We start from the raw sequence: 230686 nt of genomic DNA, 5'->3' as shown, positions 1-230686 counted from the left end.
AGGAGGAAATATCGACAGACAAATTAGCGGAAAAACAAACATTACATTTTTACACAATTCGAATTACCTGCCGACAGAACCTACCCTTATGGAGAGAGCGGCAGACAGTGATGTTATAACCTATAGGACATCCACAAAAGGAGGAGAACTCTTTTTAGATATTAAACAGGACTTAAGCGGACAAGAATATCTAAAAATTACCCAAAGTAAACATCAAGGAAATAAGGGTTTCCACAGAGAAACGATTTTCATCAACAAGGATGAAATACTCCAGTTCAAACAAGAATTAGACCGAGCTATTGAATATTGGGGATTGAACCCTATAAAGCAAAAACAGACTCTTAGTTTCAAAAGAGAAGAGTATGGCAACGCCTATTTGCCATGGGAAAAGAGTGCAGATGATTATCTTCTCCGGTTGTATGCGGAAGGCAAAACCATTAACGAACTGACAGAGATATTCGAACGGAATGACGGAGCGATACGTTCCAGATTACAAAAACTGGGAATTAAATTAAGATAATGATATTATCTGGTTTTAAAACGACATCTCTTATTAAATACGGGTAGAGAGAAAAGGGTTTTACAAATGTGACACTGTAAAAAAATGATAGAAAAAGTAGTCAGCAATTCCAAAGGCATAGAAGAGAATCGAGTGGAAAAACACAGTAAAGGACATTGCAAATGTATTTAGAATCACTCTTAAAAGACATTCGTCCCTATATGAATTCTGACAAGAAATAATATACCGCCATCCCCACCTGCAATACCCCAATTACCGGTATACCATACTTAAATTTAAGATGCCGTGTCTTATGCCGAAACGTATACATCCCTGCCCATGCACCTAACGAACCTCCCGCTACGGCTATTCCCAGCAGGTGGACTTCGGGAGTACGCCATCGTTTTCGGGATGCGTTCCGTTTATCGATACCGTACATAACAAAAGAAACGGTGTTCACGATTACCAGATATAAGATAAGTAACTTCAACGGTTGGCTCTTTTTTAATTCGCCGGCAAAGATACGCATTTTTAATCAAGCCCGATTTGTCGGCCGAAAGATTCTCTGTATCTTTGCCCGCATGGCAGAGAGAAACGAATTACATAAAAGGAACAAGCATAACGGACAGTACGATTTTTCAAGACTGATGGAAGAGTATCCCCCGTTGAAGAAGTTCGTCGCACCGAACGCATACGGGACGACAAGTATCGATTTCTTTAATCCGCAGGCGGTGAAGGCACTCAACAAAGCCTTGTTGATAAGCTGTTACGGCATACGATACTGGGATATTCCTAAGAATTACCTGTGTCCGCCCATTCCGGGAAGAGCGGACTATATCCATTACATAGCGGATTTGATTCAACCCGGAAACACGATACAGGCAGAAGCGGCTACAAAAGCCACTCACCCATGCAGGTGTCTTGATATCGGTGTAGGTGCCAACTGTATCTACCCCATTATCGGACAAACAGAATATGGATGGACTTTCGTCGGTTCCGATATTGATCCTATCTCCATTGATAATGCACGAAAGATTGTAACTTGCAATCCGGCACTGGCCCATAAAATAGAACTCCGGCTGCAACGGGATAGCCAAAAGATATTTGAAGGGATCATTGCTCCGGATGAATACTTCGATGTAACCATCTGTAATCCTCCTTTCCACAGTTCCAGAGAAGAAGCTGAAAACGGGACGCTGCGTAAACTCAGTAGCCTAAAGGGGAGAAAAATAACCAAAGCCCGGCTCAACTTCGGAGGCAATGCCAACGAACTCTGGTGCGAAGGTGGAGAACTTCGTTTTCTGCTGACCATGATCGAAGAGAGCCGGAACTACCGAAAGAATTGCGGATGGTTCACCAGTCTGGTATCGAAAGAAAAGAACCTGGGTAAACTGACCGCCAAACTCAAATCAGTCGGTATATCTGAACATAGGATTATCGAGATGCACCAAGGTAGTAAAACCAGCCGGATTTTGGCATGGAGATTCTGAGAAAGATATAGTTACTAAATTAGCAAGTATCTACTCAAATCTTTCAAGGAGGCGGCCTTAATAAAAGATCATCCGCAATGCAGAGATATCATTGAGGTTAAACAGTTTATCACTCCAAACAAACCAATTCCGGAAAACGTGTTTTAACACTGTATTAAAACTTGTTTTCTACAAACAAAAGACTTGTCCTTTAACTGTGCAAAAGAAGTCCTTTGTTTGCAAACAATCAGAATCATTCATTCCGAGTTAACACTGTTAATAGGAAAACTATACATTATTATGAACATATTAATCCTCAGCAATGCTGACAGTTGCCGCAGCCGGATCGCACAGGCTCTTCTTTCCTCGTTTGAAAAAGGTATGAAAATATATTCTGCAGGAACAGCACCCGCAGCAGAGGTTCATCCGCTTGTCCTGAAACTAATAAAAGAGACAGGTATCGAACCTGACACACGACCTCCCCATTCCATCTACGAATATACCAACAAAAGCTGGGATACTATCATCGTCCTTTCCGAGACAACCGATGAAATCCGTAACCACTTCTCCAAAGAGGTAAAACACTGGTATTATCTTCCTTTCGATGAACCGTTCCCTACCATACCGGCAGACGGAACGGATCTATGGGAAGACTTGCTCCGCCTGAAAGAAGAGATCGGCAAGAAAATATACGAACTGTATCGTGACGAACTGAAGGAGCAGTTGCTCCCACGATGTACTTGCGGAGCCAACGACTTTTGCAGATGTGAGTGAGAGAAATTACTCCCTCACCTCTTGCTTTATCAGCCGTGTCACGCTTGTAATATTTCGCTTGTCTTTATTCAGGATATAAGTATATTTGTAATCGCTTGCCCGGTAAGAAGTAGGCGAGCTATTCACCAAGATAATATTCCGGTTATTGGCAAAGTCCAAAATACCTTTAATATTATTGGGATGCAGTTTTCCGATCTCGTCCATCATGCAGTGCAGCTTGAAGTCGTTGAACTGATGCGATGCCTTTTCCTTGAACACATTCAGCAACATGATGTTAATCATGGCCTTCACCAGAATATCCGTTCCGTCGGAACCTACATTTGCCAGTTTCTCCACCCATCCGCTGTCATTATCGTTCTCCACAATGCGAAACTGAAGTTCGAAAGTATCAGAAAGCGTCAGTTCCTTTTCCTTGTTCAGTGCCAGTTCTTTCACCAGCGACTGCAATAAACTTACCGCCTGCCGATTCTGTTCCACAAGCTCCTCCTGACCGAACAGGCTAAACATGCCCAGAGCACCCGGTTGATTCCGGTCGCAAAACTCTTTGATGGTAACAAAATGTTGCATGATACGATTGCCACTGGGTACAATCTGTAAGGCAATGCTTTTGATGACCCCGGCGAAATTGCGTTCCACAAAGTCACTGTTGATGTCGTTGATAGTTTTGCGAATCAACCCTTCTTTTGAAAGCATATCCGCCGTCTCTTTCCCGATCCGGTGAATCAAGTCGGTATATGCTTCATTCGAACGACGTTCAAAGTCAATGATCTTATCATTATCAATGAACTCTTTGAGATCGGCAGCAAAGGTCATAAACTCGTCGCGCTTTGTAAGACGTGTACGGAAGTTGAACGTATTCTGTTCGGAGAAGTTACCCGTAAAGCGGCCGACCGCTTCCCGGAAGTCCTTTTCTTGTTCAATCTGCCGATAATGATTCTGTGTCAGCTCCTCTATCACTTTCTTGCAGCGCTTCACACTCTCTGCTTCCACTCCCGTTTGCAGTACAGGCGGACAAATATTGAGTGTTTTGAAGTTCTCTGTCTCCCGGATATCCTCTTCTAAATGCTTCAGGCGAGTATTTGTCTCAACTAATTGCTTGTTCAGTCCCGTTACTTTCTGATTCAGTTCTTCTTCCTTCAAGCGGAACTTCTCTTTCTCACCGTCCAGTTCTTTCTCGGCCAACTGCTTTCCATTTCTGAATTCGTCCATACGGTCGAAGAACTCCCGCTTATCCTTTTCGTAATCGTAAACCAGACGGCGGTGCTGCTCGATAAACGCCAACTCCTGTTCCGTGCGGGCCACTTCATTACGCAGGGCAGTGATACGTTCCGTATCCACCCCTTTTCCGGAAAGTTCATGCAACAGGTCCTTATCCATTGTCTCCAGCAGTTCATCGGTTTTCTTCTTTTCAGAAGCAATGGACTGATGGATCTCTTCCTGCTTGTTACGGATCAGAATGTCTTCTTCCTGCATTCTCTGGTTACGTTCCTTCTCTTTCTGACGGATTCGGGTTTCAAGTAAGTGATTGAACTGTTCCAGTTCCGCCGCTGACTCCTGCAAACTGTGTGTAGCCTCAGCCAACTGTTTTTCCAACTGTTCCAGCAATATACGTTTCTCCTCGCCTGCCTTCTGCTCCAGCATGATTTCATCCGCTTTCAGAACCTGAATACGCTTGTCATTCTGTTCCATACAGTAAGCGGACTGAGCCATCTCTTCCTTATAAGTATTAAGGACAGTCTGGTATTTCTTCCGGATGGCAGCCAGCTCTTTCTCTTTTTCCTCTATCGACTTCTCAAGATTCTGCTGCCATTCATGTATCTCCTTACGGATTGCTTCCTGCTCTGCGGCATACTCCTGCACACTTTTCACTTCTTTCCGGATAGCCGAAAGATCGAGTTTGATGCCATAGAAAGAGTCTTGTCCGGTATCCGGAACAGATTGGGGATTGAGTTCCTTACTGAATAAAACAAGTTTTTCGTCTACCACCTTACCAATGGTATTCTCCCATCCCGGACTATTTCGGCTCAACCATTCATAGAGTGATCCCTGACAGTTATCAAGTAACCGGTCTATCTCCGCCACTTTTTCTCTACCAACCGCAATCTGCTGCTCTATTTCCTTCTGACGGACGCCCGACTGTTGCTCACAGGCAGTCTGATCCAGTTCCCATTGCCGACGTACCAGCCCCATTTGTTGTTCTGCCTCTTTCAGCTTCAACCGGTATTCATGATTCTCCTTTTCCAATGCAACGCGTTCCGTCCGGCAGGCCTGTAACTCTTCTTCATGGAAAGTCCGGTGCAGGCACTTCTCCCGTTCCATCTTCAACTGATAGATGCCCTCTTTTTTCTTTTCTGTCTGCTCTCGCAGGAGGGTCAACTTCCCTACCTCCTGCTCACGCACCTCTTTCAATATTTTATCGTACTCCTTTCGTACAGCCTCCTTACGTTCGATAGCACGTAAATGGAGCGTATTCAGCTCGGCATTTTTACCGTTACGGAAACGTTCAAAGGCACTGGAAGCCTGTTCCTTCAGTAGCTTATACTGGCTGTTGATGTCGTCAAAGCGGGCAGTCAACATGGTCAGCTGCTCCTCCAACATCTGTTTGTGAAGTATGGCTTCGGGCTCCGCATTCACCCGGTCGCACACATTATAAATATCCTGCGACTCATACCGTTCCTTTCGTTCACGCGCAGTTTTCAAGTTCTCGTTCTGTACCCTGACAAGCCCCAGCAAACGGTCGCGCTCACTCTGGAATTTCCCGGAAAGTTCCTCAAGCTGATGTTTCTCTTTTGCCAACTCTTTCAATAGTTCCTCTTTCTTCTGTTGCAGTGAAGGGAGCAGTTCCTGTGCCATCCGGAAAGTATAATTCAGTTCCCCGGCCAGCGTACGCGCCTGTTGCTCCAGATAATGCATTTCCCTATAAAGCTCAATTACCCGGTCAGCCTGCCGGCGAACAGTAACCTCGCCATTCTTGTTCTTCCTGAACCACTTGCTGATATCGGTCACCTCTTCATCGAACCGTCGCAGATGATGGGCATATTGCCCCAGATCGATACGCACATCTTCTTCGTTCAGTGACATGATGATGGTTTGCTTGATGAACTCAGCATCGAGCTTTGAATTCAGGAAAACATTCTGAATGGTACGCGGTATATTCTGGTACTGACGGCTCTCGGTAATGGCAAACTTCCGTAACTCCGGAGGAAGCCCCCGGTTGTTGCCGAAAATGATGTCACGATACTCCTCATACGTCTCTACGCGACGGCTCTTATAGACAAAGCTGCCAAGGGCATCGCGTATCTGATCCCACTCTTCGTAAGCCTTTCCTTCGGGAGAAATAAAATATTCTTTTTTGTAACCCGTTCCCAGAAAACGGAAACAAACTCTCCCCTGGGAGCGAAAAGCCAACACACAATACGATGCATCGTCTACGGTCACTTCATAAATAATATATGAATTGAGGTACGGAAAGTAATATTCGTCAAAGCTCTTTTTCTCTTTTGATATGCCCAGCTTCGTCTTGTCGGCATTGTAAAAGAAAAGCAGCGCACGTAACGCCGTACTCTTCCCCACCCCCTGTGTACCGATAAAGTGGACATTGCCGTCTATCTGTATTTCGGCATATTGTATACGGGCACTATTGATGAAAACAATTTTATTCAGGTATCTCATTCTGTATTTCTTCTGATATGTTAATACAAGCGACCAACTCTTCCAGATAGCCGAAAGCCGCTACTACTTTATAGGTGGAAGTGATCTCGTTCTCCAATTCAATGAAGCCGTCACGTTTCAGGTCATTCACTATTTTATCGATCATCTCTTCGTGCTTCTCCCGTCCGACAAGTTTCTTCAATCCGGCGAGTTTCTCTTTCAGTTCCAGGTCGGTACCTACTTTTACGACCATATCGGCCGGCTGGAAACGGAATCCGGATGAAAAAGCCGCATCGTAGGTTTTAATGAAATCGAGCACATCAATCCAGCGGGCGGCAATCTCTAACTTACGCTCCAGATCGACTTTATTTTCCCGACGGGAGAAATAATAATATTCATTCCCGCTCTCAAGGATAAAGTTGATGGCGGCAAAGAAATCGTACAACTCCGACTGATTATCTTCGATCACCGCATAGAGTTGGCGGATATTGGGATTGGTACTGTCGGAAGAGATGAATCCTCCTTTACTCAGTATTTCAAATATTTCAGCAGTTTGTTTAATCATTACTATAATGGCTTTGAGTTCACCACAGATTGCACAGATTAACACAGATCTTTTAATTTAACTCTCAATAAAATAAATTATTAATCTGTGAGAATCCGTGTAATCTGTGGTGAGTTGTATTCGTTTCTAAACTATTTCGCCTGTCCTTTCCGAATAAATCAGTGCATATTCCACCCCACCCATTCTGCCATAATCACCGGTGATACGGAGTTCTTCGTAAAACTGGGATACAATCTGGCAGTAGAACGTTATCCGCTCATCAAAAGAAACCTCTTGTGCGAAAGGATAGGCAGTCACAAACGAAAACAAATCTTCTTCAGCCTGCATAAACCGCTTCTTCACTTCCTCCAGATTGATATAAGCCTCTTCCGATATATGGGTCTCAAGAGAGTCTTCGGCAATGCTGCCGGCCACATTCCGGGTCAGAATGGCACGCTTGCCGATCATGGTTATCACTTTACGGATGCTCTCCAACACTTCATCATCATTACGAAGATATTCTACGGAGAGACGTAACGGATAAGCCGGTGCAGGTTCGAACCAGACACTGTCTTTCTGCATCAACACCTCGCAGATATTGGTTCGTTCCTCCAGTTCGAACTGATCTTTCAGGTATTTCAGCTGCCGGATCTTAACCCGGATCTTGTTCTGATACTCTATTTTGTTCAGATAGCTGATAATCTGCTTTTGTATCTCGATCAGGTTGTGGAAACATTCATTGAGCTGTATCCGTACGTTTGCCACCACAAGCCCCAGTTCCTCGTCCGGTATCCGCCGGAAGAAGCGGTCTTCTTCATTGGCAAGAAGCTCCTCGCTCACTTTTATCAATGCCTCGATATCCCGCCGTTTCTCGTCCAGGCGAACCAGTTTTTTCTTCTTGATCTGATAGTTCGGCTCATTCTTGAAAGTGCTGTCGATGTTACGCTTCAGGTCGATCACATTGCGCAAGGTAGTCAGGGCGATATTACGTAATATCCGCTTGATGGTACGCAGATAGGTCGTTTTCCGTTTCTCGTGGTTTTCTTGCTGATAATAGGAGATAGTATCTTTGAGATAACTGATATGCTCGTTGACAAACGAAGTGTTGATCTCTTCATTCACTTCGAGTACCTGCTCGAAGAAATGCAGATAAATATCCTCCATCTCAAGAAACGAACCATTCTCACGAAGCACTCCGTGATCGATCAGGCTCTGTATACGTTGTAGTTTATATTCTGTCAGTTCCAGTGCATATTCCCGCCGGAAGGATTGCTGTTTCCGCTTGCTGAACATCTGTTTCAGCAGGAGCTGTTCTCGGCTCATCATCTTCAGCAACTCGTCGATAGAGTGAAATGTAGTCATGTATAACGGCTATAAGCTTTTCAGGATTCCTTATCTTATCAGTTTTTTCTTCATTCCCCGGGCTAACTCTTCCTTGATAAAAGTCATCAATGGCTTACCCACTACAATAAACATGACCGCTACCAGAATCATCAGAATGCCAAGCATTAATCTGGGAGTCAGCCGTTCGCCAAAAATCATCACCCCGAAGAAAAGTGCCGTCACCGGCTCCAATGCTCCCAGAATGGCAGTAGGCGTAGAGCCGATGCTATGAATGGAAACAGCCGTACATACCAATGATATGACGGTAGGCAAGAAAGCCATGGCAAGAATATTGCCCCAGGCAGGAAACGAAGGAACAGCCTGAAGATCCGCGCAGAAATTCAGGCGGACTATATAAATGGAAAGACCGAACAACAGCGCGTAAAAAGTCAGCTTGGCCGTAGACATCAACTTCAGCGTGGAATGGTTGACACCGACTATATAGACAGCATAAGACAGTGAGGAAAGGATAACGAGCAACATGCCGACCAGACTCAGCGTTTCGCCTCCCTCCCCTTTGTAAAGCAGTCCGATGCCGGAAAGGGCAAGCAGAATGCAAAAGACGGTCAGCAACGACACTTTTTCGTGGAAAAACAGGAACATGATAAGCGCCACCATCACCGGATAGACAAATAAGATGGTGGAAGCAATGCCTGCATCCATGTGCTTATAGCTCAGAAACAACAGCAGTGAAGAGGCAGAAAAAAGCAGTCCGCCTGCAACCAGAGGCAATATCTCGTTCCTTTTCAGGGCAAACGACTGTCTCTGCACTTTCATCAGAATCCCCAAAATAAGTACGGCAAACCCGTAACGATAGAACAATACAGAGTCCACCGACATTCCTTCTTTATAGAGCGGCAGTGTAAACAACGGATTCATGCCGTAAGTAGCAGCAGCCACAGCTCCGCAAACAAATCCTTTAGCCTTACTATTAATATTCATTATTATATTCAATTTTCGGGGTGCAAAGATACAGTTTTTTGGAGATGTTGGTTACTTTTGCGTCAATTCTAACAGAGATTAAAATTGAGCAAAAACCGTATTGATCAGGAAAAGAGAGTGGTAGAGCTGATGATCCGTCTTTACTGCCGTAAAAAAGAAAAGAATGTCACGCTTTGCCCCCAATGCGAAGAGTTGCTTCGCTATGCGCATGCCCGGCTGGACCGCTGCCCTTTTGGGGAGAAAAAGAAAGCATGCAAGCAATGCAGCGTACACTGCTACAAACCTGCCATGCGGGAACGGATGAAACAAGTAATGCGTTTCTCCGGTCCCCGAATGCTGATTTATGCACCTTGGGAAGCAATCAGGCATCTGTTTGGATAAGCAGGCACAGAGAAGAATATTATTATTATAATTGCATTATTACTTTATAATAATTATCTTTGCTTATTAAAGTAACGAACCATGACTATCATCAGAAACCCCTTTATAACCAGTGGATATGTATCTTCCGATTATTTCTGCGACCGGGAGAAAGAGAGCGAAACCCTGATCCGGGAAGTAAGCAACGGAAACAATCTCGCCCTGATCTCTACCCGGAGAATGGGGAAAACCGGATTGATTCAGCATTGCTTCCGCGAAAGGAAAATCCGGAAGGACTACTATACCTTTTTTATAGATATATATGCCACCAAATCACTTCGTGACTTTGTATTCGCACTGAGCAAAGAGATTCTGGAAGAATTAAAACCTTCCGGCAAGAAAGCTTTGCAACTCTTCTGGAAAAGCGTCAAATCATTGCATACGAGCGTATCTTTCGACATCAACGGCACTCCTTCACTGAGTTTGGGACTGGGAGACATACAAGCTCCGGCAACAACGCTGGACGAAATTTTCCATTACCTGAACCATGCCGACAAGCCCTGCCTGGTAGCCATCGACGAGTTTCAGCAGATAGCCGGATATGCGGAGGATAATGTAGAAGCAACCTTGCGCACCTATGTCCAGCATTGCAGCAATGCCCATTTTATCTTCGCCGGAAGCCAGCGCCACATCATGGGAAATATGTTCCTCACCCCTTCGCGCCCATTCTATCAGAGTGTTTCCATGATGCATCTTGAAAGTATTCCTTTGGCAAAATACACTGCTTTCGCGCAACTGCACTTCGCCCAAGCAGGAAAAAGCATCATCGATGAAACGGTTGAAACCATCTACCGACGATTTGACGGCATCACCTGGTACATGCAGAAAGTGCTCCACACACTTTACGACATGACTCCCGCACAGGGAACCTGTGAAGTGAAGATGGTGGAGGAGGCCATCCGCCAAATCATCGACTCGTTCAAGTTCACCTATTCCGAAATACTGTTCCGCATACCGGAAAAACAGAAAGAGTTACTAATCGCCATCACAAAAGAGGGAAAAGCGAAGGCCATTACTTCGGCAGCTTTTATCAAGAAGTACAAGCTATCCTCTTCCAGCTCCGTACAATCGGCTCTGAAAGGTCTGCTCGAAAAAGATTTCATCACTCAGGAGTTGGGAATATACCAGATATACGATCAATTTTTAGGTATCTGGCTAAAAGAGAACTATTAAGTTCTTTAAAAGCCAAACACTCCAAGAAAGAATTTCCAATAGATTTCTTTCAAAAAGACAGTAAAACCCCTTATCTGCCGACAGCCTCCATTTACAAAAAGAGACAAATAGAGAGATGGAGCAACAGATAATGAAAAAACATGCAAGGACAAGCCTTTATTCTCTCATAAAAATGCAATAAAAAGCAGATATATGCAGTCCCCCACTCTATCAGAGCCTTTGTTGACAGCAAAGAAAGGGTGCGTTGGTCCTAAACGGACGGTGCATTGGCTTCAAAGAGACGGTGCGTTCCTCTACGAGCAACGCCGCACGGGTAAAAAAGAAGAGTAAGATGGGCTGTTTACGAACTATCAGAGCCACCGTGCCGCACGAATCAAATCTACTAAAAGAAAGTAATCACACACAAAAAAGATCATTTACTAAGATCATAAAAACATATATCACACAATTTTCCAACAATATCCCAAATTCTCCATCACACTGCTTTACCTTAATCCTCCTACAAGCGTTTTTTCAGCCGCCACATCCTCCGGCATAAAACCAAGGCTGCCTGAGAGTGATAGAATATACAAAATGACATTTTATCGCCGCTACAATTTCCCCTCCTTTATTCTGCCAACCTTATAAAAACAGCATTTTAAAACGGAAGGTCGCATTTTAGAAAGATTTAATTATCTTTGTTGCCGCAAACCCAGTTATATTTCACCTTTTCGTAAGGAAATGATATACACAGCATCCTCCGCCGCCGACCAAACCGCCTGCTGGATTACAGGCATTGTTATCGCTGCCCTGATCTTTCTTTTTGTGAAGTTCGCGGCAAAAGGCAGCAAACCATTGGAGAAGATAATGCTGGCATCGGGCTGCGTAATCGTACTGCTGACTACACTCATCGTCAAGGTGCCGGCACCCGGCAGCTTCAACCCGGAAACCGGATTTTCGGAGAAAGAAAGAAGAAAAGACAGACGGATACTCATACGAATATTCTCGTCTATCGGGCTGACAGCCCTGTGGTTCATACCGATACGGAACACTGAATGGTTCGAAGCCCTGATTGAAAAACATATCTGGGTGACTCCCGCAATGCTGGCAGTGTTCCTACTCGCAGGATGGATCCTTACCGGACAACTGACCCGATGGTACACAAAAGAGCGCCGGACGGATAAACACACCGGACGGAAAAAACGTTCTTCTCAAAGAAACAGAACACCATAAAAGTAAATTCAAATATGAAACGAGCCGTTATCATAGGAGCTACTTCAGGCATTGGACGTGAAGTAGCCAAACAACTTCTCCTACAGGGCTGGCACCTCGGTATTGCAGGGCGCCGGCTTCCGTCACTCGAAGCTTTGCAGAGCAGCGCACCGGACCGCGTAGAAGTCGCTGCACTGGACGTTACCCAACCGGATGCAGCTCCCAAATTGAGTAACCTGATCAGGCGAGTCGGAGGTATGGATCTGTTTCTGCTGAGCTCCGGCATCGGTTATCAGAACATAGGGCTGAATCCGGACATCGAACTGGAAACCACCCGTACCAATGTGGAAGGGTTCACCCGTATGGTGGACACTGCTTTCAATTACTTCCGTGAGCACGGCGGCGGACAACTGGCTGTGATCAGTTCCGTTGCGGGGACAAAGGGATTGGGAGTGGCACCTGCCTACTCTGCCACAAAGCGTTTTCAGAACACCTATATCGACGCACTGGAACAGTTGGCATGTATGCAAAAACTGAACATCTGTTTTACGGACATCCGCCCAGGCTTTGTGTCTACTGACCTGCTGAACGACGGAAAACATTATCCGCTATTGATGCAACCGGAAAAGGTAGCCCGGCAGATTGTACGGGCATTGCACCACCGGAAACGAGTGGCAGTGATCGACTGGCGCTATGCTGTCATTGTCTTTTTCTGGCGGATGATTCCGCGCTGGATATGGAAACGGCTGCCGATACGGACAGGAAAGACTATGTGACAAGAATATATATCCCTATTGAATAATTCATTAAAAACAAAGAAAGAATGGAACAGAAATTTTGCCAGAGCTGCGGTATGCCGCTTAGCCCGGAAGTATTGGGAACAGAAAAAGATGGCAGCAAGAACGAAGAATACTGCACCTATTGTTATGCCGACGGACATTTCACCGTGGATTGCACGATGGACGAAATGATCAACCATTGCGCACAATTCGTTGACGAATTTAACAAAGATTCGGAAGTGAAAATGACGAAGGAAGAGGCCATTGCGAACATGAAGCAATTCTTCCCGATGCTGAAGAGATGGAAACAGTGAAACGTAACTCAAACAGACATCTGTGACGCATAAACAAAGGAGAGTGTGTCGAAACTCACCACAGAGGGCACAGAGTAACACAGAGTGAATTTTAAGTCATCGATGATTAACATTCTAATCTGTGACAATCTGTGTAATCCTCTGGTGAAAAGGCTTTTGACACATCTCCTGCTGTATCGGAAGAGGTACCGTTTATTCCACCGGATGCCGCTTCAGCCAGGCTACGGCATACGAACATGTCGCTTTCGGTTTCAGACCTTGTCCGGCAGCATATTTGTAGGTTGCTTCTACCAGAGCTGCCGCAATCCCCTTTCCTTCCAGAGGAGGAGGAACGATGGTATGCATAATGTCCAGCGTTCCATCTTCCACTTCATACTCCACAAAAGCAGTCATTCCATTCTTTTCCAGTTCAAAACGATTCCGCTCCGGGCGGTGAGTTACTTCATATTCTTCCATTTTCCAATCTCCTTTTTGTTTAGGTTAATATAGATTATTTTAAATTCTTCTCCCTCTGCTCCACCCAGATCAACTTATCCACATCATACCCCCTGCGGATGGCAGCATCCAGTAATTTCTTCTTTATCTCTTCCGGCAGAATGGGCGTACGGCTCAATATCCACAGATACTTGTCCGAACTGCTGCCAATCAGTACATAATTATACTCCTCCTGATCCAATTCCAAAACATAATAGTCTGAATAAAAGGACAGAAAAAAGGATACCTTCAGTTTGCCCGGTTGCGACGAATCGGGAACCTTTGCCCGTCCTTCCGCTGTTTTACAGACATCATACGGCTTTTTATGCTTACATCCCCGGTTCTCTACGCGAACGGTTCCGTCGGGCAGCAATGTGTAAGTTGCCGTCACCTCCGACAGTCCCCGCTCAAAGCGGTGGTCGAAACGGGCTATCTCGTACCATGTACCCATATAACGTTGCAGATCCAGTTCGTCCACCGTACTGTGGTCCGTGCCCTCAAAAAAGGCTTCGATAGTCGGTTTATCAAAGCGGAAACCTGCCTCGAGCAAGCGTGTGGGACGCACATTCTGTCCCGACGTTAAAAAGGAAGCCGCTTCACCATATTGCATCCGAAAAAACCAACGTGGTATCACCACCTTCATCCAGGCATGATAGCGCGCTGCCATCGCCCGGGTAAACGCATATTGTGAAACCTGTTGCGGAACCACCAGATTGAACACTCCGCTTAATACTTCGTGGTTGATGATGAACTCCATCGCACGGCAAAGATCCTGGATTCCAATCCAGGGAAAAGGCTGTGTGCCCGGAGCAATCACACCGGCTACCCGTGTTATCCGAAGCGGACGCAACATCTGCTCCATTGCCCCGCCATCGGGTGAGAGCACTATGCCAAAACGGGTGATAGCCAGCCTTGTCTGTGAAGGGCAACGGCGAGCCTCTTTCTCCCAGGCGTAGCAAAGTTCCGCCAGGAAACCGCTGCCGCGAGTATTGGTATATTCGTCAAACGTCCCATCTTCCGGATAATATCCTACGGCAGAGGCGGAAATCATTAACCGCGGCTTTGTCTTTACCGCATCCATGGCCCGGATGATGCGATGCGTCACCTTGATACGGCTGTCATAAAGCTCTTTCTTATACTCCGGCGTCCAGCGTTTACTGATGGGTGCTCCTGCCAGATTGATGACTACATCGCAATGTGACAAGGCCTGAATTAAATGTCCCGATGTACCTTCACGAAACATGGGTCTCCCCAGAGGGACTATCCGGTGCCCCCTTTCCGTAAGGTACTCTGTAAGATGCTTGCCTATGAAACCGGAGGCCCCGCTAATTGCTATATTCATCTGAATCTCCTTTTTTTAGGAATATAACGCAGGCAAAGCGGGTAAAGTTCACCTCATAGTCATCTTACGCAACTCTTCGAGCGAACCGTTAAATACATTCAAATCTACATCATGGTGAATACCAGGCACACTTCCGATATCTGTATGCTGCCAGAAATGCCATTTTCCCTGATACTTCACCGAGTCGACATAGTAATGGGCAATCCAATAGGGATAGGCATTGAAAAGCGAATCGTCCAGATAGTGGGTTTTGAATTTATATGAAGTATAGAGGATAGGCTTCACACCATAATGCGCTTCCACCCGGTCGAGCCATTTCTTGATGCTCTGCTGCAACTCCTTCTTAGATTTCTTGCCTGACAGCTCCACATCGAGCACCGGGGGAAGATCGCCACTATCGAGCTTTACGGTACGGATAAAAAAGTCAGCCTGCTTCAAGGCATCCGTACGGGGAGTAAAGAAATGGTAGGCCCCACGGATAAAGCCATGCTGGCGTGCCTGTTCAAAGTTTTGCTTGAAGGTATCATCGCCATGGTCGCCTCCTTCGGTGGCCTTCATAAAAATAAAGTGAAGCGGGAAATCAGTCTCCTTATTCTGTTTCAGTTCCTCCCAGTCGATGTTTCCCTGATAATGGGAAATATCGATACCATGCACTTCATAACCACAAGGAATGCAAACGCCATACTCTTTCCGCCCGTAGCATTCTTTCCAGCGATAGGAATAAGGACGGATAACGAAATAGTAAAAAGCAACAGAAAACAGACCGACAACAACGAGCGCAAGGGTGTTGCGCAACCAAACAGGCATGGTACGGGAGGCTTTCTTTTTCGCTTTTCTCTTCCGTACCGACGTATGGCGACGGGGAGCGGGTTTATTAGAAACAGAAGTGGTTCGTGAAGACTTCATTGATTGTATTCTTATTTTGAGTTGGATTCATTTCTAAATAGTGCCATCAGCTTCCGCCCTGACCCATTCCAGATAAATGCCCGGATCAGCCTCTGCTGGAGGAGCGATAAAGTGAACATAACTAATTCCGTTTTGCGACTTGTTTCTGAGTGGAAGACGCAGGGACCGAAGCCGTCCGTCTACCCGGACACGTGCCTGCGGACGTTTCTGAGACAAATCCCATTCCAAAGAAACTTCATGCCAACGGTCATCTTTCACTCCCAGTTGCTTGCGGGTCAGAGAAAGTTCGTACATCGATTCATAGCGGGCCACGGTGTCCGAAGGATTCATCCAGCGACCATTCAGTAACAATGAAACCGAATGGCTTCCCTCCGGAATACGCAGGCTGGCAGTGAACGTCCCTTTCTTCATTGCCGGGAAGTTCCACACTGCCCCACGTGTATCTGCTACCAGCGAGGCATCCGGCTGATAAGACAAATGGAGCACCTGACAACCCTCTTTCTCGGGATGGGATTCGAGCCGGCACCCCTGTATGCGGTTATAGGCACAATGACCTTTAATGCCGTCGATATAATTGAATGTGCTCCATTGCGAAAGAGAATCGCTGAATTTATTAAAACGGCTTTTCTCGTACAGCCAATTCACGTCGAACATCATCATGGCACGATGAAGGGGATGTTGACCGATGGACGCCAGCACCTTGCCCGGAGCTACTTCTACAAACTGCGCCTGATGGACACCACGGTCGATTCCACCGCCATTGACAGCATAATCGGAGTCATTGCGCATGGGGTCCATATAAAGTTCACGAAAACCTGTCCACGTCTTGCCGTCATCATCGGACACAGCTACGTGAGTCACGTCGCGGTTGGTGAAAACATCATCCCAGACACCATTCGTCCCTTCTTTTTCAGGCAGAGGAGTAGTATTGCACCAGAAAAGTAACAGTCTACCATCGGCCAACCTGCCAAGGGTGGGCATCGTGATAGTACCGTAAAAAGGCGAAGGTTCCGATTCACTCCATGTCAGACCGCCATCTTGCGAGAAAGCCTGGTAATGGCGGTCCTGTGAAGTACGCATCAGCATCCAGAGTGTTCCGTCTTTCAGTTCAACCACAGTAGGCTCCACAGCACCGTGATTCCAACGAATACCTTTGTGGAAGCCTCCTCCCCGATGGTCGGGCGAAGTGACTGTATTCGAGCACTTCCAAGTCAGTCCGTCATCATCGGAAACGTAAGTATAACAGCCTTTCGGTGTCACGCCTCCATGGGCAGCCACCACAATACGCTTGCCGTTCTTGATAAAAACGGGTGGTTTAATCATGATGGAACTGCGGTCAGCCACTTTCGTAAGGGTACGTCCGCCTGCCAGTCCACCGGAAGTACGAATGCAATAAACCCCCATCGCCCCCACATCTACCAAACGGATATACTCTTTGCTCACAGGGCTTTGACGGTCTGCAAAAGGCATCTCTTTAGCCCGGTTTACCCGTTTCCAGGTCAGACCGTGATCGGTACTCGACAGATAAACAGCTCCTGCCACTGCCTGTTCTCCATAGTTGTAGTGTCTTACTTCACCATTGTCAAGAAGCGACAGACCGATATAAGCATCGGAAGGCGGAGTAGCTACTTTCAAGGGAGCACAGACCGAATCGAGCACTAACGGACGGGCTTGTTGCGCCTGCCCCGAAAGGAAAAAACCTGCCGCCAGCAGGCATAGAGTAGAAAGTCGTTTCATCATATAAATAAGGATATTCGAATGAACTAAAAACCCACCGAAGGGAATTGAATCAATCCGCCCCGATGGGTTTCTGTTATTGTAATGCGGAGAACAGCTTACTTAGCCTGTTCCAGCTGCAATGTCTTAGTCGGCTGGTCGCAAACTTCTGTCGGACCGAAGTACTGGATCGGACCCGGATAAACGTAGTCTGTAGTCAGCGCCCACTGATCGCGTTTGGCAGCAAATGTCAGGAACGGTTTGCCATCCAGTTTCACCAATGCTTTCTGGATTACCGGCTTCATTTCACCGTGACGACGTTCCATGTTCATCATCATCGTGATAGGCACACCGCCTGCGATCCATTCGGCAGCAGGGGCAGTTGTGTTGCGTACTGATGACATGTAACCGGTCTTACCGTTGGCAATCAGCATAGAAGCTGTATAACCCAGTGAATAGCAGTAGTCGGCATCGTAGTTTGACGGAGCAGCACAACGTCCTTCGTAACCGAAGAAGTGGTGCTGTGCAGCAAACTTGCCTACATATTTGCCTTCTTCTTTCCACTGAGCCAGTTTCGTACCAACCATTTCAGACAGCAATTTTTCTGTTTCGATCAGTGATACCTGTACGTTTCCGTGCGGGTCGCGGTCCAGAGAAAGCTGACGTGCCACACCTTCGGGAAGGCTTGCATAGATGTCAGCATTTTCTTTTGACAGCTTGCTGATGATATATTCACGTTGACGAGAACGTTTGATGTTGGCGAACTCAACTGCGTTAGCAGCCAGGAAATCGTTCAACTCAGCGATCAGACGTTTCATAGCCGGGATAAATTCAACCAGACCTTCAGGAATCAGCACAGTACCGAAGTTGTTTCCCTGAGCAGCACGGTCAGCCACGATCTTGGCAATGTAAGTCACTACATCATCCAATGACATGTCTTTTGCTTCTACTTCTTCAGAAATGATACATACATTAGGCTGAACCTGTAAAGCACATTCCAGTGCGATGTGAGAAGCCGAACGTCCCATCAGTTTGATGAAGTGCCAATATTTACGTGCTGAGTTACAGTCGCGCTGGATGTTACCGATCACTTCCGAGTATACTTTACATGCAGTATCAAAACCGAACGAAGTTTCGATCATGTCGTTTTTCAAGTCACCGTCGATAGTTTTCGGGCAACCGATCACCTGTACACCGGCATTCTTTGCAGCATAATATTCAGCCAGAACACAGGCATTTGTATTGGAGTCGTCACCACCAATGATTACCAGTGCTTTGATACCCAGCTTATTGATGATTTCCAGACCCTTCTCGAATTGTTCCGGAGTTTCCAGTTTGGTACGTCCTGAGCCGATGATATCGAAACCACCGGTGTTGCGGTATTCGTCAATAATATCGGCAGTCAGCTCCATATAGTTATGGTCAACCAATCCGCCGGGACCCAGGATAAAGCCGTACAGCTTATTGTCTTTGTTCAGTGTTTTGATACCGTCGAACAGACCAGAGATTACGTTATGTCCGCCCGGAGCCTGTCCTCCTGAAAGGATAACACCTACATTCATGGCAGGAAGCTGGATAGCTTCACCTTCTTCGAATTTAATCAACGGCATTCCGTAAGTGTTCGGGAACAGTTTCTGGATAGCTTCCTGGTCGGCTACAGATTGTGTAGCTGCGCCTTCAACTGCTTTTACTGAGCCTTTCAGCGCTTTCGGAAGTTTGGGCTGGTAAGCAGCCCTGGCAATTTGCAATGCACTTTTAGTCATTTTCTTTATCTTATATTTAAAGGTGTTAGTAATTCGAACTTAAAAGCGTCGCAAATTTCGTGTTTTTTTCCGAATTATGAAAGAAAATGGTGATTTTGTTCTCTGCGGGTATGCCACAGAGCAAACGAAGGGTACAGAGCTAAAATCAACGATCTGAACTCTGTGCCCTTCCCGGCTACTTAAAGGTATATCTTACTTCCTCTTTAAAACGTCACCACTGTCTTGTCGCCTGTAGCAGAGACGGCATACACTTTAAAGCCGTCCTTCCAGGCTGTTTTCATGGTAAACGTGGCAGTATTTGAGGGTGCTAATACTCCATCGGAGATACAAACCTTTTTACCCGTTTCATCCACTACTTCATAAGCTACCACATTTTTCCAATTGGTCATGGTAAATGTCGAACCGCTTCGCGTAGCTGTTCCGGATATTATTCCGGGTTTGGTTTTATAGAGTTCTACCGAATTATCAGTTATATACTCTAAGGCAACATCCGGTTTCGGATATCCCAAAGCCTCTACACGCTTCTTTATCTCGTCGATACGGGACTGAGTGACAGTAAGTTTTCCAACTCCATAATCGTCCAGAGTGACATCTATCGGAGTCAGGAATCCCCATTTCGTGAAGAAATCCAGCAAATTGGCTTTAGCTATCAAACTACAGATATACACAAACTCAGTCTGTTGCTCTCCGGCAGTCTTCAGGTTATCGTGCGTACGTATATATTCGTACACATCCGGATAGAATCCTCCTTTATCAGCCTGCTGAAGCGGTGTCTGCCCAAGCACTTTGCCGAAATAAAGCTCCAGTTGCCAGAAAGGAACGAGTTTGCAGAAAACATCACTGTCACTGCCAAAGTTTCCGTGAGGAGCACCTGCCGCGATGATCTGGGTCCAGGCTTTGGAATATCGGTTCCGGCTACCATCTCCCATATTTTCTGTCTGCAGGCGTGAAGGCTGCCCGAAAATCGTAGTCTGAATATACTCCGACATAATGTTATTCGTCACTTCCGTAGTTCCCAGCCATTTCAATCCGGGACGTGTCTGGTTGCAATGCCCTATTTCATGTGCAGGCCCCCAGCATGAAGAAGTTTTCAGTTTATCCACATTACAAAGTTCCGCCAGTGTACCGTCATTGTACGCGGTGTGATAACTGGTGGCATACATATAGCTGGTATACATCACATGCAGATACATGCGGTTTTTAAACAATTTATTATACTTATATAGCCCCATCAGTTCCATCTCCGAATTCACGATCTGATCATAAGCATCGATCAATGCTTTTCCGTCCGGAGTGTGAGCACGGAAGCGCTCGGTAGGAAATGTGAGATGTGCATAATGTCCCACCACATCAAAATACTTATCGACCGCATTGCTCAACAATTTATTCCAATCGGAAGCCTGATGTTTGGCTACATCGAAATACCCGTTCACCTGTCCGGAAGCAATGTGTATCTTTACAGGCTGAGCTGTTTCATAGTCAGGGGTGTGATACAAAATATACATCAATCCTTTATTCCGGGCCGTAATCTTGTTGGCTCCTTCAGACAACGGATAGAAGGTACCTCCGAAGCCGTCACCACCGGGGACGTCAAGGTTCTGAATCACTGCACTGATAATTTGCCCGTGCGTATCGCCGACCAAGACCATCAACTGTTCCCCGTCTTTTACCGAAATTCCCGTAGGATTGTCGCGCAGGCTGTAGGGACTGGTCTTATGTGTTTTCGACTGATCATCCGGATTGGGCCACGCTTTATAATCTTGAATACGGAACTCTGTCGGATACTTACCTTGCTTCATATAGTAAGCTATGTTCTTGTAGAATGAATAAGGACAGTTTTCTATCTCTTCATCGGTAAGTCCGGGCTTCAGCTCAGAACAAGTTACATCAGTGAAAAGAGTTAACGGGTCAAATGCTCCCGGATTCTTTTTATAAAATTCCATTTCGGCACAGGCCGCAAATCCCTGTCCGTCTCCCGAACCTGATTTTACAATAAACTGAACGGATGTGACGCCGATTTGTGCCTTCGGAAAATTAATACGGACTGCGGCATTGGTACCTCCAAAGTTCTTAGTCATTACAGTATTCCATTCATCGGCCCCTCTGGTATTCGCATTTGACTTCACACGGATCTCTACTTCCTTGAAGTTACCATTCGGTCCCGAAGTACGGGGATAATATATAAAATAATCCATATCCGAACCCGCAGGGAAATTATAAGTCAACGTGATAGGAAAATAATGCTCTCCTGCGTTATTCCAATTAGAGTGGTAAATAGTACTCATATCTCCATCGAATGATTTATCGATATTCGAGCCTCCCTGGAAAGAACTTGCCTCGCCCGATTCTACCGGAACCTTAATATCGTCTTTAATACCTTCCATATCTCCGGATTCATATTCTCCCAGTCCTTTTTGAGTAACAGATACCAGAGCCTCAAGCTCTCCGCCTACCTCTTTTACAGTAATATTGCCAGTGCGTTCACCGTCTTCAGGATTGACCAAGACAATATATCTATGTGTTGTAGTCACCATTTCGGATGCACGCGTATCCGCCGGTTTTTCTTTGACCCATTCCGGCAATGTAATCGTCACCGGCACGTTTGTAGTTACATCGAACGCAATATCACTTCCGCTGGCCTCAACAGTAAATGTCTGTTGGGATATCAGAATAGCAGGATCCGATCCCAATTGGCGTACGTTAACAGTTTCCGTCAATGCATCGGCAGTCACTTTGATCACTGCCTCTCTGGTCTCTTTCCCGTCATATCCGGATACATTCACCGTCAATGTACTTCCGTTGACAGCAACCGAACACCAGTCCTTATCAGACCGTGCCGTCCAATTATCCGCATCGGTAACAATAGCAATGTCACGGGTCCCTGCGTCACTTTTAAAGTCAATTGCAGACTGCGCCACCTCAAGGGTGGTCGATGTTACCGTTTTCTCTTCTTCGGCAGAACAAGCATACAGCAACAAAGGTACGATTGCTGCAAAAATCATTGAAATTAGATGTTTCTTCATGTTATTAGGATAAATTAAACATAAGATAAATAAAACAAAGGAAATACAAATTTTGTTCTGGTAAAAAATGTCATTTGTATTTCCTTTTTGATAATTATTTGATTCTTCTATTTAGCATCAAGCCGACAGCCACCGGTTGCGCAGACTCATGCTACTTTATTTAGTCCCTATTGAATCCTGTTTTATTCAATGGTAGTCTCTCCGGTTTCCGGATCATAGGTTTTCACAATTACTTTAGAAAGGGCGAGTTCGGCCAGCGCAATCCAATTGGAACCGCTTGTAGACGATTTCACCTTAAACCAGAGATAACGGTAAGACGCACCCGCTTTTATAATATCCGACTCGTAAGATGCAGCCTTGGTATTGGGCAAATCACTTAAAGACGCCAACAGGGTTGTCTGGCTTTCATCGTAATTCTTTCCATCAAAAGTATTGCTTCCCAGAATATCCATCTCTTTGGGATTATCCTTATTGTTATTATCACGACAAACATAAGAGAACAGGAAAGTAGACAAAGCATTCTCCTCACCCAAGTCAACCACAATGTAATGTGGGAAAGGTGTGGGACTGCTCCATGACATGTGAAAATAAGTGTCGTTCTTTCCATCTATCAGATTGGCGATAGGACCTTCACTGCTTTCCTGATCATCCGTATACAACTGTTTAGCGGACAAAGTCACATCACTCCGGTCTGTTTTAATCTGCTTCGGCGCAGGTAGGGCCCGTGCTGTTATACTGCAACTCTGTGATCCTTCCCCCGCACGGTTGCATGGTTGCAATGTAAAGTCAATGTCGCCATAGCGGTGCAACAAGTTATCCACCAGCATGGTATCGCTCTTCACACTCGCAAGTCTCAGGCATTTCTTTCCGTCTTCCGGCAACGTATAAGTCACTTTCACATAATAATAATTAGAATCAGCCGGCACTGTCCATTTCAGTTTTATAGCCCCGGCTTTGGCTTCAGCCGACAGTGAATTCTGGTCTATAGTGGTCGGCATGGGGTACTTCTCGTCACTGGAGCACCCTGTCATATTTATCAGGCCCAGTATCGCACATAGGCCAAGCAGTATTTTTTTCATCTTCAATTCTCTTTATAAAGATTAATAACCCGGATTGTTTACTAATTTTTCATTTCTATTAATGTCGTCAGAAGGTATCGGCAGCAGATATTGAGTCGGTGCCTCAAACTTACGTTCAAAGTCAATCGTCTTAATTGCCGCAAAATCTTCAATAGTGGTGGCGGCGATATTCAATCCCTTGGCTTTAGTTCCAAAATATTGCTCTGCCAGCAACCAGCGACGCATATCCCAGAAATTCTGATTCTCAAGATAGAGTTCGTTCATTCTTTCCTGACGAACAATCTGACGGAGCTTCGTCTGATCCAATGCAGCAACGCCACTCCATGCATTTTCTACCGTGGGGATACCGGCACGCTCTCTTACTTTATTCAAGTATTGTTTGGCAGTTTCCAGATCGTTGGTTTCCACACACGCTTCGGCATATGCCAGATAGAGGTCTGCAAGACGGATAATAGGCCAAGGATATGTATTCAGATTGGTCGAATTGGTAGATACAACCGTACTGGGGTCGACTCCTTTTTTATTCAGATAACCACTTGGAGTATAATTTCCGGGACGTTGTACGGTCGCAGTACCACGGCTACAGTTACCTCCCAAAACAAAATCACATATTAATCTGCTGTCCGAATTGTCTTTTTTTCCGTTACTCATCACATAAGCGGGATTAGTCGACCCGTTCATTACTTCGTAATATCCTCCCTGAAAAGCTACCCAAGCATAAAAACGAGGTTCACGTTCCAGATTGAACAGAAGCGTTTTACTACCTTCATGGGCCTCATCAGCATGGTCAGCATCCACATTTACAATCTTCAATTTGTCTTTATCTTTATACTCCGGATCTTCATCCCAAGGCAAACCGTTCTTGGTATAGAAACGATTCAACATAGTCCATGTCGGACCGATACCATTCCATGCCCAGCCATCAGTCACAAACGGCAATGACTTATTCTGTATACCGTATGAACCTTCGCTGCGGGTTTCTGCAAGCAGTACTTCCGGATTACGAGAGTCCCAATCGACCAAACTGGTACGTAGACATCTTACGGGGCCGGCTGCCGGATAAGGGTTCGCATCCTCATTACCTATCTTATAGTCTTGCTTCGTATACAAAGCATGCCCATTCTGCTCGGCAAGGTCAATCGCCTCTTTTATGGCTGTTCTCGCTTTTACCCATTTGTTGGGGTCGTAAGTAACAGGCATTAACATATTGCCCGATTTGTCCGCAAAGTTACTGTAGAATGCCGAGTTTCCGTTGAACAACGGAGAAGCTGCATACAACAACATCTTAGCTTTCACCGCTTTTGCTCCCACACTGGTTGCCAGTCCGTAATCTTCTTTATTGGTACGTATGGCAGGCAATGAAGCTGCAGCTTCATCCAACAGATTGCATATCCACTCTACACATTCGTCATAGGGAGTCCGAGGCAAATATTCTGCCTGCGAAGCATTTACATTCGGCAGTTCTTTAATCAGGATAATAGGTCCGTAGCAACGTGCCAATTGATAATGATAATAAGCAATCAGGAATTTAACCTGTGCAATATAATCAGCCTTCACACTTTCAGTCAGATCAGGTACCTTGTCGACATTCTCTAAAAACAGGTAACATTGGCGCAATCCCTGAAAGAATGTATTCCAATAAGAAATCACCGGCGACGAAGCCGTATAGTTTCCTTTCGGAAAACTGGCAAACGTTTCATGTTCAAAAGCTGTAATCACTTCATCTCCCGTCAGCAAATCAAGACTTGCCGACGCCACATTGCTCTGAGGCAGATAACCATAACAAGAATAAACAAAATTCTTTGCTGCATTCCGATCTTTAAATGCATCTTCCTCGGTCGTTATTTCATCAGGAACGATATTCAGGAAATCACATGAACTATATCCCAGCATCAGGAAAAGCAGGAACAGGAGTTTATATATTATCTTCATAAGTATTTATTATTTAAAAGTTAATTGAATACCAACATTATATGTACGCTGTGTCGGATATTTCATACCGGCACCTCCACCCATTTCGGGATCCCACAACTTAAATGGAGAAAAGGTCAGCAGGTTACTTCCATTCACATAGATTCTTGCCCATTTGAAACGATAGCCAATTTCCGCATTCCGCAATTTCAGGAATGAAGCATCGCGCAGCCAATAGGAAGATGATGCAGTATTGTTGTTATTATTATATTGTGTCAACCTTGGATACTTTGCATTCGGATTCTGGTTATCTTTGCTCCAATGGTCATCAGCAATCCACTTCAGGACATTACTTTTACTCTGTGTTCCAAACGGTTCGAAACCACTCATCATCAGTGACACATGGGTTTGTCCCTGGAAGAAGAAAGAGAAGTCCCAATTCTTCCACGTAACAGAAGGGCCGAATCCGTATATTATCTCCGGAATTGTGGGATACCCCAATACCACTCTGTCATCCGATGTTATTTTCCCATCATAATTTCCGTTAGCATCCGGCTGGTCCACATATTTCACATCTCCCGGCGCAATGGCAATATTGCCGATAGTCGACTGAGGATTATTGGCAATATCAGCCTGATCAATATACAGCCCGTCTGCTACATATCCCCAAATCGAGTTCAAGCTCTTTCCAACCTGCGACAATGCCGGACGAAGTCCTGCCGCTTCATCGTATTTCAAAACTTCATTGTGCGCATAGGTGAATGTTCCTTTCATCTGGATAGAGAGGTCCCGGTTCACCTGTTTTCCGTAGTCCAAAGCAAGATCAAATCCCGTATTCTTCACTTTAGCAAAGTTACCGTAGATTTTAGTATTGGCAGTCCCCAAGTAATTCGGTATCGAATTTTTCTGTTGGAAAATGTTATCCCTGATCTCCCTGAATCCGTCGACAGTAATATTTAATGAATTGAAAAACTGCAAATCGGCACCCACATTCAGTTTATGTCCCACTTCCCATGTAAGTTCGTTATTCTGGAAACGATTATAGGTAGGACCCGATAATGAAGTTGTACTCCCGCCATATCCGGTTGTATAAGACGGGCTGCTGTTCAGATTCACAATTGCCAGATAAGCAAAACGATCGCTACCAATCTGGTCATTACCTACCAAGCCATACGAACCACGGAGTTTGAAATTGGAAATAACCGGTTTAATAGATTTCCAGAATTTCTCTTCACTGATATTCCATCCCAACGATATGGATGGAAACAATCCCCAACGATGTCCTTTGGCAAAACTTTCGGAACCATTGTATCCGGCATTTACTTCAAGCATATAACGGTGATCGTAATCATATGACAAACGTGCGGCAACGCCCATCTTACGTTTGGGAAGTGAGCCAATAAGACTGCTGTTTACATTTGTATTATAATCATCCTGGTTATAAAGCAGCATACCGCTTACATTGTGTGAACCGAAGGAACGTTCGTAATTAAGATATCCCTGAATGTAAAACCTGCGGTCGCCGTTAGTACCAAAGAAAGCTTCCATCGTATGATTGCTCGGTTCACCGATAGGTGTATTGGTAAAATCATAGGAACCGTCTTCATTTTGTTTATAGTCGGAAAGCTGGTAACTATTGTATCCCTGCAGACGGAACTTCTGATTGTAGCTCCAATTTTTAAATGAGACCAAAGCCCTGAAGCTCAAACCTTTCGTAATAAAATCCAGTTTCTGGTCCCAATTCACATTGGCCACTACCGTGCTCTCGAATGTATCTTTATATCCTGCACTTGAAAGGGCTACTGGGTTGAGCGGTTGATAGTTACCTGCAAGAATACCTCCCCAATGGTACCATGTATCCGATCCTTGCGGAAACATAACCGGGAAATCAACAGGGTTGGTTCCCATAATAGCACTGAATATATCTCCTACTCCATTTCCGTCCTTTGTAGTCAAAGGACCATGCATGTCATTCAACTGCACATTCAGATGCAGCGAAATAGTAGAGGACTTTGACAGATGAAAATCCACGTTGTTCTGAAACGCATATTTCATATAGTCTATATTGTTTTTATAAGAGAAGAAATCACTGGAACGATCCTTCAACATACCGGTTTCATGGTTCATATTGACATTCATAAAATAAGTGATTTTAGAAGTACCCCCACGTACATTAAAATTCGCCTTTTGATTGAATGTTGCATCTTTGAAGACTTCTTTATACCAGTCTACATTAGGATAAATATAGGGGTTCAGATTATTAATTGTACCGTTAATTCTTTCATCAGAATAAAGTACGGCTCCTGTTCCCTGATTGGTAACCGCTTCGTTGTACAAACGCATATATGTAGGTCCGTCAACGATCTCCGGTTTCTTGATCGGAGTATTCACATATCCTTCTATACGCACGCCAATGATCGGCCTTTCAAGATCACTACCCGATTTGGTTTTAATAATAAGTACACCGTTGGCTCCACGAGTACCATACATCGCCGATGCCGTAGCATCCTTCAATACAGAGAAACTTTCTATTACTTCAGGATCCAACGAATTCAGGTCTGCTTTAGACACTTCAACTCCGTCTAAAATAATCAAAGGAGAAGTCGCCCCATTCATCGTCGCAACACCACGAATAAAAAAATCGGCAGAATTCTGACCGGGCTCACCACTACGCTGGTAAGCAATCACACCTGACAGGCGTCCGGCAAATGAAGAAGAAAGATTGGCGGAAGGCACCAAAAGGTCTGAAGGACGTACGGACTGAATAGACCCGGTGATAGTCTCCTTCTTTTGTCCTGTACCAAACGCTGTCACCACCACTTCATCCAACTGCTGGGCATCTTCGGATAGGGTGACCGAAATAACCTTTTGGCTACCTACTTTCACTTTCTTGGTAACATATCCTATATATGAAATTTGTATTTCATTTTTAGGAGTTGCCGCAAGTTCAAACTTACCATCCACATCGGTAATAACGCCTGTAGTAGTACCCAGTAGCTGTACAGTTGCTCCAATGATAGGTTCACCGGTTTTAGAATCTGTTACCACACCGATAATTTTGGCTTTTTTTTGTTGTGTGCTTTCCGTTTTCTCTACTTTAAGAATAACCTCATTACCTTTAATGAGATAACTGATATTGCTCCCTTTAAATACTTCGTTCAGGACGTCGTTGATGGAACCTTTACAATCGATACTCTTGAGATTTGTGTTTTTCAAATCATTAGCGTTGTAGAAGAAAGTATATGTACTACTTTTCTCTATAAGCCGGATGGCTTGAGGAATGGTGAGAGACTGACCTTTAACCACAATCTGTCCTTGCGCAGCAAGTGCAGACAACGGATAAAGCAGCAGAGCCATGACGATGTATTTAAGACACCGCTTCTGACAAGAAAATAAAAACTTGTTCATGCTTCAATTTTTAGATTTAACATTGGGTTAATAAATATTAGTTGTAAATAAGAATTCCTTCATTCATTTCTTTGCTTCTAAGATTCAGGCTAAAACAGATTTTATCAATAACGTCTTCCAAAGATTCATCATAGCGGATACTTCCGGTGAAAGCACAATTTTTATTCACTTTGTCGCTAATGGTGATATGAGAGCCATACATTTGATTCATAATACGGGTTAAGTGTTCCAAATTAAATTGGGTAAAGTTATAGCGCCCGTTTTGCCATTCTATGTTTTCTATCCGCCTCAGCTGAGTTCTTGCACTAACAGGATTATACACTAATTCCTGGAGTGGTTTCATTGCTATTTTATCATGGGTGGATTCTATATTAAATTCAATACTCCCATTAAATAGTGTAATTTCATTCGCATTAGGGTTATTCTGTTTTATCAGAAAGCAGGTTCCTTTCACTTCGATAAATGCTTTATCAATGTATACTCTGAATTTACTACCCGAATTCTTGCGAACTTCAAAAAGTGAATTGCCTTTCAGCCATACATCCCTGCATTCTTTAAAGTTTTCGGCAAAACGTATGGAGCTCCCCGGCTGCATCCATACTTTCGAACTATCCGGCAATAGATACATTCTGCTTTCTTGTGCCGTAAATTCAATATATTTCTCTATTTGAGTTCTACCCGTATTAGAGTACATCCAAAGTCCACCCACGATCAGAACAAGAGCTACAGAAGCAGCGATATACCATAGTTCTAAAGGAACTAACGTTATTACACATAAAAAAACAAGCAATTATTATTACCGGACAAAAACCACATATATCACTATAAAACAATAAATTAACATCCATAAAAAACCAAGATATGTATGCTATCGATATCATCAGAGACGATTTTCAATTAAAAAGTTATAATTCACATGTGGTGGTAAGCAGGTCTGTTGTGTATTTAGTTTTAGATAACACAAAATAGATTTAAGAAATGGATAAAAACAACAAGGAAATCGATCTGATCAAAAAACTATTATCAGATCGATTAGACAAAAAAGGACGTAAAAAGCTCTATCATTCGAATTTGATAAAGAAACAAATGAGAAAACAATGGAATGAAAACAAAAATAATCCGGTAGATACAGAGATTGGAAATCAGATATGGAATAAGATCGAGAACAGATGCAAAAAAGTTCACAAAAGAATAGTTCCTTTAGAACTTATCCAATAAATATATGTTGCTATTATTTTATTTATATAATAAGTGGATACATTATTCTATTAAGTCCATATAATAAGACAATACAGCTATCATAACATAATATCAATTAAACAAAATATGTTATTTTTTAATATTCTTGTAGAAACTGCATCTATTTAGAACAAAAAGATTACTTTTGCACCTCTAATTACTAAAACAGATGCAAGAGAAAGAAACAGTCAGGAAATTAAAGCATGGCGATCAGGAAGCATTTGCTTTTTTATACAATCATTACTGGAAACAGGTCTATAATTTCACAAAGCTTTATTTCACCGCTTCAATGGACATTGAGGAGATTGTGCAGGAAGTATTTGTGAAAGTATGGGAATCTCACCATTTTTTAGATGAAAACAAAAGTTTTGAGGGCTATCTCTTTATCATAACCCGGAATGTTATATTCAATCATTCACGTAGATACTATAAAGAAACAGCCCTCAAAATAACTGCGATACAAGCAGTCGAGGAATCTTATGATATGGAAGGAGAACTGGATGCCGCTGACTTAAAGAAATACATCGATGAACTTGTCATGCAACTTCCTCCCCGCCAACAAGAAGTATTCCGTATGAGCAGGGAGCTGCACATGAGCAACAAAGAAATAGCAGAACATTTTTCTATTACCGAAAAAGCAATAGAGCGGCATATCAACCTGGCTCTGAGATTTCTAAAAAAGAATCTTAATCTTTTCATGCTGTTCATGGGAGCGTGACTAAAATCGGGATTCCATTATTTTATCTGCCATCCACCTCCCAGTGCCTTATACACCTGTACCACAGCAATCAGTTCATCCCGCATCGCATTGCTAAGTCCGATCTGGGCATCGAAATATCCACGCTGGGCATCGAGTACATCGAGATAATTCGTCACTCCATTGATATATTGCAATTGCGCCAGATCTACGTAACTCTTAGCCGAACGTTCCAATTTGGCACGAAGATCATATACTTCCTTGATTTTATTAAAGTTCACAATCGCGTTCCGAGTCTCTTTGAAAGCGGTCAGGACAGACTTTTCGTAGCTGTGCACTTCAGCCTCGTAAGCAGCTTTCTTAGCTTTGAGGGCAGCACGATTTTTACCCCAGCCAAAAATTGGTGTAAGCAAAGCACCCTCCATTATACTATAAGGCGACTTCAACAGCTCGGAAAGTGCAGTGCTCTCCGATCCTACCCTGCCGGTAAGTGAAATGCGTGGAAACATATTTGTATAGGCCACCCCTACCCGGGCATTGGCGGCAATCAATTTCTGTTCAGCCTGACGAATGTCAGGACGGCGTTCAAGCAGTCCTGAAGGCAAACCGACAGGTAATTCCTGCGGAAAATTGAACTCCTGCAACAAGCGGCTACGTGTAATCTTATTGGGATACTCACCGGCAAGGAAAGCTATATCATTCTCTTTCAACGAGATTTTACGCTCCAGATCGGGTACCAACGTAGCAGTACGTGCCAACTCTACCTGCGACTGGCGATAAGAAGTCTCGGAAGTCAATCCCCCTTCAAAGCGGATACGGGCAAGGCGCATCCCCTCTTCACGTGCCTTCAACGTTTGACGGACAATGTCCAGTTCGGTATCAAGAGCCACCAGTTCATAGTATGCCTGAGCCACTTCAGCTACAATAGTCATCCGAAGAGCGCGTTGTGCCTCAACGGACTGAAGATACTCGGCAATGCTGGCGGAACGTGCCCAACGAAGATTTCCCCAAAGGTCGAGCTCCCAGGAGAAAAGAAGTTGCGCCTCGAAAGTATCGCTACGTTTGAAAGCATCTCCACCATGGTTTTCGTTTTCCCGTTCAGCAGTCACCGTACCTTTAATATCCGGCAACAGATTTGCTGTCGAAATGCGTTTTTGAGCTGCCATTTCCTTGACACGGGCAGCGGCTATCAACATATCTTTGTTATGCTCCAGTGCCCGGTCTATCAGGCTCCGGAGGGTACTGTCAGTATAAATCTGCCACCATTCCCTATCTCCGAAGCTCAGGGTATCCTGATGCTGTGCCAGACTATCGGGCAAGTTAAGGTCGGGACGGACATAACTTTTTCCTATCTTGCAAGAACCCAGGGTAAATGCAGTTAGTAAGAGAGTAATATATAAATAGCTTCTTTTCATAATTCAATCAATTTTCTTTTTAGACTTGAACGGTAACTTCACGTTCACATTCGGCACATTTCTCAGTTTTGCTTTTGTTTTATAGACCAGTACGAAGAAGAACGGAACAAGGATAATGCCCACTACAATGGCAAAAATCATTCCGAAGAATACTCCCGTACCGATGGCCGCACGGCTTGCCGAACCGGGACCGGTTGCCAACACCATCGGAAGCATACCCAGTACAAACGCGAGCGAAGTCATCAAGATGGGGCGGAAACGCAATTGTGCCGCATGGATGGCTGATTGCACCAGATCACCTCCCCGGTCCACCTGTACTTTCGCAAACTCTACAATCAAGATGGCATTCTTGGCCGCCAATCCGACAAGCATCACCAATCCGATCTGGAAATAGACATCATTTTCCAGTCCGCAAATCCATACCCCCAGATAAGCCCCCAAAGCGGCTACCGGCAGCGAAAGCAATACGGCAATGGGCACTGTCCAGCTTTCATACTGTGCAGCCAGGAAGAGAAATACAAAAAGGAACACTAATGCCAGTACCAATCCGGTCTGCCCACCTGCCTTTTTCTCTTGATAAGAGAGACCACTCCATTCCAGGCCGATATTATCAGGCAGATGGTCACGTGCAATCTGCTCCATAATCTCCATAGCCTGACCGGAACTATAGCCCTGCGCCGCCTCACCACGAAAAACAGCAGTGGTAAACATATTAAAACGTTTAATGCTACCCGGGCCGGTGGTATACGATGCATTACCCAGAGAAGTCAGCGGGATCATCGCTCCATTAGAGGCCTTCACAAAAAACAGGTTGATATTGTCTTTATGTTCCCTATAGGGTGCTTCAGCCTGAATGTATACCTTATAAATACGGTTGAACATATTGAAGTCGTTCACATAGACCGATCCCGTATAGGCTTTCATGGTTGAGAAAACATCCGCCAGAGGCACACCAAGCATCTTTACTTTATCACGGTCTACATCGAAGTAGAGTTGTGGGATATCCGACTGAAGTGAAGAGGAAAGTCCTGTCAGTTCCTTGCGTTGGGAAGCGTAATACATCAAAGTATCCGCCGCCTGCACCAAATTATCGAAAGTAGCTTCACCACGCGCTTCGAGTTGCATTTCGAACCCACCCGAGGTTCCCAAACCGGGAATGACAGGAGGAGTGGAGAGATAAACCTTACATTCCGGATACTCACTCAGATCGCGACGAACGTTTGTCATAATCTCGTCTATCGAAGTATTCTTGCGGTCTTCCCACGGCTTCAAAATTACGGTTAACTCACTCCGTGCCTGGTTGCTGCCCACACGGGGACTGCTTCCGGTCACATTCTGTACATACGCTATATACGGATTCTTTTCCAGATAAGTGATGGCACGATCCGTTACCTCCCGGGTACGCTCCAGCGTAGCACCTTCGGGCAACTCCAATTCTATCTTGAAATAGCCTTGGTCTTCCACCGGAAGGAAACTTGTCGGAATCAGACGGTGAATCAACAGAATACCGATCAGCACCACCCCGAAACCGGCCAATACACGACGCGGATTACCAATTACCCGGCGGATAGCGACTACGTACTTATGATTGCCCACGTTCAACCAGTGGTTGATTTTGCGGAAAACAATGTTCTTCTTTTTACCGTTATCCGGTTTCAGAATCAACGAACACATGACCGGACTCAGCGTCAACGCCACTACAGTAGAAATCAGTACGGATACAGCAATAGTAATAGTGAACTGACGGTAAAGCTGCCCCGTAATACCGCTGAGGAAGCTCACCGGAACAAACACCGCACAAAGCACCAGAGAAGTGGCAATCAACGCACCCGCCAATCCGTTCATGGCTTTCTTCGTAGCTTCGTACGGTGAAAGTTTCTCTTCCTCCATAATACGCTCCACGTTTTCCACCACGACAATGGCATCATCCACTACAATACCGATAGCAAGAATCAGCCCCAACAATGTCAATATATTCAGCGAAAAGCCAAAGATCAACATGAAACCGAACGTACCGATCAATGAAATAGGAACGGCAACTATCGGGATCAACGTAGCCCGCCAGCTCTGCAAAGAGAGATAAACGACGAGCACCACAAGAACCAACGCCTCAAACAGGGTTTTGTATACTTCATGAATGGACTCGGAAATATAAGTCGTCATATCGAATGGCACCTCATAGCTCAACCCCTCCGGGAAGTTCTTGCTGATTTCATCCATTGCTTCCTTGACACTTTTTGCAACTTCCATCGCGTTAGCGCCCGGAAGCATATAAATGCCCAGAACGGCAGCATTCTTGCCATTGATCCCACTCTCCGTACTGTATGAAGAAGCTTCGAGAGAAACCCGTGCCACGTCACGCAAACGGATGATAGAACCATTCGTATTGGCACGGATCACAATGTTCTCAAATTGCTCTACAGTAGAAAGACGTCCTTGTGTAGTGATAGGAATCGTTACATCGAGTCCCTTCACCGGCTGCTGACCAAGTACACCTGCAGCCGACTCACGGTTCTGATCTTTCAGCGCATTCTGTAAATCCTGTACAGTCAGTCCGAAGTTTGCCAGTTTATCCGGTTCCGCCCATATCTGCATGGCATAGTAACGGCTACCGATATTCGAAACACGTCCCACTCCCGGAATACGACGGATTACATCGAGTACATTGATCGTGGCAAAGTTACTCAAATAAATTTCGTCGAACTTCGGATCAGACGACATCAGCGTAAGGGTCATCAACTGGCTGGGTGCCTGCTTCTCTACGGAGATACCGTTCTGAATAACTTCAGCCGGCAAACGGCTTTCCGCCAGTTTCACACGGTTCTGGATTTCTACGGCCGCCAAATCCGGATCGGCAGAAACATCAAAAGTAACCGTTGCCGAAAATCCTCCGGAATTGGAACTGTTCGACTCCATATAAAGCATACCCGGTGTTCCGTTAATCTCCTGCTCGATAGGAGTTGCCACTGCCTGTGAAACCGTCAATGCGCTGGCTCCCGGATAAGAAGCACTGATCTTCACTACCGGAGGAGTGATCTGAGGATACTGGTCGACAGGCAACATGGTCAGACCAATGATGCCGATAATGACAATCAGTATCGAGATAACGATCGAGAAAACAGGTCTATCTATAAAAAAACTAACTTTCATATTCTATAAGGCCTCACCCCACCCCTCTCCCAACGAGAGGGAGGAAGAGTTTCTTTTAAATTATACGTTCTTATATATCTCAGGAAAAGAGTCATTCGCTCTCCTTTTTCTCGGTTAGTGACTGAGGTAAAGTAGCCCTCACCTTCATTCCCGGCGTCAGTTTGTGATATCCTTCTATTACCACTTCTTCACCTGCGGCCAATCCTCTCTCCACTACAAGTTTATTGCCAAATTCAGGTCCCAGCTCTATAAATCGTTTCTCTACCGTCGAATCTCTGCGCATGGTATAGATATAGGCTCCACCCTTCTCAATAGTTACCGCCTTGTGCGGTACCACAATCGCTCCTTCGCGTACATCCAGCAACAGCTTTACCTTTGTGAACTGTCCCGGAAGCAACACCTGCTTCGGATTCGGCATCTCTGCCCGGACTGAAAAAGTACCTGTCTGGGGATCTACCTGAGGTTCGGCAAAATCCACATATCCCTTGTAAGGATACACCGTATTGTCTGCTAATGTAATAGTGATGTTCGGCTGCCAGGAACGAGAAGAGTCCTGTTGCCCGATATTAATATTGCGTTCTTTGCTCTTCAAATAATCCAGAGCAGTCATACTGAAATCCACCAGTACAGTGTCACTTTTCACAACTGTAGCCAACAGCGATTTACCACCTGGTCCCACCAGAGTTCCCAAGTCCACGTTACGCTCACTGATATGACCCGACAGCGGAGAACGAACCAATGTATAACCCAGTTCCAACTCGGCCTGTGCCAGATCTGCCTCGCTCATAGCGACGGTCGCCACCGCACTTTCATAAGCTGCCTCCGCATTGTCCAGATCCAACTGACTGGCCGCATTTTGTGCATACAACGGCTTGATACGTTCCAAATCCCGTTTTGCCTTCAATGCTTGTGCTTCATCTTTTTTCAATTGTGCCCGTGCCTTATCTGCTTTGGCACGATACTGATCCTGATTGATCACAAACAGCACCTGATTTTTATTCACATATGTTCCTTCGGCAAAAAGCATACTTTCCAGATATCCTTCCACCCGCGCCCGAACTTCCACAAACTGTTGTGCACGTATACGCCCCACATACTCTCCGAAAATCTCTACATTGTCCCTTTCTGCCGGTTCTACAATCACAGTAGGTATCTCCGGCTTAGCTTTATGTGGCCGCGTCAGAACCCAATAAATGCCTACCACCAGAGCCAAACAGACGATGCCCACTATTGTTCTTTTTCTCCTTAGTTTCAGCTCTTTTCTCGTTAAAAATAGTCTCATGCTTGTTTGTATTATTAAAATTAACTTATCCTTTCTTAGCTACTTTACAAATCAGATACCAAACTATGTCCCGAATATATCTTTTTAACTAAAAAGTTCTCTCCAATGCCCTGCAGAAGCTGTTTTAGTGATTTTCGGAACATAACCGCCACTTATCCAAAGTGTGGAATTGTGTCCCTGATTGGGGAATTATTCCACAAAAGGGGCGCAAAGATAATTCTTTTCTGCATAAGTTCCATAACTTGCACTTTTAGTGTCATTCACTACTTACTTACCAAATAATAATATAAATTTGTAGTGCATTCATAAAAATAACACTATAATGAAAAAACATTTGTCACTGATATTAGTTCTGTTACCGGCTTTTTTTCTGGCATTGCCCGCTATGGCACAGCAACGTAAAAAAGTCGGAGTGGTACTCAGCGGAGGAGGTGCGAAAGGGGTAGCACATATCCAGGCTCTGAAAGTCATTGAAGAAGCCGGTATCCCAATCGATTATATAGTAGGCACCAGTATGGGATCCATAATCGGTGGATTATACTCCATCGGATATACTCCGCATCAACTGGACAGTATGGTACGCAAACAAGACTGGATGTTTTTGCTCAGTGATCGTGTAAAGCGTAGTGCCATGTCACTCAACGAACGCGAAAAATCAGAAAAATATGTCTTTTCATTCCCCTTTACCAAAAGCCCCAAAGACGCCGTTTCCGGTGGAATCATAAAGGGACAGAATCTGGCCAACCTATTTACGGAACTGACAGTAGGCTATCATGACTCCGTTGATTTCAACAAACTGCCTATCCCCTTTGCGTGCGTATCACAAAACATCGTAAATGGCGAACAGATTGTATTCCACAATGGAGTGCTTGCCACAGCAATGCGAGCCAGCATGGCGATTCCCGGAGTGTTCACACCTGTGCGCAAGGATAGCATGATTCTGATTGACGGCGGCATGATTAACAATTATCCCGTAGATGTAGCCAAATCGATGGGCGCCGATGTTATCATCGGTGTAGATGTGCAAAACAACTTGAAAGGGATCGACAAACTTAACAGTGCTCCGGACATACTCTCCCAAATCATTGACCTGACTACCAAAAACAATCATCAAAAAAATATCAGCCTGACCGATACCTATATAAAGGTGAACGTTGAGGGATATTCTTCGGCCAGTTTTACCCCTTCGGCCATTGATTCTCTGATGCACCGGGGAGAAGAGGCAGCTCGCAAGCAATGGAACTCCCTGCTCGCTCTTAAAAAGAAAATCGGTATTGCAGACACTTTCAAACCCGAGTCACATGGTCCTTATACCTTATTTTCAAGCACCCGGACTTTGCCGGTGAAGGAAATTACTTTCTCCGATGTAGAAGAAAACGACAAGAAGTGGTTAATGAAAAAATGCAAACTGCAAGAAAACAGTGAAATCAGCATGCGACAGATTGAACAAGCGCTATTCATTCTGCGCGGGAACCAATCTTACTCAAACGCCAGTTACACGTTAACCAATACCCCTGAAGGCTATAATTTAACCTTCCTGTTAGAGAAAAAGTATGAGAAAACCATCAATGTAGGTCTCCGCTTCGACTCGGAAGAGATAGCTTCGCTATTGATAAATGCCACAGCACAATTAAAGACCCACATTCCTTCCAAAGTTTCTGTCACCGGACGACTGGGCAAACGATACATGGCCCGGGTAGATTATACCCTGGAACCCATGCAACAAAGAAACATCAATTTCTCGTACATGTTCCAGTACAATGACATCAACATTTATGATCATGGCGACCGTGCCTACAACACAACTTATAAATATCATCTGGGTGAATTCGGATTTTCGGATGTGTGGTATAAAAATCTCCGGTTTGGATTCGGCGCACGAATCGAGTATTTCAAATACAAAGATTTCCTTTTCAAGAAACCGGAATTTACAATGGATGTCAACTCCGAATACTTCATCAGTTATTTTGCGCAGTTACGTTACAACACCTTTGACAAAGGATACTTCCCATCCAAAGGCAGCAACTTCTCCGGTGCTTATTCATTGTATACGGACAACTTCGCCCGATATAACGGACATGCCCCCTTCTCCGCACTCAGTGCCTCCTGGGAAAGTGTGTTCTCTGTCAGCAACCGTCTGGCCCTGATCCCGGCTATTTACGGCAGAGTACTGATCGGGCAGGAAATTCCTTATGCCTACGAGAATGCGTTGGGAAGTGACGTGTTCGGACGTTATTTGCCCCAGCAACTCCCGTTCGCCGGAATTTACAATATAGAATTAACGTACAATTCCGTTGCCGTGGCTTCTCTAAAGCTGCGCCAACGCATGGGTAGCAAACATTATATAACGTTAGCCGGAAACTTTGCCTTGAGTGACGATAATTTTTTCAAGATCCTAAAGGGCAACCGGATTTACGGTTGTAGCATCGGATATGGGCTGGACAGCATGTTCGGTCCATTAGAAGCATCATTGGGGTATTCCAACCAATCCAAGGACGTAGGATTTTACGTAAACCTGGGATTTTCTTTCTGACAATACCAACCTCTTTCTTCCGGCAAGGGGTGTAGCCCCACGAGGTAAAGGGTGTAGCCCTCCCGCCAATAGGGTGTAGCCCCGGCATACGGATGGCTACACCCTCTGCTAAAATGCGTCTGTAACCACCAAACAACAAGACAGACACAGCATGGAATTATTTAATTATTTCAAATTTATTACTCAGAACCGAAGAAAGTCGTTATCTTTACCGAAAATATTTTCTATATACTCACATAAAACATTTAGAATTATGGCAAAGAGAAGAGAACTTAAAAAGAACGTAAACTATATCGCAGGTGAATTATTTTCAGAGTGTTTGATCAACAGCATGTTCGTACCGGGTACAGATAAAGCAAAAGCTGACGAACTGATGGCGGAAATCCTGAAAATGCAGGATGAATTTATCAGCCGTATCAGCCACACCGAACCGGGAAATGTGAAAGGATTCTACAAAAAATTCCGTGTAGACTTCAATGCAAAAGTAAACGAAATCATTGACGCCATCGCGAAACTGAACTAAGAATGAAAAAAGCAATATATAGCTTTATTTACTATCGCCTGCTGGGATGGAAGATGAACGTGACAGTACCCAAATATGATAAATGTGTAGTTTGCGCAGCTCCCCATACCACTAATTTAGATTTGTTTATTGGTAAACTATTTTACGGTGCCATGGGAGGAAAGACCAGTTTCATGATGAAAAAAGAATGGTTCTTTTTTCCTTTAGGGCTGCTTTTCAGAGCTGTAGGAGGTATTCCTGTAGATCGTAGTCGCAAGACCTCATTGGTAGAGCAAATGGTTCATCACTTCAATACCAGCAAAAAGTTTCACCTCGCTATTACTCCCGAAGGAACGCGTAAACGCAACCCCAACTGGAAAAAAGGTTTCTATTACATTGCGCTCAAAGCACAGGTACCCATTGTCCTGGTCGGCATCGACTATACAACCAAGACCATTACGTCGACTAAAGCAGTCATGCCAAGTGGAGATATTGACAAGGACATGCGTGAAATAAAACTTTATTTCAAAGATTTCAAAGGGAAACACCCCGAAAACTTCTCCATTGGAGATGTTGAATGATTTATGAAAATCTCGATTGTACAAACAGATATTATCTGGGAAAATAAACAGGAAAATCTCCGTTTGCTCCGCGAAAAGCTACTTCCTCTTCGCGGAACAACGGAGATTGTTGTTTTACCGGAGATGTTCACAACGGGATTCAGCATGAACAGCCGGACATTGGCCGAACCGATTTCCGGTTTCACCATCCGGACCCTCAAAGGGTATGCCGCAGAGTTTCAGTTCGCATTGGTCGGAAGTTTCATCTGCGAAGAAGCAGGTGCTTATTATAACCGGGCCTTTCTGATTACTCCGGACGGTCAGGAATTTTACTATGACAAACGCCATCTCTTCCGCATGGGATGCGAAACTGAACACTTTTCGGCAGGCAACCGGAGGGTGATCGTCCCCTATCGGGGCTGGAATATCTGCCTTCAGGTCTGTTATGATCTTCGCTTTCCTGTCTGGAGCCGGAATATAAACAACGAATACGACCTTCTTATTTACATAGCCAGTTGGCCTACTCCACGCATCCATGCATGGAATACACTACTTTGCGCACGCGCTATCGAGAACCAATGTTACGTATGCGGTGTGAACCGTACAGGACGAGACGGCAACGGACTTCACTATCCGGGATATTCAGCCTTGTATAGTCCTAAAGGCGAGATACTGACAGGGACTCCCGACTCAGAAGAAAAGATACAAACCATCGAACTTGATATAGAAACCCTCACTGCCTTTCGCCATAAATTCCCCAGCTGGAAAGACGCAGACTCTTTTCTCCTTTATTAAATCTACAGGACATAATTTCCGCATTTAATAAAAATATCTCTTGAATTATAGTATATAAATGCAAAAAAGTATCTAATTTTGCCAGACAATCAATTTATTGTACCAAAAAACAAACCCTAATTTAACTCATAACACGAATGTTAACCCAATTAATTAACGCACGTATACTCACCCCCCAAGGATGGATGAAAGACGGTTCCGTGCTTATCAGAGACAATAAGATTTTAGAAGTCACAAACTGCGATCTGGCCGTTATCGGAGCTGAACTTATTGACGTCAAAGGTATGTATGTAGTTCCCGGTGGGGTAGAAATCCACGTGCATGGTGGTGGAGGCCGCGACTTTATGGAATGTACGGAAGATGCCTTCCGGGCAGCGGTCCATACTCACATGAAACATGGCACTACAAGTATTTTTCCTACACTTTCATCATCTACAGTCCCCATGATCCAGCAAGCTGCTGAAACCTGCACCAAACTGATGGAAGAGAAAAACAGCCCTATTCTGGGACTGCACCTTGAAGGTCATTACCTGAACATGAAAATGGCAGGAGGACAAATTCCCGAGAACATCAAGAACCCTGATCCGAATGAATATATTCCGATCGTAGAACAGTATCATTGCATCAAGCGCTGGGACGCCGCTCCGGAACTTCCGGGAGCCATGCAGTTCGGAAAATATATTGCTGCCAAAGGCATTCTCCCTTCCGTGGCACATACACAAGCCGAATTTGAAGACATCCGTACGGCATATGAAGCCGGATATACCCATGCCACCCACTTCTACAATGCAATGCCCGGTTTCCACAAGCGCAGAGAATACAAGTATGAAGGTACAGTCGAAAGTATTTATCTGTTGGATGATATGACCGTAGAAGTAGTAGCCGATGGAATCCATGTACCTCCTACTATCCTGAGACTTGTATATAAAATAAAAGGTGTAGAAAGAACCTGCCTGATTACAGATGCCCTTGCTTGCGCCGACAGTGACAGCAAAGAAGCTTTCGACCCGCGTGTTATTATCGAAGACGGAGTATGTAAGTTGGCCGACCATTCTGCTTTGGCAGGAAGTATTGCCACAATGGACCGCCTGATTCGTACCGTCGTACAGAAAGCAGAAATTCCATTGGAAGACGCAGTCCGTATGGCTTCCGAAACCCCGGCACGTATCATGGGTGTATACGACCGTAAGGGTTCCTTGCAAAAAGGCAAAGATGCCGATATCCTGGTACTCGATGAGGACCTCAACGTAAGAGCCGTATGGGCCATGGGTAAGCTGGTGCCTGAAACCAATACGCTGTTTTAATCGAATAGACGTTTTTTGAACATAAACGGTGAACAATGAACAGACTATTATAACGCAGCCTGTTCATTGTCCACCGTTTATCGTTTAACCTTCATCGTTTTATCACTCCCCTGCTCCCCATTTATAGGTAAAAAAAGATTTTAATTTAAATTCCCTGTCAACCTTATCGCATAGTTGATTGTTTTTATATATATTTGTTCAGAGTTTCCGATAACGACAAAGACTCAGTCAAACTTAATTAATAACAAACTTATGAAGACAAATCTTAGTTCTCAGATTACACTCAACAGGGTCTCCCCCAGGTATTATAGACCGGAGAATGCATTCGAGAGATCGGTATTAACCCGATTAGAGAAAATTCCTACAGATATTTATGAGTCTGTGGAAGAAGGTGCAAATCATATCGCTTGCGAAATAGCACAGGTCATTCGCGATAAACAAAAAGCAGGACGTTTCTGCGTACTGGCATTGCCGGGTGGAAATTCACCACGCAGCGTATACACCGAATTGATTCGCATGCACAAAGAAGAGGGACTCAGTTTCCGTAATGTAATCGTATTCAATATGTACGAATACTATCCATTGTCCCAAGACGCTATCAACAGCAATTTCAACGCATTGAAAGAGATGTTCCTCGATCACGTTGATATTGACAAGCAGAATATCTTCACTCCGGATGGTACGATCGCTAAAGATACCATCTTTGAATACTGCCGCCTGTACGAACAGCGCATCGAGAGTTTCGGCGGTATCGATATCGCCTTACTGGGCATCGGCCGCGTAGGTAATATCGCTTTCAACGAACCGGGTTCACGCTTGAATTCTACCACCCGATTGATTCTGCTGGACAGCGGATCACGCAATGAAGCATCCAAAATATTCGGAACCATTGATAATACGCCAATCAGTTCCATTACAATGGGTGTGGCCACTATTCTGGCAGCAAAGAAAATCTATCTGCTGGCATGGGGTGAAGAAAAGGCGCACATGGTGAAAGAGTGTGTGGAAGGTAATGTAACAGATACCATTCCGGCATCTTATTTACAGACTCACAACAATGCACATGTAGCCATCGACCTGTCGGCAGCTTCCAACCTGACACGTATTCAGCGTCCATGGCTGGTCACTTCTTGCGAATGGAACGATAAACTGATCCGCAGTGCTATTGTATGGTTGTGCCAGTTGACCGGAAAACCAATCCTGAAACTGACCAACAAAGACTATAACGAAAACGGACTGAGCGAACTGCTTGCCCTATTCGGATCTGCTTATAACGTAAATATCAAGATATTCAACGATTTGCAGCACACCATCACCGGATGGCCGGGTGGCAAACCGAAGGCAGACGACACCTATCGTCCCGAACGTGCCAAACCGTATCCGAAACGGGTTGTCGTATTTTCTCCGCATCCCGATGATGACGTGATCTCCATGGGAGGTACGATTCGCCGTCTGGTAGAACAGAAACATGAAGTTCATGTAGCATATCAGACTTCCGGAAACATTGCCGTAGGTGATGAGGAAGTAGTTCGTTTCATGCATTTCATCAACGGATTCAACCAAATCTTCATAAACAGTGAAGATCAGGTGATCAGTGAAAAATATGCCGAAATCCGTAAATTCCTGAAGGATAAGAAAGACGGTGATATGGATACACGCGATATCCTGACCATCAAAGGCTTGATTCGCCGTGGCGAAGCACGTACAGCTTGTACCTATAATAATATCCCACTGGAACGTTGTCACTTCCTGGATCTGCCTTTCTATGAAACCGGTAAAATCCAGAAAAATCCGATCAGCGAGGCTGACGTAGAAATCGTCCGCAATCTGCTCCGTGAAGTGAAACCTCACCAGATTTTTGTAGCCGGTGACCTCGCTGACCCGCACGGCACACACCGTGTGTGTACAGATGCCGTATTTGCTGCTGTAGACCTTGAAAAAGAAGAAGGAGCCGAATGGTTGAAAGATTGCCGTATCTGGATGTATCGTGGTGCATGGGCCGAATGGGAAATTGAAAACATCGAAATGGCTGTGCCTATCAGTCCGGAAGAATTGCGTGCAAAACGTAACTCCATCCTGAAGCACCAGTCCCAGATGGAAAGTGCTCCGTTCCTGGGTAATGACGAACGCCTGTTCTGGCAACGTAGCGAAGACCGCAACCGGGGTACCGCAGCTCTTTACGACAGCTTGGGATTGGCCTCTTACGAAGCAATGGAAGCATTTGTGGAATACATTCCACTATAATCAGAGCTTATTAGTGAAATAAAAATAAAGAAGAGTGAGGAGTTTGAGACTCTTCACTCTTCTTTTCTTTAATAAAAAGACAAATCATACATGAAACAAGAAGAATATCTCCGTCTTCTCCCTGTCGAGGGAGTATATAATATGCGCGACTTGGGAGGTTATCCCGCAGCAGGCCATAAACACGTAAAGTGGAAAACATTTATCCGTTCGGGCGATCTCAATAAACTGACAGAATCCGACCTGGCCTATCTTGCCTCTTTATCCATCCGTACGGATATTGACTTCAGAAGTATACAGGAAAAGAAAGTGGCAGCAGACAGAATACCGGCAACGGTAACGCAATACATTCCTCTGTCCATCGAAGCCGGTGACATGACCGACATGGCTCACTTCAACCTGAACAACATTCCGAAAATACTTGAACAGGCATACGTCTATATCATCCAAAATGCCCAGGATACTTACCGGGAGTTTTTCCGGATTGTTTCGGAAGAACGGAACACTCCTCTTTTATTTCACTGTTCGGCCGGAAAAGACCGTACCGGTATTGCCGCCGCATTATTATTGGGAGCATTGGGTGTAGACAGAAAAGTGATTATGGAAGATTATATGCTGTCTGCCGAATACCTAAAAGGCAAATACGATGCGATCGTACAGGCCCATCCCGAATTCGCGCCTCTTACCACCGTGCGTAAGGAATATCTGGAAGCAGCCTTCCAGACTATCGATTCCGATTACCAAGGCCTGGAGAACTTCCTGAGAAACCAATTAGGAGCAGATATCGACAGACTAAGGGCATTGTATACCGAATAAACGGTTCATTACCAGTCTGAATTGCTAATGACTTATCGGGATCACCGGTTTTTCATTTATTTCTTCTATTTTTGTACCCGGACTATTACTCAACCGAATATATGAAAAAACTATGTATACTCCTCCTGTTGCTTCTTACGGGCACAGATATCTTATTTGCGCAAGAAATTGAAAAGAGCGTAAAAGAACGGCTTAGCAATTACTTTGAGACTTACATCCCGGCATCTGCCAATACCGGAAGTAGTAAGTTAAAAAGCGTAGATATTGACTTTGAAGGTAAAAAACTATCCATCTATGCTTCCGAAAGTTTTGCTTATCAGCCCTTTCTACCGGAAACAGTAGATGAAATTTACCATCAGATAGCAGAGTTACTTCCGGGTCCCGTACGCTTTTTCCGAACCACGGTTTATGTCAACGACCAACCCATCGAAGAGTTAGTCCCCAACTTCTTTCGTGGGAAAAAGAAAGATAAGTCGCGACTCTCGAATGCGGAATACAAAGGAGCACCTTGGGTAAAAAATGTTTCCCGCCCCTATGAAGTAACCAAAGGACTGCAAAACCGTCACATCTCCCTCTGGCAAAGCCATGGCAAATATTTCAAAAACGATAAAGGCGAATGGAGTTGGCAACGTCCACGACTGTTCTGTACCACAGAAGACTTATTCACGCAATCTTTCATCCTGCCTTATGTCATTCCCATGCTTGAAAACGCCGGAGCTAATGTTTATACTCCGCGTGAACGGGATACTCAGAAAAATGAAGTGATTGTAGACAATGACACCCGAAACGGTTCCATCTATCTGGAAATGAAAAGCCGCAAGGCCCGTTGGAATCAAACAAACGGTTATGGATTCGCACAAAGAAAATCTGTCTACAAAGATGGAGAAAATCCCTTCCTGACAGGTACCGCACGCTTCACCCGTACAGAAAAGAAAAAGAATAAGGCATTCGCCGAATGGATCCCTACCATTCCCGAAGCGGGAAATTATGCGGTATATGTATCTTACCAAACACTCCCCAATAGCGTTAGTGACGCCAAGTATCTGGTATTTCACAAAGGTGGTGTAACGGAATTCAAAGTCAACCAGAAGATAGGCAGTGGCACATGGGTATACCTTGGTACATTTGAGTTTGACAAAGGCAGCAATGATTACGGCATGGTGGTACTGAGCAATGAAAGCAATGAAAGCGGAGTTGTCTGTGCCGACGCCGTACGTTTCGGCGGAGGAATGGGAAACATTGTCCGGGGTACTACAGTGAGCGGATTACCCCGCTATCTGGAGGGTGCGCGTTATTCCGCCCAATGGGCAGGAATGCCTTATGACGTTTACGGAGGAAAACAGGGAGAAAACGATTATGCAGACGACATCAATGCACGCTCCAACACCATCAATTATCTGTCGGGGGGCTCCGTATTCAATCCCGTACAGAAAGGATTGGGTGTACCGTTAGAAATGAATGTGGCACTACACAGTGATGCCGGATACAGTAAAACGGACGATATAGTAGGGTCACTCGGCATCTATACAACCAACTTCAATAACGGACTGCTCAACTCGGGAAATAACCGATATGCTTCGCGGGATCTGGCCGACCTCATGCTTACCCAAATACAAAAGGATATTCGTGCCAACTTTAATATACAATGGACCCGACGCAGCATGTGGGACCGCAATTACAGCGAGACCCGCCTGCCTGCCACCCCATCCACCATCATCGAGTTACTGTCGCACCAGAACTTTGCCGACATGAAACTCGGACACGATCCGAATTTCAAGTTTACCGTAGGACGCGCCATTTATAAAGCCGTACTGCAATTTGTCAGCAGCCAGCACAACAAAGAGTATGTGGTACAACCACTTCCCGTAAGCAACTTTGCCATCGGATTCGGTAAAAAGAAAAATACTCTGGAACTTTCATGGCAGGAAAAGAACGATCCATCGGAGCCCACTGCCCGTCCTCGTGAGTATATAGTATACACCCGCATCGGATATGGTGGTTTCGACAACGGGGTACGTGTGGACAAGCCTTCGTACTCTCTAAAAATAGAACCGGGCCTGGTTTATTCATTTAAGGTTACGGCTGTCAACCGGGGAGGAGAAAGTTTCCCGTCTGAAATTCTGGCGGCCTACAAAGCCAAGCGAGAACACGGAAAAGTGCTTATCATTAACGGTTTCAATCGGTTAAGCGGACCGGCAGTTATTGACACACCGGATGAAGCAGGCTTTGATCTGGAACAAGATCCCGGTGTCGCCTACCAATATAATATTTCGTTTTGCGGAGCACAAACAGACTTTGATCGCTCTCAAGCCGGAAAAGAAGGAAAAGGGAGCCTGGGTTATAGCGGCGGCGAACTGGAAGGAATGAAAATTGCCGGGAATACCTTCGACTATCCATTTATACATGGCAAAGCGATTCAGGCTGCCGGAAACTACAGTTTCGTTTCATGCAGTGACGAAGCCGTTGAAAACGGACGTGTCCAACTGGAACACTATCCGATCGTAGATTTCATTCTGGGCCTGGAGAAAGATGATATCCAAAGTGATCCGGCCCGCAAAACGTATTATAAAACATTCTCTTCACCTATGCAGCGCTTACTGACAGCTTATTGCCAGTCAGGAGGAAACCTGCTTGTCAGCGGATCCTATATAGGCAGCGACATGAGTAATTCGCAAGGTAACCGAGAATTCACAGAGACTGTACTGAAATACGGCTATCAGAGTTCATTAAGTGATACCCGTTCCGGACAGATCACGGGCCTGGGACGTACCATACAGATTCCCCGCTTGCTTAACGAAAAGTCTTATGCGGTAACTGCTCCCGACTGCATTGTGCCGGTAGGTTCTGCTTTCCCGGTATTCGCATATCAACCCGGGCAACGCAGTGCCGGAATTGCCTATAAAGGAGATTATCGGGTATTCGCAATGGGATTCCCATTCGAAAGCATTGAAAGCGAAACGGACCGTGCCACAGTAATGGCAGCAATACTAAAATTCTTCGGAGAAAAATAAACTTTCAATAAACATGGTTATGTCCCGGCATTGGGTATTAGTCTTTTGTCTGCAAAGAACTTGTTCTTTGCAGACAAAACTGTCATAATGTCTGTTATTTACGTGAATTTATTTTAAGACTTACTGCCATCTGACATAATGGCTGCTATCGTTTTTGTTCCTGTCATCATTCGGTTGTCCCATTACCATTACTGTTTTTGCCATCTTATCTTTTTCTAATTTCATAATAGAGTCTTCTAATCTGATTATTTATGGTTGGATAATCATTTGTGGCATTTTAGATGAACCAATTTTTTATAATTATGAAAACAAAAATGTTTTTTTTAGTAGTAGTCATGCTACTTTGTAGAGGCGTAGCTTATGCATACAGCCCTTCCGTGAACGTTCCGATTTTAAAGGTGGAAGGAATCGAACAAGATATTCCACCTCCTCATGTTCCGCCTCCCCCACTGCCAAGCCAGGTCTTTCTTCATGTGGGCGAAATAGCTGAAATTCCATATCCCATGTTTGGAGCAATGGTATGGGAATGCGACAACCCGCCGGAAGGCATAGAACAGGAAGCGTCATACGTACTTGGCTCCATGATTATTCTGCGCATCAGAGGAGTTTTGGCAGGAAGATATCAGGTTAATATGAAATGGTACAATCCGCTCAATCCGGGGCAGCCCCCATTAGGACGGCAAACCATTCAGATTATTGTTCAGCCATGGCCTTGACAATTGACGGATAAACAGTCATAAGGTTCCCTCCGTGAGCATGTCTGCTCACGGAGGGAATTCTATGAAAATATGAATTCATCAAAAAAAATCCCTGCTGCATACTCCATTCTTCATTTTAAATTCTATCTTTGCTCCTAATAATAACTATTAAAATAAAAACACTATGTACACAATACAAGCAAATCCGAGCGGTACACGCAGCATGGAAATATCTGAAGAGAATTTGGTAACCATCGAAAAATACTCTCTATTCCAGCATCTGATAGACAGCAATGGCATTGTAGATGAAGCCGTTCTGGAGAAGCTGAAACTGAATATACGTTCGCTGATAGCAAGTCAGGAAGAAGACAGTAAGGACCTGCTCGACCTCTGCATAGACGTGATTTATCACAATAATATGAAAGCATTCGGGTTGCAGCAACTCATCAAACTTTATCTCACCTGGCTATCGAAGCAGGAAGCAGAAGAAGAGGAGGAAGTATGATTACCATTGATACCTGCGGAATGACAAACTATAGCCCGTTGATTCCGGCCATAAAAGCGATGTGTAATGCCAGTTCCGGTGACAAGATGGAGATTGTAACGGATCAGGTAGCCGCATTTCAGGATCTTAAGGAATATTTATCAGAACAAGGTATCGGATTCCGCGAAATATATGATGGAGAGCGGATGACTTTACAGTTTACTATCTTATGAGCGAAGTACAAAATCAAATAAAGAAATGGCCGGTAACGGCAATCAAAAAAATAAAAAATACATTCGGTAGCGCAGAAAAGTTCTACGCTACCGTTTATCTTATTGCCCGCAACGAGCATCATTGTCAAATGATGGGAGTAGCCGGAGCCGAACAGCGCTTAAAAACGATTCATGCCTATCAGGGTATGATCCGTTTTATGCTTGATGAAGAAGGACTTAACGGTAAGGAAGTTCTTGAAGCCATAGCCAGCGACTATCTGGAGGATTTCGTGAACTATCGTGAGCAAGACTTCGGAATGACCAACGAGGAATTCATTGCTATTATTAAAAGAATCGGCTGAGCGCATGAATTTATTCCTGATTATTTTGGGCAGTATCTGCCTGCTTGTCGGATTGGCCGGATGTATTGTCCCCATGTTGCCGGGACCTCCTGTTGCCTATCTGGCATTGGTATGTCTACACTTCACCGATAAAGTTTCCTTCACTATTCCGCAACTGTTCCTTTGGCTGTTCATTGTGGTACTGATACAAATACTCGACTATTTCATTCCAATGTTTGGAGTGAAAAGGCTCGGAGGTACTTCATGGGGTAAATGGGGATGTATCATCGGTACCTTTGCCGGTATTTTCCTGTTTCCTCCCTGGGGGGTATTCATCGGTCCGTTTGCAGGTGCAGTAGCAGGCGAATTGCTGGGCGGTAAAGAGACCAAATACGCCCTGAAAGCCGGATTCGGAGCATTTGCAGGTTTTCTGTTGGGTACTGTGCTGAAGGTGGCCGTATGTGGTTGGTTCATCTTCTGCTTTATCCGTGCCCTCGTATAGCAAAATTATCCGTATCTTTGCTCCCATGAAAGAATATCGACTTACTGATTGGTTACCCACCACTAAGAAAGAAGTAGAGCTTCGCGGCTGGGACGAACTGGATGTCATCCTTTTTAGCGGTGATGCTTATGTAGACCATCCTTCCTTCGGAGCGGCCGTCATTGGTCGTATCCTTGAAGCCGAAGGTTTACGGGTGGCCATCGTACCTCAGCCCAATTGGCGTGACGACTTGCGCGACTTCCGCAAACTGGGACGTCCCCGCCTTTTTTTCGGCATCAGTGCAGGTTGCATGGACTCCATGGTGAACAAATATACAGCTAATAAACGTTTGCGCAGCGATGACGCCTACACACCGGACGGACGTCCGGATATGCGACCGGAATACCCCTCAATCGTGTACAGTCAGATCCTGAAAAAACTCTATCCCGATGTACCGGTCATTTTAGGAGGTATTGAAGCAAGTATGCGCCGCCTCAGCCATTATGACTATTGGCAAGATCAGCTTAAAAAAAGCATCCTTTGTGAAAGCGGTGCCGACATGCTGATTTATGGTATGGGTGAAAAGCCCATTTGCGAACTGGTCCGCAGATTAACAACACACAATGAATACCGGGACAGTACGACTTCACCGTTTAACATCTGCCGTTCTTCACTGACTACTATTCCGCAGATTGCTTATCTGACCGATGAATATGAGCCTGATGAGCAAGATATTGCCCTCCATTCCCACGAAGAATGCCTCGCTGACAAAAAGAAGCAGTCCGCCAACTTCAGGCACATTGAAGAAGAAAGCAATAAATATGCAGCAGCCCGGATTGTTCAAGCCGTAGACAACAAAGTAGTAGTGGTAAACCCACCCTATCCACCGATGACACAGGAAGAATTGGACCATTCATTCGATCTTCCTTATACACGCTTGCCCCATCCCAAATACAAGGGAAAACGTATTCCGGCTTACGACATGATTAAATTCTCCATCAATATCCATCGGGGATGTTTTGGAGGATGTGCCTTTTGTACGATCTCCGCCCACCAGGGAAAATTTATTGTGAGCCGAAGCAAAGAGAGCATTCTGAAAGAGGTAAAAGAGGTGGTACAACTACCCGACTTCAAAGGAAATCTTAGCGATTTAGGAGGACCTTCTGCCAACATGTATAAAATGGGTGGAAAAGACCTGGCACTTTGCAAACATTGCAAACGTCCTTCGTGTATCCATCCCAAAGTATGCCCGAACCTCAATACAGATCATCGGCCATTGCTGGATATCTACCATGCAGTAGATTCTTTACCGGAAATCAAACGGAGCTTTATCGGCAGCGGAGTACGCTATGATTTACTGCTTCATCAAAGCAAAGACCCTTTCGTCAATAAAAGTACGGCGGAATACACCCGCGAACTAATAGCACGCCACGTCAGTGGCCGCCTGAAAGTAGCACCGGAACACACCAGTGACCGGGTACTGAGTATCATGCGTAAACCTGCCTTCAGCCAATTCGGGGAGTTTAAAAAGATATTTGACAGAATCAACCGGGAACTTGGCTTACGCCAACAATTAATCCCCTATTTCATCTCCAGCCATCCCGGATGTAGAGAAGAGGATATGGCAGAGCTGGCAGTAATTACCAAGCGGCAGGATTTTCATTTGGAACAGGTGCAGGACTTCACTCCCACCCCTATGACCGTAGCTACCGAAGCCTGGTACACCGGCTTCCACCCATACACACTCGAACCGGTATTCAGTGCCAAAACCCAACGGGAAAAATTGGCCCAAAGACAATTCTTTTTTTGGTATAAACCGGAAGAACGACGGAACATCATCAATGAACTGCGCCGCATCGGACGGGCAGACCTGATAGACAAGTTGTACGGAAAAAGATAATTCATGCTTTATTCACTCCGGAGAACACAGAGGACACAAAAGTTTCGCTGTTTGAAGATAAAATTTATCCTCTGTATATACTCTGTGTCCTCCGAGGTGAACTGTCTATTCTTTTTCTCTCACCGGCAATGCCACTATCTCCTGAAGCACACTGACGGCGGTTTCCACATTCGGAATGTCTTTCACCAACATAGACCGACGTCCGTTCTGCTCCCTCAAATCGCATCGGCGGGTATATTTCATCATATAATCGATCATCTTGCCAAAAGCGGCACTCTGATAATACGGGCTATCCGGATTGCTGACAAAGAACAGAGTCATACGCCCCCCTTTCAGGAATACTTTTTCCACTCCCAAACGTGCAGCCAGACGCCTTAGCGGTACAATACGTAACAATTCCTCCGTTTCGGGAGGAACAGGGCCAAAACGATCCTCCAACCGTAAACGGAAAGCATTTACATCTTTATCAAGAGTCAATCCGTCCAATTCACGATACAGTAACATACGTTCGCTGCTGCCTGTCACATAATTGGCCGGTAACAACAATTCCAGATCGCTTTCCATCTGACACTCTTCTACAAACTCTTCACCACTTATGATGCCTTCCCCCTTTAATTCGTCGGCATAGAGCTCTGCAAATTCATCTGTTTTCAGTTCATGTACAGCCTCGGATAATATTTTCTGGTAAGTTTCATAGCCCAGATCAGCAATAAAACCACTTTGTTCGGCTCCCAACATATTTCCTGCACCACGAATATCCAGATCCTGCATGGCAATATGAATGCCACTCCCCAAATCACTGAAATTCTCAATAGCTTGCAGACGACGTTTAGCTTCAGGCGTCAACGACGATAACGGGGGAGCCAGTAAATAACAAAAAGCTTTTTTATTGCTACGTCCTACACGTCCGCGCATCTGATGCAAGTCACTCAGACCAAAGTTCTGAGCCTGATTGATAATAATAGTATTGGCATTCGGTATGTCGATTCCACTCTCAATAATGGTGGTGGCAATCAACACATCATAATCATAATTGACAAAACCGAAGATAATCTGCTCCAATTCCACCGGCTCCATCTGCCCATGCCCGATAGCAATCCGGCAATCCGGAATACGACGGAGAATCATCGCTTTGAGTTCCGGGAGATTGGCTATACGATTATTGACCAGAAAAACCTGCCCATTGCGGCTCATTTCAAAATTAATGGCATCGGCAATCACCTCTTCACTGAACGTATGCACTTCCGTCTGTATCGGATAGCGGTTGGGAGGCGGAGTAGAAATCACACTTAAATCACGTGCTCCCATCAATGAAAACTGCAACGTACGCGGAATCGGAGTTGCCGTCATCGTCAATGTATCCACATTCACTTTCATCTGGCGCAGTTTCTCCTTGACCGACACACCGAATTTCTGCTCTTCATCAATGATCAACAGGCCAAGGTCCTTGAACTTGACATCTTTACCCAGAATACGGTGAGTACCGATCAGAATATTTACATCTCCGGTTTCCAATCCTTTGATAACTGCCTTTGCCTGTGCTGCCGTACGGGCACGACTGAGATATTCTACCCGACAGGGAAGCCCTTTCAGACGGTCACGGAAAGTCTGGAAGTGTTGGTATGCCAATACCGTAGTAGGCACCAGGACGGCTACCTGCTTATTGTCCGCTACAGCTTTAAACGCGGCACGTATGGCCACTTCTGTCTTGCCAAACCCCACATCTCCGCACACCAACCGGTCCATCGGCATATCCCGTTCCATGTCCTGTTTCACATCTGCCGTAGCTTTACTCTGATCGGGGGTATCTTCATAAATGAACGAAGCTTCCAGCTCCCGTTGCAAAAAGCTGTCGGGACTGTATGCAAACCCCTTCTCCTCACGACGTTGTGAGTAAAGTTTAATCAGATCACGGGCTATATCTTTAATCTTTGTCTTGGTACGCTCCTTCAACTTCTCCCAGGCACCGGTGCCCAACTTGTTCAACCGGGGAGCTTCTCCTTCTTTCCCTTTATATTTTGAGACTTTATGCAACGAGTGGATGGTGACAAATACCACATCTTCATTCTGGTAAACCAGTTTCATCACTTCCTGCGTCGTATCTCCGTTAGGAATACGCACCAGACCGGAAAAACGTCCTACTCCATGATCGGTATGCACCACATAATCGCCGGGAGTAAACTGATTCAGTTCTTTCAGTGAAAGAGCAACTTTTCCCGAACGGGCTTTATCACTCTTCAAGTTATATTTATGGAAACGGTCGAATAATTGATGATCCGTAAACAGGCAAAGTTTCAGAGTGTCATCCGCAAACCCCTCATGCAGTGTCCGTTCCACAGCTGTAAACTGAATCCGGTCTCCACGGTCCTCAAAAATAGCCCTGATACGGTCTGTCTGTTTCGTACTGTCACTACAGATATAAAGTGTGTATCCCCGGCTCAGATAATCTTTGAAAGACTCTGCCACCAAATCGAAATTCTTATGGAAGATGGGCTGTGCCGTAGTATGGAAAGGCAACGTGGCATCCGGTGTACCGGTTGGCTTGTTGCCAAACTCCATCCGCCGGAAATCTAAGGCACGGACAGTAAATTCACTACCATCAATCAGTTTGCCTTCCAGAGTGATGCCTCCGTTCTCTTCCGCCTCTTGTGCAGCAAGAGCCTGTGGTGTAAGCGATTCATCGTGAACAGCCTGAATGCGTTCCCGCAACCAGAGAAAATCACGCATTGCCAGAGTCGTGTCTTTCGGAATAAAGTCAAGGAAAGAAGTAGTAACTTTTCCGGTTACGGCAAGGTCGGGTACAATGACAATGCTTTCCTTTTTCTCTTTCGATAGCTGTGACTCTACCTCAAAAGTACGGATACTCTCCACATCATCACCAAAAAAATCGATACGATAGGGATACTCGGACGAAAAAGAAAATACGTCAATAATACTGCCGCGAACAGCATACTGTCCCGGTTCATACACATAGTCGACATACTCAAACCCGTAACTATGTAATACATCCGTGATAAAACCGGTGTCCACCTTCTCGCCCACATGTAACTTCAATGTGTTTTCACTCAATTCCTGGCGCGAGACTACCTTTTCGGCCAACGCATCCGGATAAGTGACGATGCACAACCCTTGCTCACCTTTCTGAAGCCGGCTGAGTACCTCGGTACGCAATATCTCGTTGGCCGCATCTTTTTGTCCATACTTCACCGAACGGCGAAACGAAGAAGGAAAAAACAAAATCTGCTCCGTACCCAATACCTGAGTAAGATCATGATAAAAATAACCGGCTTCTTCCAGATCACCCAATATGAAAACAAACGGGCAAGGACTCTTCTCTACCAGTGCCGAAGCGAATAAGGAAGCAGCGGAAGCATACAGGCCACCGCAATAGATATGTCTGACTGCGGGCTCCCCCAACAGTTTGTTCAAGGCTTCCACATTCGGATGCCCGGCATATTGATGTTGCAGTTCAGTAATCGTCATAAATAGCATTTTAGTCCATCACAAACGCACCAACTCACACAGATCGCTCAAAATCAATTTCCAATCTGTGTGAATCCATGTAACCCGTGATGCAAATTCACCGCAAAAGTACTAAATTATCCTTAGTTTTAATGCGCTATCTTTGGTTAGTAGCGGAAAAGCGTTACATTTGTCTTCAAATTTAGACACAATATGCAGACATCGGACAGCATCGTAATCATCCCTACCTACAACGAACGGGAAAACATAGAGAACATTATCCGTGCCGTTTTCGGACTGGAAAAGATTTTTCATATTCTTATCATAGAAGATGGCTCTCCGGATGGAACCGCCACCATCGTAAAAACCTTGCAGCAAGAGTTCCCCGACCGTCTCTTTATGATAGAACGCAAAGGAAAACTGGGATTGGGAACAGCATATATCACTGGGTTCAAGTGGGCACTGGAACATTCATACGAATACATTTTTGAGATGGACGCCGATTTCAGCCACAACCCCAATGACTTGCCACGGCTCTACGATGCTTGTGCCAACCAAGGAGGAGATGTAGCCATCGGTTCCCGCTACGTAAGCGGAGTGAACGTAGTGAATTGGCCGATGGGACGCGTCCTCATGTCTTATTTTGCATCTAAATATGTTCGCATCGTTACCGGACTACCGATACATGACACTACTGCCGGTTTTAAGTGTTATCGTCGTCAGGTACTCGAAACCATCGATCTTGACCACATCCGTTTCAAGGGTTACGCTTTTCAGATAGAAATGAAATTCACCGCTTACAAATGCGGGTTCAAGATTATCGAAGTACCGGTGATCTTCATTAACCGTGAACTGGGCACATCAAAAATGAATAGCAGTATTTTCGGAGAAGCGGTATTTGGAGTTATCAAACTGAAAGTAAACAGCTGGTTCCACAAATTTCCGCAGAAAACAAAATGAATTAAGATATGAAAAGAACATTAATACAAAACGCCATCATAGTAAACGAAGGACGCTCCGCACGCGGTTCGGTAGTCATCGAAGGTGAAAAAATAGCCGAGATACTGGAGAAAGGACAGAAACCGGCCACTCCCTGTGAAGAGACAATCCATGCCAACGGATGCTATCTGCTTCCGGGTGTCATCGACGATCATGTGCATTTTCGCGATCCGGGCCTAACCCATAAGGCCGACATATCTACCGAAAGCCGGGCTGCAGCAGCAGGAGGGGTAACCTCTATTATGGACATGCCCAATACCAATCCGCAAACCACCACACTGGACGCACTCAATGCCAAGTTCGATTTGCTTGCCGAGAAATGCAGTGTCAACTATTCATGCTATTTCGGAGCAACAAACAATAACTATACCGAGTTTGACAAACTGGATAAAAGCCGTGTATGCGGAATCAAGCTCTTTATGGGATCGAGTACAGGCAATATGCTGGTAGACAAGATGAACAGCTTGCTGAACATCTTCAATGGAACCGATTTGCTGATTGCCGCCCACTGTGAGAATCATGAAACAATTAAAAAGAATACGGAAAAATACGTAAGAGAATATATTGAAAAATATCCTTATCAGTACTACCATGTTCACCACGAAACCCTTCCGATGGGTTACCATGCAAAGATACGTTCGATAGCAGCCTGCTACGAGTCGTCCGAACTGGCTGTACGCCTGGCACGCATTGCAGACGCTCGTCTGCATATCCTGCATATCTCCACAGCCAAAGAGCTTTCTCTTTTTGATAATGATATTCCATTGGAAGAAAAAAGGATTACGGCAGAAGCTTGTGTTTCGCACCTGTTATTCGACTCTTCGGATTATGCGGAATTAGGTACACGTATCAAATGTAACCCTTCCATCAAAGCTAAAACCAACCGGGATGCACTTCGTCAGGCTGTCAACTCCAACCTGATAGACGTGATTGCCACCGATCATGCACCACACCTGCTCAGTGAAAAAGAAGGAGGCCCGTTAAAGGCAATGTCAGGCATGCCTATGATCCAGTTCTCTCTGATCAGTATGCTTGAACTGGTGAACGAAGGTATCTTCACGATTGAAAAAGTCGTTGAGAAAATGTGCCATGCACCCGCTCAGATATATAATATCCATAACCGCGGTTTCATTCGTCCCGGTTATCAGGCAGACCTGGTACTGGTTCGGCCGGACGCATTATGGACGGTAAGTGCAGAACAAATCTTAAGCAAATGTGGATGGAGTCCGCTCGAAGGACGTACCTTTGACTGGAAAGTAGAAAAGACATTTGCCAACGGACACCTATTGTATACTGACGGACAGGTAGATGAAGCTTATCGCGGACAAGAAATCTATTTTAAACGATGAACAATTTCTGAACGATCAACCATCCAATGATAAACAAGGAGCAGGGAATAGACCGGGAACGATAAATGCAGAAGAATGGGAAATATATTGAAAGATAAAAGCAGGGCTTTCGCGATACGAATCGTAAACCTACATAAGTCTCTGAATGAAAGAATTGTTATTTAAAACCGAATATTTATCTGAAACAGAATATTCAAGTATGTTTGCCAACGCAAACGGATCAATGAAACTTATTATCACCAGCATTAAAACAGTCAAATATGGAAAAGCATAACCCGTCATCATCCCCCGTCCATCGTTCAGAAACCGTTGATCGCTCAGCGTTTGAAAACCGTCTATCGTTCAGTGTTCATGATTTATCCCCCTACATCAACTGGATTTATTTTTTTCACGCCTGGGGGTTTCAGCCGCGTTATGCCGCCATAGCCAATATCCACGGATGTGACGCCTGTCGTGCTTCCTGGCTGACAACCTTTCCGGAAGAGGAACGGGGCAAAGCTTCCGAAGCCATGCAACTCTATAAAGAAGCCAACCGGATGCTGGACGAATTGGACAGGGACTTTGAAGTGAAAAGCGTTTTTAAACTTTGCCCGGCCAATGCCGACGGAGACAACCTGATTATCGACGGTATCACTTTCCCGCTGCTCCGGCAGCAAGTCAAGAAAAAAGAGAACGAACCTTTCTTATGCCTCAGCGACTTTGTACGCCCTCTGTCTTCGGGAATCACTGATACAGTAGGAGTTTTTGCCTCTTCCATTGATGCGGATATGGAGGGACTTTACGAACAAGACCCTTATAAACATCTTCTGGTACAAACACTCTCCGACCGTCTGGCCGAAGCTGCCACCGAAAAGATGCACGAATATGTCCGCAAAGAAGTATGGGGGTATGCAAAAGACGAAAATCTCTCTATTCCCGATCTTCTTGTCGAAAAATACCAGGGTATCCGCCCTGCTGTAGGCTACCCATCTTTACCCGATCAGTCTGTAAACTTTATTCTCGACGAAATTCTTGATATGAAACAGATCGGTATCCGCCTGACAGAGAACGGAGCCATGTATCCTCACGCTTCAGTATGCGGATTGATGTTTGCACATCCGGCTTCTCACTATTTCTCGGTGGGGAAGATCGGTGAAGACCAATTGGCGGATTATGCCGCGCGAAGAGGAAAAAGCGTTGGAGAGATGCGTAAATTTCTGGCAGCAAACTTGCAGTAAATCTTTTCTTTCGATATATTTGTAACTGATCCTATACTTTAAAATAGAAAAAATTATGAAAAAGGTTCTTATTCTGTTATTATGGTTACTTCCCTCCTGTAGCGTAGTGATCCTTGCACAGACTCAGCGGATAGCGGGTACTGTTGTAGTTGGTGACGGCCAACCCGCCGTCGGTGCCGCCATTGTTGTCAAAGGCACTAATATTGGTGCCGTAACCAACGTGGATGGCAAGTTTATAATAGCAGAAGCACCTGCTTCAGCACAGCAGCTTGTTGTCTATCACGTAGGCATGGAACGCAAAGAGATAGCCGTAGCTCCCAACGTCTATATTCAGCTCCAGCCCGTAGAGAAAGGTTTTTCATGGAATGTGAAAGCGGGAGTCAGCCTGTTCAGTTTCCGCCGCCCGGACGGCTTGGACGAACGCACCGGATTCAGTGCCGGTGTCGGTGCGGAATATAATTTCAGCAGGCATTGGGCTATTCAATCGGGACTGATGGTCACCAGCAAAGGAGCAACTGCCGAGTACGACGGGTATTCTCCGCTGTCCTCGTCTACCGAACCTATCTCTTATAAAGCCAAAATAGCTCCTATTTATCTGGACATCCCTATTCTGGCAGCTTTTAAGATGGATGTGTCAAACCATGTTAAGTTTGTAATCAATATCGGACCTTATTTAGCCGTAGGCATGGGTGGAAAGTATGAACTGACAAACAAAGGCGGCCATAAAGGTGAATCGCATAACCCTTTCAAATCCTACTCTTCCTTAGCTGAAGCGAAAAATAAAGATGCCTTGTTGAAACGTTTCGACATCGGGGTTCAGGGAGGCATCGGTTTTGAAATATGGAAACATTACCTGGTCAATGCCTCTTTCCAGCACGGATTCATGGAGCCGGTTAAAGGAGGAACACTGTACGCAGGCGATACCGAGAAACATTACCCGATCGGAGGGATTCTGACAGTAGGATACAGATTTTAAATACAATACGTTATCACCACAGATTTCACAGATTATCACAGATCATAATTGCCAATAATCTGTGAAAATCCGTGTAATCTATGGTGAACTTAGAAACGATATCCTATTTCAAAAGCGACATCCAGAAAACCTTCCGAGTGATTCCATGAAGTACACCCCACTCTTCCGGTTCCTCCTATCAGGAAGTGCCCGTATTCCACTCCGATTCCATAGGCAAATCCTCCGGTAAACCGTTTGCCGAACAATGACTGGCTTTCAGTAACATATTCCACTCTATTATAATTTCCACTACTATCATAAGAACGCTTGCGAAATTCTTTCTTAACGTCTCCACTGATCCCCAAGTCAATATAAGGACCGAAACTGAATACCAGATTCAGATCATTTCCTATTCTATACTTCAGTGCAAACAGTAAAGGAATCTCCAGATAGAACGGATTGTAAGTACCACTCACCTGATCATAAGAAACGGATGAAGAGCCATCACCGTTATTTTCCGTATAATAATCATAGAAATCATACCCTTTCATTTTACGGGAAACCAACAAAAGTGAGGGTTGGAAAGCCCAGTGTTTCGACATCCGGATATCGGCCCCTACTCCTCCATAGATACTAAGACCGTCTTTCAGTTTCGATTCGGGTCCTTGCATAAACTTACCTGCTCCAATTCCGGCCTTCACGATCAACGAGAAGCGTTGCATCACTTGTGTACGCATTTGTATACGCATCGGGAGATCTACATATCCGCTGCGTTTACCTTTTGTCACCTGTAGTGAGTCAAAATAGACAGGTACTTCCTCCAGTACAAAAACTCCATTTTTATCGGTGACAGCCTGTTGGTTCGTACGTTTCAAGGTAACTACCGCCCCGTCTACCGGATAGTAATCTTCATCCACGATCTTCTCTACCACTTTTTGTTTTTGGGCCATAACGTCTGTCAGTGCCAGGCAGACCAATGCCAATGCTATATATCTTTTCATATCTTTTTATTTTTTACATTCAACATCCGATTATTCATATCCGCTTGATCAGAAACGGTAAGTAAGTCCCAAAGTAAGTGCCAGGTTATGTTCTTTCGCTTCAAAACCTTCATCATCCTGTCCCAAACACATACTCTTTCCAGAAACACCTACCAACCACTTCTTGTATTCCACACCTATGCCATAGGCAACACCAAAGCTGAAAGGATGTAACAAAGAATGTTTCCCGCCATAATAATCATATTCATACTCTTTGCTATAAATGTCATACTCTTCATCGGGTTTACCTGTTTCCGTAGCTTTTACTTTTCCTGCAAAGCCATACGAAAACACAGGTCCCACAGAAAAGGCCAGATTCATTTTACGGGCTACCGGATAACGAAGAATGAACAACATCGGCAAATCCAATGAAACCGGATTCCAAGTTTCCTGATATTTCACACCGTTTCTTTCGGCATTGAACTCTGCTCCACGGTTACAAATTTGCAGAGTAGGCTGGAAAGCCCATCGTTTTGACATGCGCACTTCAATACCCAAACCAAACTCATATCCCACCTTAAAATCGGAACCATATGTAGTGTACTTACTCATGCTGATCCCGGCATGTGCCACAAACGAAAGCTTCTTACGCTTTCCGGTGAGCTGTACCGGTACATTCAGGTCCACTTCCCGGGTCTCCATACCGATGGAAGTAACAATCACCTTTTTGACCGAAAGAGGAACTTCCTGCAAGAAGAACTTACCGTCGACATCGGTTATTGTGCTGATATTGGTCCCTTTGGCTGTGACTAATGCACCCACAATGGGTTGCTGCTTTCTGTCAAATACTACTCCTTTTACATCGTGTGTCTGTACCTGAGCCATCACGGTGATTGCACAAATACAGGCAATCACTCCTATTATTATTCTTTTCATCTGTTTTCGTTCTTTAAATCTATATTTTATTCTGCAGGGATCTCAATGGTCCGGTAATTACTGTAACTAATCCCTACTCCATTTTTCGCATAAACACGGAAAGCATAAAGCGTCCCGGGACGCAATCCGGTAACGATTTCATCAAACGTCTGTCTATAATCATCAGTAAAAGGTACTTCTATCATCTGTTCATTCGTCACCACTCCCGTTTCCTGTGAATAAACGCCATAACTATAACCATAATTTGTAATAAGGAAATCATTTGTATAGAAAGAAGCATACAACTCTACCGCCGTACCATTATATTGATACAACGAAAAATTATTGATAACCGGCTCTGTACCCCGTTCGGTCGTGAACTCAGCCACCGGCCCATAGCCTGTCCCCTCCTCAGTAGTCACATAGGGGCGTATATAATAGTGGGTAGCAGGTAGCAGGTCCATCACCTCCACCTCAAAATTCGAGTAATTATACATCCGCGTTCCCCGTGCCAATGCCTTCTGATCGGTAATTCCCGGCAATTCTTTGACTGAACTATAACAAGCACCTTGCTCTATAATTCCGGCATCGGTTTTAAAACGTACTTCCGCAGATAAATAATAACTGTATCCTGTGAACTGGGTATCGTGTACAATCAGTTTTGGCAGACCAGAAAGGCGGAATGCTTTTACTTCACTAAAACGTTCTTTGTTTGAATTTTCGCCCAATACATGATCCAGCAACCCCGGGCGTCCGCTATAGCCATACTGATAATCGTTCATTGCACAATAATAAGTTTCGCCCAAAGTCAACATATCCGGATCCAGAAAAGCATAAAAGGTATTTCCTGTATTATGACGGATATAGGCTTCCATAATCACTTCCTTCATTTCTTTATCTTTAGCAATCAGAAACCTGGGATAGTAATAATGACCTGCTTCCCCACCTGTCACTTTTCCTATCATGACAGCGTCTGCCCGATACAGTTCTTCTGTATTCACTCCCATAATATCAGATAGCAGATTTACGGAATCTTGTGAAAGCGTAGCCATATCACAAATGCGCTCCAGCGTCAATGTTGTCTTGGAAGTTTCCATGGCTCCCCAATAATCCCCCTTATTGTCACAGGAGGTGGCCAGCAATGCCATCAGGCAGAGCAAGCCCAGTAATCTTCTCTTGTTCATCTTTGTCTATTTATAGTGTTAATTGCCGGCAAAGTTACAATATTTATTATAAATATAACAAAAGAAAACAGTTTGATTCCAAACAAATCCGAAGTACCTCTGTCCTCTCTTCCAGTGACATACAAGAAGACGTGACAAAGCCACATATCCGAAAGAAGCATTACAAAGATACAGAGACAAACTGTTGTGAAGAAAGCATGATTCAGGTATGGATGGGATATTATGGGACTCAATATCCCGGCATCCTCCTGTAGGGAAAAGATCCGGCCATTCCCATTCTGTCCGCCATTATCAGGCAGGACAAAAAGACCAATGGGTATGTATGATTTTCCACTGTTCAGACGAATCCAGTTTATATACTTCCGTACAATGCATCCTGAATGTCCGGTCATCTCTATAAGCTTCATAATCATATGCCAGAACAACGACATCGGATGACAGCAATACAGTGGGTTCTATCATATTATACCTGTCGATCTCGACTTTTCCCCGAATGCTGTTATAATACTCTTCCAGAGCCTTTTTACCTTCCAGTTTGTTCTTGAAAGCGGGGTCGATATAGACAACATCATCAGATGACAGTTCTATAAACCCATCCGGGTTTCCACGATTCCATAACTTCAGAGCTTGTTCTTCCAAAGATAAAATAAAGGCCTTCAGGTCCTCGCTATTTGAAGCCATACTTGTACATCCAGTCATAAAAATACGGATTTATTTAAAACGTTTCATACTTGACAAACTCCGTCACCCACAGATTCTTATCGTTTCCAAATATAATAAATATCCGGAAATAGTCCAAATTCCCACTAATTTCCGCTTTTATTTTGTGATTATTTCCTTTCCTTTGCGACTAACCATACAAAAGTAATCCCGAAAAGAAGACAATGAACCCCACCAGTCCGCCGCAAGCCAACGAACCCGTAGAACAAGAGTTCCTCTCCGTAGTCAGGGAGTACGAGCGGGTGATTTACAAGGTGTGCTATCTTTATACCACCCAGCACGCCACACTCGGCGATCTTTATCAGGAAGTGATTCTCAATCTGTGGAAGGCTTATCCCAGATTCCGGAAAGAGTGCAAAGTCTCGACCTGGATTTACCGGATCGCACTGAACACTTGCATCAGCTTTATCCGCAAAGAGAAAAACATTCCGGAAATCGTGGCACTCACCCGCGAAGCCGACTGGCTGACGGAAGAGAAAGACGAACTGACGGAAATGCTCCGGCAACTGTACCGGATGATCAATCAACTGGGACAACTGGATAAGTCGATCATATTGCTTTATCTGGAAGAGAAAAGTTACGAGGAAATCTCGGAAATCACCGGACTGACAGTGACCAATGTAGCAACCAAGCTGAGCCGGATTAAAGACAAACTAAAAAAGATGAAAAAGGAGGAATAAGATATGGAACTGGATGATCTGAAGAAATCGTGGAACGCACTGGATGAACACCTCAAAGGCAAGGAGTTCATCAAGGAAGAAGAAATGAAACAATTGTTGGGACGCACCCGGAACAACATTAACAGCATAGAACGGTTCAACAGAAAGCTGCGTTTTGCCGCAATCGGCATACTGGCATTGGCAGTGATCTTCTGGATATGTGATGATGCACTTACGGACTTTTATTATTGGATCGCCCTCTTCCTGTGCATCCCGGCCCTTTGCTGGGATTTGTATTCCGCCCATTACCTGGGGCGGACCCGGATAGATGAAATGCCTCTGGTCACAGTAATCTCCCGTATCAACCGATATCACAGATGGATGGTTCGCGAATGGATCATAGGCATACTCTACCTGCTTGTGATGGCTACCTTTTTCTCTTTCTACAAACAGGTCTGGCAATACGGTGCTGCAGGAATCATCAGCAGTCTGATCGTGTGGGCCGTCGGACTTGGAATCTGCCTGTGGGTGTATCGCCGGAACCTCAGACATATAAAAGAAATAAAGAAGAACCTAAACGAGTTAAAAGAATTAAATCATACAGCTTAACTTAAACCGTACTTTACAAATTCTCTCTAACTTTGAAGAGGCGTTCGCAAGTCCCCCCGAGACATATCCTACGCCTCTTTTTATTTATTCAACCCATAGCTAAGAAAATATGCTGCAACGAGTTTTAGGTTTTCTGATCGTAATCCTTGTATTGCCGGACATTTACATTTACCGGACATTTATCAAACAAATGACTCTAAGTCTTTTTTGGCGAATCCTTTACTTCTTTCCCACTCTTTTCCTGATGGCGGGAGTAGTATCGTTAGCTTTCTTTGCCAACTATGAATACGCCGAACAACATACATTATGGATAGGACGCTTCGCCGTTGTCTTCTTCTTGTTTGCCTCTCCGAAACTGCTCTTTACGATTTGTTCCATCATCGGACGCCCGTTCAACCGATGGCTGCACTGGCCCCGGACTCCTTTTATAGCAACCGGACTGGTACTGGCCGTGCTCAACGCAGTCCTGATACTTTATGGTTCGATGGTGGGCAAAGACCGTTTTGAAGTAAAGGAGGTCACCTTCCGTTCTTCCCGCCTGCCCGAAGCTTTCAACGGATACCGCATTGTCCAGTTGTCGGACATACACATCGGGAGCTGGCAAGGAAATGCCAAGAGCCTGCAACAGATGGTGGACCTGGTTAACGCGCAAAAGCCGGACTTGATCGTATTCACCGGTGACCTGATAAACAACCGGGCCATAGAATTGGACGGATTTGAAGAGATACTCTCGCAACTACATGCCCGGGACGGCGTATACTCCATCCTGGGAAACCATGACTACGGCCCCTACTATCGATGGAAAAGTAAACGCGACCAGGTAAACAACCTGAACGACCTGAAGAAACGGCAAGCCGACATGGGCTGGGTGTTACTGAACAACGAGCACACTCTACTGCACCGCGGAAACGACAGCATCGCCCTGATCGGGGTAGAAAACGAAGGAGAACCTCCTTTCTCACAGCACGGTGACTTGCCCAAGGCACAGGCAGGAACAAACGGCCTGTTCAAGCTGTTATTAAGTCATAATCCTACACACTGGAGACGTGAAGTGTTGCCCGAATCGGACATCGACCTGATGCTGGCCGGACACACGCATGCCATGCAGCTGGCCATCGGACATCATTCACCTGCTTCCTGGATCTATCCGGAATGGGGAGGCATGTACAAAGAAGGCAACCGGGGACTATACGTAAACGTAGGGATGGGATTCGTCGGACTGCCTTTCCGTTTCGGGGCATGGCCGGAGATTACCGTGATTACACTGGATAAATGAAAAAATACTGGCAAATACTGAAAGGCTACAAAGCAAGTCTGCTGGCATGTCCGCTACTGGTACTTGTGTCTGTAATGTGCGAAACCATTCAGCCGATGTACATGGCGGATATTATAGACAACGGAGTGATGCAGCGGGATCTCTCCGTCATTACTGCCGTAGGCGGAAAGATGGTACTTATCTCCATTGTCGGACTGATATTCAGTATTGCCAATGTATATGTCTCTTCGCAAGCCTCCATCGGTTTCGGAACCGATCTGCGCACCAAGCTGTTCGGCAAGATACAACAACTCTCTTTTTTCGATATAGACCGGTTCAGTACGGCTTCACTGATCACCCGGCTGACAAGTGACATCAGCCGCATTCAGCAAGTTATCCAGGTATCGATGCGTCTGATGCTGCGCTCTCCGCTGATGCTCGTCATGGCAGTGTTCTTCGTGGTACGTATCAACCTGGAACTGGCAGGCGTCCTGCTGGCTGCCATCCCGGTGTTGGGTTTCAGTGTATTCTTCATCCTGCGGAAAGGGTTCCCCTTCTTCTTGAAAGTGCAACAGAAAGTAGACCAACTGAACGAAGTGGTACGCGAAAACCTGATCAACATCCGGGTGGTGAAATCATTTGTGCGGGAGGACTTCGAAGCACACAAGTTCAAGGACAAGAGCGAAAGCCTGCGCGACACGGTGATTCACGCTTCCAACATCATTGTCGCCATCTTTCCGGTGATGCAACTGGTGATGAACCTGTCGATCATCGCTATCCTTTGGATGGGTGGGCAGAAGGTGATGGCAGGAGAGTTGAAAGTGGGCGAACTGATATCATTTGTCAACTATCTGGCACAAGTGCTGATGTCGTTGATGATGCTGTCCATGATTATCATGACTTATGCCCGTGCCTCAGCCTCATCGAAACGTATCCTGGAGGTATTGGATACACAGCCTTCACTGACCGATACGCCCGAAGGAATGCGGAGCACCCGGCAGATCGAAAAGGGAGAGATTCGCTTTGAGAAGGTCAGCTTCCGTTATGGCGGAGGCGAGACGGATGTGCTGCGGAACATAAGTTTCCACGTCCGTCCGGGCGAGACGGTGGCTGTGGCAGGCGCTACCGGATCGGCTAAAAGTTCGCTCGTACAACTGATCCCCCGCCTGTATGATGTCAGTTCCGGTGAAATACGGATCGACGGCATCCCCGTACAAGACTACAACCTGCACGAACTTCATGCCCGCATCGGCATGGTGTTGCAGAAAAACGAGCTCTTTACGGGAACCATTGCAGAAAACCTGCGGTGGGGAAAAACCGATGCCACACAGGAAGAACTCGAAGAGGCCGCACGTGCCGCCGAAGCCCATGAGTTCATCTGCTCGCTGCCTGCCGGATATGACACTCAGTTAGGACGAGGCGGAGTAAACCTTTCCGGCGGACAGAAGCAACGCATCTGCATCGCCAGGGCTTTGCTGCGTAAACCCAAGATATTGATACTGGATGACAGCACCAGTGCCGTAGACTCTGAAACAGAACTCCGCATCCGGAACAACCTGAATGCATGGCTGCACGATACCACGGTGCTTATCATCACGCAACGCATATATACCATGCAATCGGCCAACCGGGTCATTCTGCTGGACGACGGAGAAGTAGAATCCATCGGAACACCGGAAGAATTGCTGGAACGCTCGGAGATGTACCGGGAAATCTATCACTCACAACAAATCGTTATCTGACCATGGCACACGGAGATCATCTGAAATACAGCGGAAAGCCTAAGGCGGGAAAGAAAACTTTCCTCCGCCTGGTATCGTACGTGGCCTGCGACCGACGGTTGCTGATCGTAATCGGTGTACTGATCGTTGTGAGCATCGCAGCCAATCTCACCGGATCGTACATGCTCCGACCGATTATCAATAACTACATCCTGCCGGGAGACTTCCACGGATTGGTACGCATCCTGCTGATACTGGCAGGCATTTACCTGACAGGGGTAGCGGCTACTTACATCGAATATATTCTGCTGAATAAGATCGGGCAACGCACCGTAACCCGGATGCGCGAAGAACTGTTCGGAAAGATGGAACGCTTGCCTGTCAAATACTTCGATACCCATCAGCACGGAGATGTCATGAGCCGGTACACCAATGATATAGACCGTATCAGCGACGCACTGACCGACAGCCTGTCCGACATGTTGTCGAGCGCACTGACAGTTGCGGGCATTTTCTGTCTGATGCTCTTCATCAGTCCGATACTGACAGCAGTAACACTGATTACTGTCCCCCTGATGTTCCTCAGCGCCAAAGGAATCGTAAAACGAAGCCGGAAATACTTCAAAGCACAACAGGAGTCATTGGGGATGATGAACGGCTATGTGGAAGAAATGATCAGCGGACAGAAAGTGGTGAAGGTCTTCGGACACGAACAAAAAGTGGAAACGGACTTCGGGATACTGAACCAAAGCCTGAAGGAGAAATCGCTGAAGGCACAATTCTACTCGGGTCTGATGATGCCGGTCATGCAAAACCTGAATACGCTGAACTATGTGATCATCACCATCGTGGGAGCCTTACTGGCCATCTTCCGCGGGTTCGACGTGGGCGGACTGGCAGCTTTCCTGCAATATTCCCGGCAATTCGGACGCCCCATCAATGAACTGGCGAGCCTCTACAACAGCATACAGGCAGCCATTGCCGGAGCCGAACGCATCTTCGAGATCATAGACGAAGCACCGGAGCAGAAGGATGCGCCGGATGCCATCACACTCGAAAAAACAAAAGGAGATGTAGCCTTAAAGAATGTATATTTCGGCTACCGTCCGGAAAAAACCATCCTGAAAGGAGTATCCCTGCATGCGGCTGCCGGAAAGAAGATAGCTTTGGTGGGCGCTACCGGAGCAGGAAAGACAACCATACTGAACCTGCTGCCGCGCTTCTTTGACATTCAGTCCGGAGAGATTACCATCGACAATCATCCCATCGACCGTATCAGGCGTGACAGCCTTCGCCGATCGATGGCCATCGTACTGCAGGATACACATCTTTTCACGGGTACGGTACGGGAGAACATCCGTTTCGGCCGCCTCAACGCGACCGATGAAGAGGTAGTGGCGGCTGCACGGCTGACAGCGGCCCATTCATTCATCAAACGTTTGCCACAGGGCTACGACACGCTACTCGAAAATGACGGGGCAAACCTGAGTCAGGGACAACGGCAGCTACTGAACATCGCCCGCGCGGCAGTGGCCGATCCGGCCATCCTGCTGCTGGACGAGGCAACAAGCAACATCGATACACGCAGTGAAATACTGATTCAAAAAGGACTGGACCAATTGATGCAAGGACGCACCAGCCTGATTATTGCTCACCGCCTGTCTACCATCCGCAATGCTGATACGATTCTGGTGCTGGAACACGGGGAGATTATCGAGCAAGGCAGCCATCAGGAGCTACTCGCACTGAAAGGAAAATACTACTCGCTGAACGAAGAGCAGTTCAAGTAAAGTATCCGCCACAAAGGAGGATATGGAGGAGAACCGGGTTCGATATCCGGGACATGGGAAATATCATAAAGAAAGGAATCACGACAGATAGGAATACATTAAGAAAGGAAATAAGCTGTTTTACAAACAGACTCTCTTTAAAAAAACGGCAAACCAGAGGAAGAAAAGCCGGAAAGCCGGTCTTACGGAGGTGAAGAGCCGGGGTTAAAGAGGTGAAGAGCCGGGATTTTCGGCAAAAGAAGTAAGCATTTCCCGGAAAAGAAGTAAGCATACGGTCCGAAAGAAGTAAGCATTTTCGGAATATGCTTACTTCTTTTTCAAATATCTCCTATTGTTTTTGTTCATTACATCTGTTGTTAGCATTTTTTTAGCTTATCGGACCTGTTTTTTCTCCAGTTGTGAGTCCTTACAAGAGTTTACCCGAACAATAAAAAGACACGGTTCTACCTTTCTTACGTACGTTACGGAAGAGATTGCGGAGCCTCACTTACATTCTACCGGCAAACACGAAAATTCTCTTTCCATCCGGTAATCAGAAAAGCTAAAATAAGGCGTTTTTTCCGTTCAGCCCGCCGTCTGCCCTGAAAAAACGCAGCCAAACGATTTCCGATTATCAATTTGTCAAAGTGATAGCACTCTTCCCATTCGCCGCACGATGGAGTTGTACCTGTACGACAATGCGCTCACTCATCTCCTGCACATGCGAGATAACTCCAATCTTCCGTCCTTGCATCTGCAACTGCTCGAGAGCTTCCATCACAGTGCGTAAACTATCGGCATCGAGCGAACCGAATCCTTCGTCGATGAAAAGTGACTCCACTCTCAGGTTATTGCTCGAAAGAGACGACAGCCCGAGGGCCAGCGCCAGGGAGATAAGAAAAGATTCTCCGCCGGAAAGAGAGTAGACGGTACGCACCTCGTCACACATATCGCAGTCGATCACTTGCAGGGCGAGTGTTCCCGGCACCTGCTGCAAACGGTAACGTTTCGAGAGATAAGACAGATGTTTGTTGGCATGCATCAGTAACAGATTCAACGTATAGCTTTGCGCAATCACCTTAAATTTTGTCCCGTCCGCACTGCCAATCAGTTTATTGAGTTTTCCCCATCGGTTGGCCGTCTCCTGTTTTTCGGTCAGTTCCTGTTCCAGCTGCCTCAGCTTCTTCTGGTTTTGCTCCTGTTGCAAAAGACGTGCCTCTACGGTAGACAGACGACGTTCCGTCTCCTGATTGGTTGCTTGCTGGCGGGCGATCGTCTCCGGCAGATGTTCCGGATCGGCTATCTGTTCTTTCCGAAGCATCAGTTCGTCGATGGAACTGTTCAGTTGCCTGATCTCTCCCTGTATGCCGGAAATACGCGACTGGACTTCTTCTCCCTCCTTGCGCACCTGTTCCAGGGAGTCGTTTAATTGTTTCTCTTTTTTCCGAATGGCGGCTTCCGCATCCTCGACAGATTTACCTTTCAACAGAGGAGCCCGTTCCTGACGGAGAGTTATCAACCGCTCACTGACCACCCGGAACTGTTCCCGAGCAGTCATCTCCGCCGTTTTCAGTAACGTAAATTGCTCTTTAGCAGCCAGAACCTGCTGCATCAACAGATGGCAGCGGGCTACACCTTCACGCAAAGCCTCACAAGCCGAGCGAAGTGTCCTGATCCGCTCCTCGTGCTGTTGCCATTCCTTATGGAGTTGCTGGTATTGGCGCATTTTCTCTGCGAGCAGATTTAGCTTCCCTTGTACGGTATGCAGTTGTTTCTCAAAATAGTCCGGATTTTGCTCCTCTTCCGATGAAGGACGTTTCTGCTCAACCTCCTGGAGCAACGCCTGCAACTGTGCGGTTATCTGTCCGGACAGTTCCGTCTGATGGAGCAAATCCTGTTTCAAGGCGATATTCCGGTTATTTAGTTGCTGATACTCACCAGATGCGGTTTGATACTCCAGTTCGATGTTGTGATACAGGGTATGGACTACCTGCTCCTCGTTTCTATAAGGATGATCAGTGCTCCCACATACCGGACACGGTTCATTCTCACGCAAATTCTGCCGCAATGTCCGAACGTCCTTTCCCATCGCGATACGGGCATTCTCAAAAAGGCGTTGCAGCACTTTCAGTTCAGTCTCCTTCTCCGCCAACCGGGTGGTCAGAGCGGCCATTTCTTTCCGCATCTGTTCTTGTTTGTACACCACCTCTTCCTGCTGTACTTTCAGACGTTCGGCTTCTGTCCTCGCCTTTCCCCATTCCAACATTTGCTGGCGGGCATTCTGCAAACGGGTTTGTTCCTGCATCCATCGGGCTTGCTCGTCGGTCACCGCTTCAACCCCAAAAGCGTTCAGACGGTTCACACGCTCTTCGTTCTCTTTCTGAAGAATGGTAAGGTGGTCTTCCTGCTCTTTCAGCCTGTTCCGGACAGATTCAAGAAACAGCCCCGTCTCTTCCGTAACCGGCAGATCGATCTCTCCCGTCAGGTTCTTCAACGCATGGCAGGAAGTATGCAGAGTTCCCTGCACAGATTGCAATTTATCGGCTTGTGCAGTCGCTGCCTTTTCAGCACCTTGCAGTATCTCCTCCGCCTGCTTAGATTGGCTGACCAGTGATTGGATCTGAACATCCAGTTCACGTGCCCGGCTAAGATCGGGTTGCACGGCTTCGCACTGTTCCCTGAAGTGAATAAGATAGTCGGACTGGCGTGTGTGTTCTTCCCGGAGCTTCTTACTTTTTTCTTCATCCAGCCGCATGTCCTGCACTTTCTTATCACGCTGCTCCTGTTGCAACTTCAAAGTATGCAGCACCGATAGTTGCGCATTCAATTCTACCAAGGCTTTACTTCCCTGTTCACGAAGGTTGGTCAGACTCTCTTTTTCGGTCCGTAGAAGACTGATTTCCTCTTCGGAAAGCAGTTCGATCAGGGCGGCATTGCTTTTCAACAGATTCAGTTCTGCATCAGCTGTTTTGCTACGCAGATAGATTTCACTGGAAATGCGAGAGTATATCTCCGTTCCGGTCAGCTTCTCGAGCAACTCGGCTTTAGCGGACTCACGGGATTTCAAGAAAGTAGCAAAGTCATTCTGGGCAAGCAGCACCGTACGGGTAAACTGTTCGTAAGTCAAACCAACCAAAGTCACCAATTGTGCCAACAACTCTTTCCTTGTTCCCTGCAGTTCCTGATTGGCAGTCAGATCGGTCACTTGTATCGTCTGCGACCGCAGAGAACCGTTAGCCCGGCTTCCTGTCCGGCGTACCGACCAACGAGAACGATAACAGTGTCCGGACGCTCCTAAAAAATCAACCTCGGCAAATCCCTCTCCCGTCCCTCTCCGAAGGATATTCTTCACATCGGCCTGATTCACCCGACTTTCACCGATATCTGACATATAAAGACTCTCGACCGAAGCAGAAAAGCGAGGTGTCTTATCATACAGTGCCAGACAGAGTGCATCCAGTATTGTCGATTTTCCGGCTCCCGTAGGACCGGATATCGCAAAAATCCCGGCAGAACGTAAAGGCTCGGCTTGGAAATCAATTTCAAAGGTTCCTTCTATGGAAGCCAGGTTCTTTAATCGTATGGTTAGTATCTTCATGGTTATTCGGTTTGCTTTCACCACAGATTACACGGATTAACACAGATCAATAGATGATCTCGTTGATAGTAAAGATTAAAAGATCTGTGTGAATCCTAATGGTGATCTGTGTAATCTCTGGTAATCTGTGGTGAATTCCTATTTGATTCATTCTAAATTGATGGTCCGGCAAGCCTCCTGGAACAAATTTACCAGTTCTTCCGGCATCTCCGCCTGGTAACTGTTCTCAAAGGTTGCTTTCACAATCTGTAAGGGATTCATCTCCTGCAATCCGGCGGTCAGGACTTCTTCTTCCACGCTCCCCTCTGTCGCCTGCCTGTAAGAAGAAACAATACGGGCCAGCCGGACCGGCTTGCCTTCCAGTATTTCTTCTATTTGCTGCCGCAACATCGGCTCCGGTTCGCTTAGTTTCACCTTGACTTCCAGATAGGGCATCGGTTCATCTTCCGGTAGTTCCAGCCCGCGCAATTCATCCAGCACCTCATCCGGAGCCGCAGCTTCTGTGGCAGGGATACTTAGCAAACGCACCAACGGAGTATATTCAAGTTTCTCTATCTCAACCGCCCAACCTTCATCCAGGGTCACTTTTACCACTCCGTGGTGATAATGCTTCTCGGCAAACGACATAGGTAAGGGACTACCGGCATAACGGATATTCTCCCTTCCCGATACGCGCTGAGCCTTATGGATATGCCCTAAAGCCGTATAAACAATCTGTTCGGGAAAAGACTCGGGCGATACACTCTCCAAACCGCCGATGATGATGCGCTCACTATGATCTTTTTCGGCAATCTCCGAACCGGTTGCCAGCAAATGTCCGATGGCCACCAATGCCTGCCCGTCCGTCCGCTTCTTCAAAGCATATTCCACCAAACGGGCATACAGTTCCTTCACCCCTTCCGCATACGGATTGCCTTCAGTCTCTACCACCGGATAGTCTCCCTGTCGCAAGAAAGGTACCGCCAGGCATAGTGCTTCTACCTCCCCCGCCGCATTCTTCAATTCTACCAGCAAATGCTCATAATCTATTTTGCCATTCTGTTTACGGACAATCCCCTTAATCTCCGTCCGCATCTCCTGCAACAACGGCAGAGGTGACTCCAACCGGGCAGCCGAATCATGGTTTCCGGCTACAATGACCAACTGCAATCCCGGGTTCTCGGTTGTCACCCGGTGAATGAAACGATAGAACATTCGCTGCGAGGCGGCAGACGGATTGGAAACATCGAAAACGTCTCCGGCAACAATCAGTACATCAATTTTGTTCTTAGTCAGGACACCGGCCAGCCAGTCCAGAAAGTGTTCATGTTCCTGTGTCCGGTCATATCCGAAAAAGGTTTGTCCCAAATGCCAATCGGCTGTATGTAGTATACGTATCATGCTATTGAAATTTGAAACAAAGTTAGCAATTATTCAGGACAGCAATATTATTTTGTTTATTTTTGCACAAGCTAAAACCAAAATCATTATGAAGATACTATACTATATTTATCAAATCTGCATTGCATTGCCCATTTTGTTAGTATTGACTATCCTCACGGCGATTGTCACCATCATTGGCTCATTATTGGGAGGTGCCCACATCTGGGGATATTATCCGGGGAAAATCTGGTCACAGTTGATCTGCCTTTTCCTGTTGATTCCGGTAAAAGTGCGTGGACGCGAAAAGCTACATGGAAGAACCTCTTACATCTTCGTACCCAATCATCAAGGCTCGTTCGACATCTTCCTCATTTACGGCTTTTTAGGACGTAACTTTAAATGGATGATGAAGAAAAGTCTACGTAAAATACCTTTTGTAGGAAAAGCATGCGAAAGTGCCGGACATATTTTCGTAGACCGGTCGGGTCCGAAGAAGGTACTTGAAACCATTCGCCAGGCCAAAGACTCTCTGAAGGACGGTGTGTCATTAGTGGTCTTCCCGGAAGGGGCACGGTCTTTCACTGGCCATATGGGATATTTTAAGAAAGGAGCTTTTCAACTGGCGGACGACCTCCAACTTGCCGTAGTTCCTGTGACCATAGACGGATCTTTTGAAATCCTGCCACGAACCGGCAAATGGATTCACCGCCACCGCATGATTCTGACCATACATGACCCTATCCCCCCTAAAGGTCAGGGAGCGGATAACATTAAAGCTACCATGGCAGAAGCCTATACTGCTGTAGAAAGTGCACTTCCCGATAAATTCAAAGGGATGGTGAAGAATGAAGATCAAGACTTATAAACGGTTTTGAACGATGAACAGGATTCACCACAGAGGGCACAGAGTAACACAGAGTTTTTTTATTGATAAGCAGGGATATTCAGTAAATGTCCCTGCTTAAAGATACAAAAAAGGCAACTAACCCGCAATGAATCAGTTGCCTTTAATTTTCTTATTTTAGGAATATCCCCAATCAATAACTTCATTTCTTCTCTGTGTTACTCTGTGCCCTCTGTGGTGGAAAGAGTATTTGTTCATCGTTTCCCCACTCTCTTCTTCAGCACAAATACCGGAAGGAAGAAGAAGATTCCGATGATTGACATGACTAACCCACCGATGGTTCCTGCGGCCAATGGGAACCAGAATGCTTCCTTATCTGTACCTACCATGAAAGGTATAAAGCCAAGGATCGTAGAGACAACTGTCAGGAAGATAGGAATGATCTTCGCATTCCAAGCCTTGGTATAGGCCCTCAAGGCCGACATTCGGGGAGAACGTCTACGAATGGCGTTATACTCGTTAAGAATATAGATACTGGCGTTCACCGTAATACCACACAATAAAACAAACGAAGCAAAACCTCCCTGGTCAAAGTTCAGCTTAAACCAATAGAACGTCAGGAATACACCGATATATGACACCGGAATAATAAATATGATAGCCAAAGGCTGTTTCAATGAATTAAACAAGATACTTGTCGTGAAAAAGATAATGGCAATCACTACCAGCAAAAGCAGATATTGCTTATTATCTTTCTTTCCCCATCCCCAGCTATCCCGCTCCGATTGAGCCGTATACCCCATCGGGAGTTCTTTGTTAAACTCCTCCAGGTCACGTTTCAGAATTTTATTTCCTTGTTCCCCCGAACCGATATATTCGTATTGCAGGCACAACCTGTATTGCTGATTCTCTTTGGCAACCTGTTGCGGCATTTGTCCCTTTTCCATAGTAGCCAGTTCAGACAGTTTATACTGTTTGTCATCCGTTCCGTACGGAAAATATTGCATGGCCCAAATGTCATACTCCTGAGACTGTTTGGAGGAAAGCTTTATTTTTTCCGAACCATTATCCGCCACTACCGATCCGATCTCCATATTCTTACCATAAATAGGCCGGATCGTAGAGAACAGAATATTGGCATTGATGTTCTCCTGTGCCATACGTTCTCGGTTGAGGTCAAAGTAGAACTCTTGATAATCGTCTTTCCAATAAGAGAAATAAGAGTTTATTATAACTTCCTTGATCCGTCGGTGAGTCAGCAATTTGGCTTTCAACTTCTCAGCCCATTCATACAATTCATCGTAATTGTATCCATACATCTTCACCTGGAAAGAACCGGCTCCCTCACGCACATCATTACTGAACCCCTGATCCTGCAAACCGTATACCCCCCAGCTGCCTCCACCCAATTGCAAGGCTTTGCTGATAATATTTGCTTTCAGTGTATAGGGGAAACCGCTATTCTGATGCTCTTTGGTAAAATAGACATTAATATTACCACGACGGGCACTGTACACCGAAGTCTGGAACTGTTTGATTTCCTTAAACTGACTCAGATAAATCTCCATCTTTTTAATCAGTTCATTCATCTGCTCCAACGTACTGCCGTTCGGAAGATTGGCATAAACATACAATACTACTTCTTCGTTCCGGGTGAAATAACTGCCTTCGTATACCTTCTGGATAAACAGGCGCAAACTGCCTCCCAGTGCTTTGTCCACAACCGGTTTCACTTTTTCTTTGTAAGTAGATGATCCTAAGGTCTTGTTATACCATTCCACGGCACGCCCTTCACCTTCCATCTTTTCCGGCAGCATAAATACCGGGAGTCCGAACAACAGTACCAACAAGATGCAGACAACCACACGCCAACGGCATAATTTACGTATCATCCAGCCATAGAAACGGGTAAAGTAAACTGTTATTCTCCGCGGAAGAGAAGCACGAAGAAGGAAGAAACGGGATTTGGTCTGACGGCGCTTTCTCTTTCTTAACCCGATCTTTTCGATCAGAGCCGGTACGAAGAAAAGAGCTACGAACAGAGATACAGCCAGATTGATAATCACTACGGCTGCAAAATCTTGCAGATTCAACCGTATCTTCTCGTCAAGGAAGAAAATGATGACCAAAGCTCCCATTGTAGTCAGGGTCGCAGCCAGAATGGACATAAAGGCTTTCAGGTTACGCCGGTGCAGGATATGGTCGGTCATCACAATCGTATTGTCTATCACCAGATTGAGCGAAACCGTAATACCGGCGAGCGAGTAGAGTTGCATTTCCAGTCCGAAAAGGTAATAGAAAATCACCGCCACGGCTATATTGATACTCAGACTGACCACGATCAAAAACAAATAGCGTGGATTCAACGTGATAAGCAGCACAAAAAACAGCAGAATCAGGACCGTAAGCCCGGTACGCAAATAAATCTTATTCAGCTCTTCGTGAATAAATTCCGTAGCATCGTAGCTTGTGTGGATCTCATATCCGGCAGGCAACACTTTCTGTATCGCCTCCATCTCTTCTTTAACCTGTGTACTCAGTTGCAACTGGTTGGCAGTTTCCTCGGCTGTAATCGACAAATAAATGGAGTTAAGTCCGTTGATACGATAATAGCTCTGAGGAGCTTCCTCCATGTGGCTCACCGTCACAAGCTCGTTCAGACTGATCAATTTTCCTTCTGCACTTTTCACCCGGATACGGGAAGCATCGAATCCTTCCTCTTTATACTCGGGCATCAGGGCCAGCCGGATCCACTCTTTACCACCTGAAGCCGACTCTATATTATAAGTACCCAGAAATTCTTTTTGATAATAGCGGGCAACAGCCTGCTGGATATCGCTCAAAGAAATACCCAATCGTCTCAGTTGTTCGCTATCATACTCCAACACCCACTCCATGGGTGTGGCTCCGCTCAAGTCTATCTTATAGATACCCTGAATCTGTGCCAGCCTCGTCTTGATATGTTCATCGGCATATTGCTGAATCAAGATGGGAGTAGAAGGAGCATTAAGTGTAAACGACATGAAAGGACGTGAGGCATTATCGTCCGGACGCTTCATCCTGATATAGGGATAGCTCACTCCGTCGGGAAGCTGAGGCCAGGTCTGCCGGATAATGGTTGATGCCTCAAAACGTACCGCATCTATATCCGCATACTTGTCCAATTCAATGGTGATGCTCCCCGAACCGTTATCGGAGGTAGAATAGATGTTCTTTATACCTTTAATACGTGCCAACATGGCCTCCAGTTTACTGGTTGCCTCTATCTCCACTACCCTCGACGAAGTGCCGGGGATACCGAACTGTACCGTAAAACCCGGTAAAGTTCTTGAAGGATTCAGTTTTACGGGGAGCAGGGGAATCAAGGCCAAACCAATCAACGCCACGCATATAAAGGCGACAATCAGCGTGAAAGAAGAGGCTTTCGTCTGCGCTTTTATTTTAGAAGGATTATCCATCGTTTCAATGTTAGGTAGCACTATCTCACCAATTGTCCCCCCGCATAGTCAAACTTTTCAGTCAGCGGGATTCCGGTAGCAAAGTCATGCAACGTCAGTTTACGTATCTTATAATAGTTCAGCCAATAGTTCTGTAAAGCGGAAATATAGTTCTGCTGTGCTTCCTGCTGACGGTTCAGGGACAGAGTCAGACTGTTGATGTCCGCTTTCCCGATGATAAACCGCTGGCGGGTTTCGTTATAAGCCAGAATGGAAAGATCAAGTGCTTCTTCGGCACTGGTTATCAGGTTTTGCTGGATATTGAAATCGTTTACAGTCATAATCACTTCTTCATCCAGACTGATTTCATCCTGACGGGCAGAAGTCTTCACCACATTCAGGTTATTGCGGGCCATGTTATACTTACCCTTTCTTACCCCCCAGTCCACCAATGGAATGCTGACACTGACCGACACCAAATCCTGCTGCATGGGTTTATGATACACATCCCCAAAGTTATCAGCTACCTGGTTGAAACCGATACTGGCGTTCACACTCGCATTAAAACGTGATTCTTTTTTGGTTTTATCCACATTGCGTTCGGCTTCAAGTACATTCTGCTTCAATCCCAGTAGCTGAGGATTGTTTTCATGTGCCATCTGCAAAGCCTTATCCACAGGTATCACCAATTCCTGCGGACGTACGGGCAAATCGATATCAATAACCGTATTCTTATCCAAATTCAGGAAAGAAACCAAAGAAAACATAGCACGTTTCAGGGCACTCGCTTTATTTTGCAATGTATTGCGTGCATTTACCACGTCCAGTTTCAATGTCAACAGGTCCGCCTTCGAAATGGCTGCTATCTTCTGACGCTGTACTCCAATGCTGTATAACGTATCCGACGACACCATATTCTCTTTGGCCAGATTATATTCAGCCTGCGCCATTGCCAGGTTAAAGAAATAGGTAGTAGCCTGCACGGATACAGCCTCCACATTATATACAAACTCCTTCTTTACTTTCTCGTATTTAAGGGGTTCTATTTTTCTTTCCCACTTGAACGAATTATATCCTACCAGACTTTGTGAATATCCCAGTCGGATGGGCACACTGGTAAACTGTGTCGACTTACTTCCGCCAAAACTGCGCATATATCCCAATTGAGATTGCAGATAGAAAGTACCACCCGTCAAGTCGAAATTCTGCTGGATAGCCAGATTACCGGAAGCATAAAACGACTGTTGACTACGATAAACATCCAAGTCATTTTCCGAATCGTATCGCTTGGTAATATCCCGGTTATATTCGGCGGGAGTCATATTCAAAGTAAGGCTCGGCAGACGGTTGGCCTTGTAAGTCCGGTACTCCCAGTAACCGGAAAGATACATATTCTGTGTGCGGAATGCTTCCAGTGAACTATCATTGGCCAATTGTATCGTTTTCTGCAAATCAAGTTTTATATGATCCTGAGACTTCGCTACAGAAACTCCAAGCAGCAAGGTTGCCATTACTATATAATATCTTTTCTTCATATCTATCGTTTTACTTTATTTCTATAAATAAACCAGTACAGTAAAGGGATGATAAACAAACTCACCAGTGTACCGATCGTCATGGTGCCAATCATGGCAATGGAAAGCGGCTTCTGAAGCTCGGACCCAAGGTCGTACGAGAACAGCAACGGGACCATTGCGAAGATGGTGGTCAATGATGTCATAATGATCGGACGTAACCTTCTGCGCCCGGCTTCGTGAATGGCTTCCAGCAAAGGTACCCCTTCTTTACGCAATTCATTAATAGCATCCAACTTCAGGATAGAGTCATTGATCACGATACCGCAAGTCACAATCAACCCGATGGCCGACATCAGATTCAATGTATGTCCGCATATCCAGAGCAGTACCAATGCAAATGCCACGTCAATCGGTATTTCCATCAATACCAGCAAGGGTTGCATAAAGCTCTCGAACTGGGCTGCCAAAATAAAATACATCAGCAACAATGAAATGAACAGAATCACGACCAACTCGTCCAGCATCTTCTGATTGGAAAAGAAACTACCGGAAAAGCCGATGTCCCAATCTCCTGTTTCATTAGTCACTTCTTTCACCTCAGTCATTAACTGTTCAGCATCCTCCACTCCATAGAATTTATAAGGAATATACTCTCCGTTTCTTCCGGCCGTGATGCTCTTTAAATCTTCGGCGGGAGTTACCTTTATCAACTCACGCAAGGGGATGAAGTTCACCTCTCCCGTCTTACTATCCGGCTGGGTCTGAATCAATGTTTCCTGCAAAACCTGATTGACCGTTTTTTCGTCTCCTGCAATGCTGATAGGCAGATATTGTTGATAAGAATGCAACATAGCTACACTGTTCTCTTTGAAAGCAGTTCTCAGCACCCGGTACAGTTCATTATAAGAGATTTGATACAACAATAACTTTTCCTGGTTAATGCTAAGGTTCAACTGATTTTCGAAAGCAATACCCGTCGGAGGTATTCCCGTTTTTTGCCTGAACGTCTGTTCCAGTCCGCGTAAGGTACCAGGTTCGGGTGCCTTGTCTTTATTACGGGCATACAACTCGGCCACAATATCAGCCTCCCCTGTCACAAACAGTTTTTCAAAAACAGTCTCCGGTGGAGAAAACGAAATTACCGCCAAGGGATAGCGCTCTTTCAGCCTTTTATAAATCTCTGACTGCAACGGAGCAATCTCTTTCGAAGTTTCTGTCTTAAAATACAGTTCTGCCTCTGATGACGACAACTCCTGCTCACGATTTAAGATGTAATCCTGCAGCCCGATGGAGGCCGTCTGCTCTACAGATTGCCCCTGCAACTCACGGAACAACTCGTCTACACGACGCTGATTTTCGTCCACATGGATGTTCTCGTTCCATTCGATACGGGTGATCAATTCATTTTCATCGATGTCCGGCATTCTCTCCTTATCAATAAAGAAGAAAAAGAAAATACATAGCGGGAAAGAAATAACGCAGAACAGTACACTCAGCGTTTTATGGCTAAATACCCAATCGACTCCTTTATCATAGAAACGATCCAAGGTATGTTCTTTCAACGGATTGTTAATCTTCAGCCTCAGCCATTTCGGGCCTCCTTTTATTCCGGTACGATAGACCAACATATACAAAACAGGAAGCAACATGATACCTGTAAAATATGAAACCATCAGTCCTACCGTTACGGCAAAGGCCTGATCGTAAAAAATAGCACCTGCGATACCGCTCATAAATACCAAAGGCACAAATACGGCAATTGTCGTAAAAGAAGAACTAAGCATAGGAGTTACCACCTCGCTTGTTCCTGCCACACAGGCTCTCCTCAACGAATAGCCCTTTTCCCGGTATTGTGATATATTTTCAGTTACAATAATCGAACTGTCGATCATCATACCCAATGCAAGGATCAATCCGGACAGGGAGATGATGTTGAGAGACATCTTACACAAGTAGAAAAACAAGAAACTGATGACAATGGATACCACCATACTCAGTCCAATAATAAAAGGAGATTTGATATCGCCCAGGAACAGTACGGCAACAATACAAATAAAGAAGAAACCAAGTGAAAGATTCTGCTGGAGATTGGATATCGTATAATCCAGCAGTTCAGTTTGATTTCGGCTCACACTAAACTCGATATCCGGATAGATCTTTTTGAAATAGTCCATCGTTTCCGACAGTGCCTCCTTCATTTTATCCATGTTTTCGTCAGCTTGCTTAATGATGGCAAGAGTCACCGCTCTCTTTCCGTTCGAAACGGATACTCCTTTTTCTTTAACCGGCACCACCGCTATGCGACAGAATTCTTTCAACTGTATGATACGGTCTCCCTTCCGGATATAAATGTTCTCCACATCTTCCGAGGTACGAAGTAAAGTAGAAAATTTAATGTTGTATTCATAGTATCCATCCCGCACAGTCATACTCCCCGGCTCCACATTGTTTTGTGCCAAAGCCGTTTCAATATCTTCAATAGACAATTCGAGCATAGCCAGTTTGTCCATATCAGGCACAATCTGCAACTGTCTTTCCAACAATCCGGTAACGTCTACCATTGCCACTTCGGGCAATTGTTCGATACGGCGCTTGATGACCGATTCGGAAAACTCACATAAATTCAGAAATGCCCTTTGATCTGTCTCTTCATAAGCACTGTCCGTCTTCAGGGTCAGGTTCAGATAGAACACCGGAATATCGGTTGCACTTGCCTTAATCACCTTCGGACGGTCTGTATCTTTTGGCAGATAATTCATAGCCGCATCAATTTTTTCATTGACCTCTATGAACGCCAAATCCGTATTGGTACCAAAATCAAAATTAAGCCGGATAATACCTGCACCATCACGTGTTTCGCTGGACATGTCTTTCAAAGCAGCCACTTGAATCAATTGCTGGCGGATAGGCTTCACTACTGTGTTTTCCAATTCACGTGCCGAAGTATTCTTCGCTGCTACCTGTACGGTAATCTCTGGGATAGAGATATCCGGCAGCAACGATACCGGCAACGTGAAATACGTCACCAACCCCACTATGAAGCAAGCCGTAAAAGCCATCAATACGGCAATGGGACGTTGTATCAGGAATTTAATCATAATTGTTTTGTTTAGTGATTCATCCTTATTCAATGATAGTGACCGGAGCTTCGTGTGCCAGATTGATGTTTCCGGTTACAATTACAGTATCTCCTTCTGTCAGTCCATCGGCAACACTATAGCTGTCAGCATTTTCCAGAGCGGTATGAATATAGTTCCACTGAGCCATCTTTCCATCTTTCAAAGTAAACACAACCTGTTTGCCCGACCGAAGCACCACTGCACTTTTAGGAATCACCAACTGCTCTCCCAACGAACGGTGCACACTGACACGCACATTCATTCCGCTAAACAGTCTGCCTGCCCCGTTCACCCGGGCTTTCACCTTCACCATTCCTTTATCGTCCACCAATGGATTGATTTCCGATATATTTCCTTCATGTACTGTCGCCGCATCAGAATAAGGTTTAATCACCACCTTATCTCCATTCTTTATTAAAGGCAACTCACTTTCCAGCACGGTAAAGTCTACTTCCATTCCCTGCATATCGATCACCGTGCAGAATATTTCCGAAGTATTCGCCAGATTATAAGGCTTCGAAAACAAGTTAGCAACTACCCCGGCAAAAGGTGCTATCAATGTAGCATGCTCTGCATTGTATTTTGCCATTTCATATTGCGATTTACTTTGGTCATAACCACTCTTCACCTTCGCCAATTTCATGGTTTCTTCAGGTACCTGACTGATATCATCTGCCGGATAACCTTGACTGATAAGCACATCACGCAACTCGAGCTCGGATTTTTTCAAAGCATCTTCTGCCTGTGACAACAGATTGTCAAGTTTGAACTTATCCAACTCTGCCAACTTTTGTCCCTTCTGCACCCGGTCTCCGTTCTTCACCCAAATATGAGCTATCACCTCACCACTTTCAAATCTCAGATCAGCCATTCCCTTGGCAGATACTTTTCCATTACTCACCAGTTCATGGTTGAATACCTGCTTCTTCAAGGTCATAACGGACACTTCATTTTTCGTGTCGGGCAACACAGTTTCCACTCCTTTTTCAGAAGCACTTTCTTTCTTCTCACCGGAACAAGCTGTCAGCATTGCCAATGCCAGGCAAAGCGTATAGAAGGGATATTGGTTTTTCATAATGTTATTAAACTTTTCTCTATTAATTTATGGTTGCAAATATAGTTGGTTATTTTCTAACACACAAAATAAATGGCGGACTAAATTCTGCTGGCACACTGCCATTAAAATACTGATAATTTGCCATTTACGATTTTTACGTTACAAACAGAGGTGGACAAAAAACATTTCACCCCGGTTAATCCGTAAAAAATCAGATAATCCTATCACATTTCATCCTCTATTCTCACTATTATGCTCATTCCTCTTCACGGTAGAAACCTGCTTATCTGATATCCTATTTCCGGAGAACAAATATAGCCGGCACTGAAACCAAAGCCGGAATGACCTCAATCGAGACCCTAAATATAATTGCTAATATTTAAAATGCCAAAAGAAAAAGCAGACTTTTTTTTGCATTTAAAACATATTAATCATTTACTTTTCTGCTTTTTACGATTTTTTCGTTACTTACATTTACAAGTAGCTTCCTAATTTCTTCTCTCATCTCTCTTACGGCAGTCGACTGCACTTTAGGTTCTTTAGTCAAGACCAATTCCGCCATTTTCTGTAATTTATCCCGTTGTAAATACTCAGGAACAGCATACAGTTTTGCCAGCAAGTAATATGGATAAATCCGGCCCGGCAATAAATGAGTGGAACGTAATAACCATTTTTCGGCTTCAGCATATTCTCCCTTTTCCTGAAAATTCTTACCAATAATATTTAGTATCATCGGATCGCAACTTCGGGTAGAAGCCTCTTTTAATAATAAAATTGAAGCATCCGCCTCCTTTAATTTATGCAAACAATGCCCGTACTCAAATAAAAAGGCCCCTCTTTTCTTCAACTTCGGATATAAACGCTCATAGCCTTCTTTGGCACTTTGATAAGCTCCTGCCTGATATAACATGCGACAATTAGCCCAGTCTTTACACTCTTTATATACGTCCGCCTGCTGCCAATAGTATCCGGAAATCCCCAATACACAGGCAAAGACCAGTTGCCAGGCAAGAAAACGATCTGCGACACAAGCCATCAATAAAACCACGAAAGAGATAACAAAGGCGGGCAACTGCATCGGATAAGAAGAAAAAGCAAACACCAGCAACGAGATTATTCCACCACATGCGCCTAAACGCTTCAAGCCGACACCTCGCCACAGGCAAAAACCAACAAAAGCCAGGAAACAGAACAAAACCGGAATTCCCCGTTCGACTGCAATCTGCAAATATTCATTAAAAGCATACTCCGGACTTCCTGCCACCAGTTCTTCACGTAGAGAATAATCTCCTTTTGCAAAGTAAGTTTCCTGAGCTGTCCCGTATGCAAGTGCAAAACTCCCTTGACCATAGCCTGTAAATGGTTTTTCCATAACAGCCTGCGTACTGATTTTCCACATGAACAATCGTCCACTGGCTGAATCTTTTTTCAGATAAAACAGACAAACTCCCCCCACCAGCACGACTATGCACAGAGCCGAAGCAATTGCTATCATCTTTGCTTTTTTACGCATCCATATCCTCTTCAGATGTACCGGCCAGGACTTATGTACACCATATACCCAAATACCGGAAACAATGGCAGCCAACCATGCCGAACGGCTCATACCTGCCGGAAGCACACAAAGTATAAGAAACAATACTGCCAATGTCCCATAATATCCGGTCCACTCGATCCAGTTTTTATTTATCCTTTTTCGCAATTTTAGCCATTGATCCAGACAAAGCGGAAAGACCATGGCCAGATAACCGGAATAAGGCCCCGGATTAAAAAAAGACCCGGTCAGGGAATATAGAGAATGATGGGAAGAAGTAAAACCATAAAGTTGTCTTAATCCATAAACAGCCTCGGAAGCGGCCAACGCTATAAGACTCCAGACAACTACCTGATAAAAATCCCTCCCCATATCATACCTCTTTTTATAATAGACAAAAGCCAACAATAAAAGTCCTGTAGCAGCCCCCATAGCGGCCTTTGCCAGATAAGCCCATTGTCCGGACAGTTCACCTGCCGGAAGCATCGGATCATTTACCCATACCACAGACAGCAATGTGCACACTATCGCTAAAAGTCCCCCACGGAGTATAATATGTATATAATCTACCTTCATCTCCGTCATTTTATTTTTTTAAATACCCTATCCCAACGAATTTTTTCACGCAAAGGATCATCCGAACGCCATATCGTAAATGCTCTTCCCACAATATATGATTCGGGCAGCATGCCCCAGTAGCGGGAATCTTTTGAGTTTTCCATATTATCCCCCGATACGAAATAATAATTCTCCATAAACTTATATTCTCTTATCACACTATCGCCCAGACAAACTGAATTCCCCTTTTGTTGCAATCTCTTTTTCTGTTCCCAATGAATCAATCTTCCATAAAGTAAACGGGACAACGTATCAATCTTCACTACCTGCCCCTTTGCCGGCACCGGAAGAGGACCGAACTCCTGAATGGTCCATCCCAAACGTCCGTCCCACGGAAAAGCATCTATCACAATCCCTCGCGAATCCTCTCTTCTGACCCGGGAAATCCGATGTTGTGCCTTCACATTCCCCAAACTGTCTTTTATCCCCTTGATATGATAATATCCCCTGCGTATTTCCAACGTATCTCCCGGAAGAGCAATGCACCGCTTCACATAATACTTCATTATATCGAATCCGATACTATCACTCCCATCCTGATAAGGGAAATTAAATACAAGCACATCGTTCCTTTTAAACGAGCCAAAGCCCGGCAGACGATAGATAGGAACGTCCTCACCCCGTAACGATGCAAAGATATTGAACAGTCGTGCCCCTCCGGTCCATTTATCCACTAATATCTTATCTCCCGAAAGTAAGGCCGGTTCCATCGAGTTTGAAGGGATCTTGAAAGAAGTCAGGCAAAATACCTGTAATACCATCCAGGCTACAAAAGCCACACAAGAATAGAAACAGATATTCACAATCCAGTTTCCGATTCGTTTCACCAGTTTCACCCAAACTTCTTTCTTCATATCTACATATATATTTTAATACGATCTCCCGTCAAGAATCGAAAGTAAAAGAGACCAAATAAAATTCCCGGGTTTTAGAAAAAGCAATCCCATAAAGTTTATTAGGTTCCCGGATTGAAGCACAAATTCTCAGAATGAGGCAATCAGTATTATATTTGATTAATTCCCGGCCGTCCCAATCAAAAACAGATAAGTTATTGAATAAATTGGGATTCTTGTCACCTATAAATACACTATAAACCTTTTCATCCGTGGCACATAACGCAGAGAAGCCCCAAACAGTCTCCTTTGTGTTTTGGATAGTTCCGGATAAATATTGCACAACCGGAGGATAAAATTTTCGGATAGCTTTTAATTCTATGCTTTTTGATAAATCAAATAATTCAAGGACTCCTCCATATAAAGTTCCTACAACCATTTTTTTACAATCCGGAGATACCGCAATTGCAGGCGATGACCAAACGGCACGTTCTTCCGGAGTATCTATAGGAAAATCACTGTAATCAGCCACCACTTCGGCATCTGCCAGCATCTGAAAACGTTTTTGCTGATCCGACTTTGTTCCCAACTGACCATCCACCAGAAATTTATCATCCCGAAGTCCCCACACCCGGCGTACTGTAGCTCCTAAATTATAAAAAGGCTGTTCTTCTATCAATGTTCCCCAATTATCATCCCCTTTATCAAACTGATAAGTCAATAACTTCATAGAAGATTCATCATACACCGAAATTTTCTTTTCACGTGCATCATAATAGCACATGTTTGCAGTAGTCACTTCACCCGGTCCCTGTCCCCTTCTTACAAAACTTCCAAGCAATTGGCCTGTGCTCTTATCATATACTTGCAACCATGTATTATCAACCAAAGCCAATATAAAGATATAGTTCTCACTAACAGCCATATCCAAAGGATAGCTGATCAACAGTTCGTCCGACAAACGATGAGCATGTATGTTCTTTACTTCCGGAAACGTAGGAGGTGCATAAGCACTATGTTGTTTCTGACAAGAACACAAAATAGTTATTAAACAAACATACAATAACAACTTCTTCCACATATATTAGTCAAGGCTACATATTATGATATTTTTTCTATACTCGCAAAAATAATACATTTTAAATTATAAACACATCTTATTCGTAAAAACATTACCAAATGTTTTAGATCCTGTTTAAAAATGATTGAAACAAAAGATTAAGAAGGTTTCCGTATTGTGCAATCCTGGGTGAAAAGACACTTTCCTACAAAAAACGCATTTCGATCTTCCATCTTCCACCTTTTTAAGTTTAATTTATTAATAATCAATATAATAGCATGGTGGAAGATCGTGTTTTTAAGCCATTTATCTTCCACCTCCATCTTCCATCTTCCACCTCCGTTTTTAAGGGATAAATAAGCTATAAATATCTGATATGCACATACATATAGTTGGTTTTTTATCTATTTATGTCTATTATTGTATTTTGTTTTTCTTGCTATCTTTAGTGAAAATGGTCTTTTCTTTATCCCGTCCCGCATACCTGTGCCCATGAGCCCAGGTATGCGGGACCATAAGCCCGGGTACACAGGCTCACAAGCCCGGGTACACGGGCTTAGATAACGGTGCAGAATAAAGACGTAATATTCTTATTATAAGCGTGTTAATAAAGGAATATTTTCTATATCATTTTAGAATAATCTTCGTTGTGGATATGGATAGTTTGTTCAAAACTGTTCCCTGGATCCCCAAAATCCCACTCTACTTTTTTAGGATTGCTAACCTGCAATACTACAGGATAACTATCAATCCGCTCATCGTTAAACAAGAAATCATTATTTTCGTCCACATATACATTTTTCTGCTGAAGCTTATCCCCCATTCTTAAACGCAGTGCTTTCAAAGATGAAATATTCGTAAAAACAAAAAAGATACTATCATTTGTATTCCTTTTCAAAAAAGCCTCTGACCCCGAAATACATCCACCACAGCCCACATTAGATATAATCACAATATTTCCATACGATATCCAGTTTCCTCATAATTTTAATAGTCCAAATGTTTTAAAACGCATTATATCATCATCCTCTGACTCCACTTGAATGTGAAATCCATCCGGACCGACAAAACATTGATTTAATAAATAAAGTTCTTGGGGTAACATTGTTTCTCCCACAATTTGAAAGTTCTTATCTAAAATAGTCACTGACATTGGTTTGCGCAGCACCCCCTCTTTAGGATCAATACTACTGTCTGGATGTCCTGCCAAACGATAGTAAACCTCTCTATATGAGTCATAGTGAATGCATCCATAATTCAAACTATGGACATAGTGATCTCTATCGGCTTCTGGAGAAAAATGTTCGAAATCAAGACTTTTCTCAACTGGTTCAATAACGATATCTTCTTTAGTTCCGGTATAAAACTCATGATATTGCAGTGAGTCTACATGATGTACTCTTATATTATGATCGGCAGCAAAACTAATAACCAGTTCATTATTAGGAGACAAGGTATAATAAGGGAAACGATATGTAAAACTTCCTCCCCAATTTCCCGAATGATACATAGATGGATAACTATCAGAATACCTAATAGTGTTCTTCTGCAAATTATAGAAAGCCATCACAGGACGATTTGAATCATTCTCACCCTCAAATTCATAAAAAAGAGTTCCGGACAACAACAATTCATCACCTATTTTTAAAATAGGAGAATTTGTACGCGGAAACAATTCAGAAGGTGCAAAAATGGAATCTCCTTTCAAACGTCTGACAATGTCTATTCGTTTCTTATCTTTCACATGACTACTATCATTCGTCAGGTACAGATAACGTGTCATCCTATCATACAAATAAATCGAATCTTTATTCAAAAACAAGTATGAAGTAATACTGCCAACTCCATTCGAGCCCTCCTGCTCAAACTTAATCTTACCCATATTTTTCACAGTCCCGTAATCATACAGTACAATCGAGTTATCATAGTTATTTATAAACGAAAAAACCAGTTTTCCATCCATATAGATCAATTGTAAATAATCTGATAATTGAACCGTTTCACTGTCCAACGGAAAACATTTATCTTCATTCGCTACTAATGTATAATCATCAGTTCTATGAATTACAGTTTTCTTATCCTGCTGACAAGAACCTACAACTATCCCCAATAAAACTACAAATACAAAACTCCTAATCATTATCATAATACCAATAAAATGCTATATTTATACTATACTAAATTATCAATTCCGCTCAGATTTCCTTTAACGATGCTACAATCCCTTTGACCTGTGGAAGTAACTCCAGAAACATAGAACAGGATGAGAAACTAATATAATACACGCATTTATTCCCTTGCAAATACCATTCGACTTTCTGTAGCGCTGATAATTCATTAGTTTCCGGATGGCGATCGGCTTTATAAGAAGAGACAATCATCTTTTTTCTACCATTAATCGATCTATATATAACCTTTACCCGAGTAGCATCTGCTAATGCCGAAACACTGTCTCTCTCAAATATTTCCTGATAACATTTACAGTTTTGTACTTCTATAATAGTCAAAACAGAACCACAACGATCTTTACGCTTAGAATATACCCTCATAAACTTTGTCGTTTCATACCCTTCTCTTCTACGCCTCAAAGGTTCATCACAGGAACGCACAGCAGAAGGGCGATTCCATCCTTTAGGCACTTCAATCACATACGTCTCACCACGCAAAAGATCTCCGTGGGGTTGAGAAACTTGCGCAACAACCTGAGCACAAAATAAAAAACTTAAAAGAAGCAAGGCTGTCAATTTCATAACTGGGGTAAATTGAATACATAAATATGATCTTCGTCCTCCACAAAAACGCCATAAATCTTATGTGCAACTTCATCAACAGCAAAAGTGTTAATAAAACAGTCGAGTTTATATTGTATGAGTGGTTTCCCTTCCCAATCAAAGACTTGAATATTAGGGGTTGTTTTCCTATCCTCTACATCTTCTGTTGTCATATCCAGATTTAGCGTATAAATGTAATTATCCGTCGTGTACACACATATAGGATGTATAAGCCTCATATTATCATCTACCTCCGGACATTCCTGTCCCGGGAAAAGATCTAAAATTACATCTCTTTTTAGTTTTCCATCCTGGCCATAAATTCTGAAACGGCGTATATGTTGGTAGAACGAAACGAAACAACTCTTATCAGGCTTGGCGACGGTCATCTTTATATACGCTTGATTCCTGCCCAAAACAGATCCGAAACGTTCCTCTGTTTCGGGATATTCTCCCCATGATTCATGATTTCCGTCAGGATAAAGAAACCTAAATTCTTTTTCATTCTCAAAGCCGCCATTACAACAGTAGCTGCTATCGGAAATACTTATCAAGTCATTAAAACAATTAAATCCATAATTTAAAGTCGAAGTCTGTACGGTAGCTTTATCTTTCTCAACACTAATATGTTTCAGGTTAATTCCGTCTAACATGACAAATCCATTCTTTTGATATTTCACAGGGGTAATAGAAGGGAGAACGAAATCATTCGGTCCCTGCCCCTGTGTTCCAAAACTATATTGAAAAGTCAAATCCGGCAAATGGAAGCATTGAAACATAGTATCCATTTTTTCATTGAATACTATCAGATTACTATCACATAAAACTAAACTCCGTGGATACAATAACACCGAAGGAACCTGTACTCTACCGGATTTCAAATTTATGGTATGCTCAAATTGAGCATAATGCATAATCCTATCAGATTCTATACAACTTGATACAGCTATCAATAAAATCCCCCATAAAATTCCACGAACTCTCAATCTTTTTTTCATGATAATCAAACTTTTATGTCAGCTTTACGCCACAAAGTTTGAGAAAAAAAAGGGCTTTAAGGGACAATTACAGGTCAAAAAGCAGTAAATTCAGGTCATTTGAGCATTTGTATCATACCCGACAAAGAAAATCAACATAGCTTTCTTTTTATGGTCTGATATTTTCATCTTTCTACCACTTCACAAAGAAAACCTGCCGACCTGCCTCGTTCCGAAATACAGTTTCCTCTTTTCCTCTTGATAAATTTCGGAGCCAAAGCACTGCATTTTGGGGAATATTATCATAATGCAATGTTAATTCTGTAGCCACTTGCTTACCCAACGAGATCCAACCATTAAATCCATCCTGATAATACAACTCATACTGATCTCCTAACCGAATAAAGTTATCATCGTTACGAGGCATATAGACAATCTTTCCAATCTTTTCTGTTTTCCCTAAATCAAGTGTCACAAAAGCTCCTTTTTCTTTGGTGAGAAAAAAAGTCAGCCCATCGCCATCATTCACTTTTAAACTATCGAACCGGTCATCCGCAATAAAAGTATGACTGCCACCAACAACTTTCGCAGAAAGCTTCTCTTGATCATCTGAATTTCGGAACAACTGTAGTTCAGCCAGTTGAAGTGGCTTATCGGGAGGTGATGTGTAACGAATATACCGATACTTCTTTTCCGATGGCGGATAAGCTGCCTGATAGCTTACCTTAGGAGTATCTACTATCTGATACAGCAGGCAAGCATCCGAGAAGTCCAAATGATTAGCCCCTTCTATCTTACTTCCCACCACAGCACTGAGATAATCTTTCAGATATTGCCGTAGCAAGAATTTACGATTCAGATCCATACTTTCTTTTTTGGAAAAATCAGGCTTATGATACTTCACCTCTCCCTTTTCATCCACAAGAAAAGGGTATCCGGCCGCTACCCACTTAAGGCCATTAAAATAAAGTGGTTGAAACAAAATGCCCGGTTCCACATTTGTAAATGTAGCTTTGTTTCCTTTCTGCAATGTAATATCTATTGGCATACACCCTTCCAACGTAAACACGCCTAAACAAATGTATTTCTTGTTAACCTGAGAATCAATTTCGATTTCAACCTGGTTTGCCGGAAAATAATCATCAGTCACATCTTTCAGATACGGATCTTTCAGTGGGAACGGAACCGACTGATCACGCCGGATACCCGATATCTTTTCCTGCTGCGCTCCAAAGCATTGCCTGTACACCTTCCCTTTTTCACGTTTATCATTTCCTCCCCGTTCCACTTTAGTCTGAATAAACCAGAAAGGTACATATCCCCCTGTTGTATCCCTCAATACATTCCAGACATGTCCGGCCCCTTTCCCGGGACCATAATGATAAATGTCTGTAGCGGCGGGAATACCCAGAGCACGTAAGACATAAACCGTAAAATCACAAGAAGCCTCACAACTTCCAACCCTATTGGCCAGCAAAAATCCTGCACCCAGATGCGGTAGTTCCAGCTCGACACTATACCTGAAATCTTTTTCCTGACGCAAATAGGTTCCCAAACAATCAGTAGCTTCCACAACATCTGTCCCTTGGTAGAGCGAATCCAATATAGATTCATAACGCTCTTTATACCAACTACGCCACTCCTCTAAAGGTTCATCCCCGACCCGATACGGTAAAATCAACTCGCAAAAATCATCAAACGGCAAATATTTATTCCAAGGTCGTTTTTCCCAAACCTCAAATGCTTGATCAATGTGATGAATCAGGAACTCAGCTCTAATTACCTTAGCATCATATACCCTTTTTAAAGTCCGATAAGAGAAATGCTCCCACTTTTTACGAGCTTCCTTATTTACCCAACCATCCGTATGTACTGTAGCCGCATGAATTGCTTTTAAAGTATCCAACTGCCACCCCTCATAACTAAAATAACGAGGCATATTTTCAATCAGAAATCGTGCGGCATCCTGTTTCAGCCCGCTATCCTTATAGTGTTCCAAAACTTTCTCAAGTTCTCCCCTATTCTCTCCGGCAAACTCCAAAGCATACTTCAGCCGCTTGTTCTCCGTACAAGAACAGCAGACAACAGCACCCAATAATCCGCAAAGCAAATAGGTCTTCATCATAATTTTCTTCTTTCCTGATACCCCAATCATACTATGTTTCATAAAAAGCCGGCTTACAATGAATTGCAGCAAGTTTACCAACTACTCCTAGAAATAAACCATTGAACAAAATCGCCCCCCTTGGTTATTTGTCCACCACAACCCGATCGTCAGCCGGCAATATTTTTACCTTTATTTAGCGTCTCCTTTTATCTTCAGTTGCAAAGGCGAAGATTCCGAATTGCAATAAACCGTGATTGTTTTGTTAAAATGCTCCGGATGCTCAGCTTTATAAGTTACCGCTATATCTATCGATTTTCCTGATTGAACCGGTTCTTTTGAATACTCTACGGTAGTACATCCGCACGAAGTGTTGATATCATCAATCACTAATAGATTCTTACCGGTATTCTGTATAGTAAAAATACATTTTTGTTCTTTCTTCCAATCAAACATACCCAAATCCATAGACAAAGCATCTATCTTCACCTCTGTTTGAGGACATTTTTCATCTGGATGAAATTGGCCGCCGGAAATTATATTCAAAAATAAATCTTTAATTTTAGAATTATGAATGGGGTTACCTATTGCTACAATTTTATTATCTTCATCAAGTAGAAATGTCTGAAGCATCATATCACCAGGAATTTTATTGGTATCATAAAATGTATTTTCCAAATCCAAACAGATTGGATAAGTAAAATTATCATTTTTAAGTGCATAAAAAATATCTTTCTTCATTTTAGGATAAAAAATAAAAAGAAAAGAAGTGTTTTTTTCGGACAGGCTATCAACATCGACAATAAATTGTTTCCATTTAGCTAACTTTAATTTACAGCTAATACAACCAATAGAATCCACATACATTACAATCCTATATTTAGTTTTTGGAATTGTAACATCTATATTTTGACCATCCATATTAAAAAACACTAAACTATCGGGAAGTATAAGATTTTGGCCCACCAAATCCTTAACTATAAAAAGATTTCTTTCTACATTTTGATTTTTACATGAACATACCCCTAATACAAGCGAAATCAACAACAATATGTTATAATATTTCATTTCTAATCTTTTTTATTCCCTACCACCTTTAATGCATAATTTTCTTGTAAAGTATTCAACTGAACCACAGAAGCAACCTCAAAATATCCATTTTTACTAGATGTATCTACAATCATATATATATAAGATGACTCTCCTGTTCTCAGTAAAGAATCTGTAACAAAAACTTTAGTGCAATTACAAGACCGATAGATTTTATTTACTTTTATATCATGAGAACTAACATTGGTAAATTTGAAAGAACATTTCAGTAATGTGTCATTCATAATAGTGCCAACGTCAACTCTTCTTTTATTAAAAATAACCTCATCTTTACTTTTCTGACCAAAACATATACAGATATTCACAAATAAAAAAGTGATAAAACATGAAAAAGTTTTCATTCTATTCGGAATTTATAAAAAACAAAACGTATATCATTCTCTGTTTCTAAAGGTAATTTACGTACTCCATAGTACCAGCCGTTATTGTATCCAAGAAACATAAAGTAATTGGGTACATCTATATCAGCCAACATATTTGAGTTTTGATACAACTGCACTCCTGTTTTTCTTATAATTCTCTCTTTCACATAAGTTCGAATCAACATATTAGTTTCAGGTACATAATCTAATCCAGCACTTGAACCAACAGTCTTATAATCTTTCATAAATGTCTTCCCCTCGTCAAGTTCTGTTGTTTGCGTATAATTACGATCAACATCTCTACCTTCAAACCCCATAGTATAAATAAGTTCATCCGGATACAAATAAACATAAATCAACGAATCCACATAATGATTTACATATACAGTATCTCCTCTCATTGCAAAACGAAAAGATTCAAAATTCGGAATAGGTTTTTCGTGATAAATTTCCGGCATTTTTCCCGTGACACGTTCAACCATCATAGTATTTACGTTCAATTCCCCAAAAATGTGCAATTTATCATAACGATCTGATTCTATCTCTTTCTCCGAAACGAAACGATCTATTAAGTTTACAGGAAAAATTATAATAGAGTCATTTAGATAGTAGAAATCAACTCCATAGTCAGTTAAATACATCATATTATAAGCTCTCGGAGAGTCATAATCTTTACATACTCCATTCCAACCGAAATTAATTCGTCCATGATGAAATAATTCATAATCCTGTTGTTTAAAGGAATGAAGCATTATTGAATTATCAACAATTAAACACTGATCCTTTTTATTTCGAATAGGATAAGCAAACATAAATTCATTTAATTCTCCAGGGCCATTGCCTTTTCTAAAATGTTCAGCAACAAAATCACCAGAATTAGCCTTATAATCATAAAATTTAGAATAATATGTATCAGCAAACGTAATAATAGAGTCAACTAAATAAAAATTTCCCCAACCACTGGTATAACTGGCATCAACAATTACCGAATCCAAATATATTTTCTTATTTAACAGGCTCTCTCCAGAATGAGGAATATTCTTTGCTTGACGACTACATGCAAACAAAAAACAAATAAGCAACAAGAATGCTATTTTTTTCATAATATAAACCAATAACTTTATTTCAAAGACTAAGATTCATATGTTTTTACTATCACATATGAATCTTAGTTCATTATTAACCTACTTGTTTAACGACAATTTCCATCATGATTAGAACAAGGATCAGCTCCACAATAAGCCAGGTTCCCAAGAGCGGAGCAAACATATCTGCCATCTGAAGCCCTACAATAACATTTAACGGTTTCACCACCTCCTTCACCTGTATCGGCCAAAGCCTCTACATTAGCTAAAGTCAAATCAGACAAGGTTGTTTCAGCTTTTTGGTTCTGATAAATGTTATAACCAGCAGACATAATAACAATAGCAATACTCAATGCCACATAAACTCTCTTTTTCATATATATATTCATTTTTACTAACGTAGTTTTGTATATTTCTGTCTCCTTTCTTGGAAGAGCCAGCTCCCTCCAGCAGAAAATCTAAATGCTTCATTTATGTTTTCCATCAGTTTTTTATTATATTTGTGCCTGTTAAACCTCCTTTTCTAAAGGTTGTCAGGAGCGGAGAAATAGCTTCCCTATCGACAAGTCGGCTTTACCCGCTCCTTTTCGAACCTGTTACACTTGACCTTAACTAAAGCGGAACTCCACAATGGGCTGGTCATTATTAACATCTGTCGCTGTAATAGTCTTATTTTTTTCATCTACATGGAAACCTGTGATATAACGATCTAAGGTGTATTTACACAAAGGTTCACCCTCAAGATTAAATACATAAATATACTGTCCACCATCTGTAGCTCTTCCTTCCTTCTGGTGTTGCGCCATGATCTCTTTAAATGTGCGTCCATGAAAAATAGCGTAAATAGCATCATCTGTAACCTGTACATCCGAGAATCCCATGATCCCGTCAGGAATTGCATAGCCACCTGCCAACTTAAATTCCGGCTCTCCTTTTGGACCTTGACAGACTTTATGAGAACCATTTTGAAGATTATAAATTTCAAGAATCTCTCCTAATTGAGTAGCGGCAATCAACACACCATTGTGAGGATTGTAGTCGATAAAACTACGCCAAGCTTGTGCCAAAGCCGGACGAGCTTCCTTCAAGGCTTCTTCATTGGAAGAAGGAATTGTTCCACTTTTCTTCAAGAACTTTCCCTGCCGGTTCACCCAGCAAAAACGACTATCTCCCGAATAGTCGGGAATTAGAAAAGTAGTATCATTGAATGCAACAAAATCGAGAGCACGCAGAATGCTGTCTTTATCGAAAGAGATCGCTTCTGCACGCAGAAGCGAATCTCTATCCGAAACAAACTCAAACCTAGTTAACTCGCCTTTGTTGGCATCTAAAGTCCAATACGAACCATCTATACATTTCACTGTTTCTACTGAAAGCATCTCTTCCGGTGAGTCTCCCCGCCTGCCAAACGAAGACAGATAGTGGAAATCAGGGTAATGAAAAAGATGACAATACACATCACTACCATGTAAATCCAAAACGACCGCCTGATCACCGGACACATGAATCCGAAACGGATAACGCATATAAACTGAATCAAGCTGAATGACCTTGGAGTGTAGTGTCTCTTCCTTAGGGAAAGAAGCATACAACACTCGATCTTTTGGCAAATCCGAAGTGCACCCGGTAAATATTACCAAAAGAACGAGAAATGTCAGATAGTGTTTCATAAGGTTTATTAATAGTAATATAATACTTTAGATCCATCATTGGGACAAACCACTGAACCATATCCAAAACATATAGCGGGTGAAGTCCCTTCACCTGTCGCCAATGCCTCTATATTCATCATTACTAAAGATGAAGAATCTTTTCGCTTTTCTCTTATAAACATAGAAACTACAACTACTGTAACAACGGCCAATACTGCCAAAATCTTTATTTTCATTTTACCAATAAATTAATAAATATCAGCAAAGATAAGCGAGCGAGTAGAAGCATGCAAACATTCTACGTCAACACTTTTATTGATAACGTCATTTTATTAAATGACGTCTAAATATCAATATATTAAGTTCTAATAAGGTAGCAATTGATTTTATTATTAATTCAACAAATAAGACGGAAAATTAAAACTTTTAAAGTAACTTTGCAGCACCAACACAAGATATGGCAATATGAATAAAAGAATATTTTTAATAATCGGAGTCATTATACTATTCATTATGATTGCTATAGGGGTCTCAACCTATACAATCATCCACTCCCTTATTCAAAAAGAAAAAGAAACATTCAAGCCACAAGTCGAAAATATTTTAAAAGAAGCGGTAATTAACAACATTGCACAAAAATGCAAGGATTTACCTTTGAATGGACTTAGCAATTCACCTAAGAAAATAGGAACATACGAAACTCGTACTTTTTGTTCAAAAGATACGCTATTTACCTATCAACATAAAATTCAAGATATCGATACCGAAATATTCTTAGCCCGCCAATTAGGCTTACTTATGATGGACAGTTTACAGAGTACTGACATACAGAACTTAATAATTAAAAACTTAAATAAAAATGATATAAAGGGATATGTCAACACCGCAATCATTGTCTCCAAACATTTACAGAGAGAAATATGGAGTCAGCCCCCAAGTAGTATCCCCCACAATGCAGAAACGATTATCTATCGTTTAGAAAATGAAATTGTCAATGTAGATTACATTATGTATATCGACTATAATTTCTCAACTTTGTGGAAGCGAATGCCTAAAACCAATATCTACATCAATTTAATAGTGGAACTGATTCTCATCTACATCATCATTCTGTTTATACGGTATCATAGAAAGTATCGAAAAAAGACATCAGTACCAGCAGCCGATACAGCAGAGCCTGCACCTCATATCATCGAAACCATACCAGTCGGCAGTAGTGTAGAAACAGAAAAGCAAACTAATTCTACCATAAAAGAAGAGTTATCATTAAAGGATCAATTTGTTTTTGAAAAAGATTTTGTCTTATTCAACAACCATCCGATCAAAATGCCTAATCAGCAACAAAAAATATTAACTTTTTTCTTAAACAGTCCAAATTACAGAATAAATAAAAGTGATTTAAAGAAAGAATTCTGGCCTCAAAATGCTGATCCAACCAATAATATGACAAGTGCCATCAACAAATTAAAAAGAATTTTGGAAGAAATAGGCAGCAAATATACGATCATAACAGATAAAAAAAACGAAGAATGTTATATATTGGTAGATGACAAAACCACATAAAAACAGGAAGTTAACATTGTAACTTTACGAAGTTAACATCGTAATTGCAAGAAGTTAACTTCGTAATTGCAAGAAGTTAACTTCGTAAAATTACGATGTTAACTTCTTGTATACTATCTTATTAATTTCTTCCTCTCCATAAGAACCCTAAAAGCACACAGAATAAAAAATGTGCGAGATACATCACGCACCCCGCACACAGCAACCATTTAAGTATTAAACAATTAAACTAAAAACATATGATAGTACTATATAAAAAAACAAGTCCCAATCCAGTGCTACATCAATGTTAACACCGAGATGAAACTACTCTTAGAATCTTCTCACACATATGCTCATTCTCCTGTAGGAGTTTATTAGAGCAACTTTTCAACTCAGACTGCTCCATTTCAAATGCCTTATTTATCGCAATAGATAAATCATATAATGGGAAATACCCTCTATCACTCTGAACAGGTTTTGCAGTAAAACCGGCAACATATTGACTCATAAACGTAGCATCAGTAACTAAACCATTCCAACCATAAGAGTCAACAATAATCACAGGCTTATGATTTAAAACAGCTTGAGCAGCGAAAAGTCCATCACTTATGATTAAATCAGCTTTCGAAGCATGCTCCATCACTTCGGAGGTCTGGCATAGCTGCGCTTGGAAGGTTTGTACAACCCGAGTGAAATCACGTAATTTCAAATCGACTACAGACGCAGTACTCCACGTGGAATATCCTTTCAACAGAGCTAAGATCCTCAATATAGAATGAAACTCATTAACCCAAATCAAAATAGATTTCTTCTCATTATCATTCACATTATTCGTCCATCTGTCACGAGAGGGCAACAAACAAGTATCACCCATTAATTCATTGACTGACAACAAATTATTTTGTAAATTCATTTCTTTAATACGAACATACTCCTCATCTTTAAAAGCGATAATCAAAGGATAATTACCCCACTCTTGTTCACTTACTTCCGATGTATAGTTCACGTCATACCCCGCACCTTTCAATAAGGAAACCAAGGCTTCCTGATTACCTAATTGCGTATACGTTCTGTCGCATGTTGATAATAAAATTCTCTTCATTATAACAACTATTCTACAATAAACTGTCCATATACATACCCACCAGCTGCATTGGTAAATTCAAGCACATAAGTTCCCGGAGTTAAATCAGCAATAGAGAACGAAGTAACCTGACCGGCAGCTGTTACATCCATAGAAGACGAATAAACTTCTTTTTTAGCATCAGTAATTTCTTTCACTGCAATATCTACATTACCTATAGCTTCTATAAACTCAATAGATAAAATAGTACCATCAATATCTGCAGAAATAGGAATGGATGGCTTTAAGGAACGAGTTCCATTATCAATCAATTCACCATCAAGAACAATAGGTCTACGGAGGACTTGAGTTGACATAGCACATATGGATTGCCCAATGAGCAATACCATAATTAATGATAAAATAACACGCAATTTCATATTCTATATTGTTTTGGTTTCGTCAAATGTAGTGCATTTGAATAAGATAACAAAAAAAATTACCCGGACAAATACAGGAAGGGTTAATACAAGATAATATACTATATATAAACAATTTAAGTAATCAAACATAGATATATACCCGGACAATTCAAATCTGCCAAAACTAATATTTTCGCAAAAAATCATCCAAATCATCGGATGTAGATAAGTTTAATCGTTTTTTTAAACGTCCTTTAGCTTTTGTCACCGACTCAGAAGTTGTTAGAAAAGCGAGCCCCAAAACATCATGCGTAATGCCAAATCTCAGCAAGCAACAAATTTCAAGATCGTGCTTAGTCAAATTAGGAAATTCCTTCTTAATACGCATGATGAAATCATTGTGTAAAGCATTGGAAAGATGAAACAACTTATCCCAATCACCATCCAAAAGTTGTTTTTTATCAGGATTATTATCCATATCCTCCTTCTTTCTCAACATAAGCAGTATACGAAGTCCTTGCATGTAGATAGCATAAAGATCATTATCGTCACTATCTGGTATGTTCCCTTTCTTTTCAACTAAATGAATAGATAATGTCTTATTCTGGTCCTCAAGCACAGACACTTTTCCTTGCAATTCTCCTATCTGATTTCGATAATCTTTTAATGTTTCTTTTTGTAAATTTCTATAATTGAGTATTTGCTCTTGATACATCTCTATCTCAGTAGCATTCTGACGAATCCTTTGGCTGATATCTCTGATTAACTTCTGGTTAATTCGATATTTATAATAAATATATATAATGACTAATATAGCAATAAAGCCTACAAATGAACCTGTCAAAAGAATATTCTTTTTCTCAATACTGGCTTGCAAACTTTCTTTTTGCCATTTTTCACTATCATATTTACTCCGCAAATCAGCTATGGTATTTCGAATATCAATATCTTGAGTTATTGATTGTAAAGAGTCAGCTATATCTTTATAACCAATAGCTACTCCAAAGTTATTTAATTCTTTCTCTAAATCATATAAACATTCACAAGCATCTCTCTTTACAATAATATTTGGACTTTTAAGACATAAAGCTAAATACATTTTAGCCTCTTTTAGCCGATTCATATAAAGATATAAGTTTCCCAAAGCTAAATAACCTGAATACAGGTTGTCTTTATTAATTTCCCTTTCTATAAAAGATAAAAAACAATTCTCAGCGCCCAAATAATCATTTGCAGACCGATGTATTACTCCGACTTCTAACAATATCGAGGATGCAGACGGATATTTTTTAATATCAGCTATATGCAAAGCTTTATCAAAATAGTGATATGCACTATCCAATTGTTCCTTATATAGAAATACCCTACCGATATTCCTATAAGCAAAACTAATCCCTAAAGAATCTGGTATTTGAGAATAAAATTGTAAAGAAGCTCTGAAGTCATTTAATGCAGCATCAAAAAGCTTTTGTTTTCTATTTAAGTTTCCTATTCCCTCAGACATCAATCCTAACAATTTATATTCATGGCTATTTCCTAATACATCTTTCGCCTTCAAATAAAATTTCATAGCGTCTTCCACTTTATCAAGACTTTCCATCACTCTTCCATAATAATAGAAAGCTTTTCCTTTGGATACAATATCTTCAGTATAAGATCCATAATAACCAACCGCAAATTTAATAAGGGAATCCGAAGTAAATTTCATGTAATTCTTGTCCATAGCCTGAGTCATTAGCAGGCTATAATCTGCTTGAGCTCTGCCATGAAGGCTTTCAGGAGTTGGGATGTGCTTTAAAATAGTCATAGCACTATCCGGATCAGATTCCATTATTCTCTCAGCTTGAGACAATGATAATACAACTGTATCCGGTGTCGAATGACATGATACAACCAAAAGACCAAATAAAACAACAAAAAGATAACCAAATCGTAAGTGCGTGTTCATTTTCATTAAGTTTTTCGCAAAAATACGGAAAAAACTTAAAGTTTAACGATTTAAAGTTGCATTTTGTTCCATGCGCTGATGCTCTTCAATCAGCTCCATGTTTGATTTCGCTTTTGTAACAAAATCTTTTACTAATTTATTATTTTTAAAAGAATAAGGAGCATCTTTCATGATGTCCTCAATTTGAGGAGTCATAACCGGATAAGGCAAAGTACTGCAAAGCATCATAAATACACTTGGACCTAAAACCGTTTCGTAATTATCGGAAATAAATTTTTTGATAAAACCATTCATATCCTGCATCAACGAATCACCTTCGTGAGTCAGTTGTTCATGAATATCTGCCAAGTCAGCACCATCCATCACCATGCGTGCCTCTTTACGTTGCAACTCTTCTATCTGGATATCTAATGAGTTCTTTTTATCAATAAAAGCATAAAGTGCATTGTTCAAGGAGGTGCCTTTCGCAACCAATTCAGTATTTGTAATTGAAACTTGAATATTACCTTTTTCAATTACCAAAGGCATGATACTCTCGTCGCCAATATAAAGTGTAGCCATCACTACCGAATCCACTTTGCCTTTCATCGAAAACAATCCATGTATCACTTCTGCAGAATCAATATTAAGCCACTCACCGTTCTGAAGCACTTTAATAAAAAGCATCTTACCATCCAGGCTGGTTACAGAAGAGGCGCCTTCAATCTTATACTTACGGCTACAAGAAGTGAAAACAAAAAGCAAAAGTAAAAAAGGCAATACTTTATTCATAGGATACACAACTTTTTCGGTGACAAAGGTACAACGGATTCGTAAGCAAATGAAACATTTTATCAATATTTAAAACTTGTAAGACTCTTTTCTTTAATAATCCTTATAAACATCTATATAAGGACGGATTTTTCATTTACTTTATCTAAATTTGCACTTTCGGAGTTGACAAATAGTCAATGAGTTATTGAATTAGTCAGCCCGTTAACCCGTAAAATTGTAATCGTATAATATAGAAAATGTCTACTACCTACGCACCCTTTGCCAAGCCGCTATACGTAATGCTCAAGCCCGTAGGGGCTGTATGCAACCTTGCATGTGATTATTGTTATTATCTGGAAAAGTCCAGACTTTATCAAGAAAATCCCAAACATGTGATGAGTGATGAATTACTCGAAAAGTTCATCGAACAATACATCAATTCGCAAACTATGCCGCAGGTACTCTTCACCTGGCACGGAGGAGAGACATTGATGCGTCCACTCTCTTTCTATAAGAAAGCGATGGAACTGCAAAAGAAATATGCTCGCGGAAGAAGCATAGACAACTGTATACAGACCAACGGTACCATGCTAACCGACGAGTGGTGCGATTTTTTTCGTGAGAACAATTGGTTGGTAGGAGTTTCGATAGATGGGCCTCAGGAATTTCACGACGAATACCGAAAGAACAAACTTGGAAAGCCATCGTTTGTGAAAGTCATGAATGGTATCAATCTTTTAAAAAAGCATGGAGTAGAATGGAATGCTATGGCGGTAGTGAATGATTTTAATGCAGACTATCCGCTCGACTTTTATCATTTTTTCAAGGAGTTAGATTGCCATTATATTCAGTTTGCCCCAATAGTGGAACGAATTTTTCCCCATAAAGACGGACGCCATCTGGCATCCCTGACACAACGGGAAGATGGAAAAATAGCTGAATTCTCCGTTACTCCTGAACAATGGGGAAACTTTCTCTGTACACTTTTCGACGAGTGGGTGAAAGAAGATGTAGGTAACTATTATATCCAACTTTTCGACTCTACTCTTGCCAACTGGGTAGGAGAACAACCGGGTGTCTGTTCTATGGCAAAAACTTGCGGACATGCCGGTGTAATGGAGTTCAATGGCGATGTATATTCATGTGACCATTTTGTGTTTCCGGAATTCAAATTGGGAAACATTTACAATCAGACTCTGGTAGAAATGATGTACAGCGAACGCCAGACGTCTTTCGGACAAATGAAACAGAATTCACTGCCCACCCAATGCAAGGAATGCGAATTTCTGTTTGCCTGCAATGGCGAATGCCCTAAGAATCGTTTCAGCCGCACAGCAAACGGCGAACCGGGGCTCAACTACCTGTGCAAAGGATATCATCAGTTCTTCAAACATGTGGCTCCTTACATGGACTTTATGAAAAATGAACTAATAAACCAACGTCCGCCCGCTAATGTGATGGACGCTATCAAAGGAAACAAATTGATCATAGATTAAAATAGAAAAGCAACAAATCATACTAATTTTTTAATAAACTAATGAACAGACTCAAACTTTACTTACTGGCGCTGACTGCGTTGGTCGTTTGTTCCGCAAAGGCGGACGAGGGTATGTGGTTACTGCAACTGATGCAGGAACAACACTCTATCGATATGATGAAAAAACAGGGACTGAAACTTGAAGCCCAAGACCTGTATAATCCGAACGGAGTTTCACTGAAAGATGCTGTAGGTATCTTCGGTGGGGGATGTACCGGAGAAATCATTTCACCGGAAGGATTGATATTAACTAACCATCACTGCGGATACGCTTCTATCCAACAACATAGTTCTGTTGAACACGATTATCTGACAGATGGCTTTTGGGCAACCTCAAGAGACAAAGAGCTGCCTACACCGGGGTTAAAGTTTACATTTATCGAACGTATAGAAGACATCACTAATATCGTAAATGCCAAAATCGCTGCAAAAGAAATCACCGAGACAGAATCATTCAGCAGTGCTTTTCTCAATAAACTGGCCAAGGAATTGTTCGAAAAGAGTGACCTGAAAGGAAAAAAAGGAATCGTTCCGCAAGCATTGCCTTTCTATGCCGGAAACAAATTCTACATGTTTTATAAGAAAGTATATCCGGATGTACGCATGGTTGCCGCCCCGCCTTCATCAATCGGCAAGTTCGGCGGAGAAACCGACAACTGGATGTGGCCACGCCATACCGGTGACTTCTCAATGTTCAGAATCTACGCCGATGCCAACGGAGAACCGACAGAATACAATGCTTCCAATGTACCCTTGAAAACTAAAAAGCACCTGAACATTTCTATCAAAGGGCTGAAAGAGGGAGATTATGCAATGATTATGGGATTCCCGGGAAGTACCAGCCGTTACCTCACTGTATCGGAAGTGAAAGAGCGTATGGAAGCAAGCAATGCTCCCCGTATCCGCATCCGCGGCACCCGTCAGGACGTACTGAAAGAAGCCATGAATGCCAGCGACAAAGTACGTATTCAATATGCCAACAAATATGCAGGTTCCAGCAATTATTGGAAAAATTCTATCGGTATGAACAAAGCCATTATCGATAATAATGTTTTAGGCACGAAAGCAGACCAGGAAGCAAAATTTGCACAATTCGCCAAAGAAAAAAATAACACTGACTATATGCAGGTTGTATCTAAGATCAATGAAGCCGTATCAAAAACCTCTCCGATCAAATATCAGCAGACCTGCCTGACCGAAACATTCTTCGGCGGTATTGAATTTGGCAGTCCTTATCTGGTGATGGATAAACTGAAAGAAGCGTTAGAGCAGAAAAACGACTCTAATATTCAGGCTAACATCAAGGTATTAAAAGAGGTGTTTGACAACATCCATAATAAAGATTACGACCACGAAGTAGATCGTAAAGTAGCCAAAGCTTTGCTACCACTTTATGCAGAGATGGTTCCTGCCGGACAGCGTCCCGCTATCTACGAGGTGATTGAAAAAGAATATAAAGGAGACTACAATGCATACGTGGATGCAATGTATGATACTTCAATTTTAGCAAATCAGTCTAATTTTGATAAGTTTATCAAAAAGCCAACTGTAAAGGCAATCGAAAAAGATATAGCCACACAATACTCACGTGCTAAATTTGATAAATATACCGACCTGGCTGCACAGATGGGCAAACTGCCGGAAGAACTGGCTTTATTACATAAAACATATATCCGTGGATTGGGTGAAATGAAATTGCCTACACCATCTTATCCCGATGCAAATTTCACAATCCGACTGACTTACGGAAATGTGAAGCCATATAGCCCCAAAGACGGTGTATATTATAAATATTACACAACAACCGATGGAATCCTTGAAAAAGAGAACCCGGAAGACCGTGAGTTCGTGGTCCCGGCCAAACTGAAAGAGCTGATTGAGAAAAAGGACTTCGGACGCTACGCATTACCGAATGGTGAAATGCCTGTTTGCTTCCTGTCTACTAACGATATTACCGGCGGTAACTCCGGAAGTCCGGTATTGAATGAAAATGGAGAACTGATTGGCTGTGCGTTTGATGGTAACTGGGAGTCACTGAGTGGCGACATCAATTTCGATAACAACCTGCAACGCTGTATCAATCTGGATATTCGCTATGTACTATTTATCCTTGAAAAACTGGGAGGATGCGGACATTTGATTAACGAAATGACGATTGTTGAATAATGATGAAAAAGCAATTATTATCTACTACGTTCGCACTGATGGCACTGACCATCAGTGCCGACGAAGGAATGTGGATGCTTACTGACCTGAAAGCGCAGAATGAAGCTGCCATGATGGACCTTGGATTACAAATCCCCATTGAAGAGGTTTACAATCCGGACGGAATAGCTTTAAAAGATGCTGTTGTGCATTTTGGAGGCGGATGTACCGGTGAAATTATCTCAGCGGAAGGATTGGTACTGACCAACCACCATTGCGGATATGGGGCGATCCAGCAACACAGCAGTGTAGATCATGACTATCTGACAGACGGATTCTGGGCAATGAGCCGAAACGAAGAGTTACCATGCAAAGGACTGACAGTAACCTTTATCGACCGTATTCTCGACGTAACGGACTATGTAAATGAACAGCTCAAAAAAGATGATGATCCTAACGGAGTCAATTATTTGTCTCCCAAATATCTGGCAACGGTTGCCGACCGTTTCGCAAAGGCGGAAAAAATCCAAATCACACCGGCAACACGCCTGGAACTGAAACCGTTTTATGGCGGTAACAAGTACTATCTGTTTGTAAAGACCGTCTACAGTGACATCCGCATGGTAGGTGCTCCTCCCTCCTCTATTGGCAAATTCGGAGCTGACACAGATAACTGGATGTGGCCGCGTCACACAGGAGACTTCTCTTTATTCCGCATTTACGCAGACCCAAGTGGCCAGCCGGCAGAATATTCTAAAGACAACGTGCCCCTACAAGTAAAAAAACACCTGACAATTAGTTTGGCAGGAGTAAAAGAGGGTGACTTCACCTTCGTTATGGGATTTCCCGGACGTAACTGGCGCTACATGATTGCCGACGAAGTAAAAGAACGGATGCAAACCACTAACTTCATGCGCCATCATGTACGCGAAGCAAGACAAGCTGTACTGATGGAACAAATGCTGAAAGATCCTGCGGTGCGCATACATTACGCAAGCAAATATGCCTCTTCAGCTAATTACTGGAAAAATGCCATTGGCATGAACGAAGGGCTTGTTCGCCTAAAAGTGTTGGATACCAAAGAAAAGCAACAAGAACAGTTATTGGCAATGGGACGTGAGAAGAAAGATGATTCTTACCAGAAGGCCTTCGACGAAATACGTTCGATTGTAGCTCACCGCCATGATGCGATGTATCATCAACAAGCTATTAACGAAGCATTGGTAACTGCACTTGATTTTATGAAAATCCCTTCAACCGACGGATTGAAAAAAGCGCTTGAAAGTAAAAATGCTTCAAAAATTAAAGAAGAAACCGATAAACTGAAAATTGCAGCAGATAAATATTTTGCATCTGTCCCTTTCCCGGAAGTAGAACAAATCGTAGGCAAAAAAATGCTCGAAACCTATGCCGGATATATTCCGGAAGATCAACAGATAGGTATTTTCAAAGTAATAAACAGCCGTTTCAAAGGAGATAAGAATGCCTTTATCGATGCTTGCTTCAAGTATTCAATCTTCGGGTCGAAAGAAAACTTCGACAAGTTTATCGCTCGTCCTACCCTGAACAAACTCGATAAGGACTGGATGGTTCTCTTCAAATACTCCATCACAGACGGATTGCTGCAAACAGCTCTCGCAATGAAAGATGCCAATAAAAACTATGATGCCGCCCACAAAGTATGGGTGAAAGGTATGATGGACATGCACCAGGCCGCCGGCACACCTATCTATCCGGATGCAAACTCGACTCTCAGATTGACTTATGGTCAGATATTGCCGTACGAACCTGCTGACGGAACAGTATACAACTACTATACGACTCTGAAAGGTGTGATGCAGAAAGAAGATCCTGGCAATTGGGAGTTTGTAGTACCCACCAAACTGAAACAACTATATCAGGCGAAAGACTTCGGACGCTACGCTATGAAAAACGGAGAAATGCCAGTATGTTTCATTGTCAATACAGACAACACAGGAGGAAACTCCGGAAGTCCGGTATTCAATGGAAAAGGTCAACTGATTGGTACCGGATTCGACCGTAATTATGAAGGTTTGACAGGAGATATTGCTTTCCGTCCTTCTTCACAACGTGCAGCAGTGGTTGACATCCGCTATACTCTATTTATTATTGATAAATATGCAGGCGCTTCACATATCATCAAAGAACTCGATATTGTGGAATAATATAAAAAGAGAGTGCACTTCGCTTAAAGTGTACTCTCTTTCTTTAAAATATCAATGGAAGTATTTCTCAATAAAATTCTTCACTCCCACTGATTACCTGATAGCTTCAGACAAAATCTTCTACCAAATACATCTCTTCAACCATATCTTCCATGGTTTGTTCCAGATTTATTACCGCTTCTTCAGGTGAATCACCATACGCATTACACTGCATACTTACAATAAGCCAGGCATAATAACCTCCATCGGATGTACGTTCAAGCACATAATCAGTTTTATTCAATTTCATATCGGAAAATAATTAGTTAATGTAGGTACAGTAATGACCGACTGCTGGTCGATAAGTCGTTCGAGTTCTCCTATAATCTGCCGCTCACTACTACGGGCCCAACGAATAAACTCTTTGTTGGGAACATACGTCCCGGCAAAACGTAGCAACGACTCCAAATCAAAAGATTCGCCAATAATTCCGGCACCGGACCGGTAAGCATCATAGGCATTGCAATCCTGTTCGATATGGGCAGGTACCATCAGTACAGGTTTTCCCAAATACATTGCCTCACAAATAGATTCAAAACCGGCCGTACTGGCATATGCTCTGCAACCGGCCATTCGGTTGAGGAATTTCACATCATCAATCTGATGGAAACTTAGGGTAGCATCTACCTTGATTACCTCGTCAACATCCTGTTTATCCCAGAAAAAATGCATAGGTACTTCAGGATGTAAGACATGAAAGGCTTCTACACTATCTGCAAAACCGGAATTAACCATATATCCGTGAATATAATTGCCTTGTTCCGGTTGGATGGCAGCCACTTCCCTACGAAGCAGAGGAGGAACGACGGTTATACCTTCTGCCCGGTCCGGATTCATCTTATGGAAAGAAAGCGCTAACCGCCTATTGGCACGCAGACTCGTCAAACGTGTAAAAAAGCGAAGTATGGAAAGTTGGATCATAGATTTCCGTGGAAACTCAAAGTTTTTATGCAAGAACAGATATTGATGCCCGACGCAGACATAAGGAACAGAGGGACGGAAGAGTGCGTAGGTAAGTCCAGTCAGAAGTTCGTAGAAGTTGATCACGACTTCCGCCCCTGTTTCCTTAATACGCTGATCGATATAACACATGCTGCGAAAGTATTCCGGTGTACGTATCAGGTTATAAACAAAACTCTTTTTCAGATTAGCCCGCTTATTTTCAGTGGTAGGCAAAAAATTCGGACTGGTGAAGCGCTTTACGGGTGCCTGAATACTTCGGTTAAAGAAACCGGGTAAAGTACGTGATGAACTTTTCCCGACAAGTACTTCCACTACTTCGTGTCCATTACGCAACAACATATCTTCCAGAGTAATGGCTTGGGTAAAATGTCCCCTCCCCTCTCCTTGAACGATAAACAAAAATTTCATGATGCTTTAGTTATTGGTGTAGTTTTTTTCTCTTTGTTATTATTTTCTTTCAATAGTTCACTATCAAAATAACGGATAGTCCAGTTTCCTTCTTCATCTTCTGTCAAAGCCGAAAGTGTTTCTACCCAGTCACCCGAATTAAGATAATGAATACCATCACAATAAGTATTGGCAGGGTGATGAATATGCCCGCATATCACCCCATCACACCTTTTAACTTTTGCCAGTCCTACAAGCTCTTTTTCAAAATCAGAAATATAAGAAACAGCGGTCTTCACTTTATTCTTGATAGATTGAGAAAGAGAATAATAAGGCTTACCCTGCTTCATTCTGCGGGCGTTATAAACTTTATTCAACCACAACAGAAAAGTATATCCAGTGTCTCCCAGTTTCGCCAACCACTTCATTTGGGTGGTCACTGTATCGAAAATATCTCCATGGGTCACATAATAACGTTTGCCATGACTCTCATAGATGCAGTCTTTCACAATTTGGACATTATAAAAGTTCAAAGGTGCCAGATTATCCAGAAAGTCATCATGATTGCCACGAACATAAATCACCTGTGTTCCGAAATTCTCCATCATTTTCATAATCACTTTAAAGAAGTCCGTATGTTTAGCTTTCCATTTTCCCAAACCGCTTTTCTGTAAATGCCATCCATCGATGATATCACCATTCAGGATCAGGCGGTCACAATTAATCGATTTCAAAAAGTGAGTAACCTCTTCTGTTTTAGAATGCTGTGTTCCCAGATGAATATCCGAAAGAACTACTGTGGGATAATACGTGCGTAAATGCATAACTTTTTGTTTTTTCGTTACGCAAAGATCCTGTTTTCAGATTACAGGAGGATGAATGCAAGGTTACTATATGATGAACAAAATCGGGGTTTCTCTGTTATTATAATAAAACAAATAGCTATATTTGCCCTGTCTAAACGAGGGCTTATATTTATCAAAAGAAAGGAAAAAATTATGGAAAAATTCGAAGATTTAATACAGTCACAAAGTCCCGTTTTAGTAGATTTTTTTGCAGAATGGTGTGGACCTTGCAAAGCAATGAAACCGATTCTTGAAGATTTGAAACAACAGATAGGAGAAAAAGCCCGCATTGTAAAAATAGATGTGGATACCCATGAGGACTTGGCGGTAAAATACAGAATCCAGGCAGTGCCTACTTTCATCCTTTTCAAAACGGGAGAAGCAGTCTGGAGACATTCCGGTATGATCCAAGGTAGCGAACTGAAAGGAGTTATTGAACAATACACAATAAAAGACAAAGAATGAAGAAAGTATTATCATTAGTAGCTTTGGCCATGATCAGCACCATTATGTTTGCTGTAAACGATGGAGCCAAGACAAATCAAAACAAAAAGGAAGCAAAAAGCGGTGAAGTCATTGTGATGAATAAAGAGATGTTTATCAACGATGTGTTTGATTACCAAAACTCAAAAGAGTGGAAATACAAAGGTGATAAACCAGCTATCATCGACTTATATGCCGATTGGTGTGGTCCTTGCCGCATGACAGCCCCTATCATGAAATCGCTCGCTAAAGAGTATGACGGGAAGATCGTGATATATAAAGTGAATGTAGATAAAGAAAAAGAATTGGCTGCCCTGTTCAATGCAACAAGCATTCCTCTTTTTGTATTTATTCCCATGGAAGGCGAACCTCAATTGTTCCGTGGAGCAGCAGATAAAGCCACTTATAAAAAAGCAATAGACGAATTTTTGCTGAAACAGAAATAAAGTTTTAATAAAAAACATGATAAAAGGGTATGGTGCCGTCTTTGGCAAACCATACCCTTTTATCAATTACTTAAAGTATCCAACCGGATGATTCATCATCGGAATCTGACCATCTTTCAATTTCAAGGCACTTCTGAGCTGGGTTGTATCCATTGTTGCGCGTGGAACCGTAGCCAGTCGCGCTGCGGAACAAAATAATGAAATATTCTGAGAAACAATCCCTACATCCATAGCTCCTGTCATTTGAGTGCGATTATTTTTCACATCTCCCAATTTTGATAAATCACTGACCAGTACCAATGATAGCGGAGCACTATTGACAAAAGCCTGTCCCCCTGCAACTGCCGAACGATAATCGCCCTCAGAAATCAAGTTAAGCTTATGTCCTTTAGCATCATACAAATAAGTACCTTGCGGAAGGACTACGTAGATATCAACATCTTGACGATTCATGGCCGACGGAGCAGTGCGCTTGCCCTCTGCCGGACGACTAATTCCATTGGCGGCCCACAACAGGTCGGATAAATCGGTGTTGCTCAGAGCTTGGGAAGCATATTCACGGACAGAATGGCGCTCGGATAACGCTTTCATTAACTGTCCGCTACGATTTATATTGGGCTTGGGCAGCTGAATCACCTGATCGGCAGCATAAATTGTCATTGACAAAAGAAGAAAACACACTAAAGACTGTAGTTTTTTCATAATCCTTTTTCTTTTAAGTGAAATACAAATATAAAAAAATCATCAGTTAACGGCCCCATTTCAAAAGAAAGTTTAACAAAAAAGGCCTGTATCCGTATAGATACAAGCCTTTTTCTATAATCATCTATATGATTTATTTCTTACCGAAATAACGGTTATAAAGTCCTTCAAAACCTTTACCGTGACGAGCTTCGTCTTTACACATTTCGTGCACTGTATCATGGATAGCATCCAAATTCAAAGCTTTAGCACGTGTAGCAATGCGCTTTTTATCTTCGCAAGCACCGGCTTCAGCATTCATTCTCTTTTCAAGGTTTGTCTTAGTATCCCATACGCAATCTCCCAGCAGTTCGGCAAACTTAGAAGCATGCTCAGCTTCTTCCCAAGCGTAACGTTTGAAAGCCTCAGCTACTTCAGGATAGCCTTCACGGTCAGCCTGACGGCTCATAGCCAGATACATACCAACTTCAGTACATTCGCCCATGAAGTGATTGTTCAAGTCTTTGATCATTTCTTCGTCACAACCCTTAGCCACACCGATTACGTGCTCGTCAACAAAAGTGAGTGCACCACCTTCTTCTTCAACAACTTCTACGAATTTGCTTGCAGGAGCTTTACACAAAGGACATTTCTCAGGAGCTGCGTCACCTTCATAAACATAACCGCAGACAGTACATCTAAACTTTTTCATTTCGTCTTAATTTTAAATTAATTAGTCAATACGTATATCATTTAAACAATTCTTACAAATACCTTTATAATAGTAATGCATTTCACTTACTTCATGTCCATTCATTTGAAGTCCTTCTACTTGTTTCATTTCAACCTGGCACTTCAAATCATAAATACGTCCACAACGTTTACACAAAAAATGAGCGTGTTGTGAAGTATCTCCGTCAAAATTGGTATTCCGTTCGTCGATAGTAAGCATTTGTGCCGCTCCCTGTTCCGAAAACAGTCTAAGAGTATTATAAACCGTTGTCTTCGAAAGTGTTGGCATAGAGGGAGATAATGCAGTGTATATTTCATCAGCCGACGGATGTGTCCTATGTTCCATCAAATAGTTCATGATAGCAATACGCTGCATGGACGGTTTAATGTTATGCTCTAATAATCGGTTGTATGATTCCATCTTCTTCCTCTTTTACAAAATTGTATTCATTACAATTTTAAATCTGATGCAAAGATAAAGAGTTCTTTTATTTTCGCAAACAAAATACGGATATTTTTTTGATAAAATAGAAAAACGGCATACAAAATGACTTTTGCATGCCGTTTCTTATGACAATAATATGTACGTATTAAACTCCTTTGGGATTTTCACCATATTGGTTGCTGCCCGGCTGTCCATCCTGGATAGTCAGGAAGAGATACCAAAGGCTACCGATTACCGGCACAAAAGTGATAAACAACCACCATCCACTTTTACCGATATCGTGCATACGACGCACGCTAACAGCAATCATAGGCAGGAGCATAGCCAGATAATAAAGCCCTACAAATACACAAACTGTACCTAAAATGCCATCAATAATACCTGCAACAATAGCGAAAATAGCCATAAACAAGACAAACATCCAGTATTCACGTCTTCTGGCTCTTCCGTCAAAGTCTTTCCACTTCTTCAAAACATCAATGTACTCTTTCATTTTTCTAATTCTTTTAATAGTTAATAATTGTTGGTATTTTGTGTTTATTTCAATAAACCGCTGCAAATATAATAACTATTATTTGTATTTTTTATATTTTCTGCGTTTATTTTTAGCAAAAAATAAAAGGGGAAGATTGTTTCTTCCCCTATAGTACAATGTAAAAGCCCTGTATAAGCCAATCTACAATCCTCTGTTCCGTAACAAAGGTTCTATACCCGGTTCCTTTCCGCGAAAGTTCTTATACATATTCATAGCATCGTCAATTCCTCCCGGAGTGAGAATATAGCGACGGAATCTGGATGCTACTTCCTGATTAAAAAGATCTCCAGTCTCCCTATAGGCTTCAAAAGCATCACTATCAAGCACTTCAGCCCAAATATAGCTATAATAACCAGCCGTATATCCACTATTCATAATATGGTTAAAATAAGTAGTACGATAACGGGGAGGTATCTGATTCGGCAACCCTCGTTCTTTAAGTACAGTTGTTTCAAATTTAACGATATCCATATCTCCGGGAATTTCTTTGAGCACATGATAATCCATATCAAGCAAAGAAGCAGCAAGATATTCGGTCGTAGCAAATCCTTGTCCATACTTGCCACTCTTATCAAGTTTTTCAATCAAAGCAGAAGGAATCACCTCACCGGTCTGGTAATGTTTTGCATATACCTTCAGTACTTCCGGCTCAAATACCCAATGTTCCATAACTTGGGACGGTAGCTCTACAAAATCGCGCGGCACTCCGGATACTCCATAAAAACGTACATCTTTAAACAAATTGTGCAATGCATGCCCAAACTCGTGGAATAAAGTGCTGGCTTCATCTGCACTGAGCAAAGCAGGCTGACCCGAAGAGGGTTTGGTGAAGTTGCACACAATTGTTACTACCGGTGCCAAACGTTTGCCGTCACGATAGGTTTGAGAGCGGTAAGTCCCGCACCATGCACCTGCTCGCTTGCTTGAACGGGGAAAGAAATCCATATAAAGCACCCCCAGATGACTACCGTCCTTATCTTTGCACTCGAAAGCCTGTGCTTCTTCATGCGGTTTTGGTATGTCATTTATTTCGGAAAAAGTGATACCATAAAGTTTATTAGCCACATAGAAGGCGCCGTCACGAACATTATTCAATTCAAGATAGGGACGTATTTCATTTTCGTCCAGACTGAACTTTGCTTTCTTTGCTTTCTCAAAATAGTAGCGCCAGTCCCATCCTTCAGGGGTGAAGTTAGCTCCTTCTTTTTTAATTTCAGCCTGAATGTCAACTAACTCTTCCTTAGCTTTCGCAACTGCAGGAGTCCAGATCTGATTCAGTAAACGATACACATTCTCCTCGTTCTTCGCCATACGGTCTTCCAAAACATAAGAAGCATAATCGGCATATCCCATCAGTTTAGCTTTCTCCAGACGTAAAGTAACCAATTTCTTCACAATTTCATTATTGTCTGTCTCGTTACCATTATTGCCACGATTGATGTATCCCTTAAATATCTTTTCACGCAACTCACGATTATCTGCATATTGCAAAAAAGGCATCACACTCGGATTGTGTAAAGTAAAAAGCCACTCTCCTTCCAGCCCCTCTGACTTAGCTGCTTCGGCTGCAGATGCCACGAGACTTTCCGGCAATCCGGCAAGGTCCTCTTCCTTATCTATAACCAACCGGAAAGCATTGGTTTCTTTCAGCAGATTCTGCCCAAAAGTCAACTGCAACATTGAAATCTCGCTATTCAACTGGCGCAACTTTGCCTGGTCAACAGAATCGAGATTAGCACCTCCACGAACAAATTTCTTGTAAGTCTCTTCCAGTAATTTATTCTGTTCTTTATCTAAACCCAATTGCTCGCGTCGTTCATAAACCTCTTTCACACGAGCAAACAGAGCAGGGTTCAGACTAATATCATCACGGTGTGCCGAAAGCAATGGGGTAAGCTCTTTGTTTAGGGTCTGCATTTCATCGTTCGTATTACAACTGTTCAACCCATAAAATACTGTATTCACCTTATTTAATAACTCTCCACTCTGATCGAATGCAGCAATAGTATTATCAAAATCCGGAACCGAACGTTGATTTACAATAGCATCGATTTCTTTTTTCTGCTCTTCCATCCCTTTCAGGAAAGCCTCTTTGTAATGCTCTACTTTGATCCGGTCGAACGGTGGAACATTAAAAGGAGTTGAATACTCAGCCAGAAAAGGGTTTCCGGCATCGGTGGCTGCTTTCTGTGCACTTGTGCCGCAAGCAGTCATCACGGCAGCCATTCCGGCAGCCATAAGCATCTTCTTCATGTTTTTGTGCGATTTAATATTATAATGTATCAATTCAAATTTGACAAAAATACAAAGATTCGATTAAAATGCCTACTTTTGCCGGTAGAAATGATAAACCCTGATAGAAAATGAACTACGGATTCGTAAAAGTTGCGGCGGCTGTTCCCCGCGTAAAGGTTGCAGATTGCAAATTTAATTCAGAAAGACTGGAGGGTCTTATTGCCATTGCCGAAGGCAAAGGGGTGCAGATCCTTACTTTTCCCGAAATGTGTATTACCGGATATACCTGCGGAGATTTGTTCGCCCAGCAACTTCTGCTTGAACAAGCAGAAATGGCGTTAATGCAGATTCTGAACAATACCCGCCAGTTGGACATCATTTCTATATTGGGTATGCCGGTAGTAGTCAATTCCACGATTATCAATGCCGCAGTCGCTATCCAAAAAGGCAAAATACTGGGAGTAGTACCTAAAACCTATCTACCTAATTATAAAGAGTTTTATGAACAGCGTTGGTTTACATCTGCTTTGCAGGTCTCGGAAACCAGTGTACGTTTGTGTGGACAAATTGTTCCGATGGGCAACAACCTGTTGTTTGAAACAGCAGAAACAACTTTTGGAATAGAAATATGCGAAGACCTTTGGTCTACGGTTCCTCCAAGTTCTTCACTGGCGCTGCAAGGGGCTGAAATCATTTTTAATCTTTCTGCCGACGATGAAGGGATCGGCAAGCATAGCTATCTTTGTTCTCTGATCAGCCAGCAATCCGCACGGTGCCTCTCCGGTTATGTTTTTTCATCCAGTGGTTTCGGCGAATCAACGACGGATGTGGTTTTTGCAGGAAACGGACTCATATACGAAAACGGTGGCCTGCTTGCACGAAGTGAACGGTTCTGCCTGGAAGAGCAATTAGTTATCAGCGAAATAGATGTAGAATGTATCCGTGCCGAACGCCGTATTAATACAACTTTTGCTGCCAACAAAGCCAATTGCCCGGGTAAAGAAGCAATCAGAGTCTCTACGGAATATACCAACAGTAAAGATCTGAATCTTACCCGTACATTCAACCCACACCCTTTTGTTCCACAAGGAGCTGAACTCAACAATCGTTGCGAAGAAATCTTCTCCATACAGGTCGCCGGACTGGCACAACGCTTAGTACACACAGGAGCCAAAACAGCTGTAGTGGGAATTTCCGGAGGGCTCGACTCTACACTGGCATTATTAGTATGCGTCAAAACATTCGACAAGCTGGGATTATCCCGTAAAGACATTTTAGGTATAACCATGCCGGGGTTCGGAACGACCGACCGCACTTATCATAACGCCATCGCTTTGATGAACTCGTTAGGGATTTCGATTCGCGAAATCAGTATTAGGGAAGCATGTATCCAGCACTTCAAAGACATCGGACATGACCTCAACGTACATGATGTAACATACGAAAACTCACAAGCGCGCGAACGCACGCAAATCCTGATGGATGTAGCCAACCAAATCTGTGGATTAGTAATCGGGACGGGTGATCTCTCTGAACTTGCATTGGGATGGGCCACATACAACGGTGACCACATGTCGATGTATGGCGTCAATGCAAGCATACCCAAGACACTGGTACAACATCTTGTACAATGGGTAGCTGAAAATGAAGTCGACGGGGAATCTAAAATAACCCTGCTGGACATTGTAGACACTCCTATCAGTCCTGAACTGATACCGGCAGATGAGAATGGAGAAATCAAACAAAAAACGGAAGATCTGGTAGGTCCTTATGAACTCCACGACTTTTTCCTGTACTATTTCCTGCGATTCGGCTTCCGCCCGTCGAAAATATACTTTCTGGCACAAACCGTATTCAACGGAATATACGATGCTGAAACCATAAAAAAATGGCTGCAAACCTTTTTCCGCCGGTTCTTCAATCAACAATTCAAACGTTCGTGTCTGCCCGATGGTCCAAAGGTAGGAAGTGTCTCCATCAGTCCGAGAGGTGACTGGCGTATGCCAAGCGATGCCAGTTCGGCTGCATGGTTGAAAGAAGTATCCGAATTGTAACAATGACGATACCTCTTTTTAATATGATGTCGCGACCTTTGCAACGTCATATTAAAAAGAGGTAAAGTTATGAAAAGACAATTTATTTTAGCATTTGTACTATTTGTATCCAGTATTGCCCTGAACGCTGCAAATTCAGTGCCGGATGATGACAAATCCGACAACAAGAATAAAGCGGAAGTAAGCTCAGTCGTAAAAACAACATGGGAGTTCTATTCTGCCATTAAACAGCCATCGGCAGAAGCACTGGCCAATGTAACTAATTACAAATTCGGACAAGAAGCCGGTTATCTCTATAACCAGTTCATGAATATCTATGTGGTAAGGGAAGAAGTAGTTCCGGGTGATCCCACCCGTCGTACCGTCATTCGGAAACCTACTATCTACAATGCCGTACGTTCTATCGAAAAACAACTGAACAGAGAACTCAAAAGTAACAAAATGGGGCAGGAACAAGTAACTGCCGAATTTACAAATGTACTCAAAATAGCCATCTCTGCTTTCGACTCTGAAACCGAATCATTCGAAGACGCTTTACAACAAAATCGCAAAAATGCAGCCGCCCTTCTTTCCGTTTTCCAAAACGTAAAACTAACCGATATTTAAACTTTTTCAATAGGTAAACTTATACTTGTAGCAAGCCTCGGACAATGGTAAATCTCTTGTCCCGGCATCTGCTATGCCCAAACACTAAATTAGTACATAACTTATGAACAGTAAATTTTATCTGTTTCTTTGTTGTATGTTTTTGTGCACATCACTTGCTTTTGCACAGACAATCAAAGTAACAGGAACAGTAACAGACAAAATGGGACCGGTAATCGGTGCCACAATCATGGTAAAAAACTCAACGAACGGTACGGTCACCGACATAGACGGACATTACCGTCTCGAGGCCTCCATAGGTGATATCCTGACTTTCTCTTTCGTCGGATACAATACGGTAGAAAAAGAAGTGAAAAGCAATAATCCTATGATCAACGTTGAACTGACAGACGATGTACAGGCTATAGATGAAGTAGTAGTAACTGCTATCGGTATCAAACAACAAAAGAAAAAGATCGGTTACACCACCCAGCAAATCAACAGTGACGTGTTGAATGCAACTCCCAGCCTGAATGTCGGTTCTGCACTTTCCGGGCAAGTAGCCGGCTTATTGGTAGCCAATCCGACCGGTATTTTTCAGGCACCAAGTTTCAAATTACGCGGTAATACTCCTTTGATTGTATTAGACGGTGTTCCGGTAGAAACGGACTTTTTCGATATATCGAGTGAAAACATCGAAAGTGTCAACGTGTTGAAAGGTACAGCAGCTTCGGCGTTATATGGTTCACGCGGAAAAAACGGAGCTATCTTAATTACCAGCAAAACAGCCAAGAAAGAAGGGTTGGAAATCAACTTCTCCACCAACAATATGATTACTGCCGGTTTTGCCGTATTACCCGAAACACAGCATCAATATGGTAGTGGTTCGAACGGCAAATACGAATTTTGGGACGGTGCCGACGGTGGTATCTCAGATGGTGATATGACATGGGGTCCCAAACTAAACGTCGGGACCAAAGTAGCCCAATGGAACAGCCCCATCCGAGACAAAGTGACCGGGAAAGAAATTCCTTGGTGGGGAGATGTGAAAGGGACTCAATATGATGACAAATCACGCTACGAACGAGTTCCTATCGACTGGGTATCTCATGATAACCTGAAAGACTTCCTGCAAACAGGATTAGTAACCAACAACAACATCTCTATCGCCTATAAAGGAGAGAAAGCACGCTACTTTGTAACCGGACAGTATGCTTATCAAAAAGGACAGGTACCCTCTACACAAATGCACAGCGGAGGGGTCAACTTCAACTCCACTTTCGATCTTGCTCAAAACCTGCAACTTGACGCCAATCTGGCGTATAACAAGGTGGTTTCTCCAAGCTATCCACGCTATGGATACGGACCTAAAAACCATATGTACACCATTGTTGTATGGATGGGAGACGATGTGAACGGTAAAGAACTCCGTAAACATAAATATGTTCCGGGACAGGAGGGATATCGCCAGGCCAGCTATAACTACGCATGGTACAACAACCCTTATTTTGCCGCCGAAGAGCTTCAGCAGTCGGAAAACCGTGATGTAGTGAACGGTCAGCTACGTCTCAATTATCAACTCCTGCCCAACCTGAACATTCAGGGACGCGCAGCCTTACGTCAGAAGACAATTCTACAGGAAATGAAAGTTCCCAAAACTTACATGAACTATGGTGACTCACGTGAAGGCGACTACAAAGTCTGGAATGACCACCAGACCAATGTGGATGCTGATGTACTGGCTACCTATACACAAGACCTTACTCCCGATATTCTTTTTACACTGAATGCGGGTAGCTCTGTATTTTACCGAAATTACCGTCAAGAGTACCAGTCTACCGACGGTTTGATCGTTCCTTTCGTATACAGTATCAAAAACACCCAAGGACCATCCATTACCGATGCCAACCGGAACGAGAAATCCATCCGCAGTATTTATGGCTCTGTCAACCTCGACCTTTATAAATATGCTTACCTGACCCTGACGGGACGTAATGACTGGTCATCCACTCTCGCAAAAGGCAGCAATTCTTACTTTTATCCTTCCGTAGCAATCAGTACAATGGTGTCTGAATATGTCAAACTACCTACATTCATGGATTATCTTAAAATGTATGGCTCATGGGCAGTCGTTTCTACCGACTTGTCTCCATACCAGATTATATCTACCTACACTAAAGATACCAACTATGGTTCAAACCCGTCTATCTCCTATCCCTCGTCTCTGGTGAACTATTACATCAAACCCCAGAAAACGACCTCTTGGGAAGCAGGTTTATCAACTTCTTTTTTCCGGAACCGTCTCTCCTTCGACCTGACATATTATCACACGATTGACGAGAACCAGATCATCGACCTAAACATATCGAATGCTTCGGGTTTCACCAGCCGTAAAGTGAACGGTAATCAATATACCACTAACGGATGGGAAATCATGGCAAACGTACAGGCAATCCAAAATAGAGATTTCCAATGGGAATTTGCCCTGAACTGGAGCAAAAGCGTAAAGAAGCTGACAGAAATATATGGTGGACAAAAAAAATTCGGTGACTTGAAAGTAGGCGACCGTGCCGACGCATTCTACGGTTCACAATGGCAAAAAAGTGCTGATGGAGAACTGATTCTCGATGAAAATGGCATGCCGACCAAAGACGCCTACAAGCAATATCTGGGACATCTGGACCCCAACTTCCGTATGGGTATGCAGAATACGTTCCGTTATAAAGACTTCACCCTGTCTGTCGATCTGGATGGTGCGTACAAAGGAGTCATCTATTCCGTACTGAGCGAAAAGTTATGGTGGGGTGGTAAACATCCGGAGTCTGTTGAATACAGAGATGCACAATACGCAGCCGGACATCCGGTATATGTGCCCAACGGTGTAGTGGTAACCGGAGGTGAACTGAAACGTGACATTGACGGAAATGTCATCTCGGATACCCGTACATACAGACGTAATACAACAGCCGTCGATTGGCAGCAATGGTGTCAGAATTACCCTTATCAGGCTTATGTGTCATCCAAAGAAAATGCGAAGTTTGCCAATGTATTCGACCGTAGTTACATTAAATTGCGCCGGGTAGCCCTGACCTACAACTTCACTAAATTACTTTCAAAACAAAGTCCCGTGAAAGGACTGACTGCCACAGTCTTCGGCAACAATCTTGCTGTATGGAAGAAAGTTCCTTTCGTCGATCCTGACTATACGGGAGACAGCAATGACGGAGGGGCCAACGATCCTACTGCACGCTATATCGGTATGGGAGTCAACATAAAATTCTAAACATGTTATGAAACCAATAAGAATTTATAAAATGAAAAAGATATTATTATTTATGGCATCCATATGGATGTGCGTATCCTGCGGAAACCTGGAAAAGATGAATATAGATCCGGACAACGCCACTCAAACCCATCCCAAACTTTTGCTGACACAAATCAGTATGAATGCATTCAAAAGAGGAACCGACGGAATGTATGCCACTAAAAAAGTGATTCAAACTGACGGGGAAAGTGCCGACCAATACTACAAATGGACACGGGGAAGCTTTGGCTACTACGATAACCTGAGAAATGTACAAAAAATGGGTGAAGAAGCCGAACGTGTGAACGCTCCGGTATATACGGCGCTTACCAAATTCTTCCGTGCCTATTACTTCTACGAACTGACCTTACGCTTTGGGGACATTCCTTACAGCCAAGCCTTAAAAGGAGAAAAAGAAGAGATCTATACTCCTGAATACGATACTCAGGAAGATGTTTTCACAGGCATCCTTCAAGAGCTGAAAGAGGCAGATGAAATACTGGCAAATGACGCCTCTGTAATTGATGGTGATATTATTTACAATGGTAATGGCAATCAATGGAGAAAGCTGATCAACTCTTTCCGGTTGAAAGTACTGATGACTCTTTCGAACCATACGACTGTGGGGAATCTTAATATTGCCTCCGAATTCAAGGCCATTGCAACAGGCAGCCCACTAATGGAAAGCCTGACCGACAACGGGCAGCTGGTTTATCTGGATCAACAAGGGAATCGATACCCTCAGTTTAACGCACAATGGTCCGGCTATTACATGGATGATACTTTTATCCAACGAATGCGTGAACGTCGGGATCCACGGCTTTTTATCTTCAGCGCACAAACCAATAAAGGAAAGACTGAAGGAAAGGCCATCGACGATTTCAGCTCTTACGAAGGAGGTGACCCGGCAGCTCCTTACAGTGATGCTATCATTAAAGTAAGTGAAGGAACCATATCACCTATCAATGACCGTTTCCGCACAGACCCTATTGTAGAACCAACCATGTTAATGGGGTATGCAGAACTGCAACAGATTCTCGCCGAAGCTGTCGTACGAGGATGGATCAATGGCAATGCGCAAACATATTATGAGAATGGTATCCGTGCCTCTTTCTCCTTTTATGAAACACATGCCAAAGCCTACGCCTCTTATCTCAATGCCGATGCGGTCAACCGATACTTACAGGAACCTTTGGTCGCCTTCGGCAAAGCTGCCAACGTAGACGAACAGATAGAGCGCATCATTATGCAAAAATACCTTGTAACCTTCTATCAAGGCAACTGGGATTCTTTCTACGAACAATTGCGCACCGGTTACCCGGACTTCCGCCGGCCTGCCGGAACAGAGATCCCCAAACGTTGGATGTATCCGCAAGGTGAGTACGACAACAATGGAGCTAACGTAGAAGCGGCCATCACACGGCAGTTTGGTACAGGAAATGATAAAATCAATCAAACCACCTGGTGGCAAAAAAAAGACTAACCCAAATTCAAAAAAGTTATAACAATGAAAAAAATAATTCTAAGCAGTGCACTGCTACTGGCAAGCTTATGTGGACAGGCACAACAGGCTCCAGAAAAAATAAACTTCAATAAGAACGGAGAATTCAAGATTGCACAGTTTACCGATATGCACCTGGGACATGACCAGGAAAAAAACATGATTGTAGCAGACATGATAAAAGAAGTACTTGACTCTGAAAAGCCGGATCTTGTGGTTTTCACAGGAGACATTACCACGATGGACGAGGTCAGCCAGGCATGGGAAGCCATAGCCGGCGAACTCGCCACTCGCCGGCTCCCCTGGACTGCCGTCTTGGGTAACCACGATGATGAATATGCAGTAAAACGGGACGAGATTATACGTATCATCCAGCAACAACCTTATTGTATGATAAAAAACATCGCTGAAGGTATTAAGGGAGAAGGTAATCACATTATCCCAATCTATGGTTCGGCAGATAACAAAAAAGTAGCTGCACTGCTCTACTGTCTGGACACGAATGCCTACTCAAAACTCAAAACAGTGAAAGGATACGATTGGATCGGACAATCACAAATCAACTGGTATACCCGTGAAAGCCAAAAATATACCGAGCAGAACGGAGGACAACCTCTGCCCGCATTAGCTTTCCTCCATATTCCATTGCCGGAATATACTCAGGCATGGGAGTCATTTGATACCAAACGATACGGCGACCGCAACGAGAAAGAATGCAGCCCAAACATAAATAGCGGAATGTTTACCCAGATGCTGGAATGCGGTGATGTGATGGGAATTTTTGCCGGTCATGACCATGTGAACGACTACATCGCTACACTTTACAATATCGCTTTGGGATACGGACGCGCTTCGGGCGGTAAAAACACTTATGGTGACAAAACACCCGGCAGCCGTATGATCGTTCTTAAAGAAGGTAAACGGGAATTCGACACTTGGCTTCGTGAGAAAGAAAATACGGAAAAGCTAAATGTCTGCACCTATCCGGACTCGTTCGTGAAAAAGAAATAGAGATCCTTCTTTTTCAGCTTACGCAAAACGTTCTATAAGGAAAGTTACAGAGTTATTATCCCCCTTTTATAATAAACGTGCATTGATTATAAAAGGGGGATTTATATGTCAAAAAGCAAAGGTAATCCTTGATTCTTTACAGTACCCCTTTACTGGATGGCAATTCAAAATGATAAATATCCCGTTTCAATGCCATTTTCAGTGCACGGGCCAAAGCTTTGAAAATGCCTTCTATCTTATGATGTTCATTCTGTCCCTCGGCTTTGACATTCAAATTCATCTTGGCGGCATCGCTCAACGACTTAAAAAAGTGTAGAAACATCTCAGTGGGCATCTCTCCTATTTTTTCACGTTTGAATTCGGCATCCCATACTAACCAAGGACGACCTCCGAAATCAAGGCATACCTGGCAAAGGCAATCATCCATGGGTAAAGCATAGCCATAACGTTCAATTCCACGTTTACTGCCCAGCGCCTGATAAATACAATCGCCCAAAGCTATGGCCGTATCCTCTATGGTATGATGCTCGTCTACCTCCAGATCACCCTTCACCCGAATGCTCAGATCCATGCCGGAGTGCTTACCGATCTGCTCAAGCATGTGGTCGAAAAAGCCCAATCCGGTAGAAATTTCACAGGCACCATTACCATCCAAGTTGAGAGCTACCCAAATATCCGTTTCCTTTGTCGTACGATGCACTTCTGCTTTTCGTTCTCCTGCAAAAAGAAATTCAGTTATCCGGTCCCAGTCTGTAGTAGCAAGGACACAGTAGGATTCTAACCCCTTTTCTTTCAATAAGTCAGTGTTCTCCTGAAGATAGATAGCACGGCAACCTAAATTTTTGGCAAGTTCGACATCTGTCGGACGGTCACCTATGACAAAACTGCCTTCCAGATCATATTCCGGATTAGAAATGTATTTAGTCAGCATACCGGTACGCGGCTTCCTCGTAGGTGCATGATCTGCCGGCATACTACGGTCTATCAATATATCATCGAACGTAATACCTTCTCCCTCTAAAGTTTTCAGCATCAGATTGTGGGCCGGCCAGAATGTCTCCTCCGGAAAAGAAGCAGTACCCAGTCCATCTTGGTTGGTCACCATAACAAACTCAAAGTCGAGTTTACTATGGATAAAGCCCAGATTACGAAAGACTTTAGGATAAAACTCAAGCTTCTCCAAAGAATCGAGTTGATAGTCGATGGGAGGTTCGATGACAAGGGTGCCATCACGGTCTATAAACAGTACTTTTTTTTTCATTTTTCCTATTGATATTTTTTCAGTGCTCCAATCAGTCTGGCATTCTCAGCCCGTGTACCTACAGTTACACGAAGGCAATTACCACACAATGAAATGGAATTTCTGTTACGTACAATAATTCCCTCTCCCACCAGGTAGTTATAAATTTTCACCGCATCGGTTACACGCGCCAGGAAAAAATTCGCATTCGACGGAAACACCTGTAACACGCAAGGCAGCTCAATAAAAGCTTCTTCCAGATATCCCCTCTCCTCTTTCAACGTTTTTACCCAACGTTCTATCTCGTAATATTTGTGAAGCATCTCTATAGCTTGCTGCTGGGTCAACTGATTCACATTATACGGATATTTAATTTTGTTCAGGATTGCGATAATCCCTTCGGAAGCAAAGGCCATTCCCAAACGAATGGCTGCGCACCCAAATGCCTTGGAAAAGGTCTGTAAGACAACCAGATTCGGATATTTATCCAACTCGGATAGGAATGACGGTTGGTCAGAGAAGTCATTGTAAGCTTCATCCAAAATAACCAATCCTTCGAATCCGCCAATGACCTTTACTATCTCAGAACGAAGCAGATCGTTTCCCGTGGGATTATTAGGAGAACAAATAAAAATCATCTTTGTCCGTTCATCCGCCGCCGCCAACAACTCTTCAGCCGAAAACTGGAAATCATCGTGGAGTAACACTTTGCGATATTCCACATCATTGACATCGGCACAAACCTGATACATGCCGTATGTAGGATCAATGGCTACTACGTTATCTTCACCCGGTTCACAGAAAGCACGGAATACCAGGTCGATAGCTTCATCACTGCCATTCCCGAGAAATATATGGGCGGGAGGTACTTTTTTGATTTTGGATAACTCCGATTTCAGATCCCGCTGCATCGGATCGGGATAACGATTGTGCGGTAAGTTATAGGGATTCTCGTTAGCATCCAAAAAGACGGATGCAGCCGCTCCGTTATATTCGTCACGAGCCGAAGAATAAGGTTTTAGCCTCCAGATATTCGACCGGGTTAATTCTTGCAATGTTCTCATTTTCTTATCTCCTTTAATCTAACGGTTACTGCATTTTTGTGTGCATCCAAATGTTCATTTGCAGCCATTACTTCGATAGCCGGACCAATAGCAGCCATTCCAGCAGGAAGTATCTCCTGAAAGGTAATTTTACGGATGAAACTGTCGAGACTTACCCCACTATAAGCTTTGGCATAACCATTCGTTGGCAGGGTATGATTAGTTCCCGAAGCATAATCACCTGCACTTTCGGGAGAGAAGGCTCCCAGAAATACAGAACCGGCATTAATGATCCGTCCGGATACTTCCATGTAATTCTTAGTCTCAATAATCAGATGTTCTGGCGCATAAGCATTAGTCAATTCCAGCGCCTCATCCATATCCTTCACTAATATCAACTTACTGTTGGCCAAAGATTTCTCGGCAATGTCGCGGCGGTTCAGATAGCCCAACTGTCGCTCAACTTCATATACGACTTCCGTTTGCAATTTTTCAGACGTCGTAATCAACACAGCCTGACTATCCACTCCATGTTCCGCCTGAGACAGAAGATCAGCGGCAACAAACACTGGATTAGCAGATTCGTCAGCCAGCACTTCTACTTCTGAAGGTCCGGCCGGCATATCAATGGCTACATCCCTCAAGCTGACAAGTTGTTTGGCTGCTGTAACATACTGGTTTCCCGGACCAAATATCTTATAAACCTTAGGAATACTCTCTGTTCCGTATGCCATGGAAGCAATAGCCTGTACTCCACCCGCCTTAAATATTTTGCTGACTCCGGCCAGATGGGCAGCAAAAAGGATTGCCGGATGCACTTTCCCATTTTTGTCAGGTGGTGTGCAAAGTACGATCTCTTTGCAGCCGGCAATCTTGGCAGGAATTGCAAGCATAAGCACGGTAGAGAATAAAGGGGCCGTTCCTCCGGGGACATATAAGCCGACCTTTTCAATGGCTACTGCCTTCTGCCAACAAGTAACCCCTTCCATAGTATCTACCTTTTTTCCCTCAAAACGCTGTGCAGCATGGAAAGCTTCAATATTGCGTTTAGCCAGATAAATGGCAGCTTTCAATTCTATAGGAACCTCTTTTTCAGCTTCTTCAATCTCTTCGAGTGTAACGGCCAGTGAAGTGAGTTCGGCTTTATCAAACATAGCTTCATACTCCATCACCGTCCGGTCTCCACCAACTCTTACACGATTAATAATATCACGTACAGTATCAAAAAGGCTTTCTGTGTTGAGTACGGGCCGCTTCAGAATTTCATCCCACTGCGATCTATCGGGGTATTTAATCAGTTTCATTATTTTTTTAATTAAAAGTTCAACAAACAGACTCGCTTAAATAATCATCTTTTCAATAGGCAATACTAAAATTCCCTCCGCTCCCAGTGCTTTCAGTTTACCTATAATCTCCCAAAATCGTTTTTCATCAAGTACTGTATGCACAGAGCACCAGCCTTCCTGTGCCAATGGCATTACGGTGGGACTCTTCATCCCCGGCAATACGGCAATAATATCGTCCAGCTTATCTTTAGGTGCATTCATCAATACATATTTTTTATCTTCAGCTGTTTTCACGGCATCCATACGGAAAAGCAATTCGTCCAATACCTCTTTCTTCTCTTTACTCATATTCTTATTGCCTATCAGCAGAGCTTCCGACTTCATCACGACCTCCACTTCTTTCAGACGATTGCTGACCAACGTAGAACCGGAACTGACAATATCAAAAATGGCATCCGCCAGTCCGATGCCTGGAGCAACCTCTACAGATCCGGTAATGACATGAACCTCGGCTTTAACTCCATTACTTTTCATGAAATTATCCAGAATTCCCGGATATGAAGTAGCAATTTTCTTTCCATTAAACCAACTTAGACCGGGATATTCAATATCTTTGGGCATAGCCAGAGATAAACGACATTTGCTGAATCCAAGACGCTTAATAATTTCTGCGTCTTCTTGTTTTTCTACGAATTCATTTTCTCCCACTATACCAAGATCAGCAACTCCCGTAGCCACAGATTGTGGAATATCGTCATCACGGAGGAAAAGCACCTCAATTGGAAAATTGGACGACTGTACGAGTAAAGTACGTTTAGTTGTGCTCAGTTTGATGTCTGATTCTTCAAGAAGGGCCATAGTTTCTTCAAAAAGGCGCCCCTTGGCTTGTACTGCGATTCTTAACATAATTACAATATCTTAATTTACAATTTAAATTCAATATCCGGAAAATAAAAAAGGCCCACCTTATCGGTAAGCCTCGTATTCTATCATATATATACACAATATCATCCTGCCCACCGAGTTATTCGATCGAGTAATGATGATGGCGATGTGTAATAGTAATGTTCATATCTTCATTCTTTATGCGACAAAAATAAACTATTAGTTCCGAATCACCAAACAATTATCAGAAAAACTTCCGTTTTTCTTTCAAATCAAAGGGAGTATCTCTTCATCTTCTACTCCACATGATAAAAAGTGCATCTCTTCTTTAGCTTTTTCCTTCGGAAAAGTGAAATAAGTGCAGATCGCTTCCGTACACAATTCTCCATTTTTGTTATAAAGACGTGCCTCTATCAGTACAATATTGCGTTTCACCTCTTTAATATGTGCCTTGAGTACTACATGCGAATCATTAGTATTGATCGACTTACGATAGCGAGTTTCCATTTTCGATGTCACTCCTGTCGTCTGTAACTTCCGGAGAACCACCCAGGCACAGATTTCATCGAGAAGTACCGCCTGAATGCCTCCATGCAACGTATCAATCCATCCTTGGTATTCGGGACGCGGACGCCAGATACTTATCACTTCATCATCCTCTTCATAAAATTCCATTTTCACACCGGCTTCATTGTTGGGAGCACAACCAAAGCAATTATATCCTTCCATTCCCTTCCAAGGATTAATAATCTTTTTCATACTTTCCTATTTTAAATTGCTCAAAGATATAAATCTTTTTGTAAAATGCACAATTCTCGCTACCAGAACTTTATCTATCATTCATTTGTTATACGAATATTCTATTGAAGAAAGGAAAAATATGAAAACAGTAGTAGACAAAGCCTCCTCCAGAGGTTATTTCAATCATGGCTGGCTTAAAACCTACCATACATTTAGCTTTGCAAACTATTACAACCCATCGAGAATGCATTTTGGCGCATTGAGGGTGCTGAATGATGACAGTGTAGCTCCATCAATGGGATTTGATACACATCCTCACCAGAATATGGAAGTGATTTCTATTCCCTTGAAAGGTTATCTGAGACATGGTGACAGTGTAAAAAACACCCAAACCATCACTCCCGGCGATATCCAAGTAATGAGTACGGGTAAAGGTATCTTTCACAGCGAATATAATGGCAGCGATAAAGAACAGTTAGAATTCCTACAAATATGGATATTTCCGAGAATCGAGAATACAGAACCGGAATATAACAACTACGATATCCGCCCCTTACTGAAAAGAAACGAACCGGTCTTGATTATCTCGCCTGACGGTAAGGTACCTGCTTCCATCAAACAAGATGCCTGGTTTTCCATGGGAACATTTGATGCCGGAAAAAGCTTTGAATACAAATTGCACCAAGAAGGCAACGGAGTTTATATCTTCATCATCGAAGGGGATGTGAAGGTTGCAGATAATCTGTTATCAAAGCGTGACGGTATCGGACTCTGGGATACGAAGAACTTTAAAGTGGAGGTAATCCAAGAAGCAACTTTATTGTTAATGGAAGTACCAATGCGATAAAGCAATAATAAAACATAAGAAAGGCTACCCCGCTTTATGCGAAGGCAGCCTTTCTTTTCATTTATTGAACACACTATTTATTTTTCTTTCCGGTAGTTCTCAAGTCCGGTCTGCAAGAAGTCTATATACTTGGATATATCTTCATCATAAGCATATGACTTGTTCAGCGGCTTACCTTCATTATCAATCAGAACATAAAAAGGCTGGGCATTGGCACCAAATTTCACACGCTGCAGATAACTCCACTTATCACCTACCGTACGCAGAGTACGTTCTGTTCCATTCTCTGTAATCTTCACCGGTTCGGTAAGTGGAGTCTTGTTATCAACATAAAGGGTAATCAATACATAATCATTATTGATAATGCTACTTACCTTCGGATCAGTCCATACGGCAAGCTCCATCTTACGACAGTTCACACAACCATATCCTGTAAAATCGAGCATCACCGGTTTGTTATGCTGGCGGGCATATTCCATACCCAAGTCATAATCGTCGAACTTAGCATGTACCTCATTGGTATAAAGATTAAAGTCCTGAGTCTTCATAGGTGGTGCAAACGCACTGACAGCCTTCAAAGGTGCTCCCCACAGGCCCGGAATCATATAAATGGCAAAAGCCAAAGAGATCAGTGCCATGAAAAAACGAGGAACGCTCACTTTCGTATCATCGTCATCGTGTGGAAACTTGATCTTGCCTAACAGATAAAAACCAAGCAAAGCAAAAATCACAATCCACAAAGCAAGGAAAGTTTCACGATCCAGAATTCTCCATCCATATGCCAAATCGGCAACAGACAGGAATTTTAGAGCAAAAGCCAATTCCAAAAAGCCCAATGTTACTTTAATCACATTCATCCAGCCTCCTGACTTAGGCATTGATTTCAGCCAAGACGGGAATAAGGCGAATAAAGTGAACGGCAGAGCCAGCGCAATGGCAAAACCGAGCATACCAATCGCAGGAGCAACTACGCTGCCGGTAGTAGAAACCTGTACTAACAGGAATCCGATAATAGGGCCTGTACAAGAGAAAGATACAAGCGATAATGTAAATGCCATCAAGAAAATACTCAGTAATCCGCTGGTAGCTTCTGCTTTACTATCTACAGCCGTACTCCATTTTGCAGGAAGTGTCAGTTCGAAAGCTCCAAAGAAAGAGGCGGCAAATACGATCAACATCAGACAGAACAGAATATTGAAGACCGCATTGGTAGAAAGAGCATTCAACGCACTGGCACCGAATATCAAAGTAATGGCAAGTCCCAATGCCACATAGATCACAACGATAGATGCACCATAAGTCCATGCATCACGGATACCTTTCTTTTTATCTTTGCTCCTTTTTAAAAAGAAGCTTACCGTCATCGGTATAATAGGCCATACACAAGGAGTAAACAAGGCCAGCAAACCTCCCAGGAATCCTGTAATAAAGATATAGATCCAAGACATATCTTCCTGAGAATTTGCTTCTCCGAACTTCTTCAAATCATTAATAACCGGCTTCCATAAATCAATGCTGCCTACAGCAGAAGTTACAGCAGTAGCTACCGGTTCTATAATACTATCAGAAACTGATGCGACAGGCTCTTCAACCGGTGCTGCAGGAGTCTCTTTTACCGAAGCTGCAGAAGTCGCAACCGCCTTACCCGAAAGTTTGAAAGGGACTTGTGTAGGAGGCAGGCAATTCTCATCGTTACAAGCTCCGTACTCCAGATAACCTTCAATCGAATAATCACTGCCGGTAAACTTTATCTTTTGTACGAACTGGGCCGTCTTTTCAAAATAACGCACTTTCATTTCGAACAGTTTGTCAAAGCTCGAAACTTCTTTTCCCCTCGGGGCCAATTTACCAACCACTTCGGCACCTGATATCTTCTCTACATTAAAAGTTGCAGAGATAGGGCCGCCATCACCCAGATCGGTAGAATATACGTGCCAACCGGCATCAATCGTACCAGTAAAAACGATTTCCGCTTCAGCTCCCGACAGGGTTTTCAGCTCTGTTTTAAACTTTACAGGCTCTTGTATCTGCGCCTGTGCCGTAAACACAACCAGCAGTAAAAGCAGAAAAGAGGATAATTTCTTCATTCTTTAAATTGTTTATGATGTTTCTAAAAATATAACAGCTATCCAAATTTCCGGGTTTGAGTTTTCGGCAAATCTTAAATAGCTATCATTTTTTATAACTAAAATTCATAATCTACACACGCCCGGCTCTCTTTCGTTTCCGCCAGAATTTTACCGGCAGCCACATGTTCGGGATGGGTAGCGTAGAACTTTACATCATCCAGATTATCAAATTCACTATACAACGCAATATTCCAGGTTTCCCCCGGGTTCATATTCAGCCCGACCTCAATCTTACGGATCACAGAGATTTTAGCAGGCAATGCTTCGATAGCCTCTTTAAAACTATTCATCACAACGAGTTTCTTTTCTACAGAAACATCGTCTCTTAACTTAAATAATACAATGTGTTTTACCATTACGTTGTTATTTTAATTATTTGTTTTTATATTTGTCAGCCAAAGTTGTTTTTTACAGTTGCAAAATTACTCTATTTGTTTCAAATATACACTATAAAAGGATGTTAATAATAGGAATAGCAGGCGGAACAGGCTCAGGAAAGACCACCGTCGTACGGAAAATCATTGAGAGTCTGCCGGCTGGCGAAGTAGTATTACTGCCACAGGATTCATACTATAAAGACAGCAGTCATGTGCCGGTGGAGGAACGGCAAAACATCAATTTTGATCATCCGGACGCTTTTGAGTGGAGCCTTTTGTCTAAACATGTTTCCATGCTGAAAGAAGGCAAGTGCATTGAGCAGCCCACCTATTCCTATCTGACCTGTACCCGTCAGCCCGAAACAATACATATTAAGCCACGTGAAGTTGTCATTATCGAAGGTATCCTGGCCCTATGCGACAAAAAACTGCGTAATATGATGGACCTGAAAATATTCGTCGATGCCGATCCGGATGAACGGCTGATACGCGTCATCCAACGTGATGTAGTGGAACGGGGCCGTACGGCAGAAGCTGTAATGGAGCGATACACACGCGTCCTGAAACCCATGCATTTGCAGTTCATCGAACCTTGTAAGCGTTATGCCGACCTGATTGTCCCTGAAGGGGGAAGCAATCAAGTAGCTATCGATATATTGACCATGTACATCAAAAAACACATCGGTTAGTCATGAAACGGCACCTCGTAGTTTACTCTCTCTTTTTCCTGCTCTTCTGTATACTGTCCTGCCGTAATAAGCAGGTAATCATTACAGAAGATACTTCTGCACACGATCTGGAGCAAATCAAAGATAGTGGCGAACTCGTCGTTCTCACTCTTTACAGTTCAACATCTTATTTCATTTACCGTGGGCAAGACATGGGTTTCCAGTATGAGCTCAGTGAACAATTCGCTAAAAATTTAGGCGTAAAATTACGCATAGAGGTTGCCAAGAATGTACCGGAATTAATCCGGAAATTGCTGAATGGTGAAGGAGATCTTATTGCATATAATATTCCAATTACCAAAGAATTAAAAGACAGTCTGATTTATTGCGGTGAAGAAGTGATCACCCACCAGGTGATTGTTCAGCGAAACACCGGAAAAATAAAACCACTGAAGGATGTAACCGAATTGATCGGCAAAGATATATACGTGAAACCTGGCAAATATTACGAGCGGTTGGTCAATCTGGATAAAGAGCTTGGCGGAGGTATTCATATTCATAAAGTAACCAATGACAGCATTACCGCTGAAGATCTGATAACTCAGGTTGCACAAGGTAAAATCCCCTATACAGTTGCGGATAATGATGTAGCCAAACTGAATGCTACTTATTATCCCAATCTGAATACCGGCCTTTCTATCAGTTTTGACCAACGGGCTGCATGGGCAGTGCGTAAAGATTGCCCGCAACTGGCAGAAGCAGCAAACAAATGGCATAAAGAAAATATGACCTCACCTGCGTATACAGCCAGTATGAAAAGATATTTCGAAATCAGCAAAGCAGTGCCCCACTCTCCCATCTTGTCCTTAAAAGAAGGCAAAATCTCTCACTACGATAACTTATTCAAAAAATACGCCAAAGAGATTGGCTGGGACTGGCGCCTGCTGGCATCTTTAGCTTATACAGAATCCAATTTCGATACTACTGCCGTATCATGGGCGGGAGCAAAGGGATTGATGCAATTAATGCCTGCTACTGCACGTGCAATGGGAGTCCCACCGGGAAAAGAACAAAATCCGGAAGAAAGTATCAAAGCTGCCGTAAAATATATTGCAGCCACAGACCGTAGTCTGAGTATAGTTCCGGATAAACAGGAGCGGATTAAATTTATCCTCGCTTCATATAATGCCGGATTGGGACATATTTTTGACGCTATTGCACTGGCAGATAAATATGGCAAAAATAAAACGGTATGGACCGATAATGTAGAAAATTACATCCTACTGAAAAGCAATGAAGAGTACTTCACCGATCCGGTGTGTAAAAACGGATATTTTCGTGGAATAGAAACATATAATTTTGTGAGAGATATCAATTCGAGGTACGAATCGTACAAGAAAAAAATAAAAAGCTGAAATGCTTCTAAAGTCTGCAATCAAAAAAATTGCAGACTCTTGACAACGCATTTTTATTTTTTTCCTTTTCCTGTCAGCAAACTTATAATGATAACAGCTGCCACTGACAATGGTAATGCAAACAATATAGGATCTATCATCGGAAAAGGATAGGTTTCAATCAACACATCCTTACCGAAAAGCCATCTGCATACCCCCATAGCTGCCGCTTCTTTCTGATGAAGAAAGGCTAAAGCAAATAAACTTCCTATAGTTCCTATCCAAAGGCTTGCCATCACTCCCTGCCGAGTAGCGCGTTTCCAATATAAGGCACAAAAATATGCAGGAAGGAAAGCTGCTGCACAGATACCCATAAAAATAGAAGTTCCACGGGCAATAATATCATTGGGCAACATATAACAAATGATATAACTCACTAATATTGAGAACAGCACTCCCAGACGAATTACATTAGTCAGTTTGCCACGTGAACGAGGCTTGTAAGTACCATAAATATCAGAACCGACCGAGGCACCCATCGTATGGAACTGTGAACTCAGTGTAGACATACTGGCAGAAAGAATGCAAAGCATGAAAAGTGCGGCAAACCAGTCCGGCATTGCTTTATTTATAAAGTATGGAATAATTTTATCCATATCTTTGACTGCTTCTGTAGCCACTACACCTTCGGTTTTAAGAAAGAAAAGATTACTTAGTGCCCCTGCATGATAAATAGCACCTACGGTGATAATCAGGAAAAAACATCCGATAAAGACTCCCCGGTTCAGTTGTTTACTACTCTCTACAGTCATAAAACGAACCACCAGTTGAGGTTGAGCAAGACAACCGATCCCAACTCCCAGAATCAAAGAAGTGACCAATGTATACCATTGAGGTGAACCGGTAACAGGCATGGCAGTCCATCCCTGATGTCCTAACGCCTTGAATTTCTCCGGAACCAAAGGAGCAATATCTGTCAGCGCCTGATTAGCTTCCGTAAAGCCCATATCCAGTACCCGATACAATGAAAAAAGCAAGAACAGCATACAGCCAAACATAATAACCGCCTGCAAAGCATCCGTATACATCACACCCTTCATTCCTCCAGCTATCACATAGGCCGCTATTACCAGGGTGAATATCAAAAGCGAGACATTAAAATCAATCTGAAAAATCTGTTCGATAAAAACTGCTCCTCCCTTCATTACCACTGCCGCATACAAAGGCATTCCAAGAAAAATAACTGCGGCCACAAACACCTGTATCCCCCGTGAACGATAATGCCTGCCCAACAATTGTGGAAATGTACTGACATTCAGTCTGGCTCCCATCCTGCGTGTCCGGAGGCCGAAAAAGATAAACGCAATCACCACCCCGATAAACATATTCAGAAAACAAAGCCACTGAATACCCATACCGAAGGCAGCAGCCACTCCACCAAAACCGACAATGGCAGAAGCAGATATGAAAGTAGCACCATAAGAAAGTGCCATGACAAATGGATTCATCTGTCGCCCCCCTACCAGATAATCACTGGCGGAAGTTGTCTTTTTATAACCTAAAAAACCAAGATAAGCCAATGATAGCAGATAAGCTATCACAATCAGTCCAAGTGTAAATGTATTCATCGTGTTTTATCTTTTTCGTCGTCTTTATTCCAATATTTAAGACCAAACCAGGCAGCAAAAAGCACACATACTACCGAAAGCAGATATGGCAAAATGATAAGAGAGTCGCTTATTCCAAACATTCTTGTATTAGATTTCGATTAATATTGGTGCAAATGTAAGGAATTTATTGAAATGGAGAAACAAAATGCAGAATTTATAAAAAAGAAAAGGAACAAAAATAAAAAAGCCGCCTCTTTTTATCAGGGCAGCTTTCAGAAAAATCAATTTACGGTTTAATATTTCTCGTAATGAACCTTCTTCTCATCGTATTTCTGCTTAGGTTCCTGCAGAGCAGCCGGATACCCGAAAGGAATCACACATAAGGGCACTATGTTTCCCGGAAGCTCCATATACTTGCGGACAACCCGGATGCGGTCTTCATAAGGATAAGCAGCTGTCCATACTGCACCCAATCCCTGAGCCTCAGCAGCTAACAGAATATTCTGCGCAGCAGCCGAACAATCCAGATACCAATAAGAAGAACGGGCTACATCACCACATACAACAATGGCATAACGAGCCTGAGTCAACATCTTTGCATAAGGCAATGCAGAAGCCATAGAATCGAGAGCAACCCGATCAGTGACCAGCACAAACTCCCAGGGACGAAGGTCTTTTCCTGACGGAGCAGCCATACCGGCACGTAACATCAAGTCTATTTTCTCTTTCTCTACTTCCTTATCCAGATAAGTACGTACACTCTTACGCGCAAAAATATTATTCAAAGCAGCATTGGATGCTGACGGGACTTCTTTTGGGGAAGAAGATGAACAAGCAGTGAATGAAATCATCCAAAGCAATCCAATCGCCCATGCATAAATCACTTTCTTTGTTCCCATAGATTCTTTTTTATCAAAATAGTTTCAACCTTTTTTCTTGAGCTTCTTTCAATGAAACAGTTTCCCGCTTCATCAGACCACTCTTATCACGGAGTACCTGATATTCACCAGACAGCTCCTGCGCCAGTTCTTCTTTCAATTTCGGACTCATCAACCGGGCAGCGACACCGGCATTCTGTGAAGCATCTTTCAGATGAACCACCGGTGCATGATATACCGGAGCAATTTTCAGTGCAGTATGTAGTTTGGATGTGGTTGCTCCACCTATTAATAATGGAATATCCAGTCCGGCTTTCTCCAACTCCATAGCCACATGCACCATCTCCTCCAACGAAGGAGTAATCAATCCACTAAGGCCTATCATATCTACCTTTTCCTCTATGGCTTTTTGAACAATCGATTCAGCCGGCACCATCACTCCCAGGTCAATGATATCATAGCCGTTACAAGCCATCACAACCGAAACAATATTTTTACCGATATCATGCACATCTCCCTTCACTGTAGCCAACAGAACCTTTCCGGCAGAAGAGGTTCCTTCCACCTTTTCCGACTCTATGACCGGTTGTAAGATTGCAACGGCTTTCTTCATCGTACGGGCTGTTTTCACCACTTGCGGAAGGAACATTTTACCTTCACCGAACAACTCGCCTACATGATTCATTCCATCCATCAACGGTCCCTCAATCACATCTACCGCCTTATCATATTGGGGCAAGGCTTCTGCAAGATCTTCTTCCAGAAAATCTCCGATCCCCTTTACCAAAGCATATTGCAACCGTTCTTCTACCGTCCCGTCCCGCCACGCATCATGCTTCACCGGTTGTCCTGCTGAAGTATTACCTGCCGAAGCCTCCTTCAATTTATCAGCCAGTTCAATCAGTCGTTCGGCAGCATCAGGACGCCGGTTCAATACCACATCCTCTATTCTCTCAAGCACATCCGCCGGAATATCCGTATACAGCACAGAAGTACCAGGGTTTACAATCCCCATATCCATACCTTTCTGAATGGCATGGTAAAGGAATACGGCATGCATAGCTTCACGAATATAATTATTTCCACGGAATGAGAACGATAAGTTACTTACTCCTCCGCTGATATGTGCTCCGGGAAGATTCTTTTTAATCCAGGCAGTTGCTTCTATAAAGTCTACCGCATAATTATTATGTTCCTCAATACCTGTTGCTACAGCCAGCACGTTCGGATCGAAAATGATATCGTGCGGGTTAAACCCAATCTTATCTACAAGTAAACGATAAGCACGTTCACAAACTTCTATTTTACGGGCAGCCGTATCAGCCTGTCCTTTTTCGTCAAAGGCCATCACTACTACAGCCGCGCCATACTGACGAACTGTTTGAGCGTGTTCAAGGAATTTTTCCTCTCCTTCTTTCAACGAAATGGAATTCACAATTGATTTTCCCTGGAGACATTTCAAGCCGGCCTCGATAACCTCCCATTTTGAAGAGTCAATCATCACAGGGACACGAGCTATTTCAGGTTCCGAAGCCACCAGATTCAGGAAAGTTGTCATCTCTTCTTTCGCATCCAGCAGTCCGTCATCCATATTGACATCGATAATCAGCGCCCCGTCTTCCACCTGCTGCCGGGCTATAGACAATGCTTCATCGTATTTCTTTTCATTTATAAGACGGAGGAACTTACGGGAGCCCGCTACATTGCAACGTTCACCAACGTTGACAAAGTTAATTTCAGGCTTTACTTCCAGCAGTTCCAATCCCGAAAGCCACATACAATCCGGCCTACGAGCCGGAACATGCGGTTTGGCACCGGCAATCAACGCGGGATATTCGGCAATATAAGCATCGGTAGTACCACAGCATCCGCCAATGATATTAATCAAACCTTCATGGATATATTCTTTTACTTCATGTGCCATATCCGCCGGGGTCTGGTCATATTTTCCCAGACTGTTAGGCAAACCTGCATTCGGATATGCACTGATATAGTAAGGAGCACGTGCGGCCAGTTGCTCCAAAAACGGCTTCAATTGCTTTGCACCAAATGAACAGTTCAGACCGACAGAAAAAATATCGGCATGTTGTACCGAAGCCAGAAAAGCTTCCAGTGTCTGGCCGGAAAGGGTACGCCCCCCTGTATCAGAAACCGTCACCGACAACATAACCGGTACTTTAAGCCCGGTTGCCTGCATAGCACGCTCCGCTGCCAGAATAGCAGCTTTTGCATTCAGCGTATCAAAAATAGTTTCTATCAACAAAGCATCTACCCCACTTTCAAGCATCGCTTCCATTTGCTGTTGATAAGCATCGGCCATTTCATCATAAGTCACAGCACGATAGGCCGGATTATTCACATCCGGAGACATGGAACATGTTTTATTGGTAGGACCAACCGAACCGGCCACAAAACGAGGTTTATCGGGATTGAGTGCCGTATATTCATCGGCTACTTCTCGTGCCAGCTTCACGGCCGTCTGATTGATTTCACGCACATACTCCTGTACATGATAATCGGCCATAGAAATTGTGGTGGAACTAAATGTATTCGTCTCAATGATATCGGCACCGGCTTCCAGATATTTACGGTGTATATCCTGAACCACGTCAGGGCGTGTGAGAGAAAGTAAATCATTATTCCCTTTCAGTTGACCGGGAATATGCGCAAAGCGCTCACTGCGGAAATCCTCTTCTCTAAGATTATATTGCTGAATCATAGTACCCATAGCGCCATCCAATATAAGGATACGTTCGGGTACCAGCTGTTGAATAGTTCTTTTCATTGCTAAAGGTACAAACCTATCATCGTTTAAACATTCTGTCCATATCGCGGCGGTCGTCTTTTTCTTTCAAAGCCTCCCGCTTGTCATATTGCTTTTTACCTTTTGCCAAAGCCACAACTACTTTGGCCAGACCTCTTTCATTAATAAACAAACGAACCGGGACAATGGTAAATCCGGCGTCTTTCGTCCCTCGTTCCAACTTATTCAGCTCCTTTTTGCTCAATAACAATTTACGGTCACGTCGGGCCGCATGGTTATTATACGAACCATAAAAATATTCGGCAATGTGCATGTTCTTCACCCACAATTCACCTTTCGCAAAATAACAAAACGTATCTACAAGACTTGCTTTTCCCAAACGGATGGACTTAATCTCCGTTCCTGTCAGCACAATACCTGCTGTATAAGTATCGATCAACTCATAGTCGAAAGTAGCACGTTTATTCTTTATATTTATAGGAGCCAGTTTCATTTTATCTTCTTAATTTAATATAGCTGTTAGCTTGTTGAACACAACTTGTATTACCGCCGGACATAGTATTAACAAAATCGACGAGAAAATGGTGTAACGCAACCGATTCTTTTCTTCCACCAGCATCACGACTCTTGCTCCTTCCCATACCACATAAACGATATAAAACTGGAGCAACCAACCGATAATACTGAAATCCGGAAGCAATCCGGTCACTATATGCAACAAAAAGGTGACAACTAATGCATAGCCTGCAAACTGCTGTGCCAAAGGGATATCATTGGACATGCCAAACATTTTTATCCCCATCTGATTGATGGCATAAGCTGCCAGAAAATAGCCTCCGAACAAAGCTACCGCCACTGCACAACACTGCGTCATGGCCAATTGGAAACTTTGCGGTCCTCCCCATCCATTGGTCCACAAAGCACCAATGAATACGGATAAACCGCATAAACCAATCATAGGATAGACAAAAACAGTAAGAACTGCCCGTCTATCCTCTAAACGAATTTCCTCCCAGGCCTTGGCCGGAGAGGAAATCAATGACATTGCTATTTGAAATAATGCTTTGTAATTCAAATTATTTAGCGGTTTTATATTCTATTTCATATGCCTTCTCTGTAGTAGAAGAATCTTCTATTTTATTATTGTATTCATTCTGCTGTGCGACCACAATAATTTTGGCTGGTTTATCTTGTCCACTCTTCTGCTTATATTCTCTCAAAAATTCAGTGATATCATAAGCTTTAAAGCTGGAAGTACGTGTCGCACGTTCTACTATAGCAGTAGTTTCATCATTAACAGCATAACGCAAATGGAGTTTCAGTTCTGTAGCACCTGAAGTAATATCATCTGTATAGCAAACCAGAGTAAAAGAATGTTTAGCGAGTTCATTCTTAACATCTTCCGGAGTAGTTACATTTTTCACACGGTAAAGTACCGGCAATACAATTGTATTTTCACTAAACTGGAATGGGGCTACCGTTGAATATCCTGATGCAAAACTCAATGAACCAATTGGTGCATTAGTAGTCACATCTCCCGAACCACCGACAGCCGTAGTAGTAACTGCAGGAGCATCGATTCCAGTCGCATCTGCTAAAAGCGTAACCTTAATCTGTTTAGGATTTGTCGAGAGGTCCTGACCTTCATCAACCTGACAATAAATATAGGCCATTCTTGCACTCAAAGTAACAGGAACTGTGTTAGTGGGGATAAGTTCCGTACCGGCGGCATCTGTAAACGTAACATAACCTATTCTATCATTAACTTTCACCACACCAGCCCACTGCTGAGGACCGTTTTCTCCGGAATCCATACATGAAGTAAACATAGTACCCATCAACAGGGTTAAGGCCAACACCATTAATTTCAATTGTTTCATAAATCTATTTTTTAGAGTTTGCAAAGATATAAATTCTAATTCACAATAAGTAAATGCAGAGACTTAAAAAATACTGCATCCATCACTTAACTATTTTTGCAAACAACTCCAAATGATCGTCTACATAGCTTGCTACCAGTGCTGTAACCTCCTCCTCAATATCCAGATATTCTTCTTCAAGATCATCAAAGGCCTCATATTGCTCGTACATCGCCATAAATTCATCCTCCGTACGCTCTTTCTCCAGATCCTGGCGATGGGCATCGTATATCTTCTTAGCTTTATAAACCAACTTCGAGAAATCCTCGGCTCCCCACAAACGCATCACTTTCGCAAAAGGATTATCAAAGATATAACCTCCATACCCATTCTGAATCAATTGACAAAAACCACCAAACATGACTTCATCCCGAAAAATCTGATAGGCCAACAAAGAGTGCTGCTCTCCTGTCAATAGTGGCATTGTTTCGGCAGTAAGCTCCCCGCCAATCACTTCTTTATACTTATCTGTAAACACCTGGATAAATTCATCCATTCCCTCGCCCGCAGCTTTTTGCAAGGAGGCATCCGTAACTTCTATCATTTCCACTATATATAATAAGGTAAATTCTACATTTATAAATATCAGGAAACAAAAATACGGAAATATATGGTTCAGAAAGGCTTTTTGAAGAGTTTTTTAGAAACTGTCCTATTTTTAAAGCCCATAATTAAAAATTCCCCAATCGCTTTGGGATATATCCCTTGAGGTCTTCAATGGTTCTCTTACGGGATAATTCTTCATCTTAGCGGCTGAGATGAAGCTTTATTACTTTCTCAAATAAGGTTATTTTCAATGATGCAACGACATACCAAGATATACGCCTATACAGTAGGGTATCAACCAAATGCACCACACAACAATACTGAAACGATTGAAATGTTCTTTAGCCTTTTCACTCCCTTTTACATACGTCCAGATAGCCCACATAGCGTGAACAAACATCAACAAGATAGCGATAATGCCGGTCACAGTATGTATTTCATCATGCAGGTGTGTGAGTCGCGCAATATTCTCCATTAAAGCTGTTCCCACAGAATCGGCCAATAGCCCCAATAAGAAAAAGACCAGATGCCAAAATTTCAGTTTCTTCTGCAACCGCTCTCCCCACACTCCTATTGTGTAAAACACCAATGCAGAAGTTATCACACAAATGGCTGCTATTAAATAATGTATATCTACTTCATTCAAATTCATAACCGATCAATTTTTCTCAAAAGAAACAAAGAATCAGAGTAATAGTTCAACAAAATAAAGATTATCTAAAATGTCATCTCCACATTACAATCTAACGAAACTGAAATTTCTATTTTTCCCTTTTCATAAAAAAGTAATAAAACCCGATTTGCAAAAACAAATAAAACGACTACCTTTGTGAGCGATTTGAGAATCGTGACTACGTATTTTTAATTATATCACTTAAAAAAAGAGCTAATTATGACTTATTCACACGAAGTGGAACACATGTGTGTTGTAAAGAAGGGTCCTAACCATGGACCGGCTCCCATACCCGAAGAAGGAAAATGGGTAAAATCAAAAGAAATTGTTGATATTTCAGGTCTGACACACGGTGTGGGTTGGTGTGCTCCTCAGCAGGGTGCATGTAAGCTGACTCTGAACGTAAAAGAAGGTATCATCCAGGAAGCTCTGGTTGAAACTATCGGCTGTTCAGGTATGACTCACTCAGCTGCTATGGCTGCTGAAATCCTCCCGGGAAAAACTATCCTCGAAGCATTGAACACAGACTTAGTTTGTGATGCCATCAACACTGCTATGCGCGAACTCTTCCTGCAGATCGTTTACGGACGTACTCAGTCAGCTTTCTCAGAAGGTGGTCTGATCATCGGTGCAGGTCTGGAAGACTTGGGTAAAGGTCTGCGTAGCCAGGTAGGTACATTGTACGGTACTTTGGCTAAAGGTCCTCGTTACCTTGAAATGGCTGAAGGTTACATCAAGACAATTGCTCTTGACAAAAACGATGAAATCTGCGGATACGAATTCGTCCACATGGGTAAATTCATGGACGAAATCAAGAAGGGTACTGATGCGAATGAAGCATTGAAGAAAGTTACCGGTACTTACGGACGCTTCACTGCAGAACAGGGAGCTGTTAAACACATTGATCCACGTCACGAATAATATAAGGAGGAAAAGAAATTATGATTAGAGAAGTAAAATTTGAAAGTCAGGACCGCCGTATCAAAGGCATCATCGAAGCCTTGAACGCTAACGGTATCAAAGACATCGAAGAAGCTAACGCTATCTGCGAAGCTGCTGGAGTTGATCCTTATAAAACGTGTGAAGAAACTCAACCGATCTGTTTTGAAAATGCTAAGTGGGCTTACGTAGTAGGTGCTGCTATCGCTATCAAGAAAGGTTGCAAAAATGCAGCTGACGCTGCCGAAGCTATCGGCATCGGTCTGCAGGCATTCTGTATCCCGGGTTCTGTAGCCGACGACCGTAAGGTTGGTATCGGTCATGGTAACCTGGCTGCTATGTTGTTGCGTGAAGAAACTAAATGTTTCGCTTTCCTGGCAGGTCACGAATCTTTCGCTGCTGCCGAAGGTGCTATCAAAATCGCTGCAAAAGCAGACAAAGTACGTAAAGAACCTCTGCGTTGTATCTTGAACGGTCTTGGAAAAGACGCTGCTCAGATCATCTCTCGTATCAACGGCTTTACTTATGTTCAGACACAGTTTGACTATTTCACAGGCGAACTGAAAGTAGTACGTGAAATTGCTTACTCTGACGGTCCTCGTGCAAAAGTAAAATGCTATGGTGCAGATGATGTACGTGAAGGTGTAGCCATCATGTGGAAAGAAGGCGTGGACGTATCTATCACAGGTAACTCTACTAACCCGACTCGTTTCCAGCACCCGGTTGCAGGTACTTACAAGAAAGAACGTGTATTGGCCGGTAAGCCATACTTCTCAGTAGCTTCAGGTGGTGGTACAGGTCGTACTCTTCATCCGGACAACATGGCTGCTGGTCCTGCTTCTTATGGTATGACAGACACAATGGGTCGTATGCACTCAGACGCTCAGTTCGCCGGTTCATCCTCAGTTCCTGCTCACGTAGAAATGATGGGATTCTTAGGAATTGGTAACAACCCGATGGTAGGTTGTACAGTAGCTTGTGCAGTTGACGTAGCTCAGGCTTTGGCAAAGTAATTTAAGCCATTCTATATTGACAAACTCCTGCAGTCATATGATTGCAGGAGTTTTTTATTGTATAAATCAGAATAGATTATTTCTTCCTTTTTAAACAAAAACCACCTCTCCTTTTCTCTATCATTTCCCTAATTCTATTTTCAGTATTATAACTTATCCTAATCTCACTACGAAAATCAATGCATTTAGATTACAAAATATAGAATAAGTCTTTCTTTTCTGTATATTTGCGCCCGGTATTTTAGATGCAATTCCGAAAAGTCGTAAGTTTTCGGAGTCATTTTATACTTCCCCCACTTAAGAACTTACTTATTTAGACAAAGTTAATGAAACAAATCAATGCAGTAATTACAGGAGTTGGAGGATATGTACCCGATTACATCCTGACTAATGATGAGATATCCAGAATTGTAGATACCACCGATGAATGGATCATGGGGCGTATTGGCATCAAGGAAAGACGTATTCTGAATGAAGAAGGTCTTGGCACTTCATACATGGCACGTAAGGCTGTGAAGCAATTGATGCAACGTACAAAAAGCCATCCGGATGACATCGATCTGGTAATTGTCGCTACAACCACTCCCGATTATCGGCTTCCTTCAACAGCTTCCATTCTGTGTGAAAGAGTGGGATTGAAAAATGCATTCGCCTTTGATATGCAGGCAGTATGCAGTGGTTTCTTATATGCTCTGGAGACCGGAGCCAACTTTATCCGTTCGGGAAGATACAAAAAGGTTATCATAGTTGGTGCCGATAAGATGTCATCGGTGATAGATTACACCGATCGCGCCACTTGTCCTATTTTTGGTGATGGTGCAGCAGCTTTCTTACTGGAACCTACTACGGATCATTTAGGCATTATAGATTCTGTTTTAAGAACAGACGGCAAAGGACTCCCTTTTTTACATATGAAAGCCGGCGGCTCCGTATGTTCTCCTTCTTATTTTACGATAGACAATCACATGCACTATCTCTATCAGGAAGGCCGTACAGTATTCAAATATGCTGTAGCCAATATGTCAGATGCTTGTGAATCGATTATCGAAAGAAATCAGCTAACGAAAGACCAAATCGACTGGGTTATTCCCCACCAAGCCAATCAGCGCATTATCAATGCTGTCGCCCAACGCCTGGATATGCCATTAGAAAAAGTCATGATCAATATCGAACGCTATGGCAACACCAGTGCCGGCACACTTCCATTATGTATATGGGATTTCGAAGATAAGCTCAAAAAAGGTGATAATTTGATCTTTACCGCTTTCGGAGCCGGATTTGCCTGGGGAGCCGTCTACGTGAAATGGGGATATGACGGAAAGATAAATAACGCCACCAGCACACAAGCTTAGCCACAGAAAGTCATAATCACGCCACCGTCAACATCAGATAGCTTTTTAAAGCAAAATAGCCCAAAGTACTTTTTTGCAAATACAAAGGAACCTTATGCCGTTTTTTTTGTTATTTGCTGATAATTAAATGCATTAAGATGATGGAAAATGGCGTAATGATGCAGTATTTTGAATGGAATCTGCCAAACGATGGAAAGTTGTGGAAACAATTAAAAGAAGACGCATCACATCTACATAAAATCGGTGTGACAGCAGTTTGGATTCCGCCTGCTTATAAAGCCGACGAGCAGCAAGATGAAGGTTATGCAACCTATGACTTGTATGATCTTGGCGAGTTCGAACAAAAAGGAACCGTAAGAACGAAGTATGGCACAAAAGATGAATTGAAAGAAGCGATCGACGAGTTACATAAAAACCACATTTCAGTATATCTGGATGTAGTACTCAACCATAAAGCCGGAGGTGATTTCACTGAAAAATTTATGGTTGTGGAAGTCGATCCCCATGACAGAACCCAAGGATTGGGAAAGCCGTTCGAGATACAAAGCTGGACCGGATATAGTTTCCATGGACGCAAGGATAAATATTCTGATTTCAAATGGCATTGGTATCACTTCTCCGGAACCGGTTTTGACGATGCCAAAAAGCGGAGCGGCATCTTCCAGATACAAGGAGAAGGTAAAGCATGGAGCGAGGGTGTAGATAGCGAAAATGGAAACTATGATTTCCTGTTATGTAACGATATCGACCTGGATCATCCGGAAGTAATTGCCGAACTGAATCGCTGGGGAAAATGGGTTTCCAAAGAACTGAACCTTGACGGAATGCGTTTGGATGCCATCAAGCACATGAAGGATAAGTTCATCGCACAATTTCTGGATGCGGTAAGGAGTGAAAGAGGAAACAACTTTTACGCTGTAGGTGAATACTGGAACGGAGATCTGAAAACACTCGATGCATACATAGAATCTGTGGGTCATAAAGTCAACTTATTTGATGTTCCGTTACATTACAATATGTTTCAGGCTTCACAAGAAAACAAAAATTATGATTTGCAGAATATCTTGAAGGGCACATTGGTCGAACATCATTGCGATTTAGCAGTCACCTTTGTCGACAATCACGATTCACAATTGGGCAGTTCGTTAGAATCACAAATAGAGGACTGGTTCAAGCCACTGGCCTATGGTTTGATATTATTGATGAAAAACGGTTATCCCTGCCTGTTCTATGGAGACTATTATGGTGTAAAAGGCGAAAAGTCTCCCCATGCCCCGATCATTGATATTTTACTGAATGCAAGGCGAAAATATGCCTACGGTGATCAAATCGAATATTTCGACCATCCTTCTACCATTGGTTTCATCCGTACGGGAGATAAAGAACACACCGGCTCCGGCCTGGTCTTTTTAATGTCAAATGATGAAGCCGGTAGCAAAATGATGAATCCGGGTGAGGAACATGAAGGTGAAGTATGGCATGAAATCACCGGAAGCATTCCCGAAGAGGTCACTTTAGATGAGAAAGGAAACGGAAAATTCTCTGTTAATGCCCGTAATATTGCCGTTTGGATAAAGAAAAGTTAAAATGGAAATTCATTCGGAGAGAAAGAAAAAGCTTAGCTTACCCCTACTGTTCAAAATAATAAAAGATACAGTTTGGGGATTTATAGACGACAGCGTTATGAGGCTGAGCGCTTCATTGGCTTATGCGACATTGTTTTCAATTATCCCTTTTCTTTCTCTCCTGATCACTGTCGGAGTCTTTTTCCATATGGATTTGGCCAACCAGCTTTATGTACAGTTACAACCCATTGTAGGACCGGAAATCACCGAAGCACTTCGCTCCATTATAGAAAATGCAGAAAATACAGATTCTTCCAGATCTGCTGCCATTGTCAGCTTAGGCATTTCTATTTTCGGTGCTACCACCATCTTTGCAGAGATACAAAGTTCATTGAACACAATTTGGGGAATAAAAGCTGTTCCTAAAAAAAGCTGGCTCAAGTTTATCAAAAACAGAATACTCTCTTTTTCCATAATACTTGTATTTGCTTTCATCCTTCTGATTACATTTACCATCACCAGCATCATCGGAGAATTGAGTAAAAAGTTTATGGTTAATTATCCCGAAATAGCCGGGTCATTGGTTCAGGTAGTAGGAATCATTATAAATATAGGTGTAACGGCCATCATTTTCACATTGATTTTCAAAATATTGCCCGATGCCAAAATAAAAAGCAGAGATGTTTTTATTGGAGCGATTGTGACCACATTACTGCTACTGGTAGGTCAATGGGGAATCTCATTTTATATAGGGATTGCAAACGTAGGAACCGTTTACGGAGCAGCAGCATTCATGGTCGTTTTCGTTACGTGGATTTATTATTCTTCCATCATCATATATACAGGCGCAGAGTTCACCAAAGCATGGGCAAACGAAATGGGTGGTAAGATTTTCCCCGATGAATATGCGGTAGCCACCAAAACCATAGAAATACACGAAAACAAACCAATCGGATTGGATGATTGAGAACAGGGATTACTTCTCCTGCAATGACTTACTCTCAGCCTCACGACATGTTTTCGTATACTGTTTCAGATGCTTTCTCATCTGCCCGAAGCGGACAAAGCCTAAAAAGAATAAAATGATCCCGGCCATAATACACACCCACGCCAGCCCATGCAGACGTGAGATACTTTCAACTTGAAAGATCCCTATTCCTACAGTCAGGAGATAAAGTGCCATGCGGATATATGCAAACAAAGTTCTTTCATTGGCCAACTTTGTTCTTTCAAGTGCCAAATGATCACGGAGTATCAACTCTTTATCATTCTCAAAGTTATCGGTAAATGTCAACATAGATATTGAGGAAATTGTGTTCTATACGTTTCTTTAAAAACAAAGATAGAAAAGAATAGTTCCCCAAAACAGAATCTCAATTAACAAAACACCACTGATAGCCTCTCCAATTCCAACCAATCTACTGCATATTAAAAATCATTTTCTGTTATATTTTTCATAACTGATTAATTAGATTTATGTAAATAGAAAAATCTCTTCATAAATAGAAGATATAACATACCCAACAGTAAGATAATCCCTAATAAATAATAATATCCATGCTCTCGTAATACCAGATATCCTACCACAACCATGGCTTGCACGAACATATAAGTCAATGATACAGTTACATGAGAAATCTTCAATTCATTGGCCATAATCTGATACAAATGTTTCCGGTGAGGCAAACCAATATTTTCATGTAGCAACAACCGGTGTACGATCGTCAACACACTATCCACTCCGTACACAACAAGCAATACAAGCCAGCTGAAATCTTTCGTTTGAAGAATCAAACTCCCAATCAGGAACAGGACCACAAAAGCTATACTGACCGAACCCACATCACCGGCAAAGCATTTCGCTCTCTTACGGAAATTAAAGAAGTCAAACACCAACACAGAACAAATCATCGTATAAATAAAACTCTGTTCTGTGAAGGAGATCACTTCCGCATTCACATATGCCAAAGAAATCAGGATAACCAATGAATATCCGCCGGTAATGCCGTTAATGCCATCCATAAAGTTATAGGCATTGATAATCCCCGTACAGACGATCAGAGCGACAAGCAACGTCCACCAAGGCAAGCTGAACAATCCCCATTGATAGAACATCAGGGCCATTGCCATAAAATGGAAGACCAAACGCAAACCCTGCGAAGTAGAACGGATATCATCTACAAAACTGATAAAAGTGATCAAGGTCAAAGCCAATATAAACCAAGGATATTCAAACTGATTCGTCAGGAAAAAAGTCAATGCACCCAAATAGAAGATGATTCCTCCACCTCTCAGAGTAATCCGGGTGTGCGAACTCCGCTCGTTTGGCCTGTCAATAATATTACATTTATCAGCAATACGGAAATAAAAAAGTTCTGCCAGGAATAGCAGAACTAAGATTAGCAGATAATACATAAGTTATTTAGTTTCTTCAAATGAACGAATGGTCTTCATTAATCCTTCTTTAGCAGTAACAGGTAATTTATCGATACCTAAAGCTGCTTTGATCTTAGCATTACTTACCACATAATTCTCCGTCAGTTTACGAAGCCTTTCGGTATTCAAAGGCAAGTGGAGTAAAGTGCCCAATCCGGCACAAGCTTCCATAAAACGCTTATTCATCTTCCAGATACGAGGTTGTTTTTCCATTGCCTCGCACATGATGGCAATCAATTCATTTGTTGACAAAGCTTCATCATCCCCCATGTGATAAATGCCCGTAGGTACATCCTGATTCAAAAGCCCTTCAATCACATAACAAAGGTTATCGATTGAAGTAAACGAACGACGATTATCAAAATCGCCAAGAGGCCAAGGGATTCCTTTTTTCACTACATTATATAATAAATTCAGATTCCCTTTATTTCCCGGTCCGTGAATCATGCAGGGACGAAGAATATACACCTGTTTCTCCGTTGTTGAGTATTCTAAATGCTCCTTTATATATTCTTCAGCCTTGATCTTACTCTCTCCATAAGGCCCAACAGGAGCCGGAATAACATCCTCAGTAAGCATATCTCCCACTACACTATCAGCCGCAGCTTTTACTGAACTAAAAAATATGAATTTCTTCGCAGAAGACTCCAAAAAGAAATCAAATATCTTTTGAGTCAGACCGGTATTAATATCAAAATAAGACTGAGCAGCTGATTGGTTTTTCGTATCATGAGCCTTTCCGGCAAGATGAATGATTGCATCAAACTGGGGAAGAGTTTGAAAAGGAAAAGATGTGGGTTCGATATCTCGCCAAGAAAATGTTTGGATCACTCCATCTCTACAAGGAAAGATAATATCAAGTCCATATAATGTATGTTTATCTCTCAAGGCCCTGATAAAATTAGAACCTATAAATCCATGGATTCCTGTAATCAGTATATTCATTCTTTTATCAATAACAGTTCAAAAACCTTCACAGCATATTTTAAATATAAAAGTGGCAAACAAGTCCAAATTCCATTCTCCCTACATGCCCTGACAATCTCCTTATTCAGTAAAATATTACTTTTTACAGATGCTGTACTGGTGCCTCCCGTACGCATTTTCATAAAATCAAATGGTAAATATTTACTTTTCAACTGACGTACATACAAGAAGCGGATAAGAAGCTCATAATCAGCAGCTATCTTATAATCTGTTTTATAATAGCCAAACTCCTCAAAATACTTTCGATAAGTAAAGAAAGTCGGATGTGCAGGCATAAAACCATACCGAAACAAATGCGGAGTAAAGTTCTTAGAAGAATAATAACGTACTGTTTTATCCAATTTCTTAGGATTCACAAAACGTACATCCCCATAAACAGCCTGTGTATCTGTATTATTAAAAGCCTCTGCAACCTTATTTATAACATCGTTCCTATGGTAAAAATCATCTGAATTAATTATACCCACAATATCTCCGGTAGCCATGTGGATACCTTTATTCATAGCGTCATAAAGTCCATTATCCTTTTCACTGATCCATTTTAGCCGACCTTGAAATAGAGGCTCATACTTTTTTATAATTTCAATAGTATTATCTTGAGATGAACCATCTACTATTATATACTCAATGTTAGTAAAATGCTGTGAAATAACAGACTGAATAGTATCACAAAGAGTCCTGTCACTATTGAAAGTAACAGTTATAAGAGAAATTTTCATTAACTACAAAAGCTCTTGATAAAGAGCAGCATATTCTTTATATTTATCTTCTTTTCTAAAATTTTCCAAGATATATGAACGGCAATTATTTCCATAATACTGTTTTCCCACCAATTTTAACTGCTGTATAGCTTTTAAAGTTCTATCAATATTATGAGGGGCAATTACAAATCCCGTTTTTTCTGTTACTATTTCAGGACAGGCTGTCGAATCATAAACCAATGCAGGTGTTCCGCAAGCCATACTTTCAGCCGTAGTCAACCCAAAGGTCTCTTCCATTGAAAAGTTCACAAATAAATCAGCAGATGAGTACAGTTCTACCAACTCGTTTATATTTTCTGTTTTCTTAAGTCCAATTATATTAGAAGGTAATTTAGAAATTTGTTTCTGATCTAAGCCTACCAGTATTATTCTATCATCAGATGAAAGATATTTTGCAAGCTTAATAAAATCAGATAAACCTTTACGGGCATTCCAAACTGTTGCTACTCCCAATATCAGGAATTTATTTTCTATATTATATTTTAATTTTGCTCCAACACCTACAGGACGAAATACATCCGTATCAACTCCATTATAAATAACTCTTACAGGATATTTAGCAAGGAAAGAATGCTCTACTTCATTTGCCAACCACCGCGAAACAGCGACAATAGTTAAATTTTTGAGAGAAGTAAAACTTTGTTTTTTGAGCTGATAGTTTTTTCTAGAGTGGTCATAAAATAATGAAGCAGGATAGTCTTGAAGATTAGGGCAATCATAACATCCTTGTTTCCATTTATTACAGTCAACATTAGAATAATAAGCACAATGTCCAGTATATGCCCAACAGTCGTGTAATGTCCAAACAACAGGAATATCAGATTTTGATAAAAAATCAAACAATAGTGGATAATTTAAATAATAACCATGAATATTATGCAAGTGTATCAAATTTGGCTTTATCTCCTTTATTTTTAATATCAACCGTTTAGTTGCGCATTTAGATCCTAATCCATGCATATCAAACAATTTAGATATTAAATAATGAGAATAAATTGCACACCTATTTCCAATCTTATACAAGTATGTTTTACTTAGATTTCCCCAACGCCCATACGCTGTATAGCAAGTCCATTTATCGTCTATAACAATCTCCGCAATTCCTTCAGCAATACGTCCAGTAGAACCGGAATTAGCAACAACATTAATTTGAAAAAGAATCGGCATTATTAAAGCTCTATATTCAAAATTATTTCTTTTTCCATTTTATATTAGAGTCCTCAAAACAAGCTTAATTTCATCCGAAGTTTTCTACATATAAAAAAAAATATTCGAAATAGCAAGTTAGATAGTCTTTTATAGAATGGAAGTTTTATGTGGTTAGCAATTAATTGAGAAATAGACGATGTAGTATTTAATTGAGAAAAAAAGCATGCGCGATTCTCAGGAAATTTGCTATCATCTGTAATTGACGGATTACTAAATAAAGCCAAATCAAACGTTTGCTCAATAGCACTAAAAGATAATGTTTCCAAATAAGATCTGCCAAAGTCTGAATTTACTAAAATCAGACTAACACCTTTATCATCATCGTACTCCATATTTATTTTTTCAATATTCCAAAAATCTGCGATAGTAATATCCGAATCACTTTTTAAAGACCTATTAGGGCAATAAGCACAGCTTGGCCTTAAATATAAATTTTTCAAGAACCCTTTAATAAAAATATTCTCTTCAAGAGTTTCATGTAGTGAAACGGACTCCTTTAAAATCACCAAACTAAATCTTTTCCACCCATTTGTTTTATCTCTAAAAGATATATGTGTTATAGAATCTTCTTTATTTGAAGAAATCACCCTCTTTTTTTTACCTATCACTTTCAATCGGTTCGTTTCTTCCAAGTACATTTGCCATACTTTAGGACTGGGTACCCCATGGCATACCAAATCAACGGCTAATAATTTTTTATATTCTTTCCTCAAGTACTTTTTTAGACCAGCTATTTGACAAGGAGTTCCAGTGAATAATACCATCCTTCCACTCTTTAAAAACTGTTCGGCTTTTCTATATGCATTCCCAATAATACTTTGTACATATTTAGATCCTCTAAATGCAGCCACTCCTTCAATATTGTCCGTATAATCGTGTACCACCATCCATTCATCATCAAACTTAGCTCCAAAAACAACTCCTCCACGCTTTATTACACTTTCAGCCAATAATGTAAAGATTCCCCCTGATGAACTTTTTAATCTAACCTCTTCATCCATATTTTTTGCTGCATATACTTTCAAAGGAGTACGAGACTTATTTTGATGAATGACTGGGCATACTTTTTCACATAACCCACAATTCACACAAACACTTTTATCAACTTGAGGATACAAAAAGCCTTCAGTATCTTCAACCATACACATACAACCTTTAGGGCATATTTGTACACAAGCTCCACATCCGCAACAATCCTGCTTTTGAATTATATCAATCATAAAACCTTACTCTCTAAATCACGATTATTACTTCCTCAAATTACAATAAAATAAAACCAGAAAATTATTATTAAATAAATGGTACAAATAGCATTGAGCAAATGCTACCATTTAAATTTTGCAATCTTTTCTTTTACCTTATCTAAAATAACAACACGCTCGCTCTGAAACAAACCAAATCTTAAACTTAAAACAATAACAGAAATACAAGATGTCAAAACAATAATTACTAATCTCAAGAACGAAGTATCTAATATATAAAGCATAAGCAAAGGTACAGCAGGAGAAAATATCACAACAGGTAAACATCGAACAATTACATTCTTAAAATACAACCTTAAAGAAAGGCCAATCATACTACGCAATAAATACAATCTTTCAACAAAAACGACGAGACAGACAATGAACTGTACATATAATACAGTAACGGGAGCCCCCCCTAAATACAATACGTAATAAGATATTGGAAAAATAAGCAACAAAGTCCCTCCACAAATTATTTGATATCCACGAATCTGCCCTGTAGCCTCAGCCGCTGTAACGAATGGATTCGAAACTGAATTTACAACACTAATAATCAAAACCATACGAACAAAATCACTTGAATAGAATGGTGGATTCTTTAACCACAAATTTAGAATGTAATCTGTATCAATCAGTATCGGTAAAGTCAAAAATAACATTAACATAAAAGTAATCCTTGCGCTTCGATAAATCAGCGTATACATAAGATTCAAATTTTCAGAGGCATAGTATTTAACTATTTGAGGAGCAAATGCCAATTGAAAATTGCCTGCAAATGACATAATAGCGTTTTCAACTTGAAAAGCAACTGCTCGAGCAGCATTAACAATCGGATTAAAGAAAAGATTCAAAAGAAGGTTCAAACCTTGAGTATAAGAAATAGCAGCCAAATTACCAAACAAACTCCAACCTGCAAATTTTATCATTTCCCCAAACAAAGATTTATTCCACGAAAAACGAAAAACGGCTTCTTTAAAGTGTATGCGACAATATACTCCATAAATAATTCGACTTAAGATTTGTACCCCAAACATAAGTACAGCATACAGTTTTAATTTATCAACAGACGATATCACTAAGAAGTAAACAATAAGTAATTTAAGAACAACTTCTAGAATTGAAATATATGCAAAAGCCCCCATCTTTTCGTGCGCAATTATAACTGCATTATAAGGTACACTCATGATTAGAACAATAGTTGTCGCCACAGAAAACTGAAACACCCAAAATGCTGCTTCTATTCGTTCTTTGGGAATAATCATTTCATAATATAATATCCAAAGTCCAATAGTTTCACATAATAATATTATTATTAACGATATAAATACATGAATAATTATGCTCGTACTAAATATTTTTTGAAGTTTAAAATGATTACTTTCACCTATACTGTAAGTTAAAAAACGTCTGGTAGAAGCCGACATCGCAGAATTAATAAAAGTAAATAAAACAACAACGCCTCCAACGACATTATATACTCCATAGTCCAAAACTCCCAGTACTTCAAGAACAATACGGCTAGTATATAAAGAAACAGCCATCATAACTAACATACGCAAATAAAGTAATAAGGTATTTTTAGCTATACGCTTGTTATTTTGTGAATTATCTGTCAAAGTATGCATTAATGTTTCATTTTATCTTCCGAGTATCCAAGATAATTTTGTATTAAAAACCTCTGTTATAAGAAATAATATTATCCACATGGAAACATGGCGTATTACCGAAGACAGAACCGGAGAAATATCCATAGAATTCATTCCTTGAATTAAACATAGTTGTATACATTGAGAAAATGCTAACACAAAAAATGTATTCTTACCCCAATATGAAAAGATATAAAACAAAGGCTTTAATACAGTATATTCCATATATTTAGTCAATAACATTGATAATTGAATAATAAACAAAATACCTAATATTGCGCCTATATATACTGGTATTAAAGAAGTTATAATGTTGTAGCACATATCTAAATGATAGAATTGAGCAATTAGTCCACCGATACAAAATGATATAAATAAAAAACTAAAAGTCTTCTTGACAGACTTATCTCTCCATACATTTAAAATAAAATCAGCCAATTTATTACCTAAACCCAGAAAACTTACGGCTAAGAAAACTGAAGAAATAGCCCATGGCAATAAAAAGTGCACCTCTGACAACCAATAGCTAAGATAAGCAAATACAATCAAAATTACTACAAAGAACTTTTTATTACGACTCAGTAAATGATAAAAAATATAATATAAAAGCTCAGCCAGAAATAATATAGGTACAAACCACAACGCAATGCCCCCCCATCCATGAACAAGCACTTCTAAAAACCTATCCTTAAATGTATTTACTTCATAAGATTCAGATATTCCTATGACTAGAATAGAAAACACAAAAAAAGGAACTAATAAAGTACGCAACTTGCGATATAAAAAAAAGTTCAAAGATTTATAGTTTCCTACTTTAAAAGTCATTCCAGATATAAAAAAGAAGAAAGGCATATGGAATGACCAAATCCAATTCGAAATAATCGATGGTAACCGAGTATGCCCAACTACCATTAAAACAATACAAATACCTTTTGCAACATCAATCCACTCTATCCGTTTTGAAATACGAGCCCCCATATTTACTCCATATAAAAAAATGAAGCGACGTACTTTTGAGATCTTTCCTCAAAATTATAACATGAAATATTTTTAGCTAATACATTATAATAGATAGGATTGCAAATTTTCAGTACGGCATTTTTTAAAGAATTTCTATCATCCAAATCAAATCTAATCCCATTTACATCTTCTGCCACAAGGTCTATAGAACACCCTACTTTATTGCTTACAATTACTGGTAACCCATTATTCATAGCCTCCTCAATAACCAATCCCCATGGCTCTGATTTAGAAGGCAAAACAAAAACATCATTACTCTGGTAATAATGAGATATCTTATCATTAGAGATAGCCCCTAAAAAAGAGATATTGAATGACGCCATTTTTTTCAATACCTCCTCTTGAGGACCAAAACCTATAATATTCAATTTTAAATCTGGTAAAGAATTGAACACATCAATCAGAAGTTTGAGATTTTTTTCTTCCGACAAACGACCAACATATAAAAAGTTCCGAATTTGTGTCTTATAAATAAAAGAAGGTTGATTCACATAATTAAAAACTCCAACTCCTTTTGTTTTGATTATTTTTCCCGAAAAAGACAAAAGTTTCAATAATTCAATATGTGGTTCTCCCGAAGCGTAAGCCAAGTATATTCGTTTTAAAAAAAATCTTTTTAACAGTCCTCGCAAGCCTCTAATACACGACTCATAATAAGTTGATTCCACCACCACTGCATTTTTACTCTTCGGGGAGAGAAAAGCTAAAAACCAAAGATAAAAAGAATCCCACCCCGATAGAATTAAACTGCGATATGAATAATCACGCTTTAACAACCGCCATAGATAAATCAAACGAGAGCCTTGTAACTTCGATAAAATAACATAATCAAATTTAATCCCTTGAGAAACAAAATCTTTATTTCTCCGACTATTCATTTCATAAAGAAAAATCACAAAAACACGCTTTTTTTCGCACAGTCTATTCAAGAGATTCACTTTATAAAAGGCCGGCAATGGCGTTACAAATATAACATCAATTTGTTTCATAATCCTTTGTTTATAGATTCAACTCTATTAAAAGCATTACTCCATGCCATCGGAGAAAAATAGTGCAGTAAAGCGTCTCTATGGTTTGAATATTTCTCAAACCAAGCATCATTCATCTGAGATAACTGAAGAATGCACATTTTAAGTTGTTCCTTATCAAAATTAGAGTAAACATAATTAATATCTTTCAACTCAGGATAGCTTATTGTAGAAACAACTAGCTTATTACACGCCAAGTATTCTATAATTTTTGATGGGAAATTATTTTTATTTTCAGCCAGATTAGGATCTCTAAAACTTAGACATACTGTAAATCTTTTCAAATAAGAAAGATAATCTGTGTAATTTAGATATCCCAAATAATGTATATTCGCATATTTAGAAGCATATTTCATCACCAACGATTCATCCTCCCCTCTACCAGATACGTAAAGTTCACACTCTGGCAATTCGGAAAAAACATCTAATGCCATCTTTATACCTGTCACCTTTTTTAATGCACCAGAAAAGAAAAATGCATTTTTTACAATTTCCCCATTAGTTTCTTTTATAGAGTTGATGGCATTCATTGGAACAATTCCAGGCATATAAACTATATTTTTGTTTTGTATTGTTAAACGTTCCGACAAAGCCAAAATCCCATCAACAAATCTAGACAAACATATTTCCGCAACTTTGGTTATAGAAAAAAGCCTATTAGATGGAGTATGATCTGCTAGTAAAACATAAATTTTCTTACGATAGATTACTTTCAAAAGCATAAAAGCAAGTAAGTTATGCCTTTCAAGATTATAAAACCAAATAGAATTATCATTGCGTAACAGCCTGACTATTAAAAAATTTTCCACCAAATAATTTAAGTGCCTTAGTATTGGAAAACTTCCAAATACACGAACCTGAATAAATTTGACTTTCTGAATTGAAGGTAATTCCGCCAATATATTTTTTCTCACATTCAGAGGAACTTCTGAATACACTTTACTAAAACAGTTACCCTCAATAAGATTACTACAAAAATTTGTCACACATTGAGAGCCATATAAAGAGACCAATTCTTGTGGTATATAATTGCAATATAATGAACGATTAACAAGAAGCATATTTATTTTCTAATTCAAATTTTTCCCTATGAATATAAATACTGAGAACTAAAAACATTATATATTGTGTTGATAGAGTTGCACCATTTGGAGAAACAAATGCTACAAAAAGATAATTAAATAGCAGCACTAATATCAAATAATCAAAAATGCTTTTCTTTTTATACTTACGTAATAATGAGAAGATTTTTATAACCGGAAACAACACCAGCACAATGCCAAATAAACCTACGTCAACCATTTTAGCTAGAAAGGTATTTTCATAATTACTCCCAATAAATTCGCCCTCTCTAACCCCCTTTATAGGAACACTACCAACCCCATGACCTATCAATAGGACTAATTTATTTTCCTGCATGTAATCAATGCCATTCTTCCATTGCCGTATCCTAGTATCATCAGCTTTACTAGTAGATTTGTCATCCCCAAGATACCTTTCCAAAAGATATTCATTAGAAGATAATAATGAAGTAATTACTGAACCTGATGCAATAAGTATTATAGAAAAAATTACCAATAAAATAACCCGATTCCCTTTTGCACAAATCACATAATAGACAAAACCAGCAAAAAACATTAATAATACAATCACAAATATTTGTCGGGATCCCGTAAACCAAGATCCTATTAAAGGAAGAAAAGAACATAACAAATAAAAAAATTGGCTCTTCGTTTTTGAGGAATGATATAGTAAATAAAATGATGAGAGTACGCAGAAAGAGAAATAAACCCCAAATGTGCTAACAGACTCAGCTAAGAAGCTACAACGATTCATAGCTAAATCTTCCTCTGCCAAATAAGATATATCTTCATGAGCGCTTAATACCAAAAATTTAAAAAGCAATGTTTGGCTATCAATAATAAGCCCTATTGATAAAAACAGTCCAAGCAACGAAAAAAACTTAAATATAGAATGTGGATTATATTTTGAAGAATTTAATAAATACGATGAAAACAAAACCACATGAAATCCTGCGGTATACATCCATAAAGCAAATCCAACTCTAATTAAGCCATATCCTTGAAAAAAAAAGGCGTATATACAATACGGTATACATAAAAATGTTAGTAACAATAAATCTTTTTCTATCTTTATCAACGAACGATTTTTATACCTTCCAAAAGAGCACATCAAAAGGGAAAAACCTATAAATGTCAAAATTTGCCTCCAGATCGTAAATGGAGTACCTTTAGTCAAAAAAGAAAATAAACCACCATTTATAACTAAGAAAAAAGAAATACAATAAAATAAGGTTATATAATTAGAGTATTTAGAGGCATTAAATTTCATCAACATTTATCCACAGCTATTAGCATACATAAAACAATTTAAATTTCCCCTATCTTCCCACTAAGTTCAAAACAGTATACCTATTTCTTATCATTTTAGCTAAAGGTATCATTTTCATAAAATCAATCTCGGAAAATTGGATATACTGTTTTATCATGCTATTTAAACCGATTCGAGAGAAATAACTGTTTATCATATTATACTCACTTTCAGTTCTCAGCAGTTTCTCTATCAACAAATGCGCCCACGCCACTTGAATACCATGTATAGTAGACTTGTCAGAAAAATATTCATCAATGGCGTGACTCATTAAATGCTCAGAACCACTCGTCCCACGTGTATTGCCAGAATGTATCATGGATAATCCGGAAGTTATTAACCCCCTTGCAAGATCAGCTAAAAATACATCTGTATATAAATCTTTCTCAGAATATCTTAAAATAGAAACAGCAGCTTCTTTTGCCAACATAAAAGATAATTCATCAATCTTTTCTCCTGTGGAAAGTCTAGATAACTCCCAGTCCTTTACAGCACTCAAATTTGATAAAAGATCACCTACACCTGCCAAAATCAACTGCTTGGGAGACTTCTTCACAATCGATAAATCCACTACAATTCCGATAGGAGGTTTAACTCCAAAACTTTTTTTCTTCCCATTACACGTTAAGCGTGCAACTGGAGAATAAATAGCATCGTTAGAAAGTGTTGATGGCATGGCTATGTAAGGGATATTCATATCTGTTGCCGCATACTTGACAATATCTAAAATACTACCTCCACCAAACGCAATAAAAAGTGTATCTAAATTATCACATTGTTTTTTCAATAAAGAGTATTCTTCTACCTTTCCTCCTTGGACAAGAATTAAACTATCAAATTTATTACTATCTATAAAGTGACTGTAAAGAGTATATAATTCAGGAGAAGTCACTAAAGTTTTATGAGAGAAAAACAGATGACTGGATGTGAGCATTTTATCAACTCTACCAAGTACTCTATTATCAATCTCCACAAAAACAGGTATTTCTAAATGCTTATAAAACATTATTCAACTCTTGAATAGATTTAATTATTTTAGATGTACTTATACCTTTAGTATACGGAAGATAAACTAATTCAATCTGATGCTTTTGCAAAAACTCTGGAGTCATACATATCTGATTTAAGTACCCTTCACCTGTCCAATCATCACCATGCACTATAATATCTACATTATACTTAATTACATAAAGTTTATTATCCAAATCTGGAATAATAAAAGCTTCATCTACATAGGAGCAAGCTTTAACTACTGCCAATCGATCATTCTCGTTAATAACAGGCTTTCTTTTATAATTAGCAACCATTTCATCACTATTAATAGCAACAATCAGCCTATCTCCAAGACCTTTCGCTTTTTTTAAGAGCTCAACATGTCCACGATGAAACAAGTCAAATACCCCTATTACATATACAGTTATCATATATCTAAAAAATCAAATCGTTTTTATTAAGTTTATCTATTACATGCATCAACCGATAGCAAGCTTGATCATCTTTATATAAATTAAATTTGTTTTGAGTTTCCTTTTTATAAGTTTCAGGAGTTTTTAAAAAAGACTTGAGGGACTCTAAATCAGATAAAATAGGACCAGGAAGCACCTCACTAATGTTATCAAAAGTCAAGCCTCTTGACTTTTGATATTCATCTATGTCATTCATTACAAATCCCATTGGCCTATCTAAAATATCATAATCAATCCAAACCGAAGAATAATCCGTTAGTAAGAAATCTGTTGCCCCCAGTAATGGATAAAGCTGAAAAGAAAAATCATTTTGTTTCACTATCATAATATTAGTAAACAATGGGAAATCAACCGTTTGCAATATATCCATTGGATGCAACTTTACAATCAACAAAATTTTAATTTCCGATAAAAAAATATTCAGATCTTGCAAGTCTGCTATATTCAAAAAAGAAATAGTATCGTTCGTTGAAATACCATCAGTTCTTGTTTCTCCAATAATCGAAGTACGGAAAGTTGGTAACCAAATGCCAACAGAACAATAGTCGGTCCTTTGGATATTTCTTTTAGAAAAGAAGTCTGTCTTTTGAAAAAGTAAATCATTGCGCGGTTGTCCAACAAGTAACACTCTACTCAGATCCAGGTTATTAAAACTTTTAGACATCAATTCCCTAAAAATTTCTGATGTAGCAATTAAATAATGAGCTTTAGTCTTATTAACTCCATGTTTGGCAGGATCCATTGAACCTATCCGCTTTAATGGCATGCCATGCCACAAATTTATCAACTTATCTCTTTGACTGATATCCCAGAAACTATATAATCCATGAGTACAAAAAACAAACTTAGCCCTAAAAAAATACCAAAAAGCTAATAATGAAAATCTAAATACAACTTTTGTATTCGAATTTTTCGACAAAATATCCTTTTTACATGCTTTATAACCTGTCTTATCAGAAAGTACCCATACTTTCAAATAATGATCATATTGCTTTGATCCAGAAATATATTGAAATAGAGCATAAGCATTATCGGTATAATCCGGAAAACTAGAAAACAACATAACAGAATCTCTCTTTATTATCCTAGAGAATAAAATTCCTGTTGAAGCTATAAAAGAAGAAAAAGACAATTTCATTAAAGTATTATTAATCATTCACATACCGTATTTTTTATGGAGGAGCGAATAAGTACCATAAGGATAAATAATAAACAGAACTAAAGATAATTTATATTTTAAGGATATAGAAGTAGAAAACAATACATATGATAGTCTACTTTTAATATAGAAAATTATTTCGCGTCTATAGGTATTATCTGGAATATCAGTTCTCACATAAGCCATGAAGCATTGAAATATCATAAATGAATAAACATTTGCTATATCTGTTTCTTGAATAGACGGAGAAGCATTCTTTAAAATCCAAGGTATTTTCATACAAGACATAACTTTCTGACTAATTCCAGAGTGATTAGCACTTCCTTGCCTCTGCCTATAATGATAAAAACATTGGTTTGTCCTCAGCACTACTTCAGAGTCTGCGACCACTTGATATTGAAATAAAAAATCCTCCCAATGATGTACTTCTTTAGAAAAACATTTTCCAATAAATAAAGATGTCCTATATAATCCTAAACACATAGAAGCCGGAAACGAAAATGCAAGAAGTAAATCGATAGCTTGCTTCTTACTATATTTATCTATCTTCAACTGTCTTTGAACATCTTCAAAATAATGAGAAGAGATACAAATATCAGCTTGATTAGATAATAATAAATTCAAGAAGCATTCAATCATATTGCTATCTATCCAATCATCCGAATCGACAAAACAAATAAATTCTCCGCTCGCTACGCTGATCCCTGTATTCCTGGACTCACTTACACCACTATTCTTCTTATGGATAACATGTATCCTGTCATCTGCCAAAGCATATTGATCACATATATATCCAGACTTATCAATACTCCCATCATCAACCAGTATCAGTTCTATATTAGGATAAGTCTGATTCAATATACTATCAATGCACTCTTCTAGATACTCTTCAACATTATAAACAGGAACTACTACAGAAACCTTATTCATAAAACACTAGCATTCATTGACTTGTATTTAAATCCTTTATTTTCAAGTCGTGATAAAAACAATGGTAATAGCTGTAGTGTATTTAAACTATGTTCTTCAGAAAAATGAAACAACACAATGTCTCCACCACTTATCTGTTTCGTGATCTTATCAATATGTGTTTGTACATCCTCTAACTTTACATAATCTTGCATGTCAACAGACCATTTTATTATATCATAATGTTTTTTCAAGAGAAACAGCTCCATAATTTTCAAAGATCCGAAAGGCGGCCTAAACAACTTCGCATGCAATATATCATTACACTTAGACACATCCTTCACATAATCTTGACTCCTGACATCAACACCCTTTAAATGAGAATAAGTATGATTACCAATTGCATGTCCTCTTTCCTTTATTTTCCTATACAACAAAGGATATTCATGCACCTTTTCTCCAATACAGAAAAATGTAGCTTTTGCATCATACTTATCCAGTATATCCAAAATAAATTCCGTGATTAGAGGATCAGGTCCATCATCAAAAGTTAAATAAATATCTGCCTCTGATGTTTTTACCTTTTCTATTACCGAAAATTTAAGAATGATTGACTTAATCCTAAATTTAACTCTTTCCAACAAAAAAGATATCATTTTGATAAGCTTTGTAACAAATCCCCCTTAGATTTTTTTCTATTAACATCAAGAATCTGATTAACTTTTTCCCAATTAATTTTTTTATTTATTTTTTGTTCATCTAATTCAGTTACCGAACTAATTAAACGATCTTCTAAATCGAACATCCTCAATAAAGAATGAAACCGAGTAAGCCCTCTTCCTTTATTAGCATAAGCGACAAAAGGCTTATTGAACATAATAGAAAAGACACATGCGTGAAAGGAATCTGTAATTACATATTTTGCATCAGAAAAACCTTTCAACCACTCTTCAACGGGAGAAGCTATTCGCTCTATCGCTGATAAACTTATATCATTTGTGTTAGGATTATTATTATAAAATATATCATATCCAAGAACTGTTTGGAGTTTTATCACAGCATCTTGTTTGTCAATAGTCTTATCCAAAATATAGACCATCAACCCCTTTTCAGATAGATCATTTTTTGCAATATCTCCCATTAATGCAACATATTTATTAACATCTAATAACATCGTCGGGTCTAATACATGGGTAGAATTTACATCAAAATATTTCCGGCATAACATAACCCCAGAATCTTCACGAACACCAACAAACGAAAATAACTTCAATAAACGTTGACAATTAAGAGTTTGTTTTTTAGAAAACATCCACCTATCAACACCAAATGAAGCAGCATACGCAATCCTTCTCACATTCCAATCTTTAGCAAACTCCAAAAATGCGTCCTCCACATGAAAAAAATAATCCGGACGCCATATTTGATCACTACCTACAACCCATATATCCACAGATTCCTTTTTTATTGATCTAAAATTCTCAATATTCACAATAGGATAGATATATTTATCGACAAATAATTTTGTATGAGATTGAATAAGAGAATTTATCTTTTTAATATCTTTTTCCGCAAAGACAGATAAATTCTTCTGTCTCCAAATGTATTTCATAAAGAATCTCTTCATATAAATTAATGGCCAAACAAATGGTGAAATTTCACGTACATAAATCTTATTATACAATGTAACATCATACCCATTTTCTTTCAAAAAGCTCATTAATGCATATGCTTGTAATATTCCACCATAATTTGCATCTAGTGGCAATGTTATTATACCTATTTTCTTCAAAATTTATACATTTACAAAAAGTAACTAAAAACGAACCAATAAATCATATATAGCACTATTACACCTAAAATATAAACATATAATTTAGTAATAGATTATTATTCTATATCCGTATTCGGATATGGATTTTCCTCCAAACTCTTTAAATGCTCCACCATCTCAAACTCTTCCCTCGTCAATTCCCGATCCTTCCAACCGTCTATTATTGCGTGTGCCTCCGCTGCCAACTCTTCATCAAAGACCTCGGCGTAACAGGCTACCAACAAACGGCATTTCAACAGCGAGACGGGAAGTGTATCCAAGATATCCCAACTACGATTGAGAACCGACTGGATTTTATCTTCCTTATCACCGTGATTATAAATGGTAGCATTATAGCCGGTCAACAAAGCGATACAAAGAGAAGCTTCCTCTTCAAGAGTACGTCCGTGTGAACCGAAAAGATGCTCACAACGATGATACACATCCGTATTTAACTGACGGAAACGGTCGGAGTAGATGGGTTCGCCATCCAGACCTAAATGGAGAAGTTCGTGCGAAACAGCGCACAAAGAATCGATTTCTGATTGCAAAGACAACATGGTGATTTATTTACGTATTGGAATATGCACCACAGAGGGCACAGAGTTCACTGAGTTTTTAATTCTTTATTAGCTCGATTAAAGAAGGATGAATGAAAGCAGTAGCAACCGCCATAACCCCCTGGATGGAAACCACCACGCGGCGGTCACCTTTGATACGGACAAACTCACCCTCGACACCCTCAAAGATGCCACCGGTGACACGGACACGGTCTCCCTTCTTCATGGAAACGGCGGAAGGGTCCAGATAAACAACCTGTTCATCGTAATTACCGGCAACAGCAATAAAACTACGCATCTGGACTTCAGGAATGGTAATGGGCTGACGGGTCTCACGGTCCATGATATAACGAATAGGAAGAGAAGCGCCGACAGTGGATTTCATTTCGTCAACTTCACTGCGGGTGGCATAAACAAAAACCAGGTTGTGAACAACAGGAACCAGTTTGCGGATCTTACGCTCACCACGGAATACGTATTCGTAGCGCATGGGAAGAAAATTCTTCACTCCACGGGAGTCCAGGTATTCCTTAAAGGCAAGCTCACGGCTATAGGTGATACGAAGGGCGTACCAGGATTTATCAATGCTGTTGTTCACGAAAGGATATGATTGGGGGACACCGGGGTAGTGAAATACCTTCCGGTCAAGTTTGCTAATTCTATTATTTGCCTTGCAGCGTATATCATTTCATCAGGTACTCCCCTATCGCAGGAGAGACGGTTTGAAAAGGAATTCAGAGCAAAAAAGACCATCTTCATAAAGAAGCAGGGAATTTTTGATCTTAGATTTTGTAAACAAGCGTATTATGAAGCAGAAATGTTTCAATAGACGTTCGTCTTTTGAAACACCTTTTTTGTAAATAAATCAAAAGTATCAGACAAACAAAATCAGACAGATAATAAATAGTTTTTTATTAATTCATAAACAACTATATATTAGTGCATTAATGTAATAAGTGAAAGAGGAATATTATTTTTTTTATTAAACATTTTGTAGTTCTAAAAATACCCTCTATCTTTGCGTTCAATTAAACGAACGTCTATTGAAACACTCACATTTCCATCCCATATCAAACTATATATCAAATATTTAGCCCACGAAAGAACGTTCATTTTTTCTTTAATTTCACATTTACTTGTCCGCTGAGAGATTCCTTTCTACCTTTGCAACACATTAACACAAATTAGTTTTTAATAAAATAAAAATCACAATGAAGAAACAAAAAGTAGTATTTCAAGCCGTAGACAAAAGTGTAAAAAAACGCTATTAGCAAAACGCAATCAACTATTACAGAAATAGTTAAAGAAACAAGAGGCAGAAAGAAAGGAATACCGATACGTGGAATAATTTCGCATAAAGAAGAACTTATCAAAGCGTTGATAGAATCCTACATAGAGGATGCGAATATACAAAATATCAATACATGTCAGGCTTCACTCGCACGCTACATCAATGAAAAAAGACTAATCGGAAATATTAAAAACGGAGTATTTAAACCATTATCCATCAGTTCAATATTAGTCTATATCAGCAGCATTTGGGAAGAAATGGAAAAAGACAAACCGCACAAAGCCATCATCCGCAAAAATACGCACAATGAATTATCATAATCCGTCTTACATGAAACGCCCCCTATCTTCGTGGCGATAACATTTTATCAACTTAAAAAATATACGTATGAAACGAAAAAAAAGACCGGCATCACAGAGTGAAGCCATGAAACTGAGATGGAAGAAACGGATTGTCTTTGAGAAAGGATATACCGAACAATGTGCCGAATGGATGGCAGAGCGTCTGGAAGCATTAACAGACCACCTGCAATACGGGCACGCAGTTATTGCTTATCAGAAGCAGAACGGAGACTTCAGGCTGGTGAAGGCGACACTGATCTATTACGAAGCGGAATTCCACAAGAAGTATGATCCCACAAAAATAGAAGGCGCCGTAGTCTACTGGAATGTGGACGAACAGCGGTGGACAACGTTCCAGGTGGAGAACTTCATGGAATGGAGGCCGATGGCATAGGGTGGGCACCACAGAATTACACGGATTTTCACAGATGAATTATTTCTATTTTGAGGAATCAAGTGAAAACGTCTTTGGGAATCCGGGGTAATTTGTGATGAATGTTTTATTGAAAGTACAAACGATTAATTTGAAAATACAATGGCAATAGCATACGACGGGATCAACTATTTCCCGATGGGCGTAAACTTCATGGAAGAGAACGCAATGGAAGTGATAGAGGCAAAATACGGAATCAAAGGCCCCGCAATCGTACTGAAGCTCCTTTGCAAAATATACAAGGAGGGATACTTCATACGGTGGGATGAGGAGCAGTGCCTGATCTTTGCCAACAAGGCAGGAAGGGAAGTGCAGGCCGAGGAGGTGCAGGGAATTATCGAAATTCTCTTTATCAAAGGGATACTGGACAGAAACAGTTATCTGGAAAACGGAATACTGACTTCAGAAAACATACAAAAGGTATGGCTGGAGGCAACGAAGCGAAGGAAGAGAGAACTGTCGGAACTCCCCTACCTGATAGTAAAAACGGAAAAGGAAAACGGAAAACCCGATACTCCTTCTATAACACAGGAAATTCAGCAACCGGAGCTGTTCAAAGGGGAAAAAACACCTGTTAACCCGAAAAATGTAGTACATCATGTAGCCGTTGACGCAAAAAATGCATGCAATTCCGGACAAAGTAAAGTAAAGGAAAGTAAAGCAAAGGAAAATAAAGAATTACCCCCCTCAGCTCCCCCCGAGGGGAAGGAGGAAGAAAGGAAGGAGGATTCCGCTTCTCTTCCGATACCGGGATACGCCTTCAATACGATGACACACAATTATCCGGGACTGATGGACACGCTGAAGAGATTGAGCATTACCGACACCGGGGAAGTAAACTCCATACTCAGGCTGTCGGACTATGGAAGGAAGGGAACGACGGTGTGGCGGCTGATTGCCAACACTTGCTGGAGTGACATAGGGGCAAAAGGAAGGTATCTGATAGCGGCGCTAAACAAGGCGAAAAGAAGATAGCAGGAAGTGTTAGTCTCCGATTTGTAGTTGACAAAAAAGCAAGTATCCAGACTTTTGGTCTGAAAGGGATTCAGTGAAACAAAGAAGCAAAGAGCGTACTTAAAAAACTAAAACACAGCGCTTTTAATGTACAAGATTCCTGTCGGTAAAAGCTTTGTTTTAACACAGAATTAAAGTTTATTCTTTGGATGCAAATAACAAGTGTTTTACGTGCAAAAGACTTGTTATTTGCATCTAAGAATAAAATGGCCGGAAGAGGGCGTTAACAATGTTAATGAAGAGCACTGATACACCCAACCGGAAAATGAGGAAATTAAGATTAAAAGTCAGTGCTCCGACCTTTTTAAAGCAATGTACAAGGATCTTTCTGCTTAACAAAGCATTGTGACAGCAGTACGGCAAACGGAGTATCGTATACTCTTGCTTTCTGAGGACACCCCTTTACACAGGCACAGCATTTAATGCAGCGTTCGGCATCCGTATTCAACTCGTCACCTTTTATAATGGCACTCACGGGACACATCTTCGCACATGCACCACAATGAGTACACAAGGATTCGTCTTCTACCCAAGGAGTACGGGGAAGTGGGACACCACTCTTACGCAAAGCAATCACCTTTCGCAAAAAACGGAACAGCGGAAAGAAAGGCTGGCGCGGACGCCGGATTTTACGGACATCCACTGCATACAGCTTCTCCGGCTCGGCAGCAGATGCTATTTTATCCGAGATCTGCTTTCCAAAATCAGCTGCCAAAGTAAGATCACGTTCATCAGGACGTCCGGCAGCTACGGGATATTTCTCTGTACTATATGAATGTTCTCCAATGAAGGTTGCACCGGCAATCACCTTAAATCCCTGTTGAATAGCCCAATAATCAAGTTCCATCAACGATTTTTCATAAGCGCGATTACCATATACCACCACGATAACTGCCGGAGTATTATTCCCGCGTACACTTGCCAGACGATCCATGGCCAAAGGAGCCACACGCCCTCCATATACAGGTACGACAATAATGGCTAACGCAGATTCGGTAATTACTAAATCTTGAGCTGCCTGTTGTGTTAAATTCGTGTTTATCACATTTGTTATTCCAGTTCCACGAACAATTGCCTCTCCAACTTGTTTTGAGGTGTGGGTAGGCGAGAAATAAATCAGATGGACTTCGTTTGCTGTCATAATAGTTATGTTTTGTGCAACAAAGGTACACTTTTATGAAGAAAAAAAGAGTAAACGATCATAAAAACCAAATTTATTTATTATCTTTGCGGCGTTGAAACATTCCGATAATCCTCCAACGGGAGACGAAACTCGGATTTCCGATTCAACAAAACATCCCAAATTCATCATATAAAAACTGTTGCGTTTGTTAAGCTTCCGGCCATTGCGTCGTAGCTTCGGCCGTACGTATTTCAACAAATAAAATTAAAATATTAAATAACTCACATATACTGTATGTATAATATTATCCAATTGAACGACAAAAATTTGTCGGAACTACAAACTATTGCCCAGGAACTGGGTATCAAAAAAACAGACTCGCTTAAGAAAGAAGAACTTGTCTACAAAATCCTTGATGAACAAGCTATAGCCGGAGCTACTAAAAAAGTAGCAGCTGACAAACTTAAAGAGGAACGTAAAGAAGACAAGAAAAAACGCTCTCGAGTGACAGTAAAGAAGGAAAACGCCGACAAGGTTTTCTCTTCTACCAAAAATGGCGAACTGACCAAGACAGATGCCAACGCACCTGCAACCAAAGCACAAGCTAAGACAACAGAACCGACTAAGGAAGCAACTAAAGAGATGAGTACTGAAACGAGCGCCACTCCGGCAGAATCGACAAAGGTAACTCCTTATGCCACTCCGAAAAAGAAACCGGGACGTCCCCGCAAAAACGCAGTGGAAGCAGAAACCAAACCTGCAGAGGTTACAGCAGACAAACCTGTAACAGCCCCAGCGGTACAGGAAGAAAAGCCGGCTGCTCAACCGGAAACGGAAAAACGCCCTATCAGCAAACCGATCCTCAAACCGAAACCAACCGTTGTAGACGAAGAAAGCTCAATCCTCTCGGATATGGATGCAGATGATGATTTTATCCCCATCGAAGATCTGCCTTCAGAAAAAGTAGAACTGCCTACTGAATTATTCGGCAAATTCGAATCAACAAAAACAGAACCGGTAACCACCACTCCCGAACCGGCTGCACAACCTCAACGTCCCCGTGTCATTCGCCCACGCGACAACAACAATTACAGCAATAATAATAACAATCAGCGCAACAACAACCAACGTCCTCCTGTACAACAACGTCCCATGCCGCAACAAAATGCAACTGAGCCCGCTCCTGTTCAGGAACGCCGTGTGATTGAACGCGAAAAACCATACGAATTCGATGATATCCTCACCGGAACCGGTGTATTGGAAATCATGCAGGATGGCTACGGATTCCTCCGTTCATCAGATTACAACTACCTCTCTTCACCGGACGATATCTATGTATCTCAATCACAAATCAAACTATTCGGACTGAAAACCGGTGATGTAGTAGAAGGTGTAATCCGTCCGCCCAAAGAGGGTGAGAAATACTTCCCATTGGTGAAGGTTTCTAAAATCAACGGACGTGACGCTGCTTTCGTGCGTGACCGTGTGCCGTTCGACCACCTTACTCCACTTTTCCCGGACGAAAAGTTCAAGCTTTGCAAAGGCGGCTATTCCGACTCCATGTCGGCACGTGTGGTAGACCTCTTCTCGCCCATTGGTAAAGGACAGCGTGCACTGATCGTAGCCCAGCCTAAGACGGGTAAGACCATCCTGATGAAAGAAATTGCCAATGCCATTGCTGCCAATCATCCGGAAGTATATATGATTATGCTGCTGATTGACGAGCGCCCGGAAGAAGTTACCGACATGGCCCGCAGCGTCAATGCCGAAGTGATTGCTTCTACATTCGACGAACCTGCCGAACGCCACGTAAAAATAGCCGGTATCGTTCTTGAGAAGGCCAAAAGACTGGTAGAGTGCGGACACGACGTAGTTATCTTCCTCGACTCGATTACACGTCTGGCACGTGCATACAACACTGTATCTCCGGCATCGGGCAAGGTACTTTCGGGTGGTGTGGATGCAAACGCACTTCACAAACCAAAACGTTTCTTCGGAGCAGCCCGTAACATCGAAAACGGAGGTTCGCTCACAATCATCGCTACCGCCCTGATCGACACCGGTTCTAAGATGGACGAAGTGATCTTCGAAGAGTTCAAGGGTACAGGTAACATGGAGTTGCAGCTCGACCGCAACCTGAGCAACAAGCGTATCTTCCCGGCTGTCAACATTGTGGCATCGAGCACACGCCGCGACGATCTGCTGCTCGACAAACAGACACTGGACCGCATGTGGATCCTGCGCAAGTACCTGTCGGATATGAACCCGATCGAAGCAATGGACTTTGTAAAAGACCGACTGGAAAAAACCAAAGACAACGACGAGTTCCTGATGAGCATGAACAGTTAAAAAAGTCCTTTTGTGAACAAAACATAAAAAAAAGAGTGAGATTCTGTTTGATTCTCACTCTTTTTATTTAGCTTTGCACTACATGCATCATAAACAAGCATAAAACAAACACCGGAAATACAACAATTGCCGTGGGAAAGTTTATCAATATAGCGTTTATAGCAGTAGTAACCCTGTACTCTGCCACTACACATGCTGCCGATAAAGCAACAATGCACGTGTCAGCGCTCCAAAACCTGATTGACAACAGCCTCAATTATAGCAAAGAGGCTCCTAACGACAGTATCATCCGCTGGGGGCATGAACTGGCTCCTATCCTGAAAAAGCAGAAAGAATACAAAACCTTCTTCCAACTGAAACAGCTTATTGCGACTGCCTATGCCACTCGCGGAGACATGAACATGGCCATCGACCATGCCCGCCAGATGTACAAGGAAGCCAAAGAACTGAATTACCCCATCGGCATTGCCCTTTCCAGCCGCGCCATCGGGGATGCTTACCTCAACGCCAACATGCAGGAACCTGCCATTGAATCCTATAAGGAAGCCCTGGAATTGCTGGACAAGATACCGGGCAGCGAAATCCTCGAACAGGAAATACTTCCGAAATTCATTCTGACCCTGATCCAGACATCACACATGGACGAAGCACGTACCTATCTGAAAAGATTCGAGAACCTGCATACCGCCGCTCCAACTCCTACATTCCACTTTTTTTTATGTGCGTGTAAAGCTTACTATGACATTGAAGCAGGCAATCCGGAGAAAGGGAAAGCCAGTTTGGACGAAGCAAGGAAAATCAGTGACCAACTGAGATTCCTCTATCTCCGCAGTATCTTTAACTACATATTGGGGCAATACTACCAGGCTATCGGTGAGTATGGACTCGCCTTGCAACAATATGAACGCCTGATAAATACCCCTAAAGCACCCGCTCCCAACAAACACATCGGATTGCAGTTGGAGTGTGCGCAGCTACTGACTAAGATGGGAAGGACAGAAGAAGCCTGCCTGATCTACCAAAAGGCCAACGAACAAAAAGACTCGCTGAACGCTTTGAGTTATGCCCGGCAAATCAATGACCTGAGAGGCATGTACCAGATAGACCAGATGGAAATCCGGAACCAGATACAACGCAACCAGATCACCCTGTGGGTTATCATAGCTTCCATTTTCATATTAGTGCTTATTTTGCTGCTGATCGTCCGCATCCGGCAGGAAGCCAACCGCCTTCTCCATTCCAAAGAAGAGTTGGAGATTGCGCGCAAGTATGCCGAAAACGCCATACATACCAAAAGCCTGTTCCTATCCAATATGAGCCACGAAATACGGACACCGCTGAATGCCCTTTCCGGATTTTCGTCCATCCTGACCGAAGAGTCTATCGACAATGATACACGACGTCAATGCAACGACATCATCCAGCAGAATTCCGAGCTGCTGTTAAAGCTGATCAATGACGTGATAGATCTGTCGAGTCTCGACCCGGGTAAGTTGACTTTCAACTTTAAGGAATGTGACGCAGTCAATATATGCCGCAACGTAATCGATACTGTAGAAAAGGTGAAGCAAACCCAGGCCGGAGTCAGTTTCATCACTTCACTGGACAAACTGACTCTGCGTACCGACGAATCACGTCTGCAACAGGTATTGATCAATCTGCTGATCAATGCCACCAAATTCACCACCGAAGGCAACATCACCCTGACACTGGAGAAAGAGTCAGAGACCATGGCCCTGTTCACAGTAACGGATACCGGATGCGGCATCCCCCCGGAAAAACAGAATCAGATATTCAATCGTTTCGAAAAGCTGAATGAAGGGGCACAGGGAACAGGACTGGGACTCTCCATTTGCCAGCTTATCATCGAACAAATCGGAGGAAAGATATGGATTGACCCGGAGTACACCGGAGGTGCACGCTTCCGGTTTACACACCCCATCGGACCCACAAAAGAAGAGGAGGCAGAAGGATGAAACGATTCATACTGATCCTTATTGCATGCTGTCTGGCCTCAGGAGCGTACGCGGACGGACAAACAGAAGCCGACAGCCTGTATCGGGTGGCACAGACACTTCCGCATGATTCCACACGTCTGGAAATGCTCAAGAAACTGGCACAAATAGAACAGTTGACACCCAAATGTATCACATATTCAAACCTGCTGAGAGAAGAAGCAACTCTACAGAATAACGATAAATACAACACCATAGCCGCCTATCTGCACACAGTGTACTACTATAACCAAAGCAACCGGGACAGTGTAAAGAAATGGCTGGACATTATGGAGCCTTATGCCCGGAAGTCGAAAACCTGGGATCTGTATTTCGACGCTCTCCGCTTCCAGACAGACCTCTACACTTATGAAGAACAATATGAACTTGCCATCAACGAGGCAAACCAGATGTTCGAAAGGGCAAAGAAAGTGGACTGTGTCCGCGGACTGATCGGAGCCAAACAATGTCTGGGCAATGCTTATATCGGCACGGAGCGATGGGACGAGGGAATGAAAGCATTGGAAGAAGCCTATCAACTATCTTCGCGAACGGACAATGCCGTGGTACGGATCTCGATCCTTTGCCAACTGATTGCGGTAGCCAAGGATAAACAGAACAACAAACAGCTGTCCGAATACCTCGGAAAGTTAAAAGAGACTTTGCAACAGCACACTGCCACAAACCCGATGCTCAAAGAGGCATTTTATGATGTTTATCTGTTCGGTGAGGTGTACTATACCTATTATTATCTGAATACCGGCCAATCGGAACAGGCACACAAAAGCCTGGAAAAAGCCGGGAAATATCTTACTCCCAATACTTTCTTCATGTACCGGGTGCTCTATTACGATGCCTATGCAGCTTATTACCGAACTCGAAAAGAGTATGACAAAGCACTTGCGAAGATGGACTCTACCATCATTTTATTACAGGAAGACCGGAACAGCAATTATATCCACCAGCAGCTGTCTAAAGCCGATCTTCTGGTAGAAGCCGGGCGGAGTGCGGAAGCTCTTCCGTTGTATATCGGGACACTCCACCTGAAAGACTCCATCGAAACGACTATTTTCGATAAACAGATGCAGCAGATAAAGGCCAAATACAATATCGACAAAGTAGCTTTGGAAGAAGAACAGTTGAAAAGCGATATCCAACTGACGGCTTTGGTCATTGTCGGCATTGTCCTGGCAATCCTGATTGTCTTCATGCTTCGTATCTCGCACGTTCGTAAAGCATTGGAGCTATCGGAAAAAGAGACACGGAAAGCAACCCGTATGGCGGAAGAAGCCAACGAGATGAAGAACCGCTTTTTGTCGAACATGAGTTACCACATCCGTATCCCGCTGAACGGCGTAGTGGGCTTCTCGCAACTGATAGCTTCCGAATCCAACATGACCGACGAAGTCCGGAAAGAATACTCCTCCATCATCCAGAAAAATTCGGAAGAGTTGATGCGCCTGGTCAATGATGTACTCGATTTATCACGGCTTGAAGCAGGCATGATGAAGTTCAATATTCAGGAATACGGACTAACCGAACTCTGTAACGAAGCTCTCTACATGGCGCGTATGCGCAACGAAGAGAACATCTGTATCCGGCTCGGAAACGAAACAGCCCCCGGCCTGGACATCCGTATCGATACGGCCCGTTTCAGCCAAGCGCTGCTGAGTACTTTGACTTATCCGCAGAAGTGTGAAGAAAAACGGGAGATCGACTTCAAAGTGACCCATGACACAGAAAAGAACATGATCCGTTTCCGCATCATTAACTCCCCGTTGGCCGACGAAAGATTTACCTCACAGGAGGTATACATCCGCCACGAAATTAACCGGTTGTTGCTGGAGTATTTCGGAGGAAGCTATAAAGTACAGGCAAACGCAGGCGAAAAACCGACCATCCTCTTCACCTATCCGTTGGGAAAAAATTGACTTCTTTTCCCGGTGGCTCGTCAACTTCTGCAGAAAGTTGTATCTTTGCGGCCTGCAAACTAAAATCCTTATTTATGTATACCAACAAACAGATCTGGAGTGTCAGTTACCCGATTCTCCTGAGCTTGCTTGCGCAAAATGTCATAAATGTCACCGACACCGCCTTTCTGGGACGCGTCAGTGAGATAGCTCTTGGTGCCTCTGCCATGGGCGGGCTTTTCTATATTTGTATTTTCACCATTGCCTTCGGATTCAGTACCGGCTCACAGATCGTCATTGCCCGCCGCAACGGTGAAGCGCGTTATACCGACGTGGGGCCTGTCATGATCCAGGGAGTCTTGTTCCTGCTTGCCATGGCTCTTCTGCTTTTCGGCTTTACCAAAGCATTCGGTGGCAACATCATGCGCCTGCTGGTATCTTCCGAAAGCATTTATGACGCCACGATGGAATTTCTCGACTGGCGCATTTTCGGCTTTTTCTTCTCGTTTGTCAACGTCATGTTCCGGGCACTCTATATCGGAATCACCCGCACCAAGGTACTTACCATCAATGCGGTAGTAATGGCTCTGACCAATGTGGTACTGGACTATGCCCTGATATTCGGACACTTCGGATTGCCGGAGATGGGCATCAAAGGAGCCGCCATCGCCTCGGTAATAGCCGAAGCGGCTTCTCTGCTGTTCTTCCTGATTTATACGTATATCACCGTCGACCTGAAAAGATACGGTCTCAACCGTTTACGCTCGTTCGACCCGGCTTTGCTGATGCGCATCCTCAGCATATCGTGCTTCACCATGTTGCAGTATTTTCTGTCAATGGCCACCTGGTTCATTTTCTTCGTGGCTGTGGAAAGGTTGGGACAGCGTGAACTCGCCATTGCCAACATCGTACGAAGTATCTACATCGTCATGTTGATTCCGGTAAATGCACTGGCAACCACCACCAACAGCCTGGTGAGCAACGCCATCGGCGCGGGAGGCATCGAACACGTGATGCCCCTGATAAACAAAATCGGGCGTTTCTCTTTCCTGATCATGCTGGGACTGGTCATCGTAACCGCCCTTTTCCCACAGGCATTGCTTTCGGTATACACCAACGAGGCAGCGCTGATCAGTGAATCCGTACCATCGGTATACGTTATCTGCGCGGCCATGCTGATTGCTTCGGTAGCCAATGTGGTATTCAACGGCATATCGGGCACAGGCAACACTCAGGCGGCACTGATGCTCGAAGCCATCACCATCGCAATCTACGGATCGTATATCATTTTCATCGGAATGTGGGTAAAAGCTCCCATCGAATGGTGCTTTACAATTGAGATACTGTACTATACACTGTTGCTCGCCACAAGCTATATTTACTTCAAAAAAGCAAAATGGCAGAACAAAAAGATATAAAGTACAAGAGATTTTTGTACATTTGCGGCTGATTTCACCACAGATTACACAGATTAGCACAGATACTCTCTATTTCAAATACAAAATCCGTGTTAATCCGTGTAATCCGTGGTGGATTTTACACATCATTAGTAATTCATAATTCAAAGATATGTTCGACAATTTAAGCGAAAGACTCGAAAGGTCGTTTAAGATTCTGAAAGGTGAAGGCAAAATCACCGAAATCAACGTAGCAGAAACCCTGAAAGACGTGCGCAAGGCACTGCTCGATGCCGACGTTAACTATAAAGTAGCCAAAGGCTTCACGGATACGGTGAAGGAAAAAGCATTGGGACAAAACGTGCTCACAGCCGTAAAACCAAGCCAATTGATGGTGAAGATCGTTCACGACGAGCTGACTCAACTGATGGGTGGAGAGACTGTCGAGATAGATACCAAAGGCCAACCGGCAGTCATCCTGATGTCCGGTCTGCAAGGTTCGGGTAAGACTACTTTCTCAGGCAAGCTGGCACGTATGCTGAAAACCAAGAAGAACAAGCGCCCGTTGCTCGTTGCCTGTGACGTTTACCGTCCTGCCGCCATCGAACAGCTTCGCGTATTGGCCGAACAAATCGATGTACCGATGTACTCGGAAATCGACAGCAAAGATCCCGTTGCCATAGCTCAAAACGCCATCAAGGAGGCACGTGCCAAAGGTTACGACCTGGTAATTGTCGATACGGCCGGACGTCTGGCAGTCGACGAGCAGATGATGAATGAAATCGCAGCTATCAAGGAAGCCATCCAACCGAACGAAATTTTGTTCGTGGTAGACTCCATGACCGGTCAGGATGCCGTAAACACTGCCAAAGAGTTTAATGAGCGTCTCGACTTCGACGGCGTAGTGCTGACGAAGCTCGACGGTGACACCCGTGGTGGTGCCGCCCTCTCTATCCGTTCGGTTGTGAACAAGCCCATCAAATTTGTAGGTACAGGCGAGAAACTCGATGCCATCGACCAATTCCACCCCGCCCGTATGGCCGACCGCATCTTAGGTATGGGTGATATTGTTTCGCTGGTGGAACGTGCGCAGGAACAATATGATGAAGAAGAAGCCAAACGCCTTCAGAAAAAGATTGCCAAGAACCAGTTCGACTTCAACGACTTCCTCAGCCAGATTGGCCAGATCAAAAAGATGGGTAACCTGAAAGAGCTTGCATCGATGATTCCGGGTGTAGGCAAGGCTATCAAAGACATCGACATTGACGACAATGCTTTCAAGAGCATTGAAGCCATCATCTACTCCATGACTCCGGAAGAGCGCAGCAATCCGGCTATCCTGAATGGCTCGCGCCGTACACGTATCGCCAAAGGTAGCGGTACGACTATCCAGGAAGTGAACCGCTTGCTGAAGCAATTCGACCAGACCCGCAAAATGATGAAAATGGTAACCAGCAGCAAAATGGGCAAGATGATGCCGAAGATGAAATAAAACTGCACTTTTCGTCCCGAAAGCTTGACTTTGGCTTTGGGATGATGTATCTTTGTCAATGTAATCATTCAATAGATTCAATCAGAATGCAATAAAAGGAGGAAACCGTGGTTCCTCCTTTTTTTATGCACCTGACCGAAAGGAGAACCTACAGCCCGCAGCTTAAGCCTCCGAAGACGGTTGCTATACTCCCGAATGCCGGTTGCATTTCCTCCAAATGCTTACTGCATTTCGGCAAAACCCCGGCTCTACTTGTATCGGACCGAGGCTCTATCCTGAAAAGTACCTCCCTGCTTTCGCTCACTCCCCTCTTCCTGTTAATAATCTATAAAGCTACTCTTGACAAAAAACAGGAGATGGTAAATGATATTACTTTTGTCCGATACCATAAAAACATTGAATCAATGAAACACATTCTCTTCACTCTGGCGCTTGCTTCCGTAGCCGGGATGGTCAACGCACAACAAAATGGACACTCCTACACGGTAGAAGGGTTGATAAACGACTCTACTCTAAACGGACAGACTCTCTACATCAGCCGCTACGACGACGGAATGAAAGTAGACAGTACGCAAGTGGCAAACGGGCAATTTAAATTCACCGGAAAGGCAGATACCCCCTATTTCTGCCGCATCGATGCAGGAAGAGAATATGCCAACTTCATCCTCGAAGGCGGCAATATCCAAGTCAATGTACGGACCCATAACGATCCGAAAGGTACACCCATGAACGAGGAATACTCCCGTATGCACGATAGGACATCTGAAATGGTAGCCACACTGAAAAGCAAACATTCAGAAATAGAACAGCAAACAAAAGACAAAGCGGAACAACTCCGGCTTAAAAAAGAATATAGCCAAACTTACTGGCATGCAGCTTACACTCAGCTATACAAAGAGTTGTTCATGAATAATCCGGACAATGCATTAGGGGAATACGCCATCAGAAGTCTTATCATGTCCGCTTCTCCCGAAGAAATGGAACCCATTTTCGCTACTGCCGGTCCTTGGTTGAAATCGCTCCAGACCTACAAGCGCATCGAAAAACAATGCCAGGCAATGAAGGCCACGGCCATAGGACAGAAGTTTACCGATTTTAGCGGCAAGGCTGTAGATGGCTCCGAAGTCTCCCTCTCTGACTATGTGGGCAAAGGCACATATACATTGGTAGATTTCTGGGCAAGTTGGTGTGGGCCCTGCCGCGCCGAATCACCTCACGTAGCCCAACTCTACAATGAATATAAAGATAAAGGACTTACAGTTTTGGGAGTAGCCGTCTGGGATAAACCGGAACACACGAAAAAAGCAATCAAAGAACTCAATATCAACTGGCCGCAGATAATAGATACCGGCATGACACCCATGGACCTATACGGCGTTAACGGCATCCCGTTCATTATCCTCTTCGGACCGGACGGAACAATCATCGCACGTGACCTCAGGGGTGAAGCCATGATAAAGAAAGTGACTGAAGTACTCAATATTAAATAACCCAATAAACAGATAAGAAATGACTCTAATTGATGGAAAAGCCATCTCCGAACAAGTAAAACAGGAGATTGCAGCCGAAGTGGCAGAAATAGTAGCCCGGGGTGGCAAACGCCCGCATCTGGCAGCCATCCTCGTAGGACACGACGGAGGCAGCGAAACATATGTAGCCGCCAAAGTGAAAGCCTGCGAAGTGTGCGGATTCAAGTCGTCACTGATTCGTTACGAAAGCGACGTTACGGAAGAGGAACTGCTCGCCAAAGTACGTGAACTGAATGATGACGAAGATATAGACGGATTCATCGTACAACTTCCGTTACCGAAACATATCTCGGAACAAAAGGTAATTGAAACCATTGACTACCGCAAAGATGTAGACGGATTCCATCCGATCAACGTAGGACGTATGTCTATCGGACTGCCTTGTTACGTATCAGCTACCCCGAACGGCATCCTCGAACTGCTGAAACGTTATCAGATAGAGACCTCGGGTAAGAAATGCGTCGTACTGGGACGCAGTAACATTGTCGGTAAGCCGATGGCAGCACTGATGATGCAGAAGGCCTATCCGGGAGACGCAACGGTAACCGTATGCCACAGCCGTTCGAAAGATCTGGTGAAAGAGTGCCGGGAAGCGGATATCATCATCGCCGCACTGGGACAACCCAACTTCGTGAAAGCGGAAATGGTGAAAGAGGGTGCTGTAGTAATCGACGTAGGTACTACCCGTGTGCCCGATGCCAGCAAGAAATCGGGCTTTAAACTGACAGGTGACGTGAAGTTCGATGAGGTAGCTCCGAAATGCTCCTACATCACCCCTGTTCCGGGAGGTGTAGGCCCGATGACCATCGTCTCTCTGATGAAGAATACTCTGCTGGCAGGCAAGAAAGCAATCTATCAATAATCCTCTCTGCCCCCGTTTCCTCTTTTTCTGTGAGAGGAAACGGAGAGCGAAAGAGGTGGAACACATTCTTCAGAAAGAACTTTAATACCTGTTGCTTATGAAACATCTGATTCTTCTTTCCCTGTTTTTCTGCTCTGTATCTTGCAGCAGCAATGCACAAGAACAGCCCGTCCCTGTCCCGGCGCCCGATACGATATCTGCGCAGAAGATTACACTCCTCTTTGCAGGCGACTTAATGCAGCATCAGGCACAGATAGATGCAGCCCGGACCACCAAGGGATACGACTACACGGACTACTTTAAACTGGTAAAAGAAGAAATCAGTAAAGCAGACATTGCCATCGGCAACCTGGAGGTAACTCTCGGAGGAAAACCTTACCGGGGTTATCCCGCTTTCAGTGCTCCCGACGAATATCTGTCCGCCATAAAAGACGCCGGCTTCGATGTATTGATAACCGCCAATAATCATTGTCTCGACCGGGGCAAAAAAGGGCTGGAACGAACTATCCTGATGCTGGATTCGCTACAAATTCCTTATGCCGGAACTTACACTGACAGTACGGCCCGTGCTTCACGCTATCCACTATTGTTGGAACAGAACGGCTTTCGGATTGCCCTGCTCAACTATACATACGGCACCAACGGCATTAAAGTTTCTCCCCCAAACATAGTCAACTACATCGACAAGGCTGTCATGACACAGGACATTGAAGCTGCTAAGGCTCTGCATCCGGATGTATTGATTGCCTGCATGCACTGGGGGATCGAATATCAGTCACTGCCCAATAAGGAGCAGACCTCCCTGGCCGACTGGCTACTTAGTCAAGGAGTTACCCATGTGATCGGTTCCCACCCCCATGTAGTGCAACCCATGGAGCTGCGGACCGATACCCTCACCGGTCGGCAGAATGTAGTCCTCTACTCTTTAGGCAATTTTATTTCGAACATGTCTGCCCGTAAAACAGACGGCGGACTGCTATTTAAACTCGAATTAATGAAAGACAGCACGGGCATATCTGTCAGTAATTGCGGATATGGTCTGGTATGGACGGCACGCCCCATACTCTCCAAAAAGAAAAATTACGTTTTATATCCCGCAAGTATTCCGACAGACTCTTTATCGGCAGAAGAACGTAACCGCCTGAAAATCTTTATTAATGACACGCGTGAACTCTTCCGCAAGCATAACCGCGGAATTAATGAATACATTTTTTGAAGAAAAAAGTTCGCGAAATGTTTGCAGATTTAAAAAGAATCGCTACCTTTGCATCGCATTTGAGAGAGATGCTAACATGGTGGATGTAGTTCAGTTGGTTAGAGCGTCAGATTGTGGTTCTGAATGTCGCCGGTTCGAGTCCGGTCTTCCACCCAACGAAGAAGAGGAAATTCAATAATGAATTTCCTCTTCTTCGTTATATATCAGGCTTTCCAGAAAATTATATTACTTTAGAGGCAGGGCTTTGACCCTGCCTCTAAAGTAATATATAGTCATTAAAATGAAATATATTTTATCATGCCGCATTTAAAAACGCGGCATGACAAACTTATCATCAGGAGATGTAAAGGACAATCCCGGAACAGAACGACGCATATCTTTATAGGCATGTTCTTTAATCAGTGAATAATCTGTAGCATCCAGGGCATAGTAATAATCATCTTTATTTGTCGATAACTTTACAGTCCAATCAAACATATTTCCAAAGATGGTCAACTCATCTTTTGCCGGATCGAAACCGGGGAGAGCTGATTTCACCAAACTTCCATCACTATTGATAACATAAAAATGATGCTTGCTATCAACCATATACCCCAAAGTCCGGCGACTACGGAACTCAGTAATAAACACATATTCCGGCAAGACTCCTTCAGGCAACTGAATAGCTTTCACATACGGACGTCCCTTGGTGCACTTCAGATGGAACAGTTTATGGTTGGCATCTAAAACCAGATATCCCTCATCATAGTCTTTACGGGTAGTCGGATTGCCCGAAGCATAGCTTGCGGGAAAAGCAAACCCTTTCTGAACCAGCATATCCGTAAACAATTTGCTCTTCGCCTCATCTATACGATTCGTCTCCATACGAATAAATTCCATACCTTTATCGGTAAAACGGAATGCATCTTCGGGCATTTTTAAATCCACCCGTTTGGACATGGACTCCATCAGGAAATAAAGTCCTGTCTGGGGAGCATTGATGGCTGACGGCACACTCTTGAAAGTAAAGTTTGTCAATTGAATATCTTTCGGACTAACCGCCTTGCCACAAATGGTATCAGGGAAACGTTCGTCCGCCGTAAGCTGGCGTACATAGAGAGAAGGCAATAAACTGTCCACCTGCTGCTGTGTATATGTATTGCCTTTTGTATCATAGCGGTGAAGTTGCTTATTCTCATCCAGTTGTGTAATAACAAAATCACCAAGTACGGAACTATACATAGTAAAAGGAGCTTTGACAGGCTTCAGTGTGAGAAAAGCATAGCACCAAGGCAACTGCCATACAAGCAGAACAGCCACAGTAACATAAAAAAATATTTTGCTGAATCGAATCATGTTTGTTTGATTTTTTAGTAATAAACATTCAGTTAGTCTTGCTTACCGGCCTTGAACCGTACCACAGAAATCCACGAAAGAGAAGCGATAAGCAGCGTATAAAGTGTCAGCCAGGGCAAGAAACTATTATAAGCCTCCGCTCCCGGAGCCAGAAAGTAGACACGGAAAATCAATGCCGCAATAATCAGATTCAAAACCCTGCGTTTCCATGTGGGCTCCAGGCAAATCCATGAAACAAGCAAATAACCGGCAAATCCGGCAAGGAACCATGGAGCTGCAGATAATAAGATACGCTGCACCAACTCACTTGTAAAATGTTGTGGCAGATAAACTCCCATAATAATAAAACTCATAGCAAAACAGGTTACCAGTGCAAGTACACCATAGGCCAACATCGACATGACCATCTTCTTCTGTGAATAAGGCAAATGCAAAGTAAGTTTCAAACACTTACGTTGCATCTCGGGAAAAAACTGTACGGCAGCAAGCAAAATACCGATAAGTAAAGGGACAAATTGCAACAAATCAATAAATATAGCATCCTTCTGAACCATTACCACCCATAAATGATCGATTCCCTGTATGGCAATGGTGCGGCCAATACGAAGCATGGAATATCCTGTGATTCCTATCATAAAAAGAGTTGCCAGCAACAAATACCAACGCGTTTTTATCCACTCTTTATAAAATATGGCTTGTATCATATTTCTTCTATTTATTTACATATTAATACTTTCCGGTAAGGCCGATAAAGGCATCTTCCAGACTTACATTTTCGTGCTGCAAACCAGTAAAGGGAACTTGACTTTCCTTCAATAGTTTCTCCACATCCATGGGAGGCAAAAAAGAATACGTCTCCAAGGTCTGACGGATGACAGCCGGATGATAGCAAGTTGCCGGCAACTGAGGCTGATAACCCTCGGGTACAGTACAAGTATATCTTCTCAGCTCTTTCATCAACGTTTCAATAGGTTGTTGAATAAGGATAGAGCCATAATCCATAATAATACAATCATCAATCAACCGCTCCATATCCTGAATAATATGGGAAGTCAGGAAAACAGTCTTGTTCTCGGAACGGGCATAGTCACGCAAATAATCCACAAAAAGGCGGCGATAACCCGGATCAAGTCCTAAAGAGAAATCATCCAGAATCAACAACTCCGGATTTTGTGCCAGGATCAGTCCCAATGCCACTTGCGAACGCTGTCCGTTCGACATTCTTGAGATACGTTGCCCCGGAGCTACCTTCAGTTTATTCATCAAGTCATAATAAGCCTCCTTTTTCCATTGTCCCGGATAAAAAGAAGCATAAAACTTTTCTATCTGTGTGATATTCATAAACTGATATTGAACATGACCTTCCAGCAATAAGCCGATATTCCTGCGTAAAGCAGGGTCCATGGTCTGAATGTTCTCACCAAAGATGCGACATTCGCCCGAACGTGGCTGAAGATAACCGCTCAATATATTAATGGTTGTCGTTTTCCCTGTGCCATTTTTACCCAACAATCCCAAGATACGCCCTTGAGGTACTTCAAAACTCAAGTTCTCATAAATTTTACGTTGACCGTAATAATGAGTCAGGTTCTTACATTCTATAATTGCACTCATGCTTTATAAATCATTTTTCGTTTGTTATTAGAAACACGTCAGGAAAAGAATAGGAATCAGAATACCGGCCACCAACTCGACTCCCCCTCTGCCCCACAATCCTTTAGGACCTTTTATCATCACCATACCGCTGACAGTGATAATAATCAGACAGACAGCAAAGGCATCGGCAAACCAAGTCCACCACTTGCCCGGATTGAAATGGAGTTGTACCATGGAAGAGATCAGCGGACGGCGCTTCACCCCCTCGTAGACAGCATCTTTTGTCCGGGTATTAATCACCAGACTTGAACCTCCTTTCAGAAAAACCTTAATCCGATCCGGTTTCGGATAATAATATTTAGTAAAATTTCCGGCTTCGTCCAGTGGTTCCAACAAAGCCAAAATCATCTTCTCATTGACTTTATTCTTGTCCGACAGGTCCTCTGTTATTTTATATTCCGTTCGTGTCACTGTATAATGGGGATTTATGCTATCCCTATGGTTCATTACGATACCCGAAATAGCATAAATCAAAATCATTCCTGCAAAGAAGAAAGACAGATCACGGTGGATAATCCGGCTCCATTTGCGGAATGCAGCACCTTTATTCTGCGATCTCATAAGAACTGGCTTCCATATAGTAGAATGACAGATAATCTTTTCCGGTAGCAGCTTTTCTTTCTGCTATCTTTGCGCGAAAGTCTGCAATACGGGCTTCAGGAGTGTTGGCTGTTTCGCCGCGTGCTTTTTTTTCCGAATCACATCCGGCAGCAGTTTCTCCATGAGATTTTTCGGTCTGGGCTTTCAGTTTAGCTTCCCAGTTTTGCAAGTAAGCTTCATCTACCCGCTGTTCCTTTAACGTTCCGGTCACTGTGACAATGGCATTGATACATTTGGTGTCAAACGAACCCAAAGGTCCGGCTTCCACACGAATCGTTTTAGTATCATCACTGCCCATCAGGAATATTTTTGTAGCTCCGTGCTTGCAGGTATGTGTGCAGATTCCTTCTATAGTCACCTCCCGGTTAGCCAGTGAATCGGCATGCGCCAGCAGGTTATCGACGCTCAATGCCGCCGGAGCCGCCTGCTCCGTTTTTTCGGACTGACTCTGTTTGTTACTGTTTCCACAAGAAGTAGTAGTTACTAAAGCTGCCATTAAGGTTGCAGCAACCATAAACTTAATTTTCATATGCTAACTGTTTTTATTTTTTCAGAAAAAGATGCCCAGTGAACAAGCGGCATACTGGGCCGTTCCGCATTTTTTATAATATGCAGTCTGCCATTGAACAGACAAAGACAGGTTATACTGTTTCATGATAGGATAATCCCCTTGCAGACGAATCCCTACCATACTATAGCTATCAGATAAATAGTCAATATTCGCCAACAAAGTCTGGGCGGACGACTTCGTGGCCTCCAATCCCGGTAAAGAATATTCAGCCGATAAATTGGCATAATATCCACCGTTAGCTTCTGCGGTCAATCGCAGCTGCCTCTTCTGATACTGCAAACGGGCACGCAAAGAACCCTCCAGAGCAGACAGGTGAACAAACCGGGATACGGCGTTGTAATCCGTCTCCAACCGATGGTAGATTATGTTTGGAACAATTGCTCCTCCCCATACACCTTTATCGGTCAAAAGCTTCTCCCACAAACCACTTACGGCAATCCTACTATTCGTGACCTTCATTCCCGGAGATGTGCTGATTAATGCTCCATAGGAGCTTCCGCCCGCCTCTCCGTAAATATTCTCCGTTCCTTTACGGACTGTATAGCCTGCATCCAGTTTCACTGCAAGATGTTCTGCCTGCTGAAGTTCCCGCATCCAAGTCACGTTCCCTTTCAAATCAGTCGTATTCAATTCCAGCAAAGTGAGATTATTGGCATTGCTCAATTTCTTGTCCATCGACATACGGTCAATTGAGACTGTGGCCGATATCCCCTTCTCCGTATCAGCCGGCAGAATGCCTATGCTTCCTCCCCACCGGGTGCCTTGATGCTTCGTTCCGGTCTGGTTTCCGGCAAAACGTACATAATCCATGCCCAATCCCAACATATGGTATACCGAAGTGGAACCTTTATCTGCAAGGAATGAAATCTCACTTTTCTGTTGATAAAGCCGGAAATCTGCGGAAACTCCCAAACGATATGTCCCCAGACGATATCCTGCTCCCAAAGCAAAAGAGAGATCGGAAGCTGTATTACGCGGACGCGGATCTTTATCCCGATAATTATGAGACGCCCTGTAACCACCGGTGATTCCCCACGTCCAGGAACCCGACTCACTGGCGTAACCTCCATTGAAATAATAAGTTTCTCCTTTCAGGAAACCGCCAATGGAATCACCGGTCACGTAAGGAGCGATCAGTTTCCAGTCTATATTTTCATTCCATAACACATTCTCCTGCTTCTCACTCCTGTATCCTGCTGAACCGAATACACGATCACGTTCCGAAAGAATGACGAAAGAGTTGACATCTACCCCGATACGGGTATCCTTATCACCTTCCTGTTTCAAAGATGCTTTTCCTTTATCATGATAAGCTCCATTTACGTCCAGCCTTGTCCATGTATACGGAGTATAGTAATAATAAAGTGCCGGATTCCGCCATACCTCACCACGAAATCCGGTCGCGAATGAAGCGGTACGGATTACCTTATCGGACAGGGAGAGTGTGTCGGCAGTCTGCCCGAAGGCTTCCTGCCGACTCTCCACAAATAAAGCAATCAGCAACGTAATGATAATTCGGATTCGCATCATGAATAATAAAGATTTATATATCAATAGGATGGATTCAATTATTTGTTAAACAGGCTCGGAGTAGCTGCAGGTGTGAAATCAACGGTAGAGTTATTTGTATCCTGCAATACTTCCCGATCACCATCCTTATAGGCAGCTTTACGCATTACGCACTTTCCGATGTTTTCTGCAACGGTATTGTTCACACCGATATAAGTATGCCCCATATCCAACCCGGTAGAGGTAACATTCCACTGCCATTCATTGGAAGCACCTACATTTACAGCATCAATCACCCACTCATTGGGGAACTTATATTTGCTTTGCGGTTTACTGGCTGTTCCATTTTGCATGATATACGTATAGTTGTATGCATAGTCTGAAATATACTTTTCTTTAGTCATGCCTTTGGGTAATCTGCCGATAGCATAGGCGCGATTTCCCTGTTTATTCAACACCCAGATAGTTTTGGAATAACAATAATAAACATCCAGATTGGGAACAGCCGGATTATCCACATCTTGCTTCGATTCAATATACCACTCAAAATTGGCTTTACTTAAATCTATAGAATTCGGATTAGCCTCTTTATGATTGATCGCATTGTCACAAAGGATAAAGGACTCTCCCGGTTGTACCGGATAATCTGTTCCGCTGCCCGGCACCGCTACAACAGAGCCTACCGCAATAGCTTCATTCATAATATCCGGATCTACCGACTGATATTTCTGGGTAGTTTGGAATTGTGATTCCATAAATATCAATCCATCCGCATACAAAACTTTATCCGAGTTATTATAGATACGTACATACTGGTCGCCATTATATTGCTTGCCTGCTTCATTATAGGTTCCGGGAATAAATATCTCGGCAATCACAAAATCGGGGTCACCTGTATTGAGTACATGAACTTTCAGTTCCAACTTGTATGACCCTCCGGATACGGCCACATTCTGTTGCACTCCCTGTACATCGACTTCCACCGGAGTTCCATTCTGTGAGTAAGTTCCCTTACCAATGAAAGTTACATTATACAACCCGTCCGCCAATTCAATACTTTGAGCCGGATAGGCAATGTCTGTCTTGACAGATGTATTTACATTTTCAAAAGTATAGGTCCCACCGGTCAGTTGCAGACCCTCGATAGTTGTATCTACAGTAGTGGTAATACCTACAGTGGATATGCTCACTTTGTCATCATCACTACATGCGGTAAATCCCAGCATTGTCGCAAAAAGGATTGCGATTGTCAATTGATTCTTTTTCATCTTCATTTCTATTTTGTTTTATTATTCATTTACTAAAAAGTCAAGTTCATTTCCATACCGAAATAAGGCGATTCGGACGTTCTCCGTTGCAGTACGCCCCGTAACGTATAATCAGGATAAATACCCAAAAGCCGGTTTACATAAAAAGCCAGATTCAGATACTTACCGATCCGTTTACTCGCCTTCAGATTGATATCCATATAAAAAGGCACAGTAGTACGCTCAAAATAAGTGGCTGAATATTTCTCCACCAGATGCTGTAACTGAATATTGTTTTTATCTTCTTCGCGAAACGGATGCGTTTCACCGGATTGATCGATATAGCTTACCGGCACGCCGTTATTCCACAAGTTCCGTCTGTTGGTATACCAAGTGCATTGTGCCGACGTGGAGAAAGTAAGTCCCAAACGCTGTATATAGGTATCAAACATAAAGTTCGTATTGAATGCCTGGCTTTCTGTTCCGTTGTCCCCATTATACAACCCCACATATTTCAACTGTTTGTTGTCCAACAATATAGAAGAGGCCTTATATTTGGGAGAGTCCGAATTATAAACTGTCTTTATCCAGGCTCCATACATAGTGACGCGGGTCTTGAGCGATTCGATTCGTTTGGAAGCGAACTGAAACTCCACTCCTTCTTTACGCACCTTCATTACATTGCCTTGTGTGGAATACACATCCAGATTATATTCATTTGCATAAGTCAACTGAGAAAGTTGGGGAGGAGCCGTCAAAGCTGAGCCGTCGATACTTGCAGGATCATATAGCTTATACGCCAATGATTTATAATAAGTGATATCATCAAAAGCATTGTTCATCCGTTCGCGGAAATAAGTCATCGACAGACGGTTTCCCTTATAGCTGACGTCGGCCCGCACTTCCCATTTCATGTTACGTGCCGGTTCCAACTGATAGTTTGTATTATCCCATTTATACGTCATCATATTGATACGGCGATAATCCGGGTTGGTATGGTAATAATTCAGCTGGATCAAGTCTACATACTTAAAATCCGGATATAGCTGTGCGGTGGTCGGCATACGGCTGATCCAGCCCAAACCTCCCGAAAAGGCAACATTCCATCCGTTTGATACCGGCAAACTCCATTGCAAGTCCAGACGGAGATCGGGATATATCTTACCCTGCATCTTATATTTAGTGTCCAGCCCCAATAAGGACTGCAAGCGGATACCGGCCGTAAAAGCCAATTTATGTCTATTTACAGGAAGATTCAACACCTCCTCGGCATAGAAGGCGAAAGGTTGCAGCCCCGGTATGTCCTTAAAACGGCGCGGACGTGTACTCAAACTTTCACTGATGGGCCGTGTCACATCGAATACCTGGCCTTCTCCCAAATTCTTCTGATAATTCCATTCCACCCCTATATTCATTGCATTTTGCAGCATCCCCAGTGGAAAAGCCAATTGCGTACGGGCAGAAGCCGTAACATATAAAGGTTTACCGTCAATTTCCATCTGCGCCACATAATTATAAGGCAGATAGATGCCATCAGATTCTCCGGTCTCTGTCTGAGTAGCAATAGCGGCCGGACGATTCAGAGACACAGATTTCGTTTCACGCATCTTCTCCCACTGCCAACTGACAGAAGTTGCCGCGCTAATCTCACGAATCCACGAATGGTTAGGGAATTTCAGGTTCCATTTTCCTGCCATCTTCAAACTACTGAAGTCTGATTTATAAGAGTCCTCCTTTACGGTTGCATCTTTATCCCGTTTCGCATCATCAAACGATCCGGTATAGTCGGTACTGATATTCCAATGAATATTACGTTCATTCCATAACCATTTTCCATCCAGACGGGTGGAGGCTGTGAGACGGGTATAGTTTTTCACGCTGTTGCGCGGATCTATTTTTGAATCCAGATAGCTCAAATCGGCATTCAAAACATAACGTCCGTTCCCGTCCAACCGGAATCCTTTGCCCACTGAAAACAGTTTGCTGGTCTTATCAGCCTTGAAGCGTGCAGATAACGGACTTTCGCTGGTTTTACGCTGGATAATCACAGCGCCGTTTGCCACGTTACCATAAGCTACAGAGGGAATACCACGAATGATCTCCACCTTTTCAATATTATCAGTCGGAATGGTACGCATATCCAGTCCCTTTGACATCGTACTCGTCGCATTTACAGCAGAAGTGCTACTCGGCATATATTGCAGATTGGCATCCGTATTCTGAAAAATACCATCAATGTAAAATCCAACTCCCAATGAAGAGATATCTTCCGTATTACCCGTTTCACGTATACGAATCAGATTGGCCTGTCCCATCTGAGGATCAGCCGATTTTCCTCCGGGTATCAGTTCCATCAAATCACTGAAACTACTGGGTTGAAGATGTTTCATGGCAGTACGGTCGACTATGGAAGCACTGGTAGCACGCTTTGATTCGGAAGCAGTCACTACCACTTCGTTCAACGCCATGTTTGAGGGCTTTAAATGAAAGATTTCTGAAGTATTTCCAAGCACTTTAATCTCTTTTTCGGTAGAATCATACCCTAAATAAGATACGACGATCCGATAGGTCCCGGGCTTGATATGAAGAAGTTCAAAATGTCCGTTTGCATCTGTTATTCCGCCATAAGCAAACTGTTTCTCCACAAACAACTGAATGGTGGCATAATCCAATGCTTTATGAGTTTGTTCATCCAATACAGTACCCCGGAATACAAACGTCTGCCCCCACGCACGAGACACATTACAGCAAATTATAAATAAAAAAAGTATATATGCAATTTTACGAATCATCTCACCTTCTATTAGCTCGCAAAAGTACAATATACCTAAAGCGGGAACAATACCAAAATTTAGGTATAATATTGTATCTATATGCAAATACAATACCTATATTTGGGTGTTTTTCCTAATCTTTATCAATGCAAAATCACTTTTGATGAAATCCTTCCATTACAGGATTACCATTCTGGTATTAGTTATGACTCATTTTTATTTACTGTCCTAATCTTCCTCCAAACACGTTTATATATAGATAACATCCGGTCAAATGCGGGACGTTCCTATTTCGGCTTACCTCACAGGAAGCTTGATCCAATATATACCCCTATGAAATAACAATATATGAAACGCCCCTTAACAATATATGTAATCGGAATAACATATATTGTTAAGGGGCGTTTCGTGTATTCTACCCGACAGGTAGGATACAAAGTGTTTAAAGTCTGTTCAGGTGATTCTTACCTGTCGACCGCACACTCGGATTTCCTTTGTATGAAACTTCACCGCTTCCTTGAATATTAGTCACAAGTGTCTTTGTAGCTACACAGGTAATATCTCCGGAACCGTTGACACGGGCTGTTACATTCTCTGCATCCAACTTACGCGCATTAAGTTCTCCCGACCTGCTCAGCACCAGTGTGGCATCGCGGGTAGAACCGGACAGAGTCATATCACCCGAACCGGCCAATTGTGCAGCTACATTATTGGCACGGATACCCAATACATCCATATCACCCGATCCGCTCAATTTTGCCGTTACGGTCGATGTGGTATAAGCACTTCTTACTTTCAGATCACCTGATCCCTGAAGCATTGCACTGATTTCGCTCCCGGTAACACCGACAACATTCAAGTCACCCGAACCCTGCAAAGTCAGACTCACACTTTTAGCACGAATCTGTCCTTTCACATCAATATCTCCGGAACCTTTCAACAAAGCAGAAAAATCACCATTGCATGTTACATCTCCCGCAACGATGTCTCCCGAACCGGCCAATGATACCTCAAGTTCTTCTGCCTTCAGATTACCTAAATAGATATCGCCCGACCCCTGAAGGAAAACACTTCTTAAAGACGGACTGGAAACCAGGACTTTCAGCCGTCCCGCTTTACCATAAGAAATATTAGTATGTGGCTTCATATTCACTATCAGCGTACTTCCTTCTACCCGGCATTCTATCAAATCGACCAGATTGTCCGATCCTGTAACCTGAACCTTGGTTCCTCCCGACGACTGTGTGTATTCAATGGTCGGACTTCCTTTCAGCTGAATCCGATCGAATCCCGACACTTTAACGTTCTTCGTTATGTATTTACCACTTGCCACAATCGCTCCTTGGGCACTTACCAACGTTGCCGACATCAACAAAGACAGAAAAAGAAATGCACTGATCCCTCTCTTACGAATTGTTTTCATATTCATTCTATTTTTTGATTATAGCTATTAGACGTAACAAGTATCCGGAACGTTGCACAGAAACCTGTATTTCTTGCAAAAAAACGGATGGTTGCTTTCCTTAATACAGTTCCAAACCGAACTCTTCCTTCAGTTGCAACAATGCGCTGTTCTTTTGTGCCATCATCTGGAACTTTTCCACACGGCTGACGGCACGTACATTCTCCGTCGCTTCGCTGACACGAACGGTCATTGTCACTTTGCGGTTCTTTAATGAACCACGCAAATATGCTTGTATGTTGGGAATCAGTGCCGTGAAATCTTTCGCAATGATTTCATTGTCTACCACCACCTCAAAAGTCGTATCATTGAGCAATGACAGACGCATGTTCTGCATACGCATGGCAATCGCTTTCTGTTCTATCGGCATACGTCCGGCGTATTCCTGCCAGTAATAATTCAAATCGCGTTCATTGAAGATGAAATCTTCTTCAATCTGCTGTGTCTGCGCCTGGACAGTATGGACCGCTCCCGATCCCTGCTGCTCTTCCTCCTTCTGAGGATGCTTGATGGAAAGTCCGAGACTGGATTTCTTCATCACAGGAATCTTCTTTTCTTCTTTAAACTGTGCCATCCGTACCGCATCGGGCATAGCTCCCGGTGGAGAAACCGCTCCGCCCGGACGTATGTTGACAGCCGGAGAGGCAGTAGCTTGCTGGGGCGCAACCTGCGGAGCAGCAGGTGCAGCGACATTCGTACTCTGAGATTGCGAAGCGGCAGGTGCTACCTGAGGCTGCTGTGCAGCGGCGGGTTGCGTGAAGACGGGTTTTATGGCTTGTTTAGGGCCACGCCCACCACTGCCGTCATCCCCCTCAACGGTAAGCTGAGCAACCTGTATCAAGGTCAGTTCCACCAACAGACGTTTATTTTTGCTGGCACGATAGTTCATATCACAATCATTGCAAAGTTTCATGGCCCGGTACAGGAACGGCAATGTGCACTTCTGTGCCTGCTCCTGATAACGTTGGCGGATACTGGCACCTACCTCAAGCAACTGGAGTGTAGCAGCATCTTTACTCACCAACAAATCACGGAAGTGTGATGAAAGTCCGGTGATGAAATGGCTACCGTCGAATCCTTTGTTCAGTACATCGTTGAACAATAGTAAAGCATCACTTACCTTATTTTCAAGGAAGCAGTCTGTCAGGCGGAAATAGTATTCATAATCCAGCACATTAAGATTCTCAATCACACTCTTGTAGGTGATATTACCTCCGGTGAAACTTACTACCTGATCGAAAATGGAAAGTGCATCACGCATACCTCCATCGGCTTTGAGCGCAATCACGTTCAAGGCTTCAGGTTCGGCCGTGATTCCTTCTTTCGATGCCACATAAGACAGATGATTCACGGTATCATCCACACTGATACGGTTAAAATCGTAAATCTGACAACGCGACAAAATGGTAGGAAGGATTTTATGCTTCTCCGTTGTAGCCAAAATGAAAATGGCATGGCGGGGAGGTTCTTCCAATGTCTTCAGGAAGGCGTTGAAAGCCGAGGCCGACAGCATGTGTACCTCGTCAATGATATACACTTTATACTTACCTATCTGTGGCGGAATACGCACCTGTTCCACCAGTTGGCGAATATCGTCTACCGAGTTGTTGGACGCCGCATCCAGTTCATGAATGTTGTACGAGCGTTGCTCGTTGAAAGCGACACACGACTCACATTCGTTGCAGGCTTCGCCATCTGCCGTAAGATTCATACAGTTGATGGTCTTGGCAAAGATACGTGCACAAGTAGTTTTACCCACTCCGCGCGGTCCGCAGAACAGATAAGCATGCGCCAGTTTCTGGGTGGCGATAGCATTTTTCAGTGTAGTGGTCAGTGCCCGTTGCCCCACGACCGACTCAAAGGTGGAAGGACGATACTTACGGGCGGATACGATATAGTTTTCCATATTCCGGATGATCTCTGTTTTTTGAGTTTGTGCAAATGTACGCAAAAAAGTGCAAGGAGAAAAAAGGAAGCGGAATAAGTTTTAGAGCGGAAATGCTACGTTTTAAGTTATTAGTTTTATCTTTGCATTTGGAATTAATGAGAAAATCATGGGCAAATTAATCACAATCTGGGAGTTTATAGGCAGACATAAATACTGGATCACCGTCCTGGCATTCGGAGTCATCATCGGCTTTTTGGACGAAAACAGTATGATCCGCCGCATCGGCTATGCACGCGAAATCAGCCGCTTGCAGGGAGAGATTGATAAATACCGCGCAGAGTATGAAGAAAACACGGAGCGCCTCAACGAGTTGAGCACCAATCCTGAAGCCATCGAACAGATAGCGCGCGAAAAATATCTGATGAAAAAGCCCAACGAAGACATTTACGTATTTGACGAGAACGAATGAAACAACTGATACCCGCACTTTTCGCCGTAGGCGCCGTGATGGCTCTCGTAGGAGCCGCCGTCTTTATCACCGGATGGGTGTATGCACCTTATATATATACCATCGGGGCAGGCTTTGTGGCATTGGCCCAGGTCAACACTCCGCTCCGGGCAAAAAACAAAACGCTCCGCCGCCTGCGCATTCAGCAGATATTCGGCGCACTGGCATTGATACTGACAGGTGCATTCATGTTCACCACACGCGGCAACGAATGGATTGCCTGCCTCACCATAGCAGCTATATTGGAACTTTATACAGCTTTTCGCATTCCGCAGGAAGAGGAGAAAGAGCTCTCTAAATAAAAAAGAGCTCCCCTTTTTCAAAGTTTCCTCTCTACCTTTCACGTGCATCAGCAATTGAAACCGAATGATACACTACTTTAAATGAATAACCATCGTAGTGTCCCGTTTGAGTTCAAAACAGCATTTTTCAAACGAAGGAGCTCCCAAGACTCCTTCCGCATCATTGCTGAACCCGAACTTTTCCAAAGGACGCCCGAATGCACCGGTATCCAACTTCCCGTTTTCATTTTCATCCTGAAAGAGGGAAATGGCATAAGTACCGGCAGGAATTCCCTTACAGGGTATCTCTATCGTCCGGTCCTTCACTCCTACTCGAAAACCGAAAACAGGCTTCTTCATAAAGGTCTGTTTGGAAGAGTAGATAGCCACGTAAACAGATCCGTCCACATGCTCCACGTCTTTGACAATCAATGTCAGATTCTGACCCGCTACGGACACACTCGTTAGTACTGCAAACAGCAAAATAATCATTGTCTTCATAATGGTAAATATTTAAAAATTAGAAACATCATAAGCTACTTTCTTACCTAAAGTGATATAAACTCCCAGATAGAAGAAACGGTCACTGGAAGCACGGACGGCCTGTCCGTTAATCCGTCCATATTCGTTTTTACGCCCCGTCAGATTAGTGGCAGAGGCATGTACGATAACCTTCTTACTCGCCAGCACAGTGATACCCAAATCGAGAGAATGGCAGGGTTTTACTTCATCATTCATCAACCCCGGCAGCTCCGGATTATGATAAGGACGCCCACTTGCCAACCGGTCGGTCACGCTGAAGATGGTTCGCAGACGGGGAACACTGTATTTCAGTACCAATGACACATTATGACGGGTAGCGTATTGCGGAACGGTCAGTTCAGTATATTCCCGGTATTTCCGTTTTGAAAGATTATAAGAATAGGACAAACGGTATTCAAAATTCTTCCATAGGGCATTGTCACAAAAATATAGGTCAATGCCTTTACTATGTCCGTATCCATCGGGAACCATACCTTGGGGAACAGACAATTCCAGCCTTTTATAATTTTTGTAATAAAACTCCGCTTTGTAAAATCGCCCGCTCTGTTCGTATTGGAGACTGAAGAGAGTCTGCCTACAGATATTAGAGGGCAAAGCAGTGTTTTTTATCAGGTATTTATTTTCCGGTAATTGAGTGTATTGTCCTGCCACAACCGAGATTGACAAACGATTCCACGCATAATTGACAGCAGCTCTGGGAGACCAGTTCATCCGCCGGTTCAATGAAACATACTCCGGACGGAAAGACAGTTCTGTTTTGAAGTGTTCCGACAGATAAAAAATGGACGAAAGAAATCCTGCACAGATCGTGGGGTACATACGGTTTTCATCATAGAGCAACTCAAACCGATAATAATCCCGATATGACCGGATAAAAGTTTCAACTCCCGCGTCCAGACGTAGCCAAGGAGTAAATTGCCGGAAGGACCTGACTTTCAAATGAAGTTCCTGCTGCCGCTCACTCCATGCATCCCCGCCTGTCACTGCACCTCCCACTCGCCGGTCATAAAAAGAATACGCAGCCCCGAAAAACCAATTCCAACCGGAAGCGGCACGTTTGCGGAAGGTAGTGTTCAGATAAACATTGTTTTCACCCAAACCGAAGAGATGACGGTCTGCATCTGCATAATTCGAAAAGGAAGTACGGTCATACCCTGCATATAATTTGAATACAGTCCTTTCATCCGGCGTGTACCGATATTGGGCAGCACCGGAAAACATACCGTATGGCTGCTTGAAATCAGTCCGGGAAGGATAAACCCGATAATAAGGTGACAGATTCTGATAATCGAGATTCAGCGAAAGTGAAGAGTGCCCGAAAACCCGCGTACCACCTCCTCCCAACCCGACGGTAGAAACATTCATTCCCAGTTTATTGACCGTACTATGGTCCTTGGTTTCCAGAGGAAGTACAGCAGACAAGGCCTCTCCATACTCCTGTGACTGTCCGCCGGAAGCCAGATTGACACCACTGAACATAAAAGTGGAATAGCGTCCTCGTGCAGGAGTATCCGCTCCGGTTGTAGTATAAGGATTCAACACATGCATGCCGTCTATATAGGTCTGTGTTTCGTTACTGCTCCCGCCACGCACCAGCAGACGACCGCTTTCACCCTGAATTTGAGCCCCCGGAAGGGTTTGCAAAGCCCGATATAAATCTCCGTTAGCTCCTCCTACCGTTACCAGATCGACCGGTCGCAAATCGCTCCAGCGGCTGTTAGCCCTGGGAGTTTTATGTGCTTTGACGACTACCTCGTCCAACAATATACTATCACCTAAAGTCGTGAAAAAAATGGTATCCGTAGTTACGTTTTGGGCTACGAGTGAAACCGGGAGAAGCATCAAGCTTCCAATCACTGTTACATAGAATCTCTTCATTGTGGTCTGTTTGCTAACATTTTCACCGGCAAACATAAAGGATCGGTTCCAAGCAAAAAAATATCCGGGACAGACAGCCCGGATATGTGACAAGCAGCTCGTCCTATGTGACGAACTGCATCTTTTTGTGACCAACGGTTATTTGCCGACTATAGTTTCCATCAGCTCTTTAACCTGTTTGGAATAGGCCCGTGATACAGGTATCTCTTCCGGACAACCTTCCAAAAGCAAACGGTAGCCCTGTGAGTTTCCACTAACCTTTACCACCTTACGGAGATTGACCAAAAAAGCACGGTGGCACTTCACCACCAACGGAGACCCACCGGTTACTTCCTCCGCCTGCTTCATGGTCGTCCGCAACAGACACTGCATATTTCTGCCTCCTTTCTGATAGTTCACCCGGATATAGTTTCCATCGGACTCTATATACAACAAGTCCTTAGAGTCCAATTCCAAAGATTCCCTGGTACCGCCCTGGAACGAAAGCAAAGAAACTATTTCAGTTGTTTCTATAGATTCCGTCGCAGATACTGGCCGCTGTAAATGGAGGTTCATCTCCGTCGCTTCCTCTAAATGGATAGCCAACAACCTGTTTTGATTCAATAAAATGAAAAGTACTGTAGGGAAAAGTCCGATAACCAAAGTGAACAATGCAAAAACACAAAAGACATCCCAACGCAGCCCCCAGCCAAAAACAAATGTTGAATAAAGCCAGTTACCGACAGCAATAAATAAGATTACCATCAACAGATTGACTATCTGTTTCCATACAGTCCACCCCTCTTCTTTGTAAAACTCCGGAAACAGACAGGCAAAAAGATACACGGGGATGCTCAGAAATACTGCTGTCACACCCATAAAGCCCAAAAGTATCCAAAACTTATGCCCCTCAATGCCCGATATTCCGAAAGGCTGTAAAACCAGTAATATAAGGAATACGACCAACGAAGAAATCAATACCACCTTCCATCTTTGATACACAACCGGATAAGGACTTTGCAGGTATCTTCGTATTTTTTCACTCCAATGATTTCTCATTTGTATTCTGTTTTTCACTCTTGTTGCAAAATAATATAAAATATCGAACGGACAGCTATAAATCGAGAGATAATCTTAAAGACAAAAAGAGGCAATCCTCTTCAGAATTGCCTCTCCTATTTCATAATATGATAAACCGGATTTTACTTCTTACCCACAGGAGCATATCTTGCGTTAAGTCCGTCTACAATTTCTTTTGTGATGTTCAGTGTGCTGTCGGCATACAACAGATTATCAAAACTGGTATTGCTGATAATCAGGTTATAACCTTTAGTCTTATTGTATTCTTTCAGGAAAGCATTGATAGAGTCACGCAGAATCTGGCTGTTTTTAGCATTTTCAGATGCCATTTCGGTAGCCAGTTTGTTTTGCAATGCCTGCAAATCCTGCTCCAATTTACCTAAGCGTGCATATTCCTGTTGTGCTCTTTCCTGAGAAATAAAAGCATTGCTTTCATATTTTTTCTGGAATTCCTGCTGTGATTTACGCAGTTCGTTAGCTTTTTGATTTAATACCATACGGCTGTTCTCTTCCTTACTGATCATATCAGCATTCAGATCTTTGCAGAAATTATATTGAGACAACAATGTATCTACTTCTACATAAGCGATTTTCAGACCAGAAGTGCCATTTGCATTTCCGGAAGCAGCGGGAGCAGCATTGTCGGCTTTACCAGCGCATTGTGAAAAAAGAAAGAGGAATGCAAGAGCAGCAAATCCGTTAATGAGGTAATTCATTCTCTTCATACTTGTAAAATATAGTTTTTTAATTAATTAGTTCATACTATCGTTTAAGGTTTTCTCAATTTCATCAATAGAAAAGCGCCGTTTCTTTTGTGCTTCCCGATCTTGAGACTGTGCACAACTTATGCCTCTCTCCCTTAACGCTTTATTGCCGCTGACGTGCCCGTTGGGAAATTTTCCGCCTTTTGTAAAGAAGACTTTTATGCCTAATAAACCAAGGCAAATAGCAACTATTAACAGAGTTATCAGTATTGTATAGAGCATTTCTATTAATTTTGTGGGTGCAAATATAGACTTTTGTACTGACTAAGCCTCCTTTTTTACCATAAAAAAAGAGAAACGGGTTCAAAATTTGCAAGCAAATTAACCATATTTAGCAATAAGGGGTTAAAATTGAATTTTTAATTCCATAAAAAGAAAAGAGAATGGAAAAATCAGAACTGAAACCGGCCGGCGTATTTCACTTCTTCAACGAAATCTGCCAGGTGCCCCGTCCTTCAAAGAAGGAAGAAAAGATAATCGCTTATTTAAAAGCGTTCGGAGAAAAATATAATTTAGAGACAAAAGTGGACGAAGCCGGTAATGTACTTATCAAGAAGCCGGCTACTCCGGGTAAAGAAAACCTGAAGACAGTGATCTTGCAATCACACGTAGACATGGTGTGCGAAAAGAATAACGATACGGAGCATGACTTCCTGACCGACCCTATCGAAACGGAGATTGACGGGGAATGGATGAAGGCAAAAGGAACAACTCTGGGGGCTGACAACGGTATCGGTGTAGCTACTGAGTTGGCCATTCTGGCCGACGACAGCATTGAGCACGGTCCTCTCGAATGTCTGTTCACTGTAGATGAAGAGACAGGTCTGACCGGTGCTTTTGCCCTGAAAGAGGGGTTCATGAACGGGGAAATCCTATTAAACCTCGACTCGGAAGATGAAGGTGAACTTTTCATCGGTTGTGCAGGTGGTATCGACTCGGTTGCCCAATTCAAATACGAAACGGTGATGACACCCATCAGCCACCTTTGCTTCCATATCACCGTGAAAGGTCTGAAAGGCGGGCATTCCGGTGGAGATATCCATCTGGGACGCGGCAATGCCAACAAGATTCTGAATCGCTTCCTGTACTTGATGCAGAATACTTATCAGGAAGACTTCTTCCTCTTCGAATTCAACGGAGGTAACCTGCGAAATGCCATTCCGCGTGAAGCTTCAGCTGTATTCTCCGTACCGGAACATTATAAGCACGATGTGCGCACAGCCTTGAATGTCTTTATTGCAGAAATAGAAGACGAACTTCATAAGATAGAACCGGATCTGAGTATTCTTCTTGAAACGGAACCTCGTCGTGACTGGGCTATCGACCCAAGTACAGCCTATCGCCTGATCACTTCGTTGTATGCCTGCCCGCACGGAGTTTATGCCATGAGCCATGACATCCCGGGTCTGGTGGAAACATCGACCAATCTGGCATCTGTCAAGATGAAACCGGAAAATACTATCCGTATCGAAACCAGCCAGCGCAGTTCCATTCTTTCTTCACGCGACGATGTAGCCAACACTGTACGTGCAGTATTTACTTTGGCAGGCGCGCAAGTGACTTGGGGTGACGGATATCCCGGATGGAAACCCAATCCGGACTCGGAAATCCTGAAAGTAGCTGAAGAGTCATATAAACGTCTGTTCGGTGTAGATGCCAAAGTGAAAGCAATTCACGCCGGACTGGAATGTGGTTTATTCCTTGATAAATATCCTGCATTGGACATGATTTCCTTCGGTCCTACATTGACAGGAGTCCACTCTCCGGACGAACGGATGCATATTCCTTCAGTAGATAAATTCTGGAAGCATCTGTTGGATGTATTGGCACATATTCCGGCAAAGAACTAAATCAATTTCACCACAGAGGACACAAAGAAGAATTCACTTGATAATTCTAAAATTAAAAATCTGTGTGCTCTGTGGTGAATCAAAACGAGAACTAAAATCTATGCTCCGTCTTTTCTTTTTATTGCTGATTTCCTCCACTTCACTTTTTCTTTCTGCACAAAATCAGCCTCCTTTTCGTGTCGTCTTTTGGAATACCGAAAACTTCTTCGATACCCGGCACGATTCACTCAAAAATGACAGGGAGTTTCTGCCCCATTCGCTCCGGCATTGGGGCTATAGCCGATATAAAAAGAAGATAGATAATGTGGCCCGCACTCTTGCAGCAGTCGGAGAATGGAACTTTCCGGTATTGATAGGATTGTGTGAAGTGGAAAATGATACGGTTATGCGCGATCTCACGCTTTATTCTCCACTTAAGGAGGCAGATTATCGTTATGTGATGACACACTCTCCTGACCAGCGCGGTATCGACGTAGCACTGCTTTACCAACGCGACCGGTTCAAACTCCTTACCTGTTCTTCCATCCCTGTCGGCAATTTTGAGAATCATCGTCCGACAAGGGATATCCTGCACGTCAGCGGATTATTGCTGACAGGTGATACACTGGATGTATTAGTGGCACATCTACCCTCCCGCTCGGGCGGAGCACGTCAATCAGAACCTTATCGCCTTTTTGCGGCACAAAAACTGAAAAATGCGGCAGACAGCCTAATGTGTGTCCGCCGTTCTGCCAAATTGATTATTATGGGAGATTTTAATGATTATCCCACTGACAAATCTGTAAAACAAGTCCTGAAAGCCCTTTCTCCCGAAGAGAATCCTGACCATAAACAACTGTACCACTTACTGGCGCGAAAAGCCAAGAACCGTAACTTCGGTTCCTATAAATATCAGGGTGAATGGGGATTGCTGGATCACCTGATTGTATCCGGTACACTGCTTGATACTTCCGGTACACTTTTTACCGAAGAAAAAAAGGCAAGCGTGCTGCGTTTGCCTTTCCTTCTGATAAAAGATGAAAAATACGGAGGCATGCAGCCTTTCCGCACCTACATCGGAATGAAATACCAGGGAGGATACAGTGATCACTTACCTGTATATACCGATTTCGAAACCAATCAATCCGAATATTGATATACCTTCAGTTCAAACTTGGGTACCATAGCAAAAAAATGATCGAAAATATCGGATTGGATACGTTCATATTCTTTCCAAACCTTGTTACGGGAAAAGAAATAAATCTGAATAGGTACCCCGTATTCAGTAGCTTCCTTCTGGCTGATAATCAGGTCGAGATCCTGATTTACCACAGGCAAACTGCAAAGATAACGTTCTACGTATACCCTGAATACTTGCGAATTTGTAGGCACCACTCCTTCCTCCGGCTGATAGTCTGCCAACAGAGGTATCTCTTTGCGAAAGGTATCAAGCATTTCGGGGGTGCAGAACTTCAAAGTTGTCAGATCAAGAAAAATGCTCTTCATCACCCGCCGTCCCCCGGATTCCGTCATTCCCCGCCAGTTCTGGAACGAACCGTTTACCAAAGAATAGGGAGGAACGGTAGAAATAGTATTATCGAAATTCTGAATCTTAACGGTATTCAATGTAATCTCTTCCACAATGCCGTTTGCATTGGTTGAAGGGATGGTCACCCAGTCACCGGGACGTATCATATCGTTGGCAGACAACTGAATACCTGCCACAAACCCCAGAATGCTATCTTTAAAGACCAACATCAGAATAGCGGCAGAAGCCCCCAACCCGGCGAACAGCGTAGCAGGAGATTTATCGACAATTATGGAGACAATCACAATGCCGCCAATAAAGAAAACAAGAACTTGTAATACCTGAATAAAGCCTTTCATCGGACGATTCTTCAACTTTTCTTTTCCATTGAGTATATCCAGCAACATCAACAGACTGCTGTTGAGAGCCAGTAACAAGGCAAAGATCATATAGATAACACAAATTTTCTGCGAAACCAGCAACAAAGTCTTTCCGTGTACAAATGCCATAGGCAAAAGCATATACATCAGAATACCCGGCAGAATATGGATCAGGTGGTGAATCACTTTATGTTTGACCATCAATGTATCCCATTTATAAGGAGTCCGCCGTGCCAGACGCTTTATTCCACCCACAAAAATGGCCTGGCAAAGATAATCCAGTCCGACCGCAATAAAAATCATCAGGATGGCAATAATCGTTTCATCAAAGGTATTCGCTATTTTCGGGTCCACTCCCCAACCTATAAGGATCTTATTCATCCAACTTCCTAAATCTATCATAACTATCGTCTTTATTTTAACATGTTCATTTTATCAAAATAACACCTGAATGGGCTTTAGGTTTAGCCCAAATAAAAAAGGCTGTATTGAAAAACGGTATTTTCAATACAGCCAGCTTCATCTGTTACCAGAAATCCTTATCCATTTACCTTTTTATAATCTTCCAGAAATTTCTTCAGCCCGGCATCTGTCAGCGGATGATTCAGCAGCCCCTTAATGGCACTCAACGGGCAAGTCGCCACATCGGCACCGGCTTCCACACATTCCATTATATGCTTGGTGCTACGGATGGAGGCCGCCAACACCTGAGTAGGATAATTGTAGAAACGGTACATCCGCACAATATCGGCAACCAGTCCGACACCATCTTCACAAATGTCATCCAGGCGTCCTACGAAAGGAGAAACATACGTAGCTCCCGCTTTGGCAGCCAGCAAAGCCTGACCGGCAGAAAAGACCAGCGTACAGTTGGTGCGAATGCCCTGTTCGGAAAAGTGCTTGATGGCTTTGATGCCGTCGGCAATGCAGGGCACCTTCACCACAATGTGGGGATTGAGGGCTGCCAGCTCTTTTCCTTCCCGAATCATTCCTTCGTAATCAGTAGCGATCACTTCGGCACTGACATCGCCTTGCACGATGTTACATATCTCCACGTAATGCTTCCGCTGGTTCCCGACTCCTTTTATCCCCTCTTTAGCCATCAGAGAAGGATTAGTCGTTACTCCGTCCAAGACTCCCAAATCGTGTGCTTCCCGGATTTGCTCCAAGTTAGCCGTATCAATAAAGAATTTCATACCTAATAGTGTTTAATATCTTATATTCAAACAGATAACCCGGAGCAGTTGTTCAATAGAACGACTTACTTCTGCAAACGGATACCGATTTCGTTCAAAGCGACCTTTGCCGGAGTAGCGTCCGGTGTAGTGGCATCGAGTTTGATGTAGCGGGCACTGACCTTGTTGCCGAACGAAACGGTCTGCGGAACAGGGTTATGCATAATGTTGCTGAACTCCCCGGTAGTCGGCACTTCTTTCCAGTCTTCACCATTGGTACTTACATAGAATTTATAACGGAAAGCCATTGTCGGCTTCGCTTCCGCATTGGCAGGAGCATATACGAAACCTGCCATCTCTACGGCTTTTCCAAGATCAATCACCAACGGAGAGGCAGTCACTTGTTTCCATGCAGCACGAGGCAGATCGTTCCAATTTTCTTTCGCAGACGCCTCTTCCAACGGATGGGCATAGTAGGCAGCCACTTCGCTGATATTAGCCGTCAGACGGCAAGCATCAATCTTCACTCTCAGTTGAGTGGCTTCGATAGCCGGAATACGTATCAGACGTTTATAACCCACGGTAGTACCTTTGGCTATCTCCTTCCATCCTCCGGCAGTCAGTGCCTCGACAGTAAAAGTTTCTGTACGCTGTCCTTTCGAGATATCCTCACGTAGCATCACCACGTTGATTTCCGATTTCAGTTTCAGCTGATAGGTATGGGTATCACCCGGTTTGGCAGCCCATGGTTTCAATCCGCCTTTCACACGGTTATCGGCAAAAATTTCTTTGCGATAGTCGGCAAACTCTTTCAGACGGTTAACGTCGGCATCGCTGATGCGTCCGCGCCGATCGGGAGGGATATTGAGCAGCAACACTGAGTTGTAACCCACAGATTTGAAATAAATATCGGTCAGATGCTTGAGGCTCTTCACCTTACCGTCCTCCTGCTGATGATAAAACCATCCCGGACGGATCGATACATCCACCTCGGAAGGATACCAGAAGAGTTCCCTGGCATTAACCAACATGTCGCGTCCGCCCAAATCTTTGGAAGTCGCTTTTACACCTAACGCTTTGTTTTGCTCTTCACAACGGGCATAAGTGCCCGGAGTCAATACGGTGGCACTCCACTCCGTTTCACGTCCCAGTCCGCGTTCGTTGCCTACCCATCGTACATCGTCACCCATAATGGCAGTCACTGCATGGGGTTGAAGACGACGGATGGTAGAGAGGATGGCGGTCCAGTCATATTCCTGTTTCTTTCCGTTGGGACCTTCACCATTGGCTCCGTCGAACCAGACTTCGTGTACTTCACCATAATTGGTAAGCAGTTCAGTCAGCTGTTCGATAAAGAATTCGTTGTATTTCGGAGAATCCCCATAACAAGATGCATTCCGATCCCAGGGAGAGAGGTAAACACCGAACTTGATACCGTATTTATCACAGGCATCACGGAGTTCACGCACCACATCACCCTTTCCGCCTTTCCAAGGAGAAGAGGCCACGGAGTGGTTAGTAGTCCTGGTAGGCCACAGGCAAAATCCATCATGATGCTTGGCAGTCAGGATAGCCATCTTGAAACCCGCCTCTTTGAGTGAACGCACCCATTGTTCCGCATCAAGTTCGGAGGGATTGAAGAGTGCGGGATCCTCTTTTCCGTCTCCCCACTCACGCCCGGTAAAAGTATTGATACCAAAATGAAGGAAAGCAGTCAGTTCCATCTGTTGCCACGCCAGCTGTTGCGGAGTAGGTACAAGACGCGCTGCCATATCGACTTTCTGCTCAAGGGTAGCACCTTGCGGAAATTCCACGTGCTTCATATAGTAGTCGTCTTTTTTTTGGGCCTGTCCGGCTGTACAGATAGCTGCAAGCAGAACCGTCGATAAAATAAGTTTCTTCATAAATCTATTGTTTTAAGTTTGATTCACCACAGAGTAACACAGAGTCTCTCACAAAGGATTTTCCTCTCTTCAATATCCTATTAACAAGAACTTAAAAACTCTCTGAAACTCTGTGGTAAACCGTATCCTTTTCTATTCCACGTTAAATATTCTGTCTATTTCACTCCTCTCAGCGTGAACTCAAAACTCTGCTCCGTCAGCGGCACACGGTATTGCGGTTGTACACCGGGACCACAGGTTGCTGTCCCTACACCTGCCTGTTCGGCATCCAGATGAACAGTGATACGGCCGTTACGTTCCAGATCGTTAATGTGGCGGGCTTTCTCCAGCACATCGTCAGTAAACGGAACGACACTGAACTGGAACGGACGGTTCGAATCGACAAAGATTCCTTGTCCGGCTTCATCCTCCAATTTCATCCAGCGGACATCCGTACGATTTCCGGTAGACTGCGGAGTCACGTAATAGTGGAACATCCTTTCGGCAGTAGTCCGATACAGCCCTATCTTGCCCGACTGCATACGGTCAGCGTAAGTCTCGTTATCACCGCGTCCCAGATAAGCCACATTGCCAAACGTATCGTTCATCTCGAAGGCCAGCCCCAGGCGTGCCATTGATTTCACCACAGCCGTATCGGGACGGAAAGTCACTTTCACCTTCAAAGCCCCGGCAGCATTCAGTGAGTAAATGAAATCGGCATCCCCCACTTTAGTTCCCTTCGCATTCAGGACTTCTACTCGTGCAGTAGCGGTACTCTTGCTCTCCTTCAGTGACACCACTTTCTGGCTCAGCTGATCGAGTCCGGATTTACGCCAAAGATATGCACCGTTGCGATCGCGGTTATCATTGTCCGTAGCGGGACGGAAAAGACTCAGTGTAACAGGAGTTGCCAGCAATTCCTGCCCGTCCAGTGTAAAAGAGTTCAAAGCACCAGTCGCCTTATCCAACGTAAAAGCAGTCTGTCCGGCCTTGGCAGGCAGATGAGCCGTACTGTTCTTTGTTCCGGGCAATACAAACTGGTCGTAAGCCACCTCCCAATCAGTACCCACCATCAGTGAAGCTTCTTTACGAGTCCAGCTCAGGTTGAGATATCCTTCACGCACATTGGCAGGCAAGACAACTTTTCCTAATGTCACATCAACTGTAGCATGTGGCGCACAATTCACTTCTTTTGTTCCTTCTGTGACCGTTTGTCCGTTATCGCCCACCACCTGCCAATGCAGGATATATTCGTTCAGATTGGAGAAGTCGAACCAGTTTTTCACTCTTATGGTCAGATTGCTCTTATTGAGCAAGGTACACTTGATGTTCTGATAAATCTTTTTCACTTCAAGCAAGTGCGGATGCGGGACACGGTCAGCGCTTACCAACCCGTTGCAGCAGAAATTACCGAAACTCGGAACTCCTTTGGGACCGTAGTCCCCACCATACGACCAATACCAACGCCCATTCGCGTCTATCTCACGGAACGACTGGTCTACCCAGTCCCACACGCAACCACCTTGTGCCATCGGATTATTTTCGAACACATCCCAATACTCCTTCAGGCCACCTACGCTGTTGCCCATGGCGTGCACGTATTCGCAAAGAATGAACGGACGGTAAATATCTTTCTGTGCCAGATAGGTTTTGATTTCATCGACACTGCGGTACATCCGGCAATAAATATCGGTGTTATAATTCTGCTCGGCACGTTCGTATTGAACGGGACGATTCTTTTCTACCGATTTCAACCAGTCATAGGTACGTTCGAAGTTAATTCCGTTTCCGGCTTCGTTACCCAACGACCAAATGACGATGGCAGGATGGTTCTTCGAACGCTCGTACATACGGTGTGTACGATCCATGTGTGCTGTCAGCCAAGTGCTGTCCTTGGCAAGCGAAGCAGGACCGTAGCCCATACCGTGCGACTCGATGTTGGCCTCGTCGATCATATAAAGTCCGTAGCGATCGCAAAGCTGATACCAGTACGAATGAGTGGGATAATGTGAATTACGCACGGTATTGATATTGTGCAGCTTCATCAATCGGATATCCTGCTCCATCAGCTCTTTGCTGACAGTACGTCCCAATTGCGAATGTTCATGCCGGTTGGTTCCCTTCACCAGCACAGGTACACCATTGATGCAGAAACGTCCGTCCTTGATCTCCGAAGTACGGAAACCCACTTCGCAACCAGTAACTTCCGTCACCCGTCCTCCCGCATTTTTCAGTTCCAACACGAGCGTATAGAGATTGGGGTGCTCGGCACTCCAAGGCTTCACGTCTTTCAGGCGCTGTTCACCGAAAGTGATGAAGTTACTCAACCCACGTGATTTGACAGGCATTTCGCCCGAAAGTACGGGACGTCCGGCTGCATCATTCAGGGTATAAGTTATAGATACCGCTCCATTGGCAGGTCCCTCAACGGTAACATCGAGTCCGAAGATACCATCTTTGTAACGCTCCTTCTCGAGGGTGGCATTTACTTTATAGTCGGCAATGTACTGCTTCGGAGTACTGTACAAATATACATCACGTTCAATGCCACTCAAACGCCACATATCCTGACATTCCAGGTAAGAGCCCGAACTCCAGCGGTAGACTTCAAGTGCGACGGTATTCTCGCCTTCTTCCAGCTTGTCAGTAATGTCCCACTCGGCTGCCGTCTTTGAGCCTTGGTTGTAACCGAGGAAATGGCCGTTCACCCATACATAATAGAAAGAGGTGACACCTTCACAACAGAGAACCACCCGACGGTCTTTCCATCCGGAAGGCACAGTGAAAGTTCGTCGGTAAGAGCCAACTTCGTTTTCTTCAGACGGTACGAGAGGAGGATTCTTCTTGAAGTTGAACATCTTATCATCGAATTCATAAGTCTCGTTCACATAAATAGCAGTTCCATATCCCTGACGCTCCCAGTTTCCGGGTACGTTAATGTCTGCCCACCCTCCGGTATAGAACGAAGGTTTATAAAAGTCTTTCGGACGGAGGTCGGGATTCTTCACCCAATGGAACTTCCATTTGCCGTTCAGGCTCAAATAATAGGGAGACTGTTCATAGTCCCCTTTTTTCACATCGGCAGCATCTGCGTAAGGCCACACATAGGTGTGAGGGGCCAACTTGTTCAGGCCTACCGCATATTGGCTCTGCCATTCGGGAGTCTTCTGCGCCTTTGCGGGCACCATAACCAGACAGGCCAGTAGCAGTAGAAAGGTTAGTTTGATAGGTTTGTTCATTGTTTATCAGGTATTTAATATTCAATTATTTTTCTCGGGGATGTGTCGAAACCCGCCACAGAAGACTTTTGACACATCCCCCTTTGATTTTTAAAGGTAAATACGGATCCTATTCGATCATAACTTCGTCAAAAAAGACGCGCGCTTCCTGTCCGGGACGCACATGATCAGGAGGACATTTTCCGGCTCCACGAACTGTAACGCGCACATATCTGGCCTTTGTCGCTCCCAGATCGAATTTCAAATCATCCACATAAGTTCCTTCACGGAAAATATCTTCGGGAGTAAATCGCTTCTCTCCCACTGCCGTAAAATTAATGTTATCCGAAGACAACGCAACACTAACGGACTCCGGTTTGTGCACAGCCATTCCGTACACTGTAATAGAACCCAGCGTAAAAGTATGGATATTTTCTTCTTTTTGCAAATCTATCGTAAAAGAAATACTATCATTGTCTGTCCACGAGCACCATTCGGAATCGGTTTGTTTCAAGCTGCCACGCACTCCGTTGGTTAAAACCGGAACACCGGAAGCCCCCTGGGTGAATACCGGTTTCGCAGTAGCCTTATTGTATGACAAAGGCAACACGAGGGTCTTTCCCATCTGCCGCCCATCGGCAAAAGTGGCACACTTCAAGGTCTGTGCGGTACGGAACATGAGTGACTGAGTATAGAGAGCAGAAGCTGCTCCCGGCTCGGCGCCATCGGTTGTATAACGGATTTCCACATCGGGACGCATGCACTCCAGTTTCACTTGCAATGTACCATCAACCGGAGTAGACGTATGTTGTATGTTGTACATAGAACGGGCGTATCCCACCCCTTTGACGGCAAGGTGTTCGTTATAACGATCCAGCGCTTTCAGAAACGAAGCCCAGTTTTTCTGCTCCGGGCGACTCCATCCCACTTCGGCAAGTGCTGCCAGACGGGGGAAGACGAGATAGTCCACATCCTCGGGACGGTTACAGAACTCCGTCCATAACGATGCCTGTACGCCCATCAGTAACGAAGCATATTCGGGCTTCCAATTCTTCTGCACAGGTTCGTATTGATAAACGTCTTTCAGCGTATTGTTACCAAAATAAGTGAGTGGTTCAAACCATTGCGGTCCTTGATAACGGATCAGGTACATCACACGGGCCGGAGTCATCACAAAGCGATGTCCCTGCGCAGCAGCTTTCAGGGCAGCGTTGCCCATCCCTTGCCAACCGAAGACAACGGCTCCCTCGGGGATGAAGCTGTTTGTCAACTCGTCCCATCCCATCACCTCTTTACCTTTACTGCGCACATAGTCGCCTATCCGCTTCATGAAATAGCCTTGAAGGTCCTCTTCATGGGCAATGTGTTCTTTCTTCATACGATCCTGGCAAAGAGGACACTTTTTCCAATAAGTTTTCTGCGCTTCGTCGCCACCCAGATGGATGTAATGTGAAGGAAAAAGCGCAGCCACTTCATCAATGACATCTTGCAGAAAAGTGAATACACTATCGTTTCCGGCACAGTAGATGATTCCTGCATGGTCTCCACCCAGACCGGGCAATACACCGATAAACCGGTCTACCACGGGACAAGCCAGATGCGGATAAGCAGCCAGTGACGAATTGGTATGTGCCGGCATCTCTATCTCGGGAATGATCTCTACCTGACGGTCGGCAGCATAAGCTATCATCTCCCTCATATCCTCCTGGGTATAAAAGCCACCGATGGGAGTCGGTTCTCCGGGCAACGGATTCCGGCGCGAATGGAATGGCACATCGGTATGATCCACCCGCCAGGCACCGACCTCGGTCAGCCGGGGATATTTCTTAATTTCAAGCCGCCAGCCATTATCGTCCACCAGATGGAAATGGAGTTTATTCACCTTCAGCATAGCCATGCAATCGATGATTCTCAACACATATTCTTTGGGAAGAAAAAAGCGGGAAACATCAAGCATTAGCCCCCGGTAACCGAAACGGGGCTCGTCCTGAATGCTCAAACAAGGAACCGTCCACAGTGCATTGACTGTATGATGATTTTCAATATCGGGAGGAAGCAACTGGCGGATGGTCTGCAAGGCATAGAAAAACCCTTTCACATCCGATGCTCTGACCGTAATCTGTTCCGGAATGATATCCAACCGATAGGCTTCGCTTTTCAATGACTTGTCGGTGACGAAACGTACATCGCCTTTCATCTTTCCCGTTTTCAGTACGGGAGTAAACCCGGCAGCTTTGGTGAAGAGATTTATAAAATTCCGTACCACTTTCGCCTGTTCGGCATTTTCCACAACCAGCGTAGTACCTCCGGAAAAACGGAAATGCCCGGTGCCCGATACCATTTGTACCGGGCAGGGGACTATAGAAACTGTTTGTGTTAAGTCATCGGCCTGCAACGTCACAAGGGGGCAGAGCGTCAGCAGGAATATGCATATTATAATGTGTTTCATATATCCGGGATTTCCACTTATTCTTTATCTCTCTCCGGCGAGAAACGTACCGGATCATTATACTGTTCCTGAAGTTGCAGCATCTGCTCTTTGAGTTCTTTCACTACAGGTTCGTATTCTTTCTGCCCGTACAGATTATGCATCTCCGTCGGATCAGCCTGCATATCATAAAGTTCCCACCAGTTGATGTCATTGTAGAAATGAATCAGTTTATAGCGTTCGGTACGTATCCCGTAGTGGCGTTTCACCATATGTTCGGCGGGATACTCATAGAAATGATAATACAGTGCCTTCCGCCAGTCTTTGGGTTGTTCACCCTTCAGCAACGGCAACAGAGATACACCCTGAATATCGGCAGGAACGGGAGCACCGGCCAATTCGAGGAACGTAGGTGCATAGTCGATGTTCTGAACCATTTCGGTAATGTCGCCACGACGGTCAAAGCCCTTCGGCATACGCATGATCAGCGGTGTACGCATCGATTCTTCGTACATGAAGCGTTTGTCGAACCAGCCGTGTTCGCCCATATAGAAGCCTTGGTCAGAAGTGTAGACTACCAGGGTGTTATCCAGTAATCCTTTCTTTTCAAGATAGTCGAGCACACGTCCCACATTGTCGTCCAGTGACTTCACTGTCTTCATATAGTCACGCATGTAACGCTGGAACTTCCAGTTGGCAAGTTCCTTCCCACTTAGATTCTGCTTGTAGAAGTCATCGATCAACGGACCGTAGAATTTATCCCATGCCGCACGTTGTCCTTCGTCCATACGTCCCAGAAATCTCTGGTAGAGCGATTTTAAACGTGAATCTTTATCGGGGCGAAGCATCTTCAGGTCATAAATCATATCCATATCCTTCACAATACTCATCTCTTGCGCTGCGGCAGCCGGACGGCCTTCGTAATCGTCAAAGAAATTGTCGGGCAGCGGGAAGGTTTTGTCTTCGTACAAAGCCAGGTTACAGGTATCCGCCATCCAGTTGCGGTGGATAGCTTTATGGTGAATCAGCAGACAGAACGGTTTGCTCTCGTCACGTTTGTTCTCCATCCAATCGATAGCGTCATCGGTAATCAGGTTGGTAATGTACCCATGTCTGTGAACGGTGTCGTTGTCCTGAGTGATAAAGTCGGGGTTATAATAGTCACCTTGTCCGGGCACAATCTCCCAATAATTGAATCCTGAGGGCAGACTCTCAAGGTGCCACTTGCCTACGAGTGCAGTTTGATAGCCGGCCTTCTGAAGCAGTTTCGGGAAAGTTTGCTGGGCACTGTCGAACACGCAGGTAGTATTGTCATAAAACTTGTTGGCACAACTATGCTTGCCTGTGATCATACAAGCACGGCTGGGACCGCTCAGAGAGTTGGCAACGAAGGAATTTGTAAAACGCACGCCGTCACGGGCAATACGGTCGAGGTTCGGAGTTTCCATATAACGGGTATCGTAGCAGCTCATCATTTGTGCCGTATGGTCGTCCGTCATAATATAAACAATGTTCAGGGGCTTTTGCTCTTCTTTCTGTTTGCCTGTGGCACATGAAGCCAAAGAAGCTACTGCCGCCGCACCTGTCAGCGAGCAGAGAATTCCGGAAGATAGGTTGTTCATCATAAAGTAGTTTTTCTATTAGGGATTAATTAGTGGTACAAATATAAAGAGTTTTAACACCCCATAGAGTTCAAAAACAACTATGATTCTTCTGAAAACGTCTAATAATGGAATAAAAAGGGCATTTATAGACGTTTTTGAACATCGGATAGACAAAATCGGAAGCCTGTCGTGAACGAGTCTTAACTGAAATTTGTATATTTGCAGACATAGAAGCCTGACAAAATGGAATAGAAACGAATCGAGTTCACCACAGATTACACAGATTAGCACAGATTCTTTAATCTAATTCTCAATGAAATAAATCATTTATCTGTGGAAATCTGTGTAATCTGTGGTGAATAAAACTCAAAACCAATACTGAATGAACTAAATACAAACCTAATCAACAAACTCTTTTTATGAATCAAAAATTATTGCTCAGCAGTGCGCTGCTTGTCGGCATGGCCGGAACACAACAAGCGTTTGCACAAAAGAAAAAAGTTCAGGACCCCAAAAAGCCGAACGTAGTTTTCATTTTGGCCGACGACCTCGGATTCGGTGACCTGAGTTGCTACGGACAAGAGAAGTTCGAAACTCCCAACATCGACAAACTGGCCCAGGAAGGAATGCGCTTCACCCAATGTTATTCGGGAACAACGGTAAGTGCCCCCTCACGCTCTTGCCTGCTGACAGGCACTCATAGCGGACATACGGCTATCCGTGGTAACGTCGAACTCGATCCGGAAGGACAATTCCCTTTGCCGGCAGATGCACAGACCATCTTCCACGATTTTCAGAACGCAGGATACAAAACCGGCGCTTTCGGTAAATGGGGACTGGGATTCATCGGCTCTACAGGCGATCCGAAAAAACAGGGAATTGACGAATTCTACGGTTACAACTGCCAATTGCTGGCACACAGCTACTATCCCGATCACTTGTGGGACAATGACAAACGAGTAGAGTTGAAAGACAACACACTGGATGTGCAGTATGGCAAAGGTACTTACTCACAAGACCTGATCCACTCAAAGGCACTCGACTTCCTTGACCGGATGGGAAAAAGCGGAGAATCGTTCTGCATGTGGTATCCTACCATCATCCCTCATGCCGAACTGATCGTGCCGGAAGACAGCATTATCAAAAAGTTCCGCGGCAAGTATCCCGAGAAGCCTTTCCATGGCACCGAACCGGGTAACCCGGCATTCCGTAAAGGCGGATACTGCTCTCAGTTCTACCCTCACGCAACGTTTGCAGCCATGGTTTACCGCCTCGACGTATATGTAGGCCAGATTGTACAGAAGCTGAAAGATATGGGTATCTATGACAACACCATCATCATCTTTGCCAGCGATAACGGACCGCACATGGAAGGCGGAGCCGATCCGGACTTCTTCAATAGCAACGGCATCTGGCGCGGATATAAACGCGACCTCTACGAAGGAGGAATCCGTGTACCGATGATCATCTCTTGGCCGGAACGTGTACAACCCAGCACCCAAACCGACTTCATGTGTTCGTTCTGGGATGTAATGCCCACTTTCCGTGAAATATTGAACCCGAAAGCCAAGAACCAACAGATGGACGGTGTGAGTCTGTTACCACTACTTGAAAACCGCAAAGGACAGAAAGAACACGAATATCTGTATTTTGAGTTCCAAGAGATGAACGGACGCCAGGCCGTACGTAAAGGCCCGTGGAAGTTAGTTCACATGAACGTTCGCGGCAAAAACCCGTATTTCGAGCTCTACAACCTGAATTCCGATCCGTCGGAACGCCACAATGTACTGAACCAGTTCCCGGAAAAAGTGGCCGAACTGAAAGGCATCATGCAGGCTGCACATGTGCCGAATCCTAATTTCCCACTGTTACCGGGAGAAAAATAAGAAGAAACATTTTACTTCATTACAGAATACACAGAGGGCACAGAGATAATTTCTTTTAATAGAAAATCTCTGTGCCCTCTATAATTATTAATAACTTGCAGTTATTGCTTCACTGCCACCGTATCTGCCGCAAAGACATCTTTCCGATAGTCATACCCCAGGTCGGAATAAATCTTCAACATCTCAGGCAGACGTTCCATGAAACGGTCAAAATTTTTATGTTCCGGCAATGTCCATTGTATTTCGGACAAAGCAGCCATTCGAGGTAAAATCTGCCACTCCATCTTGGTTGAATCGGCAGTCCACTCCGTCCAGATACAACCTTGAGTACCGATTACAAACTTCTTTTCGGCATCGGTCAGTTCGGCAGGAACAGGTTCGAAGTTATATACACGATTCATCCATTCGAATCCGGTCATCTTATTAATGCGCGGATTGCTGAAATAGAGCCGCTGGATAGGAGTCATGATGACATCGTGATGCTGGCGCGCAGCTTCGATGCCTCCTTGAATACCCCTCCATGACATGATGGTAGAATTCGGGGTCAGACCGCCTTCCAATACTTCGTCCCATCCCAACATACGGCGTCCGTGAGCGTTGATCTCTTTCTCCAACTCAGACATGAAATAGGTCTGCAACTGATTCTCTTTCGAATGTTTAGGCAGCGCTTTGATACCCAGTTCCTTAATTTTAGCCTGACATTTAGGGCATTTCTCCCAACGGCTCTTCGGACACTCGTCTCCACCGATATGAATGTATTCGGAAGGGAAAATATCCATAATCTCGTCCAACACGTCTTTAGTAAACTGAAGTGTCTGCTCGTTACCGACACAAAGCACATCGGGAAATACACCAAATGAACAAAGCACCTTATAGGGACCACCCGTGCAACCCAGTTCCGGATAAGAAGCCAGAGCGGCTGTAGTATGTCCCGGAAGGTCTATTTCGGGAACTACCGTAATGAAGCGATCGGCCGCATAACGGACAATCTCACGGGCTTCATCCTGTGTATAGAAACCACTGTGAGGCTTTCCATCGAACTTCTTGGTTTCCCAGTCAATAATGGTAGAATCTCGTCTGGAACCTATTTCCGTTAGTTTGGGATACTTTTTGATTTCAATTCGCCACCCCTGGTCTTCGGTCAGGTGCCAATGGAAATAGTTGATGTTATGCAATGCCATCAGGTCAATCATCTGTTTGAGGTAGCTGACGGGGAAGAAATGGCGACCTACGTCGATCATGAATCCACGATAACGGAAACGGGGAAAGTCGGTAACCGTCCCGGCAGGAAGAGCTGCCGCCACTTTTCCGTCCTTCAGAATCGGAAGGGCTTTGTGGATGGTTTGGGTACCGTAGAATACTCCGGCCTCACTGCCTCCGGTGAGAAGAACCTTCTCAGGGGTGATCTCAAGTTTATAACCTTCCGGGTGAGTCATTGTCGTATCTACAGCAAGGATAATGGCGTTACTGCCCTTCTCTTTATCGGACACACGGACTTCGGTTCCGGTCATCTCTTTTATAAAGGTAGCCAGAAAATCGGCAGTACGATGCATTTTTTCATTAGCTGCCGGATAGATGATCGTAGTACTGTGGTTGATAACAAAAGGTGTAGTGTCTTGGGCAAGGACAATCTCTTGCGGCTGAGGAATTACGTCCAGATTCCCCTTTTCGATAACTGCGGGGCGACAGGCACAGAATAGCACAACGGCCAACAAACCGGGAGCTAAACGGAATAATAATCTTTTGTTCATAGTGTTTTGATTTGCTCACCACAGAGTCACACCGAGTTCCATAGAGGAAGGAAGCATAGAAGATACGCTCTATGGGACTCTGTGTACTCTGTGGTTAATGTTATTCATTTCGGCAAAGATAAGATTTTATTTCCATTTTTTTGGTCACGTCTATGCAAACTGTTACTTTTGCCGTTAACGTGATAGATATGCATCCATGAAAAACAACCCATATACCGGCTTTCTCTGTTGGTTGACCATACTTCTGGCAGTCTGCTGCCTCCCGCTGAAAGCCGGCCATTACTACTATAAACAGATTTCCCTGAAGGAGGGACTCCCTTCTACCGTGCGATGTGTCTATACCGAACCCAAAGGTTTCGTATGGATAGGCACCAATGCGGGATTGGGAAGGTTCGACGGAGAAAAGCTGAAGAAATATATCCACCGGAAAGAAGATGCGCACTCGTTGCCACACAATTACATCCATCAGATCATTGAAGACAATCAACACAACATCTGGGTACTGACCGATGACGGAATAGCGCAGTATCGCAGGCAAAACGACGATTTTACGACTCCACAAGACGAACAGGGACATTCCATCCTCGCCTATTCCGCTTGCCTGACGGAACAGGGGGTGATCTTCGGCGGCCGCAACCGCATCTATCGTTACGATTACGAAAACCGTTCCGTAAAACTTCTGCTGGACTTCAGTTCCGACCCTTACTTCGCCATCTCCGCCATCAGCCGATGGGACGAAGAGACGCTGCTATGTTGCAGCCGGTGGCAAGGTCTCAGGTTGATCAATCTCCGTTCGGGAGAACGCCGTCTCCCTCCATTCGACTGTGGGAAAGAGATCATGGCACTCCTGATCGACTCGCACAACCGCATCTGGGTGGCCCCCTACAATGAAGGCTTGCGCTGCTTCAGTCCCGAAGGCAGATTGTTAGCCTCGTACACTACCGCAAACTCCCGCCTTAGCAACAACGTGGTGCTTAGCATAGCCGAACGGGACTCGCACATCTGGGTAGGAACAGACGGAGGAGGTATCAATATCATACGTCCGGACAACCATCAGATCAGCGTTCTTGAACATATCCCCGGAGATAACTATTCACTTCCCGTCAACTCTATCCTATCGCTCTACAACGATACCTATAACAACATGTGGGCCGGAAGCATTCGCAAGGGTTTGATCAATATCCGTGAAGTATCCATGAAGACCTATACCGATGTCTTTCCCGGAAGTAGCAAAGGGCTGAGTGATCCCGCCGTACTGAGTCTTTATCAGGACGAATCGGACGGACGGATCTGGATCGGTACAGACGGCGGAGGTATCAACAGTCTTGACCCCGACACGGAAGAGTTCCGTCACGACCGGTCTACCTGGGGAGACAAAGTAGTCTCTATCGCCGGTTTCACCCGGGAAACACTCTTACTCTCTGTCTTTTCAAAAGGATTGTTTGTTTACAACAAAGCGAATGGAGAACAACAGTTACTGACCATCGACCATCCCCGCCTCAAACAATATCTCTACTACAGCGGAATGGCGGTAAATGTCTATCAGGACGAACCGGGCAGCGTCCTCTTGCTGGCAGGACATATTTACCGATACGACACCGGCTCGCAGAAAATACGCGTAGTGAATGAAGAAGAAGGTATGGAGATTGCCGGCAGCATGAATGCCATTGCCCACAACGAGCGTTTCACCTACCTCAACGACAGCCGTACCCTCTACGAACTGGACCGGACAAACAACTGTCTGAAAAGACTTTTCAGCTGTACGGGCGATACATTATTATATTCTGTTTCGATGGACGAGAAAGGTGATTTCTGGATTGGCAGCAACACCGGACTGGGACAGTATACGCCGTCGATCAACCGGTATCATCCGTTGCCAACTTCCCTGTTCGGTGAAGTGAGTTCGGTTATTTGCGATCATCGGGGAAAAGTATGGATCGGGGCAGACCACATGTTGTTTGCCTGGATGCTGCAATCCCGGAAGTTCATCCTTTTCGGCGAATCGGACGGAGTTATTCCGAATGAATATCTGGCAAAACCCCGGCTTGTCTCCGACAAGGGAGAAGTTTATATGGGAGGCGCAAACGGACTGCTCTGCATCGATAACCGTTTTTCGACAGCTCCATCCGACTATCCGGAAGTGGAACTGACCGACGTATACATAAACGGTGAGCCGGCCATTAACCAGATAACAGGACAGCCGGAGAAACTGACCCTCCCGCAGGACAGCCGGACCATAACCTTACGCATAATGTCCCACGAACAAGATATTTTCCGTAAAAAAAGATACCGTTATCAGATAGAAGGATTGAACGACGAACCGATTGAATCGTACGATCCGGAACTGATTATCCGTTCACTTCCGGCAGGCAAATATCGGATATTGGCCGCATGCAGTACCAAGAATGGCGACTGGACTCCCTTCCGTCCTATCCTGTCACTCACCATACTACCTCCCTGGTACCGGAGCGGATGGTTCATCATCTGTGTATTGCTTATTGCATCGGGTGCTATTGCTGCCGTCATTCTCACCATTCTGCGCCGCAGGCAAAACCGGTTGAAATGGGAACTAAAAGAGCGGGAGTTACAGGAATATGAAGAAAAAATCCGATTCCTGGTCAATGTCAGCAACGAACTCCTCCCCTCGTTCACCGAGACGGGTGAAAGAGAACTGCAAATCGTAGAGCTGATACGAAACCGGCTCCGTAACGGAGAGAAAAATAAAACGGACACCGACATTAAAAATATTCCCAAAGAGGAAAAGAGCGAACTCAGCCAACCGGACGAGACTTTCCTACGAAAACTGAACCGGCTAATCACCGACCACCTGGACAGTCCCGAACTGGACGTCACCTTCCTCTGTACGGAAATGGGATTGAGCCGTGCCTCACTCTACAACAAGTTAAAGGCCATGACCAACATGGGTGCCAACGATTACATCAATAAGTTCCGCATGGAAAAGGCCATCCAACTGATCTCAACCACCGATCTCACCTTTACAGAGATAGCGGAAAAAATAGGATTTACAACATCCCGTTATTTCAGTACTTCATTCAAGCAATATACAGGAGAGACACCGACTCAGTATAAAGAGAAAATAAGGAAAAAGCAATAGGGTGTAGCCATCCGATGCATAGGGTATAACCATCCGGAGTATATGGCTACACCCTATGCATCGGATAGCTACACCCTTTCGGACCCAGCATATTTCTTATCCGAATATAACTTCACTGAATAAAAAATGGAGTATGACACAGCCATACCCCATTCTCCATTCTAACAATCAAACTCAATCAAGCAATGGTGACAGATGCATCCAGATATACATCCTGGATGGCATTGAGCAATTCCACTCCCTCTTTCATCGGTTTCTGGAAAGCTTTACGTCCGCTAATCAACCCCATACCACCGGCACGTTTATTCACTACCGCCGTAACAACAGCGTCTTTCAGGTCGGAAGCTCCATGTGATTCGCCACCGGAATTAATCAAACCGACACGTCCCATATATCCGTTGGCTACCTGATAACGGCAAAGATCAATCGGGTGATCGGTAGTCAGTTCGGTATACATTCTTTCGTCTGTCTTTCCAAAATGAATTGCTTTGAAGCCACCGTTATTAGTAGGCAACTTCTGCTTCACAATATCCGCTTTAATGGTAACTCCAAGACGGTCTGCCTGCCCGGTTAGGTCGGCGGCAGCATGATAGTCTACCCCGTCTTTCTTAAAATCGTTGTTGCGCAGATAACACCACAAAATAGTGGCCATGCCCAATTCATGCGCATAGTCAAAAGCCTCGGCAATCTCTACCAACTGACGACGGCTTTGCTCGGAACCGAAATAGATAGTAGCTCCCACAGCCACCGCTCCCATCTCCCATGCCTCCTTGACGGTGCCAAACAACACCTGATCATACGAATTGGGATAAGACAGCAGTTCATTATGGTTCAGTTTCACTACAAACGGAATTTTGTGAGCATACTTACGGGCAACAGCCCCCAAAATACCGAAAGTAGAAGCAACGGCATTACATCCGCCTTCAATGGCCAGTTTTACAATATTTTCCGGGTCAAAATAGATGGGATTCGGAGCGAACGAAGCTCCGGCTGTATGCTCAATATCCTGGTCGACAGGAAGAATGGACACATATCCCGTATTTGCCAGACGACCATGTCCCAGCAAAGTCTGCAAGCTGCGTAAGGTCTGTATATTACGGTCCGAGTCGATCCATATCTTATCGATCGTATCTGGTGACGGCACGTGAATCAGTGATTTATCAATGGTTTTGCAAGTGTGGTTCAGGTAGTATTCAGCCTGATTACCCAATAGTTCTATAATTTTATTCATAATTCATTTGTTTTTGAGTTTAACTCACCACGGAGGACACAGAGAACACAGAGAATTTCTTTCTCTCAAACATCTTAATAAACAAGAGATTAAAACTCTGTGTCCTCCGTGTACTCTATGGTGAATAATATTCATTTTTATTCCGTAATGAGGGGTTTCCTCTTATCTTATTTTTTCTTTCCCTGATTGGCAACCGCTTCCATCAGTTTCCGGATTTCTTCGGGGTCACCCAGGAAATAGTCTTTTTCCAGATTCAGTTCGTCACTGAATTCAAATACGTAAGGAACAGCAGTCGGCAAATTCAGTTTCACGATCTCTTCATCGGAGATGTGCTTCAAGTGCTTGATAATGCCCCGCAAACTGTTGCCGTGGGCAACCACCAGAATTTCATCAGCGGTTTTCAGATTCGGGAAAATGATACATTTCCAATAAGGCATGATGCGGTCGATGGTATCTTTCAAAGATTCCGTCCGGGGAAGTTCTGCATCGGGCACTTCCCTATAGCGGTTCTCAAAACGTGGATTTCTCGGATCGTCTTCCGACAGGGCATTGGGAGCTATATCATAACTCCTACGCCAGATAAGCACCTGTTCGTCACCGTATTTGGCAGCCGTCTCGCTTTTATTCAATCCTTGCAGATCGCCATAATGCTTCTCGTTCAGACGCCAACTCTTCTCCACCGGAATCCAGTCCTGATCCATCCGGTCGAGCACACAATTCAGCGTTTTCACCGCTCGTTTAAGGTACGAAGTATAAGCTTTATCGAAATTAAATCCATTTTCTTTCAGTAGTTCACCCGCTTTGCAGGCTTCGGCAATTCCCTTTTCTGTCAGATCGACATCAGTCCAGCCGGTAAAACGGTTCTCCTTATTCCATGCACTTTCTCCATGACGGAGCAACACAATCTTTTTCATTCAACTCTCCTTTCTTTAGGTGTTTATTATAGAACATTTGTATTGAGTACAAAGTTCACGAAAGTAAAAGGAACAGTCAATACCTAAAAATGATGAAAGTGAGTTGTAAATTTGCCACAGAGTACACAGAGAATGCAAAAGACCATTCTTTCGAAGTAAGAGATAACTCTGTGTGCTCTGTGTTTGAATATCAACGATTTCTCTTTAGAAAAAGGCGATCGGTAATGACAGAGGGCAGTTCCGACTCATAATGGGTTACCATAATCATCGTTTTATCTTCACGGCAGCAGAAGGCCTCGATGATCTTTTTCACTCGCCGGCGATTGTACGTATCGAGTCCGTGCAGCGGTTCGTCCAGAATAAGTAATTCCGGATCTTTCACGAAAGCACGGGCCAGCAATGCCAAGCGCTGTTCACCACTCGAGAGTTGAAGAAAAGGTCTGTCTTTCAGAGCGGCAATGCCAAACACATCCATCCACCACTCGCAGGTGGCCATCTGGCTTTCCTGTGGACGCTTATACAAGCCGATGCTGTCATGCAACCCGGAAGCTACAATCTCAATGGCCGGTAGATTCTTTAGATAAGCACGGTGCATTTCGGGACTGACGTAACCGATATGCTTTTTTATCTCCCAAATGCTTTCACCTGTACCCCGCTTGCGTCCGAAAAGGCTGATGTCACAGGCATACGACTGGGGATTATCCGCACAAACCAAACTAAGCAACGTAGATTTACCGGCACCGTTTTCTCCGCTCAATGCCCACTTCTCGCCCCGACGGACAGTCCAGTCGAGTTCTTTCAGGATGGTACGGTCATCATAACGGATGCTGACCTTATTTAATTTTACCACCTCCCCGGAATCATAGTTGGTTCCGTCATAAGGCAATCCGGCTATACGTTGTTGCAATGCGTCCAGAGTCACGGGTACATCGGTCACACGAAATGCAGCCAGGTAAGCCCCTCGTTCCATTTTCGGAAGCACAGTCAAGTCTTCTACCGGAATCACATGGGTAATGAACGAAGGAATATCATCGAGCATCGAAAGCACAAGGATGATTTGCACAGACGACAGCCGGGTGAGGCGTTCGAGCAGGGAGAAAAGCAGTTCACGGGTCGGTGCATCCAAACCAATAAAAGGATTGTCCATTATCAGTACCCGGGGGGCAGTCAGCAAAGTTTTAGTCAGCTGAAATTTGCGCAACTCCCCACTGGAAAGGAGAATGATCTTCTTGTCCAACAACGGCTCGACGCGGAAGAGTTCAAACAATTCCTCTTTCAGCCGTTCATCTTTGATTTCCCCCAGCATCTCCCGCACGGAGGGGGCATCTTCCTGATCGTGGGCATTCCAGCGTTGCTGATAATAATAGTTAGCATCTGCTACACCGTATGTATCACGAAAAGCAATGTATTTCACGTTATCATATACTGTCTGAGTAGAAGAAGGAGAAAAATCGTATTTCACCGTACCTTCACGCAAGGGATATTTACCCAGAAGCGTATCTACAAACAAACTCTTCCCTCCGCCGTTGGGACCTACGATAGCAATGTGTTCGCCGGCAGCGATTTGTACTGTGACAGGTTGTGCCAAACGTACAAGCGGGTTGCGTGCTACGCCACCCGCTATACTGAATGTGTATTGTTCCATTATCCTATTTCATTATTAGGCGGGGCAAAAGTATATCAAAATCCGCACAAAGAGACAGAATAAGAGTAAAAAATCATAGTATTGGGCAATCGTAGCCGGTCAGAACCTGAATTTAGGGTTTTCCGGTTCGGTATGCGACTCTTCCATCAACTTCGTCAGCTTCCGGATAATTTCCGGATGTTCGCCTGCCACATCGCGCTCTTCCCTGAGATCCTTCTCCAGATCATATAACTTCATTGTAGAGTTTCCCTTCCGGATATTGTCGATAATTCCCTTCCACTTACCCATACGAATGGCTTTCAGACCGATCACCGGATCGGGATATTCCCAATACAGATATGCATGTTCTTTCTGCTGTCCGGTCTTGCCGAGCAAAGTGGGCAGGAAACTGATTCCGTCAGTCGGCGGACAATCAACCTTCGCAATATCCGCCAAAGTAGGCATCACATCCTGAAATCCGCAAATGTGATCGCTTTGAGTGGAAGGTTTGATCTTTCCGGGCCAGGTAACAATGGCAGGTATCCGTATTCCCCCTTCATGAACAAAACATTTTCCCCAGCCATACTCCGACTTGAAAGGGCCTCCGCTATCGAACCACGGTGAATCGCTTCCGCCGTTAAAGGTTGGACCGTTATCGGAAGTGAACATGATAATGGTATTATCATACAGATGATCTGCCTTGAGTTTCTCTATCAGTCTACCGATCTGTTCGTCGAAGTAGCTGATCATGGCAGCATAAGTCGCATGTGGATATCGGCAAGGCATATATCCGGCTTTCCCGGTGTAAGGCGCCTCGTCTCCAAACTTTTCGACATAGTGTTTCACCCACTTCTCCGGTGCCTGTAATGACACGTGCGGAAGCGGAGTAGTCCACATCAAAAAGAAAGGCTTCTTCTTATTCTGTCCGACAAACGAAATCAGTTCATCAAAAATAAGATCATTAGCATACTCCTTCTGTGAAAATTTGGCATAACTGGCTTCATCGCGGGGATCTGTTCCGGGATCCAGCCGGGCAGTGTGAGGGTCGAGCACTTTATTGTTCAGATATACACGGTCTTCATCCTTATACAGAAATGCCGGATAGTAACTGTGCGCTTGCCGCTGGCAGTTATATCCGTAAAAACTGTCGAATCCCTGTTTATTGGGAGTACCCTCCGATCCCGGAGCACCCAACCCCCATTTCCCATAACATCCGGTGACATATCCCGCCTGCTGCATCATCCTTCCGATAGTCATTGTATTGGCCTTCAGAGGATACTGTCCCTCCAGATTCGGATGCACATACATGGAGTCATAATTCATGATGGCTCCCCGGTATGCCATTTCATCATTGGCCCGTATCTGTGCATGTCCCGAATGCATACCTGTCATCAGCACACAGCGTGCCGGTGCCGAAACAGGCGATCCGGTATAGTGCTGGGTGAAACTGATGCCGTCTTTACACAGCCGGTCTATGTTCGGAGTTTCTATTTTT

The 230686-nt window shown here is 43.1% G+C and carries 187 protein-coding genes and 1 tRNA gene (2 of these 188 cut by a window edge); 71 read left to right on the top strand and 117 right to left on the bottom strand.

Annotation, left to right across the window (positions count from 1 at the left end; translation table 11 throughout):
* Positions 1–520: the 3' portion of a DUF3276 family protein gene (locus tag QK890_RS13400; RefSeq protein WP_199446704.1), read on the top strand. Its footprint begins 413 nt before the window's first position; only the last 520 of its 933 coding nucleotides appear in the window; its start codon lies beyond the left edge, outside the window; it ends in the stop codon at positions 518–520.
* 196 nt (positions 521–716) lie between these two features.
* Here the strand turns inward: QK890_RS13400 and QK890_RS13395 are convergent, their stop codons facing one another.
* Positions 717–989 carry a DUF1294 domain-containing protein gene (locus QK890_RS13395; protein ID WP_032535829.1) on the bottom strand — a complete coding sequence of 91 codons (273 nt, stop codon included), beginning with the start codon at positions 987–989 and terminating at the stop codon, positions 717–719.
* Positions 990–1080: 91 nt separating this feature from the next.
* Between QK890_RS13395 and rlmF the strand changes: the two genes are divergently transcribed.
* Together rlmF and QK890_RS13385 are read left to right on the top strand one after the other, a co-directional pair.
* On the top strand, positions 1081–1989 hold the full coding sequence (gene rlmF / locus QK890_RS13390) for a 23S rRNA (adenine(1618)-N(6))-methyltransferase RlmF (RefSeq protein WP_044301850.1): 909 nt from the start codon (positions 1081–1083) through the stop codon (positions 1987–1989).
* A gap of 279 nt (positions 1990–2268) precedes the next feature.
* Complete coding sequence (locus QK890_RS13385; protein WP_044301852.1) at positions 2269–2742, top strand: arsenate reductase; 474 nt, start codon at positions 2269–2271, stop codon at positions 2740–2742.
* A gap of 6 nt (positions 2743–2748) precedes the next feature.
* On the opposite strand, the gene QK890_RS13380 is transcribed toward QK890_RS13385, so the two are convergent.
* From QK890_RS13380 to QK890_RS13365, 4 genes are all read right to left on the bottom strand, one after another.
* On the bottom strand, positions 2749–6414 hold the full coding sequence (locus QK890_RS13380) for an ATP-binding protein (protein WP_044301854.1): 3666 nt from the start codon (positions 6412–6414) through the stop codon (positions 2749–2751).
* Complete coding sequence (locus tag QK890_RS13375) at positions 6398–6958, bottom strand: hypothetical protein (protein ID WP_044301855.1); 561 nt, start codon at positions 6956–6958, stop codon at positions 6398–6400. The genes QK890_RS13380 and QK890_RS13375 overlap by 17 nt, the downstream gene beginning before the upstream one ends.
* 126 nt (positions 6959–7084) lie before the next feature.
* Complete coding sequence (locus QK890_RS13370) at positions 7085–8299, bottom strand: hypothetical protein (RefSeq protein WP_044301856.1); 1215 nt, start codon at positions 8297–8299, stop codon at positions 7085–7087.
* A 30-nt stretch (positions 8300–8329) separates the two neighbouring features.
* The gene (locus tag QK890_RS13365; protein WP_250741437.1) at positions 8330–9262 is read right to left on the bottom strand and encodes a DMT family transporter; all 933 of its coding nucleotides are present in this window, start codon (positions 9260–9262) and stop codon (positions 8330–8332) included.
* Positions 9263–9346: 84 nt separating this feature from the next.
* On the opposite strand from QK890_RS13365, the gene QK890_RS13360 reads away from it, so the two are divergent.
* From QK890_RS13360 to QK890_RS13335, 6 genes are all read left to right on the top strand, one after another.
* Positions 9347–9643: a nitrous oxide-stimulated promoter family protein gene (locus tag QK890_RS13360; RefSeq protein WP_005780129.1), complete on the top strand. Its 297-nt coding sequence runs from the start codon at positions 9347–9349 to the stop codon at positions 9641–9643.
* Between the two features lie 81 nt (positions 9644–9724).
* Positions 9725–10855, top strand: coding sequence for an ATP-binding protein (locus QK890_RS13355; protein ID WP_250741438.1), 1131 nt, complete (start codon positions 9725–9727; stop codon positions 10853–10855).
* A gap of 192 nt (positions 10856–11047) precedes the next feature.
* On the top strand, positions 11048–11185 hold the full coding sequence (locus QK890_RS13350; protein ID WP_175413953.1) for a hypothetical protein: 138 nt from the start codon (positions 11048–11050) through the stop codon (positions 11183–11185).
* Between the two features lie 390 nt (positions 11186–11575).
* Positions 11576–12067: an accessory gene regulator B family protein gene (locus tag QK890_RS13345; RefSeq protein WP_005780134.1), complete on the top strand. Its 492-nt coding sequence runs from the start codon at positions 11576–11578 to the stop codon at positions 12065–12067.
* 14 nt (positions 12068–12081) lie between these two features.
* Positions 12082–12822 carry an SDR family oxidoreductase gene (locus QK890_RS13340; RefSeq protein WP_234164623.1) on the top strand — a complete coding sequence of 247 codons (741 nt, stop codon included), beginning with the start codon at positions 12082–12084 and terminating at the stop codon, positions 12820–12822.
* Between the two features lie 47 nt (positions 12823–12869).
* A complete protein-coding gene (locus tag QK890_RS13335; protein ID WP_005807327.1) occupies positions 12870–13139 on the top strand; it encodes a zinc ribbon domain-containing protein in 270 nt (89 codons plus the stop codon).
* A gap of 192 nt (positions 13140–13331) precedes the next feature.
* On the opposite strand, the gene QK890_RS13330 is transcribed toward QK890_RS13335, so the two are convergent.
* The 10 genes from QK890_RS13330 to QK890_RS13285 all read right to left on the bottom strand — a co-directional run bounded on the left by QK890_RS13330 (position 13332) and on the right by QK890_RS13285 (position 29389).
* The gene (locus QK890_RS13330) at positions 13332–13595 is read right to left on the bottom strand and encodes a GNAT family N-acetyltransferase (RefSeq protein WP_005780139.1); all 264 of its coding nucleotides are present in this window, start codon (positions 13593–13595) and stop codon (positions 13332–13334) included.
* Between the two features lie 34 nt (positions 13596–13629).
* Positions 13630–14955, bottom strand: coding sequence for a TIGR01777 family oxidoreductase (locus QK890_RS13325; protein WP_032539952.1), 1326 nt, complete (start codon positions 14953–14955; stop codon positions 13630–13632).
* A gap of 48 nt (positions 14956–15003) precedes the next feature.
* Positions 15004–15861, bottom strand: a complete 858-nt coding sequence (locus tag QK890_RS13320; RefSeq protein WP_005780142.1) for a glycoside hydrolase family 25 protein — start codon at positions 15859–15861, stop codon at positions 15004–15006.
* Between the two features lie 33 nt (positions 15862–15894).
* Complete coding sequence (locus tag QK890_RS13315; protein ID WP_367627410.1) at positions 15895–17598, bottom strand: sialidase family protein; 1704 nt, start codon at positions 17596–17598, stop codon at positions 15895–15897.
* A gap of 98 nt (positions 17599–17696) precedes the next feature.
* Complete coding sequence (locus QK890_RS13310) at positions 17697–19340, bottom strand: diphosphate--fructose-6-phosphate 1-phosphotransferase (protein WP_005780146.1); 1644 nt, start codon at positions 19338–19340, stop codon at positions 17697–17699.
* A 203-nt stretch (positions 19341–19543) separates the two neighbouring features.
* On the bottom strand, positions 19544–22363 hold the full coding sequence (locus QK890_RS13305) for a M60 family metallopeptidase (protein WP_367627390.1): 2820 nt from the start codon (positions 22361–22363) through the stop codon (positions 19544–19546).
* Between the two features lie 182 nt (positions 22364–22545).
* A complete protein-coding gene (locus tag QK890_RS13300; protein ID WP_005807335.1) occupies positions 22546–23442 on the bottom strand; it encodes a discoidin domain-containing protein in 897 nt (298 codons plus the stop codon).
* 21 nt (positions 23443–23463) lie between these two features.
* Positions 23464–25374, bottom strand: a complete 1911-nt coding sequence (locus tag QK890_RS13295) for a RagB/SusD family nutrient uptake outer membrane protein (protein ID WP_005780152.1) — start codon at positions 25372–25374, stop codon at positions 23464–23466.
* 9 nt (positions 25375–25383) lie between these two features.
* The gene (locus QK890_RS13290; RefSeq protein WP_367627389.1) at positions 25384–28761 is read right to left on the bottom strand and encodes a TonB-dependent receptor; all 3378 of its coding nucleotides are present in this window, start codon (positions 28759–28761) and stop codon (positions 25384–25386) included.
* A gap of 37 nt (positions 28762–28798) precedes the next feature.
* Positions 28799–29389: a FecR family protein gene (locus tag QK890_RS13285; protein WP_005807339.1), complete on the bottom strand. Its 591-nt coding sequence runs from the start codon at positions 29387–29389 to the stop codon at positions 28799–28801.
* Positions 29390–29739: 350 nt separating this feature from the next.
* On the opposite strand from QK890_RS13285, the gene QK890_RS13280 reads away from it, so the two are divergent.
* Positions 29740–29979: a hypothetical protein gene (locus QK890_RS13280; RefSeq protein ID WP_022012434.1), complete on the top strand. Its 240-nt coding sequence runs from the start codon at positions 29740–29742 to the stop codon at positions 29977–29979.
* Between the two features lie 190 nt (positions 29980–30169).
* Positions 30170–30718: an RNA polymerase sigma-70 factor gene (locus QK890_RS13275; protein WP_005780158.1), complete on the top strand. Its 549-nt coding sequence runs from the start codon at positions 30170–30172 to the stop codon at positions 30716–30718.
* Between the two features lie 17 nt (positions 30719–30735).
* Here the strand turns inward: QK890_RS13275 and QK890_RS13270 are convergent, their stop codons facing one another.
* From QK890_RS13270 to QK890_RS13260, 3 genes are all read right to left on the bottom strand, one after another.
* Entirely contained in the window at positions 30736–32112 is a 1377-nt protein-coding gene (locus QK890_RS13270) for an efflux transporter outer membrane subunit (protein ID WP_005780160.1), read from the bottom strand.
* Positions 32113–32115: 3 nt separating this feature from the next.
* The gene (locus QK890_RS13265; RefSeq protein WP_005780162.1) at positions 32116–35262 is read right to left on the bottom strand and encodes an efflux RND transporter permease subunit; all 3147 of its coding nucleotides are present in this window, start codon (positions 35260–35262) and stop codon (positions 32116–32118) included.
* 91 nt (positions 35263–35353) lie between these two features.
* Positions 35354–36544 (bottom strand): efflux RND transporter periplasmic adaptor subunit, encoded by a 1191-nt coding sequence (locus QK890_RS13260; protein ID WP_005780164.1) that lies wholly within the window; start codon positions 36542–36544, stop codon positions 35354–35356.
* Positions 36545–36866: 322 nt separating this feature from the next.
* On the opposite strand from QK890_RS13260, the gene QK890_RS13255 reads away from it, so the two are divergent.
* From QK890_RS13255 to QK890_RS13190, 14 genes are all read left to right on the top strand, one after another.
* Complete coding sequence (locus QK890_RS13255; RefSeq protein ID WP_367627387.1) at positions 36867–39077, top strand: patatin-like phospholipase family protein; 2211 nt, start codon at positions 36867–36869, stop codon at positions 39075–39077.
* 253 nt (positions 39078–39330) lie between these two features.
* On the top strand, positions 39331–39600 hold the full coding sequence (locus QK890_RS13250) for a hypothetical protein (protein WP_005780168.1): 270 nt from the start codon (positions 39331–39333) through the stop codon (positions 39598–39600).
* A gap of 2 nt (positions 39601–39602) precedes the next feature.
* Positions 39603–40160 (top strand): 1-acyl-sn-glycerol-3-phosphate acyltransferase, encoded by a 558-nt coding sequence (locus QK890_RS13245; protein WP_005780170.1) that lies wholly within the window; start codon positions 39603–39605, stop codon positions 40158–40160.
* Positions 40161–40163: 3 nt separating this feature from the next.
* Positions 40164–40934, top strand: coding sequence for an amidohydrolase (locus tag QK890_RS13240; RefSeq protein ID WP_005780174.1), 771 nt, complete (start codon positions 40164–40166; stop codon positions 40932–40934).
* Between the two features lie 137 nt (positions 40935–41071).
* Complete coding sequence (nagA, locus tag QK890_RS13235; protein ID WP_005780176.1) at positions 41072–42238, top strand: N-acetylglucosamine-6-phosphate deacetylase; 1167 nt, start codon at positions 41072–41074, stop codon at positions 42236–42238.
* 252 nt (positions 42239–42490) lie between these two features.
* Positions 42491–44482 carry a glucosamine-6-phosphate deaminase gene (locus QK890_RS13230; protein WP_005780179.1) on the top strand — a complete coding sequence of 664 codons (1992 nt, stop codon included), beginning with the start codon at positions 42491–42493 and terminating at the stop codon, positions 44480–44482.
* Between the two features lie 90 nt (positions 44483–44572).
* Positions 44573–45295 carry a tyrosine-protein phosphatase gene (locus tag QK890_RS13225; RefSeq protein ID WP_005807349.1) on the top strand — a complete coding sequence of 241 codons (723 nt, stop codon included), beginning with the start codon at positions 44573–44575 and terminating at the stop codon, positions 45293–45295.
* A gap of 101 nt (positions 45296–45396) precedes the next feature.
* The gene (locus QK890_RS13220; protein WP_234191285.1) at positions 45397–48306 is read left to right on the top strand and encodes a xanthan lyase; all 2910 of its coding nucleotides are present in this window, start codon (positions 45397–45399) and stop codon (positions 48304–48306) included.
* A gap of 314 nt (positions 48307–48620) precedes the next feature.
* Positions 48621–49022 (top strand): hypothetical protein, encoded by a 402-nt coding sequence (locus tag QK890_RS13215; RefSeq protein WP_005807355.1) that lies wholly within the window; start codon positions 48621–48623, stop codon positions 49020–49022.
* A 166-nt stretch (positions 49023–49188) separates the two neighbouring features.
* Positions 49189–49509 (top strand): hypothetical protein, encoded by a 321-nt coding sequence (locus tag QK890_RS13210; RefSeq protein ID WP_005780191.1) that lies wholly within the window; start codon positions 49189–49191, stop codon positions 49507–49509.
* Positions 49506–49721: a sulfurtransferase TusA family protein gene (locus tag QK890_RS13205; protein WP_005807358.1), complete on the top strand. Its 216-nt coding sequence runs from the start codon at positions 49506–49508 to the stop codon at positions 49719–49721. Before QK890_RS13210 ends, QK890_RS13205 begins: the two co-directional genes overlap by 4 nt.
* On the top strand, positions 49718–50062 hold the full coding sequence (locus QK890_RS13200; RefSeq protein ID WP_005807359.1) for a hypothetical protein: 345 nt from the start codon (positions 49718–49720) through the stop codon (positions 50060–50062). The genes QK890_RS13205 and QK890_RS13200 overlap by 4 nt, the downstream gene beginning before the upstream one ends.
* Before the next feature lie 4 nt (positions 50063–50066).
* Entirely contained in the window at positions 50067–50543 is a 477-nt protein-coding gene (locus QK890_RS13195; RefSeq protein ID WP_005780197.1) for a DUF456 domain-containing protein, read from the top strand.
* Between the two features lie 25 nt (positions 50544–50568).
* Positions 50569–52422 (top strand): YgiQ family radical SAM protein, encoded by a 1854-nt coding sequence (locus QK890_RS13190; RefSeq protein WP_367627386.1) that lies wholly within the window; start codon positions 50569–50571, stop codon positions 52420–52422.
* 105 nt (positions 52423–52527) lie between these two features.
* On the opposite strand, the gene mfd is transcribed toward QK890_RS13190, so the two are convergent.
* Positions 52528–55905, bottom strand: coding sequence for a transcription-repair coupling factor (gene mfd / locus QK890_RS13185; RefSeq protein ID WP_367627385.1), 3378 nt, complete (start codon positions 55903–55905; stop codon positions 52528–52530).
* A gap of 192 nt (positions 55906–56097) precedes the next feature.
* On the opposite strand from mfd, the gene QK890_RS13180 reads away from it, so the two are divergent.
* The 4 genes from QK890_RS13180 (at position 56098) to QK890_RS13165 (ending at position 60425) form a co-directional block, all read left to right on the top strand.
* Positions 56098–56844: a polyprenol monophosphomannose synthase gene (locus QK890_RS13180; RefSeq protein WP_005780203.1), complete on the top strand. Its 747-nt coding sequence runs from the start codon at positions 56098–56100 to the stop codon at positions 56842–56844.
* Positions 56845–56852: 8 nt separating this feature from the next.
* Positions 56853–58232 carry a dihydroorotase gene (locus tag QK890_RS13175; protein ID WP_101603311.1) on the top strand — a complete coding sequence of 460 codons (1380 nt, stop codon included), beginning with the start codon at positions 56853–56855 and terminating at the stop codon, positions 58230–58232.
* 260 nt (positions 58233–58492) lie between these two features.
* Positions 58493–59449: a vitamin B12 dependent-methionine synthase activation domain-containing protein gene (locus QK890_RS13170; protein ID WP_005807368.1), complete on the top strand. Its 957-nt coding sequence runs from the start codon at positions 58493–58495 to the stop codon at positions 59447–59449.
* A gap of 55 nt (positions 59450–59504) precedes the next feature.
* A complete protein-coding gene (locus tag QK890_RS13165) occupies positions 59505–60425 on the top strand; it encodes a porin family protein (protein ID WP_044301869.1) in 921 nt (306 codons plus the stop codon).
* Positions 60426–60514: 89 nt separating this feature from the next.
* On the opposite strand, the gene QK890_RS13160 is transcribed toward QK890_RS13165, so the two are convergent.
* From QK890_RS13160 to QK890_RS13145, 4 genes are all read right to left on the bottom strand, one after another.
* Positions 60515–61405 carry a porin family protein gene (locus tag QK890_RS13160; protein ID WP_005807374.1) on the bottom strand — a complete coding sequence of 297 codons (891 nt, stop codon included), beginning with the start codon at positions 61403–61405 and terminating at the stop codon, positions 60515–60517.
* A gap of 48 nt (positions 61406–61453) precedes the next feature.
* Positions 61454–62320 (bottom strand): porin family protein, encoded by an 867-nt coding sequence (locus tag QK890_RS13155; RefSeq protein WP_005807377.1) that lies wholly within the window; start codon positions 62318–62320, stop codon positions 61454–61456.
* 26 nt (positions 62321–62346) lie between these two features.
* Entirely contained in the window at positions 62347–63483 is a 1137-nt protein-coding gene (locus QK890_RS13150) for a fibronectin type III domain-containing protein (RefSeq protein WP_234212365.1), read from the bottom strand.
* A 291-nt stretch (positions 63484–63774) separates the two neighbouring features.
* Complete coding sequence (locus QK890_RS13145) at positions 63775–64182, bottom strand: DUF4440 domain-containing protein (RefSeq protein WP_367627384.1); 408 nt, start codon at positions 64180–64182, stop codon at positions 63775–63777.
* Between the two features lie 185 nt (positions 64183–64367).
* On the opposite strand from QK890_RS13145, the gene QK890_RS13140 reads away from it, so the two are divergent.
* From QK890_RS13140 to QK890_RS13120, 5 genes are all read left to right on the top strand, one after another.
* Positions 64368–64883, top strand: a complete 516-nt coding sequence (locus tag QK890_RS13140; protein ID WP_005780219.1) for an RNA polymerase sigma factor — start codon at positions 64368–64370, stop codon at positions 64881–64883.
* Between the two features lie 3 nt (positions 64884–64886).
* On the top strand, positions 64887–65471 hold the full coding sequence (locus QK890_RS13135; protein ID WP_032541709.1) for a hypothetical protein: 585 nt from the start codon (positions 64887–64889) through the stop codon (positions 65469–65471).
* Positions 65472–65580: 109 nt separating this feature from the next.
* Positions 65581–66747 carry a metallophosphoesterase gene (locus QK890_RS13130; RefSeq protein ID WP_005823407.1) on the top strand — a complete coding sequence of 389 codons (1167 nt, stop codon included), beginning with the start codon at positions 65581–65583 and terminating at the stop codon, positions 66745–66747.
* Positions 66744–68468 carry an ABC transporter ATP-binding protein gene (locus QK890_RS13125; protein ID WP_367627383.1) on the top strand — a complete coding sequence of 575 codons (1725 nt, stop codon included), beginning with the start codon at positions 66744–66746 and terminating at the stop codon, positions 68466–68468. The genes QK890_RS13130 and QK890_RS13125 overlap by 4 nt, the downstream gene beginning before the upstream one ends.
* Before the next feature lie 2 nt (positions 68469–68470).
* The gene (locus QK890_RS13120; RefSeq protein WP_005807393.1) at positions 68471–70237 is read left to right on the top strand and encodes an ABC transporter ATP-binding protein; all 1767 of its coding nucleotides are present in this window, start codon (positions 68471–68473) and stop codon (positions 70235–70237) included.
* A gap of 613 nt (positions 70238–70850) precedes the next feature.
* Here QK890_RS13120 and QK890_RS13115 read toward each other — a convergent pair.
* On the bottom strand, positions 70851–73814 hold the full coding sequence (locus QK890_RS13115) for an AAA family ATPase (RefSeq protein ID WP_367627382.1): 2964 nt from the start codon (positions 73812–73814) through the stop codon (positions 70851–70853).
* Between the two features lie 147 nt (positions 73815–73961).
* On the bottom strand, positions 73962–75194 hold the full coding sequence (locus QK890_RS13110; RefSeq protein ID WP_367627381.1) for an exonuclease SbcCD subunit D: 1233 nt from the start codon (positions 75192–75194) through the stop codon (positions 73962–73964).
* 88 nt (positions 75195–75282) lie between these two features.
* Between QK890_RS13110 and QK890_RS13105 the strand changes: the two genes are divergently transcribed.
* Positions 75283–76041 carry a 1-acyl-sn-glycerol-3-phosphate acyltransferase gene (locus QK890_RS13105; protein ID WP_005780232.1) on the top strand — a complete coding sequence of 253 codons (759 nt, stop codon included), beginning with the start codon at positions 75283–75285 and terminating at the stop codon, positions 76039–76041.
* Between the two features lie 233 nt (positions 76042–76274).
* Here QK890_RS13105 and QK890_RS13100 read toward each other — a convergent pair whose 3' ends face one another.
* The 18 genes from QK890_RS13100 to QK890_RS13015 form a co-directional block, all read right to left on the bottom strand.
* Complete coding sequence (locus QK890_RS13100) at positions 76275–79478, bottom strand: efflux RND transporter permease subunit (protein WP_367627380.1); 3204 nt, start codon at positions 79476–79478, stop codon at positions 76275–76277.
* 20 nt (positions 79479–79498) lie between these two features.
* Positions 79499–80992 (bottom strand): TolC family protein, encoded by a 1494-nt coding sequence (locus tag QK890_RS13095; RefSeq protein WP_005780236.1) that lies wholly within the window; start codon positions 80990–80992, stop codon positions 79499–79501.
* Positions 80993–80994: 2 nt separating this feature from the next.
* Positions 80995–84072 (bottom strand): efflux RND transporter permease subunit, encoded by a 3078-nt coding sequence (locus tag QK890_RS13090; RefSeq protein WP_005780238.1) that lies wholly within the window; start codon positions 84070–84072, stop codon positions 80995–80997.
* A 25-nt stretch (positions 84073–84097) separates the two neighbouring features.
* A complete protein-coding gene (locus tag QK890_RS13085; protein WP_005780239.1) occupies positions 84098–85168 on the bottom strand; it encodes an efflux RND transporter periplasmic adaptor subunit in 1071 nt (356 codons plus the stop codon).
* A 409-nt stretch (positions 85169–85577) separates the two neighbouring features.
* Positions 85578–87269, bottom strand: a complete 1692-nt coding sequence (locus tag QK890_RS13080; RefSeq protein ID WP_193683715.1) for an O-antigen ligase family protein — start codon at positions 87267–87269, stop codon at positions 85578–85580.
* Positions 87266–88156, bottom strand: a complete 891-nt coding sequence (gene lepB / locus QK890_RS13075; RefSeq protein ID WP_032535770.1) for a signal peptidase I — start codon at positions 88154–88156, stop codon at positions 87266–87268. The genes QK890_RS13080 and lepB overlap by 4 nt, the downstream gene beginning before the upstream one ends.
* A 31-nt stretch (positions 88157–88187) precedes the next feature.
* Entirely contained in the window at positions 88188–89216 is a 1029-nt protein-coding gene (locus tag QK890_RS13070) for a BF3164 family lipoprotein (RefSeq protein WP_367627379.1), read from the bottom strand.
* Between the two features lie 601 nt (positions 89217–89817).
* The gene (locus QK890_RS13065; protein WP_234215357.1) at positions 89818–90147 is read right to left on the bottom strand and encodes a hypothetical protein; all 330 of its coding nucleotides are present in this window, start codon (positions 90145–90147) and stop codon (positions 89818–89820) included.
* A gap of 27 nt (positions 90148–90174) precedes the next feature.
* On the bottom strand, positions 90175–91335 hold the full coding sequence (locus QK890_RS13060) for a DUF4221 family protein (RefSeq protein ID WP_367627378.1): 1161 nt from the start codon (positions 91333–91335) through the stop codon (positions 90175–90177).
* Between the two features lie 55 nt (positions 91336–91390).
* On the bottom strand, positions 91391–91945 hold the full coding sequence (locus tag QK890_RS13055; RefSeq protein ID WP_165015782.1) for a hypothetical protein: 555 nt from the start codon (positions 91943–91945) through the stop codon (positions 91391–91393).
* A complete protein-coding gene (locus QK890_RS13050; RefSeq protein WP_188520577.1) occupies positions 91942–92952 on the bottom strand; it encodes a BF3164 family lipoprotein in 1011 nt (336 codons plus the stop codon). Before QK890_RS13050 ends, QK890_RS13055 begins: the two co-directional genes overlap by 4 nt.
* Positions 92953–93136: 184 nt before the next feature.
* Entirely contained in the window at positions 93137–95098 is a 1962-nt protein-coding gene (locus QK890_RS13045; RefSeq protein WP_188520584.1) for a transglutaminase domain-containing protein, read from the bottom strand.
* A 141-nt stretch (positions 95099–95239) separates the two neighbouring features.
* Positions 95240–96115 carry a DUF1573 domain-containing protein gene (locus tag QK890_RS13040; RefSeq protein WP_032535765.1) on the bottom strand — a complete coding sequence of 292 codons (876 nt, stop codon included), beginning with the start codon at positions 96113–96115 and terminating at the stop codon, positions 95240–95242.
* Between the two features lie 2 nt (positions 96116–96117).
* Positions 96118–96498 (bottom strand): DUF1573 domain-containing protein, encoded by a 381-nt coding sequence (locus QK890_RS13035; protein WP_080714500.1) that lies wholly within the window; start codon positions 96496–96498, stop codon positions 96118–96120.
* Positions 96495–97622 (bottom strand): hypothetical protein, encoded by a 1128-nt coding sequence (locus QK890_RS13030; RefSeq protein WP_215907879.1) that lies wholly within the window; start codon positions 97620–97622, stop codon positions 96495–96497. The genes QK890_RS13035 and QK890_RS13030 overlap by 4 nt, the downstream gene beginning before the upstream one ends.
* Positions 97623–97711: 89 nt before the next feature.
* Positions 97712–97981, bottom strand: coding sequence for an NVEALA domain-containing protein (locus QK890_RS13025; protein ID WP_032529686.1), 270 nt, complete (start codon positions 97979–97981; stop codon positions 97712–97714).
* A gap of 231 nt (positions 97982–98212) precedes the next feature.
* Entirely contained in the window at positions 98213–99274 is a 1062-nt protein-coding gene (locus tag QK890_RS13020; RefSeq protein WP_122330525.1) for a TolB-like 6-bladed beta-propeller domain-containing protein, read from the bottom strand.
* An 8-nt stretch (positions 99275–99282) separates the two neighbouring features.
* Positions 99283–99492, bottom strand: coding sequence for an NVEALA domain-containing protein (locus tag QK890_RS13015; protein WP_080714153.1), 210 nt, complete (start codon positions 99490–99492; stop codon positions 99283–99285).
* Positions 99493–99721: 229 nt separating this feature from the next.
* On the opposite strand from QK890_RS13015, the gene QK890_RS13010 reads away from it, so the two are divergent.
* Positions 99722–100819 (top strand): helix-turn-helix domain-containing protein, encoded by a 1098-nt coding sequence (locus QK890_RS13010; protein WP_220575836.1) that lies wholly within the window; start codon positions 99722–99724, stop codon positions 100817–100819.
* A 289-nt stretch (positions 100820–101108) separates the two neighbouring features.
* Here the strand turns inward: QK890_RS13010 and QK890_RS13005 are convergent, their stop codons facing one another.
* The 4 genes from QK890_RS13005 to QK890_RS12990 all read right to left on the bottom strand — a co-directional run bounded on the left by QK890_RS13005 (position 101109) and on the right by QK890_RS12990 (position 105005).
* A complete protein-coding gene (locus tag QK890_RS13005) occupies positions 101109–101903 on the bottom strand; it encodes a hypothetical protein (RefSeq protein WP_220575835.1) in 795 nt (264 codons plus the stop codon).
* Between the two features lie 8 nt (positions 101904–101911).
* A complete protein-coding gene (locus tag QK890_RS13000; protein ID WP_005807425.1) occupies positions 101912–102304 on the bottom strand; it encodes a DUF3244 domain-containing protein in 393 nt (130 codons plus the stop codon).
* Between the two features lie 166 nt (positions 102305–102470).
* Positions 102471–104234 carry a tetratricopeptide repeat protein gene (locus tag QK890_RS12995; RefSeq protein ID WP_296026621.1) on the bottom strand — a complete coding sequence of 588 codons (1764 nt, stop codon included), beginning with the start codon at positions 104232–104234 and terminating at the stop codon, positions 102471–102473.
* A 42-nt stretch (positions 104235–104276) separates the two neighbouring features.
* The gene (locus QK890_RS12990; RefSeq protein WP_367627377.1) at positions 104277–105005 is read right to left on the bottom strand and encodes a DUF4369 domain-containing protein; all 729 of its coding nucleotides are present in this window, start codon (positions 105003–105005) and stop codon (positions 104277–104279) included.
* Positions 105006–105244: 239 nt separating this feature from the next.
* Between QK890_RS12990 and QK890_RS12985 the strand changes: the two genes are divergently transcribed.
* The 3 genes from QK890_RS12985 to QK890_RS12975 are packed head-to-tail and all read left to right on the top strand — an operon-like array spanning position 105245 to position 110855.
* The gene (locus QK890_RS12985; protein ID WP_032530728.1) at positions 105245–106483 is read left to right on the top strand and encodes an anaerobic sulfatase-maturation protein; all 1239 of its coding nucleotides are present in this window, start codon (positions 105245–105247) and stop codon (positions 106481–106483) included.
* A gap of 41 nt (positions 106484–106524) precedes the next feature.
* On the top strand, positions 106525–108690 hold the full coding sequence (locus QK890_RS12980; protein ID WP_022012469.1) for a S46 family peptidase: 2166 nt from the start codon (positions 106525–106527) through the stop codon (positions 108688–108690).
* A gap of 2 nt (positions 108691–108692) precedes the next feature.
* Complete coding sequence (locus QK890_RS12975) at positions 108693–110855, top strand: S46 family peptidase (protein WP_250702903.1); 2163 nt, start codon at positions 108693–108695, stop codon at positions 110853–110855.
* A 106-nt stretch (positions 110856–110961) separates the two neighbouring features.
* Here QK890_RS12975 and QK890_RS12970 read toward each other — a convergent pair whose 3' ends face one another.
* From QK890_RS12970 to QK890_RS12960, 3 genes are read right to left on the bottom strand one after another with little or no spacing between them, the layout of a single operon-like run.
* Positions 110962–111144, bottom strand: coding sequence for a type II toxin-antitoxin system HicB family antitoxin (locus QK890_RS12970; RefSeq protein WP_122296207.1), 183 nt, complete (start codon positions 111142–111144; stop codon positions 110962–110964).
* The gene (locus QK890_RS12965; protein WP_250702856.1) at positions 111141–112265 is read right to left on the bottom strand and encodes a glycosyltransferase family protein; all 1125 of its coding nucleotides are present in this window, start codon (positions 112263–112265) and stop codon (positions 111141–111143) included. The genes QK890_RS12970 and QK890_RS12965 overlap by 4 nt, the downstream gene beginning before the upstream one ends.
* On the bottom strand, positions 112262–113068 hold the full coding sequence (locus tag QK890_RS12960; RefSeq protein WP_005780295.1) for a UDP-2,3-diacylglucosamine diphosphatase: 807 nt from the start codon (positions 113066–113068) through the stop codon (positions 112262–112264). The genes QK890_RS12965 and QK890_RS12960 overlap by 4 nt, the downstream gene beginning before the upstream one ends.
* A 174-nt stretch (positions 113069–113242) precedes the next feature.
* On the opposite strand from QK890_RS12960, the gene trxA reads away from it, so the two are divergent.
* Positions 113243–113554 (top strand): thioredoxin, encoded by a 312-nt coding sequence (gene trxA, locus QK890_RS12955; RefSeq protein WP_005807441.1) that lies wholly within the window; start codon positions 113243–113245, stop codon positions 113552–113554.
* Positions 113551–114018, top strand: coding sequence for a co-chaperone YbbN (locus QK890_RS12950; protein WP_005780298.1), 468 nt, complete (start codon positions 113551–113553; stop codon positions 114016–114018). The genes trxA and QK890_RS12950 overlap by 4 nt, the downstream gene beginning before the upstream one ends.
* A gap of 66 nt (positions 114019–114084) precedes the next feature.
* On the opposite strand, the gene QK890_RS12945 is transcribed toward QK890_RS12950, so the two are convergent.
* From QK890_RS12945 to QK890_RS12925, 5 genes are all read right to left on the bottom strand, one after another.
* Positions 114085–114720 carry a SagB/ThcOx family dehydrogenase gene (locus QK890_RS12945; RefSeq protein WP_005807443.1) on the bottom strand — a complete coding sequence of 212 codons (636 nt, stop codon included), beginning with the start codon at positions 114718–114720 and terminating at the stop codon, positions 114085–114087.
* 133 nt (positions 114721–114853) lie between these two features.
* Positions 114854–115411 carry an NADH peroxidase gene (locus tag QK890_RS12940; RefSeq protein ID WP_005780311.1) on the bottom strand — a complete coding sequence of 186 codons (558 nt, stop codon included), beginning with the start codon at positions 115409–115411 and terminating at the stop codon, positions 114854–114856.
* A gap of 21 nt (positions 115412–115432) precedes the next feature.
* Positions 115433–115852: a Fur family transcriptional regulator gene (locus QK890_RS12935; protein WP_005780312.1), complete on the bottom strand. Its 420-nt coding sequence runs from the start codon at positions 115850–115852 to the stop codon at positions 115433–115435.
* A 169-nt stretch (positions 115853–116021) separates the two neighbouring features.
* Positions 116022–116369, bottom strand: coding sequence for a DUF805 domain-containing protein (locus QK890_RS12930; RefSeq protein WP_005780313.1), 348 nt, complete (start codon positions 116367–116369; stop codon positions 116022–116024).
* A gap of 183 nt (positions 116370–116552) precedes the next feature.
* Entirely contained in the window at positions 116553–118664 is a 2112-nt protein-coding gene (locus tag QK890_RS12925; RefSeq protein ID WP_234212355.1) for a M3 family metallopeptidase, read from the bottom strand.
* A 110-nt stretch (positions 118665–118774) separates the two neighbouring features.
* Between QK890_RS12925 and QK890_RS12920 the strand changes: the two genes are divergently transcribed.
* From QK890_RS12920 to QK890_RS12900, 5 genes are all read left to right on the top strand, one after another.
* On the top strand, positions 118775–120700 hold the full coding sequence (locus QK890_RS12920; protein ID WP_005780316.1) for an NAD(+) synthase: 1926 nt from the start codon (positions 118775–118777) through the stop codon (positions 120698–120700).
* 69 nt (positions 120701–120769) lie between these two features.
* Positions 120770–121306 (top strand): hypothetical protein, encoded by a 537-nt coding sequence (locus QK890_RS12915; protein WP_005780318.1) that lies wholly within the window; start codon positions 120770–120772, stop codon positions 121304–121306.
* A gap of 103 nt (positions 121307–121409) precedes the next feature.
* On the top strand, positions 121410–124568 hold the full coding sequence (locus QK890_RS12910; RefSeq protein ID WP_250713983.1) for a SusC/RagA family TonB-linked outer membrane protein: 3159 nt from the start codon (positions 121410–121412) through the stop codon (positions 124566–124568).
* 31 nt (positions 124569–124599) lie between these two features.
* On the top strand, positions 124600–126072 hold the full coding sequence (locus QK890_RS12905; protein ID WP_250711651.1) for a SusD/RagB family nutrient-binding outer membrane lipoprotein: 1473 nt from the start codon (positions 124600–124602) through the stop codon (positions 126070–126072).
* A gap of 24 nt (positions 126073–126096) precedes the next feature.
* Entirely contained in the window at positions 126097–127101 is a 1005-nt protein-coding gene (locus QK890_RS12900; protein ID WP_044301964.1) for a metallophosphoesterase family protein, read from the top strand.
* A gap of 136 nt (positions 127102–127237) precedes the next feature.
* Here the strand turns inward: QK890_RS12900 and hisB are convergent, their stop codons facing one another.
* From hisB to QK890_RS12875, 5 genes are all read right to left on the bottom strand, one after another.
* On the bottom strand, positions 127238–128362 hold the full coding sequence (gene hisB, locus QK890_RS12895) for a bifunctional histidinol-phosphatase/imidazoleglycerol-phosphate dehydratase HisB (RefSeq protein WP_044301965.1): 1125 nt from the start codon (positions 128360–128362) through the stop codon (positions 127238–127240).
* Between the two features lie 5 nt (positions 128363–128367).
* Entirely contained in the window at positions 128368–129405 is a 1038-nt protein-coding gene (gene hisC / locus QK890_RS12890) for a histidinol-phosphate transaminase (RefSeq protein WP_005780328.1), read from the bottom strand.
* Complete coding sequence (hisD, locus tag QK890_RS12885) at positions 129402–130688, bottom strand: histidinol dehydrogenase (RefSeq protein WP_367627376.1); 1287 nt, start codon at positions 130686–130688, stop codon at positions 129402–129404. Before hisD ends, hisC begins: the two co-directional genes overlap by 4 nt.
* A 36-nt stretch (positions 130689–130724) precedes the next feature.
* Entirely contained in the window at positions 130725–131576 is an 852-nt protein-coding gene (hisG, locus tag QK890_RS12880) for an ATP phosphoribosyltransferase (protein ID WP_005807457.1), read from the bottom strand.
* 246 nt (positions 131577–131822) lie between these two features.
* On the bottom strand, positions 131823–132314 hold the full coding sequence (locus QK890_RS12875) for a PaaI family thioesterase (protein WP_005780335.1): 492 nt from the start codon (positions 132312–132314) through the stop codon (positions 131823–131825).
* A gap of 121 nt (positions 132315–132435) precedes the next feature.
* On the opposite strand from QK890_RS12875, the gene QK890_RS12870 reads away from it, so the two are divergent.
* Positions 132436–133143, top strand: coding sequence for a pirin family protein (locus QK890_RS12870; RefSeq protein WP_005780336.1), 708 nt, complete (start codon positions 132436–132438; stop codon positions 133141–133143).
* A 77-nt stretch (positions 133144–133220) separates the two neighbouring features.
* On the opposite strand, the gene QK890_RS12865 is transcribed toward QK890_RS12870, so the two are convergent.
* Both QK890_RS12865 and QK890_RS12860 read right to left on the bottom strand, forming a co-directional pair.
* The gene (locus QK890_RS12865; protein ID WP_005807459.1) at positions 133221–135230 is read right to left on the bottom strand and encodes a cytochrome c biogenesis protein CcdA; all 2010 of its coding nucleotides are present in this window, start codon (positions 135228–135230) and stop codon (positions 133221–133223) included.
* Between the two features lie 98 nt (positions 135231–135328).
* Positions 135329–135628, bottom strand: coding sequence for a Dabb family protein (locus QK890_RS12860; RefSeq protein WP_005780342.1), 300 nt, complete (start codon positions 135626–135628; stop codon positions 135329–135331).
* Positions 135629–135729: 101 nt separating this feature from the next.
* Between QK890_RS12860 and udk the strand changes: the two genes are divergently transcribed.
* Together udk and QK890_RS12850 are read left to right on the top strand one after the other, a co-directional pair.
* Complete coding sequence (gene udk / locus QK890_RS12855; protein ID WP_005807461.1) at positions 135730–136338, top strand: uridine kinase; 609 nt, start codon at positions 135730–135732, stop codon at positions 136336–136338.
* A 2-nt stretch (positions 136339–136340) separates the two neighbouring features.
* On the top strand, positions 136341–137732 hold the full coding sequence (locus QK890_RS12850; protein ID WP_367627375.1) for a transporter substrate-binding domain-containing protein: 1392 nt from the start codon (positions 136341–136343) through the stop codon (positions 137730–137732).
* Positions 137733–137785: 53 nt separating this feature from the next.
* On the opposite strand, the gene QK890_RS12845 is transcribed toward QK890_RS12850, so the two are convergent.
* The 9 genes from QK890_RS12845 to QK890_RS12805 form a co-directional block, all read right to left on the bottom strand.
* Positions 137786–139339 carry a sodium:solute symporter gene (locus QK890_RS12845; RefSeq protein ID WP_005780348.1) on the bottom strand — a complete coding sequence of 518 codons (1554 nt, stop codon included), beginning with the start codon at positions 139337–139339 and terminating at the stop codon, positions 137786–137788.
* On the bottom strand, positions 139336–139461 hold the full coding sequence (locus QK890_RS12840; RefSeq protein WP_005780350.1) for a symporter small accessory protein: 126 nt from the start codon (positions 139459–139461) through the stop codon (positions 139336–139338). The genes QK890_RS12845 and QK890_RS12840 overlap by 4 nt, the downstream gene beginning before the upstream one ends.
* A gap of 153 nt (positions 139462–139614) precedes the next feature.
* Positions 139615–140220, bottom strand: coding sequence for a nitroreductase family protein (locus QK890_RS12835; protein WP_367627374.1), 606 nt, complete (start codon positions 140218–140220; stop codon positions 139615–139617).
* Between the two features lie 13 nt (positions 140221–140233).
* Positions 140234–142984: a methionine synthase gene (gene metH / locus QK890_RS12830; protein WP_367627373.1), complete on the bottom strand. Its 2751-nt coding sequence runs from the start codon at positions 142982–142984 to the stop codon at positions 140234–140236.
* Between the two features lie 19 nt (positions 142985–143003).
* The gene (gene smpB / locus QK890_RS12825; RefSeq protein ID WP_005780358.1) at positions 143004–143456 is read right to left on the bottom strand and encodes an SsrA-binding protein; all 453 of its coding nucleotides are present in this window, start codon (positions 143454–143456) and stop codon (positions 143004–143006) included.
* Positions 143457–143465: 9 nt separating this feature from the next.
* Complete coding sequence (locus QK890_RS12820) at positions 143466–144008, bottom strand: Yip1 family protein (RefSeq protein WP_005780359.1); 543 nt, start codon at positions 144006–144008, stop codon at positions 143466–143468.
* 31 nt (positions 144009–144039) lie between these two features.
* On the bottom strand, positions 144040–144843 hold the full coding sequence (locus QK890_RS12815) for a hypothetical protein (RefSeq protein ID WP_367627372.1): 804 nt from the start codon (positions 144841–144843) through the stop codon (positions 144040–144042).
* 82 nt (positions 144844–144925) lie between these two features.
* A complete protein-coding gene (locus QK890_RS12810; protein ID WP_005780361.1) occupies positions 144926–145426 on the bottom strand; it encodes a DMP19 family protein in 501 nt (166 codons plus the stop codon).
* 249 nt (positions 145427–145675) lie between these two features.
* Complete coding sequence (locus QK890_RS12805) at positions 145676–146080, bottom strand: HsmA family protein (protein WP_005780362.1); 405 nt, start codon at positions 146078–146080, stop codon at positions 145676–145678.
* 240 nt (positions 146081–146320) lie between these two features.
* Between QK890_RS12805 and QK890_RS12800 the strand changes: the two genes are divergently transcribed.
* The 5 genes from QK890_RS12800 to QK890_RS12780 all read left to right on the top strand — a co-directional run bounded on the left by QK890_RS12800 (position 146321) and on the right by QK890_RS12780 (position 151937).
* A complete protein-coding gene (locus QK890_RS12800) occupies positions 146321–147022 on the top strand; it encodes an iron-sulfur cluster assembly scaffold protein (protein ID WP_005780363.1) in 702 nt (233 codons plus the stop codon).
* 20 nt (positions 147023–147042) lie between these two features.
* Positions 147043–148053, top strand: a complete 1011-nt coding sequence (locus QK890_RS12795) for a GGGtGRT protein (RefSeq protein WP_005780364.1) — start codon at positions 147043–147045, stop codon at positions 148051–148053.
* A 326-nt stretch (positions 148054–148379) separates the two neighbouring features.
* Positions 148380–149405 carry a beta-ketoacyl-ACP synthase III gene (locus QK890_RS12790; RefSeq protein WP_032540756.1) on the top strand — a complete coding sequence of 342 codons (1026 nt, stop codon included), beginning with the start codon at positions 148380–148382 and terminating at the stop codon, positions 149403–149405.
* A 140-nt stretch (positions 149406–149545) separates the two neighbouring features.
* A complete protein-coding gene (locus QK890_RS12785) occupies positions 149546–150991 on the top strand; it encodes an alpha-amylase (protein ID WP_367627409.1) in 1446 nt (481 codons plus the stop codon).
* A gap of 1 nt (position 150992) precedes the next feature.
* Positions 150993–151937 carry a YihY/virulence factor BrkB family protein gene (locus tag QK890_RS12780; RefSeq protein ID WP_122296204.1) on the top strand — a complete coding sequence of 315 codons (945 nt, stop codon included), beginning with the start codon at positions 150993–150995 and terminating at the stop codon, positions 151935–151937.
* A gap of 9 nt (positions 151938–151946) precedes the next feature.
* On the opposite strand, the gene QK890_RS12775 is transcribed toward QK890_RS12780, so the two are convergent.
* From QK890_RS12775 to updY, 19 genes are all read right to left on the bottom strand, one after another.
* Complete coding sequence (locus tag QK890_RS12775) at positions 151947–152267, bottom strand: DUF202 domain-containing protein (protein ID WP_005780368.1); 321 nt, start codon at positions 152265–152267, stop codon at positions 151947–151949.
* Positions 152268–152434: 167 nt separating this feature from the next.
* Positions 152435–153385, bottom strand: a complete 951-nt coding sequence (locus QK890_RS12770) for a glycosyltransferase family 4 protein (RefSeq protein WP_250726132.1) — start codon at positions 153383–153385, stop codon at positions 152435–152437.
* 3 nt (positions 153386–153388) lie between these two features.
* On the bottom strand, positions 153389–154351 hold the full coding sequence (locus QK890_RS12765; RefSeq protein WP_250718384.1) for an NAD-dependent epimerase/dehydratase family protein: 963 nt from the start codon (positions 154349–154351) through the stop codon (positions 153389–153391).
* Positions 154348–155112, bottom strand: a complete 765-nt coding sequence (locus QK890_RS12760) for a glycosyltransferase family 2 protein (protein WP_250718385.1) — start codon at positions 155110–155112, stop codon at positions 154348–154350. The genes QK890_RS12765 and QK890_RS12760 overlap by 4 nt, the downstream gene beginning before the upstream one ends.
* Before the next feature lie 3 nt (positions 155113–155115).
* A complete protein-coding gene (locus QK890_RS12755; RefSeq protein ID WP_250718386.1) occupies positions 155116–156321 on the bottom strand; it encodes a glycosyltransferase in 1206 nt (401 codons plus the stop codon).
* 53 nt (positions 156322–156374) lie between these two features.
* Positions 156375–157583: a Coenzyme F420 hydrogenase/dehydrogenase, beta subunit C-terminal domain gene (locus QK890_RS12750; RefSeq protein WP_350354939.1), complete on the bottom strand. Its 1209-nt coding sequence runs from the start codon at positions 157581–157583 to the stop codon at positions 156375–156377.
* Positions 157584–157687: 104 nt separating this feature from the next.
* Complete coding sequence (locus QK890_RS12745; protein WP_250726127.1) at positions 157688–159232, bottom strand: lipopolysaccharide biosynthesis protein; 1545 nt, start codon at positions 159230–159232, stop codon at positions 157688–157690.
* A 12-nt stretch (positions 159233–159244) separates the two neighbouring features.
* On the bottom strand, positions 159245–160231 hold the full coding sequence (locus QK890_RS12740; protein WP_250726125.1) for an acyltransferase family protein: 987 nt from the start codon (positions 160229–160231) through the stop codon (positions 159245–159247).
* 2 nt (positions 160232–160233) lie between these two features.
* Positions 160234–161262 (bottom strand): glycosyltransferase, encoded by a 1029-nt coding sequence (locus QK890_RS12735; RefSeq protein ID WP_137569163.1) that lies wholly within the window; start codon positions 161260–161262, stop codon positions 160234–160236.
* Complete coding sequence (locus QK890_RS12730; protein ID WP_367627371.1) at positions 161259–162362, bottom strand: glycosyltransferase; 1104 nt, start codon at positions 162360–162362, stop codon at positions 161259–161261. Before QK890_RS12730 ends, QK890_RS12735 begins: the two co-directional genes overlap by 4 nt.
* On the bottom strand, positions 162349–163659 hold the full coding sequence (locus QK890_RS12725) for an O-antigen ligase (RefSeq protein ID WP_005781554.1): 1311 nt from the start codon (positions 163657–163659) through the stop codon (positions 162349–162351). Before QK890_RS12725 ends, QK890_RS12730 begins: the two co-directional genes overlap by 14 nt.
* Positions 163660–163702: 43 nt before the next feature.
* Positions 163703–164698, bottom strand: coding sequence for an iron-containing alcohol dehydrogenase (locus tag QK890_RS12720; protein WP_005781556.1), 996 nt, complete (start codon positions 164696–164698; stop codon positions 163703–163705).
* Positions 164688–165116: an adenylyltransferase/cytidyltransferase family protein gene (locus QK890_RS12715; RefSeq protein WP_005781557.1), complete on the bottom strand. Its 429-nt coding sequence runs from the start codon at positions 165114–165116 to the stop codon at positions 164688–164690. Before QK890_RS12715 ends, QK890_RS12720 begins: the two co-directional genes overlap by 11 nt.
* A 4-nt stretch (positions 165117–165120) precedes the next feature.
* Positions 165121–166314, bottom strand: a complete 1194-nt coding sequence (locus QK890_RS12710; protein ID WP_032535914.1) for a CDP-glycerol glycerophosphotransferase family protein — start codon at positions 166312–166314, stop codon at positions 165121–165123.
* A complete protein-coding gene (locus QK890_RS12705; RefSeq protein WP_032535916.1) occupies positions 166315–167247 on the bottom strand; it encodes a glycosyltransferase in 933 nt (310 codons plus the stop codon).
* On the bottom strand, positions 167244–167882 hold the full coding sequence (locus QK890_RS12700; RefSeq protein ID WP_050503178.1) for a polysaccharide deacetylase family protein: 639 nt from the start codon (positions 167880–167882) through the stop codon (positions 167244–167246). Before QK890_RS12700 ends, QK890_RS12705 begins: the two co-directional genes overlap by 4 nt.
* A complete protein-coding gene (locus QK890_RS12695; protein WP_005821085.1) occupies positions 167879–169018 on the bottom strand; it encodes a polysaccharide pyruvyl transferase family protein in 1140 nt (379 codons plus the stop codon). Before QK890_RS12695 ends, QK890_RS12700 begins: the two co-directional genes overlap by 4 nt.
* 98 nt (positions 169019–169116) lie before the next feature.
* Complete coding sequence (locus tag QK890_RS12690; RefSeq protein ID WP_033572604.1) at positions 169117–169599, bottom strand: UpxZ family transcription anti-terminator antagonist; 483 nt, start codon at positions 169597–169599, stop codon at positions 169117–169119.
* Between the two features lie 58 nt (positions 169600–169657).
* Positions 169658–170197 (bottom strand): capsular polysaccharide transcription antiterminator UpdY, encoded by a 540-nt coding sequence (updY, locus tag QK890_RS12685; protein WP_005808609.1) that lies wholly within the window; start codon positions 170195–170197, stop codon positions 169658–169660.
* A gap of 1080 nt (positions 170198–171277) precedes the next feature.
* Here updY and QK890_RS12680 point away from each other — a divergent pair.
* Positions 171278–171625 (top strand): SH3 beta-barrel fold-containing protein, encoded by a 348-nt coding sequence (locus QK890_RS12680; protein WP_005780395.1) that lies wholly within the window; start codon positions 171278–171280, stop codon positions 171623–171625.
* A 141-nt stretch (positions 171626–171766) separates the two neighbouring features.
* Complete coding sequence (locus QK890_RS12675) at positions 171767–172639, top strand: DUF4373 domain-containing protein (RefSeq protein WP_032541719.1); 873 nt, start codon at positions 171767–171769, stop codon at positions 172637–172639.
* A gap of 343 nt (positions 172640–172982) precedes the next feature.
* Here QK890_RS12675 and QK890_RS12670 read toward each other — a convergent pair whose 3' ends face one another.
* Positions 172983–173819, bottom strand: a complete 837-nt coding sequence (locus QK890_RS12670; protein ID WP_005807526.1) for a 4Fe-4S binding protein — start codon at positions 173817–173819, stop codon at positions 172983–172985.
* A 276-nt stretch (positions 173820–174095) separates the two neighbouring features.
* Here QK890_RS12670 and rho point away from each other — a divergent pair, with 276 nt between their 5' ends.
* The 9 genes from rho (at position 174096) to QK890_RS12625 (ending at position 186704) form a co-directional block, all read left to right on the top strand.
* On the top strand, positions 174096–176150 hold the full coding sequence (rho, locus tag QK890_RS12665; protein WP_005780404.1) for a transcription termination factor Rho: 2055 nt from the start codon (positions 174096–174098) through the stop codon (positions 176148–176150).
* A 131-nt stretch (positions 176151–176281) separates the two neighbouring features.
* A complete protein-coding gene (locus QK890_RS12660) occupies positions 176282–178126 on the top strand; it encodes an ATP-binding protein (RefSeq protein ID WP_193683452.1) in 1845 nt (614 codons plus the stop codon).
* Positions 178123–180075 (top strand): HAMP domain-containing sensor histidine kinase, encoded by a 1953-nt coding sequence (locus tag QK890_RS12655; RefSeq protein WP_193683451.1) that lies wholly within the window; start codon positions 178123–178125, stop codon positions 180073–180075. The genes QK890_RS12660 and QK890_RS12655 overlap by 4 nt, the downstream gene beginning before the upstream one ends.
* Positions 180076–180149: 74 nt before the next feature.
* The gene (locus tag QK890_RS12650) at positions 180150–181472 is read left to right on the top strand and encodes an MATE family efflux transporter (RefSeq protein WP_005780409.1); all 1323 of its coding nucleotides are present in this window, start codon (positions 180150–180152) and stop codon (positions 181470–181472) included.
* Positions 181473–181623: 151 nt separating this feature from the next.
* Positions 181624–182943 carry a signal recognition particle protein gene (gene ffh / locus QK890_RS12645; protein ID WP_005780411.1) on the top strand — a complete coding sequence of 440 codons (1320 nt, stop codon included), beginning with the start codon at positions 181624–181626 and terminating at the stop codon, positions 182941–182943.
* A 404-nt stretch (positions 182944–183347) separates the two neighbouring features.
* Positions 183348–184433, top strand: coding sequence for a TlpA disulfide reductase family protein (locus QK890_RS12640; protein WP_269110005.1), 1086 nt, complete (start codon positions 183348–183350; stop codon positions 184431–184433).
* 19 nt (positions 184434–184452) lie between these two features.
* Complete coding sequence (gene folD, locus QK890_RS12635; protein WP_101603355.1) at positions 184453–185334, top strand: bifunctional methylenetetrahydrofolate dehydrogenase/methenyltetrahydrofolate cyclohydrolase FolD; 882 nt, start codon at positions 184453–184455, stop codon at positions 185332–185334.
* A 97-nt stretch (positions 185335–185431) separates the two neighbouring features.
* Complete coding sequence (locus QK890_RS12630; protein WP_032535741.1) at positions 185432–186550, top strand: CapA family protein; 1119 nt, start codon at positions 185432–185434, stop codon at positions 186548–186550.
* 78 nt (positions 186551–186628) lie between these two features.
* A tRNA-His gene (locus QK890_RS12625) sits at positions 186629–186704 on the top strand.
* 152 nt (positions 186705–186856) lie between these two features.
* Here the strand turns inward: QK890_RS12625 and QK890_RS12620 are convergent.
* From QK890_RS12620 to QK890_RS12575, 10 genes are all read right to left on the bottom strand, one after another.
* Positions 186857–187885, bottom strand: coding sequence for a DUF4857 domain-containing protein (locus QK890_RS12620; RefSeq protein ID WP_005807542.1), 1029 nt, complete (start codon positions 187883–187885; stop codon positions 186857–186859).
* 32 nt (positions 187886–187917) lie between these two features.
* A complete protein-coding gene (locus QK890_RS12615) occupies positions 187918–188589 on the bottom strand; it encodes a hypothetical protein (RefSeq protein WP_005807545.1) in 672 nt (223 codons plus the stop codon).
* Between the two features lie 22 nt (positions 188590–188611).
* On the bottom strand, positions 188612–189499 hold the full coding sequence (locus tag QK890_RS12610) for an ABC transporter ATP-binding protein (RefSeq protein WP_005807547.1): 888 nt from the start codon (positions 189497–189499) through the stop codon (positions 188612–188614).
* A 27-nt stretch (positions 189500–189526) separates the two neighbouring features.
* Positions 189527–190102, bottom strand: coding sequence for a PepSY-associated TM helix domain-containing protein (locus QK890_RS12605; protein ID WP_005807549.1), 576 nt, complete (start codon positions 190100–190102; stop codon positions 189527–189529).
* Entirely contained in the window at positions 190086–190670 is a 585-nt protein-coding gene (locus tag QK890_RS12600) for a hypothetical protein (protein WP_005807551.1), read from the bottom strand. The genes QK890_RS12605 and QK890_RS12600 overlap by 17 nt, the downstream gene beginning before the upstream one ends.
* Before the next feature lie 21 nt (positions 190671–190691).
* Complete coding sequence (locus tag QK890_RS12595; protein WP_005807553.1) at positions 190692–192242, bottom strand: DUF6850 family outer membrane beta-barrel protein; 1551 nt, start codon at positions 192240–192242, stop codon at positions 190692–190694.
* Between the two features lie 38 nt (positions 192243–192280).
* The gene (locus QK890_RS12590; RefSeq protein ID WP_005780509.1) at positions 192281–193495 is read right to left on the bottom strand and encodes a DUF4876 domain-containing protein; all 1215 of its coding nucleotides are present in this window, start codon (positions 193493–193495) and stop codon (positions 192281–192283) included.
* A 26-nt stretch (positions 193496–193521) separates the two neighbouring features.
* Positions 193522–196260, bottom strand: a complete 2739-nt coding sequence (locus QK890_RS12585) for a carboxypeptidase-like regulatory domain-containing protein (RefSeq protein WP_032538010.1) — start codon at positions 196258–196260, stop codon at positions 193522–193524.
* A 424-nt stretch (positions 196261–196684) separates the two neighbouring features.
* Positions 196685–197665 (bottom strand): head GIN domain-containing protein, encoded by a 981-nt coding sequence (locus QK890_RS12580; RefSeq protein ID WP_032538082.1) that lies wholly within the window; start codon positions 197663–197665, stop codon positions 196685–196687.
* Between the two features lie 100 nt (positions 197666–197765).
* Positions 197766–199610: a DNA polymerase III subunit gamma/tau gene (locus tag QK890_RS12575; RefSeq protein WP_032531692.1), complete on the bottom strand. Its 1845-nt coding sequence runs from the start codon at positions 199608–199610 to the stop codon at positions 197766–197768.
* Between the two features lie 148 nt (positions 199611–199758).
* On the opposite strand from QK890_RS12575, the gene QK890_RS12570 reads away from it, so the two are divergent.
* On the top strand, positions 199759–200061 hold the full coding sequence (locus QK890_RS12570) for a septum formation initiator family protein (RefSeq protein ID WP_005807565.1): 303 nt from the start codon (positions 199759–199761) through the stop codon (positions 200059–200061).
* Positions 200058–200402: a hypothetical protein gene (locus QK890_RS12565; RefSeq protein ID WP_032540097.1), complete on the top strand. Its 345-nt coding sequence runs from the start codon at positions 200058–200060 to the stop codon at positions 200400–200402. The genes QK890_RS12570 and QK890_RS12565 overlap by 4 nt, the downstream gene beginning before the upstream one ends.
* A gap of 72 nt (positions 200403–200474) precedes the next feature.
* Here the strand turns inward: QK890_RS12565 and QK890_RS12560 are convergent, their stop codons facing one another.
* From QK890_RS12560 to QK890_RS12540, 5 genes are all read right to left on the bottom strand, one after another.
* Positions 200475–200882, bottom strand: a complete 408-nt coding sequence (locus tag QK890_RS12560) for a DUF2141 domain-containing protein (RefSeq protein WP_032540098.1) — start codon at positions 200880–200882, stop codon at positions 200475–200477.
* A gap of 12 nt (positions 200883–200894) precedes the next feature.
* Positions 200895–202838: a TonB-dependent siderophore receptor gene (locus QK890_RS12555; protein WP_032540099.1), complete on the bottom strand. Its 1944-nt coding sequence runs from the start codon at positions 202836–202838 to the stop codon at positions 200895–200897.
* Between the two features lie 102 nt (positions 202839–202940).
* Complete coding sequence (locus QK890_RS12550; RefSeq protein ID WP_032540100.1) at positions 202941–203840, bottom strand: LytTR family DNA-binding domain-containing protein; 900 nt, start codon at positions 203838–203840, stop codon at positions 202941–202943.
* 143 nt (positions 203841–203983) lie between these two features.
* Entirely contained in the window at positions 203984–204586 is a 603-nt protein-coding gene (locus tag QK890_RS12545; RefSeq protein ID WP_022011999.1) for an OmpH family outer membrane protein, read from the bottom strand.
* A gap of 27 nt (positions 204587–204613) precedes the next feature.
* The gene (locus QK890_RS12540; protein WP_005807575.1) at positions 204614–204847 is read right to left on the bottom strand and encodes a hypothetical protein; all 234 of its coding nucleotides are present in this window, start codon (positions 204845–204847) and stop codon (positions 204614–204616) included.
* Positions 204848–205008: 161 nt separating this feature from the next.
* Between QK890_RS12540 and QK890_RS12535 the strand changes: the two genes are divergently transcribed.
* Together QK890_RS12535 and QK890_RS12530 are read left to right on the top strand one after the other, a co-directional pair.
* Complete coding sequence (locus QK890_RS12535; protein ID WP_005780526.1) at positions 205009–206475, top strand: aminoacyl-histidine dipeptidase; 1467 nt, start codon at positions 205009–205011, stop codon at positions 206473–206475.
* Positions 206476–206575: 100 nt separating this feature from the next.
* Positions 206576–207610: an endonuclease/exonuclease/phosphatase family protein gene (locus QK890_RS12530; protein ID WP_032531690.1), complete on the top strand. Its 1035-nt coding sequence runs from the start codon at positions 206576–206578 to the stop codon at positions 207608–207610.
* Here QK890_RS12530 and QK890_RS12525 read toward each other — a convergent pair.
* From QK890_RS12525 to QK890_RS12500, 6 genes are all read right to left on the bottom strand, one after another.
* The gene (locus QK890_RS12525) at positions 207595–208764 is read right to left on the bottom strand and encodes a mechanosensitive ion channel family protein (protein WP_005780530.1); all 1170 of its coding nucleotides are present in this window, start codon (positions 208762–208764) and stop codon (positions 207595–207597) included. The two genes, QK890_RS12530 and QK890_RS12525, sit on opposite strands and share 16 nt — an antisense overlap.
* A gap of 137 nt (positions 208765–208901) precedes the next feature.
* Positions 208902–209558, bottom strand: coding sequence for a fructose-6-phosphate aldolase (gene fsa / locus QK890_RS12520; RefSeq protein WP_005780531.1), 657 nt, complete (start codon positions 209556–209558; stop codon positions 208902–208904).
* A gap of 65 nt (positions 209559–209623) precedes the next feature.
* The gene (locus QK890_RS12515; RefSeq protein ID WP_220575830.1) at positions 209624–211441 is read right to left on the bottom strand and encodes an alpha-L-fucosidase; all 1818 of its coding nucleotides are present in this window, start codon (positions 211439–211441) and stop codon (positions 209624–209626) included.
* A gap of 155 nt (positions 211442–211596) precedes the next feature.
* The gene (locus QK890_RS12510; RefSeq protein ID WP_367627370.1) at positions 211597–214659 is read right to left on the bottom strand and encodes a glycoside hydrolase family 2 TIM barrel-domain containing protein; all 3063 of its coding nucleotides are present in this window, start codon (positions 214657–214659) and stop codon (positions 211597–211599) included.
* A 109-nt stretch (positions 214660–214768) separates the two neighbouring features.
* Positions 214769–217087: a family 20 glycosylhydrolase gene (locus QK890_RS12505; protein WP_367627369.1), complete on the bottom strand. Its 2319-nt coding sequence runs from the start codon at positions 217085–217087 to the stop codon at positions 214769–214771.
* Between the two features lie 17 nt (positions 217088–217104).
* On the bottom strand, positions 217105–218688 hold the full coding sequence (locus tag QK890_RS12500) for a sulfatase (protein WP_032540241.1): 1584 nt from the start codon (positions 218686–218688) through the stop codon (positions 217105–217107).
* 401 nt (positions 218689–219089) lie between these two features.
* On the opposite strand from QK890_RS12500, the gene QK890_RS12495 reads away from it, so the two are divergent.
* Positions 219090–220556, top strand: coding sequence for an arylsulfatase (locus QK890_RS12495; protein WP_005807589.1), 1467 nt, complete (start codon positions 219090–219092; stop codon positions 220554–220556).
* Between the two features lie 101 nt (positions 220557–220657).
* Here the strand turns inward: QK890_RS12495 and QK890_RS12490 are convergent, their stop codons facing one another.
* Positions 220658–222307, bottom strand: coding sequence for a beta-N-acetylhexosaminidase (locus tag QK890_RS12490; RefSeq protein ID WP_032540105.1), 1650 nt, complete (start codon positions 222305–222307; stop codon positions 220658–220660).
* Between the two features lie 196 nt (positions 222308–222503).
* Between QK890_RS12490 and QK890_RS12485 the strand changes: the two genes are divergently transcribed.
* The gene (locus QK890_RS12485; protein ID WP_367627368.1) at positions 222504–225422 is read left to right on the top strand and encodes a two-component regulator propeller domain-containing protein; all 2919 of its coding nucleotides are present in this window, start codon (positions 222504–222506) and stop codon (positions 225420–225422) included.
* Between the two features lie 178 nt (positions 225423–225600).
* Here QK890_RS12485 and QK890_RS12480 read toward each other — a convergent pair whose 3' ends face one another.
* The 4 genes from QK890_RS12480 to QK890_RS12465 all read right to left on the bottom strand — a co-directional run.
* Positions 225601–226653 carry a class I fructose-bisphosphate aldolase gene (locus tag QK890_RS12480; protein WP_005780549.1) on the bottom strand — a complete coding sequence of 351 codons (1053 nt, stop codon included), beginning with the start codon at positions 226651–226653 and terminating at the stop codon, positions 225601–225603.
* Between the two features lie 167 nt (positions 226654–226820).
* Positions 226821–227567: a 2,3-diphosphoglycerate-dependent phosphoglycerate mutase gene (gene gpmA, locus QK890_RS12475; protein WP_005807593.1), complete on the bottom strand. Its 747-nt coding sequence runs from the start codon at positions 227565–227567 to the stop codon at positions 226821–226823.
* A 190-nt stretch (positions 227568–227757) separates the two neighbouring features.
* A complete protein-coding gene (locus QK890_RS12470) occupies positions 227758–229212 on the bottom strand; it encodes an ATP-binding cassette domain-containing protein (RefSeq protein WP_032540107.1) in 1455 nt (484 codons plus the stop codon).
* A gap of 99 nt (positions 229213–229311) precedes the next feature.
* Positions 229312–230686 carry the 3' portion of an arylsulfatase gene (locus QK890_RS12465; RefSeq protein WP_032540108.1) on the bottom strand. 140 nt of this gene lie beyond the right edge of the window, so 1375 of the gene's 1515 nt are visible here — the last part of the coding sequence; its start codon lies off the right edge, out of view — the gene reads right to left on this strand; its stop codon occupies positions 229312–229314.

The sequence above is a fragment of the Bacteroides sp. NGMCC 1.200775 genome (assembly GCF_040798045.1).
GTDB classification, from domain to species: Bacteria; Bacteroidota; Bacteroidia; order Bacteroidales; family Bacteroidaceae; genus Bacteroides; species Bacteroides hominis.
This window is presented reverse-complemented; position numbering and strand designations above follow the sequence as displayed.

What these genes read in the sequence shown, in the direction of transcription:
- rlmF (WP_044301850.1), top strand. Translation starts at nt 1,081, where the DNA reads ATGGCAGAGAGAAACGAATTACATAAAAGGAACAAGCATAACGGACAG.
- QK890_RS13385 (WP_044301852.1), top strand. Translation starts at nt 2,269, where the DNA reads ATGAACATATTAATCCTCAGCAATGCTGACAGTTGCCGCAGCCGGATC.
- QK890_RS13380 (WP_044301854.1), bottom strand. Translation starts at nt 6,414, where the DNA reads ATGAGATACCTGAATAAAATTGTTTTCATCAATAGTGCCCGTATACAA.
- QK890_RS13375 (WP_044301855.1), bottom strand. Translation starts at nt 6,958, where the DNA reads ATGATTAAACAAACTGCTGAAATATTTGAAATACTGAGTAAAGGAGGA.
- QK890_RS13370 (WP_044301856.1), bottom strand. Translation starts at nt 8,299, where the DNA reads ATGACTACATTTCACTCTATCGACGAGTTGCTGAAGATGATGAGCCGA.
- QK890_RS13365 (WP_250741437.1), bottom strand. Translation starts at nt 9,262, where the DNA reads ATGAATATTAATAGTAAGGCTAAAGGATTTGTTTGCGGAGCTGTGGCT.
- QK890_RS13355 (WP_250741438.1), top strand. Translation starts at nt 9,725, where the DNA reads ATGACTATCATCAGAAACCCCTTTATAACCAGTGGATATGTATCTTCC.
- QK890_RS13350 (WP_175413953.1), top strand. Translation starts at nt 11,048, where the DNA reads ATGCAGTCCCCCACTCTATCAGAGCCTTTGTTGACAGCAAAGAAAGGG.
- QK890_RS13345 (WP_005780134.1), top strand. Translation starts at nt 11,576, where the DNA reads ATGATATACACAGCATCCTCCGCCGCCGACCAAACCGCCTGCTGGATT.
- QK890_RS13340 (WP_234164623.1), top strand. Translation starts at nt 12,082, where the DNA reads ATGAAACGAGCCGTTATCATAGGAGCTACTTCAGGCATTGGACGTGAA.
- QK890_RS13335 (WP_005807327.1), top strand. Translation starts at nt 12,870, where the DNA reads ATGGAACAGAAATTTTGCCAGAGCTGCGGTATGCCGCTTAGCCCGGAA.
- QK890_RS13330 (WP_005780139.1), bottom strand. Translation starts at nt 13,595, where the DNA reads ATGGAAGAATATGAAGTAACTCACCGCCCGGAGCGGAATCGTTTTGAA.
- QK890_RS13325 (WP_032539952.1), bottom strand. Translation starts at nt 14,955, where the DNA reads ATGAATATAGCAATTAGCGGGGCCTCCGGTTTCATAGGCAAGCATCTT.
- QK890_RS13320 (WP_005780142.1), bottom strand. Translation starts at nt 15,861, where the DNA reads ATGAAGTCTTCACGAACCACTTCTGTTTCTAATAAACCCGCTCCCCGT.
- QK890_RS13315 (WP_367627410.1), bottom strand. Translation starts at nt 17,598, where the DNA reads ATGAAACGACTTTCTACTCTATGCCTGCTGGCGGCAGGTTTTTTCCTT.
- QK890_RS13310 (WP_005780146.1), bottom strand. Translation starts at nt 19,340, where the DNA reads ATGACTAAAAGTGCATTGCAAATTGCCAGGGCTGCTTACCAGCCCAAA.
- QK890_RS13305 (WP_367627390.1), bottom strand. Translation starts at nt 22,363, where the DNA reads ATGAAGAAACATCTAATTTCAATGATTTTTGCAGCAATCGTACCTTTG.
- QK890_RS13300 (WP_005807335.1), bottom strand. Translation starts at nt 23,442, where the DNA reads ATGAAAAAAATACTGCTTGGCCTATGTGCGATACTGGGCCTGATAAAT.
- QK890_RS13295 (WP_005780152.1), bottom strand. Translation starts at nt 25,374, where the DNA reads ATGAAGATAATATATAAACTCCTGTTCCTGCTTTTCCTGATGCTGGGA.
- QK890_RS13290 (WP_367627389.1), bottom strand. Translation starts at nt 28,761, where the DNA reads ATGAACAAGTTTTTATTTTCTTGTCAGAAGCGGTGTCTTAAATACATC.
- QK890_RS13285 (WP_005807339.1), bottom strand. Translation starts at nt 29,389, where the DNA reads ATGTATCTATTGCCGGATAGTTCGAAAGTATGGATGCAGCCGGGGAGC.
- QK890_RS13280 (WP_022012434.1), top strand. Translation starts at nt 29,740, where the DNA reads ATGGATAAAAACAACAAGGAAATCGATCTGATCAAAAAACTATTATCA.
- QK890_RS13275 (WP_005780158.1), top strand. Translation starts at nt 30,170, where the DNA reads ATGCAAGAGAAAGAAACAGTCAGGAAATTAAAGCATGGCGATCAGGAA.
- QK890_RS13270 (WP_005780160.1), bottom strand. Translation starts at nt 32,112, where the DNA reads ATGAAAAGAAGCTATTTATATATTACTCTCTTACTAACTGCATTTACC.
- QK890_RS13265 (WP_005780162.1), bottom strand. Translation starts at nt 35,262, where the DNA reads ATGAAAGTTAGTTTTTTTATAGATAGACCTGTTTTCTCGATCGTTATC.
- QK890_RS13260 (WP_005780164.1), bottom strand. Translation starts at nt 36,544, where the DNA reads ATGAGACTATTTTTAACGAGAAAAGAGCTGAAACTAAGGAGAAAAAGA.
- QK890_RS13255 (WP_367627387.1), top strand. Translation starts at nt 36,867, where the DNA reads ATGAAAAAACATTTGTCACTGATATTAGTTCTGTTACCGGCTTTTTTT.
- QK890_RS13250 (WP_005780168.1), top strand. Translation starts at nt 39,331, where the DNA reads ATGGCAAAGAGAAGAGAACTTAAAAAGAACGTAAACTATATCGCAGGT.
- QK890_RS13245 (WP_005780170.1), top strand. Translation starts at nt 39,603, where the DNA reads ATGAAAAAAGCAATATATAGCTTTATTTACTATCGCCTGCTGGGATGG.
- QK890_RS13240 (WP_005780174.1), top strand. Translation starts at nt 40,164, where the DNA reads ATGAAAATCTCGATTGTACAAACAGATATTATCTGGGAAAATAAACAG.
- nagA (WP_005780176.1), top strand. Translation starts at nt 41,072, where the DNA reads ATGTTAACCCAATTAATTAACGCACGTATACTCACCCCCCAAGGATGG.
- QK890_RS13230 (WP_005780179.1), top strand. Translation starts at nt 42,491, where the DNA reads ATGAAGACAAATCTTAGTTCTCAGATTACACTCAACAGGGTCTCCCCC.
- QK890_RS13225 (WP_005807349.1), top strand. Translation starts at nt 44,573, where the DNA reads ATGAAACAAGAAGAATATCTCCGTCTTCTCCCTGTCGAGGGAGTATAT.
- QK890_RS13220 (WP_234191285.1), top strand. Translation starts at nt 45,397, where the DNA reads ATGAAAAAACTATGTATACTCCTCCTGTTGCTTCTTACGGGCACAGAT.
- QK890_RS13215 (WP_005807355.1), top strand. Translation starts at nt 48,621, where the DNA reads ATGTTTTTTTTAGTAGTAGTCATGCTACTTTGTAGAGGCGTAGCTTAT.
- QK890_RS13210 (WP_005780191.1), top strand. Translation starts at nt 49,189, where the DNA reads ATGTACACAATACAAGCAAATCCGAGCGGTACACGCAGCATGGAAATA.
- QK890_RS13205 (WP_005807358.1), top strand. Translation starts at nt 49,506, where the DNA reads ATGATTACCATTGATACCTGCGGAATGACAAACTATAGCCCGTTGATT.
- QK890_RS13200 (WP_005807359.1), top strand. Translation starts at nt 49,718, where the DNA reads ATGAGCGAAGTACAAAATCAAATAAAGAAATGGCCGGTAACGGCAATC.
- QK890_RS13195 (WP_005780197.1), top strand. Translation starts at nt 50,067, where the DNA reads ATGAATTTATTCCTGATTATTTTGGGCAGTATCTGCCTGCTTGTCGGA.
- QK890_RS13190 (WP_367627386.1), top strand. Translation starts at nt 50,569, where the DNA reads ATGAAAGAATATCGACTTACTGATTGGTTACCCACCACTAAGAAAGAA.
- mfd (WP_367627385.1), bottom strand. Translation starts at nt 55,905, where the DNA reads ATGACGATTACTGAACTGCAACATCAATATGCCGGGCATCCGAATGTG.
- QK890_RS13180 (WP_005780203.1), top strand. Translation starts at nt 56,098, where the DNA reads ATGCAGACATCGGACAGCATCGTAATCATCCCTACCTACAACGAACGG.
- QK890_RS13175 (WP_101603311.1), top strand. Translation starts at nt 56,853, where the DNA reads ATGAAAAGAACATTAATACAAAACGCCATCATAGTAAACGAAGGACGC.
- QK890_RS13170 (WP_005807368.1), top strand. Translation starts at nt 58,493, where the DNA reads ATGGAAAAGCATAACCCGTCATCATCCCCCGTCCATCGTTCAGAAACC.
- QK890_RS13165 (WP_044301869.1), top strand. Translation starts at nt 59,505, where the DNA reads ATGAAAAAGGTTCTTATTCTGTTATTATGGTTACTTCCCTCCTGTAGC.
- QK890_RS13160 (WP_005807374.1), bottom strand. Translation starts at nt 61,405, where the DNA reads ATGAAAAGATATATAGCATTGGCATTGGTCTGCCTGGCACTGACAGAC.
- QK890_RS13155 (WP_005807377.1), bottom strand. Translation starts at nt 62,320, where the DNA reads ATGAAAAGAATAATAATAGGAGTGATTGCCTGTATTTGTGCAATCACC.
- QK890_RS13150 (WP_234212365.1), bottom strand. Translation starts at nt 63,483, where the DNA reads ATGAACAAGAGAAGATTACTGGGCTTGCTCTGCCTGATGGCATTGCTG.
- QK890_RS13145 (WP_367627384.1), bottom strand. Translation starts at nt 64,182, where the DNA reads ATGACTGGATGTACAAGTATGGCTTCAAATAGCGAGGACCTGAAGGCC.
- QK890_RS13140 (WP_005780219.1), top strand. Translation starts at nt 64,368, where the DNA reads ATGAACCCCACCAGTCCGCCGCAAGCCAACGAACCCGTAGAACAAGAG.
- QK890_RS13135 (WP_032541709.1), top strand. Translation starts at nt 64,887, where the DNA reads ATGGAACTGGATGATCTGAAGAAATCGTGGAACGCACTGGATGAACAC.
- QK890_RS13130 (WP_005823407.1), top strand. Translation starts at nt 65,581, where the DNA reads ATGCTGCAACGAGTTTTAGGTTTTCTGATCGTAATCCTTGTATTGCCG.
- QK890_RS13125 (WP_367627383.1), top strand. Translation starts at nt 66,744, where the DNA reads ATGAAAAAATACTGGCAAATACTGAAAGGCTACAAAGCAAGTCTGCTG.
- QK890_RS13120 (WP_005807393.1), top strand. Translation starts at nt 68,471, where the DNA reads ATGGCACACGGAGATCATCTGAAATACAGCGGAAAGCCTAAGGCGGGA.
- QK890_RS13115 (WP_367627382.1), bottom strand. Translation starts at nt 73,814, where the DNA reads ATGAAGATACTAACCATACGATTAAAGAACCTGGCTTCCATAGAAGGA.
- QK890_RS13110 (WP_367627381.1), bottom strand. Translation starts at nt 75,194, where the DNA reads ATGATACGTATACTACATACAGCCGATTGGCATTTGGGACAAACCTTT.
- QK890_RS13105 (WP_005780232.1), top strand. Translation starts at nt 75,283, where the DNA reads ATGAAGATACTATACTATATTTATCAAATCTGCATTGCATTGCCCATT.
- QK890_RS13100 (WP_367627380.1), bottom strand. Translation starts at nt 79,478, where the DNA reads ATGGATAATCCTTCTAAAATAAAAGCGCAGACGAAAGCCTCTTCTTTC.
- QK890_RS13095 (WP_005780236.1), bottom strand. Translation starts at nt 80,992, where the DNA reads ATGAAGAAAAGATATTATATAGTAATGGCAACCTTGCTGCTTGGAGTT.
- QK890_RS13090 (WP_005780238.1), bottom strand. Translation starts at nt 84,072, where the DNA reads ATGATTAAATTCCTGATACAACGTCCCATTGCCGTATTGATGGCTTTT.
- QK890_RS13085 (WP_005780239.1), bottom strand. Translation starts at nt 85,168, where the DNA reads ATGAAAAACCAATATCCCTTCTATACGCTTTGCCTGGCATTGGCAATG.
- QK890_RS13080 (WP_193683715.1), bottom strand. Translation starts at nt 87,269, where the DNA reads ATGACGGAGATGAAGGTAGATTATATACATATTATACTCCGTGGGGGA.
- lepB (WP_032535770.1), bottom strand. Translation starts at nt 88,156, where the DNA reads ATGAAGAAAGAAGTTTGGGTGAAACTGGTGAAACGAATCGGAAACTGG.
- QK890_RS13070 (WP_367627379.1), bottom strand. Translation starts at nt 89,216, where the DNA reads ATGTGGAAGAAGTTGTTATTGTATGTTTGTTTAATAACTATTTTGTGT.
- QK890_RS13060 (WP_367627378.1), bottom strand. Translation starts at nt 91,335, where the DNA reads ATGATTAGGAGTTTTGTATTTGTAGTTTTATTGGGGATAGTTGTAGGT.
- QK890_RS13055 (WP_165015782.1), bottom strand. Translation starts at nt 91,945, where the DNA reads ATGAAATTGACAGCCTTGCTTCTTTTAAGTTTTTTATTTTGTGCTCAG.
- QK890_RS13045 (WP_188520584.1), bottom strand. Translation starts at nt 95,098, where the DNA reads ATGATTGGGGTATCAGGAAAGAAGAAAATTATGATGAAGACCTATTTG.
- QK890_RS13040 (WP_032535765.1), bottom strand. Translation starts at nt 96,115, where the DNA reads ATGAAATATTATAACATATTGTTGTTGATTTCGCTTGTATTAGGGGTA.
- QK890_RS13035 (WP_080714500.1), bottom strand. Translation starts at nt 96,498, where the DNA reads ATGAAAACTTTTTCATGTTTTATCACTTTTTTATTTGTGAATATCTGT.
- QK890_RS13030 (WP_215907879.1), bottom strand. Translation starts at nt 97,622, where the DNA reads ATGAAAAAAATAGCATTCTTGTTGCTTATTTGTTTTTTGTTTGCATGT.
- QK890_RS13025 (WP_032529686.1), bottom strand. Translation starts at nt 97,981, where the DNA reads ATGAAAAAGAGAGTTTATGTGGCATTGAGTATTGCTATTGTTATTATG.
- QK890_RS13020 (WP_122330525.1), bottom strand. Translation starts at nt 99,274, where the DNA reads ATGAAACACTATCTGACATTTCTCGTTCTTTTGGTAATATTTACCGGG.
- QK890_RS13015 (WP_080714153.1), bottom strand. Translation starts at nt 99,492, where the DNA reads ATGAAAATAAAGATTTTGGCAGTATTGGCCGTTGTTACAGTAGTTGTA.
- QK890_RS13010 (WP_220575836.1), top strand. Translation starts at nt 99,722, where the DNA reads ATGAATAAAAGAATATTTTTAATAATCGGAGTCATTATACTATTCATT.
- QK890_RS13005 (WP_220575835.1), bottom strand. Translation starts at nt 101,903, where the DNA reads ATGAAGAGAATTTTATTATCAACATGCGACAGAACGTATACGCAATTA.
- QK890_RS13000 (WP_005807425.1), bottom strand. Translation starts at nt 102,304, where the DNA reads ATGAAATTGCGTGTTATTTTATCATTAATTATGGTATTGCTCATTGGG.
- QK890_RS12995 (WP_296026621.1), bottom strand. Translation starts at nt 104,234, where the DNA reads ATGAACACGCACTTACGATTTGGTTATCTTTTTGTTGTTTTATTTGGT.
- QK890_RS12990 (WP_367627377.1), bottom strand. Translation starts at nt 105,005, where the DNA reads ATGAATAAAGTATTGCCTTTTTTACTTTTGCTTTTTGTTTTCACTTCT.
- QK890_RS12985 (WP_032530728.1), top strand. Translation starts at nt 105,245, where the DNA reads ATGTCTACTACCTACGCACCCTTTGCCAAGCCGCTATACGTAATGCTC.
- QK890_RS12980 (WP_022012469.1), top strand. Translation starts at nt 106,525, where the DNA reads ATGAACAGACTCAAACTTTACTTACTGGCGCTGACTGCGTTGGTCGTT.
- QK890_RS12975 (WP_250702903.1), top strand. Translation starts at nt 108,693, where the DNA reads ATGAAAAAGCAATTATTATCTACTACGTTCGCACTGATGGCACTGACC.
- QK890_RS12970 (WP_122296207.1), bottom strand. Translation starts at nt 111,144, where the DNA reads ATGAAATTGAATAAAACTGATTATGTGCTTGAACGTACATCCGATGGA.
- QK890_RS12965 (WP_250702856.1), bottom strand. Translation starts at nt 112,265, where the DNA reads ATGAAATTTTTGTTTATCGTTCAAGGAGAGGGGAGGGGACATTTTACC.
- QK890_RS12960 (WP_005780295.1), bottom strand. Translation starts at nt 113,068, where the DNA reads ATGCATTTACGCACGTATTATCCCACAGTAGTTCTTTCGGATATTCAT.
- trxA (WP_005807441.1), top strand. Translation starts at nt 113,243, where the DNA reads ATGGAAAAATTCGAAGATTTAATACAGTCACAAAGTCCCGTTTTAGTA.
- QK890_RS12950 (WP_005780298.1), top strand. Translation starts at nt 113,551, where the DNA reads ATGAAGAAAGTATTATCATTAGTAGCTTTGGCCATGATCAGCACCATT.
- QK890_RS12945 (WP_005807443.1), bottom strand. Translation starts at nt 114,720, where the DNA reads ATGAAAAAACTACAGTCTTTAGTGTGTTTTCTTCTTTTGTCAATGACA.
- QK890_RS12940 (WP_005780311.1), bottom strand. Translation starts at nt 115,411, where the DNA reads ATGAAAAAGTTTAGATGTACTGTCTGCGGTTATGTTTATGAAGGTGAC.
- QK890_RS12935 (WP_005780312.1), bottom strand. Translation starts at nt 115,852, where the DNA reads ATGGAATCATACAACCGATTATTAGAGCATAACATTAAACCGTCCATG.
- QK890_RS12930 (WP_005780313.1), bottom strand. Translation starts at nt 116,369, where the DNA reads ATGAAAGAGTACATTGATGTTTTGAAGAAGTGGAAAGACTTTGACGGA.
- QK890_RS12925 (WP_234212355.1), bottom strand. Translation starts at nt 118,664, where the DNA reads ATGAAGAAGATGCTTATGGCTGCCGGAATGGCTGCCGTGATGACTGCT.
- QK890_RS12920 (WP_005780316.1), top strand. Translation starts at nt 118,775, where the DNA reads ATGAACTACGGATTCGTAAAAGTTGCGGCGGCTGTTCCCCGCGTAAAG.
- QK890_RS12915 (WP_005780318.1), top strand. Translation starts at nt 120,770, where the DNA reads ATGAAAAGACAATTTATTTTAGCATTTGTACTATTTGTATCCAGTATT.
- QK890_RS12910 (WP_250713983.1), top strand. Translation starts at nt 121,410, where the DNA reads ATGAACAGTAAATTTTATCTGTTTCTTTGTTGTATGTTTTTGTGCACA.
- QK890_RS12905 (WP_250711651.1), top strand. Translation starts at nt 124,600, where the DNA reads ATGAAAAAGATATTATTATTTATGGCATCCATATGGATGTGCGTATCC.
- QK890_RS12900 (WP_044301964.1), top strand. Translation starts at nt 126,097, where the DNA reads ATGAAAAAAATAATTCTAAGCAGTGCACTGCTACTGGCAAGCTTATGT.
- hisB (WP_044301965.1), bottom strand. Translation starts at nt 128,362, where the DNA reads ATGAAAAAAAAAGTACTGTTTATAGACCGTGATGGCACCCTTGTCATC.
- hisC (WP_005780328.1), bottom strand. Translation starts at nt 129,405, where the DNA reads ATGAGAACATTGCAAGAATTAACCCGGTCGAATATCTGGAGGCTAAAA.
- hisD (WP_367627376.1), bottom strand. Translation starts at nt 130,688, where the DNA reads ATGAAACTGATTAAATACCCCGATAGATCGCAGTGGGATGAAATTCTG.
- hisG (WP_005807457.1), bottom strand. Translation starts at nt 131,576, where the DNA reads ATGTTAAGAATCGCAGTACAAGCCAAGGGGCGCCTTTTTGAAGAAACT.
- QK890_RS12875 (WP_005780335.1), bottom strand. Translation starts at nt 132,314, where the DNA reads ATGAAAAAGATTATTAATCCTTGGAAGGGAATGGAAGGATATAATTGC.
- QK890_RS12870 (WP_005780336.1), top strand. Translation starts at nt 132,436, where the DNA reads ATGAAAACAGTAGTAGACAAAGCCTCCTCCAGAGGTTATTTCAATCAT.
- QK890_RS12865 (WP_005807459.1), bottom strand. Translation starts at nt 135,230, where the DNA reads ATGAAGAAATTATCCTCTTTTCTGCTTTTACTGCTGGTTGTGTTTACG.
- QK890_RS12860 (WP_005780342.1), bottom strand. Translation starts at nt 135,628, where the DNA reads ATGGTAAAACACATTGTATTATTTAAGTTAAGAGACGATGTTTCTGTA.
- udk (WP_005807461.1), top strand. Translation starts at nt 135,730, where the DNA reads ATGTTAATAATAGGAATAGCAGGCGGAACAGGCTCAGGAAAGACCACC.
- QK890_RS12850 (WP_367627375.1), top strand. Translation starts at nt 136,341, where the DNA reads ATGAAACGGCACCTCGTAGTTTACTCTCTCTTTTTCCTGCTCTTCTGT.
- QK890_RS12845 (WP_005780348.1), bottom strand. Translation starts at nt 139,339, where the DNA reads ATGAATACATTTACACTTGGACTGATTGTGATAGCTTATCTGCTATCA.
- QK890_RS12840 (WP_005780350.1), bottom strand. Translation starts at nt 139,461, where the DNA reads ATGTTTGGAATAAGCGACTCTCTTATCATTTTGCCATATCTGCTTTCG.
- QK890_RS12835 (WP_367627374.1), bottom strand. Translation starts at nt 140,220, where the DNA reads ATGGGAACAAAGAAAGTGATTTATGCATGGGCGATTGGATTGCTTTGG.
- metH (WP_367627373.1), bottom strand. Translation starts at nt 142,984, where the DNA reads ATGAAAAGAACTATTCAACAGCTGGTACCCGAACGTATCCTTATATTG.
- smpB (WP_005780358.1), bottom strand. Translation starts at nt 143,456, where the DNA reads ATGAAACTGGCTCCTATAAATATAAAGAATAAACGTGCTACTTTCGAC.
- QK890_RS12820 (WP_005780359.1), bottom strand. Translation starts at nt 144,008, where the DNA reads ATGTCATTGATTTCCTCTCCGGCCAAGGCCTGGGAGGAAATTCGTTTA.
- QK890_RS12815 (WP_367627372.1), bottom strand. Translation starts at nt 144,843, where the DNA reads ATGAAACAATTGAAATTAATGGTGTTGGCCTTAACCCTGTTGATGGGT.
- QK890_RS12810 (WP_005780361.1), bottom strand. Translation starts at nt 145,426, where the DNA reads ATGATAGAAGTTACGGATGCCTCCTTGCAAAAAGCTGCGGGCGAGGGA.
- QK890_RS12805 (WP_005780362.1), bottom strand. Translation starts at nt 146,080, where the DNA reads ATGAATTTGAATGAAGTAGATATACATTATTTAATAGCAGCCATTTGT.
- QK890_RS12800 (WP_005780363.1), top strand. Translation starts at nt 146,321, where the DNA reads ATGACTTATTCACACGAAGTGGAACACATGTGTGTTGTAAAGAAGGGT.
- QK890_RS12795 (WP_005780364.1), top strand. Translation starts at nt 147,043, where the DNA reads ATGATTAGAGAAGTAAAATTTGAAAGTCAGGACCGCCGTATCAAAGGC.
- QK890_RS12790 (WP_032540756.1), top strand. Translation starts at nt 148,380, where the DNA reads ATGAAACAAATCAATGCAGTAATTACAGGAGTTGGAGGATATGTACCC.
- QK890_RS12785 (WP_367627409.1), top strand. Translation starts at nt 149,546, where the DNA reads ATGGAAAATGGCGTAATGATGCAGTATTTTGAATGGAATCTGCCAAAC.
- QK890_RS12780 (WP_122296204.1), top strand. Translation starts at nt 150,993, where the DNA reads ATGGAAATTCATTCGGAGAGAAAGAAAAAGCTTAGCTTACCCCTACTG.
- QK890_RS12775 (WP_005780368.1), bottom strand. Translation starts at nt 152,267, where the DNA reads ATGTTGACATTTACCGATAACTTTGAGAATGATAAAGAGTTGATACTC.
- QK890_RS12770 (WP_250726132.1), bottom strand. Translation starts at nt 153,385, where the DNA reads ATGTATTATCTGCTAATCTTAGTTCTGCTATTCCTGGCAGAACTTTTT.
- QK890_RS12765 (WP_250718384.1), bottom strand. Translation starts at nt 154,351, where the DNA reads ATGAATATACTGATTACAGGAATCCATGGATTTATAGGTTCTAATTTT.
- QK890_RS12760 (WP_250718385.1), bottom strand. Translation starts at nt 155,112, where the DNA reads ATGAAAATTTCTCTTATAACTGTTACTTTCAATAGTGACAGGACTCTT.
- QK890_RS12755 (WP_250718386.1), bottom strand. Translation starts at nt 156,321, where the DNA reads ATGCCGATTCTTTTTCAAATTAATGTTGTTGCTAATTCCGGTTCTACT.
- QK890_RS12750 (WP_350354939.1), bottom strand. Translation starts at nt 157,583, where the DNA reads ATGATTGATATAATTCAAAAGCAGGATTGTTGCGGATGTGGAGCTTGT.
- QK890_RS12745 (WP_250726127.1), bottom strand. Translation starts at nt 159,232, where the DNA reads ATGCATACTTTGACAGATAATTCACAAAATAACAAGCGTATAGCTAAA.
- QK890_RS12740 (WP_250726125.1), bottom strand. Translation starts at nt 160,231, where the DNA reads ATGGGGGCTCGTATTTCAAAACGGATAGAGTGGATTGATGTTGCAAAA.
- QK890_RS12735 (WP_137569163.1), bottom strand. Translation starts at nt 161,262, where the DNA reads ATGAAACAAATTGATGTTATATTTGTAACGCCATTGCCGGCCTTTTAT.
- QK890_RS12730 (WP_367627371.1), bottom strand. Translation starts at nt 162,362, where the DNA reads ATGCTTCTTGTTAATCGTTCATTATATTGCAATTATATACCACAAGAA.
- QK890_RS12725 (WP_005781554.1), bottom strand. Translation starts at nt 163,659, where the DNA reads ATGTTGATGAAATTTAATGCCTCTAAATACTCTAATTATATAACCTTA.
- QK890_RS12720 (WP_005781556.1), bottom strand. Translation starts at nt 164,698, where the DNA reads ATGTTTTATAAGCATTTAGAAATACCTGTTTTTGTGGAGATTGATAAT.
- QK890_RS12715 (WP_005781557.1), bottom strand. Translation starts at nt 165,116, where the DNA reads ATGATAACTGTATATGTAATAGGGGTATTTGACTTGTTTCATCGTGGA.
- QK890_RS12710 (WP_032535914.1), bottom strand. Translation starts at nt 166,314, where the DNA reads ATGATTAATAATACTTTAATGAAATTGTCTTTTTCTTCTTTTATAGCT.
- QK890_RS12705 (WP_032535916.1), bottom strand. Translation starts at nt 167,247, where the DNA reads ATGAATAAGGTTTCTGTAGTAGTTCCTGTTTATAATGTTGAAGAGTAT.
- QK890_RS12700 (WP_050503178.1), bottom strand. Translation starts at nt 167,882, where the DNA reads ATGATATCTTTTTTGTTGGAAAGAGTTAAATTTAGGATTAAGTCAATC.
- QK890_RS12690 (WP_033572604.1), bottom strand. Translation starts at nt 169,599, where the DNA reads ATGTTGTCTTTGCAATCAGAAATCGATTCTTTGTGCGCTGTTTCGCAC.
- QK890_RS12680 (WP_005780395.1), top strand. Translation starts at nt 171,278, where the DNA reads ATGAAACGAAAAAAAAGACCGGCATCACAGAGTGAAGCCATGAAACTG.
- QK890_RS12675 (WP_032541719.1), top strand. Translation starts at nt 171,767, where the DNA reads ATGGCAATAGCATACGACGGGATCAACTATTTCCCGATGGGCGTAAAC.
- QK890_RS12670 (WP_005807526.1), bottom strand. Translation starts at nt 173,819, where the DNA reads ATGACAGCAAACGAAGTCCATCTGATTTATTTCTCGCCTACCCACACC.
- rho (WP_005780404.1), top strand. Translation starts at nt 174,096, where the DNA reads ATGTATAATATTATCCAATTGAACGACAAAAATTTGTCGGAACTACAA.
- QK890_RS12655 (WP_193683451.1), top strand. Translation starts at nt 178,123, where the DNA reads ATGAAACGATTCATACTGATCCTTATTGCATGCTGTCTGGCCTCAGGA.
- QK890_RS12650 (WP_005780409.1), top strand. Translation starts at nt 180,150, where the DNA reads ATGTATACCAACAAACAGATCTGGAGTGTCAGTTACCCGATTCTCCTG.
- ffh (WP_005780411.1), top strand. Translation starts at nt 181,624, where the DNA reads ATGTTCGACAATTTAAGCGAAAGACTCGAAAGGTCGTTTAAGATTCTG.
- QK890_RS12640 (WP_269110005.1), top strand. Translation starts at nt 183,348, where the DNA reads ATGAAACACATTCTCTTCACTCTGGCGCTTGCTTCCGTAGCCGGGATG.
- folD (WP_101603355.1), top strand. Translation starts at nt 184,453, where the DNA reads ATGACTCTAATTGATGGAAAAGCCATCTCCGAACAAGTAAAACAGGAG.
- QK890_RS12630 (WP_032535741.1), top strand. Translation starts at nt 185,432, where the DNA reads ATGAAACATCTGATTCTTCTTTCCCTGTTTTTCTGCTCTGTATCTTGC.
- QK890_RS12620 (WP_005807542.1), bottom strand. Translation starts at nt 187,885, where the DNA reads ATGATTCGATTCAGCAAAATATTTTTTTATGTTACTGTGGCTGTTCTG.
- QK890_RS12615 (WP_005807545.1), bottom strand. Translation starts at nt 188,589, where the DNA reads ATGATACAAGCCATATTTTATAAAGAGTGGATAAAAACGCGTTGGTAT.
- QK890_RS12610 (WP_005807547.1), bottom strand. Translation starts at nt 189,499, where the DNA reads ATGAGTGCAATTATAGAATGTAAGAACCTGACTCATTATTACGGTCAA.
- QK890_RS12605 (WP_005807549.1), bottom strand. Translation starts at nt 190,102, where the DNA reads ATGAGATCGCAGAATAAAGGTGCTGCATTCCGCAAATGGAGCCGGATT.
- QK890_RS12600 (WP_005807551.1), bottom strand. Translation starts at nt 190,670, where the DNA reads ATGAAAATTAAGTTTATGGTTGCTGCAACCTTAATGGCAGCTTTAGTA.
- QK890_RS12595 (WP_005807553.1), bottom strand. Translation starts at nt 192,242, where the DNA reads ATGATGCGAATCCGAATTATCATTACGTTGCTGATTGCTTTATTTGTG.
- QK890_RS12590 (WP_005780509.1), bottom strand. Translation starts at nt 193,495, where the DNA reads ATGAAGATGAAAAAGAATCAATTGACAATCGCAATCCTTTTTGCGACA.
- QK890_RS12585 (WP_032538010.1), bottom strand. Translation starts at nt 196,260, where the DNA reads ATGATTCGTAAAATTGCATATATACTTTTTTTATTTATAATTTGCTGT.
- QK890_RS12580 (WP_032538082.1), bottom strand. Translation starts at nt 197,665, where the DNA reads ATGAAAACAATTCGTAAGAGAGGGATCAGTGCATTTCTTTTTCTGTCT.
- QK890_RS12575 (WP_032531692.1), bottom strand. Translation starts at nt 199,610, where the DNA reads ATGGAAAACTATATCGTATCCGCCCGTAAGTATCGTCCTTCCACCTTT.
- QK890_RS12570 (WP_005807565.1), top strand. Translation starts at nt 199,759, where the DNA reads ATGGGCAAATTAATCACAATCTGGGAGTTTATAGGCAGACATAAATAC.
- QK890_RS12565 (WP_032540097.1), top strand. Translation starts at nt 200,058, where the DNA reads ATGAAACAACTGATACCCGCACTTTTCGCCGTAGGCGCCGTGATGGCT.
- QK890_RS12560 (WP_032540098.1), bottom strand. Translation starts at nt 200,882, where the DNA reads ATGAAGACAATGATTATTTTGCTGTTTGCAGTACTAACGAGTGTGTCC.
- QK890_RS12555 (WP_032540099.1), bottom strand. Translation starts at nt 202,838, where the DNA reads ATGTTTGCCGGTGAAAATGTTAGCAAACAGACCACAATGAAGAGATTC.
- QK890_RS12550 (WP_032540100.1), bottom strand. Translation starts at nt 203,840, where the DNA reads ATGAGAAATCATTGGAGTGAAAAAATACGAAGATACCTGCAAAGTCCT.
- QK890_RS12545 (WP_022011999.1), bottom strand. Translation starts at nt 204,586, where the DNA reads ATGAAGAGAATGAATTACCTCATTAACGGATTTGCTGCTCTTGCATTC.
- QK890_RS12540 (WP_005807575.1), bottom strand. Translation starts at nt 204,847, where the DNA reads ATGCTCTATACAATACTGATAACTCTGTTAATAGTTGCTATTTGCCTT.
- QK890_RS12535 (WP_005780526.1), top strand. Translation starts at nt 205,009, where the DNA reads ATGGAAAAATCAGAACTGAAACCGGCCGGCGTATTTCACTTCTTCAAC.
- QK890_RS12530 (WP_032531690.1), top strand. Translation starts at nt 206,576, where the DNA reads ATGCTCCGTCTTTTCTTTTTATTGCTGATTTCCTCCACTTCACTTTTT.
- QK890_RS12525 (WP_005780530.1), bottom strand. Translation starts at nt 208,764, where the DNA reads ATGATAGATTTAGGAAGTTGGATGAATAAGATCCTTATAGGTTGGGGA.
- fsa (WP_005780531.1), bottom strand. Translation starts at nt 209,558, where the DNA reads ATGAAATTCTTTATTGATACGGCTAACTTGGAGCAAATCCGGGAAGCA.
- QK890_RS12515 (WP_220575830.1), bottom strand. Translation starts at nt 211,441, where the DNA reads ATGAAGAAACTTATTTTATCGACGGTTCTGCTTGCAGCTATCTGTACA.
- QK890_RS12510 (WP_367627370.1), bottom strand. Translation starts at nt 214,659, where the DNA reads ATGAACAAACCTATCAAACTAACCTTTCTACTGCTACTGGCCTGTCTG.
- QK890_RS12505 (WP_367627369.1), bottom strand. Translation starts at nt 217,087, where the DNA reads ATGAAACACATTATAATATGCATATTCCTGCTGACGCTCTGCCCCCTT.
- QK890_RS12500 (WP_032540241.1), bottom strand. Translation starts at nt 218,688, where the DNA reads ATGAACAACCTATCTTCCGGAATTCTCTGCTCGCTGACAGGTGCGGCG.
- QK890_RS12495 (WP_005807589.1), top strand. Translation starts at nt 219,090, where the DNA reads ATGAATCAAAAATTATTGCTCAGCAGTGCGCTGCTTGTCGGCATGGCC.
- QK890_RS12490 (WP_032540105.1), bottom strand. Translation starts at nt 222,307, where the DNA reads ATGAACAAAAGATTATTATTCCGTTTAGCTCCCGGTTTGTTGGCCGTT.
- QK890_RS12485 (WP_367627368.1), top strand. Translation starts at nt 222,504, where the DNA reads ATGAAAAACAACCCATATACCGGCTTTCTCTGTTGGTTGACCATACTT.
- QK890_RS12480 (WP_005780549.1), bottom strand. Translation starts at nt 226,653, where the DNA reads ATGAATAAAATTATAGAACTATTGGGTAATCAGGCTGAATACTACCTG.
- gpmA (WP_005807593.1), bottom strand. Translation starts at nt 227,567, where the DNA reads ATGAAAAAGATTGTGTTGCTCCGTCATGGAGAAAGTGCATGGAATAAG.
- QK890_RS12470 (WP_032540107.1), bottom strand. Translation starts at nt 229,212, where the DNA reads ATGGAACAATACACATTCAGTATAGCGGGTGGCGTAGCACGCAACCCG.